Source organism: Halomonas sp. DN3, assembly GCF_024137905.1.
Classification (GTDB): Bacteria; Pseudomonadota; Gammaproteobacteria; order Pseudomonadales; family Halomonadaceae; genus Halomonas; species Halomonas litopenaei.
The window spans coordinates 4,537,181-4,767,866 of the sequence record NZ_CP099965.1 but is presented as its reverse complement, the minus strand read 5'-3'; the positions used below and the strand labels follow the sequence as shown (position 1 = coordinate 4,767,866).

At 63.8% G+C, this 230,686-nt stretch carries 178 protein-coding genes, 1 tRNA gene and 3 pseudogenes (2 of these 182 cut by a window edge); 111 read left to right on the top strand and 71 right to left on the bottom strand.

What is annotated here, in order from left to right:
• The 3 genes and pseudogenes from NKF27_RS20555 to NKF27_RS20545 form a co-directional block, all read left to right on the top strand.
• Nucleotides 1–1,594, top strand: a pseudogene (locus NKF27_RS20555) (heavy metal translocating P-type ATPase); it begins 806 nt to the left of the window's first position.
• A 38-nt stretch (nucleotides 1,595–1,632) separates the two neighbouring features.
• Nucleotides 1,633–3,285, top strand: a complete 1,653-nt coding sequence (locus NKF27_RS20550) for a multicopper oxidase family protein (RefSeq protein ID WP_035470148.1) — start codon at nucleotides 1,633–1,635, stop codon at nucleotides 3,283–3,285.
• Between the two features lie 67 nt (nucleotides 3,286–3,352).
• Entirely contained in the window at nucleotides 3,353–3,988 is a 636-nt protein-coding gene (locus NKF27_RS20545; RefSeq protein WP_253554687.1) for a class I SAM-dependent methyltransferase, read from the top strand.
• Here the strand turns inward: NKF27_RS20545 and NKF27_RS20540 are convergent.
• Together NKF27_RS20540 and NKF27_RS20535 are read right to left on the bottom strand one after the other, a co-directional pair.
• Nucleotides 3,973–4,194 carry a hypothetical protein gene (locus NKF27_RS20540; RefSeq protein ID WP_108131996.1) on the bottom strand — a complete coding sequence of 74 codons (222 nt, stop codon included), beginning with the start codon at nucleotides 4,192–4,194 and terminating at the stop codon, nucleotides 3,973–3,975. The genes NKF27_RS20545 and NKF27_RS20540 overlap by 16 nt on opposite strands.
• 193 nt (nucleotides 4,195–4,387) lie before the next feature.
• Nucleotides 4,388–5,284 (bottom strand): cation transporter, encoded by an 897-nt coding sequence (locus NKF27_RS20535; RefSeq protein WP_035414185.1) that lies wholly within the window; start codon nucleotides 5,282–5,284, stop codon nucleotides 4,388–4,390.
• A gap of 97 nt (nucleotides 5,285–5,381) precedes the next feature.
• On the opposite strand from NKF27_RS20535, the gene cadR reads away from it, so the two are divergent.
• Nucleotides 5,382–5,789: a Cd(II)/Pb(II)-responsive transcriptional regulator gene (gene cadR / locus NKF27_RS20530; RefSeq protein ID WP_035414187.1), complete on the top strand. Its 408-nt coding sequence runs from the start codon at nucleotides 5,382–5,384 to the stop codon at nucleotides 5,787–5,789.
• A 137-nt stretch (nucleotides 5,790–5,926) separates the two neighbouring features.
• Here cadR and NKF27_RS20525 read toward each other — a convergent pair whose 3' ends face one another.
• Nucleotides 5,927–7,309, bottom strand: a complete 1,383-nt coding sequence (locus tag NKF27_RS20525; RefSeq protein ID WP_051895595.1) for a DegQ family serine endoprotease — start codon at nucleotides 7,307–7,309, stop codon at nucleotides 5,927–5,929.
• 206 nt (nucleotides 7,310–7,515) lie between these two features.
• Here NKF27_RS20525 and NKF27_RS20520 point away from each other — a divergent pair, with 206 nt between their 5' ends.
• From NKF27_RS20520 to NKF27_RS20510, 3 genes are all read left to right on the top strand, one after another.
• Nucleotides 7,516–8,430 (top strand): cation diffusion facilitator family transporter, encoded by a 915-nt coding sequence (locus NKF27_RS20520; protein WP_035470160.1) that lies wholly within the window; start codon nucleotides 7,516–7,518, stop codon nucleotides 8,428–8,430.
• Nucleotides 8,431–8,569: 139 nt separating this feature from the next.
• A complete protein-coding gene (locus tag NKF27_RS20515; protein ID WP_231498567.1) occupies nucleotides 8,570–9,208 on the top strand; it encodes a thioredoxin domain-containing protein in 639 nt (212 codons plus the stop codon).
• Entirely contained in the window at nucleotides 9,205–10,428 is a 1,224-nt protein-coding gene (locus NKF27_RS20510; RefSeq protein WP_197037084.1) for a M23 family metallopeptidase, read from the top strand. Before NKF27_RS20515 ends, NKF27_RS20510 begins: the two co-directional genes overlap by 4 nt.
• A gap of 306 nt (nucleotides 10,429–10,734) precedes the next feature.
• Here NKF27_RS20510 and NKF27_RS20505 read toward each other — a convergent pair whose 3' ends face one another.
• Complete coding sequence (locus NKF27_RS20505) at nucleotides 10,735–11,193, bottom strand: helix-turn-helix domain-containing protein (protein ID WP_035470166.1); 459 nt, start codon at nucleotides 11,191–11,193, stop codon at nucleotides 10,735–10,737.
• Nucleotides 11,194–11,282: 89 nt separating this feature from the next.
• Here NKF27_RS20505 and NKF27_RS20500 point away from each other — a divergent pair, with 89 nt between their 5' ends.
• The 7 genes from NKF27_RS20500 to NKF27_RS20470 all read left to right on the top strand — a co-directional run bounded on the left by NKF27_RS20500 (nucleotide 11,283) and on the right by NKF27_RS20470 (nucleotide 18,746).
• Nucleotides 11,283–13,481: a heavy metal translocating P-type ATPase gene (locus NKF27_RS20500; protein ID WP_035470168.1), complete on the top strand. Its 2,199-nt coding sequence runs from the start codon at nucleotides 11,283–11,285 to the stop codon at nucleotides 13,479–13,481.
• Nucleotides 13,478–13,981 carry a signal peptidase II gene (lspA, locus tag NKF27_RS20495; RefSeq protein WP_035470171.1) on the top strand — a complete coding sequence of 168 codons (504 nt, stop codon included), beginning with the start codon at nucleotides 13,478–13,480 and terminating at the stop codon, nucleotides 13,979–13,981. The genes NKF27_RS20500 and lspA overlap by 4 nt, the downstream gene beginning before the upstream one ends.
• 34 nt (nucleotides 13,982–14,015) lie before the next feature.
• Nucleotides 14,016–15,488, top strand: a complete 1,473-nt coding sequence (gene lnt, locus NKF27_RS20490) for an apolipoprotein N-acyltransferase (RefSeq protein WP_253554686.1) — start codon at nucleotides 14,016–14,018, stop codon at nucleotides 15,486–15,488.
• A 29-nt stretch (nucleotides 15,489–15,517) separates the two neighbouring features.
• Complete coding sequence (locus NKF27_RS20485; protein WP_045993870.1) at nucleotides 15,518–16,585, top strand: L,D-transpeptidase family protein; 1,068 nt, start codon at nucleotides 15,518–15,520, stop codon at nucleotides 16,583–16,585.
• Nucleotides 16,586–16,941: 356 nt separating this feature from the next.
• Nucleotides 16,942–17,715 carry a cytochrome c oxidase assembly protein gene (locus NKF27_RS20480; protein ID WP_071211138.1) on the top strand — a complete coding sequence of 258 codons (774 nt, stop codon included), beginning with the start codon at nucleotides 16,942–16,944 and terminating at the stop codon, nucleotides 17,713–17,715.
• Nucleotides 17,693–18,157: a copper chaperone PCu(A)C gene (locus tag NKF27_RS20475; RefSeq protein WP_035470183.1), complete on the top strand. Its 465-nt coding sequence runs from the start codon at nucleotides 17,693–17,695 to the stop codon at nucleotides 18,155–18,157. The genes NKF27_RS20480 and NKF27_RS20475 overlap by 23 nt, the downstream gene beginning before the upstream one ends.
• 100 nt (nucleotides 18,158–18,257) lie before the next feature.
• Entirely contained in the window at nucleotides 18,258–18,746 is a 489-nt protein-coding gene (locus tag NKF27_RS20470; RefSeq protein WP_308812420.1) for an SCO family protein, read from the top strand.
• 173 nt (nucleotides 18,747–18,919) lie between these two features.
• Here NKF27_RS20470 and NKF27_RS20465 read toward each other — a convergent pair whose 3' ends face one another.
• The gene (locus NKF27_RS20465; protein ID WP_231498570.1) at nucleotides 18,920–19,507 is read right to left on the bottom strand and encodes a hypothetical protein; all 588 of its coding nucleotides are present in this window, start codon (nucleotides 19,505–19,507) and stop codon (nucleotides 18,920–18,922) included.
• Between NKF27_RS20465 and NKF27_RS20460 the strand changes: the two are divergent.
• Nucleotides 19,491–19,754 (top strand): annotated as a pseudogene (locus NKF27_RS20460) (MerR family DNA-binding protein); the annotation flags it as partial. The gene NKF27_RS20465 and the pseudogene NKF27_RS20460 overlap by 17 nt on opposite strands.
• A 499-nt stretch (nucleotides 19,755–20,253) precedes the next feature.
• Nucleotides 20,254–22,071, top strand: coding sequence for a hypothetical protein (locus NKF27_RS20455; RefSeq protein ID WP_253554685.1), 1,818 nt, complete (start codon nucleotides 20,254–20,256; stop codon nucleotides 22,069–22,071).
• Between the two features lie 122 nt (nucleotides 22,072–22,193).
• On the opposite strand, the gene NKF27_RS20450 is transcribed toward NKF27_RS20455, so the two are convergent.
• Nucleotides 22,194–22,511 (bottom strand): DNA-binding transcriptional regulator, encoded by a 318-nt coding sequence (locus NKF27_RS20450; RefSeq protein WP_231498571.1) that lies wholly within the window; start codon nucleotides 22,509–22,511, stop codon nucleotides 22,194–22,196.
• Nucleotides 22,512–22,577: 66 nt separating this feature from the next.
• Nucleotides 22,578–23,273 carry an inovirus-type Gp2 protein gene (locus tag NKF27_RS20445; protein WP_035470195.1) on the bottom strand — a complete coding sequence of 232 codons (696 nt, stop codon included), beginning with the start codon at nucleotides 23,271–23,273 and terminating at the stop codon, nucleotides 22,578–22,580.
• Nucleotides 23,274–24,039: 766 nt separating this feature from the next.
• Between NKF27_RS20445 and NKF27_RS20440 the strand changes: the two genes are divergently transcribed.
• The 5 genes from NKF27_RS20440 (at nucleotide 24,040) to NKF27_RS20420 (ending at nucleotide 27,182) form a co-directional block, all read left to right on the top strand.
• Complete coding sequence (locus tag NKF27_RS20440) at nucleotides 24,040–24,372, top strand: hypothetical protein (RefSeq protein WP_035470198.1); 333 nt, start codon at nucleotides 24,040–24,042, stop codon at nucleotides 24,370–24,372.
• A gap of 138 nt (nucleotides 24,373–24,510) precedes the next feature.
• Entirely contained in the window at nucleotides 24,511–25,479 is a 969-nt protein-coding gene (locus NKF27_RS20435) for a DUF932 domain-containing protein (protein ID WP_035470200.1), read from the top strand.
• 96 nt (nucleotides 25,480–25,575) lie between these two features.
• Nucleotides 25,576–25,761: a hypothetical protein gene (locus NKF27_RS20430; RefSeq protein ID WP_035470203.1), complete on the top strand. Its 186-nt coding sequence runs from the start codon at nucleotides 25,576–25,578 to the stop codon at nucleotides 25,759–25,761.
• Between the two features lie 11 nt (nucleotides 25,762–25,772).
• Nucleotides 25,773–26,510 carry an ERF family protein gene (locus NKF27_RS20425; protein ID WP_035470206.1) on the top strand — a complete coding sequence of 246 codons (738 nt, stop codon included), beginning with the start codon at nucleotides 25,773–25,775 and terminating at the stop codon, nucleotides 26,508–26,510.
• A 60-nt stretch (nucleotides 26,511–26,570) separates the two neighbouring features.
• A complete protein-coding gene (locus tag NKF27_RS20420) occupies nucleotides 26,571–27,182 on the top strand; it encodes a lambda exonuclease family protein (protein WP_035470208.1) in 612 nt (203 codons plus the stop codon).
• 213 nt (nucleotides 27,183–27,395) lie between these two features.
• Here the strand turns inward: NKF27_RS20420 and NKF27_RS20415 are convergent, their stop codons facing one another.
• The 3 genes from NKF27_RS20415 to NKF27_RS20405 form a co-directional block, all read right to left on the bottom strand.
• Entirely contained in the window at nucleotides 27,396–27,581 is a 186-nt protein-coding gene (locus NKF27_RS20415) for an AlpA family transcriptional regulator (RefSeq protein ID WP_035414227.1), read from the bottom strand.
• 61 nt (nucleotides 27,582–27,642) lie between these two features.
• On the bottom strand, nucleotides 27,643–28,863 hold the full coding sequence (locus tag NKF27_RS20410) for a site-specific integrase (RefSeq protein ID WP_152480003.1): 1,221 nt from the start codon (nucleotides 28,861–28,863) through the stop codon (nucleotides 27,643–27,645).
• Between the two features lie 375 nt (nucleotides 28,864–29,238).
• Complete coding sequence (locus NKF27_RS20405; RefSeq protein ID WP_253554683.1) at nucleotides 29,239–30,102, bottom strand: YicC/YloC family endoribonuclease; 864 nt, start codon at nucleotides 30,100–30,102, stop codon at nucleotides 29,239–29,241.
• A 212-nt stretch (nucleotides 30,103–30,314) separates the two neighbouring features.
• Between NKF27_RS20405 and rph the strand changes: the two genes are divergently transcribed.
• Complete coding sequence (gene rph, locus NKF27_RS20400; protein WP_045992108.1) at nucleotides 30,315–31,052, top strand: ribonuclease PH; 738 nt, start codon at nucleotides 30,315–30,317, stop codon at nucleotides 31,050–31,052.
• 109 nt (nucleotides 31,053–31,161) lie between these two features.
• Here the strand turns inward: rph and NKF27_RS20395 are convergent, their stop codons facing one another.
• Nucleotides 31,162–31,929, bottom strand: a complete 768-nt coding sequence (locus NKF27_RS20395; RefSeq protein ID WP_045992107.1) for an exodeoxyribonuclease III — start codon at nucleotides 31,927–31,929, stop codon at nucleotides 31,162–31,164.
• Nucleotides 31,930–32,047: 118 nt separating this feature from the next.
• On the opposite strand from NKF27_RS20395, the gene pyrE reads away from it, so the two are divergent.
• From pyrE to rep, 3 genes are all read left to right on the top strand, one after another.
• Nucleotides 32,048–32,737 (top strand): orotate phosphoribosyltransferase, encoded by a 690-nt coding sequence (gene pyrE, locus NKF27_RS20390; protein ID WP_253556524.1) that lies wholly within the window; start codon nucleotides 32,048–32,050, stop codon nucleotides 32,735–32,737.
• 98 nt (nucleotides 32,738–32,835) lie between these two features.
• A complete protein-coding gene (trmL, locus tag NKF27_RS20385; RefSeq protein ID WP_253554681.1) occupies nucleotides 32,836–33,336 on the top strand; it encodes a tRNA (uridine(34)/cytosine(34)/5-carboxymethylaminomethyluridine(34)-2'-O)-methyltransferase TrmL in 501 nt (166 codons plus the stop codon).
• The gene (gene rep, locus NKF27_RS20380; protein ID WP_108132000.1) at nucleotides 33,333–35,399 is read left to right on the top strand and encodes a DNA helicase Rep; all 2,067 of its coding nucleotides are present in this window, start codon (nucleotides 33,333–33,335) and stop codon (nucleotides 35,397–35,399) included. Before trmL ends, rep begins: the two co-directional genes overlap by 4 nt.
• Nucleotides 35,400–35,551: 152 nt before the next feature.
• Here rep and NKF27_RS20375 read toward each other — a convergent pair whose 3' ends face one another.
• Complete coding sequence (locus NKF27_RS20375; protein ID WP_253554678.1) at nucleotides 35,552–36,421, bottom strand: cytochrome c5 family protein; 870 nt, start codon at nucleotides 36,419–36,421, stop codon at nucleotides 35,552–35,554.
• 242 nt (nucleotides 36,422–36,663) lie between these two features.
• Here NKF27_RS20375 and NKF27_RS20370 point away from each other — a divergent pair.
• Together NKF27_RS20370 and NKF27_RS20365 are read left to right on the top strand one after the other, a co-directional pair.
• Nucleotides 36,664–36,740: transfer RNA gene (locus NKF27_RS20370), tRNA-Arg, on the top strand.
• Between the two features lie 134 nt (nucleotides 36,741–36,874).
• Entirely contained in the window at nucleotides 36,875–37,183 is a 309-nt protein-coding gene (locus NKF27_RS20365; RefSeq protein ID WP_253554675.1) for a hypothetical protein, read from the top strand.
• Here the strand turns inward: NKF27_RS20365 and NKF27_RS20360 are convergent.
• The 3 genes from NKF27_RS20360 to NKF27_RS20350 all read right to left on the bottom strand — a co-directional run bounded on the left by NKF27_RS20360 (nucleotide 37,152) and on the right by NKF27_RS20350 (nucleotide 42,258).
• Nucleotides 37,152–38,282, bottom strand: a complete 1,131-nt coding sequence (locus NKF27_RS20360) for a polysaccharide lyase family 7 protein (protein WP_253554672.1) — start codon at nucleotides 38,280–38,282, stop codon at nucleotides 37,152–37,154. The genes NKF27_RS20365 and NKF27_RS20360 overlap by 32 nt on opposite strands.
• 165 nt (nucleotides 38,283–38,447) lie before the next feature.
• Nucleotides 38,448–40,439 (bottom strand): methyl-accepting chemotaxis protein, encoded by a 1,992-nt coding sequence (locus tag NKF27_RS20355; protein WP_253554669.1) that lies wholly within the window; start codon nucleotides 40,437–40,439, stop codon nucleotides 38,448–38,450.
• A 337-nt stretch (nucleotides 40,440–40,776) separates the two neighbouring features.
• Entirely contained in the window at nucleotides 40,777–42,258 is a 1,482-nt protein-coding gene (locus NKF27_RS20350; RefSeq protein WP_222568638.1) for a sodium:solute symporter, read from the bottom strand.
• Nucleotides 42,259–42,528: 270 nt separating this feature from the next.
• Between NKF27_RS20350 and NKF27_RS20345 the strand changes: the two genes are divergently transcribed.
• Nucleotides 42,529–43,425: a LysR family transcriptional regulator gene (locus NKF27_RS20345; RefSeq protein WP_253554666.1), complete on the top strand. Its 897-nt coding sequence runs from the start codon at nucleotides 42,529–42,531 to the stop codon at nucleotides 43,423–43,425.
• A gap of 13 nt (nucleotides 43,426–43,438) precedes the next feature.
• Here NKF27_RS20345 and NKF27_RS20340 read toward each other — a convergent pair whose 3' ends face one another.
• The gene (locus tag NKF27_RS20340; RefSeq protein WP_253554663.1) at nucleotides 43,439–44,647 is read right to left on the bottom strand and encodes a M24 family metallopeptidase; all 1,209 of its coding nucleotides are present in this window, start codon (nucleotides 44,645–44,647) and stop codon (nucleotides 43,439–43,441) included.
• A gap of 398 nt (nucleotides 44,648–45,045) precedes the next feature.
• Between NKF27_RS20340 and NKF27_RS20335 the strand changes: the two genes are divergently transcribed.
• From NKF27_RS20335 to NKF27_RS20315, 5 genes are read left to right on the top strand one after another with little or no spacing between them, the layout of a single operon-like run.
• A complete protein-coding gene (locus NKF27_RS20335; protein WP_253554661.1) occupies nucleotides 45,046–46,023 on the top strand; it encodes a DctP family TRAP transporter solute-binding subunit in 978 nt (325 codons plus the stop codon).
• A gap of 5 nt (nucleotides 46,024–46,028) precedes the next feature.
• Nucleotides 46,029–46,529: a TRAP transporter small permease gene (locus tag NKF27_RS20330; RefSeq protein WP_253556522.1), complete on the top strand. Its 501-nt coding sequence runs from the start codon at nucleotides 46,029–46,031 to the stop codon at nucleotides 46,527–46,529.
• The gene (locus NKF27_RS20325; protein WP_045992098.1) at nucleotides 46,526–47,809 is read left to right on the top strand and encodes a TRAP transporter large permease; all 1,284 of its coding nucleotides are present in this window, start codon (nucleotides 46,526–46,528) and stop codon (nucleotides 47,807–47,809) included. Before NKF27_RS20330 ends, NKF27_RS20325 begins: the two co-directional genes overlap by 4 nt.
• Nucleotides 47,810–47,812: 3 nt before the next feature.
• Complete coding sequence (locus NKF27_RS20320) at nucleotides 47,813–48,556, top strand: CoA ester lyase (RefSeq protein WP_253554658.1); 744 nt, start codon at nucleotides 47,813–47,815, stop codon at nucleotides 48,554–48,556.
• A gap of 39 nt (nucleotides 48,557–48,595) precedes the next feature.
• On the top strand, nucleotides 48,596–50,314 hold the full coding sequence (locus NKF27_RS20315; protein WP_253554655.1) for a thiamine pyrophosphate-binding protein: 1,719 nt from the start codon (nucleotides 48,596–48,598) through the stop codon (nucleotides 50,312–50,314).
• 10 nt (nucleotides 50,315–50,324) lie between these two features.
• Here NKF27_RS20315 and NKF27_RS20310 read toward each other — a convergent pair whose 3' ends face one another.
• Nucleotides 50,325–51,320, bottom strand: a complete 996-nt coding sequence (locus NKF27_RS20310) for a LysR family transcriptional regulator (RefSeq protein ID WP_045992342.1) — start codon at nucleotides 51,318–51,320, stop codon at nucleotides 50,325–50,327.
• Between the two features lie 638 nt (nucleotides 51,321–51,958).
• Between NKF27_RS20310 and dctP the strand changes: the two genes are divergently transcribed.
• Genes dctP through NKF27_RS20290 form a run of 4 tightly spaced genes read left to right on the top strand, consistent with a single transcriptional unit; the run spans nucleotide 51,959 to nucleotide 55,492 of the window.
• Nucleotides 51,959–52,972, top strand: coding sequence for a TRAP transporter substrate-binding protein DctP (gene dctP, locus NKF27_RS20305; RefSeq protein ID WP_253554652.1), 1,014 nt, complete (start codon nucleotides 51,959–51,961; stop codon nucleotides 52,970–52,972).
• A gap of 13 nt (nucleotides 52,973–52,985) precedes the next feature.
• A complete protein-coding gene (locus tag NKF27_RS20300) occupies nucleotides 52,986–53,501 on the top strand; it encodes a TRAP transporter small permease (protein ID WP_253554650.1) in 516 nt (171 codons plus the stop codon).
• Between the two features lie 3 nt (nucleotides 53,502–53,504).
• Nucleotides 53,505–54,809 (top strand): TRAP transporter large permease subunit, encoded by a 1,305-nt coding sequence (locus NKF27_RS20295; RefSeq protein ID WP_253554648.1) that lies wholly within the window; start codon nucleotides 53,505–53,507, stop codon nucleotides 54,807–54,809.
• An 11-nt stretch (nucleotides 54,810–54,820) separates the two neighbouring features.
• Nucleotides 54,821–55,492: an RraA family protein gene (locus NKF27_RS20290; protein ID WP_253554647.1), complete on the top strand. Its 672-nt coding sequence runs from the start codon at nucleotides 54,821–54,823 to the stop codon at nucleotides 55,490–55,492.
• Nucleotides 55,493–55,783: 291 nt separating this feature from the next.
• On the opposite strand, the gene ahpF is transcribed toward NKF27_RS20290, so the two are convergent.
• The 27 genes from ahpF to NKF27_RS21200 all read right to left on the bottom strand — a co-directional run bounded on the left by ahpF (nucleotide 55,784) and on the right by NKF27_RS21200 (nucleotide 88,181).
• On the bottom strand, nucleotides 55,784–57,340 hold the full coding sequence (gene ahpF / locus NKF27_RS20285) for an alkyl hydroperoxide reductase subunit F (RefSeq protein ID WP_253554646.1): 1,557 nt from the start codon (nucleotides 57,338–57,340) through the stop codon (nucleotides 55,784–55,786).
• Between the two features lie 350 nt (nucleotides 57,341–57,690).
• Complete coding sequence (gene ahpC, locus NKF27_RS20280; RefSeq protein WP_045992348.1) at nucleotides 57,691–58,254, bottom strand: alkyl hydroperoxide reductase subunit C; 564 nt, start codon at nucleotides 58,252–58,254, stop codon at nucleotides 57,691–57,693.
• Nucleotides 58,255–58,462: 208 nt separating this feature from the next.
• Nucleotides 58,463–59,164 (bottom strand): RNA polymerase sigma factor FliA, encoded by a 702-nt coding sequence (locus NKF27_RS20275; protein ID WP_108132021.1) that lies wholly within the window; start codon nucleotides 59,162–59,164, stop codon nucleotides 58,463–58,465.
• Between the two features lie 22 nt (nucleotides 59,165–59,186).
• Nucleotides 59,187–59,621, bottom strand: a complete 435-nt coding sequence (locus NKF27_RS20270; protein ID WP_253554645.1) for a flagellar protein FlhE — start codon at nucleotides 59,619–59,621, stop codon at nucleotides 59,187–59,189.
• 2 nt (nucleotides 59,622–59,623) lie between these two features.
• On the bottom strand, nucleotides 59,624–61,705 hold the full coding sequence (gene flhA / locus NKF27_RS20265) for a flagellar biosynthesis protein FlhA (RefSeq protein ID WP_253554644.1): 2,082 nt from the start codon (nucleotides 61,703–61,705) through the stop codon (nucleotides 59,624–59,626).
• 49 nt (nucleotides 61,706–61,754) lie between these two features.
• Nucleotides 61,755–62,933 (bottom strand): flagellar biosynthesis protein FlhB, encoded by a 1,179-nt coding sequence (flhB, locus tag NKF27_RS20260; RefSeq protein WP_253554643.1) that lies wholly within the window; start codon nucleotides 62,931–62,933, stop codon nucleotides 61,755–61,757.
• Nucleotides 62,934–63,094: 161 nt separating this feature from the next.
• The gene (gene cheZ / locus NKF27_RS20255) at nucleotides 63,095–63,757 is read right to left on the bottom strand and encodes a protein phosphatase CheZ (protein ID WP_253554642.1); all 663 of its coding nucleotides are present in this window, start codon (nucleotides 63,755–63,757) and stop codon (nucleotides 63,095–63,097) included.
• A 26-nt stretch (nucleotides 63,758–63,783) separates the two neighbouring features.
• Nucleotides 63,784–64,173, bottom strand: coding sequence for a chemotaxis response regulator CheY (gene cheY, locus NKF27_RS20250; protein WP_253554640.1), 390 nt, complete (start codon nucleotides 64,171–64,173; stop codon nucleotides 63,784–63,786).
• A 41-nt stretch (nucleotides 64,174–64,214) separates the two neighbouring features.
• On the bottom strand, nucleotides 64,215–65,951 hold the full coding sequence (locus NKF27_RS20245) for a methyl-accepting chemotaxis protein (RefSeq protein ID WP_253554637.1): 1,737 nt from the start codon (nucleotides 65,949–65,951) through the stop codon (nucleotides 64,215–64,217).
• Nucleotides 65,952–65,992: 41 nt separating this feature from the next.
• The gene (locus NKF27_RS20240; protein ID WP_253554634.1) at nucleotides 65,993–67,051 is read right to left on the bottom strand and encodes a chemotaxis response regulator protein-glutamate methylesterase; all 1,059 of its coding nucleotides are present in this window, start codon (nucleotides 67,049–67,051) and stop codon (nucleotides 65,993–65,995) included.
• A gap of 69 nt (nucleotides 67,052–67,120) precedes the next feature.
• Nucleotides 67,121–67,993 carry a CheR family methyltransferase gene (locus NKF27_RS20235; RefSeq protein WP_253554632.1) on the bottom strand — a complete coding sequence of 291 codons (873 nt, stop codon included), beginning with the start codon at nucleotides 67,991–67,993 and terminating at the stop codon, nucleotides 67,121–67,123.
• On the bottom strand, nucleotides 67,990–70,137 hold the full coding sequence (locus NKF27_RS20230) for a methyl-accepting chemotaxis protein (protein WP_253554631.1): 2,148 nt from the start codon (nucleotides 70,135–70,137) through the stop codon (nucleotides 67,990–67,992). Before NKF27_RS20230 ends, NKF27_RS20235 begins: the two co-directional genes overlap by 4 nt.
• A gap of 92 nt (nucleotides 70,138–70,229) precedes the next feature.
• Nucleotides 70,230–71,990, bottom strand: coding sequence for a methyl-accepting chemotaxis protein (locus tag NKF27_RS20225; protein WP_253554630.1), 1,761 nt, complete (start codon nucleotides 71,988–71,990; stop codon nucleotides 70,230–70,232).
• A gap of 65 nt (nucleotides 71,991–72,055) precedes the next feature.
• Entirely contained in the window at nucleotides 72,056–72,559 is a 504-nt protein-coding gene (locus NKF27_RS20220; protein WP_045992359.1) for a chemotaxis protein CheW, read from the bottom strand.
• Nucleotides 72,556–74,817 (bottom strand): chemotaxis protein CheA, encoded by a 2,262-nt coding sequence (cheA, locus tag NKF27_RS20215; RefSeq protein ID WP_253554629.1) that lies wholly within the window; start codon nucleotides 74,815–74,817, stop codon nucleotides 72,556–72,558. Before cheA ends, NKF27_RS20220 begins: the two co-directional genes overlap by 4 nt.
• A gap of 23 nt (nucleotides 74,818–74,840) precedes the next feature.
• A complete protein-coding gene (motB, locus tag NKF27_RS20210) occupies nucleotides 74,841–75,812 on the bottom strand; it encodes a flagellar motor protein MotB (RefSeq protein WP_083970640.1) in 972 nt (323 codons plus the stop codon).
• Complete coding sequence (gene motA / locus NKF27_RS20205) at nucleotides 75,809–76,681, bottom strand: flagellar motor stator protein MotA (RefSeq protein ID WP_045994770.1); 873 nt, start codon at nucleotides 76,679–76,681, stop codon at nucleotides 75,809–75,811. The genes motB and motA overlap by 4 nt, the downstream gene beginning before the upstream one ends.
• Before the next feature lie 310 nt (nucleotides 76,682–76,991).
• Nucleotides 76,992–77,579 (bottom strand): flagellar transcriptional regulator FlhC, encoded by a 588-nt coding sequence (flhC, locus tag NKF27_RS20200; RefSeq protein ID WP_045994769.1) that lies wholly within the window; start codon nucleotides 77,577–77,579, stop codon nucleotides 76,992–76,994.
• Nucleotides 77,576–77,902, bottom strand: coding sequence for a flagellar transcriptional regulator FlhD (locus NKF27_RS20195; protein ID WP_045994768.1), 327 nt, complete (start codon nucleotides 77,900–77,902; stop codon nucleotides 77,576–77,578). Before NKF27_RS20195 ends, flhC begins: the two co-directional genes overlap by 4 nt.
• A 291-nt stretch (nucleotides 77,903–78,193) precedes the next feature.
• Entirely contained in the window at nucleotides 78,194–78,484 is a 291-nt protein-coding gene (locus tag NKF27_RS20190; protein WP_108448565.1) for an EscU/YscU/HrcU family type III secretion system export apparatus switch protein, read from the bottom strand.
• Complete coding sequence (locus NKF27_RS20185) at nucleotides 78,481–79,863, bottom strand: flagellar hook-length control protein FliK (protein ID WP_253554628.1); 1,383 nt, start codon at nucleotides 79,861–79,863, stop codon at nucleotides 78,481–78,483. Before NKF27_RS20185 ends, NKF27_RS20190 begins: the two co-directional genes overlap by 4 nt.
• Complete coding sequence (fliT, locus tag NKF27_RS20180) at nucleotides 79,860–80,318, bottom strand: flagellar protein FliT (RefSeq protein WP_253554627.1); 459 nt, start codon at nucleotides 80,316–80,318, stop codon at nucleotides 79,860–79,862. Before fliT ends, NKF27_RS20185 begins: the two co-directional genes overlap by 4 nt.
• 16 nt (nucleotides 80,319–80,334) lie before the next feature.
• Nucleotides 80,335–80,745, bottom strand: coding sequence for a flagellar export chaperone FliS (gene fliS, locus NKF27_RS20175; RefSeq protein WP_045994764.1), 411 nt, complete (start codon nucleotides 80,743–80,745; stop codon nucleotides 80,335–80,337).
• Between the two features lie 36 nt (nucleotides 80,746–80,781).
• Nucleotides 80,782–82,188 carry a flagellar filament capping protein FliD gene (fliD, locus tag NKF27_RS20170; protein WP_253554626.1) on the bottom strand — a complete coding sequence of 469 codons (1,407 nt, stop codon included), beginning with the start codon at nucleotides 82,186–82,188 and terminating at the stop codon, nucleotides 80,782–80,784.
• 118 nt (nucleotides 82,189–82,306) lie between these two features.
• A complete protein-coding gene (locus NKF27_RS20165; protein WP_253554625.1) occupies nucleotides 82,307–84,058 on the bottom strand; it encodes a PilZ domain-containing protein in 1,752 nt (583 codons plus the stop codon).
• A gap of 129 nt (nucleotides 84,059–84,187) precedes the next feature.
• Nucleotides 84,188–85,000 carry a bifunctional diguanylate cyclase/phosphodiesterase gene (locus tag NKF27_RS20160; protein ID WP_240184219.1) on the bottom strand — a complete coding sequence of 271 codons (813 nt, stop codon included), beginning with the start codon at nucleotides 84,998–85,000 and terminating at the stop codon, nucleotides 84,188–84,190.
• Nucleotides 84,990–88,181 carry a diguanylate cyclase gene (locus NKF27_RS21200; protein WP_301271172.1) on the bottom strand — a complete coding sequence of 1,064 codons (3,192 nt, stop codon included), beginning with the start codon at nucleotides 88,179–88,181 and terminating at the stop codon, nucleotides 84,990–84,992. The genes NKF27_RS20160 and NKF27_RS21200 overlap by 11 nt, the downstream gene beginning before the upstream one ends.
• A gap of 624 nt (nucleotides 88,182–88,805) precedes the next feature.
• Between NKF27_RS21200 and NKF27_RS20145 the strand changes: the two genes are divergently transcribed.
• From NKF27_RS20145 to fucP, 3 genes are all read left to right on the top strand, one after another.
• Nucleotides 88,806–90,872 (top strand): flagellin, encoded by a 2,067-nt coding sequence (locus NKF27_RS20145; RefSeq protein ID WP_301271171.1) that lies wholly within the window; start codon nucleotides 88,806–88,808, stop codon nucleotides 90,870–90,872.
• Nucleotides 90,873–91,064: 192 nt separating this feature from the next.
• A complete protein-coding gene (locus NKF27_RS20135; RefSeq protein ID WP_253554624.1) occupies nucleotides 91,065–91,331 on the top strand; it encodes a hypothetical protein in 267 nt (88 codons plus the stop codon).
• 500 nt (nucleotides 91,332–91,831) lie between these two features.
• Nucleotides 91,832–93,178, top strand: coding sequence for an L-fucose:H+ symporter permease (gene fucP / locus NKF27_RS20130; RefSeq protein WP_253554622.1), 1,347 nt, complete (start codon nucleotides 91,832–91,834; stop codon nucleotides 93,176–93,178).
• Between the two features lie 26 nt (nucleotides 93,179–93,204).
• On the opposite strand, the gene NKF27_RS20125 is transcribed toward fucP, so the two are convergent.
• Nucleotides 93,205–93,933, bottom strand: a complete 729-nt coding sequence (locus NKF27_RS20125) for a FadR/GntR family transcriptional regulator (RefSeq protein ID WP_253554620.1) — start codon at nucleotides 93,931–93,933, stop codon at nucleotides 93,205–93,207.
• 98 nt (nucleotides 93,934–94,031) lie between these two features.
• Here NKF27_RS20125 and NKF27_RS20120 point away from each other — a divergent pair, with 98 nt between their 5' ends.
• The 7 genes from NKF27_RS20120 to NKF27_RS20090 all read left to right on the top strand — a co-directional run bounded on the left by NKF27_RS20120 (nucleotide 94,032) and on the right by NKF27_RS20090 (nucleotide 101,120).
• Nucleotides 94,032–95,354: an L-fuconate dehydratase gene (locus tag NKF27_RS20120; protein ID WP_253554619.1), complete on the top strand. Its 1,323-nt coding sequence runs from the start codon at nucleotides 94,032–94,034 to the stop codon at nucleotides 95,352–95,354.
• Nucleotides 95,351–95,785 carry an RbsD/FucU family protein gene (locus NKF27_RS20115; protein WP_253554618.1) on the top strand — a complete coding sequence of 145 codons (435 nt, stop codon included), beginning with the start codon at nucleotides 95,351–95,353 and terminating at the stop codon, nucleotides 95,783–95,785. The genes NKF27_RS20120 and NKF27_RS20115 overlap by 4 nt, the downstream gene beginning before the upstream one ends.
• Nucleotides 95,785–96,576, top strand: a complete 792-nt coding sequence (locus tag NKF27_RS20110; protein WP_253554617.1) for an amidohydrolase — start codon at nucleotides 95,785–95,787, stop codon at nucleotides 96,574–96,576. Before NKF27_RS20115 ends, NKF27_RS20110 begins: the two co-directional genes overlap by 1 nt.
• Nucleotides 96,573–97,571 (top strand): aldo/keto reductase, encoded by a 999-nt coding sequence (locus NKF27_RS20105; RefSeq protein WP_253554616.1) that lies wholly within the window; start codon nucleotides 96,573–96,575, stop codon nucleotides 97,569–97,571. Before NKF27_RS20110 ends, NKF27_RS20105 begins: the two co-directional genes overlap by 4 nt.
• Nucleotides 97,568–98,419, top strand: a complete 852-nt coding sequence (locus NKF27_RS20100) for a fumarylacetoacetate hydrolase family protein (protein WP_253554615.1) — start codon at nucleotides 97,568–97,570, stop codon at nucleotides 98,417–98,419. Before NKF27_RS20105 ends, NKF27_RS20100 begins: the two co-directional genes overlap by 4 nt.
• A gap of 3 nt (nucleotides 98,420–98,422) precedes the next feature.
• Complete coding sequence (locus tag NKF27_RS20095) at nucleotides 98,423–99,169, top strand: SDR family NAD(P)-dependent oxidoreductase (protein ID WP_253554614.1); 747 nt, start codon at nucleotides 98,423–98,425, stop codon at nucleotides 99,167–99,169.
• A gap of 133 nt (nucleotides 99,170–99,302) precedes the next feature.
• Nucleotides 99,303–101,120, top strand: a complete 1,818-nt coding sequence (locus NKF27_RS20090; protein ID WP_253554613.1) for an EAL domain-containing protein — start codon at nucleotides 99,303–99,305, stop codon at nucleotides 101,118–101,120.
• A gap of 124 nt (nucleotides 101,121–101,244) precedes the next feature.
• Here the strand turns inward: NKF27_RS20090 and flgN are convergent, their stop codons facing one another.
• From flgN to flgA, 3 genes are all read right to left on the bottom strand, one after another.
• Complete coding sequence (gene flgN, locus NKF27_RS20085) at nucleotides 101,245–101,694, bottom strand: flagellar protein FlgN (protein WP_253554611.1); 450 nt, start codon at nucleotides 101,692–101,694, stop codon at nucleotides 101,245–101,247.
• Nucleotides 101,691–101,996, bottom strand: coding sequence for a flagellar biosynthesis anti-sigma factor FlgM (gene flgM, locus NKF27_RS20080; protein WP_253554609.1), 306 nt, complete (start codon nucleotides 101,994–101,996; stop codon nucleotides 101,691–101,693). The genes flgN and flgM overlap by 4 nt, the downstream gene beginning before the upstream one ends.
• A 314-nt stretch (nucleotides 101,997–102,310) precedes the next feature.
• Nucleotides 102,311–103,096 (bottom strand): flagellar basal body P-ring formation chaperone FlgA, encoded by a 786-nt coding sequence (gene flgA / locus NKF27_RS20075; protein WP_253554607.1) that lies wholly within the window; start codon nucleotides 103,094–103,096, stop codon nucleotides 102,311–102,313.
• A 230-nt stretch (nucleotides 103,097–103,326) separates the two neighbouring features.
• Between flgA and flgB the strand changes: the two genes are divergently transcribed.
• The 34 genes from flgB (at nucleotide 103,327) to NKF27_RS19905 (ending at nucleotide 141,536) form a co-directional block, all read left to right on the top strand.
• The gene (gene flgB, locus NKF27_RS20070; protein WP_108132049.1) at nucleotides 103,327–103,743 is read left to right on the top strand and encodes a flagellar basal body rod protein FlgB; all 417 of its coding nucleotides are present in this window, start codon (nucleotides 103,327–103,329) and stop codon (nucleotides 103,741–103,743) included.
• Nucleotides 103,744–103,782: 39 nt separating this feature from the next.
• On the top strand, nucleotides 103,783–104,187 hold the full coding sequence (gene flgC, locus NKF27_RS20065) for a flagellar basal body rod protein FlgC (protein WP_045992584.1): 405 nt from the start codon (nucleotides 103,783–103,785) through the stop codon (nucleotides 104,185–104,187).
• A 4-nt stretch (nucleotides 104,188–104,191) separates the two neighbouring features.
• The gene (gene flgD / locus NKF27_RS20060) at nucleotides 104,192–104,887 is read left to right on the top strand and encodes a flagellar hook assembly protein FlgD (protein ID WP_045992585.1); all 696 of its coding nucleotides are present in this window, start codon (nucleotides 104,192–104,194) and stop codon (nucleotides 104,885–104,887) included.
• Between the two features lie 56 nt (nucleotides 104,888–104,943).
• A complete protein-coding gene (gene flgE, locus NKF27_RS20055; RefSeq protein ID WP_253554605.1) occupies nucleotides 104,944–106,194 on the top strand; it encodes a flagellar hook protein FlgE in 1,251 nt (416 codons plus the stop codon).
• Nucleotides 106,195–106,253: 59 nt separating this feature from the next.
• Nucleotides 106,254–107,009: a flagellar basal-body rod protein FlgF gene (flgF, locus tag NKF27_RS20050; RefSeq protein ID WP_253554602.1), complete on the top strand. Its 756-nt coding sequence runs from the start codon at nucleotides 106,254–106,256 to the stop codon at nucleotides 107,007–107,009.
• A gap of 73 nt (nucleotides 107,010–107,082) precedes the next feature.
• A complete protein-coding gene (gene flgG / locus NKF27_RS20045) occupies nucleotides 107,083–107,865 on the top strand; it encodes a flagellar basal-body rod protein FlgG (protein WP_045992588.1) in 783 nt (260 codons plus the stop codon).
• Nucleotides 107,866–107,919: 54 nt separating this feature from the next.
• On the top strand, nucleotides 107,920–108,642 hold the full coding sequence (locus NKF27_RS20040) for a flagellar basal body L-ring protein FlgH (RefSeq protein ID WP_253554599.1): 723 nt from the start codon (nucleotides 107,920–107,922) through the stop codon (nucleotides 108,640–108,642).
• Between the two features lie 10 nt (nucleotides 108,643–108,652).
• The gene (locus NKF27_RS20035; protein ID WP_301271170.1) at nucleotides 108,653–109,792 is read left to right on the top strand and encodes a flagellar basal body P-ring protein FlgI; all 1,140 of its coding nucleotides are present in this window, start codon (nucleotides 108,653–108,655) and stop codon (nucleotides 109,790–109,792) included.
• A 110-nt stretch (nucleotides 109,793–109,902) separates the two neighbouring features.
• Nucleotides 109,903–111,003 (top strand): flagellar assembly peptidoglycan hydrolase FlgJ, encoded by a 1,101-nt coding sequence (gene flgJ, locus NKF27_RS20030; protein WP_253556519.1) that lies wholly within the window; start codon nucleotides 109,903–109,905, stop codon nucleotides 111,001–111,003.
• Nucleotides 111,004–111,128: 125 nt separating this feature from the next.
• Nucleotides 111,129–112,775 (top strand): flagellar hook-associated protein FlgK, encoded by a 1,647-nt coding sequence (gene flgK, locus NKF27_RS20025; RefSeq protein WP_253554596.1) that lies wholly within the window; start codon nucleotides 111,129–111,131, stop codon nucleotides 112,773–112,775.
• Nucleotides 112,776–112,787: 12 nt separating this feature from the next.
• Nucleotides 112,788–114,020 carry a flagellar hook-associated protein FlgL gene (flgL, locus tag NKF27_RS20020; protein WP_253554593.1) on the top strand — a complete coding sequence of 411 codons (1,233 nt, stop codon included), beginning with the start codon at nucleotides 112,788–112,790 and terminating at the stop codon, nucleotides 114,018–114,020.
• Between the two features lie 175 nt (nucleotides 114,021–114,195).
• On the top strand, nucleotides 114,196–114,558 hold the full coding sequence (locus NKF27_RS20015; protein WP_253554592.1) for a helix-turn-helix transcriptional regulator: 363 nt from the start codon (nucleotides 114,196–114,198) through the stop codon (nucleotides 114,556–114,558).
• A gap of 97 nt (nucleotides 114,559–114,655) precedes the next feature.
• Nucleotides 114,656–115,081: an arsenate reductase (glutaredoxin) gene (gene arsC / locus NKF27_RS20010; RefSeq protein ID WP_253554591.1), complete on the top strand. Its 426-nt coding sequence runs from the start codon at nucleotides 114,656–114,658 to the stop codon at nucleotides 115,079–115,081.
• Entirely contained in the window at nucleotides 115,078–115,806 is a 729-nt protein-coding gene (gene arsH, locus NKF27_RS20005; protein ID WP_253554590.1) for an arsenical resistance protein ArsH, read from the top strand. The genes arsC and arsH overlap by 4 nt, the downstream gene beginning before the upstream one ends.
• 13 nt (nucleotides 115,807–115,819) lie before the next feature.
• Nucleotides 115,820–117,127, top strand: a complete 1,308-nt coding sequence (locus NKF27_RS20000) for an arsenic transporter (protein ID WP_253554589.1) — start codon at nucleotides 115,820–115,822, stop codon at nucleotides 117,125–117,127.
• A gap of 1,279 nt (nucleotides 117,128–118,406) precedes the next feature.
• On the top strand, nucleotides 118,407–120,170 hold the full coding sequence (locus tag NKF27_RS19995) for an SLC13 family permease (RefSeq protein WP_253554588.1): 1,764 nt from the start codon (nucleotides 118,407–118,409) through the stop codon (nucleotides 120,168–120,170).
• Between the two features lie 153 nt (nucleotides 120,171–120,323).
• The gene (cysD, locus tag NKF27_RS19990; RefSeq protein WP_253554587.1) at nucleotides 120,324–121,238 is read left to right on the top strand and encodes a sulfate adenylyltransferase subunit CysD; all 915 of its coding nucleotides are present in this window, start codon (nucleotides 120,324–120,326) and stop codon (nucleotides 121,236–121,238) included.
• A gap of 12 nt (nucleotides 121,239–121,250) precedes the next feature.
• A complete protein-coding gene (cysN, locus tag NKF27_RS19985; protein WP_253554586.1) occupies nucleotides 121,251–123,164 on the top strand; it encodes a sulfate adenylyltransferase subunit CysN in 1,914 nt (637 codons plus the stop codon).
• A gap of 48 nt (nucleotides 123,165–123,212) precedes the next feature.
• The gene (locus NKF27_RS19980; RefSeq protein WP_253554585.1) at nucleotides 123,213–123,626 is read left to right on the top strand and encodes a DVU3141 family protein; all 414 of its coding nucleotides are present in this window, start codon (nucleotides 123,213–123,215) and stop codon (nucleotides 123,624–123,626) included.
• Nucleotides 123,623–125,344 carry a polysaccharide biosynthesis/export family protein gene (locus tag NKF27_RS19975; RefSeq protein WP_253554583.1) on the top strand — a complete coding sequence of 574 codons (1,722 nt, stop codon included), beginning with the start codon at nucleotides 123,623–123,625 and terminating at the stop codon, nucleotides 125,342–125,344. The genes NKF27_RS19980 and NKF27_RS19975 overlap by 4 nt, the downstream gene beginning before the upstream one ends.
• 101 nt (nucleotides 125,345–125,445) lie before the next feature.
• Nucleotides 125,446–126,183, top strand: coding sequence for an ABC transporter permease (locus NKF27_RS19970; protein WP_253556517.1), 738 nt, complete (start codon nucleotides 125,446–125,448; stop codon nucleotides 126,181–126,183).
• Entirely contained in the window at nucleotides 126,180–126,863 is a 684-nt protein-coding gene (locus NKF27_RS19965; protein WP_253554581.1) for an ABC transporter ATP-binding protein, read from the top strand. The genes NKF27_RS19970 and NKF27_RS19965 overlap by 4 nt, the downstream gene beginning before the upstream one ends.
• Nucleotides 126,864–126,966: 103 nt before the next feature.
• Nucleotides 126,967–128,049: a chain-length determining protein gene (locus tag NKF27_RS19960; protein WP_253556515.1), complete on the top strand. Its 1,083-nt coding sequence runs from the start codon at nucleotides 126,967–126,969 to the stop codon at nucleotides 128,047–128,049.
• A gap of 41 nt (nucleotides 128,050–128,090) precedes the next feature.
• On the top strand, nucleotides 128,091–129,173 hold the full coding sequence (rfbB, locus tag NKF27_RS19955; protein WP_253554579.1) for a dTDP-glucose 4,6-dehydratase: 1,083 nt from the start codon (nucleotides 128,091–128,093) through the stop codon (nucleotides 129,171–129,173).
• Nucleotides 129,170–130,048 (top strand): dTDP-4-dehydrorhamnose reductase, encoded by an 879-nt coding sequence (rfbD, locus tag NKF27_RS19950; protein WP_253554577.1) that lies wholly within the window; start codon nucleotides 129,170–129,172, stop codon nucleotides 130,046–130,048. The genes rfbB (NKF27_RS19955) and rfbD (NKF27_RS19950) overlap by 4 nt, the downstream gene beginning before the upstream one ends.
• Nucleotides 130,049–130,142: 94 nt before the next feature.
• A complete protein-coding gene (gene rfbA, locus NKF27_RS19945; protein WP_253554575.1) occupies nucleotides 130,143–131,012 on the top strand; it encodes a glucose-1-phosphate thymidylyltransferase RfbA in 870 nt (289 codons plus the stop codon).
• Nucleotides 131,013–131,128: 116 nt separating this feature from the next.
• On the top strand, nucleotides 131,129–131,677 hold the full coding sequence (gene rfbC / locus NKF27_RS19940; RefSeq protein WP_253554573.1) for a dTDP-4-dehydrorhamnose 3,5-epimerase: 549 nt from the start codon (nucleotides 131,129–131,131) through the stop codon (nucleotides 131,675–131,677).
• 17 nt (nucleotides 131,678–131,694) lie between these two features.
• Complete coding sequence (locus NKF27_RS19935; protein ID WP_253554571.1) at nucleotides 131,695–132,579, top strand: NAD(P)-dependent oxidoreductase; 885 nt, start codon at nucleotides 131,695–131,697, stop codon at nucleotides 132,577–132,579.
• Nucleotides 132,576–135,389: a rhamnan synthesis F family protein gene (locus NKF27_RS19930; RefSeq protein WP_253554569.1), complete on the top strand. Its 2,814-nt coding sequence runs from the start codon at nucleotides 132,576–132,578 to the stop codon at nucleotides 135,387–135,389. The genes NKF27_RS19935 and NKF27_RS19930 overlap by 4 nt, the downstream gene beginning before the upstream one ends.
• A 4-nt stretch (nucleotides 135,390–135,393) precedes the next feature.
• Entirely contained in the window at nucleotides 135,394–136,419 is a 1,026-nt protein-coding gene (locus NKF27_RS19925; protein ID WP_253554567.1) for a hypothetical protein, read from the top strand.
• Nucleotides 136,412–137,686, top strand: a complete 1,275-nt coding sequence (locus NKF27_RS19920) for a hypothetical protein (RefSeq protein WP_253554565.1) — start codon at nucleotides 136,412–136,414, stop codon at nucleotides 137,684–137,686. Before NKF27_RS19925 ends, NKF27_RS19920 begins: the two co-directional genes overlap by 8 nt.
• A complete protein-coding gene (locus NKF27_RS19915) occupies nucleotides 137,687–138,967 on the top strand; it encodes a tetratricopeptide repeat protein (RefSeq protein ID WP_253554563.1) in 1,281 nt (426 codons plus the stop codon).
• Between the two features lie 276 nt (nucleotides 138,968–139,243).
• Nucleotides 139,244–140,362, top strand: coding sequence for an ISAs1 family transposase (locus tag NKF27_RS19910; protein WP_253554562.1), 1,119 nt, complete (start codon nucleotides 139,244–139,246; stop codon nucleotides 140,360–140,362).
• A gap of 178 nt (nucleotides 140,363–140,540) precedes the next feature.
• A complete protein-coding gene (locus NKF27_RS19905) occupies nucleotides 140,541–141,536 on the top strand; it encodes a glycosyltransferase family 2 protein (RefSeq protein WP_253554561.1) in 996 nt (331 codons plus the stop codon).
• 70 nt (nucleotides 141,537–141,606) lie between these two features.
• Here the strand turns inward: NKF27_RS19905 and NKF27_RS19900 are convergent.
• Nucleotides 141,607–141,870: pseudogene (locus NKF27_RS19900) on the bottom strand (integrase core domain-containing protein); the annotation flags it as partial.
• A gap of 136 nt (nucleotides 141,871–142,006) precedes the next feature.
• Here NKF27_RS19900 and NKF27_RS19895 point away from each other — a divergent pair.
• From NKF27_RS19895 to NKF27_RS19850, 10 genes are all read left to right on the top strand, one after another.
• On the top strand, nucleotides 142,007–143,113 hold the full coding sequence (locus tag NKF27_RS19895; protein WP_253554560.1) for an ISAs1 family transposase: 1,107 nt from the start codon (nucleotides 142,007–142,009) through the stop codon (nucleotides 143,111–143,113).
• A gap of 325 nt (nucleotides 143,114–143,438) precedes the next feature.
• Complete coding sequence (locus NKF27_RS19890) at nucleotides 143,439–145,859, top strand: glycosyltransferase family 2 protein (protein ID WP_253554559.1); 2,421 nt, start codon at nucleotides 143,439–143,441, stop codon at nucleotides 145,857–145,859.
• An 87-nt stretch (nucleotides 145,860–145,946) separates the two neighbouring features.
• On the top strand, nucleotides 145,947–148,232 hold the full coding sequence (locus NKF27_RS19885) for a glycosyltransferase family 2 protein (protein WP_253554558.1): 2,286 nt from the start codon (nucleotides 145,947–145,949) through the stop codon (nucleotides 148,230–148,232).
• Between the two features lie 52 nt (nucleotides 148,233–148,284).
• Complete coding sequence (locus NKF27_RS19880; protein WP_253554557.1) at nucleotides 148,285–148,608, top strand: hypothetical protein; 324 nt, start codon at nucleotides 148,285–148,287, stop codon at nucleotides 148,606–148,608.
• 20 nt (nucleotides 148,609–148,628) lie between these two features.
• Nucleotides 148,629–149,648: a glycosyltransferase gene (locus tag NKF27_RS19875; RefSeq protein ID WP_253554556.1), complete on the top strand. Its 1,020-nt coding sequence runs from the start codon at nucleotides 148,629–148,631 to the stop codon at nucleotides 149,646–149,648.
• Between the two features lie 618 nt (nucleotides 149,649–150,266).
• Nucleotides 150,267–151,991 carry an Ig-like domain-containing protein gene (locus NKF27_RS19870; protein ID WP_253554554.1) on the top strand — a complete coding sequence of 575 codons (1,725 nt, stop codon included), beginning with the start codon at nucleotides 150,267–150,269 and terminating at the stop codon, nucleotides 151,989–151,991.
• A 27-nt stretch (nucleotides 151,992–152,018) separates the two neighbouring features.
• Nucleotides 152,019–164,894, top strand: a complete 12,876-nt coding sequence (locus NKF27_RS19865; protein WP_253554552.1) for an Ig-like domain-containing protein — start codon at nucleotides 152,019–152,021, stop codon at nucleotides 164,892–164,894.
• An 89-nt stretch (nucleotides 164,895–164,983) separates the two neighbouring features.
• Complete coding sequence (locus NKF27_RS19860) at nucleotides 164,984–166,207, top strand: TolC family protein (RefSeq protein ID WP_253554550.1); 1,224 nt, start codon at nucleotides 164,984–164,986, stop codon at nucleotides 166,205–166,207.
• Nucleotides 166,208–166,210: 3 nt separating this feature from the next.
• Nucleotides 166,211–168,349: a type I secretion system permease/ATPase gene (locus tag NKF27_RS19855; protein WP_253554549.1), complete on the top strand. Its 2,139-nt coding sequence runs from the start codon at nucleotides 166,211–166,213 to the stop codon at nucleotides 168,347–168,349.
• A 1-nt stretch (nucleotide 168,350) separates the two neighbouring features.
• The gene (locus NKF27_RS19850) at nucleotides 168,351–169,535 is read left to right on the top strand and encodes an HlyD family type I secretion periplasmic adaptor subunit (RefSeq protein WP_253554547.1); all 1,185 of its coding nucleotides are present in this window, start codon (nucleotides 168,351–168,353) and stop codon (nucleotides 169,533–169,535) included.
• A gap of 288 nt (nucleotides 169,536–169,823) precedes the next feature.
• Here the strand turns inward: NKF27_RS19850 and NKF27_RS19845 are convergent, their stop codons facing one another.
• A complete protein-coding gene (locus NKF27_RS19845) occupies nucleotides 169,824–171,308 on the bottom strand; it encodes an autotransporter outer membrane beta-barrel domain-containing protein (protein ID WP_253554545.1) in 1,485 nt (494 codons plus the stop codon).
• Nucleotides 171,309–172,126: 818 nt separating this feature from the next.
• On the opposite strand from NKF27_RS19845, the gene NKF27_RS19840 reads away from it, so the two are divergent.
• Nucleotides 172,127–172,897: an outer membrane protein gene (locus NKF27_RS19840; protein ID WP_301271169.1), complete on the top strand. Its 771-nt coding sequence runs from the start codon at nucleotides 172,127–172,129 to the stop codon at nucleotides 172,895–172,897.
• A 599-nt stretch (nucleotides 172,898–173,496) separates the two neighbouring features.
• On the opposite strand, the gene NKF27_RS19835 is transcribed toward NKF27_RS19840, so the two are convergent.
• From NKF27_RS19835 to NKF27_RS19805, 7 genes are all read right to left on the bottom strand, one after another.
• On the bottom strand, nucleotides 173,497–174,807 hold the full coding sequence (locus NKF27_RS19835; protein WP_253554540.1) for an aminotransferase class I/II-fold pyridoxal phosphate-dependent enzyme: 1,311 nt from the start codon (nucleotides 174,805–174,807) through the stop codon (nucleotides 173,497–173,499).
• Nucleotides 174,804–182,726, bottom strand: coding sequence for a type I polyketide synthase (locus NKF27_RS19830; protein WP_253554538.1), 7,923 nt, complete (start codon nucleotides 182,724–182,726; stop codon nucleotides 174,804–174,806). Before NKF27_RS19830 ends, NKF27_RS19835 begins: the two co-directional genes overlap by 4 nt.
• Nucleotides 182,723–184,378: an LTA synthase family protein gene (locus NKF27_RS19825; protein WP_253554536.1), complete on the bottom strand. Its 1,656-nt coding sequence runs from the start codon at nucleotides 184,376–184,378 to the stop codon at nucleotides 182,723–182,725. Before NKF27_RS19825 ends, NKF27_RS19830 begins: the two co-directional genes overlap by 4 nt.
• The gene (locus tag NKF27_RS19820; RefSeq protein ID WP_253554534.1) at nucleotides 184,378–185,148 is read right to left on the bottom strand and encodes an SDR family oxidoreductase; all 771 of its coding nucleotides are present in this window, start codon (nucleotides 185,146–185,148) and stop codon (nucleotides 184,378–184,380) included. Before NKF27_RS19820 ends, NKF27_RS19825 begins: the two co-directional genes overlap by 1 nt.
• Nucleotides 185,127–186,380 (bottom strand): capsule biosynthesis protein, encoded by a 1,254-nt coding sequence (locus tag NKF27_RS19815; RefSeq protein WP_253554533.1) that lies wholly within the window; start codon nucleotides 186,378–186,380, stop codon nucleotides 185,127–185,129. Before NKF27_RS19815 ends, NKF27_RS19820 begins: the two co-directional genes overlap by 22 nt.
• A gap of 1 nt (nucleotide 186,381) precedes the next feature.
• On the bottom strand, nucleotides 186,382–188,289 hold the full coding sequence (locus NKF27_RS19810) for a capsular polysaccharide biosynthesis protein (RefSeq protein WP_253556512.1): 1,908 nt from the start codon (nucleotides 188,287–188,289) through the stop codon (nucleotides 186,382–186,384).
• A 357-nt stretch (nucleotides 188,290–188,646) separates the two neighbouring features.
• Nucleotides 188,647–188,820, bottom strand: a complete 174-nt coding sequence (locus tag NKF27_RS19805; protein ID WP_253554531.1) for a hypothetical protein — start codon at nucleotides 188,818–188,820, stop codon at nucleotides 188,647–188,649.
• A 145-nt stretch (nucleotides 188,821–188,965) separates the two neighbouring features.
• Between NKF27_RS19805 and cysQ the strand changes: the two genes are divergently transcribed.
• From cysQ to NKF27_RS19770, 7 genes are all read left to right on the top strand, one after another.
• Nucleotides 188,966–189,793 carry a 3'(2'),5'-bisphosphate nucleotidase CysQ gene (gene cysQ, locus NKF27_RS19800; RefSeq protein WP_253554529.1) on the top strand — a complete coding sequence of 276 codons (828 nt, stop codon included), beginning with the start codon at nucleotides 188,966–188,968 and terminating at the stop codon, nucleotides 189,791–189,793.
• 440 nt (nucleotides 189,794–190,233) lie between these two features.
• Nucleotides 190,234–190,776: a hypothetical protein gene (locus tag NKF27_RS19795; protein WP_253554527.1), complete on the top strand. Its 543-nt coding sequence runs from the start codon at nucleotides 190,234–190,236 to the stop codon at nucleotides 190,774–190,776.
• The gene (gene bcsQ / locus NKF27_RS19790; RefSeq protein WP_253554525.1) at nucleotides 190,773–191,549 is read left to right on the top strand and encodes a cellulose biosynthesis protein BcsQ; all 777 of its coding nucleotides are present in this window, start codon (nucleotides 190,773–190,775) and stop codon (nucleotides 191,547–191,549) included. Before NKF27_RS19795 ends, bcsQ begins: the two co-directional genes overlap by 4 nt.
• A gap of 7 nt (nucleotides 191,550–191,556) precedes the next feature.
• Nucleotides 191,557–196,188 carry a UDP-forming cellulose synthase catalytic subunit gene (bcsA, locus tag NKF27_RS19785; protein WP_253554523.1) on the top strand — a complete coding sequence of 1,544 codons (4,632 nt, stop codon included), beginning with the start codon at nucleotides 191,557–191,559 and terminating at the stop codon, nucleotides 196,186–196,188.
• Nucleotides 196,185–200,111, top strand: coding sequence for a cellulose biosynthesis protein BcsC (locus tag NKF27_RS19780; protein ID WP_253554521.1), 3,927 nt, complete (start codon nucleotides 196,185–196,187; stop codon nucleotides 200,109–200,111). Before bcsA ends, NKF27_RS19780 begins: the two co-directional genes overlap by 4 nt.
• Nucleotides 200,104–200,601 (top strand): cellulose biosynthesis protein BcsD, encoded by a 498-nt coding sequence (gene bcsD / locus NKF27_RS19775; protein WP_253554520.1) that lies wholly within the window; start codon nucleotides 200,104–200,106, stop codon nucleotides 200,599–200,601. The genes NKF27_RS19780 and bcsD overlap by 8 nt, the downstream gene beginning before the upstream one ends.
• Before the next feature lie 31 nt (nucleotides 200,602–200,632).
• The gene (locus tag NKF27_RS19770) at nucleotides 200,633–201,634 is read left to right on the top strand and encodes a glycosyl hydrolase family 8 (RefSeq protein WP_253554518.1); all 1,002 of its coding nucleotides are present in this window, start codon (nucleotides 200,633–200,635) and stop codon (nucleotides 201,632–201,634) included.
• Between the two features lie 60 nt (nucleotides 201,635–201,694).
• Here NKF27_RS19770 and NKF27_RS19765 read toward each other — a convergent pair whose 3' ends face one another.
• From NKF27_RS19765 to fliF, 14 genes are all read right to left on the bottom strand, one after another.
• Nucleotides 201,695–203,002 (bottom strand): autotransporter outer membrane beta-barrel domain-containing protein, encoded by a 1,308-nt coding sequence (locus NKF27_RS19765; protein ID WP_253554515.1) that lies wholly within the window; start codon nucleotides 203,000–203,002, stop codon nucleotides 201,695–201,697.
• A gap of 402 nt (nucleotides 203,003–203,404) precedes the next feature.
• Nucleotides 203,405–204,199, bottom strand: coding sequence for a flagellar biosynthetic protein FliR (gene fliR / locus NKF27_RS19760; protein WP_253554512.1), 795 nt, complete (start codon nucleotides 204,197–204,199; stop codon nucleotides 203,405–203,407).
• A 55-nt stretch (nucleotides 204,200–204,254) separates the two neighbouring features.
• Nucleotides 204,255–204,524 (bottom strand): flagellar biosynthesis protein FliQ, encoded by a 270-nt coding sequence (gene fliQ / locus NKF27_RS19755; RefSeq protein WP_045992443.1) that lies wholly within the window; start codon nucleotides 204,522–204,524, stop codon nucleotides 204,255–204,257.
• 183 nt (nucleotides 204,525–204,707) lie between these two features.
• Entirely contained in the window at nucleotides 204,708–205,502 is a 795-nt protein-coding gene (fliP, locus tag NKF27_RS19750) for a flagellar type III secretion system pore protein FliP (protein ID WP_253554509.1), read from the bottom strand.
• Nucleotides 205,502–205,915 carry a flagellar biosynthetic protein FliO gene (gene fliO / locus NKF27_RS19745; protein WP_045992441.1) on the bottom strand — a complete coding sequence of 138 codons (414 nt, stop codon included), beginning with the start codon at nucleotides 205,913–205,915 and terminating at the stop codon, nucleotides 205,502–205,504. The genes fliP and fliO overlap by 1 nt, the downstream gene beginning before the upstream one ends.
• Nucleotides 205,912–206,424 (bottom strand): flagellar motor switch protein FliN, encoded by a 513-nt coding sequence (fliN, locus tag NKF27_RS19740; protein ID WP_253554507.1) that lies wholly within the window; start codon nucleotides 206,422–206,424, stop codon nucleotides 205,912–205,914. The genes fliO and fliN overlap by 4 nt, the downstream gene beginning before the upstream one ends.
• Nucleotides 206,417–207,463: a flagellar motor switch protein FliM gene (gene fliM, locus NKF27_RS19735; RefSeq protein ID WP_045992439.1), complete on the bottom strand. Its 1,047-nt coding sequence runs from the start codon at nucleotides 207,461–207,463 to the stop codon at nucleotides 206,417–206,419. Before fliM ends, fliN begins: the two co-directional genes overlap by 8 nt.
• Nucleotides 207,464–207,472: 9 nt before the next feature.
• Nucleotides 207,473–207,961 carry a flagellar basal body-associated protein FliL gene (gene fliL, locus NKF27_RS19730; protein ID WP_253554505.1) on the bottom strand — a complete coding sequence of 163 codons (489 nt, stop codon included), beginning with the start codon at nucleotides 207,959–207,961 and terminating at the stop codon, nucleotides 207,473–207,475.
• A 248-nt stretch (nucleotides 207,962–208,209) separates the two neighbouring features.
• Entirely contained in the window at nucleotides 208,210–209,640 is a 1,431-nt protein-coding gene (locus tag NKF27_RS19725; RefSeq protein ID WP_253554503.1) for a flagellar hook-length control protein FliK, read from the bottom strand.
• Nucleotides 209,641–209,657: 17 nt separating this feature from the next.
• Nucleotides 209,658–210,110 (bottom strand): flagellar export protein FliJ, encoded by a 453-nt coding sequence (gene fliJ / locus NKF27_RS19720; protein ID WP_253554502.1) that lies wholly within the window; start codon nucleotides 210,108–210,110, stop codon nucleotides 209,658–209,660.
• Complete coding sequence (gene fliI / locus NKF27_RS19715) at nucleotides 210,107–211,504, bottom strand: flagellar protein export ATPase FliI (RefSeq protein WP_301271168.1); 1,398 nt, start codon at nucleotides 211,502–211,504, stop codon at nucleotides 210,107–210,109. The genes fliJ and fliI overlap by 4 nt, the downstream gene beginning before the upstream one ends.
• Nucleotides 211,501–212,250 (bottom strand): flagellar assembly protein FliH, encoded by a 750-nt coding sequence (fliH, locus tag NKF27_RS19710; RefSeq protein ID WP_253554501.1) that lies wholly within the window; start codon nucleotides 212,248–212,250, stop codon nucleotides 211,501–211,503. The genes fliI and fliH overlap by 4 nt, the downstream gene beginning before the upstream one ends.
• A 48-nt stretch (nucleotides 212,251–212,298) precedes the next feature.
• Nucleotides 212,299–213,303 carry a flagellar motor switch protein FliG gene (gene fliG / locus NKF27_RS19705; RefSeq protein WP_253554500.1) on the bottom strand — a complete coding sequence of 335 codons (1,005 nt, stop codon included), beginning with the start codon at nucleotides 213,301–213,303 and terminating at the stop codon, nucleotides 212,299–212,301.
• A complete protein-coding gene (fliF, locus tag NKF27_RS19700) occupies nucleotides 213,296–215,020 on the bottom strand; it encodes a flagellar basal-body MS-ring/collar protein FliF (RefSeq protein WP_253554499.1) in 1,725 nt (574 codons plus the stop codon). The genes fliG and fliF overlap by 8 nt, the downstream gene beginning before the upstream one ends.
• A gap of 254 nt (nucleotides 215,021–215,274) precedes the next feature.
• On the opposite strand from fliF, the gene fliE reads away from it, so the two are divergent.
• The 12 genes from fliE to rfbD (NKF27_RS19645) form a co-directional block, all read left to right on the top strand.
• A complete protein-coding gene (gene fliE / locus NKF27_RS19695) occupies nucleotides 215,275–215,610 on the top strand; it encodes a flagellar hook-basal body complex protein FliE (protein ID WP_045992432.1) in 336 nt (111 codons plus the stop codon).
• 125 nt (nucleotides 215,611–215,735) lie between these two features.
• Complete coding sequence (locus tag NKF27_RS19690) at nucleotides 215,736–217,415, top strand: methyl-accepting chemotaxis protein (protein WP_253554497.1); 1,680 nt, start codon at nucleotides 215,736–215,738, stop codon at nucleotides 217,413–217,415.
• Between the two features lie 174 nt (nucleotides 217,416–217,589).
• Nucleotides 217,590–219,458 carry a methyl-accepting chemotaxis protein gene (locus NKF27_RS19685; protein ID WP_253554495.1) on the top strand — a complete coding sequence of 623 codons (1,869 nt, stop codon included), beginning with the start codon at nucleotides 217,590–217,592 and terminating at the stop codon, nucleotides 219,456–219,458.
• Nucleotides 219,459–220,906: 1,448 nt separating this feature from the next.
• Entirely contained in the window at nucleotides 220,907–221,821 is a 915-nt protein-coding gene (gene cysD / locus NKF27_RS19680) for a sulfate adenylyltransferase subunit CysD (protein WP_253554492.1), read from the top strand.
• A 139-nt stretch (nucleotides 221,822–221,960) separates the two neighbouring features.
• Nucleotides 221,961–223,874, top strand: coding sequence for a sulfate adenylyltransferase subunit CysN (gene cysN, locus NKF27_RS19675; protein WP_253554489.1), 1,914 nt, complete (start codon nucleotides 221,961–221,963; stop codon nucleotides 223,872–223,874).
• Between the two features lie 44 nt (nucleotides 223,875–223,918).
• Entirely contained in the window at nucleotides 223,919–224,398 is a 480-nt protein-coding gene (locus NKF27_RS21270; protein WP_367399246.1) for a DVU3141 family protein, read from the top strand.
• Entirely contained in the window at nucleotides 224,398–226,149 is a 1,752-nt protein-coding gene (locus NKF27_RS19670; protein WP_253554486.1) for a polysaccharide biosynthesis/export family protein, read from the top strand. The genes NKF27_RS21270 and NKF27_RS19670 overlap by 1 nt, the downstream gene beginning before the upstream one ends.
• Nucleotides 226,150–226,226: 77 nt before the next feature.
• Nucleotides 226,227–226,967 (top strand): ABC transporter permease, encoded by a 741-nt coding sequence (locus NKF27_RS19665; RefSeq protein WP_253554484.1) that lies wholly within the window; start codon nucleotides 226,227–226,229, stop codon nucleotides 226,965–226,967.
• Complete coding sequence (locus NKF27_RS19660; RefSeq protein WP_253554482.1) at nucleotides 226,964–228,004, top strand: ABC transporter ATP-binding protein; 1,041 nt, start codon at nucleotides 226,964–226,966, stop codon at nucleotides 228,002–228,004. The genes NKF27_RS19665 and NKF27_RS19660 overlap by 4 nt, the downstream gene beginning before the upstream one ends.
• A gap of 113 nt (nucleotides 228,005–228,117) precedes the next feature.
• Entirely contained in the window at nucleotides 228,118–229,200 is a 1,083-nt protein-coding gene (locus NKF27_RS19655) for a chain-length determining protein (protein ID WP_253554480.1), read from the top strand.
• A gap of 373 nt (nucleotides 229,201–229,573) precedes the next feature.
• Entirely contained in the window at nucleotides 229,574–230,641 is a 1,068-nt protein-coding gene (gene rfbB, locus NKF27_RS19650; protein WP_253554479.1) for a dTDP-glucose 4,6-dehydratase, read from the top strand.
• Nucleotides 230,638–230,686 carry the 5' portion of a dTDP-4-dehydrorhamnose reductase gene (gene rfbD / locus NKF27_RS19645; protein ID WP_253554477.1) on the top strand. 833 nt of this gene lie beyond the right edge of the window, so 49 of the gene's 882 nt are visible here — the first part of the coding sequence; the start codon lies at nucleotides 230,638–230,640; the stop codon falls past the right edge of the window. The genes rfbB (NKF27_RS19650) and rfbD (NKF27_RS19645) overlap by 4 nt, the downstream gene beginning before the upstream one ends.

Sequence of the window (230,686 nt, the reverse complement as noted above, 5' to 3'; positions counted from 1 at the left end):
CGCCCGCGAGAAGACCGGCAGTGCGCTGCGCGCGATCCTCGATCTCGCGCCGCCGACCGCACGACGCATCGATGCCGAGGGCAATGACGAGGAGGTCTCGCTCGACGAGCTGTGTACCGGTGACCGTCTACGGGTACGCCCCGGTGACAAGGTGCCGGTCGATGGCGAGGTGCTCGAAGGCCACAGCACGCTGGACGAATCGATGGTGACCGGGGAGTCCCTTCCCGTCGAGAAGCGCGAGGGCGACACGGTCATCGGCGGCACCGTGAGTGGTCAGGGCAGCTTCGTCATGCGCGCCGACAAGGTCGGCGAGGACACGGTGCTTTCGCAGATCGCGGAAATGGTGGCCGAAGCGCAGCGTTCGCAGCCGCCCGTTCAGCGGCTTGCCGATGTGGTCGCCGGCTATTTCGTCCCCGCGGTGGTTATCGTGGCGATCCTGGCATTTATTGCCTGAGGGATCTGGGGGCCACCGCCGGCGATGGCCTACGCGGTGATCGCCGCGGTATCGGTGCTGATCATCGCGTGTCCCTGTGCGCTCGGCTTGGCGACGCCGATGTCGATCCAGGTTGGGGTCGGTCGCGGGGCCCGGGCGGGCGTGTTGATCAAGAATGCCGAGGCACTGGAACGTTTCGAGAAAGTCGACACCCTGGTCGTCGACAAGACCGGCACCCTCACAGAGGGTAAACCCCGGGTCGTATCCCTCAAGCCCGTTTCCGGCAGTGATGAAGCGCAGTTGCTGCAACTTGCCGGCAGCCTCGAGCGAGGCAGCGAACATCCGTTGGCCGAGGCCATTGTCAGTGCTGCGCAAGAGCATCATGTCGAGCTGAGCGATGCCAGCGATTTCGAGGCGGTGACCGGCATGGGGGTCACCGGTCGGGTCGAAGGACGCGAGCTTGCGCTTGGCAATGCCCGGCTGCTCGAAACACGTGGTGTGGAGGCGCGGGAATGGACGCAGCGTGCCGAGACGCTGCAAGCCGAAGGGCAAACCGTGATGTTCCTGGTGGCCGATGATCAGGTCATGGGACTCATCGGTGTCGCGGACCCGATCAAGGAAACCACCGCACAGGCGATCCGGACGCTCAAAGAGGATGGCCTGCGCCTGGTTATGCTCACCGGCGACAACCGTACCACCGCCGAAGCCGTGGCGCGCCAACTTGGTATCGACTAAATTGAAGCGGACGTACTGCCGGAAGATAAAGGGCGTATCGTGCGCGAGCATCGCGAGGCCGGGCGCGTGGTCGCCATGGCCGGCGACGGCGTCAATGACGCCCCCGCCCTGGCCGAGGCTGACCTCGGTATCGCCATGGGCACGGGGACCGATGTCGCCATCCAGAGCGCGGGGGTGACTCTGGTGAGAGGGGATCTCTCCGGCATTGTTCGCTCCCGCCATCTCAGTCGCTGGGTGATGCGCAATATCCGCCAGAACCTGTTTTTCGCCTTCGTCTACAACAGCCTGGGGGTGCCTCTGGCCGCCGGGGCGCTGTTTCCGTTCACCGGCTGGCTGCTCAGTCCCATCTACGCCGCCGCCGCGATGAGCCTGAGCTCGGTCTCGGTCATCGCCAACGCACTGCGGCTACGCGCCGCCAAGCTATGAGCCGGGGCCGCCGACAACCATAGAGGAGGGGGAGCATCATGGCTTATGTCGACCTGCAGCGACGTAGCGTATTGCGCCGCATCGGCGGTGTGGCGGCGTTGTCGACCCTGGTGGGGGCCGGGGTATGGACCGGGAGATATCGCCCCGCTCTGCGGGCGGCGTCCGCGTCAACGGCCATGGAGGGGCCCTTCGACGTCGACCTGCGTGTGCGAGCCCGTCCCGACAAGGTGGCTATCCTGCCCGGTGCGCCGAGCGACGTCTGGCGCTACACGGCCGAGCGAATCGTCGGGCCTGAAGATACCCTGACGCCCGTGGGTGAGAGTTATACGGGGCCATTGATTCGCCTGCGTCGTGGTCAGCGCTTGCGGGTACGCATCGACAACGATCTCCCCGAAGACACCACCGTGCATTGGCATGGTCTGCACGTACCACCGGACGTGGATGGTCAACCGCGCCTGCCGATCGCGCCAGCGACGAGCATGGCGGTCGCCTTCGATGTCGTGGATCGTGCCGGTCTGTACTGGTACCACCCCCATCCTCACGGCCCCGATGGTGGCCGGGTTGGCTTTCAGAGTTACGCCGGCCTTGCCGGTCCACTGATCATCAACGACGACGCCGAGCGTGCCTTGGAGCTCCCCGACGGAGAGCGGGAACTGGTCCTCATCCTGCAGGATCGCACCTTTAGCAATGGCAATGAGCTTCAGTACATCGACGATGGTGGCATGGGGGCGATGATGACCCGCATGCAGGGCTTTCGCGGGGAGCGGGTACTGGTGAACGGCCACCCGGACGCGCGACGCGAGGTGTCCACGCAGCCATATCGATTGCGCCTGCTCAACGGCTCCAACTCGCGCATCTACAAGCTGGCCTGGAGCGATGGCCGGGCGGTGACCGTCATCGGCACCGACGGTGGCCTGCTCGCCAAGCCCGAGCGGCGCCGCTCGGTCACACTGGCGCCGGCCCAACGGATCGATCTGTGGGTCGATTTTGGCGACACCGAGCCGGGAGAGTCCGTACAGCTGGTGAGCGAGGAGTACCAACTCGGCATGATGGGCGAGCGAATGGGCGACATGATGGACCGGGGCATGATGGGCGATCGAATGGGCGGCATGATGGATCGAGGGATGATGGGTGATCGAATGGGCGAGATGATGGATCGAGGCATGATGCGCGACATGATGGGAAGCGAGCGGCTCTCGCTAGTTACCTTCGCCGTCGTCGCACGGGCGAACGATGCGGAAACCCTGCCGGAACGCTTGGCTCAAGACCTGCCGGCCTCCCCGGTTCAGGCCGATACGCCAGTACGCCGCTTCGAGCTGGGCATGCGCATGATGCAGGGGTTCACGATCAACGGCCGGCAGATGGAGGGCGCGACGGTGGCAGATGACGAGATCGTCCGGCTGGCGCAGACGGAGATCTGGGAGTTCGTCAACAACACCATGATGCCGCACCCCATGCACGTTCATGGACTGCAATTCCTGGTTCAGGAGCGGATATCGGCGGGCGGCAAGACGGACCTGCACGATGGGATCATCGACGCGGGATTGCATGACACGGTGCTGGTGTTCCCGGAGGAACGGGTGCGCATCGCTCTGACCTTCAAGGACTTCGAGGGGTTCTACATGTACCACTGCCACACCATGGAGCATGAGGATGCCGGTATGATGCGCTACTTCAAGGTGGTGGCATAACGAACCGGTCTGGTTTCGATCACACCGTATTTCGATCACCTGGCAACCACACGGGATGACGATACAGATGTCCTTCTACGAGAATCGTGTTCTGCCGCATTTCCTCCACCTGGCGTGTGGCAACACGGTGGTCGATCGTCAGCGGGCGGCCGTGGTGCCGCAAGCCCGGGGCCGTGTTCTGGAGGTGGGTATGGGGTCCGGGCTCAATATTCCCCACTACGATCCGGACCGGGTCGAGCTGGTCTGGGGGCTCGAGCCTTCCGAAGGCATGCGACGCAAGGCCCGCCACAACGTCGCCAGCGCACAGTTCGAGGTGCGCTGGCTGGACCTGCCGGGCGAGGAGGTCCCTCTCGACGACAACAGTGTCGATACCGTGGTGCTCACCTACACCCTGTGCACGATTCCGGACTGGCACCGGGCGTTGGAGCAGATGCGTCGCGTGCTCAAGCCGGGTGGCCAACTGCTGTTCTGCGAACACGGCACGGCGCCCGACGAAGCCGTACGCCAGTGGCAGCGCCGTATCAATCCCCTGTGGCGCAGAGTGGCGGGGGGCTGCCATCTCAACCGCGACATACCCGAGCTTATCGGGCACGCAGGCTTCGGTATCCAGCGGATGGAGACGGGCTATCTTTCGAAGGTCCCGAGGTTCGCTGGCTTCAATTTCTGGGGGGTGCTGTTCCCCGCTGATCAAGCTCGCGTGTAATGAGGCGATTCCCCGAACAACTGGCCATCCACTTCGATGGCGGTGCCATCCACGAACACTGGCACATAGCTCAGGGTCTTGACCTGATAGTCCAGGATCGGCGGCGCCAAGTGCCTTGCCCAGTAGCGAGCGATGCTCTGGAGCGCGTCGAGGTGGACCGTCCCCATGCGTACCAGGTATTTGCCGAGGCGGCCTCTCGCCGGCACGGTCTCGATGCCCAGCAGCTTCGCCGTGACCGGATCCTGACGAAAGGCGTCCAGATCGGACGCGCGCCATTGCCCGTGGCGAGGGAGGCCACCAGGCTCCAGAGTGTCTTCGCAACACTGGCGTCGTGCTTGAGGTGACTTTGCTAGGTGAACTGGCTCAGCAGGCCACTGAATAGCTATTAATAGACATTATTTAACCCTTGAGCGCCAGAATGCGCCTGGCACCGTTGAGCACAATGACCCCCGCGATGGTGCCGATAATCAGATCCGGATAATTGGTTCCGGTCCACGCGACCAAGGCGCCGGCGGTGATGACCCCCAGGTTGATCACCACGTCATTGGCCGAGAATATCCAGCTTGCCTTCATGTGCGCCCCGCCCTCTCGATGTTTGGATATCAGCAGCAGACAACTGGTATTGGCAATCAATGCGACGAATGCAATCGCCATCATCATCAGCGATTCAGGCTCGCTACCGAATACAAAGCGCCTGACCACCTCTGCGAGTACGCCAACCGCCAGAATCAGTTGGAGCACACCTGCAAGATGCGCGGCACGCACCTGCATTTTTACGCTATGCCCAACCGCATACAGGGCGAGCCCGTACACGGCCGCATCGGCAAAATTGTCCAGGGATTCTCCAATCAGGCCGGTGGAGTGCGCGATCAGGCCGGCCGTCATTTCCACCACGAACAGGACCGCATTGATACCGAGCAACCAACGCAGGGTGCCGGACTCCTGCGCGGCAGAGGCCGACGTGTCACCGACCGCCTTGATCGACTCAGGATCGGCAGCGGCCGTTTCCTGAAGCGAGGCTCCTAGCCCCAAGGTTGTCAGTTTTGCGGTGATGGGCTCGACCTCGCCGTCATGCACGACCTCTAATCGGCGGTTCGACAAGTCGAAGGACAGCACCCGAATCTCCTCAAAGCCGTTCAGGGCAAGGCGAATCATTCGCTCTTCCGATGGACAGTCCATCTTCGGCACGGCATAAACGCTGACCCATTTCCCCGATGCTTCGGAGGAGCGACGCATATCGGTATCCGCTATGGGCGTCGCATCGCCGCCACAGGGGGCTCCACAGGTTTTGCTCATGATACGACTCCACTTGAATATTATCGGGCTATCATTTAAAACCATATAGTCACTATAAGGTCAACAGAGCGGAGAGAATCCGTTGAGGAGGAGCTTGGTGCGTATTGGTCAGTTGGCAGAGTTGGTAGGGGTCGATACACAGACGATCCGCTTCTATGAACGACAGGGCCTGTTACCGTCGCCTGATCGGCAGGAGAACGGTTACCGTGTCTATACCGAGGAACATGGTGAGCGGCTGGCTTTCATTTGTCGCTGCAGAATCCTGGACCTGTCGCTAGCAGAGATTCACGAGCTACAGAGGTATCAGGACGACCCTCACCAACCTTGTGCCGCCGTGAACGCTTTGCTCGATGATCACATCTCTCACGTGCGCTCGCAGATAACCGCTCTACAGGCGCTTGAGAAACAACTCGTTTCACTGAGAGCGAGTTGCAACGATGGCCGGGAAGTTGAGGCGTGTGGGGTTCTTGCTGGAATTAGCGAGGGAAGCATGCACCAACAGTAGGTTGACGCATCAACCATTAAATCCGGATACCCTCCCCAGCCGTGCATTAGAATGTACGAGAGTCTGAAGAAACGCCCCAGCGATCCTGTTCGCCAGGGCGCCGCTGTGCTGATGTATTGAACGCTACTCAGTCGCGGTTAGTCACCATTGCCCACTCGCAGGGCCACGAAGTAGGTGCGGCCTTCGCGGTTGAGCAGAACAGGCACCGCTTGATCATCTGGCAGGCGGGTCAGCATCTCCTTCAGCTGTTCCGGACTCTCTACCGGCTGCTGGCCCAGTCTGACCAGCACATCGCCGGGGCGAATGCCGACGGCAGCGGCATGTCCGGCGGGGGCCACCTTGACGATGCGCACCCCGTGATCGATGCCAAGCCGACGCTTCTCCATGTCGTTCAACGGCTGAACCGCGATGCCCAGTCGAACCGGGTCGCCATCGGATTGACCGGGGCCGGCATCCGGCCACTCGCCAACTTCCACCGTGATGGTCTCCTGCTGACCATCGCGCAACACGGAGAGATCAACGTCTTCGCCGGGGGCCGTCTCACCGATCAGGCGCGGCAGCGTGGTGGAGTGGTCCACTTCCTGGCCGTTCACCTCAAGGATGACATCACCGGCCTTGAGGCCGCCTTCTGTCCCAGGGCTGCCGGGCTCGACCTGGGCAATCAAGGCACCCTCGGCCTGCTCCATGCCGAAGGACTCCGCCAGGTCCTTGGATACCGGCTGGATGCTGACGCCCAGCCAGCCGCGGCTCACGTACCCCTCTTCACGGAGCTGGTTGGCCACATCCAGTGCCACATCAATGGGAATGGCGAAGGAGAGGCCCATGTAGCCTCCACTACGGGTCAGGATCTGGGAATTAATGCCCACGACCTCACCGTCGAGGTTAAACAGTGGTCCGCCCGAGTTGCCCGGGTTGATCGCCACATCGGTCTGGATGAAGGGAACGTAGACGTCTTGGGGCAGGGTGCGGTTGATGGCACTGATGATCCCGGACGTCACCGAGTGGTCGAAGCCGAAGGGTGAGCCTATGGCGGCGACCCACTGGCCGACCTGGAGGTTGTCGGAGTTGCCCAGTTGCAGGGTGGGTAGGTTATCCGCCTCGACCTTGAGGACCGCCACATCGGTCTTCTCGTCGGCCCCCACCAGCTCGGCCGAGAGTTCGCGACGGTCGTTGAGGCGCACCAGAATCTTGTCGGCCTCCTTGACCACGTGCGCGTTGGTCATGATGTAGCCGTCTTGATCGAAGATGAAGCCCGACCCCAGTGACCGACGCGGCTCTTCATTGCGATTGGGCGCACCGCCAGGTGGCATCGGGAAGCGGTCGTCGAAGAAGTCACGGAGGATCTCCGGCACCTCCTGCCCCCCAAATTGCCGTGAGGACGTCATGGACCTCTCGACCTTGCGGGAGGTGGAGATGTTGACCACGGCCGGCGCGGCCTCGTCGACCAGTTCCGTGAAGTCCGGCAGCTGTGGCTCGGCGAGGGCTGGCGTTGCCACCATCAGCAGTAAAGCTAAGCTCATCAGCCAGGCGTGCGAGTAAGGCTTGGGTATCACAATGGGCTCCTTCCGGGGGCATGGAACATGGTAGCCAACTTGGTACAGTGCCCACTATGCAAAGTTCCGTACTCCTAACCCCGGCTCGGCCTTCAACAGAGTTCGGGCTTGAAGCTTGAGTTGCTATAGGTTTTATACTGCTGGGTCATCAGGTGACACCACAAGGATGACGCATGGGACATCATCACGATCATCCCCATCTTGCCCCCACCTCTGGTGACCGTCGGGTGAGTATCGCCATCTGGGCCAACGGGATATTGACCCTTGCCCAGATCGTTGGGGGCATTCTGGCGGGAAGCCTCTCGCTGATCGCGGATGCGCTGCACAATTTTTCCGACATGGCTGCGCTTGTCATTGCGTTTGCTGCCCGCAAGATCGCGAGACGACCGCCCGACTCACAGATGACGTTTGGCTATGGCCGAATCGAGGTTGTCGCAGCGCTGATCAACTACACCACCCTCATTATCGTTGGCATTTATCTAATTTACGAAGGCTTCATGCGCATGATCAACCCGCCAGAGATTCAGGGCTGGATAGTCGTTATCATTGGCATTGTCGCTCTTCTTGTCGATGCGCTAACGGCCTTGCTCACCTGGTCGATGCAAAAACATAGCGTCAATATCCGCGCCCTCTTCCTGCACAACCTGTCTGATGCCTTTGCGTCCATCGCCGTGATCATCGGGGGCTCACTGATTCTGCTGTATGACATGCGTTGGGTAGACCCCGCGATTACGATCGGTATTGCACTCTATATTCTCTATCTTGCCTTTACGGAGATAGGTACCCCTATCCGGACACTGATGCTGGGCTCGCCACCCGATGTCGATGGTCAATCCGTCATTGATCTCCTGCGCAGCGTCGAAGGGGTTGAGGATGTGCATCATGTTCACCTATGGCAAATGCAGGAGAATACCGCCGCGCTTGACTGCCACGTGGTGACGACGGAAGCCGGCTGGCAGCAGCTCGAGGCGATCAAGGCGGATATCAAAGCTCAGCTGAAAGCGCGCTTTGGCATTGGCCACTCCAGCTTGGAATTCGAGCATATTGATTATGCACATCAGGATGCCAACCTTTATGGGCATGGATAACACGCCACTATTCGCCGACTTAGGCACCCAACAGCGGCTGAGCTCCACTCAGCAGTATCCTGAGCTTTTTTAAACCTAACTCTTTGAAATTGAGAGAAAAATGTACAAAAAGGCGACGTTTATCCTGGCCGGAGCGTTGATGCTGACGGCCATCATCGTGATCGTGTCGAGGCCCTCGTTGTTGGGCATGGGCGCCGAGACGGCGAGCCGAGAGGGTGCACAGGCCGAGAATTCGCTGGTGCGCGCGCACTCGCCGGTCCTAGGATCGGAAGAGGCACCGGTGACGGTCGTGGAGTTCTTCGACCCGGCCTGTGAGGCCTGCCGTGCCTTCTATCCGCTGACCAAACGCATCCTGGAAGCCTACCCCGAGAAGGTGCGGCTGGTGGTGCGCTACACCCCCTTCCACGGAGACGTATCCGAAACCGCCATTCGCGTGCTCGAAGTGGCCAGGCGCCAGGATGCCTTCCAACCGGTGCTGGAGGCGCTGCTGGCTCGGCAGAGCCAGTGGGCGGCTCATGGCAGTGTCGATGAGGAAGCGATCATGGAGATCGCCAGCGAGGCCGGACTGAACAGAGCCACAGCCGAAGAGCAGCTCAATTCACCAGAGGTACAGGCGGTCTTCGACCAGGACAAGGCTGACGTCGAGGCCAACCAGATCAGCAAGACGCCGACCTTCTTCGTCAATGGCGAGCTGTTGGACCCCTTCGGCATGCAGGAGCTGGTCGACGCCGTTAACCGTGAGGTAGCCGAGGTCTCCGGCGAAGGGGATGCATCATGACACGACGCTGGTTGCTAGCGGGACTGATGGTCCTGAGCCCCGTGTTGGCTGAAGCCCGTTGGCAAGAGCGTGCCGGATTATCACCGGCCAAGCCGGTATCGGCCAGGGCACAAGGTCGCGTCGCCCAAGAGCTCACTGTGGCACCAGGGGATACCCTGGACGCACTGCTGCAGCAGCTTGGCGTGGATGCCGAGATGCGCACCCAAGCGGCGACCTCGCTGGCGAACAGGTTCGACCCGAGACGATTGCTGCCCGGAGATCGTATCACTTTCACCTCTATGGCGACGGGACAGCCGGTGTCGGTGGCCATCGAGCGTGACTCGGGTATTCAGTACGTCGTCACCCTGGGTGAGCGTCCGTCGACGCGCATTGTCCAGCCTCGCCTCGACACCCTGACCTTGGGTCGTGAAGTAGATGTCAAGACGTCACTCTATGCCGCCTTGGAGGCTGAGGAGATACCCAGGCGTTTCGCAGCAGAGCTTGACATGCTGCTGGGCGGACTCATGGACACACGCCGTGATATCGCGGGGGGCGAGCGCCTGCAATTACTGTGGGAAGAAGATCGCCGTGAGGATGGCACTCGAGTCGGGCCTCCCCGTCTGACCTATATGAGGTTGGTTGACCAGGGGGAGCGGCTGGAGGTGCTGTGGCCGGCGGACCAGAGAACCACCGTGATGCTATTTAAAAATGGTAGCCTCTTGGACTCCTTGCAGATTCCGGTTCTCGGCGCACGCCTGACATCTCCCTTCGGCAACCGGCGCCATCCCGTATCCGGAGAGGTCCGACGTCATGACGGTATCGATCTTGCCGCGCCTCGCGGCACCCCGGTCATGGCCACCGCACGGGGGCGCATTTCCTTCATCGGTCGCCGGGGAGGTTATGGTCGTGTCGTCGAGATAGAGCACGAGACGGGCACCATCAGTCGCTATACGCACCTCAGCCGGTTCGTCGCCAGGCTGGCGGTCGGGGACTCCATCAAGGCCGGCGAAAAACTGGGTGAGGTAGGGGCCTCCGGACTCGCCACGGGGCCCAACCTGCACTACGAGGTGAGAGTGGATGACCGCCCCGTGGATCCTCTCGAGGAAGGGCAACTCATCCTTCTGAGTGAGTCACCCACACGCCAGGAGTATCGCAGCGCACTTTTCGAGGCTCGGACACGTCTGCAAAAAAACATTGGAACGTCCGCTGCTCCCGATCTGGCCGCATTGGACAATCGATAAGCCACCAGGCGGGCTTGCGATGCAACCCGCCTCGGTGGGCACGATCTGCCTATCGTCATGAGACCCTGCCGCCTCAGCGGCAATCGCTTCACCCGGGAAGGGGTTATGGAAGGTATCTCGACAGTCACGCTGGGTTTTTAGGCAGCCTCACCGCCGGCGTGATGGTGTATGTCATTGGCCATGAGATCACTCCCGAGACCATCGCAGCGGTCACCAGAACAAGGCGACCCTGGGAGTCTCAATGGAGCATGGTGATCATGCTGCTCCTGAATGTCTCAACTAGGGCACGCTGGGACGCGCAGGAGGTTACCCAAAGTCGTGAGCGCCTTTGTGGGCTGTCTCACTGATACACAGCTGGTGATCACTCAGCACCTCGATGATCCGGCAGCTTTCGACTTTCCCCCCATCACACTGGCTCACCATCCGCCTGAGCTCGTCACGCAGTGCCGAGAGCCGCTGCAGACGTGACTCCACTTCCTCCAGGTGATGCTTGGCAACGGCATCGACCTCCTGACAGGACATGTCGGGCTGGTCGGACATCGCCAGTAGTTCACGTACCGCATCCACCGAGAAGCCGAAGTCCCGGGCATGGCGAATGAAGGTCAGCCGTCTGACGGCGCGCTCGTCGTAGCGACGCTGACCCCCTTCAGTCCGTAAGGTGTTTTCCAGCAGCTCGATGCGCTCATAGTAACGCACCGTTTCAGGCTGGCAGCCGGTACGGCGAGCCAACTCCCCGATACCGATGGCATGGCTAATCTCCGGCATCCTGATGCTCCTCTTGCATGACTTGAACCTGTAGTTGCTACAGGGATTATGCTTCCGGACAAGATTAAGACATTCGGAGAGGCAGCGCCATGACCGAACCAACGCAAGGCACCATCCCGTCGACGCTGACACTGCAGGTGGAAGGCATGGACTGCGGCGGCTGCGAGCGCAAGGTAGAGGCCGCTCTGGGCCGCCTGGAGGGCATCGGGGAGGTGTCGGCCAGTTCGGTCACCGGATCGGTGAGGATTCACCCTCAACAGGATACGACGCCTTCTCATGAGGCGATCGAGCGGATCCTTAACGAGCTCGGCTACCAGCTTGCCACCGATGATGAGGGAGATGAGGCGGATGCCGCTCCGGCCTCTTGGTGGCAGACCGCCAAGGGACGCTTGGTGCTCGTCACGGGGGGGCTGCTGGCTCTGGCCTTCGTTCTCCGCCTGGTCTGGCCTAGCCTAGGCAACTGGCCCTTCGTCGCGGCCACCCTGGTGGGGTTGGTGCCCATTGCACAAGGCGCCTGGGGTGCGCTGAAGATGCGCAACCCCTTCACCATCGAGATGCTGATGAGCATCGCCGCCTTGGGGGCCCTGGCCATCAATGCCGCCGCCGAAGCGGCGGTGGTGGTCTTCCTGTTCGCCGTAGGCGAGTTGCTGGAGGGGGTGGCCGCGTCGAGGGCGCGACGCAGCATCTCGGCCCTGGCGGACCTGACGCCGTCCACGGCGAGGCTGATGGAGGATGGGGATACCCGTGAGGTCTCGGCCGCCTCGCTCACGCCTGGGCAGCGAGTCCTGGTGCGACCGGGCGACCGCGTGCCCTGCGATGGACGTATTCTGACCGGCGAATCCGACCTGGATGAGTCACCGATCAACGGGGAGTCGGTGCCCCGCACGCGGGCGCCGGGGGACGACGTCTTTGCCGGCACGGTCAACCTCGATGCCGCCCTGGAGGTGGAGGTAACCCGCGGCGCCGAGGACAACACCATCGCACGGGTCATCCGCCTGGTGGAGGAGGCCCAGGCCGCCAAGGCGCCGGTGGCACGTTTCATCGACCGCTTCGCTCGCTACTACATGCCGGCGGTGGTGGGGCTCGCCCTGCTGATGGCGGTGGTGCCGCCGCTGGTCTCGACCATGGCCTGGTCGGAATCGATCTATCGCGCCCTGGCCCTGCTGTTGATCGCCTGTCCCTGTGCTCTGGTGATCTCAACCCCCGCGGCGATCGCTGCCGGCCTCTCGGCGGGCGCCCGGCGGGGCCTGCTGATCAAGGGCGGCGCGGTGCTCGAACAGCTGGGTAAGCTGCGGACGGTGGCGCTGGACAAGACCGGCACCCTCACCGCCGGCACCCCCAAGGTCACCGACGTGGAGGACTGGGCCACTGGCCAGGGCACGCAAGAGATCCTGAGGCTGGCGGCTGGGATGGAACGTGACTCCAGCCACCCCATCGCCACGGCCATCCTCGCCCACGCTGAGCAGTTGGGCCTTTCCCTTCCACTGGCGAGTGAGAGCCGCGCCCTGTCGGGCCGAGGGGTCTCCGGTCGGGTCGAGGGGCGTGAGTTGAGCCTGATCACCCCCCGCCACCTGGCAGAGCAGGCCGCCCTCGATCACGATCTGACCGCTCGGATCGCCGAGCTGGAACACGCCGGCAAGACTCTCGCCGTGCTGGTCGAAGGCGAGCGCCCGCTGGGCCTGATCGCCGTGCGCGATGAACCTCGCGACGATGCCCGGGAGGGGCTGACGGCGCTGTCGCGCCTGGGCGTGCAGGCGGTGATGCTCAGCGGTGACAATGCGCGTACCGTCGCGGCCATCGGTGACAGCCTGGGCATCGAGGCACATGGCGAGCTGATGCCCGAGGAAAAGGCCCAGCGCGTTCGTGACTGGCAGGCCGCCGGCCGAGGCCCAGTCGGCAAGGTGGGCGACGGTATCAACGATGCGCCGGCGCTGGCCGCGGCAGAGGTGGGCATCGCCATGGGCGGCGGCACGGATGTGGCACTGGAAACCGCGGATGCGGCGCTGCTCAAGAACCGCGTCGGCGGCATCGCCGAGCTGATCGCCCTGTCCCGGGCCACGCTGCGCAACGTCAAGACCAACGTCGCCCTGGCGCTGGGCCTGAAGGCCATCTTCCTGGTGACCACGGCGCTGGGCATCACCGGCATGTGGATCGCGGTGATGGCGGATACCGGCGCCACCGTGCTGGTGACCCTGAACGCCATGCGGCTGCTGGGCTATCGCTTCTCGCCAGGCAATAATGCCACGACTGGCTCGGCAAGCCCGCGCTACCAGGAAGCCACGTCATGAGGACAGAGCGGATACCGACAGTGCCGCGCCGCTGGTACTGGTTGGCATTGGCCGTTATGGTCGGCCTGGCCGACCAGGCCATCAAGGGGCTGGTGCAGGCGCTGATGCCGTATGGCCAGACCATCCCGCTAGCCCCGTTCTTCAATTGGGGCCACTGGTGGAACACGGGAGCGGCCTTCAGCTTCCTCGCCGATGCAGGCGGCTGGCAGCGCTATCTCTTCTTGGGCCTGACAGGGATGGTGACTATTGTCCTGACGATCCTGCTGTGCAGGCCCAGGCCCCGTCTGGAGGCGCTGGGGTACAGCTTGATGCTGGGTGGCGCGCTGGGCAATGGCATCGACCGCCTGGTACGAGGGTATGTCGTAGACTACCTGGACGTCTACTGGCATGAGTGGCACTGGCCCGCCTTCAACCTGGCGGATATCGCCCTGTTCCTGGGTGTCATCGCCTTTGCGATTGCGGCCTTACGTGAGCGTCCCTCCCCCAGAGCGTCTGAGTAACGGCATGGATGCAGAGAACCTGCCAGTCCGGTACATGACGCTTGCCGGCCGGATCTCTCCGGCCCTCGGTTGTTTGCTGGCCCTGACCGCCGGGGGACTGACCACTCTCAGCGCCGCGCCCTTTGCGCTGTGGTGGCTGGGCCCGGTGGCGGTGGCACTGGTCTATTCCGGCATCCATGTCCTGACACCCGCTCAGGCCGGCCTCCGCGGCTGGTGCTATGGGGTGGGCCTGTTCGGCTCCGGTGCCTCCTGGGTCTTCGTCGCGATCCACGACTACGGCTATACGGGGGCGCCCCTGGCGCTCTTCCTCACCGGCCTGTTCGTGGCCAGCCTGGCGCTGTTCTTCGCCGTCCCCTTCTGGCTCTATCGCCGCGTCACGGGCCCACGCCTGGCCTTCCTCAGCTTCGCCGGCATCTGGGTACTCAGCGAGTGGCTGCGCACCTGGCTGTTTACCGGGTTTCCCTGGCTGCTGCTGGGCACGTCCCAGGTAGACTCGCCGCTGGCGGCCTGGGCCCCGGTGGGCGGGGTCTATCTGCTGTCGCTGATCACCGCCCTGACCGGCACCCTGGGCGTGGAACTGCTGAGACGACGCTGGTGGGCCGCGGCGCCCATCGCTGTTCTCTGGCTAGCCCCGATGGCCTTGCCGACCCAGTGGACCTTCCCGGCCGGCGAGCCGCTGCGGGTCGCCCTGCTGCAGGGCAACCTGGATCAGGCGATCAAGTGGACTCCCGAGGGGCAGCGCGAGGCGGCCAGTATCTATACGGCGTTGACCCTTGCACAGTCCAACGACTTCGACCTGGTTGTCTGGCCCGAGGCGGCCCTGCCGATGCTCGAGGAGGAGGCCCGGCCAATACTGGAGCGGGTGCAGTCCAACCTCGCCCCCGACACCGCCTTGCTCACCGGCATCCTGCAGCGCGACGGCGGCGACTACTACAACGGCGTGATCGGCCTGGGTAACGCCGAGGGAAAGTACCGTAAGGCGCGCCTGGTGCCCTTCGGCGAGTACCTGCCGTTGGAGAGCCTGCTCGCCGGCACCATCGCCTTCTTCGACCTGCCCATGCCCACCATGACGCCTGGCACCGACGATCAGGAACCGCTGCGCGCCGCCGGAACCACCATCGGTAACGCCATCTGCTACGAGATCATCTATGCCGACCGGGTGGCCGAGCAGGCGCGCGACGCCGAGCTGCTGCTGACGGTCTCCAACGACACCTGGTTCGGACGCTCCATCGGCCCCCTGCAGCATCTGCAGATGGCCCGCCTGCGCGCCCTGGAGAACGGCCGCTATCTGATCCGCGCCACCAGCAACGGGGTGACCGCCATCGTCGATACTCAGGGCCGTGTCACGGCCCGCGCACCACAGTTCTTGGCGACGAGCCTCCGCGGCGAGGCGCTGCCCATGGTGGGGAACACACCGTTCACACGTACCGGTAGCTGGCCGACCTGGGTGTTGGCCGCCTTACTGGTGCTGCTTGGATGGAAACTCAACACACGTCGGTCTGGATGATAATAGTCCAGTCGAAAAGGGAGAGAATAATGGCTTTATCGGAACGTCACTCTAGTACAGCGAGGAAAGGTCCATGGTGGCAGCTCCGAGCACGCTCAGTGGTGGGGGTGCTGGTCGGTTGGCTGGCACTCATTAGCGTTGCTCAGGCCGAAGAGGAGAACGAGTGGCCCCGCGGCCACTATCCGCTGCCTGAGGAAGGCAATGTGATCGGCGACACCTACCGCATAACGGTGGATGATCGAGGAGATACCCTGCTCGATATCGCCAGGCGACACAACCTGGGGTACAGGGAGATCGTGCGCGCCAATCCGGATGTGAGTCTCTGGATTCCCGGCGAGGGTACCGAGGTGACCATACCCGGGCGCTTCATCCTGCCCGATGCTGAGCGCACCGGGATCGTCATCAACATCGCCGAGCTGCGCCTCTACTACTATCCGGAGGTTGACGATGGTGAAACGCCACGCGTTGAGACCTATCCCATCGGCATCGGTCGTGAAGGCTTCGGTACCCCCCTCGGTGTCACCGAAACCACCATGAATATCGAGAACCCTGCCTGGTACCCACCCGAGTCGGTCCAGCGTGAAGCCAGGGCACGCGGTGAGAAGGCGCCCAGCGTGGTGCCTCCGGGTCCGGATAATCCACTGGGGGATCATGCCATTATCCTGGGTTTCGACGGTTACTTGATTCATGGCACCAACCAGCCGGATGGTATCGGCATGCGTGCCAGCCGTGGCTGTATTCGCATGTTCCCTGAGGACATCGAGTCGATTTTCGACCGCGTGCCACCGAACACCCAGGTCCAAATCGTCAACCAACCCATCAAGATCGGCTGGGAGGAAGAGCAGCCGCTGGTTCAGGCATTCCCGCCGCTGGAAGAAGAAGGGCACAGCATGTCCGCGTTGGAAGACACCGTCACACGCCTCAACCAACGCGGTGTCGAGGGCTTGAGCTTCGATGATGGACAGCTTCGCGGCCTATTGGATGACCCCAGCGGTCGCATGGTGTCCCTGAACCCCAAGCCGGCGCCGGAACCGGATAGAAAGCACGACACTGGCTACAAGGGTATCTACGCAGAAATCGCGCTGCGCAGGCCATGACGAGGACAACATGGCGGGTCTTGTCAGTCTCGTGACGCTGACTTCAGGCGTGGCTGATACAGGATCTATCGCCCTCTGCAGGGCCACTGGCGGTGCGTTGGCAGTTATACCCAACCACTGAACTGGTGCCCTGCCTTGGGGCGCGGCCTTCCTCGCCTACCAGGCACCGAGGTGCGGGCTCTGGCTTTGCCTGCGTTTATAGGCCCACCTTGCCGCATGGTGCGGCGGGCTCCTAAGCTCACCATTGGCGTGCCGATTCTGGGGAGGGAAGGGCTATCGAGCTCGACGTCGCTCTGGGCTACCTGCTGCCGTGGGAGTTCTCACTGACCTGGTCGGCGAGCTGCCTGCTGGCCATCGTGCTCTACCTGCGAGGCCTGCGGCAGCGCAGACGGCGCGGCGAGGCCACCGGCGCGGGCCGAATCCTGGCCTACCTGCTGGGTGTCGCCACCATCTATGGCGTCACCCAGACTCATTACGACTACCTCGCCCAGTACATGTTCTTTACCCATCGGGCCCAGCACCTGGTGCTGCATCACGCCGGCCCCCTCCTGATCGCCCTGGCCGCCCCCTTGCCGGTACTGGCAGACGGCTTGCCGACTCGAATCAGACCCTTCCCCGGGTGGAGCCTGGCCGCGCGCCTGCTGCGTCCTGTTTATCGGACTCTGCAGCATCCACTGATCGCCCCCCTACTGTTCGTCGGGCTGATCTATTTCTGGCTGATTCCCGAGATCCACTTCGACGCCATGCTCAGCGCTGATCTCTATCAGGTGATGAACTGGAGCATGGCGCTGGATGGGTTGCTGTTCTGGTGGCTGATCCTGGATCGCCGCTCGCCGCAACAAGGCGGTCTCGGCTATGGCAAGCGTGTCGCCATCCTGTTGGCGGTGATCCCCCCGCAAATTCTCCTGGGCGCCTATATCACCTTCAGTCGCGACGTGATCTTCGATGTCTACGAGGTTTGCGGTCGCGCCTGGCCGCTGGATCCTCTGACTGACCAACTCCTCGGCGGCCTGCTGACCTGGATTCCCGCCTCGATGATGAGTGCCATTGGGGTTCTGATCATTCTCAGCTTTCTGTTCCGTGACGCCCGCAAGGAGGATGCCGCTGATGTCTCTCACGCCACACGCTAGTCTGCCGCGCCTGGCGAAACGCTGGTGCTGGGCCTTCCTGCTGCTGATCGCGACGCCCGGCACGGTGGCTGCTGCCGAACTGCAGGTCAGCGAGGCGCGTCTTCGGCTTCTGCCCGGGGACCTGCCCGCGGCAGGCTATTTCACCCTCACGAATACCAGTGAGAAGGGCGTCACCCTGACAGGAGCGGATAGCCCCGCTTTCGGCAATGTCACCATGCATCGCACTGTCAATCAGGATGGCATCACCAGTATGCAACCCGTCGCCCAATTAGAACTGGCAGCGGGGGAGCAGATCGAGTTCGCACCGGGGGGCTATCATCTCATGCTCATGAAACGGACTCGCCCCCTCGTTGTTAGTGACGACATCGAGGTGAACCTTCATTTCGCCGGCGAGCAGCGACAGCGTGTCACCTTCCGCGCCGTGGCGCCGACAGCACAGTAGGGGGAGCAGGATGCACCGATGGATCATGGCACTATTCGTGACCCTATGGCTTGCGGGCTGCAGCGAGCCGCCTTGGCAGACCAAGGATATCTCGGGGCTCATGCCTCCCCTGGCGTTCGAGCTTGTCGACGAGAACGGCAAAGACGTCAACGCCGATCAGTTCCTCGGCAAGAGCACACTGCTGTTCTTCGGCTTCACTCACTGCCCCGATGTCTGTCCCACCACCCTCGCGCGCCTCGACGCCGCCACCCAACGCATGGGTGAGGCGGCGCGCGACGACATTCAGGTGCTCTTCGTCTCGGTCGACCCTCGTCGCGATGACGCCGAGACGTTGCGAGAGTACACGGATGCCTTCGGCCCCCAGTTCATCGGCCTCACGGGGGATAAAGCGGCCCTCGATGAACTGACACGCCGCTATCGGGTGACCTACGGGTATGGCGAAGAGGACAGCGAAGGCAACTATGATGTGTCGCACTCCAGCGCTGTTTTCGCCTTCAATGATCAGGGAGAGGCGCGCCTGCTGATCCGCGACAGCGATCCTATGGAGGCCGTGGTTGCCGACCTCGAAAGGCTTGCCAGCGGTGCCTGAGTAGTCACTGTCCATCGCCCCTATCTTCCGTAGAGGATCGGTACGGTTCAGGGGGCTGCCGAGGGGGGCTTGGCTAGGAGTACGGTGCAAGGTTCGTCGTTGCGCCTTGAGGCAGCCGAACACGACGTTCGATCACATTTTACTCCTGGAAATTGGATGGGGAGCTGCAAGGGCTATGTGTGAGAGGGCTCCGGGATCAACTTGCCTGGCACCCATCTCAGGTACACCACCATGCCGAACAGCTCGACCAGCGACTGGAAGACGATGACCACCACGGCGGCTTGCCAGGCATCGGGCAGCGTCAGGGCGATGGGTAGCACCACGAAGGAGTTGCGTGTGCCGAAGCTGAAGGTCAGAGTCCTGGCTGATGGCGCGGAGAGCCGGAAGAGCCTGCCGAGGGTCTTGCCCAGGATGGCGGCAAAGGCCAGGTAGGCGACGAAGATCGGCAGCACTTGCAGCAAGACCCCGCCGAGGCCGGCCACGGTCGTCACCTGGGAGGCCGCGATGACAAAGACCACCAGTGCCAGCAGGGGTACGGGCAGTAGGCCCAGGCCATGAACCCACCGTCTGGCATTGAGGTGACGCTCGGCCAGCCGCTCGGTCACCCAGGCCAGGGCCAAGGGGGTGAGAATCAATCCCGCGAAGGCGCTGAGGAGGTGGGTGCTGATCGCTGCCTGGAACCACTCCGCGCCCAGAAAGAGCCAGAGATAGACCGGTAAAGCCAGCAACTGCACGAGCAACAGCGCCGACGTGGCGCGCATGAAATTCGTGAAAGCGGTGCAGCGGCTGGGATTCAGCCTGGACGAGATCGGGCAGCTACTGGCTCTGGAGGATGGTGCTCATTGCAGCGAGGCGGCGGAACTAGCGTCACAGCGACTTGACGACGTGCGCGCCAGGCTGGCTGATCTGACCCGCATCGAGGCGGCCTTATCCCGGCTGGTCGATGAATGCCATGTGCATCAAAGAAAGGTGTCGTGCCCGTTGATCGCTGCCCTGCATGACTGGTAGGTCATGACGGGGCTCGTCAATGTGGTGCTGCCAGCTTCTGGCATTCCATGCAGCCATCTGTTGAAACTGACAGTCTCGAAGAACTCCGACATGCGGTGCAGCGAAGACCTTGACAGCTGTTGGCGGCCAGCCGGTCGTCCATGATGGAGTTGATACGGCTGTTGGGTGGAAATTTCATGCGTGGCCGCCGTGGTCAGTGGGCTGTGGGTAGAGACGGCGACGTTATCGCGCCATGCCGCTCTGTGCGGCGTTTATGCCGCTACCTGATGATTTCGTATCTCACGGTATAAAAGCGGCCCGGGGCCGCTGTGCGCCATTTGTAAGGCAGGGGGTGGTGATCGAGACGACAAGTCGCCTCTACTGTCTCGGCCATGTAGCCGCCTGGCTTAAGAAGCCTGAGGTATCACAGCTAACGAGGGGGATCGGGAAGAGCGGATGTCAGAGGTCCGTGTGATAGGCTTTGCGAGATATTCGATGGCGAAAAGGCACGAGGTAGGGAATGACGGATCATGGTCAGGATAACCACGAGTCTCATCCAGTGGGACACGAGGTAGCCAATACCAAGCACCGGCGGCAGAGGTTTGGCCTGAGTGAGCATTGGCGTGAGCAAGCTCGGAAGGTGGCTTCTGGTGAGCTTGATGATGCCGCAGAGACTTCGCCTACGCCCGATACAGGACCCTCTTCCTCATTTCCCAATGCATCACACGATGATGAGCCACCGGCCACTTTAAAGTCCCTCTTTAGTGACCCCGATCTCCAAGCTGCGCTCAATGCTCCTTGGCCTTCCTGGCCGGCAGCGCCTGATTTGAGCAGTGAATCTGGTGCTGGGGGCATGGGGTTATTTGGAGCGCGCCAAGCGCCAAAGCAATCTCGTCACGATAGACAAGTAGCCGATGTCATGTCCATGCTTCAAGGACAGTTTTATCTCACTACTAATGAGTCGAGAAGCCCACTGCTGACTGATAAGTTTACGGGCGAGACTTTGCCACATTTGGACCCAAAGATCCTTGAGAGGCTGAAGGGAGAGTATTGGAGAACCTCCATAGGAAGGCAGCAGGATGTCTCCTATGGTGTCATCAGGTCTGCCATCAGCAATTTTGTTTATGGTGCTATCCCCGAGGCTGTTCTACCGGTTTACGGTCGTGCAGGCGTTGACTTGAACAGTGGTCGACGTGCGCTGATCTTGGGGAATCAATGCTTGATTTTTTCACCGGGCTTATCGAGCTATGAGATACGGACTGGGATTCCCCATGTCATGCCTCGAGAAAGCTTGCCGGTGTGTGTTCCTGATAACGTTGGGAATGTGCTTCCTCAATCGATATCTACTTTATTCGATGTCACTTCGCTGCCGAAAGATAGTGACCTGTTGGTGATTGCCTGGATGGTCATGGCCTGGCGCTCAGATAGTGCGCCCGTGTTGCTTGAGTTGTTAGGTGAGCCTACTCCTGAGCTGATCGATTCACAGAAGATGCTGAAGACGGTCATAGACCCGGCGAGTAGTCTGTTTGAGATCGAGGTTCCCAAGTCGATAAAGCAAGTGGATATTCGGGCGCAGTGCCATTACCTGATGAGTTTCCATCGAGTGGATTCGCTGTCCAAAACACAGCAGAAAGGCTTGCTTTCGATCATGCAGGGAAAGGCAATGGAGTGGCGCACGAAAACGAAGCGTTCTGGGGTAGATCTTTCCGTCCGTTGTGCGGTCATGCTGAATAGCAGCGAGAGTGTAGTGACCTATGCACCGCTATCCGACGCTACCTTGAGCATAGAGCTGGATGATGCAGGAGGGGGCAAATCTCAAAATGCTGTGGAGGATCGCAGCATGGCGGAGAGAACCATCATTCATGGCCTTCTCCAAATATTTGGCTATGTTAACCAGTTCTGGAGCCATGTTGAAAATGATCGACAATGCGACCGCTATGGTGGTTTGCGAGACCTATGCCGGATAGGTGTACTGGTGGCTGATGCTTTGGGTCGAGATACTGCCGAATTCTGGCAACAACTTGATGCCAACCAGCAAAGTCGTCGCGATTATGAGCTGGAGGAAAATCCTGTCGCGATGGCCGTGAAGCGTCTCATCGATGCGTCGGAAGATGGACGGATAGAGGCCACGGTCAAGGATTGGCTTGTGCTGCTCGATGGGTATCGCCCTGAGCCTGATCCTTCAGGTTCCTGGCCTGTCACGTCCCGAGGGTTGGCGGCCAAGTTCAAGCAGAGCAGGGCCTTGCTTGCGACGTTCGGGGTTCAGCTTGTCCCTCTCGAGAAACGTGGCCCCTATGGGCGCTGGCGTGCCTCATGCGATGCCTCTCGCCAGAAGTAGCGATGGGCTGCCTAGAGCGTGCAAACTGGTATTGGGTTAGACATTGTGACTTATAAATCTAAAAAAACATGAAAATCGACATCCTGCGGCGCTCATGTTGTACGATAATCCATCGCAATGTCTCAATCTCCATCGCTTTGGTGGGTCTCTACCCACTGTCTGAGCAGGGCATGGCCAACCCCCGAGGGCAGTCGTCGCCCCTGCTCCCACTCCTGCAAGGTTCGCACGCTGACTCCCAGATCGGCCGCCAGCGCTGTCTGGCTCATGCCACGAATCCGGCGTAGGGCCATGACGTCACGTAGCAGTCGACGGGTCGGTTCCTTGCGTTCCATCCTGGCGAGGCGACGATCTCCCCAGGGATCGTGGGATGACGATTCTTCTTGGCTGCCACGGGTGTTGTGAGGGAACGAGAGGGAGGGAAACATCGAAGTCGGAAACATTGCAGGCACCATGTTGAGAGAGGTAGGACGGGTCCGCCTAGGACGGACCCATACCATGTCACTCAATCACCAAAGACGACTGCCATCGAAGACATGCGCCCTCTGGCCGAACGGTTTACTGAAGGCCTTGCACAGATAGCTGGCCATGAATACCGCCTCATTCATGGCTATCCAGTCATCCCGATGCAGGGCGCAGGACCAGGGCTCTTTTGTGACCGGGTCTTTGCAGACATGGATCAGCTGATGGAAGCGTGGATCGTCATGATCGAACCCCATTGCCTTCAACCAGGAACGCATCATGCGGTGGTAGAGGTTGTTGAATGAGTAGACCCCGAACCAATCTGGACCGAACGCCCCCAGGCTGTCGTAGGCGTTCCTGTTGAGCATGATCATCAGGTGGTAGTGCGGCTTGTCGCTGTTGACCTGCTCGCGTGCCCACAGGTAGTGCAGCTGGGTCGGGTACTTGGTTTGCCTCCGCTTGAGCTCGTAGCGGAAGAAGTAGAAGAACCGTGCCAGCACGGCGTTGGTCTCATGCATCGGCAGACGCGGCATCTCATCCGGGAAGTGGAGATCCACGCGAAAGATGAAGGTGGAATGGTTGATCCGTGTCACGGCGTCAAGGGTCTGCAAGGACCGTTCCAGGTAGTTCACGACCAGTGGGCCATCTGTCCAATGCTGGACGTCAAAGCCTCGATAGATGTCTTCGTAGTGAAGGCGCAGCTTGTCGTTAAGCGGATGGCAGAGGGGGTGATGTTGAAACATGAGGAGATACCTCGCTGTGGGAATGGTGAAAGATTCCGCAGCGATGGTCTTGTCGATCGATAGGAGGATAATAGGAAGCGGTATGTACTGACCTTGATGTGATGCTGTCGCTCACTTGAACTTCATCATCAGGCGTTTTCCAGTCGCCTGTGAGGTCAATCCCTAGAAGGTCATGTTGGGTGATGGTTTCATTGGGAGTGGTCTGTATGGGACCACTCCTCGGATGATCCTTCATGATCCTGGATGGGCTTTCACAAGTGAGCCCATCATGACCTAGTGACCTATCCCTGTAGACCCTGTTAGGAGTCTAGTGAATCTCCTTATAATACTTACCCGTCAGTGACGCATGTCGGAACCCCAGGGAAACGCTATCCCTGGACATGCCAATCGCCCCAGTTTTCTGGCGAATGAGGTGTCACTAACTTTCTCGGGAAATTCCGTTATCGATCCGTACAAGACACCGCGACGCGATGACGTCACGGTTTCGCTGCATCCCATCTCACAGCGCTGTAAAATATTACGTCGTCCTGGCTTGTCATCCTGGGAAACATCGGACGGATGTTCTGAAACATGCTCAGGAAGCCGACGGAGGCCGGAAAACCCGGCTTTTTCCCGTAGCTGACGTATACCTCGATGATGTTGCGGGTGTGTCGCCCAGGATCTTGCCCGTTGTCGATTCAATCGAATTTCAAACCTGTACTACCTCCTTGAAGCCCCAGACGGGTGGCTTCGTTCTCATGTCTTTTTCGATGGAAGAGGTAATGTCATGTCCATGTCTTGTCCCAGCTGTGGCGCGTTGCGGGTCGTGTCGCGCCATCGCGGGCGGAAGGTAGGAGGCTCCACGGGGGCGGTGGCCGGTACCGCCAGTGGGGCGGCCGGCGCCTGGAGTGGCGCCGAGGCCGGAGCCCTGGTGGGCGCAGTAGGCGGTCCGGTCGGGATCGCTGTCGGCAGTATCGCCGGAGCCGTCTTTGGTGGATTGGTCGGTGGCACGGCAGGCGGTGTCGCTGGGGCACGGCTGGGTAGTCAGCTGGATGATCAGGTGCTCGACAATCTCGAGTGCCGTGCCTGCGGCCACACCTTTCGTCCCCATATCGATTGACCCCTAAAGATCCGTCTCACGAGTCCATCGCTGCTCAGCGATGATCCCGCGACTCCCTTTATCAACATGCTCACGGTCGGCCTGCTTCCTTGGGGAGCGGGCTGTTATGCAGTGCTCGACTCTCAAGGAGCTTTCCCCATGGCACACCTGATCGAACAAATGGCCTACGTTGGCGATACCCCCTGGCATGGCCTGGGCCAGCAGCTGTCTCGTCATCAGCCGCTGGAAGTCTGGCGACAGCAGGCCGGCATGGACTGGCACATCGAGGAATCCCTGGTGCGCTTCATTGCCGACGGCGCTGGCCACCTGGGCAGCATCCATTCCTTCCCCGAGCAGAAAGTGCTCTACCGCTCCGATACCAAGGATCCACTGTCGGTGGTCTCCCAGCGTTACAAGGTGGTGCAACCGGAGGAGGTGTTGGAGTTCTACCGTGATCTCACGGAATACGCGGGATACGAATTGGAGACGGCCGGGGTGCTCAAGGGTGGCCGCAAGTTCTGGGCCCTGGCGCGCAGCGGCCTGGGCGGGGCATTGAAGGGCCAGGATCAGGTCAACGACTACCTGCTGCTGGCCACTTCCTGCGACGGCTCGTTGGCCACCGTCGCCACCCCGACGTCCGTGCGGGTGGTCTGCAACAACACCCTGACCATCGCGGTGGATGGCACCTCCCAGGGCGTGAAAGTGCCACATAGCACCGAGTTTCGCCCTCAGCTGGTCAAGCAGCAGCTGGGGATCTCCGTGTCCCAGTGGGACGACTTCATGTACCGCTTGAAGACCCTGGCTGAGCGCAAGGTCAGCCAGGAGGAAGCGAGAACCTACTTCCAGTCGGTGGTCTGCAACGCCGAGGCGCCGATGGACGATCCGTCCAAGCTGCCCAACGTTCGCGCCCTCAATCGCGTCCAGAAGCTCTATCAGGGTGAGGGGCGCGGCTCTCAGCTGTGCACGGCGCAAGGCACCGCCTGGGGCTTACTCAATGCGGTCACCGAGTACGTGGATCACGAGAAGCGCGCCCGCAGCAACGACTACCGCATGGACTCCGCCTGGTTCGGCCAGGGCGCCGGCCTCAAGGACAAGGCGCTGGAGTCTGCCCTTGCGCTGGTGGGCTGATCATCACTCAGCAAAACATCCACCCAGCCTTTCCCTCATCGCGGCAGAGCGCCCGGCCCCTTCAAAGGCCGGGCGCTACTGTTTCAGGAGATACCAATGCAATCGCCCATGACGTTCGAGATATGCCGGGCCCTGACCCAGCTGACCCGTCAGCTGCTGGAGGCCGGCGAACAGGCAACCGAAACCCACGTTCTGGCCAAGGGGCAGGTCTATCGCGTGGCCGTGTCCCTGGAGCCGGTCCCGATCGAGCAGCTCCCTGACGTCATCCAACGCTATCGATAACGGAGGCCATCATGGCAACCCCTATTCATCCCAAGACCGCCAACCAGGCACCGGTCGCACAGGCCACCCAGGACAGCACCGCGATCATCCAGGTGATCGAGCGGGCCGCACTCAATCCCGAGGTCGACATCGACAAGATGGAGCGTCTGCTCCAGATGCAGGAGCGTGTGCTCGACCGCCAGGCGCTGATGGCCTACAGCGCCGCGATGGCGGCCATGCAGACCGAACTGCCGAGCATCGCCGAGCGTGGCAAGACCAACAACGGTCACTACGCCACCTTGGAGGACATCGTCGATACCGTGCGCCCGATCATGAAAAAGTACGGCTTCGCGGTGAGCTTCCGCATTCAGACCCAGGAACGCGGCATCCAGGTCACCGGCGTGCTGATGCACCAGGACGGCCATCGGGAAGAGACCAGCATGCTGTTGCCGGCCGATACCAGCGGCAGCAAGAACGCCGTTCAGGCCTTCGGCTCCTCTACCAGCTACGGCAAGCGCTACGTGCTCTGCGCACTGCTCAACATCACCACCCGCGGCCAGGACGACAACGGTCAGGCCGCCGCCCCGGTCAAACTCGTCACCCCTTTCCAGGCCGGGCAGATCCGGCAGCTGATCGCCGCCTGTCCTCCTGCGACCCAGGAGTGGTTCGTCGGCAAGTACGGCGACGCTGAGCAGGTGCCGCGCGGCGACTTCGACAGATTGCGTGCCTCCCTGCAGAAGCGGGCGCAGCCCAACCATCAACATCACTGATCGGGCGGCGAAGGGACCTCCCCTCGCGGCCTATGCCGTGTCATCGAGAAGGAGAACGTCATGCAGATACTGGCGCTGGACCAGGGCACGCCCGAGTGGCATGCCGCCCGTCTGGGTATCGTCACCATGTCCGAGCTGAAGACTCTGCTGGTCAAGGGCAAGGGACCGGGCGGCTTCGGTGCCGGGGCCCTCAGCTACATGCATCAACTGATCGGAGAGCGCATCACCGGCGAGCCGTCCGATGCCTTTCAGGGCAATGCCCACACCCAGCGCGGCCATGAGCTGGAGCCCGTGGCCCGGGAGCTCTATCACGAGGCCACCGGTCTGCCCCGCCTGGCGCAGGTCGGCATCATCCTCAACCACGGTGTGGGCTATTCGCCGGACTGCCTGGTGGATACCAATGGCTTGGTGGAGATCAAGACCAAGCTGCCCAAGTACCAGATCGAGCTGCTGCTGGCCGACGAGCTACCTCAAGAGCACGTCGCTCAGTGCCAGGGCGGCCTGTGGGTCAGCGAGCGGGAATGGATCGACTTCGTTAGCTACTGGCCGGGGATGCCGCTGTTCGTGAAGCGGGCCTACCGGGACGAGGTGATGATTCGCACCATCGCCGAGCGGGTCGAGGCCTTCTACGAGGAGCTTGATCGTCGCATGGCCATGGTCATGGCGGCCTGATGCCTGATGAAAACCTGGTGGATTTACACGCCTAGTGGTTGGCAGTGAGGAGGTGGTGTCCTTCGCTGAGAGGGGATGCCTTTGAAAAAATAACATGATAATGCCGACACAGCTTCCTGCTTAGGAAGCTGTGTCGGCTGGTGGAGCGGTATTTTTTTAGTCGGCGGGAATGTTGCGGCTAGGTGGAATGACGAGCGTGTTTTTTTACCCTATTTATGCAAGGTCTCTTTCGGCTATTTTTTCTAGGATCCAGTCCTGAATTTCTTCCTCTACCCAGGCGACATTTCTTTCTCCCAAGGATACTGGTTTTGGGAATCTTTCTTCGGAAATGTATTTGTAAATGGTGGAGCGTGCAAGACCTGTAAGGCTGGTGACATCTTTAAGCTTGATTAGTCTCATGGCGCTTTCTCCAGAATTGGCTCATGAGATGTTGTTGGTGTGTAGAAATTTACGTTGTGAGTTAGGGCAGATTTATTGCAGGGCCAAGAAGGTTTGCGACCTTGATAATCGCTTCTTTTCGCTCGTCGAAGTAGTCGTAACGGTCGTAGATGCCTTCGACGCCCTTGAGCTTGTGATTCAAGCAACGCTCCGCGACATGCCCCGGTACACCAACCGCAGCGAGTAAGCTGCGGCAGGTGCGGCGCAGATCATGCACAGTAAACTCGGTGATATCGCCCATCCGGTTCTCTGGTTGCGGCTTCTTGCCAGGCTCCTTGCCAAATAGCTTGGCAATGGCACGATTCAGCGTGTCTTTGCCCATGTGGGCCCGCTTACTGCTGCGGCGATTAGGAAAGACATAGTCCGAGCCGCAGGCACGGATCTTGAGCTCTTCCAGCCAGCCGATGGTTTGCGGTGGGAGGGGAATGACGATCCCGGCGCCTGTCTTGCTGCGCTCACCGCTCAGGTTCCACCGGCCGTTCTTCAGGTCGAATTCTGACCACTGGGCTTCGGTAAGTTCGGTCTTACGTACTCCCAGGACGAGCAGTAGCGCGCAGGCGAGGTAGTTGTCGCGGCTGAAGCTGTCGCTATTGTCTCTGAATGCTTGGAAAACGTTGCGAATCTCATCGAGGCTCAAAACCCTATCGCGGCTTTTCTCAATACCGCCTGCGTCGTTGACGTTGAAGGCTGATGCTGGGTTGTAAGTTAAAATTCCCAGTTTTATGGCGTGGTTGAACATCTGTTTAAGATACATCAGTGTGTCATTAGCTATTGTCGGCCTACCACTATTTGTTACTCGTCTAATTATTTCACGGATATCAATTGGAGTGACAGCATCCAGCGATCTACCCCCGATGAGGGGCGCCACTTCTTTTTTGTATATCCGCTTTGGAATAGCTGGGTGCTTGAGTCTTCTCTCTAGCTCCGGGTACCAGTCAGCAAACAGGTCCTCCACTGTCCTGATCAAGGCTTGGCTATCGCGTTTGCGTTCCTCGATGGGGTCAAGGCCTTTGCGGATAGACTTCTGGTTTTCAACCGCTTTCGTCCGAGCCTCGGCGAGAGAGAGGTGGGCATGTTTGCCCAGTGTCATCTCACGCCGCTTGCCAAACAGCGTGTATCGCAACATCCAGTAAGGAGTTCCTTTCCTCGGTATCATCAGGTACAGGCCGTTGCCGTCGCTGTAGCGCCCTGCTTTACCCTCCTTGACAAGCGACTGGCTCTTCTTGGCGGTAAGGCTTCCCATTATTTCCTCTCGTCCCCCGTGGAAAATAAAACAAACGACCGTTTGATAGCTGCTCGGGCTAGGCTTGGGCTAGATAGGCGGCTCAATGTCATATGAGCTCGTCACTGGCGCCCAGTGGGCCTTTTTGCAACGGCATTTAGAGTGCCAGCGGGCACCTCCCCCACTTTCTCCCGGTCATGCACTCGGATCGACATGGTTGGGGAGTATCTTCAAGGGTATGTGTCTGAGGGAGGAGAGGCAATGCTTTTTCTCCCCGGTTTACTCCCCGATATGATCTGGATTTCCGGGGATGCTGGTGGGTCTTGGTGGATTTCTTATGTCTTTGTTTCTTTGAAAAACAGTAGTTTAATGGTTTTTGATGGCCTTTGGTGGATGCTACTCGATGTTCTGAATCTGCTCGCGCATCTGCTCGATCAGGACCTTCAATTCCACCGCGCAGCGGGTGGTGTCGGCGACCACGGACTTGGACGACAGGGTGTTGGCCTCGCGGTTCAGCTCCTGCATCAGGAAGTCCAGGCGACGGCCGATGGGGCCTTTCTGCTTAAGCTGGCGGCCGACTTCGGTGACGTGGGTATCGAGGCGGTCGAGCTCTTCGGCGACGTCGGCCTTCTGGGCCATCAGCACCACCTCGGCCTCGAGCCGGTGGGGGTCGAGCTCGACGTTGAGGTTGGCGAGTTTCTCCTCGAGCTGGGTGCGCTGACGTTCGAGGATCTGCGGCATCCTTTCGCGTACCTCGGCCACCAGCTCATGGATGGCCGCCAGGCGCTCCTCGATCAGCGCCTTGAGCTGCTCGCCTTCCCGCGCACGGCCTTCCACCAGGTCATTCAGGGCCTGCTTGAACATCTGGTTGGCGGCTTGCTTGACCGCGTCCAGATCGAGTCCACCGCCTTCGAGCACCCCAAGATGGCCGAGCATGGCCAGGGCGTCGGGCATGTGCACCTCGGGCAGGGTGGCGCGTACCTCGGCCAGGGCCGATGACAGGGCGGCGAGGCGCTCATGGTTGACGCTCAGGCTGTCGCTCTTGTCGCTGGCATCAAAGCGCAGGGTGCACTCGATCTTGCCCCGGGCCAGGCGCTTGCGCAGGGCGTCGCGGAAGCCGGGTTCCAGGTCACGCAGGGCCTCGGGCAGTCGGAAGTGCGGCTCCAGGTAGCGCTGGTTCACGCTGCGCAGCTCGAGCTGCAGGCTGCCCCACTCGGCCTCGAGGTCCTGGCGCGAAAAGGCGGTCATGCTGTGAACCATGGTCGGTCTCCTGGCGAATTCCTGGCGTCGGGCACGGTGGTGTCGCAGGGCCGTCGAGGGTGCGCTCGACACCGGTGAGCGCAGTGTACCCGATTCATCGGCCAAGGCGTGTAGAATGGGCGGCCTTCGTTTTCCATTCCATGATCGACGTCGTCCCCTTCGCTGCGCCAGGCGATGCCGCGGCAAGAGGCGTGTCGACCAAGAGAGGTGCCATGTCCACGGACATCCGTCGTCCCAGCGGACGCGCTTTTGACCAGACCCGCGAGATTCGTCTCACTCGTGACTACACCCGCCACGCCGAAGGCTCGGTGCTGGTCGAGTTCGGTGACACCAAGGTGCTGTGCAACGCCAGCGTCGAGGCCGGTGTGCCGCGCTGGTTGCGGGGCAAGAAGCAGGGCTGGGTCACCGCCGAGTACGGCATGCTGCCGAGGGCGACCCACTCGCGCAGCGGGCGCGAGGCGTCACGCGGCAAGCAGGGCGGTCGCACCCTGGAGATCCAGCGCCTGATCGGGCGTTCGCTGCGCGCGGCGGTGAACCTGAAGAAGCTTGGCGAGTTCACCATCACCGTGGACTGCGACGTGATCCAGGCCGATGGTGGCACGCGTACCGCTTCGATTACCGGGGGCTGTGTGGCGCTGATCGACGCCATCCGCTACCTGCAGCGCGAGAAGCTGATCAAGACCGACCCCTTTTCGCAGCTGGTAAGCTCAGTATCGGTGGGGCTCTATCGCGGTCAGCCGGTGGTGGATCTCGACTACCCGGAAGACTCCAGCGCCGATACCGACATGAACGTGGTGCTGAGCGAATCCGGCGAGCTGATCGAGGTCCAGGGCACCGCGGAGTCCGGCACCTTCACCCGTGGTCAGCTCAACGCCATGCTGGATCTGGCCGAAAAGGCCGGGAACGAGCTGTTCGAGCACCAGCGTGAGGCGCTCGGCAATCGCGCCTGAGCGGTCGCCGTGACGAGATGAGTCGCATGAACGAAGGCGCCGGCCCCCTGAGGGGCCGGCGCTTTCGTGTCCGGCCCCGGACCCGGGCCAGACGGCGACGAAGGGAGGCTTACAGTTGCAGGTCGTACTCGACGATCAGCGGCGCGAACTCCGAGAAGGTGGCGTCGTAGTCGATCCAGGCGTCGGTGATATGGCGACGGAAGTTCGGCCCGACGATCTGGTAGTCCAGGCGCCAGCCCTCCTGACGGGAGCGCGGCTGATCCTGGTCCAGCGCCGGCCACCAGGTGTACTCGTCACCGTCGCGGTTGATCTCGCGGAAGGTGTCGATGAAGCCGGTGGGGCCGAACACCTGGTCCATCCAGGCGCGCTCTTCGGCCTTGAAGCCGGGCGTCGTCTGGTTGTCGGCCCAGTTGGCCAGATCGATGGTCTTGTGGGCGATGTGCCAGGTGCCGCAGATGATGTACTCGCGGCGCTTGCGAGCCATCTTCGACAGGTACTCCTGGTACTGGGCCATGAACGCCTGCTTGGCGTCAGGATCGCTGCCGTCGGGCATCAGGAAGCTGGCGATCGAGAAGCGATCGTAGTCGGCCTGCAGAAAGCGTCCTTCATGGTCGCACTGGGGGAAGCCCAGGCCGTACATGATGGCCTTGGGGATCTTGCGGCAGTAGAGGCCGACCCCTGAGAAACCGTCCTGTTCGGCGTCGAGGAAGTAACCCTCGTAGCCCTCAGGATAAAGAATGCTGTCGTCCAGCTCGAAGCTTTTGGCCTTGATGTTCTGGACGCAGACAACGTCGGCGTCCTGGTTGGCGAGCCAGTCGAGAAAGCCTCGACCGACGGCCTCGCGGATGCCGTTTACATTGATGGTGGCGATTTTCATACGTGGTCCCTTTTGCGTCGCGCGTGTATGATACCCGACGTTTCGACGTTTGGGTAAATGGCCGGTCGAGAAAAACGTGATAAGGCCAGGCAATTGGACAGGAGGCCTCGTGGCTGACATGGCACCTCAACCGCCAGGCGCGGCGCGCCTTCATCCCTACCAGCGGGAGTTCATCGAGTTCGCCATCGGCGAGGGCGTGCTCAGTTTCGGTGAGTTCACCCTGAAGTCGGGGCGGGTGAGCCCGTACTTCTTCAACGCCGGCCTGTTCAAGACCGGCCGCGCCCTGGCGCGCCTCGGGCGCTTCTACGCCAAGGCCATCGAGCAAAGCGGGATCGAGGCCGACGTACTGTTCGGGCCGGCCTACAAGGGCATTTCGCTGGCGGCGACCACCGCCGTGGCGCTGGCTGACCATCATGACCGTGATCTGCCCTTTGCGTTCAATCGCAAGGAGGCCAAGGACCACGGCGAAGGCGGCAACATCGTCGGAGCCGCGCTCGACGGTCGCATCATGATCATCGATGATGTGATCACCGCTGGTACGGCGATCCGTGAGGTGATGGGATTGATCGACGGCGCCGGCGCCCAGGCCGCCGGGGTGGTGGTGGCGCTGGACCGGCAGGAGCGCGCCAGCGACGACACCGACAAGAGCGCCATCCAGCAGGTGCAGGCCGAGTTCGGCATCCCGGTGGTCAGCATCGTCGGCCTCGACCAGGTGCTGGCCTACCTCGAACAGAGCGGGGGCGATACCCTCAAACCCCACGCCGACGCCATCCGCGCCTACCGCGAACGCTACGGCGTCAGCGCCTGAGTCGCTATGGCTTCCTTGCGCCGAGGTCTTCCTCCCTGGAGGGCCTCGGTGATCTCCCTGCCTCACATCGTCCTCCGCCGCGATCCTGGTGATGTCCAATGCTCGACGTGGTGCTCTATCAACCCGAGATTCCGCCGAACACCGGCAATCTGATACGCCTGTGCGCCAATACCGGATTTCGCCTGCACCTTATTGAGCCGTTAGGCTTTACCCTAGACGATAAGCGCCTCAGGCGCGCGGGGCTGGACTACCATGAGTGGGCGCGGGTCCGGGTCCACGCCGACTGGCAGACGTTCCTCGACGAGGTTTCGCCCTCTCGGGTCTTCGCCGTCTCGACCCGCGGGCGGCGTGGTTACCACGAGCCCGACTATCGTTCCGGCGACGCCCTGGTGTTCGGCCCCGAGACCCGTGGCCTGCCCCAGGCGATGCTCGATGCACTGCCGCCGGAGCAGCGCCTGCGCATCCCGATGCTGCCGGACAGCCGCAGCCTGAACCTGTCCAACGCCTGTGCGGTGCTGGTGTTCGAGGCCTGGCGACAACTCGATTTCGACGGCGCGGCGCGACTCGATGTCCAGCCCGGCGCCCAGGACGACGCATGAACGCACCTGTGAAGACGATCCGTGAACGCATCCGCGGCCTCAACCCGCGTCAGCGCGAGGCCGTGCACTTCATCGACGGTCCCTGCCTGGTGCTGGCCGGTGCCGGCTCCGGCAAGACCAGCGTGATCACCACCAAGATCGCCTACCTGATCCAGGAATGCGGCATGAGCGCCCGGCGCATCGCCGCGGTGACCTTTACCAACAAGGCCGCCCGCGAGATGAAGGAGCGGGTCAGCTCGATGCTGCAGGGGCGTGAAGGCCACGGCCTGACGGTGTCGACCTTCCACACGCTCGGCCTCAACATCATTCGCGGCGAGCTCAAGGCGCTGGGCTACAAGCCGGGTTTTTCACTGTTCGATCCGGAAGACGCCAAGGCGCTGCTGCGCGACCTGATGAACAAGGACGCCCAGGTCGATGCCGACCAGATCAATCAGGTCCAGGGAGTGATCTCCAACTGGAAGAACGACCTGATCCTGCCCGGCCAGGCGCTGTCCCACGCCGCCACCGAAGACGAGCAGTACGCCGCCCGGGTCTACGAGGCCTACGTTCGCCACCTCAAGGCCTACAACGCGGTGGACTTCGATGACCTGATCCTGCTGCCGGTGGTGTTGCTGCGCGATGACCCCGAGGCGCTGGCCCGCTGGCGGCGCAAGATCCACTACATGCTGGTGGACGAGTATCAGGACACCAACGTCAGCCAGTACATGCTGGTACGCATGCTGATGGCCGAGCGCCAGACCTTCACCGTGGTCGGCGACGATGACCAGTCGATCTACGCCTGGCGCGGTGCCCGGCCGGAGAACCTGGTGACCCTGGGCGAGGACTTTCCGCGGCTCAAGGTGATCAAGCTGGAGCAGAACTACCGCTCCACCGGCACCATCCTGCGCGCCGCCAACACCCTGATCGCCAACAACCCCCACGTCTACGACAAGACCCTGTGGTCGGACATGGGCCAGGGCGATCCGATCCGGGTGGTGGTCACGCGCCACGAGGAGGCCGAGACCGAGCGGGTCGCCAGCGAGATCCTGACCCGCCGGATCAAGGAGCGCGCCGAGTGGCGCGACTTCGCGGTGCTCTACCGCGGCAACTTCCAGGCGCGCCTGCTGGAATTGAAGCTGCAGCACTACCAGATTCCCTACAAGCTGTCCGGCGGCACCTCGTTCTTCTCCCGGGGCGAGATCAAGGACGCCATGGCCTACCTGCGGCTGTTGATCAACCCGGCCGACGACAACGCCTTCCTGCGTATCGTCAACGTGCCGCGTCGCGAGATCGGCCCGACCACCCTGGAGAAGCTCGCCAACTACGCCACCGAGCGCGGCGTCTCGTTGTTCGCCGCCTGTCACGAGCTGGGGCTGGCCGAGCAGCTGCCGGCCCGCGCGGTGGAGCGCCTGACGCGGTTCACCCACTTTATCGATGGCGTGCGCCGACGCATGGATCAGGGTGATGCCATCGCCGCGATCCGCGAGATGATGCGCGAGATGGACTACGAGGCCTGGCTCTACCAGAACGCCAGCGCCCCCACCATCGCCGAGCGGCGCATGGCCAACGTGTGGATCCTGATCGACCAGCTCGAGAAGTCGATGCAGGCCGATCCGGAAGAGAACACCGCCAGCACCGATACCGAAACCGACGACGTGGAATCAGCGATCTCGCGCCTGGTATTGCGCGACATCCTCGAGCAACAGGCGGAAGAAGATGACTCGGATCGTGTGCAATTGCTGACCATGCACGCCTCCAAGGGCCTCGAGTTCCCCCACGTCTACCTGATGGGTCTCGAGGAAGAGCTGTTGCCTCACCGCAACTCCATCGAGGCCGGCACCGTGGAGGAGGAGCGCCGCCTGGCCTACGTTGGCATCACCCGTGCCCGGCGTACCCTGACCATGACGCTGGCGCGCCAGCGCAAGGCCTACGGAGAGTTGATGGACTGCGCCCCCAGCCGCTTCCTCGACGAGTTGCCGCCGGATGATCTGGAGTGGGAAGGACGCGCCGATCGGGAAGACCCCGAGCGCAAGCAGGAGCGGGGCAAGAGCGCCATCGCCGGGCTGCGCTCGCTGCTGGACTGAATCCATCCACAGCCGCTGGATCGCCATGGGCTGTGGATAAACCCGAAGGCATGAAGGCCTGTCACGACTCGAGAGCAGGACCAGGCCTCGCCAGCAGACCAACGCAAGCGGGGCGCCCATGGACGCCCCGCTGCTACATCGCGTGAGTCGATTTACTGGGTCATGTAAATGACGGCCGCCTTGATCTCGTCATCGGACAGGCTCGGATTGCCACCCTTGGGCGGCATCGCGTTGAAGCCGTTGATGGCGTGGTCATAGAGGGTGTCCATGCCCTTGGCCAGGCGCGGCTCCCAGGCGGCGGCGTCACCGCGAACCGGGGCGCCGGCGACGCCGGCTTCATGGCACGCCATGCAGATGCCGCCGTAGACCGCTTCACCATCGATGGCCGCCACCGCCGGGTCGACCTCGGCAGAGCCCGCATCGGCCGCAGCGGCGTCGTCGCCGCCAGCTTCGTCGCCAGTCGCATCGGTGGCAGCGGCGTCCTCACCTGCTGCTTCGTCGCTGGCAGCGGCGCTGTCGTCCGATGCTGTCTCTTCGGCGGGGGCCGCCTCGCTGGCGCCTGCGTCGCTTGACGGCACTTCCATCACCGGCTCGACCAGGTAAGCCACCGCCGCATGGACTTCTTCATCGGACAGGTTCGGGTTGCCGCCACGGGCCGGCATCGCATTGAAGCCGTTAAGAGCGTGATCCAGCAGGGTGTCGAAGCCCTTGGTGGTGCGTTCGGCCCAGGCCGCTTCGTCGCCGCGCTTGGGTGCGCCGGCGACGCCGGTATCGTGGCAGGCCATGCAGATGCCGCCGTAGACGGCTTCCCCATCGACGCCACCGCCCGACGCTGCGGCGTCACCGCCGCCTGACGCGGCGGCCATGGCGCTGCCACATTCCTGGCCTTCGAGGCACACAGAACCTACCGGGGCCAGGCGCTCGGCCATGGCGTCACGCTCGGCATCGTCCTGTGCCATCGCCTGGCCGGAGCCCAGGCCCAGGGTGATCAGACACCCCATGATCAGCTTGCTGGATTTCACTCTCACCACCTCTGTAACGGTCGCTTGATGGAAGTTATTGTTGGTGGCGCCGAGCACGGCCATCGTCCCTATCGCCGGGCGTCACGCTGTGCCGGCAGTATAGCGAGATCGCTCGAGACGGGAAAATGTCGCCCGTCGCCGGGAAGGTGGCGCTGCGGGGCTTGGGCATGGCCTTGGGTGGACACCGGCGGGTGCGCAAGGTAGGATATGGCTCGCCGCGTGATAGGTTCAGGCGGCACCGCGCGCCCTTAGCTCAGCTGGATAGAGCGTTGCCCTCCGGAGGCAAAGGTCAAAGGTTCGAATCCTTTAGGGCGCGCCATAGAATTCAAGGGCTTACGACACTGTCGTAGGCCCTTTTTCATGTCTGGAGGGTAGGTCGGCAGGGGGGCATCGAGCGCTCGAATCGGGCCATTCACTGCCGTTGAATTTGCCCATTGCTGCACGAGCACATGCTTGAAAGTGCACGGTTTTCTGCCGAAGTTCGCCCTTGAGACGAAAGCGCCTTTGCTGATCTGGATCAAGTCGGCCTTTGTTGCCGAGCGCCGTTGGCCAGGAGCGAGCGGCAGCTCGGCTCCTGGCGTGGACATGGGTCTGGACTTCACGCTTCTCTGGCGTGGACGTTTCTCTTCTCTGGCGTGGACGTTTCTCTTCTCTGGCGTGGACGTTTCTCTTCTCTGGCGTGGACGTTTCTCTTCTCTGGCGTGGACGTTACCGGGCGCTCGCTGGGGGCTTACTCGACCGGACCGCTATCCAGCTCGCTGAACACGACCTGGGCGTAGTCGCCGTGTTGCTGGTCGGTTTCCCACACCCCGGTACCCAGGCAGGCGCCAGATTCCGGCTTGGTGTTGCACTGGTTATAGGACCCCGCCTTGAAGTACATCCAGTCACCGGCGTAGCCGTGCGGATGATCGGCCTCGTCGACCTCGCCGTCGGGACCGACATTGTCGGCCAGGTTCTGCTCGAAGGTGCGGGTGGGGTGGCCGTCTGACGCGAAGGTCAGGTGCATGACGTCGTCCTTGACCTCGACCCGATAGCGGAAGCTCTCGCCCAGGGCGATGCCCGCCTCGCCCGGATCCTCGCTGCCGCTCCAGTCGTTGCCCCACACCGCGTGGCTGATATCGATGCGCTCGGGGTCATCCTTCTCGAGGTTGCGTTCATAGTTCCAGAACACCGAGCCGGTCTCGTGGTCGGGAAACTTCTTGTAGTAGATCTTCAGCGGTTCGTTGCCGTGGCCGAAGCCATTGTCCTGGGCCAGCACCGCTTCGTCCTTGCCGGCGTGGATCTGGCCGATGACCACCGAGTAGGCCGCCGCCCGGTCGGGCTTGTCGGTGCGCTCGGCGACGTGATCGACCCGCAGCGTGGCATCGAGGTAGCCGCCGATCTGGGCGTAGCGGTCAGCCTCGGGGTGGGAGGCGAGGGCAAAATTCTGCTCAGGAGCCTTGGGGCCCAGGGCGTCGTCGGCGCCGGCCAGCATCTGGCGCAGTTCCGTGCGTGCATTGCTGGAATTGGGGGTGGTGAAGGCGCTGTTGGGGGTCACGAAGACCAGATTATTGTTGTCGTTCAGATAGTAGTAGTCCGGATGTTGATAGGACTGAAGCTCGCCGACCGATATCTCGTCGACCTCGTCGTCGCCGTCAGCGTCCATGGGCAGGGTCAACTTCCAGGTCGTGAGGTCGAAGACCTGCGCCGGTGGCGTATCCTCGGCGGCGGCCACGGAGGATACACCGAAGGAGGAGACGGCCAGGGCCGACAGCGCGACGATCAAGGGCTTGCGAAGGGGGTGGCGAAGGGACTGGTAATGGGGCTGGCAAAGGGAATGGCGTTGGGTGAGTTGGCGGCAGTGAGTTTCGTGTTCGAGCACAGCGTTGTTCCTTGTTGTCCTTGGGTGGCATCAGCAAGGCTAGAATTGCGTTTCAGTATTGTCAAAGACGATTCATTAAAATAAAACAACGTTTTGATGTTTATGGGCTGTGTGTTAACCAAAAAAGCCGCCCGGAAGGGCGGCAAGGCGGGAAACCTGTCGGGCCTATGCGTGACAGTCGACAAGGGTGTGATGGGGTGAGCCGATAAGCGGCCCGTCTTCCGACGTGGCGTGAAGGGCCGTTGGCACATCGACCTTGAAGCGGCCCACCAGCGTGGCCATGTCTCGAGCCCGCTCGTCGAGGGACTCGCTGGCGGTGGCAACGCGTTCGACCAGGCCGGTGTTGCGTTGGGTGACGTCCTCCAGTTGCGCCAGTGCCTGAGTGATCTGTTCGATACCCAGTGACTGCTCGGTCGCCGCGGTGGAAATCTCCGACACCAGGGTCGCCGTCTGCTGGGCATGCTCGGAGATGGTGACCAGCGCCTCGCTGGTGGAGGCCACCAGGCGCTCGCCCTTGTCGACCCGCTGCGTACTGGTGGTGATCAACCGGCGGATCAGGGTGGCTTCCTCTGCGCAGCGGCTGGCAAGCTTCTGCACCTCAGAGGCCACCACCGAAAAACCTCGACCCTGGTCGCCGGCGCGCGCCGCCTCCACCGAAGCGTTCAGGGCTAGAATATTGGTCTGGAAGGCGATGTCGTCGATGGCCTCGACGATCCTGGTGACTTCCTGATTGGCGTCGCGAATCTGTTCCATGGCCGTACGGGTCTGGGCGGCGTTCTGGCTCAGGTCGTTGGCGCGGCAGGCGACTTCACGGGTCATTCCCTGCGCCTGGCGAGCGGAGTCCGAGGTCTGCTTCACGGTGGCGGTGATCTGCTCCATGCTGGAAGCGGTCTGGATCAGTGAGGCCGCCTGCTGCTCCGTCCTGCTCGCCAGGTCCTGATTGCCCCGGGTGATTTCTCCACTGACCGCCTCGACGGCGCTGGCGCTCTTCTTCAGGTTGACCACCAGGCTGGCAATATTGCTCAGCGAGTCGTTGAAGGCACGATAAAGCTGAGACAGCTCGTCCTTGCCGGGGACCGCCAGTCGCTTGGTCAGGTCATCTTTCTGCTCGCGGATGTCCATCAGCGCAATCTTTAGAGGACGCACCACGCTGCGGGCGGTCACAATCGAAAACACGAAGGTAATACCCATGACCACAAGCATGGCCAGAGCGTGCTTGAGCAGGTAGCTGAAGGACGCATTCTGCAAGTCGTTGATACGCGCCAGAAGGTGCTGCTCTGCCGACCGGGAGATCTGCTGAATGCCATCGATATACTCGGTCTGGGCCTCGAACCACTCCTGGTGATCGATACCGAAGCCGCCGCTTGAGGCCTTGTCGAGGACCACGCTGCGCATGGCATTCAAACGCTCGCCAAGTGCGCTGTCGGTCAGCGTCTTGAGCTCCTCCTGAACCCTCGGTGATGAAAGCTCGAAGAAGTTCTTCTTGTGCACATCGGACTTCACGATCAACGAAAGCAGCTTCCTGAACATTGCAGGCGATATCGCGTCGGCGCTGAAAGAGGCCGCCAGTACCGCCCGTTCTATGCCGGCCAGCTCCTTGATGTTCAAAAGGTCATAGTAGGCCGTCAGCTGACGGGCGACTTCTCCCTGATCGACGCCAAAGGTCAGCTTGGCGACGATATCGATCAGCGCCTCGTTGATGTTGGTATAAGCGTCCGTCGATGCTTCGGAAGATATGTCGAGACCATCGACCTTGCGCCGTAGGTCATCCTTTCCCTCAAGCAGACGCTTCGCGAGATCGACCTGTGCTTCGATTCGAGGGTCATGACGGGAAAAGTCGATGTCAGCGATGTAGCGGGCGAACGCTTCAACCTCGACATTGGTCGCCTCGCGTTGCACCGGTAGCTCTGCGTGATAGTTGCGGCCCTGGCTGCTGAGAAAGGCGGCCGTCATCCCCCGTTCGCGCTGAAGTTCGTGCACCAGGTTGGCCGAATGACGCCCGAGGACCGCCACCTCTTGAAGGCTGTCCATCTCGGTGACGACCGCCTGGCGTTCCAGCACCGTGGAGAGCGTCATCCACAGGATGGAAAGCAGCGGCAAGAAAAGCACCAGGAAGAACTTTCTTCCCATGGTCAGGCGATCAAGGAGTGATGTCATTGGCAGAGGGCTCATGCTGGGAGGGGCCAACCGGCAGTCATGGGATGAGCGAAGTCATTTCCTGACTTGCTCATCGCTCGGACTGCCTCCGATTAGCAGCGATGCCAGGGTTATCGACCCATGAAAGCGTCAAGTTGAGAGCAATATGCTAAAGCGCTTCGCACCAATGATCTGGATCATGAGAGCAGCCGGTTCTCGGCCATGATGCTCAGGTTCGACCGCGACTATTCGCTGGGTGACGGAGGTTTCACGAAAACGGCCGCCTCGGAAGGCGGCCTGTCTTTTTGCCTAAACCTCAGAACCCTGGTCCTGAGGCGAGTCGGGGGAATGTTTTCGGTCAAGCAGGGTGGTCAGGGAGGGATGCGTTCGGATGGCGGGCATGGGCGCGATGGCTGCGACCGACGAGTGTCACGCCGATATACAGAGCCGATGACACCACGCAGCCGGTCAGCGGACCGATCAACCAGCCCACATCGGCGAACAGCATCATGTAGCCGCTGGTGAAGAAGCCGCCGAGCATGGCCGCCAGCGCCCCCCAGGCCGAGCCCTGCCAGAAGGTCGAGATGAACACCGGGCCGATCAGGCTGGCGAGCAGGGTGCCGGTGCCAAGGATGCCGAGCCAGGACAGCATGAAGGGCGGTGCGTAGAGCATCATCAGCAGCGCCAGCACCCCGAGCACCAGCACCGCGGCCCGGTTCAGGCCCAGGACACGCCGTGCCGAAGGCTGGCGTTCGGCAAAGATCGCCAGGCGCAGGTCGTGGGAGACGCTGGAGGCCACGGTGTGCAAAAGGGAGTTGGCGGTGGACTTCATGGCGAAGATGATGAACAAGGTGATGACGCCCTGGATCGCCGGATGCATGAACTGCTCGAGATAGACCGGCATGGCGCTGTCGGGGTCCGCCAGTCCCGGCAGCTTGACCCTGACGTAGAGCCCGACCAGCGGAATCAGACTGAGCAGGCCGCCGAGCACCGCGACGTAGATACCGACCTTGTGCAGCTTGACCTCGGGCTTGAAGGCCAGGAAGCGGATCGCCATGAACGGCAGCACCGCCGCGAACAGAAAGGCGTAGGGCAGGACCAGGAAGACGTTGCCTCGGGAGGCGCCGTAGTGGGCCCCGTTGGTCGGGTTCAACAGCTCCGGGTCGATGGCGTTCAAGCCGCTTTCCCACTCGTTCACGTCAATGGTGGTCAGCATCTGGATGACGATGATGACCGCCGCCAGGGCCATGCCCCAGACCATGATGGTGTCGGTCCAGGCCACCGCGGCCAGCCCCCCGAGCATGGTGTAGAGGATGATCACCCCGACCATCAGCATGGCGCTCTGGTCGAGCTCGATGCCCAGCCAGCTGGCCCCCAGAAGCCCCACCGCCTTGATCTGACTGGTCAGGAAGACCAGCAGCAGCACCACGGTGATGATCGCCGATACCGCCTGCAGCACTCGCCCCATGGCGCCGCCGCCGTGGGACTGGCCGATGTACTCGGGGATGGTGTTGCTGCCCATCTCGATCGCCTTGCGCTGCATGAAGCGGGCGAAGTAGAGCACCGCGATGACCATCGCCGGTGCAAAGAAGAAGTTGCCCAGCACCTCGATGGCACCAAACTGGTAGGTGACCCCGGGCGAGCCCATGAAGCCCCAGCCGCTGAATCCGGTGGCAACGATGGTACCGGCACCGACGAAGGCCCCCAGCGAGCGCCCGGCGACCAGGAAGCCGGCGGCGTCATCCTTGTGCATGCGCCGGGAAGACAGGTAGCCCAGATAGAGCATCAGGCCGAAGGTCATCAGCAGAAGCGCCCAATTGAACAGGGTAAAGGAGTCCATGTGCGTCACCTCGGTTGGCGGGCCTTGAGTTCTCGACGCAGGTAGGCTGCACCGGTGTGAATCAGCATGTAGAGCGTTAGAATGGCAAAGGTGGTCAATACCCAGGAGTTCATGAGGAAGCCTCTATTGTTTGTTGTTGGACGTCGACAATCGGCAGTCGTCGAGAGGTAGCGTCGATCTCCATCGACAGATTCAAGGTATTTTCTTGCCGCTGATGCGACCAATAAGAACGACAAATCGATGCATGATCTATGCCAATGAGGCCCCAGGTTGAAGACGATACCGAGTGAGTTATTGCGTACCTTCGTGACCATCAATGAGCTGGGAGGCTTTACCGCGGCAGGAGAGCGCCTGGGGCGTTCCCAGCCCGCCATCAGCCTGCAGATGAAGAAGCTCGAGGAGATGCTGGGTACTCGCCTGTTTCTGCGCGGAAGTCAGCTGGAAATGACCCAGGATGGTGACTATCTCTACCAGGAAGCCAGGGCCATGCTGGCGATCAATGATCGGCTGGTGGAGAAGCTTTGCGGAGGGGGCGTCAGTGGCAAGGTAAGGCTAGGTATTCCCAACGATTTCGAGCTGGCATTTGTGCCGCGAGTGCTGAGGAATCTGGCGCGGGTCTACCCCAATATCGAGGTCGAGGTCGACTGTGAGATCAGCAGGGTCATACTCCAGCGTTTTCACAGGCACCACTACGACATCGCCCTGGTGATGGAGCCGGAAAGGGTCGACGATGATCGCGATGCTCGGGATATCCGGGTAGATGACCTGGTCTGGGTGGTCGGCGACACGGCATTGCTCGAGGGTGAAGCGCCGCTGCCTCTGGTCACCTATCCCCTGGGGTGCCTGTACCGCTCGGCGGCGGAAGCGGCGTTGAGGGCCAGGGCGATGTCCTATCGGGTGAGCTACGCCAGTACCAGCCTGCTCGGTATCTTCACCGCGGTGGAGGAGGGCCTGGGCGTGACCGCCCTGGCGCGCAGCGTCAGCCCCGACCACTTGCACTGCGTGGATGGCGCGGACCGGCTGCCCGAGCTTGGACGGGTGACCTTCGGCCTGCACTACCAGACCGGCGAGCTGTCCGTGGCGGCGCACCACGTGCTGGACTACCTCAGGGCCGGGCTCGCCGACATGGGGGGCGAGCGGCCCCCCATGTCACGTCCCGGCCGGTGATCGCCGGATCGGTTCAACCCACGATGTTGTGCGCCGGCCCGTAGGGGAAGCCGGTGATATTGTCGGCGCCGTCTTCCTTGACCACCAGGATGTCGTGCTCGCGGTAGCCACCGGCGCCGGGCTGGCCTTCGGGAATCATCAGCATGGGCTCCATCGACACCACCATGTTGGGCTCCAGTACGGTATCGATGTCCTCGCGCAGTTCGAGACCCGCCTCGCGGCCGTAGTAGTGGCTCAGGGTGCCGAAGGAGTGCCCGTAGCCAAAGGTGCGGTACTTGAGGACGTCGTGCCTGGCGAAGATCTCGTTGAGCTCGTGGGCGATGTCGCTGCAGCGGGCGCCGGGGCGAATCAGCTGCTGTCCGCGCTCATGGACCTCGCAGTTGATCTCCCACAGCCGCAGATGGGCATCGCTTGTGTGCTCGCAGAACAGGGTGCGCTCCAGCGCCGTGTAGTAGCCCGAGATCATCGGGAAGGTGTTGAGGCTCAGGATGTCGCCGGGGCGCACGCGACGGCTGGTGACCGGATTATGGGCGCCGTCGGTGTTGATGCCGGACTGGAACCATACCCAGGTGTCCATCAGCTCGCTCTGCGGGTAGGTCTTGGCGATCTCGCGCACCATGGCGCTCTGGCCGGCCAGCGCCACCTCGTACTCGGGCACCCCGGCGGCGATGGCGTCGCGTACCGCGACACCGCCCACGTCGGCGATACGCGCACCCTGACGGATCAGCGCGATCTCTTCGGCGGACTTGATCATGCGCATCTGCATGGTGGGTACGCCGATGTCGACCAGCTCCACCTCGCCAAGGGCGCTTTCCAGCTTGTCGCGGTTGGCCAGGGTCAGATGGTCGAACTCCACCCCGATGCGTCGTTTGCCTTCGCATAGCCGCATGATGGCCTTGAAGAAGTTGTCCTTCTGCCAGTCGGTGTAGACGATGTTGTCGCCCAGACGGTTGCGCCGATACGGTTGGCCGCCGTCGATGTTGGCGGTGACGGTAGTAAAGCCTTCCTGGGTCACCACCAGTCCGTAGTCGCGGCCGAAGCGACAATAGACGAAGTCGCTGAAGTAATTGATGTTGTGATAGGAGGTCAGGACCACGGCATCGACCTGCTGCTCGGCCATGTGCTGGCGCAGACGGGCCAGGCGGCCCTGCATCTCGGCGTCGCTGAAGGTGGGGGTGACCTTTTCACCGTTGGGGATCTCGATCAGAGAGGGCAGTTGCATAGGGGCTCCTTGTAATTCTTGGCCGACAGGGCGGTGGTTCTCATCCTGCGCTGGCGCCAGCCTCGACGCTGACCACCACGCTGGATCGACTATCGTCGTGGAGCCGTCAACGGCGCCAATCACAACCGCAAATGCCCCCATTTGCGCCAGAAAAATGGTTCTTGAACAGTGCGTTAAAGAAGTGTCTCGAAGCGCTTGTGGTTGCCACCCCAGGCCTGTCGAAGGGCCACCCTGACCACTGTCCAATGGCTTTGCATAAATCAGGCTTATGCAAAGCATAAAATTTTGAAAATTGTCTAATACGCCTACCTGGCCGAGTCTCAAGTGACGCCTGTCTTGCCGTCAACAAAGCGGTGGCGGGCCCAGATCACAATCACAACGACTCAACGGGTACCCCCATGACCTCCAGGATGCTCCCCCTGCTGGCGCTTGGCGCCTTCGCCGGTCTTTCCACCTCGGCCCAGGCCCTCGACATCAAGCTCGGCCACGTGCTGGCCCCGACCCATAGCTGGCATATCGCCGCTGAAGGCTTCGCCGACGAAGTGCGCGAGGCCACCGAGGGTCGCGTCAACTTCCAGGTCTTCCCCAGCGGCCAGCTCGGCAACGAAAAGACCATGGTCGAAGGCATGCAGATCGGCAGCGTGCCCGCCGGGGTGATCGGCTGCGGCTCCTTCCAGCCGCTGGACGCCCGCTTCGGTATCGTCGAGCTGCCCTACTCCTGGGCGGACCGCGAGGACGCCTACGCCGCCTACGACGGCGAGCTGGGCGAGGCGCTGGAAGCCATCGCCTCCGACTACAACATGAAGATCCTGTCATGGTGGGAGAACGGCTTCCGCCACGTCACCAACAACCAGGGCCCGGTCGAGACCCCCGAGGACCTGGCCGGCCTGAAGATCCGGGTAACGCCGGACAAGATGCGCCTGGATACCTTCACCGCGCTTGGCGCAAGCCCGGCCCCGCTGTCCTTCGGCGAGCTCTACTCGGCGCTGCAGCAGGGGGTGTTCGACGCCCAGGAAAACCCGCTGTCGATCATCCATTCCTCGTCCTTCTTCGAGGTCCAGGACTACGTCTCGCTGACCGGACACGTATGGGCACCGGCCTGCCTGACCGTCGCCAACAACGTCTGGCAGCGCCTGTCCGAGGACGATCAGGCGGCGGTCCAGCAGCTGGCCGACGACTGGCGTGACGAACAGCGCCGGATGACCCAGGAGGACGACTCGCGTCTGGTAGCCGAGCTCGAGGCCGAGGGCATGAGCGTCAACGAGGTCGATACCGCGCCGTTCAATGCCGCCGTCCAGGGCGTCTGGACCGACTACGAAGACGTCTTCGGCAGCGACCTGATGGCGCTGGTGAAGCGCTATCGCGAAGGGCAGTGAGCGCGATGACCGTGCACGGCCTGCTGCATCCCGTGGCGCGTCTGGTCTCGCGCCTGTGCCTGGCGCTGGCCGGCATCGGCGCCGCCATGCTGGCGGCGCTGGTCGCCTACTCGGTGTTCATGCGCTGGGTGGTGGGGGCACCGCCCCACTGGGCCGAAGAGCTGCCCCAGCTGGTGCTGGTGTGGACCGCGCTGCTGGCCGGGGTGGCCTGCACCTACAAGCGCAGCCACCTGAGCGCCGGACTGATGCCGCTGCTGGTGAGTTCCCCTGCCATTCGCCGGCTGATCACCCGGGCCACCGACCTGCTGCTGCTGGTGATGCTGCTGTTGCTGGCCAAGGCCGGCTGGGACCTGGCCTGGTTGACCATGAGCCAGACCACCACGGCGCTGCAACTGCCTGCGGGGCTGGTGTATCTGTCGGTGCCGGTGTGCTGCGCCGGCATGGCGCTGGCGCAGTGTGACCATCTGCTGGCGCGCCAGCCGCTGCCACAGGAGGGCGACGCATGACCCTTGGTGCCTTGACCCTGGTGGGCGTCTTCGCCCTGGCGATCCTGATCGACATTCCCATCGCCTTCGGCCTGATCCTGGCGGTGCTGTCCTATCTGCTGATGTTCGGCGCGGCGCCGATGATGGTCTCCGCTCAGCAGTTCGTGGCGGGCATGGAGAGCTTCACCCTGCTGGCCATTCCGCTGTTCGTGATGGCCGCCCAGTTGATGAATCACGCCGGGCTGACCCAGCGTCTGGTGCGCCTGTGCATGGCGCTGGTGGGCGACATCCGCGGCGGCCTGGCGGTGGTCGCGGTGCTGGCCTGCATGATGTTCGGGGCGCTGTCAGGCTCCGGTGTGGCCGACGTCATCGCCATCGGCAGCATGCTGCTGCCGGCGATGCAGCGCAGCGGCTATCACCGCGGCTTCAGCAGCGCCCTGGTGGGCACCGCCAGCTCCATCGGCACGGTGATCCCGCCGAGCATCGTGATGATCGTCTACGGCACCACCTCCAACACCTCGGTGGGCAAGCTGTTCATGGGCGGCGTGATCCCCGGCTTGCTGCTGACCCTGGCGCTGGTGGGGGTGGCCATCTATGTGTCACGCCGCAACGGCTGGTCCGGCGGTACCCGGCCCGAGCCCGGCGAGCGCAAACGTGCCTTTATCGCCGCCCTGCCGGCGCTGCTGGTGCCGGTGCTGATCATCGGTGGCATCCGCTTCGGCGTCTTCACCCCCACCGAAGCCGCCGCCTCGGCCATCGTCTATGCGCTGATCGTCGGCACCCTGGTCTATCGCAGTCTGAGCCTTCGGGACATCGTCGACAGCGTCATCGCCACCGCGGAGACCTCCGGCGCCATCCTGGTCATCATCGGTGCCGCCGGCATGTTCGCCTGGGGCCTGACCTACGAACAGGTGCCCCAGGCCATCGCCACACTGATCGGCGAGATCACCGACAGCCGCTATGGCGTACTGCTGCTGCTGACCGTGGTGTTGCTGGTGCTCGGCTCCTTCATGGAAAGCATCGCCATCATCATCATCGTCACCCCCATCGTCATGCCGCTGCTGGTGCAGTACGGCATCGACCCGGTGCACTTCGGGGTGCTGCTGACGGTGAACCTGGCGATCGGCGCCAACACCCCGCCGCTGGGGGTCGACCTGATGGCCGCCTGCCGCATCGCCGGAATCAGTGTGATGGAGTCGTTGCGCTACCTGGGACTGATGCTCGGGGCGATGGTCGCGGTACTGCTGCTGATCACCTTCGTGCCCGACATCGTGCTGTTCCTGCCGAATCTGATGGAGTGACCCATGGCGTCCTTGATTCCGACTCCTTCGTCCCTGGCCCAGTGTCGCAGCTGGTTGTTCGTGCCGGGGCATGACCCGGCACGCCTGGACCACGCGCTGGACAGTGGCGCCGAGGCCATCATCGTCGACCTGGAGGAGTTCACCCCGGACGCCGATCGCCGCCAGGCCTGCGACGACTTTGTCGCCTTCGCCGAGCGCTGCCGGCAGCACCAGCGGCTTCCCATGGCGCGCATCAACCCGCTGACCCAGGGCGGCAAGGGCGAGCTGGCGGCGCTGATGCGGGCACGACCAGCGGCCATCTTCCTGCCCCAGGTCGAGTCCTCCATGGACATCGTGCTGCTGGCCCTGGCACTGGCCCGCGAAGAGCGTCGCGTCGGCCTCGAACAGGGCTGTACCGCGCTGATACCGACGCTGGAGAGCGCCGCCGGTGTGGGCGCCGCAGCGGAGATCCTCAAGGCAAGCCCAAGGGTGAGCGCGGCGCTTCTCGGCAGTGGCGATCTGTCGCGTGACCTGGGCGTCGCCGCCGACGCCGAGCCAGGCGAGCGGGCCAGCGTCCTGGCGCCCTGGCGCCAGCGCTTCGTCGACGCCTGCGCCAAGGCCGAGTGCCTGGCCATCGACGGCCCCTGGCCTTACCGAGAGGGCTTCGAGCAAGACCTCGAGTGGGCCATGGCGCGGGGCTTTCGTGCCCGCTGCGTGGTGCTGCCCGAACAGATCGCCCCGCTGCACCGCGCCCTGACAGACGCCTGAACCGCCTTCACCACCAACAACGATATCGAGAACCCTGACATGAGCCTGCCAGCCTCCACGCTTTCGCCAACCACGTCCCTTGCGCGCCGTAATGGCGGCCAGATCCTGATGGACCAGCTGCGCGCCCACGGCGCCCGCCGGGTCTTCCTGGTGCCGGGGGAAAGCTATCTGCCCTGCATCGACGCCCTCAACGAGCATCGGGGCGCCATCGAGCCCATCGTCTGCCGTCAGGAAAGCGGCGCCGCCTACATGGCCGAGGCTTACGGCAAGCTGACCAACGAGCCGGGCATCTGCTTCGTGACCCGTGGCCCGGGGGCTACCAACGCCTCCATCGGGGTACATACCGCCTTTCAGGACTCGACCCCGATGATCCTGTTCATCGGCCAGGTAGGGAACGACTTCGTCGAGCGCGAGGCCTTTCAGGAGATCGACTACCGCCGCATGTTCGGCCCCATGGCCAAGTGGGTCGCCCAGATCGACGCCACCGACCGTATCCCCGAGTACATCGCCCGGGCCTATCGCGTCGCCACCAGCGGGCGTCCCGGTCCGGTGGTGCTGGCGTTGCCGGAAGACACCCTGTGGGGCGAGGCCGAGGTGGCCGACGCCCAGCCCATGGCCAAGCTGCATTCCCACCCCGGCGCGGCTCAGCTCGAGGCGCTCAAGGCGCGTCTGGCCGAGGCCGAGCGGCCCTTCCTGCTGATCGGTGGCAGCGGTTGGACGGCACAGGCTCAGGCCCAGATGGCGGCCTTCGCCGAACGTTTCGAGCTGCCGGTGGGGGTGGCCTGGCGGCGGCTCGAGTGCTTCGACCAGCGCGACCCGCGCTTTGTCGGCCACGTCGGCTTCGCCATGGACGACGCCCTGCGCGAGCGGCTTGAGCACAGCGACCTGCTGATCGCCGTCGGCACCCGCATGGGCGAGGCCACCAGCGAAGGCTACTCGTGGATCCAGTCGCCGACCCCGCGTCAGACGCTGGTGCACGTCTACCCGGATCCCGAAGAGCTGGGCCGGGTCTACCATGCCGAGCTTGCCATCAACGCCGACGTGGTGGGCTTCGCCGCCGCCCTGGACGGGCTGGCGCCGGACACCTCACCGCGCTGGGCCGATCAGACGCGCGCCGCGCGCGCCGACTACCTGGCGACGCTTGAGCCCCAGCCGGCCCCGGGGCCGCTGAGTCTCGACAAGGTCGCCGCCAGCGTCGATCGTCGCCTGGATGGCCAGGGCTGCATCAGCGTGGGGGCCGGCAACTATGCGCTGTACGCCCACCGCTACGTGCGCTTTGCCGGGCTCGGCAGCTCGCTGGCGCCGACGGTGGGCTCCATGGGCTACGGCCTGCCGGCGGCGATCTCGTTCAAGCTCGAGCACCCCGACCGCCCGGCGGTTTGCTTCGCTGGTGACGGCTGTTTCCAGATGAACCTGCAGGAGTTGGGGGTGGCGCTGCAGTACGATGTCGGCCTAGTGATCCTTCTGTTCAACAACGGCATGTGGGGTACCATCCGTGCCCACCAGGAAAACGACTTCCCCGGCCGCGAGATCGCCCTGACCTTCACCAACCCGGCCTTCACCACCCTGGTCGAGTCCTACGGTGGCCTGGGCGAGATCGTCGAGCGTGACGAGGACTTCGACGCCGCCTTCGAGCGCGCCCTGGCCTTCGCCGAGCGTGAACGCCGCCCGGCGCTGATCGAATTGCGCTACGAGGCCGACGGCATCGCCCCGGGCAAGCGCCTGAGCGCCATCCGCGAGGCTGCCCTGGCGCGTTGAACAGGCTGCCCTATGGCGTATCGTCAAAGGCGAGGGGCGCCTGGGCGGCGTCGGCCACGTCGATACCGGTGGTCAGGCGGTGCTCCATGGGCACCTTGGCCATGCTGGTGAGGAAGAACTCGATAAAGGTCGTCTCCGCCACGCTGGCGCGGCCTTCGCGGTGCCACATCAGGTGCAGGTCGATGTCGGCCACGCCGTCGTAGGGTGGCAGCGGCCACAGCTCGCCGTCCGCCACCTGCCGAGCCACCAGGTGCTCCGGCAGGCAGCCGATGCCCCAGCCTGCCATGACCATGCGCTGGATTTCCTGCAGACGACTGGACTGCCCTACCACCGGGCCCTTGAGGCCGTGCTGGGCGCGGAACACCGCCAGCGGCGACAGCACCCCGTCGAGCTGCTCGCTGCCAAAGGACACGTAGGCCTCCTGCTTGAGTTCTTCCATGGGCAGGCTGTCGCGGCCGAACAGGCGGTGGCTGCGCCCGCAGTACAGCCGATAGCGCTGGCGCGCCAGCACCTGACTGTCGAGGTTGTCCGGGCAGCTCTGTGCCAGGCAGATACCCAGCGCGCTCTGGCGCTGTGACAGGGCGTGCTGCACCTCCTGGCTCGACATGTCCTCGATTTCGAAGGTGATCTGCGGATAGCGACGATGGAAGGCCGCCAGCACGCTGTCGAGAAAGCGACACTGGATACCGGTGATAAAGGCCAGCGAGACGTGGCCGGCCACCTCCGGGTCCGACTCCCCCACAGAGGCCGCCAGGCGTGCCACATTGGCGTAGATATCCACCGCCTCGCGGTACACCAGCTGACCCGCCTGGGTCACCCGAAAGCGATGGCTGTCGCGCTCGATCAGCTTCTGGCCCAGCCGTTCTTCCAGCCGTTTCAGCGACAGACTCACCGCCGGCTGAGACAGGTACAGGCGCACCGCCGCCTTGCTCACGCTCTCTTCCTGCACGATGACGATAAAGGTCCGCAGCAGGTTCCAGTCCAGGGTGTCGTGAATCGGCCGCATCACCGGCTCCTTTCATTTCTGTCAGCAAGAGGCGCCCGTGCGGACGATGTGTCCTCGCCGAAGGCGCCCTGATGTTGGCCTGTGTATGGTTGGCCAAGCTGTTGTCAGAGAATACACCCTCGGCCGTTGCCGGGCATGGGTTACCTCCAGCCAGCTTCGGCCTGGTCGAGGGTAACCGGCCAGGCGAGTCGATCCCTTCTTGCTGGAAAGAGCTGTTCTTCTGCTGGAAGGTGGCCGATATGGTGTCGAAATTGTCGCCTGTGGCAATAACGACGATGGAGCTGGGTGGGCGTCTATACGAAAGAGGGTGTTTAATATAGGTCGTTGTATTATATGGTTTATCAGGCGTTATTGGGATTTTATCTCATCATGTTTTGCGTAAAATACTTCGAGATAAAAGCCCTTTAATACGAGATTTTTCACAAGATAGTGCTCTTTATTTTTCTGTTTTTTATATTTTAATTTTGTTGTATAAATTCTGTAAATTCTACATATTAAAAATCGAAAAACTCGATCGGTGCCTTTCCATTGACCCCGGTGTGTCGGCCTGACTAGATTGAAGTGGTATCGAAGATCCTTCTGCCGGACGCATCCCGCCTCGGCCACGGATGATAACAACCATAAACGCGAGGAAGACCATGAATCGCTCCCTGTCCCGACTCTCCCGCTCCATCCTGACCGTGTCCGCGCTGTCGCTGTCTGCCCTGTCGCTGTCGGCGCTGTCACCCGATGCCCAGGCCACCGATCTGCGCATGCTGTCGAGCTACGACCTGACCTCGGCCTACACCCGCGAAGTCGCCCAGCGCTACATCGACAAGGTCCAGGACGCCAGCGACGGCGAGGTCTCCATCAGCCTCAATGGCCCCGACGTGGTGCCGCCGTTCGAACAGCTGCAGCCGGTCTCGGTGGGGGTGTTCGATCTGCTCTACACCCACGGCGCCTACCACACCAACACCACCGGTGTCGGTGCGGCCATGGACGGGGTCTTCGTCGATCCTGCCAAGACCCGCGAGTCCGGCCTGTGGGACTTCATCGACAGCCACTACAACGAGCTCGGCCTGAAGCTTCTGGCGATTCCGCCGCTCGGCTCCAGCGGTTTCCAGTACGTGCTCAAGGAGCCCATCGAAGGCTCGCCGGGCCTCGAGGGACGTCGTCTGCGCGGCAGCCCCACCTACACCAACGTGACCCAGGGCCTGGGTGGCACGCCGGTGCTGATGTCCAGCGGCGACGTCTACTCCTCGCTGGATCGTAACGTCATCGACGGCGCCGCCTGGGGCCTCAACGGCGTCGAGGATCTTGGCTGGCACGAGGTGGCGGGCTACTTCTCCAAGCCCACCTTCGGCCAGACCTACACCTACCTGCTGATGAACCTCGACACCTTCAATGGCCTCAGCGAGCAGGAGCAGTCGGTGCTGCTGGCCCAGGGTGAGGCGCTGGAAAGCGAGATCGCCGGGGTGCTCGACGAACTGGCGGTCGAGGAATGGGCGCGCCTGCGGGAGCTCGGCATGCACGAAACCGAGTTCGCCCCGGAAGACGCCGAGCGTCTCGACGAACTGGTGACCGAAGGCATCTGGCAGCTCGGCCTCGACAAGTCGCCGGAGGCGGTGGCCAAGATGCGCGAGATCGCCGAAAGCAACGACATGACCCCCTGATCGGATCGCTCCCATGCTGGCTACCCTTGCCCGTTGGCACGATGGCCTCACGCGATTCGGCTTCTACCTCGGCGGTGCCACCCTGTGTGGCATCGTCGTGTGTTTCTGGATCGAAGTGGTGGCCCGCTACTTCTTCAACGCCCCGACCCTATGGTCGAGCTCCATCGTCGCCTACTGTCTGTGCCTGTCGGCCAGCCTGGCCATGCCGGAACTCGCCCGGACCCGTGGGCACATCGCCATCAGCGTGCTGCAGGACAGCCTGCCCGCCGCCCGGCGGCAGGGCTTCGAGCGCTTCACCTCGCTGCTGACCGCGGCGGTGTGCGCGCTGGCGGCCTGGATGCTGATCAGCGAGAGCCTTCGCCAGTTTGCCAGCGGCACCACCACCGCCATGGGGCTCGATATCCCCAAGGTGTGGGTGTCGAGCTTTATCGGCTACGGCTTTTCCAATACCGCGCTGCACTTTCTGCGGCGCGCGCTGCTGCCCGCCACCGTCGAGTGGCCCAGCGACAGTCCACGGCAGGAGGCGTAGACGATGGAGTGGTATGTCACCCTGGGCCTGGCCATCGCCCTGCTGATGGGGCTGTTCGCCCTCGGCGTGCCGGTGTTCGTGGCCTTTCTAGCGATCAACGTGGCCGGCACCTTCTGGCTGATGGGCAGCGCCGGCTTCGGCCTGTTCGCCAACAGCGTCTATGACACCGTCACCTCGGAGACGCTGACCACCATCGCGCTGTTCGTGTTGATGGGCGAGCTGCTGTTCCGCTCGGGCTCCATCGACGTCATCTTCGACTCCCTCGATACCCTGATGGGGCGCATCAAGGGCCGTCTGTACTTCTTCGTGGTGGCCCTGTCGACGCTGTTCGGCGCGCTGTCCGGCTCGGCCCTGGCGGTGACCGCCATGCTCAGCCGTTCGGCGCTGCCGACCATGCAGCAGCGTGGCTACGACGACCGCCTGTCGATCGGCCTGATCCTCGGCGGTGCCGGCCTTGCACCGATCATCCCGCCGAGCCTACTGGTGATCATCATCGGCTCCATGGTCGACGTCTCCATCGCTCGCCTTTTGATCGCCGGCATCATCCCGGGCATCCTGCTGGCCGGGTTGTTCGTGACCTACGTGGTGGTGCGCATGATGCTGGACCCGTCGCGGGCACCGGCGGTGGACGACTCGGGCGGTGGCAACTGGCGCCAGCGCGGTCGGGCGCTGGCCAACATGGCGCCGTTCTCGATCATCATCTTCTCGGTGCTGGGGTTGATGATGCTGGGGGTGGCGACGCCGTCGGAATCCGCCGCCACCGGCGTGCTCGGCGCCATTCTGGTGGCCTTCTACTACCGCAAGTTCAGCCTCAAGATGGCCGGCCAGGCGCTGCTGTCGTCGCTGTCGATCAGCGCCATGATAATCACCATCCTGGCCTGCTCCAAGCTGTTCAGTCAGCTTCTGTCCTTTACCGGGGCCACCTCCGGGCTGGTGGCCGCCGCCACCGCCATGGACCTGGACACCGGCCTGATGCTGCTGCTGTTGATGCTGATCCCGCTGATCGCCTGCATGTTCATCGACCAGATCGCCTTCATGATGGTGGTCATCCCGATCTACGCCCCGCTGGTCAAGGCCTACGGCTTCGATCCGGTGTGGTTCTGGACGCTGTTTCTGATCAACCTGGCGGTGGGCAGCCTGACCCCGCCGTTCGGCTACAACCTGTTCGCGGTCAAGGGCGGGGCACCCTCGGTGACCATGCCGACCATCTACGCCGCCGCCTGGCCGATCGTGCTGTGCTTCCTGTTCGGCATGCTGATGCTGTACTGGGTGCCGGGCCTGATCACCTGGCTGCCGAGCCTGATATAAGGAAAAACGCTGTGTACACCATCGCCGACCTGCCCGCCCCGCTGGACCCCGCCCGCCGTCAGCGGCTGCTCGAGTGCGAGACCGCCACCATCGGCCACTTCCGCGAAGAGGGCTTTATCGACCCCGAGATTCGCTGCCAGCTCGACGCGGTGCGGGTGGCCGGGGTCGCCGTGACCCTGTCGCTGCCGCCAGGAGACGGCACCCTGCTCAACCACGCCATGCGCCTGTTGCGTCCCGGCGATGTGCTGGTGATCGATCGCCAGGGCGATCGTCGTCACGCCTGCTGGGGCGGGGTGCTGACCGAAGTCGGCTCGCACCTGGGACTGGCCGGGGTGATCATCGACGGCACCGCCACTGACCTTGCGACCCTGCGCGCCAAGCGCTTCCCGGTGTGGAGCCGCGGCGTCTCGTCGCTGACCACCAAGCTCGCCGACCAGGGCGGCGCCATGAACCTGCCGGTCAGCGTCGGTGGGGTGGTGGTATCCGCCGGCGACGTGGTGCTGGCCGACGAGAACGGCGTGGTGGTACTGCCGCCATCGGAGGTCGACGCGGTGATCGACCACACCCTGGAACTGCAACGCCAGGAAGAACGCATCCTTGAGCGACTGGCCCAGGGTGAGTGTCTACCGGACATAAGCGGCGCAAGTGCTATTGTCGAGAGCCGGCTGACGCCGTCGAACTGACATTGGTCTCTCCTGCACGACCAACAGGCCAAAAAAAACCGCCCCGAAGGGCGGTGGCATGTGTCCTGTGTCGGGGATGCGCTGAAGTGATGTCGACCGTCGTCAAGCAGGGTGCCGTGACACACCATCGTGATGCTACGGCGTACTGGTGAACGGCGATCAATAGACCAAAAAAAACCGCCCCGAAGGGCGGCAGGCTAGTCACGACCTTCCTGGTCGTGGACACCGCGGCCAGGGAAGCCAGACGGTGTCTTCAGGGAACATAGCTTTGTCGTGGTCGAGGGCTCGACCTTACTGACGAATCAGGTAGTCGAAGGCGCCGAGGGCGGCGGTGGCACCTGCCCCCACGGCGATGACGATCTGCTTGTAGGGCACGGTGGTGACGTCGCCGGCGGCGAAGATGCCGGGGACCGAGGTCATGCCGTGGGCATCGGTGATGATCTCGCCGCGTTCGGACAGCTCGATCGGCGAGTCCTTGAGCCATTCGGTGTTGGGCACCAGGCCGATCTGCACGAACACACCTTCCAGCTCGACCTGCTTGAGCTCGCCGCTGGCGCGCTCTTCATAGCTCAGGCCGGTGACGCGGTTGCCGTCGCCGTTGATCTCGGTGGTGCGGGCGCCGGAGATGATCTCGACGTTGGGCAGACTGCGCAGCTTCTTCTGCAGCACGGCGTCGGCACGCAGCTCGTCCATGAACTCGAACAGGGTCACGTGGGCGACGATGCCGGCCAGGTCGATGGCCGCCTCGACGCCGGAATTGCCGCCGCCGATGACCGCGACGCGCTTGCCCTTGAACAGCGGGCCGTCGCAGTGCGGGCAGTAGGCCACGCCGCGGTTGCGGTACTCGGCCTCGCCGGGCACGTTCATCTCGCGCCAGCGGGCGCCGGTGGCCAGGATCAGCGTCTTGGCGCGCAGGCTGGCGCCGGAGGCGAAGCGCACCTCGTGCTCACCGCCCGGCTCGCTCGACGGCACCAGAGCTTCTGCACGCTGCAGGTTCATGATGTCGACGTCGTACTGCTTGACGTGCTCTTCAAGCGCGGTGGCAAGCTTGGGCCCTTCGGTCTCCTGCACCGAGATGAAGTTCTCGATGGCCATGGTGTCGAGCACCTGGCCGCCGAAGCGCTCGGCGGCGACGCCGGTGCGGATACCCTTGCGCGCGGCATAGATGGAGGCAGCTGCGCCGGCGGGACCGCCACCGATGGTCAGCACTTCGAAGGACTCCTTGGCGCTGATCTTCTCGGCTTCACGCTTTTCGGCGCCGGTGTCGACCTTGGCCAGGATCTGCTCGAGGGTCATGCGGCCCTGGTCGAAGGGCTCGCCGTTGAGGTAGACACTCGGCACCGACATGATCTCGCGGGCCTCGACCTCGTCCTGGAACAGGGCGCCGTCGATGGCGTCGTGGGAGATCCGCGGATTGAGGATGGCCATCAGGTTCAGCGCCTGGACCACGTCCGGGCAGTTCTGGCAGGACAGCGAGAAGTAGGTCTCGAAGTGCATGTCCGCGTCCAGCGCCTGGATCTGTTCGATTACCTCGTCGCTGGCCTTGGGCGGATGCCCACCCACTTGCAGAAGCGCCAGCACCAGCGAGGTGAACTCGTGGCCCATGGGGATGCCGGCGAACACCACCCCGGTGGGGGCGCCATCACGGTAAAGGGCGAACGACGGCGCGCGTGCGTCCTTGCCTTCGGTGGACAGGCTGATGTGGTCGCTGAGCGCGGCGATGTCGCTGAGCAGGCCGTGGAGTTCCCTGGACTTGTCGCCGTCATCGAGGGTGGCGACAAGCTCGAAGGGGCGGGTGACACGTTCGAGATAGGCTTTCAGCTGTTGCTTGAGAGAGTCGTCCAACATGACAGCGGCAATCCTGATAAAAATCGGAAAATGGTGGTTTGCGGCAGGGGGCGTAGTGCCGGTATCGGCGAACTGGCCGATCATTGGGCCGCAGAATCCCCACCTGGCCCCTCAATCACTGAAGAGGACCCGATCTCGCATAAGCGACTGGTAGGACGACCGAGACCAACGACCCGGTGGGGAAAAGGGTGTCACCTCGGGGGTGACGGGCGCCTCTGATGAGGCGCCGTGACTGCGACAAGGGACACTAAGGCTGAGTCAGCCAGCCTTGGCGCAGTCACATCTTGCTCAAGACACTTTCGGTCAAGTGTCAGATCTGGCGGACAAGTGCCAGATCTTGCGGGCAAGGCTTAGATCTTGCCGACGAGGTCCAGGGACGGCGCCAGGGTCTCTTCGCCTTCCTTCCACTTGGCCGGGCACACCTCGTTGGGGTGGGCGGCGACGTACTGGGCGGCCTTGACCTTGCGCAGCAGCTCTTCGGCGTTGCGGCCGATGTTGCCGGCGTTGATCTCGACGATCTGGATCTTGCCCTCGGGGTCGATGACGAAGGTGCCACGCTCGGCCAGGCCGTCTTCCTCGATCAGCACCTCGAAGTTGCGCGAGATGGTCAGGGTCGGGTCGGCGATCATCGGGAACTGCAGCTTGCCGATGGTCTCGGAGCTGTCGTGCCAGGCCTTGTGGGTGAAGTGGGTGTCGGTGGAGACGCTGTAGATCTCGACGCCCAGCTTCTTGAACTCTTCGTAGTTGTCCGCCAGGTCACCAAGCTCGGTCGGGCAGACGAAGGTGAAGTCGGCCGGGTAGAAGAAGACGATGCTCCACTGGCCTTTCATGTCGTCGCTAGAGACGTCGACGAACTCGCCGTTGTGGTAAGCGGTGGCCTTGAACGGCTTGACTTCGGTGTTGATCAGGGACATTCCCGTCTCCTTTGAGCGATGGGTGTATTGTCTGAAGACAGGGCTCACCTTACGCAGAAACGAGCAATTGGATAAATTGAATGGTCCGATAATCCTGATAAGAGATGGCTATGGGGTGGCTGTTCCCTCTAGTCGGCCGATCTTTCTAACCTGCCGTTTTGCCAGTGGTTTTCTTCGTTCGCTTTCTTCGCTGAGTTGTCGGAGCGGCTCAGTGCTCGCTTAATCGCGCGCGCAGTCGGCTCACCGCCTGGCTATGGATCTGGCACACCCGGGACTCGCTGACTCCCAGCACGGCGCCGATCTCCTTGAGGTTGAGCTCCTCCTGGTAGTAGAGCGCCATCAGCAGTTTTTCCCGCTCGGGCAGCTCGGCGATGGCGGCGACCAGCGCCTCGCGGCGTTCGCCGTCGAGCAGTTCGGCCAGCGGCGCCATGCCGATCTGATCGCTGAAGCGATGCTCGTTGCCTTCGGCGAGCAATTCCTCGAAGGGCATCAGCTGGCCGTTGTTGACGTCGCTCAACAGGCGTCGGTAGCTGACCAGGTCCATGTCCAGCGCCTCGGCGATCTCGTGTTCCTCCGGGGGGCGGCCGAGGCGCTGCTGCAGCTCGCGGGTGGCCTCGTCCAGTGCCCGGGCCTGGCGGCGTACGCTGCGCGGCAGCCAGTCGCGGCTGCGCAGTTCGTCGAGCATGGCGCCGCGCACCCGCTGGCTGGCGAAGGTCGTGAACTGGGCGCCCTGGCTTGCATCGAAGCGCCCCAGCGCCTCCAGCAGGCCGACGATGCCGGCCTGGATCAGGTCATCCAGGTCGACCCCGGCGGGCAGCTTGACCTGCAGCGCCAGGGCCTGGCGACGCACCATGGGGAGGTAGGCTTCGAGCTGGGACTGATGCTCCATTCTGCCTTGTGCGGTGTACATGGCACTTTCCTCTGGGACAGCCTCAACGGTGGTTGACGATCACGCTCATGCCCTCGACAACGAGCGGCGACTCACCATCCAGGAGACGGAAACGAAAGACGAAGGGGCCGGCGGCGTCGAGGCCGGCGAAGTGTTCGGTGCTGCCGTGGGCGGCCTTCAGGCGCAGGCAGCGCTGTCCATGGCACAGGCGACCCTGCAGGCGGGCGCCAGGCGCTGCGTGGTAGCGCCACACCACCCGCTCGATCACACCCTCGACGCTGGCGGAGGGCGGCGTCAGCGGTCGCGACGCCTGGTCGAGCTGGCTCGAGGCGACGGTCATGCGCGGGGCGCTGGCGGTCCAGGCACCGGGGAAGGCCTGGGCGCCGCTGGCGATCAGCCACAGCGCCAGCAGGGCGAGCGCCGCCAGGCGTCTCGGCGTAATCCGGGTTCTCCGGGCAAGGATCAAGGCTGGGAGCATGGTCAGATCCCCCCGACCTGATGGGTGACGCGCAGCATGCGGTCGTCGGGAATCTCGGCCTGGGACATCACCACCAGGTGGCGCAGTCGACGGCGCAGGAAGCGTGCCAGCACCGGGCGCAGGCTCGGGGTGACCACCAGCACCGGCGGCTCGCCGGTGGCCTCGTGGCGGCCCAGCGCCGCCTCGGTCTGGTCCATCAGGGTCTGGGCCAGGCCCGGTTCCAGGGCGCCGTTGCCGTTCATGGCCTGGTGCAGCACCTGTTCGAGCTGGGGCTCAAGGCCGATGACGTTGAGCGATTCCTGGCCGGCGAACCACTGCTGGGTGATAGCGCGGCCAAGCGCGATGCGCACCAGGGCGGTCAGCTCGGTGGGGTCCTGCTGATGGGGCGCGTGCTCGGCCAGGGTGTCGAGGATGCTGCGCAGATCGCGGATCGACACGTCCTCGTCCAGCAACTGCTGCAGTACCCGGGTGAAGGCGGTCAGCGACAGCGCCTTGGGCACCACCTCCTCGACCAGCGACTTCTGCTCCGCGCTGAGCTTGTCGAGCAGCTTCTGCACCTCCTGGCGCCCCAGCATCTCGGAGGCGTGGCGGTGCAACAGGTGGTTCAGGTGGGTGGCGACCACGGTGCTGGCGTCGACCACGGTGTAGCCGTAGACCTGGGCGCGTTCGCGCTGGCTGGCGTCGATCCACACCGCCGGCAGGCCGAAGGCCGGGTCCTGGGTCGGGGTGCCGTCCAGCTCGCCTGACACCTGGCCGGGGTCGATGGCCAGCCAGCGCCCGGGCCAGGCCTCGGCGCGGCCGATCTCGGCGCCCTTCAGGGTGACCCGGTAGGTGGAGGCCTCCAGCTCCAGGTTGTCGCGGATATGCACCACCGGTGGCAGGAAGCCTACCTCCTGGGCGAACTTCTTGCGCACGCTCTTGATCCGGCCAAGCAGCTCGCCCTGCTGGCGTGCGTCGACCAGCGGAATCAGCCGGTGGCCGACCTCCAGGCCCAGGGTATCGACCAGCTGGACGTCGTCCCAGCTCGCCTCCGGGGCTTCCGGGGGTGGCGCCGGGGCGGCGCTTTCCTGCTCTTCGACCAGGCGCTTCTCGGACTGGCGGGTCAGCCACCAGGCCAGGGTCCCCAGCAGCACTGTAAACAGCAGGAACACCAGGTTGGGCATCCCCGGCACCAGGCCCAGCAGGCCCATCACCCCGGCCGCCAGGATCAGCACCTTGGGATTGACGAACAGCTGGCTGATCATCTGCTGGCCGACGTCCTGATCGGTGTTGACCCGGGACACCGTGACGCCGGCGGCGGTAGAGATCACCAGCGCCGGGATCTGGGCCACCAGTCCGTCGCCGATGGTCAGCAGGATGTAGGTGCGGGCGGCGTCGGAGAAGGCCATGTCGTACTGCATCAGGCCGATCATCAGTCCGCCCAGCACGTTGACCACCATGATGATCAAGCCGGCCATGGCGTCGCCACGCACGAACTTGCTAGCGCCGTCCATGGAACCGTAGAAGTCGGCCTCCTGGGCCACTTCGGCGCGCCGTCGCTTGGCGTCTTCCTCGCCGATAAGACCGGCGTTGAGGTCGGCGTCGATGGCCATCTGCTTGCCCGGCATGGCGTCGAGCATGAAGCGTGCGCCCACTTCGGCGATGCGCCCGGCGCCCTTGGTGATGACCATGAAGTTGATGATCACCAGGATCAGGAACACCACCAGACCCACCGCGAAGTTGCCGCCGACCAGAAACTGGCCGAAGGCCTCGATGACCTTGCCGGCGGCGTCGCCGCCTTCGTGGCCATTCATCAGCACCACCCGGGTGGAGGCCACGTTGAGCGATAGCCGCAGAAGGGTGGTGAACAGCAGCACCGCTGGGAAGGCGGCGAAGTCCAGCGGCTTTTCAGTGAACATGCTGACCAGCAGCACCATCACCGCCAGGGCGATGTTGAAGGTAAACAGCACATCCAGGGCGAAGGGCGGCAGCGGCAGGATCATCATCGCCAGGATCATGATGATCAACAGCGGGCCGGCCAGCACCTTCATCGGGATCTCGGCCATCCAGTCGCGGCGGGTCAGGTACTGGGACAACGGCTTCATCCGTGGTCTCCCGCCGGGCTGGCGATGGCGCTGTGGTCAGGCGCTGGGGTCATGGTTGTCTCTCGTCTGCTGTCACATTGCGCTCTGGCGTGGAGGCGGCCACGGCCAGCTCGGCCGGCACCTGGATGGATTCTGGGGCGGGCGGCGGCGCCTCGCCTTCGCTGGCGGCGCGCTTGAGGCCGAAGGCCCAGGCCAGCACCTCGGCCACCGCGGTGTAGAGCTCCATGGGAATCTCGCGATCCAGGTCCACGTGGCGGTACAGGGTGCGCGCCAGGGGCGGCGCCTCGAGTAGTGGCACGCCGGCCTCGCCGGCCAGCTCGCGGATGCGCGCGGCCACCGCGTCGGCGCCCTTGGCGACGACCCGTGGTGCGCCCATGCTGCCTTCGCGGTAGCTCAGCGCCACCGCGTAGTGGGTGGGGTTGGTGACCACCACGTCGGCGTCGGGCACCTGGCTCATCATGCGGCCCCGGGCCATGGCCTGCTGCTGCTGGCGGATGCGGCCCTTGACCTGGGGGTCGCCCTCGGACTCCTTGTGCTCCTGCTTGATCTCTTCCTTGCTCATGCGCAGCTTCTTGGCGTGGCTCCATAGCTGGTAGGGCACGTCGATCAGGATCACCACCACCAGGGTCAGCACCATCAGCGCGCTGGCCTCGGCGGCCAGCTTCATCGATGCCGCCAGCGCCGCGGCGATGGGCAATTCCATCAGGCTCAGCGCCTCGCCCCGGTGCAGGTAGACGAAGCCCAGGCCGACGCCGCCCACCAGCACCGACTTGGCGATGGCCTTGCCCAGCTCCGCCAGGGCGTGGGTGGAGAACATGCGCTTGAGGCCCTTGACCGGGTTGAGTTTCGAGGCCTGGGGCTTGAGCGCCTTGGCCGACACCAGCCAGCCGCCGAGCAGTGCCGGCGCCACCAGCGCGATCAGGGTCAGCAGCAGAAACAGCGGAATCAGGCTGAGCAGGGTGCGACTGCCCAGGTCCAGCGCCTGGGACAGCATCGGCATGGTTTCCATGGCCTCGCGGCGCTCGAACAGGAAGGCCTGCTCCATCACGCTGCCCAGCTGGCCGTAGAGCATGTCACCCATGGACCACAGCCCGACCACGCCGCCGAGCAGCAGCATGAAGGTGGCGAGTTCCCGCGAACGCGCTACCTGGCCCTCCTCGCGCGCCTTCTCAAGGCGTCGCGGGGTGGCCTCTTCGGTCTTTTCCTGATCGCTGGAGCTGTCGGCCATGGGGGATCAACGGGCACAAGTTCTGGTATGGCCCATTGTCCCTTGGGCAGGCCAGTTCAAAGGCCCGAAAAGGTGACGAGAAAGAGGGCTTACCCCCTGATGGGGGAAGCCCTGTGTGATCCCGGGAAGGGAAGGAAGGCGCGCGGCCCTCTGCGAGGCGGCTAGAAACCCAGTTCGTCGAGCAGGTCGTCGACCTGGTCCTGGCTCGCCACCACGTCGCTGCTCTCAGGCTTGACCTGGGGGCCGTTGAGCAACGAATCCTCGTTGCGCCGGCGCAGGCTGTCACGGGCCTCGCTCTCGGGCACGCTGTCGATCAGAACCTGCACCAGCTGGTCCTCGATCTCGCGGATGACGTCCATCATGCGCTTGATCACCTGGCCGGTCAGGTCCTGGAAGTCCTGGGCCATCAGGATCTCCAAAAGCTCCTTCTGGGTGGCCTGGGTGTTCTCCGGCACCATCGTCAGGTAGGCACGGGTGTCGCTGACCAGGTCGCGGGCCTCGTCGAGCTCCTTGGGGGCGTCAAACCACTGCTGCCAGCGATCGTCCAGCGCCTTGGCGTGTTCGCTCAGACTATCCTGCAGCGGCTGGGCGCGGTCGATGGCGTTGAGCGAGCGTTCTGCCGCCTGTTCGGTCATGGTGGCGACGTAGCTGAGGCGGTCACGGGCGTCGGGGATGGCCTCTGCGGCCTTTTCGATCTCCTTGTCCAGGCCCAGCTCGCGCATGCTTTCACGCAGCATGCGGGTCAGTTGGCCGATGCGCTGGACCAGGTCGTCGCCCTGGGCGTTGGGCCCGGTTGCGGCGCTGGCGATCTGCTGTTGTGTCATCGTTGTCTCCTCGTGGCGCCAGGGCGTCACATACCGAGCTTTTCGAAGATCTTGTTGAGTTTTTCTTCGAGGGTGGCGGCGGTGAACGGCTTGACCACGTAGCCGTTGGCGCCGGCTTGCGCCGCGGCGATGATGTTTTCCTTCTTGGCCTCGGCGGTCACCATCAGGACCGGCAGTGACTTCAGGGTATCGTCGCCACGGATGGCCTTGAGCATCTCCAGGCCGTCCAGGTTGGGCATGTTCCAGTCGGAGACCACGAAGTCGAAACCGCCTTCACGCAGTTTTGCCAGGCCGTCCTGGCCGTCCTCGGCCTCTTCCACATTGGTGAAGCCCAGCTCCTTGAGCAGGCTGCGCACGATGCGGCGCATGGTGGGAAAGTCGTCCACCACCAGGATGCGCATGTTCTTGTCGGCCATTGATACGGGTCCTCGTCGTCGTTATCGCTTGGGGTGGAGGCCTAGAAGGCCTCCCATTCGGTTTCGTCTTGTCGCTGGCTTACGCGGGCCTCGGGCTCGCGGCGACCATCGCCGTAGGGGGAGCCGTGGGGAGAGCCGGGGCGGGTGTCTGGGTCAGTGTCGTGGCTGGCGCTCGGCGTCAGCGGCTGCCCCGGCGCGCTTGCCGCAGCGCTTGACGGCATGTCAGGGCCGTCTGTCTCGACCCCTGCTGGCAGGCGGAACACCTCCACCGCGGCGGCCAGCTGGCGCGCCTGCAGCGCCAGGTCTTCGGCGGCGCGTGACACCTGCTGCACCAGCGAGGCGTTCTGCTGGGTGGTCTGGTCCATCTGTACGACCGCCTGGCCGATCTGTCCGATGCCGTCGCTCTGCTCGCGGGAGGCCACGGCGATCTCGTCGACGATGTCGAGCACCCGGCGCACCGAGCCGACCACCTCGGTCATGGTCTCGCCGGCCTGGCGGGCGAGCCGGGTACCGCCGTCGACACGGCTGGTGGAGGTCTCGATCAACGACTTGATGCGACCGGCGGCCTCGGCGCTGCGACTGGCCAGGCTGCGGACCTCGCCGGCGACCACCGCGAAGCCGCGGCCCTGTTCGCCGGCCCGTGCCGCCTCCACCGAGGCGTTGAGCGCCAGGATGTTGGTCTGAAAGGCGATGGCGTCGATCATCCCGGTGATCTCGCTGATCTGGCGCGAGTCCTGGCTGATGGTTTCCATGGTCTCCACCACCTGGCTGACCACCTGGCCACCCTGCTCGGCGGTGGTTGAAGCCTGGCTTGCCAGGTGGCGTGCCTGGCCGGCGTTGTCGGCGTTCTGGGACACCGTGGTGGTGAGCTGCTCCATGCTGGCGGCGGTCTGTTCGATGGAGGCCGCCTGCTGTTCGGTGCGGGTCGCCAGGTCGACATTGCCCGAGGCGATCTCGTGGCTGCCGCCGGCCATGCGCGTGCCGCCCCGGCGGACTTCGCTGACGGTCTGGCCAAGCTTGTGCTGCATCTCCTGCATGGCGCGAAACAGCTGGCTAATCTCGTTGTCGCCCCGCACCTGGATCGGTCGCGACAGGTCGGCGTGGGCGATGGCGTCCAGGCTCTCCACCGCCCGTGCCAGCGGCTTGATCACCAGGCTTTTCAGCAGCAGGTAGGCGCCGGCGATGGCCAGCAGGATCATCGCCAGGGCCGCCAGCTCAAGCCCGCGATCCAGGCGTGACTGGCGCTCGAAGTCGCTGAGGATGGCGTCGCCACGGTCGTCGGCGTAGCTGCCGAATTCATCGAGCGCCTGGCTGAGCTCGGCAAGTTCCGGGGCAAGCGCCAGGCTACCGGCCTCGAAGCTCTCGCTGTCGCCATCGCGCAGTGCCTCGATCAGTTCGACGGCGCCGTCCATGACCACCGGGTAGCGTTGTTCGATGCGTCCGCCGACGGCCTCACCCTGGGAGGTGCGCGGCACCGCTGCGAAGCGGTCGAAGTAGGACTCGGCACTGACGATCAGCTCCTGGGCCCTGCCCAGCCGATCCTGGTGCTGGCTGGTGGCGGCGACCTCGATCTCCAGCAGTGCCTCATTGAGCAGGGCGTCACCGCGATTGACCGCGTTGAGCTGCTCGACGTTGATGCGGTTGAGCAGCGACAGGGTCTCGGCGGCCTTGTGACTGCTCAGCATGCCGATCCCCAGGCCGATGACCGAGGCGACCAGCAGGCAGGCCAGCATCACGACCATCAGGGTGTGCAGGCGAATATTGCGTAGTAGTGACACGGTGAACTCCTTGAGCGAATACGCCCTTCCCTGGGCGACCATCAGACGCGCTGGGCACGCCCTGCGGCGGCGACCAGCGCGAGAATCCTCGGCGCCACCTCGGGCAAGGCGACGGTTTCGTCCGCCCCCCCCAGGGCGATGGCTTCTCGCGGCATGCCGAATACCACGCAGCTGGCCTCGTCCTGGGCCAGGGTGGAAGCGCCGGCCTGGCGCATCTTTACAAGGCCGGCGGCGCCGTCCTTGCCCATGCCGGTGAGCAGTACGCCCACCGCGTTGGCGCCGGCCAGGCGTGCCACCGAGTCGAACATCACGTCCACCGAGGGGCGGTGGCGATTGACCGGCGGTCCGTCGTGCAGTCGGGCGATGTAGTTGGCGCCACTGCGGGCCAGCTCCAGGTGCATGTCACCCGGGGCGATGTAGGCGTGGCCGGGCAGCAGGCGCTCGCCGTCGCTGGCCTCCTTGACCGAGATCTGGCACAGCCGGTCCAGGCGCTCGGCGAACGAGCGGGTAAAGCCGCCGGGCATATGCTGGGTGATGATGATGGCGGGGCTCGCCGCCGGCAGCGGCTCGAGCACCTGGCGGATGGCCTCGGTACCGCCGGTGGAGGCGCCGATGGCGACCAGCTTCTCGCTGCCGATGATGGGTGCCGACAGGCGCCTGGGCGGCTCCTGGGTCGGGCGTGTCTGGCGGGGGCGCGAGCGTGCCGCGGCGCGGATCTTCGCAGCGATGTCATTGGCGTAGTCGAGCATGCCGTCGCGGATGCCCAGGGTCGGCTTGGCGACAAAGTCCACCGCACCCAGCTCCAGCGCGCGCAGGGTGATGTCGGAGCCAGCCTGGGTCAGCGACGACACCATCAGTACCGGCATCGGGCGCAGTCGCATCAAGCGCTCGAGAAAGTCGAGGCCATCCATGCGTGGCATTTCCACGTCCAGGGTCAGCACGTCCGGGTTGTGGCGCTTGATCAGATCCCGCGCCACCAGCGGATCGGGCGCCACCGCCACGACCTCCATGTCCGCCTGGGACTGGATGATTTCCTTCAACAGGTTGCGAATCAGGGCCGAGTCATCGACGCACAACACCTTGATCTTGGGGGCGCTCAAGCAGCTCTCCTAGGGGGATGGGCCAGTATCTGTGTTATCGGCTGCCGGGGAGGGATCTTTAGGCGTCGTTCAGCGCCCGGCCAGTCGATAGACGGTCTGGCCACGCAGCCGGAAGGCGTCGCTGATCTGGGAGAAGTTCTCCGAATGGCCGGCGAACAGCAGACCGTCGGGCTTGAGCAGCGGTGCGAAGCGTTCGAGGATCCGCGTCTGGGTCGGCTTGTCGAAGTAGATCATCACGTTACGGCAGAAGATCGCGTCAAACTTGCCTTCCAGGCCCCAGCTCGGGGCGAGCAGGTTGAGCGACTGGAACGCAACGCGTTGGCTGACCTCGGGATGAATCCGCGCCATGCCCTCGTGGCGGCCCTTGCCGCGCAGGAAGTGGCGCCGCTTGAGGCCCTCGTCCAGCCGCGAGAGCTGCTCGATGCTGTAGACCCCGGCGCGGGCCCGGGCCAGGGCGTCGGTGTCGATATCGGTGGCGATGACCTCGAACTTGCTGGTATTGCCGCTGAAGACATCGCTCAACGTCATGGCGATGGAGTAGGGCTCCTCGCCGGTGGAGGCGGCGGCACACCACACTCGGTAACCGCCGGTACGGCCACTGGCGTGCTCGGCCAGCAGCGGAAAATGGTGGGCCTCTCGGAAGAAGGCCGTCAGATTGGTGGTCAAGGCATTGGTGAACGCCTCCCATTCCCTGGCATCCGGACGTCGTTCGAGTCTTTCCAGATAGTCGCTGAAGCGGGTCAGACCATGATGGCGCAGGCGCTTGGCCAGACGGCTGTAGACCATCTCGCGCTTGTGCTCGGCCAGCACGATGCCGGCCCGCTCATGGATCAGCTGACGAATGCGGCTGAAGTCGCGCTCGGTCAGCAGCAGGTCACGCTCGAGCGAGGGGATCCCCTCGCTCGTGCTCCAGCTGCCTGGTGGTGCCAGGGGCTCGTTCAAAAGGCTTCCCACTCCTCATGGTGTGTCTGGGCGGCAGGCGCCGGCTCGCGTCGCGGCGCACTGTCGTCGGTCCGTGGTTCCTGACGCTCGCGCTTCTCGCTCACCGTTTCCTGGGCCGAGCCCTTCAGGCGGAAGGCGCGAATGGCGAAGGCCAGTGCCTCGCTGTGGGCACGCAGCTGGTAGGCGGCGGCGGCGGAGGTCTGGACCCGGGCGGCGTTCTGCTGGGTCACCTGGTCCATCTCGGTCACCGCCTGGTTGATCTGGACGATGCCGTTGCTCTGCTCGTTGGAGGCCGCGGTGATCTCCGCCATGATGTCATTGACCCGGGTGGTGGCTTCCATGACTTCGGTCATGGAGGCTTCGGCCTGGCGCACCAGTTCGGCGCCGCCGTCGACCCGCTGGTTGGCGTCGTCGATCAGCCCACGGATCTCGCTGGCGGCGTCGGCGCTGCGGCCGGCCAGCTTGCGTACCTCGCCGGCCACCACCGCAAAGCCACGACCCTGCTCGCCGGCCCGGGCGGCTTCCACCGAGGCATTCAGCGCCAGGATATTGGTCTGGAAGGCGATGGCATCGATGGTGGAGATGATCTCCGCCATCTTGCGCGAGCCCTCGGTGATCTCGCCCATGTTGCCCACCAGGCGCTGCATCAGCTCGCTGGTGGCCTGGGTGCGCTCGGCGTTGTCCGAGGCAAGACCGCTGGCCTGACGCGCGTTGTCGCTGTTGTGGGCGACGGTGGTGGTCATCTCTTCCATGCTGGCGGCGGTTTGCTGCAGCGATGACGCCTGTTGCTCGGTACGCGCCGACAGGTCCTCGTTGCCCCTGGCGATATCGGCTACCGCCGGGGTGACCTGGCCGATGGCCTTGTTGACGTCGCCGATGATGCTGCCGAGGCTCTTGCGCATCACGTCGAGGCCGGCGATCACGCGGCCCATCTCGTCGCGCCGGGCGCTGGGCACTTCGGCGCCCAGGTTGCCCGAGGCGATCTGCAGGCTGAAACGCTCCACTTCGCGCAGCGGCTTGAGCATGGCACGCAGGGTCAGGCCACCGATCAACACCAGCAGCAGAAGGCCCGCACCGAGCACCCCGGCCAGTACCATCAGCATGGTCTGCTGCATCCGGCTGGCTTTTGCCGCCAGGGCGTTGGCGGCGGCCTGCTTGTCCTGGATCAGGGTGGTGACCCGGTCGGACAGCGCCTTGCCCTCGGCCTCTACCACGCCGATGTGGTTGGGCAGGGCGACGAACACCTCGTAGCTGTCCTCACCCGTGAGGATCTCGATCGACTTGCCCAGCGAGTTCTCCAGGTACTCATTGAGCTGGCGCTCGAAGATGTCGGCCAGGGCGGTCTGGTTGACCTCGCGCTCGCGATAGCGCTCCCACAGTCCGCCGAGGCTCTGCTGGATCACCGAAAGCTCGGCGGCGTGCTCCTCACGCTTGTCCATCAGCGCCATGCGCTCCTTGCCCACCAGCGACGAATACCCCTGGGTGATCAGTTGATCCATGCGCTGCAGGCTGGCGACGTCCTGCAGGCCGTCCTGGTGGATGGACGCCAAATAGCCCACCGACTGACGCTCGGCGTAGAGCCCGATCGCACCGCTGGCCGCCAGCAGCACCGCCGCCACCCCGATCAGCCCGATCAGACGCGCCTTCATGCTCTTGAGGTTCAGCCGTCCCAGGGCGCCGAAAAGCCCGCGCCGGCGTAGCTGGCCCTGGCGCAGGGCGTAGCGGGGGCGGCGCTTGCCGGCGCGGTAGTCGGCGTAGGCGCGCTCGGCCAGGGCGATCTCGTCGCTCGATGCCTTGACCCGCACCGAGGCGTAGCCGACCACCTCGCCGCCCTCTTCCAGCGGCGAGACGCTGGCCCTGACCCAGTAGTAGTCGCCGTTCTTGCGGCGGTTCTTGACCAGTCCCTGCCAGGTCCTGCCGGCCTGAAGGCACTTCCACAGGTCGGCGAAGGCGGCTGGCGGCATCTCGGGGTGGCGCACCACATTGTGGTGTTCGCCGATCAGTTCGTCGCGGGCAAAGCCGCTGACCTCGATGAAGGCCGGGTTGGCGTAGGTGATCCGGCCCTGGAGGTCGGTGCGGGAGATCAGGAAATGATCGTCATCGAGCACGAATTCCCGCTGGGTGGTCGGTTGATTGTTTCGCATCTTGCCCCCTGCATGGTCGTTTTCTTGTGTGGTTGTCGCGGGTGCTGCCCGAGGTCATTAGGGGTGTCCCCGGGCAGCCCTGAGTGAGGTCGTCAGAACGACTCCCACTCGTCGTCGCTGCTGCTGTCGTGCTGGCTGGTGCTGGTACTGGTGTTGCTGTTGGTCTGGCCGGCTCGGGGTCTTTGCCCGGCGTGGCGGCTGGCCTCGGCGTCGCGCTGGCTCGATCGCAGTGCCGGCATCCAGCGGGCCAGTTCGTCCTGGCTGTTGTCGGCATCGGCCCCGCTGTCGGCCAGCTGGAAGCGGCTCATGGTGGCGGCCAGACGGCTGGCCTCGGCTTCGAGCTGGTTGGAGGCCGAGGCGGCCTGCTGCACCATCTGGGCGTTCTGCTGGGTCACCTGCTCCATCTGGTTGATGGCGTCGTTGACCTGGCCAATGCCGTGGCTCTGCTCGCTGGTGGCCGAGGCGATCTCGTCCATGATGTCGCTGACGCGAGTGACCGAGGTGACCAGTTCCTGCATCACCTGGCCGGCCTCATCCACCAGTTCGGTGCCCGAGCCGACCTGATTCAGCGAGGCGTCGATCAGCTCGCGAATCTCCCGTGCCGCCTCCGACGAGCGGCTGGCCAGCTTGCGCACCTCCTCGGCGACCACCGCAAAGCCGCGGCCGTGCTCGCCGGCCCGCGCCGCCTCCACCGAGGCGTTCAGCGCCAGGATGTTGGTCTGGAAGGCGATGGCGTCGATGGTGCCGACGATGTCGGCGACGCGATGAGAGCCCGAGCGAATGTCGTGCATGGTGGTGACCACACTTTGCATCACCTCGCCGCCGCGGCCGGCGGCGCTGCTCGCTTCATTGGCCAGTTGGCTGGCCTGGCGGGCGTTGTCGGCGTTCTGGCTGACGGTGGAGGACAGCTCCTCCATGCTCGAGGCGGTCTCCTCCAGCGAGGCGGCCTGCTGTTCGGTGCGGGCGGACAGGTCGTTGTTGCCGCCGGCGATATGCTGGGCACCCTGGTAGATCAGGTTGCCGCTGTCGCGTACCGCGCCCACGGTGCCGGCCAGCCCCGCCTGCATCTTGGCCAGCGAGGCGTAGAGACGGCCGATCTCGTTGTTGCCGCGCTCGGGAATCTGCTGGTCCAGGCGGCCGGACTCCACCGCTTCGAAGTAGCCGACCAGCCGCCCCAGCGGACGAATCACGTTGACCGTGACACCCCAGAGCACCGCACCGATGGTCAGGGCGGCGACGATCAGCACGGCGACGATGGCCCACTGCAGCAGCCCCATGTTCTCGAGGAAGGTGTCGTAGAGCGCGGCGCCGTTGCTCTCGGCGGCGACGAAGAAGTCCACGGCTGCCTGGTAGAAGGCGTCGCTGAGCGCGATCAGGCCTTCACGATTCTGGGTGAAGGCGTCGGTGTCGCCCTCTGCCAGCGCCGCCCGCTGCGGGACCAGCCCCTGGTCGACCAGGGCGCGGAAGGCCGCTTCCACCCCGGCGATGCGCTCGGCCTGTTCGGGGCGGCTCGGCAGCGCCATGAACTCGGCGAAGGTGGCCTCCAGGGTGGCCAGGTCGTCGTCGAGGGCATCCGCCGCCTCGATCAGCGGTTCCCGCTCGTCCGGCCACACCGCGTCGAGCAGTCCGGCCTGGATGTCGCGTAGCTCGAGCTGCAGGAACAGTTGCTGGGAGTTGGCCCGGTTGAGGGCGGATTGCTGGTCGACGTTGACCTCGTTCAGGCGCTGGATCGAGTCTTCGCTGAGCGAGGTGATATAGAGGCCGAGGGCGCTGAGCAGCGCCACCAGCAGGGCGAAGGTGCCCAGTACCAGCGTCCAGCTCAGCCTTACCGTCATGTCATTGAGTCGCTTCACGTGCCTTTCCTGTACGGGCGTCGTTTCAAGGGTCCAGGGACCGGATAGATCGGGAGCAGAGGGCGTCAGGCACCGTCACCGGCGTGTTCGACCAGGGCCATTTCGTCGCTGGTCAACAGCTTGTCGATGTCCACCAGCACCAGCATGCGGTCCTCGAGGCTGCCCAGGCCGCTCAGGTAGTCCGACGACAGGGTCACGCCGAACTCCGGGGCCGGCTTGATCTGTTCCGGGGCCAGAGTCATCACGTCGGATACCGCATCGACCACGATGCCCACCACGCGGGTGCCCACGTTGACCACGATCACCACGGTCTGGCCGCCGTACTCGACCCGCTCCAGGCGGAACTTGATGCGCAGATCGACGATGGGAACGATGACCCCGCGCAGGTTGGTCACGCCCTTGATGAAGGCCGGGGCGTTGGCGATGCGGGTGACGTTCTCGTAGCCGCGGATCTCCTGGACCTTGAGGATGTCGATGGCGTATTCCTCGTCGCCCAGGGAGAACACGAGGAATTCACGATGGCTCAGGTCGGTGGCCGCCTGTGCTGCCAGATCGGTGTGCTGGTTCATGCTGAAAGGTCCTCCGTCAGGGGCTGGGATTCAGGCAAAAGGTGGGCGCCGCGAGTATCGTGGTGGCGTCGCTGTTTCTTCTCGCGGTCGAGGCGGTGCAGGTCGGCGATGTCCAGGATCAGCGCCACGCTGCCGTCACCCAGGATGGTGGCGGCGGACACGCCCGGCACCCGCCGGTAGTTGGTTTCCAGGTTCTTGACCACCACCTGCTGCTGGCCGATCAGGTCGTCCACCAGCAGGGCGTAGCGGCGCCCTTCGCCCTGGACGATGACGGCGATGGTCTCGGTGATCTCGGTGCGGGCGTTGGCCACGTCCAGCGCCGAATGGACCGCCACCACCGGCAGGTACTCGTCGCGCACCTGCAGTACCTGGTCGTCGCCGGCCATGGCGTAGAGGTTGTCGCGGGAGGGCTGCAGCGACTCCAGCACCGCCGACAGCGGCAGGATGAAGGTCTCCTCGCCGACCCGAATCGACATGCCGTCGAGGATCGCCAGGGTCAGCGGCAGCACGATGCGAGTGGTGGTGCCCTGGCCCTGGCGCGACAGGATCTCGACGTGACCGCCCATGGCCTGGATGTTGCGCTTGACCACGTCCATGCCGACCCCGCGGCCGGACACGTCGCTGACCTGGGCGGCGGTGGAGAAGCCGGGGGCGAAGATCAGCTGCCACACCTCGTCATCGCTCATCGCGTCGGAGACGTTCAGGCCGCTTTCGCGGGCCTTGGCCAGGATGCGCTCGCGGTCCAGGCCGGCGCCGTCGTCGATCACCTCGATCAGGATGTTGCCGCCCTGGTGCTGGGCCGACAGGGTCAGCCGCCCGGTCGCCGGCTTGCCGGCGGCAAGACGCGCCTCGGGCGACTCGATGCCGTGGTCCAGGCTGTTGCGTACCAGGTGGGTCAGGGGGTCGATGATGCGCTCGGTCAGGCTCTTGTCGAGCTCGGTGGACTCGCCCTCGGTGGTCAGCTCCACGTCCTTGTCGAGCTTGGAGGCCAGGTCGCGGACCAGCCTCGGATAGCGGCTGAAGACGTAGTCCATCGGCACCATGCGTACCGACATCACCGCCTCCTGCAGATCCCGCGCATTGCGCTGCAACAGGCTCATTCCGTTGAGCAGGCGCGGATCGGCGGCGGCGTCGAGCTCGCTGACGGTCTGGTCGAGCATCGACTGGGTGATGATCAGCTCACCGACCAGGTTGATGATCTGGTCGACCTTGTCCACCGAGACGCGGATGGAGCTGGCCTCCTTGACCGGCTTGGCGCTGGCCTTGCGCTGCTGGCGCGGCAGGGACGAGCCGGCATCCGCGGTCGTGGCAGCAGCGGCGGCGGTCGTGACAGCAGCAGTGGCAGCAGCGGTGCTGCCCGCATCCGAGCCGGGCGCCGCAGCGACTGGCTCGGCCGCAGGCGCTGGGGCGGCGGGGGCTTTTTCTGCGGTATCGCCGGCGCTGTCATCCGCGCTTTCCGGGGCGCTTTCCGGGGCGCTGTCAGTGCCGGTAACAGGGGCTGTGCCAGCGACACTCTGGCAGGGACCTATCTCGACCTGGTCGGCCTCGGCGATAAAACACATCACCGCCTCGATATCCTCGGCGCTGACGCTGGTGGACAGCACCACCTCATGGCGCTGGGCGTCGCCGCGTCGCTCCAGCACCTCGCCGAGCTGGGCCAGCTCTTCCACCAGCAGCTCGCGGTCCTTGTCGGCGACGCCGATCAGCGCCACCACCAGGGCCGTGCCGTCGTCCTGTGCCGGCGCTTCACTGGTGGCGGCTTGATCCGCGGGCGAGTAGGCGGGCGCAGCCGTCGCCGCCGGGGCGGGGGCCGGATCAGCCGCTGCCGCCGCAGGTGCCGCAGGCTCGGCGCCGCCGTCCAGCGCCTGGCCGATCTCTTCCAGCGCCAGGGTCTTCAGGGTCTGACAGATGCGCTCGTAGGCCTCCTGGTCCGGCGCCTGTTCGTTGCGGTAGGCGTCGAGCTGGTCGTTGAGCATGTCCTTGGTTTCCAGAAAGGTGTCGACGATGTCGGGGCGAAGGCGCAGCTCGCCGCGCCGGGTATGGTCGAGCAGGTTCTCGAACAGGTGGGTGGTGCGCTGCAGGATCTCGAAGCCGAACGTACCGGCGCCGCCCTTGATCGAGTGGGCGGCGCGGAAGATGGCGTTGAGCTGCTCGGTGTCCGGCGCTGCTGGGTCCAGCTCCAGCAGATGGCGTTCCATGTCCGCCAGCAGTTCTTCGGCTTCCTCGAAGAAGGTGTCGTAGAAGTCGGTGATATCCATGCCTGTGTCACCCTTGTTCTGGTTCAGTGCGGCTCGTCTGGCGGCGACGCTGGGGAATTGGCCAGGGCGGTGTGAAAGCGTGCCTCGATGTCCTCGAGGGGACCGGCGAGCTGGGCCTCACCGCCGCCCCTGGCGGGCCTGGGGGCTCGCGGATCCAGGGTGCCGGGGTGGCGAATCAGCTCGGCGACGCTGGGAAACAGCACCACCAGTTCGATACGTCGATTGATCGGGTCATCGGCGTCGGTGCCAGGCATCACCACCTGGTCGGCGAGGCCTGCCACCCGCAGCAGCTTGTCGCCCTCGAGGCCGCCATCGAGCAGCTCCCGGCGCGAGGCGTTGGCGCGGTCAGAGGAAAGCTCCCAGTTGCTGTAGCCGCCCCGGCCGTTCAGGTAGGCCAGGCTGTCGGTATGGCCACTGATGCTCAGGTCGTTGGGCAGGTCGTTGAGCAGCGGCGCCATGGTGCGCAGCAGATTGCGCAGGTAGGGCGCCACGCGGTCGCTGCCGAGGGCAAACATCGGCCGCTGCTCGTCGTCCAGCAACTGGATGCGCAGCCCCTCCTGGGTCATGTCGAAGCGCAGCTGGTCACGTAGTCCGCGAAGGCTGGGGTCCTGCTGGATGGCCAGCTCGATGCGCTGCTGCAGGTCACGGAAGGCGCGTCGTTGCTGCTCGCTGGGGCGGGTCTGGCGCTTGAGGTCGATGCGCATGCGCTCGCCCTGCTGGCTGGTCACGTCGGGCCCACCGCCGGGGATGACCTGGGGGCTCATGGCCACGCTGTCGCCATTGGTCATGGCGGCCAGCAGCGGCATGCTGAAGTAGTCGGCCACGCCCTCGCGGGTCTCGCGGCTGGCGGAAGACAGGATCCACATCACCAGAAAAAGCGCCATCAGCGCCGTCATGAAGTCAGCCAGGGCGATCTTCCAGCTACCGCCATGGTGGCGATGCACCACCTTCTTGCGGCGGATGATGATCGGCCGGCGCTGGTTGGGGCTGCTCATGCGGCCCCCGCGCTGGCCTTGGCGTCACGCACATGGTCCTCGAGCTCCTTGAAGCTCGGGCGTTCGCTGGTGTGCAGCGCCTTGCGGCCGAACTCCACCGCCAGCTGCGGCGGATAGCCGTGCAGGCTGGCCAGCAGGGTGACCCTCAGGCACTGCAGCATCTTGATCGACTCGCCGGTCTGGCGTTCGATGCGGTAGGCCAGCGGGCTGATGAAGCCATAGCCGAGCAGGATGCCGAGGAAGGTGCCGACCAGGGCGTGGGCGATCATCACCCCCATCTCGGCGGGATCGGCGGCGGTGACGCTCAGCGCCTTCACCACCCCCATCACCGCGGCGACGATGCCGAAGGCGGGCATGGAATCGCCGACCTTGGCGATGGCGTCGGCAGGAATATGCGCCTCCTGCTCGAACATCTCGATCTCGTGGAGCATCAGCTCGTCGATTTCCATCGGGTCCATGCTGCCGGCCACCATCAAGCGCAGGTAGTCGGTCAGGAAGTTCATGATCATCGGGTCGGCGACGACCTTGGGGTACTCGCTGAACAGCGCACTCTCAGCAGGGTTGTCGATATCGCGCTCGATGCCCAGCATGCCGTCGCGGCGCACCTTGGCCAGCAGCCGGTAAAGCAGCGCCATCAACTCCATGTACATGGCCTTGTCGTAGCGCTTGGAGCGCCTCAGACGAGGGAAGATGCGGAAGGTCGCCTTGAGCGCCTTGCCGTGGTTGGAGGCGATGAAGGCGCCGACGCCGGCGCCACCGATCATCAGCAGTTCGGTCGGCTGGAACAGCGGGCCGAGGCTGCCGCCGGAGAGCACAAAGCCCCCGAATACCGACAGCAGCACGACCGCGAATCCAATAGGTATCAGCACGACGACTATCCTTTGCAGAGACGTGGAAGACGTTCTGCTTCAGTTATCGGCGTGCCGGCGACAGACTTGAGCCGTGAAATCACCGTTCAACGAAAAAATATGCAGGATCGGTGGGCCCAAGGAAGAAGGGGAGAGAGTGAAGACAGAGTGAAGGCAGAGAGAGAGCGGAGACAGGGAGTGAGGGGCGTAGGTCGAAGGGTGCAGTGAGAACGGAGCAGTGAGAACGGAGCAGGGCGGATAACCGCGGACTGGACTGCCGCAGGGCGCTCCGACAAGGAGTCACCCTGCAGCCTGCGATGCTAAAGAGGGTTCAAGCCAGATGCTTGACCGGCCCTGCAATCGCTGGCGTCTCTGCCGCCTTGGCGGCCTCGTCCTTCTGCGCCTGGCGACGGCGGGTCTTGCCGGCGCGGGACGGTGGCTGGCAGATGCCGCAGACGTAGTCGTGGCTCGGCGAGTGAGCGTGGGCCACGAAGTTGCCATGACAACGGGTGCAGGGCGTCAACTGCAGCAGGTCGCTTTCAAAAAAGCGGATCAGCGTCCAGGCCCGGGTCAGCCCCAGCACCGGCTCGGCGGCGTCGATGTCGATCTGCTCGGTGTACAGCCGGTAGGCCTTGACGAAGGCCTCCATGCGCTCGCAACCCTGGTCCTGCAGGCGCTGATAGAAGGCGTAGAACAGCGACGAGTGGATGTTCGGCAGCCAGGTGATGAACCAGTCGGTGGAAAACGGCAGCATGCCCTTGGGGGGTGACATGCCGCGGACCTCCTTGAACAGCCGGATCAGGCGGGCCCGACTGAGGTCGGTCTCGGTTTCCAGTACCTGCAGACGCGCACCGAGTTCGATCAGGTCGATGGCGAGCTGCACCTGATGCATCTCCTGGACCAGGCTCTTGGTGCTCATGTCAGCGCGCCTCCGGTAGAGGCCGCGCTGCAAGCCATCAACAGCGAGGAGTGGAGGTGGGCCAGGCCCTGTTCCCGCGGGTTGTCCACCACCTGACGCAACTGCTCGGTGGAGCCGAGCCCCAGTTGGCAGAGCAGCTGGTTGGTGCGTGACAGTCGGGTCAACTGGCGTGCATTGAAGCTTTCCAGCAGCTCGGCCTGTTCTTCGCTGATGTTCAGACGTAGACGGGCGGTGGTGCGGTCTTCGGCCAACAGACGTTGGGCCAGTAGAAGATAGGCAAGATTCAACTCCTGAATCTCGTCGATCAGTGACTGATTGCTCATGGGTTCCCTGCCTTGATCGTTTTTTTTTGCTGATCATCGCCAGCTTTAGGTATTGCCGATATACCTGTTGAGGTGCGGACGGACACTATCGGAACTTTTTGACGTTTAAGTGTCAGGTCCAAGTCCACCATGTGAGGTATTGTCGATTGCTATCAGTGTGGCGCAAGGCAGGAGGGAGGAAAAAGCTTCAACGGTGTCCGTATGATGTGTATCAAGAAAAGTGAATATTCAAAGAAAACCGACATTTACGACGCCATAAAAACCCAAGTTTACTTAAGTATGTACATTTTGTTACGCGCTGTTTCGCGAGTCGCTCGCATTTAGCTCGCCCACCCACACCAGCAATTCGGCGATCACCTGGTAGAGACGAGGGGGGATCTGCTCGTCCAGATCGAGCTGCATCAACAGGCCCACCAGCGCCGGTTCGTCGTGGACGTGGATGCCCTGGCGGCGAGCTTCGTCGATGATGCGCTCGGCGATATCGCCGTAGCCCTTGGCGATCACCCTCGGTGCCTGATCATTTTCACCATAGCTCAGCGCCACCGCATGGCGGCGCGAGGGGGTGGGTTGGTCATCGCTCACTTCGCAAGCTCCTCGGCGAATCCACGGTCGCCCTCGGTGATGGTCAGCTCCACCCGGGCGAAGCCATGACCCTCGAGGCGCTGTATCAGCGTTTCGCGCCCCTGCTCGAGTCGATCCCTCAGCGCCTCGGCGGACGTCGCCAGGCGCAGGCTCAGGTGCTCTTCACCGAGCATCGCGGACACCCTGAGCGAGCCATGTTCGGCCAGCTCGAGTTCCAGCTCGGTGCGCCAGGCGTGTTCCTCGTCCTTGTTGTCGTCGCGGCCCTTGCCGCCGCCCTGATGATCCGGCTCCCGTTGCGGGGGATGGATGGCGAGCGCCATGAACAGGCCGCTCCAGACATCGCCTTCCCAGCGCAGCACCGGGGTGGCCAGCATCTCGAGCTGGTGGCGTACCAAGGGGGCGAGGCTCTCGTGGACGCCGTTTGGGGATGCGCCCTCGCGCCGGGCGGCGGCATCGTCCGATGTGCTCGAGACGCCCTGGGCGCCCTGGGCATCGACGGCGATCGTCGTCGCCAGGCTGGGCAGATAGCCGGCCGGCTGGGAGCTGCGCCAGGGCGCCAGCGGGAAAGCGGGCGCCATGTTCTGTCGAGAGCTCGGTTGAGTACTCGGTTGAGAGCCCGATTGAGAGCTCGGTTGCGTGTTCGGTTGTCCCGCCATTGCGCCCGCTTGAGTAGAGAGCCGACCAAAGCCTGAAGCGGGGGAGTGCCCAGAGGTCTGAGCATTCGTCTCGCTGGCCATTGGCCGAAATACCAGGGCGCGCCACATCTGGGGCTCCCGGGCCAGCTGGGCGCGGTCCAGGTTGCCGTGAAACCAGCGATTGAGGTGAGACTCGTAGAACAGGCCGCTGTCGCGCACGCGCTCGCCCAGGCGCTCGGCGAGCATCGTGACGGCGGGGCCCGACGGGCCAGTGGCCAGCCCGGCCGTTGAACTGGTCGCCGTGGTTGTCGTGGTTGTCGTGGTTGCCGGGGCGCCGTGTGTGGCGCCTGGCGTCGACGGCGCCCCGCTCGGGGCCGCCTGTTGGGCGGGGCTCGCCGGTAGCAGGGGGCCCGTCGATGTTAGCGCCGAGGGCGGCGCCGGAAAACGCGCCAGCAGCTCGGCGATGCGAGCGCCGGGTGCGCTCAATCGAGTGATGGTCGAGGCGGGACGATCGCTGTCGGTGGGGACCTCGGCGTTCGGCGTTGCCGGGCGCTGGCCGGCGGTGGCGGTGGCTTGCTGGGGCCGCCGCGCGTCCAGGCGCGAATCGCTATGGACCGCGCCTGGCCCCCGCCCCGGGTCCACCGGCTGGACCGGGGCGTTGGGGTCCTTGGTCGGGGGCACGTCGACACGCTTGCCCAGCACCTGGTGGAGCAGGGTATCGATCAGCGGTGTGATGCCGCTCACGGCGTCTCGCGTCGAAAGCGGGTGCCGGCGTTGACCACCCGGCCACCGGCGTAGGCGCGGTGCAGGTCCTGCTGGTTGCGCGACACCTTGAGCAGTTCGCCGAGTTCGTCACGGCGGTGGACCAGCTTTTCTCGCAGCGCCAGATCATTGACCAGAATGGCCTCCAGCAGGCTGCCCAGGCGCTGGCGCTCGTCGGCGTCGAGGCTTGCCATCGGTGCCGCGCCATCGGGTGCTGGGTTGTCGAGTGCCGCGCTGTCGAGCGCCGCAACCTGGCTGACATAGTCGCTCTCAATAGCAATCAGCTCGTCCCAGGCGTGGTCGGCGGCCAGCGACAGCATCTGTTCGGTCAGCGCCAGCAGCGCCTCATAGCGAGACAGCAGGGGGGCTTGAACATCTGGGCCTTGGGTATCTGGGCCTTGAGTATCTGGGCCATGGTACTCGGCAAGCGGTGGCATCTAGGACCTCAAGCGCTCAGGAGTGGGTGGTGGTGCCGATCTCGCGCCAGGCCGAGGCGATATCCTCGATCAGGCGTTCGGCTTCGTCGAGGCCACTGGCGTCGTTGCGCAGGTTGGCGTCGAGCAGGCGGCGCGCAATGTAGTCATAGAGGCTGTCGAGCTGCAGTGCCACCTCGCCGCCCTGTTCGCCGTCCAGCACCGCCCGCAGGCCGCTGTTGACGATATCCAGCGCCTTGGAGATAGCGGCGCCCTTGGCCGGAATATTGCCGTCTTCCAGGTGCAGGCGGGCGGCGCGGATCGACGCCTGGGCGCCGTCGAACAGCATCACGATCAACTGGTGGGGGCTGGCCGACATCACGCCGCTCTCCACCCCCATGCGGGCGTAGGCGCCGGCGCCGCGGCCATAGGTGGCCTGTGCTTGTGTCATTGGTTGTCTCCTCGGCTGGGTCTGGCGGGCTCAGGGCTACTGGTTCAGCTGGGCGTTCAGCGCATCGAACTGCTGGGTCAGGTAGCTGCTGGTCTGGTTCATGCTGGCGATCATGCTGTCGAGCTGTCCGAATTGGCTGCGGTAGCGCTCCACGGTGGCGTCGATGCTCTGCTCGGTACGCTCGTACTGGCGGTCGAGACTTTCCATGCGGGTCTCGAGACCGCTGGTGGCGTTGTCGAGCAGGCCGCCGTCATCGAGGATGGCGCCCAGGGTGTCGTCGAGGCTGTCGGACAGGCCGACACCGTCATCGCCACCGGTAAAGAAGTCGGCCAGGTCGCCGCGCTCGCTGGAGATGACCTCGTCCAGGCGCTCGTCATCGAGCTCCAGGGTGCCGTCGAGCTGCAGGGTGATGCCGATATCGCTGAGGGTGCGGAAGTCGCCCTGGGCCACGCCGCCGGACAGGGTGCCGCGCAGCCGCGATTCGATGCTGCGCAGGGTGGCATCGCCGAGCAGCTCGCCCGAGGCACCGCTCTCGGCGTCGAAGCTGGTCAGCGTGCCCATGGTGTCCTTGAGCTCGTTGTAGCTGTCGACGAAGCCGCTGACCGCCTCACGCAGGGCCAGGTTGTTGTACTCCACCTTGACCGTGGTCTCGCCGACGTCGGTCAGGGTCAGGTCGACGCCCTCGATGGCCCCCTCGACGCTGTTGGAGGCACTGGTGATGGTGATGCCGTTGACCGTAAGCTCCGCGTCTTCACCGGCCACCGACTGGTGCATGCCGGGGGCGCTGTCGTCCGCGCCGAGGCTATCCTTGTCGAAGGCCAGCTTGGTCTGCAGCTCGGTGTCGGCAGCGTCATCCGGCGCGAAGCTCACGGCGCTGATCGACGCCTCGGAGCCGGTCTTGTCGCTCGACAGCACCAGACGGTAGGGATTGTCGGCGTCGCCGGTATTGATGATCGAAGCGCTGACGCCGGCCTCGGCGTCATTGATGGCGTCGCGCAGTCCCTCCAGGGTGCTGTCTTCCTGGCTCAGGCTGATCTCGACGGGCTCGCTGTCACCCACCGTCAGGCTCAGTGTGCCGGCGCCCAGCTCGCTGTCCCTGGCGTCGAAGCCGTCGCTGGCCAGGCTCTGGGCGCGAGCCAGCCGGGTCACCTCGACGTCGTAGCGGCCGGGGGTCGCCAGTTCGCTGGCGCTGGCGCTGATACCCTCGCCCTCGACGCTGCTGGACAGGCTCTGGTAAAGCGCCGGGTCGCCGAGCTTGTCGACCGCCTCCTGGAAGCTGGTCAGCGCGCCTTCCAGGGTGCCGTAGGCGGAGATCTTGGCCTCATAGCTCGCCTGCTGGGCCACGATGGGCTCCAGCTGCTTTTGCTCCGCCGCCTCGAGCTGATCGAGCAGCCCGTTGAGGTCGAGACCGGAACCGATGCCGAGCGATGAGATCGAGGCCATGTCGTCCTTCCTGTGTGATGGGGGCAGTGTGACAGAACGCCGGCAGGCCAGTGGCTCGAACAGGCGTCCTTGTGCTTGGTATATCGGGTTATCGGCGGTTGCTCATCGGACTTGAGGGTCAGGCGCCGATGATCACCTCGGCCTGGATCTCGCCCAGCGCGACCAGCGTCTCGCCTTCCACCACGGGGCCCATCAGCGGCTCCCGCGGGACCTGGCTGGGCGGCTTGCCGGCCATGCGCTGCACCCGCGAGGGCCGGCCCTGGTCGTCCAGCGCCAGCACCCAGCCGAGCGAGGCATCGTCAAAGCGCACCAGCGAGCCGATCGGGTACAGGCCGAAGCGCCGGATAAAGCGCTTGACCCAACTTGCGTCGAACTTGTCGGGATGGTCGAGCAGGTAGCGGTAGATCGCCGCGAGACGCCAGGGCGGACGGTCGGGGCGCTGGGCACGCATGGCATCGATGGCGTCGACCACTGCGCTGGCCCGGGCCAGCTCACGCAGCTCGTCGTCGCGGATGCCGGCAGGATAGCCGCTGCCGTCGAGGCGCTCGTTGATCTGGCAGGCGGTGGCCTCGAACACCGATTCGTTGATCCAGGCGCAGTGGCTGAGGCGCTCGCGCAGCCAGCCCACGTGCTGGACCAGGCGATTGCGCTCGGCGTCGCCGAAGGTCGGCGTCAGGCGCAGGGGCTCGGGCAGCAGCACCTTGCCCAGGTCATGGATCATGGCGCTGGCGACGATGGACTTGCGCAGCTCGCCTGGCAGGCTGTCTTCCAGCAGATCGATCAACAGGATCGCCACCGACAGGCCGTGGCGTACCGGCCAGGACTCCCGGGTCAGGAACCTCAGCGCGAACAGCACGCCATCGCGGTCCTCGTCGTACAGGGCCAGCAGATGGTCGGCCTGGCGCGACAGGCGCGGGCCATGGATGCAGCCGCCCTGGACCAGTTCCATCGCCTGGGCGTGCAGGTAGCCGGCTACCCGCGACAGCCGCTGGGTCATGACGGTGGGGTAGGTTTCCGCCTCGCGACGGCCAAGGCGCGGGCCGCGGCGCCCTGCCGGTCGCTGGAACAACGGCGAAGGCGGACGCCTGGAATCCACCCCTTCGGCAATGCGCGCGGCCTCGCGTTCGACCTCGCGTACCAGCTTCCACAGGGTGCGATCCTGGTGGGCCCCGACGCCGACGAAGCGAAAGCCGGCCTCGACCAGGCGCCGCTCGGGGTCGAAGCGATGATGTTGCACGACGGCCTGGAGCGCCAGACGGGTGCCATCGGGAAAGCCCAGCTCAAGGGGCACCGGCAGCTCTCTGTTGGTCAGCACCGGAGCCGCGGTGCGCGGGAGGTCGAGGCGGCAGCCGTCCACCGACAGATCGATCAGGTCGCCATGCAATTCCTGACCATCGTCGATCTTGAGCACCGCCTCGGCGGACATGCCCAGGCGCAGGCGCGCGCGAAAGCTCCGACGGCGCTGCAGCCGCTCCAGCTGGTCCGGATAGGGGCAGCGCCATAGCCGGCGCAGCGGCACGCCCTGGCCGGGGGAGCGGCTGGCTTCCCGCGACAGTTCCGCCTCACTCGGCGCCGTGGTCACCTCACCGTCGGCGGCCGTGAGTGCCGGGGTGCGGGTGATCATGCCCTCGCAGTAGCCGACCAGACGAAAGGACTTGCCCTGCTTAAGCTGGCGGTGAAGGCCCTCCACCGCGGTGATGTCCAGGGTGATGGACTCCCCCGGGGCAACCTCCATCAGCAGCACCGGTGTCGGCGTTCCACTGCCTTCCTCCCACGCCAGCCCTGCCCCCTGGGGGCCGCTCAAGCAGTCCAGCAGCCTGGCGATTTCCTGGGGGGCGCGTACTTCTTCGAATTCTTGTTGGTCCGGCACCAGCGGGACTCCTCGACGACATCTGGCATACGTTGCCTCGGAGTATCGGCAGAATGTGCCGGATCTTTAGGCTGGCAACCTTGCTCTGGCTAATCAGTCGGCGGGGATGCTGACACAGGTCAAGCGTTGTCAGGCCTGGGAGTGACGCTTGCGCCGGGAGCGGTCGATGGCGTCGCGCTGGCTGGCCAGGCGATGCTCGCCGAGAAAGCGGGTCAAGCGCTCGAAGGGCATGGGGTGGGCCAGATGGAAGCCCTGGAAGGCGTCGCAGTGATGCCGCAGCAGGAACTCGTGCTGGGCCTCGTGCTCGATGCCTTCGGCCACCACCATCAACTCCAGGTGGTGGGCCATGGCGATGATCCCCTGAAGGATGGCGCCATCCTCCTGGTTATCCGGCAGCCCCTGGACGAAGGTGCGATCGATCTTCACCGTGCTGACCGGCAGGTGCTTGAGGTAGCCCAGGCTCGAGAAGCCGGTGCCGAAGTCGTCGATGGCCACCTCGACGCCCATGTCGCGCAGCGACTGCAGCGTCTCGATGGCGTTCGGGGTGTCGTGCATCAGGATGCCCTCGGTCAGCTCGAGGGTGAGCTGGTGGGCCTCGATGCCGGTCTGGTTCAGGGTGTCGCGCACGGTCTCGAGGAAGTTGGCCCGGCGGAACTGCAGCGGCGACAGGTTGACCGCCACCGCCAGGCCCTCGAGGCCGGCCTCGTTGAGAAGCTGCAGGTCGCTGCAGGCGCGGGTCAGCACCCAGTGGTTGATGGCGATGACCTGGCCGGTTTCCTCGGCCAGGGCGATAAAGTCCTGGGGCGGTACCTGGCCGCGCACCGGGTGCTCCCAGCGCAACAGCGCCTCGACCCCGATGATCGCCCGGTGGTTGTCGAACACCGGCTGGTAGTGCAGGCGTAGCTGCTCACCGTCGATGGCGGCCTGCAGATCATGGCGCATCGCCACCCGCTCGTTTACCCCCCCAGGTGATGTCCTGGCTGAAGTGCTGCAGCGCATTGCGTCCCTGGTGCTTGGCCTGGTACATGGCCATGTCGGACTGCTGCAGCAACTGCATCGGTTCGATGGTGACCTCGCTGGACACCGCCACCCCGATGCTGGCGGTGACGTGCAGCTCATGCTCGCCGACCCGGTAGGCCTGGGCCACCTTCGGCAGCAGACGTTCGGCCAGGGTCACCGCCTGCTCGGGCTCGTCGAGGTCCGGCAGCAGCACCACGAACTCGTCGCCGCCGAAGCGGGCCACGGTATCCCCGGGCCTGAGCGCCTCGGTGAGCCGCTGGGCGACCTGGATCAACACCTTGTCGCCGACGTCGTGGCCGAGGCTGTCATTGATCGGCTTGAACTCGTCCAGGTCGATGAACAGCACGCCAAGGTGATGGGACTGGCGCTTGGCCAGGGCGAAGTCGTGGCGCAGGCGATCCTCGAACAGGGCGCGATTGGCCAGGCCCGTCAGGGCGTCGTGGCTGGCATGGTAGGCCAGGCTTTCCTCGTAGGCCTTGTGCTCGGAAATGTCGTGCTGGACGCCGACGAAGTGAGAGACCTCGCCTTCGCTGTCCATCACCGGCGAGATATAGAGGTCGTTCCAGAAGGCCTCGCCGTTCTTGCGGTAGTTGAGCAGGGTGGCGCGGACTTCGCTGTGGCTTTTAAGCTGGCGACGAATGCGTCCGACCACCTGGGGGTCGCTTTCCTCGCCCTGCAGGAAGCGACAGTTGCGCCCCAGCACCTCGTCCTCGGGATAGCCGGTCATGCGCATGAAGGCCGGGTTGGCGTAGATGATCGGCAGCTCCGGCGAGCGCGCATCGGCGATCACGATGCCATTGATGCTGGCCTCCACGCTGCGTTGCAGGATGCGCAGCTGGGTCTCCTGGGCGTGGCGCTCGGTCACGTCCTTGGCGATGCCGAAGGTGCCGCTGATGTCGCCGTCGATGATGATCGGCAGGTTGGTGATGTCCATCACCCGCCTGCCCAGCGGGGTGATGATGGGCAGGGTGTAGCGGGTCACCTCGCCCTTGAGCGTCTTGCGCACCGCGTCGCGCACCCAGGAGCGATCCGTTTCCTTGACGAAGAGTTCGTAGTGGCGCCCCAGGATGTCGCCCAGTGGTATCCCGGTAAGGGTCGAGCAGGTGGTGTTGGCAGCGACGAAGATGCCTTCGTGGTCGAGGGAATAGATGGCGTCGGGGTTGTAGGTGAACAGTGAACGGTAGCGCTGTTCGCTCTGGAACAGCGCCTGGCGGTCCTGGTCGCGTTCCACCGCCAGGGCAACCAGCTCCAGGCAGCGCTCGATACGCCGGCTGGGCTCGGCCTGCCGGGTCGGCTCGTGACGAAAGAACAGGCTGACCACCCCCAGCAGACGTTCATCACTGGCGATGACCGGGTAGGCCCAGCAGGCCTTCAGCTCGCCGTCGCGCAGGCGCGGGTGCACGCCGGCGCAGGCCGGGTCCTCGGGGATGTCGTCGCTGGCCCGTGGGGCCTTCGCCTCGGCGGCGCTGGCCCAGGTGCCGAAGGTGCCGCCCACCGGGGTCCTGGCGAGCAGCGGCGCCATCTCAGACGGCAGGCTGCGACCCGCCGCCAGGCTCAGGGTCTCGCCGCCGGGGTCCAGCGTCAGGACCGTGGCGATGGCGTCGGGCAGGTGACCCTCGAACAGCCTGCAGCAGGCCTCCAGGGTCTCGGTCAGTGGCGCCTCCCTGGCGATCATCGACTGGATGCCCTGGTAGCTCTCGAGCTGGTCCTGGGCGGCCACCAGGCTCTGGGTCTGCCACAGCAGGGTGCGCATCAGCGACAGGCTGATGGCCAGGCTGTAGGACATGATCAACCCGATCAGGGTGATCAGCGCCGGCAGGCTGCCGGCCAGCCACCATGCGCTGTCCGGGCCTGGCAGTGCGCGCAGGGACAGGGTGCGGCCGTCCAGTTCCAGAGTGTTCTCGGCCAGCCGGGGAAGGGTCGGGTCCTTGACCTCCCAGGTGTCGTCGCCGAAACCGCACCACCAGACGCCCTGGCTGTCGGTGATGGCCAGCAGAGTGCGGTCGGCAACGCTGTGGTTGCTGGGGGCCAGGGTGCCGGGCAGATCGATGCAGGCGACCAGGCGCAGGTCGTCATCGGCCAGGGCCCTGACCATGCGTGCCGACGTCGCCAGCGGGTTGTCGGGCAACTCGAGCTGTAGTTCGCCGCGGGCCGGCCTGGGCAGTGCCTCGCTCAAGCGGCAGACGCTGTCCTGAGCACGCCGTGAGCGCAGCCATAGCCGCTGGTCGCCGCGATACAGCGCCAGGCTCTCCAGGCTCTGTACGTCTCGCAGATAGAAGGTGATGACGTCGGCCAGGGTATTGGCGTCGGTCGTCTGCTCGCCGGCACGGTTGGCCAGGCGGTCGAGCCAGCGCTGGTGTAGCGCCATCTGGCCGCGTGCGCGCTCTGCGATGTTGGTCAGGGTATTGGCGGCGTCCTGCTGGACGTGGCTCTGGCGCACATGGTTGAGCGACAGCCAGGCCAGGCTGCTGAGCAGTACCCCGGCACAGGCCACCGCGATGCTGGCGCGTTGCAGGCGTAGCGGGCGGTTGGGTGGGCGTGAGGCCGCCACCAGCGAGGCCGGGCCGGCGATCAGGTAGAGCAGACACACCGCCATGGGCGAGGTGCTGCGGGTCACCTCCCAGACTTTGGGTGCCTGGCCAGGAATCACCAACCAGACGGTAAAGATCGCGCCGATCAGCAGCAGCAGCCCCCCCGACAACCGCCACCAGAAGGGGCCCTGGCGGTGCTGCACCCCGATCATCAGGGCTACGCAGCCCGGCAGCATCGTCAGCCCTGCCCAGCTGGTCATGCGCGGGCCGCCGGTCAACAGCGACTGCACGTCGGCAGGGCCGCTGGCGACCAGGTCATGGACGATGGCGTACAGCGCCAGCAGCAGCATCATCAGACCGCAGACGCTGCGGCCACGCGGTCTGCGCAGCACCTGCAGCAACAGGCCGCCGCCGCCAGCGAGGCTTGCCAGCGCCACATCGGGCACCAGCAGCGGCTGTTCCACCGGCTGGATCAACCAGGCGGCGAGGCCCGCAGCGCCGACCATCAGCAGTCCGCTGGAGGCCATCAGCAGCCAGGCATCTTCCGCCACATCGCGCAGTCTAAACGGCATCCTACCCACGATCCCCTTGACGCCCCTTCCGCCGGGCGCTCTTTTCCTTATGTGGCCAACGTCGTGGCAACGCCTCGCCACCTTCCCAGCATGGCAGCCGCCAGCGTTGACAGAAGCCTTTGCGGCCTCCTTGCCGCCATGGGCAAAGGCGCCTTTGGACTATCGGCCCGGTATCCATGGCCGCGTTTGCTCGAAACGGCACCAAAACAGTCTTCAACATACCTCAATCACCCACGAGTGCTAGCCCCTGATGTCAGCATCCACCACCAGAGTCAGCGTCCAGCAAGGGCGCGAGGGGGACAACCGTAGAGCGCATGCTTCAGCGAATAGGCACAAAGAGGGCACGGGAAAGCATGCAGAACAGTCACAGACCCGATAAAGCGCGGGTGAAGAGCCGGTGAGGAACTAGTAACGGGCGGGTGCAGACCCGGTAAAGAGCAGCCGCAGGCGGCCCAGCAGGCGGTCAAGCAAGCCCCCAGGCAAGAGCCTTCCAAAGAAATTTGCAGGCCAGGGCTAAAGCTTTTCGGCGAGCCACCGATAAAGAGGGTAACGGCCAACGGCGCCGTTGCGGCAGGCCAAGACGGTCCGCCAATGGAGCCCAACTCTTTAAGGAAGGATGACACCATGTCCGTGATCAATACCAATATCACTTCCATGATTGGTCAGCAGAACCTCAACGCGTCCAAGAGCGCCCTGACCACCTCCATGGAGCGCCTGTCCTCCGGCCTGCGCATCAACAGCGCCAAGGACGACGCCGCCGGCCAGGCCATCGCCAACCGCATGAGCGCTCAGATCACCGGTCTGTCCACCGCCCAGCGCAACGCCAACGACGGTATTTCCGTCGCACAGACCGCTGAAGGTGCTTTGAATCAGATTAACGACAACCTGCAGCGCGTCCGTGAGCTGGCGGTTCAGGCTGAAAACGGTACCAACTCCGAGAAGGATTTGACCTCTATCCAAGACGAAATTAACCAGCGTCTGGAGGAGATCGATCGCATCTCCGGTCAGACCGACTTCAACGGGACTAAGGTGTTGACAGAAGACAATAAGCTGTCGATTCAAGTTGGCGCCAACGACGGCGAAGCTATTACTGTTAACTTGGAAGAGATCAACGCAAAAACGCTGGGGCTGGAAGGTTTTAACGTCAACGGTAAGGGCGAAGTGGCTAACGAAGCCGCTACCCTGGACGACCTGACCTTGGCAGGTGCCAAACAGACTTCAGGCACTAACGAGTACGTGCTCTCCACCGATAATACGGCGGCAACCGCGGTAGACGTGCTGTCCGCTACCACTGAGGCAGGTAGCAACATCACTGTTGGCGACGCGACCTTTACCGTTAACGCTGACGGCAACTTCGAGCAGACCCAGACCTTCAGTGACGGCTCTGCCGTATCCGAAATTACCGCGGCGATGACGCCTTCCGCTGCCGGCGAAACCGTGGCAGCCGAAGTGACCATCGGCGGCGAATCCACCAACGTCTCCATCGCCTCGGACGGCAGCATCACGAACGCCGACAGCGGCAATACCCTCTACCTGGACAGCACCGGCAACCTCACAGAGAACAACGCCGGCGGTCCGCCCGCTGCCACCATCGACAATCTCTCTCAGTCTCTGACCGAGACGGCCAGCTCCAGTATTGAGTTCGGTGACGGTACGAAATATGCAACCGGTAGTGTGAACGGGTCTAACGCCATCACCACCGGCAGCGGCGCGGTCGGCGCTGCCTCTGATTTCGCTGCGGCAGTTACAGGTGCAGCAGGGACAGGCGCAACCACCGGCGCTCAGCTGGATATCATCGTGGATGGCAACTCTACTACCGTATACGCTGATAGTAGTGGCGGTCTTTTTACTGATCCAGGCTTCGGGGCTGGTAACGAATTTACGCTCGACGGCTCTGTGACGCAGGCTACTGCTAGCGACTTAGGCAATAAGATTGCTAGCGGCGATGCAACGGCGACTCTGATGGCCTTGGGTGACGGCACCGGCGCTGCAGGCAACGTAGGTGATACCTACACCGTCAACCGTGACGTCGCGCTGAGCGGCAAAGAAGTCAGCTCTGCTGATATTAGCGATGAGCTGAAAGATGCAAGTGATGCTACCTATACGCTGACCCAGAACATCGAAGGTAGCGATGGCACTAACGATACCCAGACGATTGACTTTGTGGTATCAGGTGGTGCGATTACTGGCGTGACGGCTAACACCTACACCGATAATGGCGGCACCGATCCCGGCTTGAATGATGGCGACGCCGTATACGTTGCGGCCGACGATAGTGGCTTGACAACAGCTACCACCACCGACGTCAGCTACTTCGCCCAAGAAAACGGCAATATCACCAACGATGCCGGCCAGCGTATCTACCAGAATGCGGAAGGCGCCTTTACCACTGATGACGTGACCGTCGGTGACCGTACTGAAGACCCGCTGGCGACGCTTGACAGCGCCCTGAACCAGGTAGACAGCCTGCGTTCCGAGCTGGGTGCGGTGCAGAACCGCTTCGAGTCTGCGATTACCAACCTGAGCACCAACGAGACTAACCTCTCTGCGGCCCGTTCGCGTATTGAAGACGCCGACTACGCGGTGGAAGTGGCGAATATGACTCGCGCGCAGATCCTGCAGCAGGCCGGTACCTCCGTGCTGGCTCAGGCCAACCAGGTGCCGCAGTCCGTGCTGTCCCTGCTGGGCTAAAGCTAGGTGGGTTGTCAGCCCTCGGCTGACGTGTTCCTCAGCGGGTCGCGCCTTTGCGGCCCAACCCCGACAGGCGCCTCTGGCGCCTGTCGGCATTTATACGGCGGCCAGCATTTTTTACAGAAGGCTTAGTCGCCGCAGTCGCGGCAACCTCACATCCGCCAATAGCGTTCATGGCCACAGGAGTCACCAATGAATAGCGCCAACCCGTTAAGTGTTTCGCAGGATGTCCTGGTCGAAGATGTCCTGATTGAAGGTGCCGTGGAGGCGGTCTCCGATAAGGCCTTGGCCGATGCACTAGCCCGGTATCAGGAGGTGGTGGCCTGGGCGAGTGATCTGATCGAACGCTTTGAGGCGACGGGTATGCAGGACGCCATGGGCGAGGACTACCGCCATCTGCTCGATATACATCGCCAGGCTATGGTGGGGCAGGCGGAGCTGGCATTGCGACTTGCCTAGAGGGATAGGTCCAAAGCATACCTGCGCTCCTTAAGCCTTTTTTCGCCCCAGTGTGACGCCTCCGCATCCCTGCTTCTCTTCCATCTCTCAACCCTTTGTCTACTCTCTGTCTTCCTTCTGCACGCTCACTTCCTCTTTTCGCCTCTCTTCTCTCGCTCTCTCTTCTCAGGCCCTCTCTTCTTCCTCCATAGCGATAGCCTGCCGGGCTGACCTATTCATCGTATCTATCTCTCGCGAAGGTCAGTAGGCGATGCCTAGGCCATTCGCCTGACGCACCTGATGCTGCTTCTGTCTTGAGCTTTTTCTGCTTCACATCGTAGCGACAAAAATTCAATTAAAACAGTGTATTGCAATAGTTCTCGCCAAGCCGACTAAGACGTTTGTCTTATTCGTCATTCCTTGTATTCACGTGGCTCCTCGACTAGCTTCTCCCTCACTAGTTAAATTCATCTGATCAATTGTCTCGATAACCACATACAAATACATACAAGGAGTCACTTGTGGATGCATCCTCTACCGCGGCGGCTGAGCAACAGTCGGCGCCGGAAAAGTCCTCTTTTCTGCACAGGGGCATGACCTTGCCCTTTGTGCTTATCGTCACCTGCTTTGCCGCCTGGGGGCTCGCCGGCAATCTGACCGATCCCCTGGTGTCGGTGTTCGGCTCGGTGTTCTCGATGAGCGCGCTGCAGGCGTCGCTGGTGCAGTTCGCCTACTACGGCGCCTATTTTGCCCTGGCGATCCCGGCGGCCTGGATCAATTCGCGCCTGGGCTACAAGGGCGGCGTGCTGATCGGCCTCTTGCTGGCGGCCACCGGGGGGCTTCTGTTCATGCCGGCCTCCCAGATGATGACCTACTCGATGTTCCTGGTGGCGCTGTTCACCCTGGCGGCGGGGCTGTCGATCCTCGAAACCTCCGCCAATCCCTACGTGATGGCGATGGGCCCGCGTGAGAACGCCACACGGCGGCTGAATTTCGCCCAGTCCTTCAACCCGGTGGGGTCGAACCTGGGGGTGCTGCTGGCCGCGGTGTTTATCCTGCCCCACGTCAATCCGGCCACCGCCGAGCAGCGCGCCTCGCTGACCCAGGAGGCGCTGGCCGAGATGCAGTCGGCGGAATTGCAGGCGGTGATGGGCCCCTACATCACCCTGGCGCTGGTCTATGTGGTGATCGCGATCGCTATCGCCATGGTGCGGGTGCCGCGCCACGAGGCGCTGATGGCGGACCGCAAGAGCGAGACGGTGGCGCTGTCGGGAAGTCGCCTCGGCCGGCTGGTGCGCAACCGTCGCTATGCCTTCGGGGTGGTGGCGCAGTTCTTCAACGTGGCCGCCCAGACCTGTACCTGGACCTTCACCATCCACTACGTGACCGAGGCGCTGGGCGTCGGCAGTGAAGAGGCCGGCTACTGGCTGCAGGCCTCCTTGCTGGTCTTCCTGGTGTCGCGCTTCGTCATGGTCGGGGTCATGGGGCGGGTGGACCCGCGCAAGCTGATGACCGGGATGTGCGTGCTCGGCGTCGCGCTGTCGCTGGTGGCGGTGTTCAGCGGCAACCTGATCGGGGCGGTGGCCCTGGTGCTGCTGAGCGCCTGTATCTCGCTGCTGTTCCCCACCATCTACGGCATCTCGCTGGAAGGGCTGGGGCAGGACACCAAGTACGGCGCCGCCGGCCTGGTGATGGCGATCGTCGGTGGCGCCCTGGTGCCGCTGGCCCAGGGCTGGCTGATCGATATCACCTCGGCCCAGACCAGCTACCTGGTGGTGGCGGTGTGCTTCGCGGTGATCGTGGCCTTCGGTATCTATGTGCAGCGTCATCCGCGGCCCGAGACCAGCAACGAGGGTGATCTGGCCTGAGCTGGCGTCTCTTGAACTGGTACGCCTTAACGCGAATCGGGGGTGTCTCGCAGCACCACGGCGACCTGGGCGAGGTGAGTCTGCATGGCGGCATGGGCGCCCCTGGGGTCGCCGGCGACGACGGCATTGAGGATGGCCAGGTGCTCCTGGTGGGTGATGGCGATACGACCGCCGAGGTGGATCGATTGCCACAGCCGCATCCGCAGGGTCGGCCGCGACAGCGCCTCGAGCAGGGCGACCAGCACGGGGTTGCGGGAAATCCTCGCCAGGCTGAGGTGGAACTCCAGGTCGGCGGCCATGGCGCCTTCGTGGTCCAGCGCCTGGATGGCGGGCTCGGCCTCGGCCAGTACGGCCTTCAGGCGCTCGATGTCCTCATCGGTTCGGCGCAGCGCCGCCACCGCCGCGGCCTCCACTTCCAGTGCCTGGCGCACGTTGTGCAGGTCGCGGGACGAGGTCCCGGCCTGGATGCCCGCCCAGAACTCCAGGGGCTTCAGCAAAAGCCCCGGGTCCAGCGAGGTAACGGTGGTGCCGGAGCCCTGGCGGGTCTCGAGGATGCCCATGGCGACCAGCGCCCTGACCCCTTCACGCAGCGAGCTGCGCGAGACAGCGAAGCGGGTGGCGAGGATCGACTCGACGGGCAGGCGATCGCCGGGAGCGATTTCACCGGAGACGATCATCTCCTGGATGCCTTGCACCACCACCTCGTACTGGGAAGGGCGGCGCTGGTCGCTTGCGGATGGGGGAGGCGGCGTCATGGCAGGGGCTCCGGCTCGGAAGGGGTGATCGAATCCCGCCATTCTATCGAAAACTTCGGCAGCACTTTAATACATCTGACGAATCTGGAGGACGATACGTGTCCGTCATCACCTCAATCGAACTGGTGGATCTGCGTTTTCCCACCTCGGACAGCAGCGACGGCTCCGACGCGGTCAACAAGGACGCCGACTACTCGGCGGCCTATCTCAGGCTGGTCACCGACGACAGCGCGCTCTATGGGTGCGGCTTCACCTTTACCATCGGTCGCGGCAACGAGATCTGCCTGCAGGCCATGGAGGCCCTCGCCCAGCCGCTGGTCGGCCGGGACGCGGCCGAGGTCTGCCGGTCCCCGGGGGCGATCTATCGTGAACTCGCGGCGGATTCACAGCTTCGCTGGCTGGGCCCGGACAAGGGGGTGGTGCACCTGGCGCGGGCGGCGGTGATGAACGCCGTCTGGGACCTGGCGGCCCGGCATGCGGGGCTGCCGCTGTGGCGTCTGGTCTGCGAGATGGAGCCGGAGGTGCTCGTCGAGCAGTTGGATCTCAGCTACCTGGGTGACGTGCTGAGCGCCGAGGAGGCGGTGGCGATGCTCAAGGAACAGCGGCCTTTCCAGCAGGAGCGCATCGCCGAGCTGAGCGAGCATGGCTTCCCCTGCTACACCACCTCGGCGGGGTGGCTCGGCTATTCGGACGAGAAGCTGGCCCGCCTGTGCCGGGAAGCGATGGACGAGGGCTACCGCCATATCAAGCTCAAGGTCGGCGCCAATCCCGAGGACGACGAACGTCGCCTGGGGATCGCTCGCTCGGTGATTGGCCCCGACGTGGCGCTGATGATCGACGCCAACCAGATCTGGGAGGTGCCCGAGGCCATCGAGCGGGTCGAGGCGCTTTCCCATCACGACCTCTTGTGGATCGAGGAGCCCACCAGCCCGGATGACGTGCTGGGGCATCGCAGCATCGGCGATGGCGTTCGCCCGCTCGGCATCGGCGTCGCCACCGGCGAGCACGGCATGAACCGGGTGCTGTTCAAGCAGTTGCTGCAGGCCAACGCGGTCGACTACGTGCAGATCGACTCCTGCCGTCTTGCCAGCGTCAACGAGATCATCCCGGTGCTGCTGATGGCCAGGAAGTTCGGCAAGCCCGTCTGCCCCCACGCCGGCGGGGTGGGGCTGTGCGAGCTGGTCAATCACCTGGTGATGATCGACCACGTCGCGGTGTCGGGGCCCGTGGACGGGCGGGTGGCCGAATTCGTCGATCACCTGCACGAACACTTCGTCGACCCCTGCGTCGTGCGAGATGGCGCCTATACATTGCCGCGTGAGCCGGGGTATTCCGCCGAGATCAAGGCCGAGACGCTGGCGGCCTGGGCCTGGCCGAACGGCACCGAGTGGGCCCGTCGGCGCCAGGCGGTGCCGGCATGATCCGCGGCCCGCTGCTCAATCCGCCCTTGCTCGAGGGCCTGGCCGCTGCGGGTCATGGCGCCAGGGTGCTGGTGGCCGACGCGCTCTATCCGCATTCGACCGGTGCGCCGCCAGCGGCGAGCCGGGTCTACCTCAACCTGTGCGAGGGCATGGTGCCGGCGCTGTCGGTGATGGAGACGCTGGCCCAGGCGGTGTTCGTGGAAGAGGTCACCTATATGGCCAACGCCGAGGGCGGCGCCTCCGAATCCGTGCTCGAGTGCCGCCAGCGGCTGGCCGGCCACCGCCATGGGGGTGGCCAGCAGATCGCCTGGTCGAGTCTGGATCGCTGGGCCTTCTATGACGCCTGCCGCGGCCCCGAGGTGTGCCTGGTGGTGGCCACCGGCGAGTGCCGCCCCTACTCCAACTTTCTGCTGACGATAGGCGTTCCGTGATGATCGATACCCACCTTCACGTCTGGGATACCGGTGCGGTACGGATTCCCTGGCTCGCCGATGCGGGCCTGCCCGCCAGGGCGCCGATTCCCGATGGCCAGGACCGCCGCTACGTGCTGGTCGAGGCCGACGCCCCGGACCCCGCCGAGGAAGCCGCCTGGCTGATCTCGCTGGCCGAACAGGACCGGCGGGTTCACGGCGTGGTGGCGAGCGTCGCGCTGGAGCTTCCCCAGGCCGAGCGGGCGCTGGCGAGTCTGGCCGAGGTGCCCCAGGTGGTCGGCGTCAGACGCCTGCTGCAGGACCGCGAGCTGTTTGGCTCGACCGCCCTGGTCGAGGGCCTGAAGCGTCTGGCCGACTGGGGCCTGCCCTTCGATGCCTGCGTCAGGGACCGGGAGCTGCCGCGCCTGCTGGCGTTGCTCGAGCGGGTGCCGGAGCTGACGGTGGTACTCGACCATATGGGCAAGCCGAACCCGCGTGATGGCGTCGCGCGAGAGGCCTGGCAGCGTAATCTGGCGCGCCTGGCCGAGCTCGACAGGGTCCACTGCAAGTTGTCCGGTCTGCCGGCGGAGTGCCGCGACGCCGACGAACTCGAGCGCCACGCCGCGGACATCGTCGACGTGGCGCTTGAGACCTTTGGTGCCGAGCGCTGCCTGCTCGGCAGCGACAGCCCGATCAGTCAGGACCCGAAGGACTGGTGCAAGCGGGTGTTGGCGCGGGTGCCCGCAGAAAAGCGCCAGGCCGTTGCCGAGGGCAACGCCTTGAACATCTATCACAGGAGGGATGCCGGATGACGACATCGCCGATCGCCAGCCGTCTGCCGCCCAAGCTGCGCCGTGCCTTCGAAGGCCTCGGCGTCGGTGCGGCGCAGTTCGGCAACATGGGCAAGGTCACCCCCGAACAGGACTGCCTGGCCGCCGTGGACACCGCCTGGGAGCTGGGGCTGCGGTTTTACGACACGGCCCCGCACTACGGGCTCGGGCTGTCCGAACAGCGCCTGGGCAAGGCGCTCAAGGGGCGTTCGCCGGACGACTACGTCATCTCCACCAAGGTGGGGCGCCTGCTGGAGCCCAATCCTGCCCCGCAGGGCAGCGACGAGGCCAACGGCTTCCACGTGGCCGATGACCTGACCCGGCGACGTGACTACACCGCCGAGGGCGTCAGGCAGAGCCTGGAGGCGTCGCTTGCGCGCCTCGACATGGCGTCGGTGGACATCCTCTGGATCCATGACCCGGAAGAGCCCTCGGATCGCTTCGAGGAAGCCCTGGCGGGGGCCGTCCCCGAGCTCGAACGCCTGCGCGAGCAGGGCAGGATCGCGGCCTGGGGCGTGGGCTCCAAGGACGCCGGCATGCTCAAGCGCTTCGTCGATCAGGCAAGGCCAGACCTGATCATGCTGGCCGGTCGCTACACCCTGCTGGAGCAGGAACAGACAGGACTGATGGCCGCCTGCCTGGAACGCCAGGTCGGTGTGGTCGCCGTCGGCGCCTTCAATTCGGGCCTGCTGGCGCGTGACGAGCCTCCTGCCGACGCCTGGTACGAGTACGGCCAGGCACCGCAGGCGGTACTCGAGCGTGCCCGCGAACTCGCCGCGGTGGCGCGAGCCCACGGCGTCAGCCTGCCGGCGGCGGCGCTGGCCTTTCCGTGGCGCCACCCCGCCGTGGTCAACGTCATGGCCGGAATGCGCTCGCCTGAGCAGGTGAAGCGAAATCATGCACTGGCCTCGTGCGATATCCCCGAGGCCTTCTGGAACGAACTGCAGGCGCGAGGCCTGCTGAAGGAGAACACATGAAGCTGTTGCGCCGTGGAACGATGGGTAACGAGATGCCGCTGGTCGAGGTCGAAGGCGTGCTCTACGACGCCTCGCCGGTGGGCGACTTCGGGCCAGGCTTCTGGAAGGACAACGGCGTGGCGCACCTTCGCCGGCTGCTGGACGCCGGACGGCTGACCGCCGTCGAGCTTGCCGACGAGGTGCGCCACGGCTCGCCGGTGGCGGCGGTGGGTTCGGTGATCTGCATCGGTCAGAACTACGCCGCCCACGCCGCCGAGTCCGGCGCCGAGCCGCCGAAGCAACCCATCGTCTTCTTCAAGACGCCCAACACCGTCGCCGGCCCCGACGATACCGTCACCATCGCGCGCGGTTCGGAAAAGACCGATTGGGAGGTCGAGCTCGCCATCGTGATCGGCAGCACCGCCAGCTACTGCGACTCGCTGGAGGAAGCGGCCCGTCACATCGGTGGCTATGTGCTCGCCAACGACCTGTCGGAGCGCAAGTTCCAGCTCGAGGTCTCCGGTGGCCAGTGGAGCAAGGGCAAGTGCAGCCCGGGCTATATGCCGCTGGGCCCCTGGATCGTGACCGCCGACGCCTTCGATCCCGCCAATGTGGGCCTGCGCTCCTGGGTCAACGGCGAGCCGCGCCAGGACTCCCGCACCTCGGACATGATCTTCGGCTGCGCCGAGATCGTGCGTGATCTATCGCAATACATGCAGCTCGAGCCCGGCGACGTCATCTCTACCGGAACCCCCGAAGGGGTGGCGGTCTCGGGGCGCTTCGACTACCTCAAGCCGGGCGATGTGGTCGAGGTGGAGATCGAAGGCCTGGGCCGCCAGCGTCAGACATTTCGTGCCTGGGAGGACTAATCCATGACAGCTCGATTCGAAGGACGGGTGGCCATCGTCACCGGTGGGGCCTCGGGCATCGGCGCGGCGATCGCCGACTGCCTGGCCGCTGAAGGCGCCCGCGTCGCCGTGCTGGATCGCGAAGATCCCGCCAATGAACACCATTGGGAAGCGTGCGATGTCGCCAGCAGTGAGCAGGTAGAGCGCGCGGTGGCAGCCGTCGCCAGTGCGCTGGGACGTATCGATATCGTGGTCAACAACGCAGGCATCGGTGCCCAGGGCGACGTCGCGGGCAACCCGGATGAGGAGTGGGAGCGTGCCTGGGAAGTCAACGTCGCCGGCATGGCGCGGGTGTCTCGCGCGGCGCTGCCTCATCTGCGCGAGTCGGACGCCGCCGCCATCGTCAATATGGCGTCCATCGCCGCCACCGCAGGGATTCAGCAAAGGGCCCTGTACTCGGCGACCAAGGGCGCCGTGCTGGCCTTGACCAGAGCCATGGCGGCCGATCACCTGCAGCAGGGCATTCGGGTCAACTGTGTCTCGCCCGGCACCGCGGATACCCCCTGGATCGGCCGCTTGCTTGCGCAGGCGCCTGACCCCGAGGCCGAGCGTGCCGCGCTGGAGGCCCGCCAGCCCCACGGACGGCTGGTCGCCGCCGCCGAGGTGGCCCAGGCGGTGGCCTATCTGGCCGATCCCGCCAATCGCTCGACGGTGGGGGTCTGCCTGCCGGTGGACGGTGGCATGGACGCCCTGCGCCTGCGTCCGCGCTAGCCCTGTTCATGTAAAAACCGTTCATGTCGGTCCTCAAGAGTACGCCGGTCTAGCCGATAGTGGTTATATTAGGTAATGCGCACCGCTTACCTCTATCTGGGCAGGGCTCATGGCTAAGGATCGATCAGCGGGCTTGGGCCCGACGACGCTGTTGCAGGCGGCCTCCGCCGGCAAGGTCGCCCATCACCCCTCGGTGGTGGCGGGGCTGGTGCTGGACCGCGCCCCGGTGGGGCTGGCGCTGATCGATGCCAACGACCGCCTGGTATGGGCCAACACCGCGCTGACGGAGCTGGCCTGTCCCACCGGCGGCGAGCTGCAGGGCCGCAATCTCAACGAGCTGTTTCGCCCCTTCGTCAATCTGCTGGGGGAGCGGGGCAGCTACCATACCCTGTCACCCGGCGAGGACTGGCAGCAGGCCTGGCTTGCGGTGGATGACAGCGCCAGCGCCCGGCTGGGGCTGATGTCCTGCGTGGCCTTCGACCGAGGCGCCGATGCGGCTCTGGACAGCGGCACCGATCCGCTGATGTGGCTGGTCACCTTCGTCGATCTCGACGCCGACGCCGACGCGGTACTGGATCGCCGCCATGCCGATATCGGCAACGTGGCCAGTACCTGGATCTTCGAGGACCGCCTGTCCCACGCCTTCGATCGCGCCGACCGTCTGGGCCAGCGCCTGGGCGTGATGCTGATCGAACTGCATGGCCTGTCGCGCATCCTGGTGGACCATGGCGGCGAGATGGCGTCGCGGGTGTCGCGCCGGGCCGGACGTCGACTGGTCAACGTGCTGCGCCGGGAAGACAGCGTGGTGCAAGTCGATCGCGAACGCTGGGGGGTGCTGCTCGAGCATCCCGTCACGCCGGAGACCCTGCAACTGGTGGCCGACCGCTGCCTCGAGGCGCTGGAACCGCCCTTTACCCTGTCCGGCTATCGGCCCGCCCTGATCGAGCCGCGTATCGGCATCGTCCTGTGTCCGGAAGACGGCGAGGAAGCCGGTGAGCTGCTGGCCCACGCCGAAAAGGCGCTGGAAGAGGCCGTGCCTGGTGGTTTCGCCTTTTACGACGGCAGCCTGCAGCGTCTGATGGAGCGCCAGCAGCGCTTCCGTCACGAGCTGCAGGAAGCGCTGATGTTCCCCGATCAGCAGTTCTACCTGGTGTATCAGCCCCAGTTCGATCTGATCACTCGGCGCTGCTGCGGGCTCGAGGCGCTGGTGCGCTGGCGACATCCTCAGCGTGGCGAGGTCGCGCCGGGGGAATTTGTCGCACTCGCCGCCGAAATGCAGCTGGTCGACCGGCTAGATCGCTGGGTGCTCAAGGAAGTCGTGGCCCAGCGCCGGCGCTGGCGCGAGGCCGGCTCCGAGCTGGGTGACTGGGATATCTCGGTGAACATTCATCACCGCCTGTTGGATCAGGCCGGCTTCGATGGCCGCGCCCTGGATCTCTACCTGCGCCAGCTATGCGAGTCTGGCGCGAAGGGGGAGGCGGGTGCCCAGGAAGAGGCGGGTGGCCACTATCGCCACGAGTGCCTCGACTGGTTGTGCCTGGAGGTGGATGGCGCGGGGTTGTTCGAGGTGGGCCACCGCCAGTCCCACCTGTTAAGGCGTATCGTCGCCCTGGGCGTGCGGCTCGGCGTCGATGGGCTGGGCCGCTCCCCGGTGGATCTGTTCGGCATGGCCTCGCTGCCGGTGACCCTGGGCAAGCTGGGGCCGGAGACCCTCAAGACCCTGGCCGATCCCACCACCAGCATGCGCCAGAGCGTGGCGGCGCTGATGCGCTGCCTCGAGGCGCTGGAGTTCGTCGCGGTGGCGGTGGGAGTCGAGACCGCCGAACAGCTCGATACCATCAAGGCGCTGGGGCTTGTCCGGATTCAGGGGCGTCTTGTCGGCGCGCCGCTGGAAAGCGAGGCCCTGGTGGGCTGGGCGGCCTCAGGCGCGCAGCCGGCGATAGCGATCTGAGCCAGGCATTGATGCCGCCAAGGTGGCAGGGTCGGGCAGGTGTTTCCGAGAGGAGACGTCAGGCCCGATGTTAAGAGTCCAAGCTGAGAGCCCAAGCGGCAAGCCAAGACCTTGAACCAGGAAATCAGGCCGAGACGTTGAGCCGAGAGGGTTGCAGCCGGGTGTGGCCGTCGGGCTGGTAGACGCTGGCGTTGGCGATGCGGTGGATCTGGTCGAGCATGCGCTGGTTGTGTTCCATGCGCAGGGCCAGCAGTTCGCCACAGCGCAGGTTGGCGCGGGAGACTTCCCTGGCGAGTGCCATGGTGGCCTGCCAGGCGGCTTCGCAGCCGGCGTCGCGGGCGGCTTGCAGGGTGCCCTCGCGGTCATCGGGGTAGCCCAGTCGGCACTGGACCTGATGGCGGCGAGCTTCCGTTTCGGCAAGCCTTTGCTGGATCTCGGACTTCTGGCCGGCGAGCGCCACCAGCGCCTCGCTGTCGACCTGGCCCTGGACCAGGCACTCCTGTTCCTCGCCCAGCAGGGCCAGCAGCTCGGCGAGTCGCTCACGCTGCTGGTCGAGCAGTCGGGCAAGACTCACGACCGCGAGCCCTCTGAGCCATCGCCGAGCATGTCGCGGACGCTGTCGATCAGGCCGTCGGCGATGCGTTCGGGATGGATTTCCAGGCGACCCTCGCGGATGGCGTCACGAATCTGTTCGACCCGGGCGCTGTCGATGTCCTGGCTGGTATCCGCCGCCGGGCGGCTCAGGTGGGCCTGGGCACCGGCTTCGACACCGGCGCCAGCGGCTTTTTGCGTCTCGCTTTGCTGGAGCTTGTCGCTCTGCTGCGGCCCCTCGCTTTGGGCGGGGCGGGTCAGAGGATGTTGCGAATCGATCTTCACGGGCAAGGCCTCACGAGAATGGCGATGGGACCAGGCGCTGGCTGTCGCCGTTGATCCGAATGTCTGTGTCTATGTACATCATCGGCCGCAAGAACAAGAACTTTAGGTCTGGCGCACCAGCCAAATTTTTAACACCGTATTGCCGAGCGCAGCCGCTTCGTGGACATGTCCTGGGCGTTTTACGAAAAGTCGCCGAGCGAAGGTTAGACAAGGCAAAAATCGGAGAGACAGCGCAGTTTACTAGCAGTAAATGAGCATGTTGATCCGGATTTTTAACGCCGTATTACCGAGCGCAGGCACTTTTCATCAACGTCCTAGTAGGTTACCGCCAGCCGGCCGCGTTCCACCACCCGGGCGTCGAGGATCTGGCGCCGATCCACCCTTACCCGCACGATATCGCCGAGGCCGCCGGCCTCCAGCGCCTCGCCTTGGCGGCTGATGCGAAAGCCCCGGCCGCTAGCTTCCACCGCGACCTGCTCGCCGCGTCTCACCAGCTTGGGTGATGTCAGCTGATGGGCCGACAGCGCCTGACCCTGGCGAATCCCGCGTCGGGCGATCTGACCGATGGCCGCCTGTGGGTCGGTCAGCGCCTGGGACGGCAGGCGGCTTACATCGAAGCGCTCGCTGGTCAGCATGTCCGCGCTCAGGCGCTCGCCGGGGGCGATGTCCCGCGCCGCCACCAGGCGCTCGCCCAGCCGGGTGATCTCGGCCTGCAGATAGCGGCTGCGATGACGCTCACCCTCGCAGCGAAGTCCCACCGAGACGCGTCCGGCCAGCCGACTCCCCGCCCGGGGCAGGAAGGGCTCGGGCTGGTGGCAGTCGGCCAGGCTTGCCGCCGGCGGGAATACCTGAATCTCCAGATCGCCCGGTCGGGCGCCGTCGGCCAGGGCCTGCTCGAACAGAAAGCTCTCCACCCGTGTCAGCGCTTCCCCGGTGCCCGCATCGACGCCGCCGTCATCGACCGCCTGGCCGCTGGCCTGGGCGGCGGCGTGGCCGGTACTGGCGGCAAAGCCCGTGCTGACACACAGCACCAGCGCCGCCCGGGCGATGACCCAGGACAGGGAAGCAGTGGCTTGTACAAGAGATGAGGATCGAGACATCGGGATACCGGTGGTCGGTGCGATCTTTAGCGCCCGGGGCCGTTTGAAGGACGCTTTCCTGGCCATTCAAGGGCCATGGCACACCAGTGTAGAGAAGCGGGCATCGACGCATGGTCTGAAATGGGCGTGGTAATGGGGGCTGTTCACGGCTTTGTGCAGACAGGGGTCTGGGTATTCTTCATCGTCGAACCCCTTGTCTCTTTGTTCCCTTGCTTACGGAGCGCACCGGGATGATCGATCAGCTCGAGGCCTCGCTCGCTTTTCACCAGCAGGCCCTGTCGCTCAGACAGGAACGCCAGAAGGTCCTGGCCAGCAATATCGCCAATGCCGATACCCCCGGCTACAAGGCACGCGACATGGACTTTTCCCAGGCCCTGGAAGCCGCGACCAAGGGGGCGAATCAGCCCGGTCTGGCCCTGGCGCGGACGTCCAGTCACCACCTGTCGGGGCATGGCCAGGCCATGTCGCTTGGCGGCAGCGAGCTCAAGTACCGCGTACCGGAGCAGGCCAGCCTCGACGGCAACACCGTGGACATGGACCGCGAGCGGGCCGCCTTCACCGACAACTCGGTGCGTTACCAGGCCGCGCTGACGATCCTCAACAGTCGCATCCAGGGCCTCAAGCAGGCCATGCAGCCCGAGCAGTAAGCCCGGTCCATCTCAGTTTCCAAGCAGGGAGAGCGCCCCATGTCGATGTTTTCGATCTTCGATATCTCCGCCTCGGCGATGTCCGCCCAGGCCCAGCGCATGAACGTCACCGCCAGCAATATGGCCAACGCCGACAGCGTGGCCGGCCCCGACGGCGAGGCTTACCGCGCCCGCCAGGCAGTGTTCGAGTCCCGCGCCGCCAGCGACGGCATCGGCGGCGTCGGTGTGCGCGAGGTTGTCGAGGACCCCTCGCCGCTGCGCCAGGAGTATCGCCCCGAGCATCCTCTGGCCGATGACGCCGGCTACGTGGCGATGCCCAACGTCGACCCGGTGGGCGAGATGGTCAACATGATCTCCGCCTCCCGCTCCTATCAAGCCAACGTCGAGGTCATGAACACCAGCAAGCAGCTGATGCTCAAGACCCTGACCCTGGGCGAGGGCTGATCCCATGGCCAACACCATCGATGCAAGCGTTTACCAATCGGTCAACGCCGCCACCGCTCAGGCCAGCTCCAAGCAGGCGTCCGACGAGCTCGGCGACAACTTCATGACCATGCTGGTGACCCAGCTGCAGAACCAGGATCCGCTCAATCCCATGGACAACAGCGAGATGACCTCGCAGTTGGCCCAGATCAACACGGTTTCCGGCATCGAGTCGCTCAACGAGACCATGTCGTCGATCACCGGCCAGATCAACGCCGGCCAGGCGCTGCAGGCCACCGGGCTGATCGGCAAGGGCGTGCTGGTGCCGGGGGATCGCATCGTCATGGCCCACAACGATGAAGGCGCGCCGGTCTCCACGCCCTTTGGCGTCGAGCTGGAAAGCCCCGCCGCCGAGGTCAAGGTGACCATCACCAACGAGTCCGGCGAGGTCATCAACAGCTACAACCTGGGCCCGGCCTCCGCCGGGACCGAGTCGTTCCAGTGGGACGGCATGACAGGTGAAGGCGTGGCGGCCCCCGAAGGTGCCTATCACGTCAGCATCGAGGCCACCGGTGTCGAGGGCGAGGAGCTTGCGGTGACCGCGCTCAACTACGCCCAGGTTGGCGGGGTGTCCCCGGCGGATGACAGCGGCCAGGTGCAACTCGACCTGGGTGCCGTCTACGGCCAGGTGGCGCTGAGCGATATCCGCCAGATTCTGTAGCGAACGCAGGATGACCGTCGCGTCATCGACGCAGGGAAACGTATAAGGAGAGTGACATGGGTTTTTCACAAGCGCTGAGTGGTCTGAACGCCGCCGCCGACAGCCTGGACGTGCTGGGCAACAATATCGCCAACTCCCAGACCGTGGGCTACAAGAGCGGTAGTGCGCAGTTCGCCGACGTCTTCGCCAACTCCCAGATCGGCCTGGGTACCAAGGTCTCCACCGTGCTGCAGGACTTCAGCGGCGGCAATCTGGAGTCCACCAACCGGCCGCTGGATCTGGGCATCAGCGGCGACGGCTTCTTCCGCATGGAACAGAACGGCCAGGTGGTCTACAGCCGCAACGGCCAGCTGACCATGACCCCGGACGGCTACCTGCAGAACGCCCAGGGCGCGCGCATCATGGGCTACGGCGTCAACGCCGCCGGCGAGGTCCAGGTGGGCGGCCAGCCCGAGGTGCTGCAGATCGAGGCCGACGAGATGCCGGCCAGCGCCACCACCCAGGTGTCCAGCACCTTCAACCTGGACTCGCGCATGGCGGCCGGCGAAGACCGCAACAGCGTGACCCTGGCGGGCTCCGATGGCAGCACCAAGGTGGACGTGGACTACCACTATTCCAACAACTTCACCGCCTACGATTCGCTGGGCAACCCGCGCAACGTCACCGTCTACTACGAGAAGACCGGCGACAACCAGTGGACCGCCACCACCGCGATGGACGGCATGGTGCTGATGGACGATGCCGACCCGGCAGCGCCTGTGGCCATGGACATGACGTTCAACGAGAACGGCCAGCTGACGGTGCCGGCCAACGGCCAGTTCGATCTGACCTTTACCGCCAATCCCTATCTGGGCGGCGCCAATGACATGGCGCTGACCTTCGATATCTCCGGCTCCACCCAGTTCGGCAACAGTTCCAGCACCACCTCGCTCAACCAGAACGGCTACACCTCCGGCGCCCTGGTCGGCATCAGCATTGAAAGCGACGGCACCGTGGTGCGCAGCTACTCCAACGAGCAGACCCGCCCGGCCGGCCAGATCGCCCTGGCCAGCTTCCGCAACCCCGAGGGTCTGTCGGCGGCCGGTGACAACACCTGGACCGCCACCGACGCCTCCGGTCAGGAGCTGGTCGGCGCCCCGGGCACCGGCCTGCTGGGCGGCATCCAGTCCGGCGCCATCGAGACCTCCAACGTCGACATGGCCAAGGAGCTGGTGAGCATGATCGTCACCCAGCGCGCCTACCAGGCCAATTCGCAGACCATCAAGACCCAGGACGAAGTGCTGCAGACCGCCATCAACCTGCGCTGATGACCACGCCGGCCGCTGCTCCGGGCAGCGGTCCTTCACACCTTTCAGGGGAGTCGTAGATGGATCGCATGCTCTACACCGCCATGAGCGGCGCACGCCAGACCATGGAGCAGCAGTCAGTGGTCAGCCACAACCTGGCCAACGCCTCGACCACGGGCTTTCGGGCCCAGCTTCACGCCATGCGCGCGGTGCCGGTCGAGGGCGAGGCGCGTCTCGACACCCGGGTGTCCACCGCCGCCTCGACCCCGGGGGCGGACTTTTCCCCCGGGGCCATCACCCGTACCGGCCGCACTCTGGACGTGGCCATCGACGGTGACGGCTTCTTCGCGGTGGAAAGCGACGACGGCAGCGAGGCCTACACCCGTCGCGGCGACCTGCAGGTGGACGGCAACGGCCTGTTGACCTCGGTGGGGCGCCCGGTGATCGGCGAGGGCGGACCGATCCAGGTGCCGCTGGAGGCCGAGCTGTTCCTCGGCGCCGACGGCACCATCAGCGCCATCGGCATGGGCCAGGACCCCGACGCCCTGGCCGAGATCGGCCGGCTCAAGCTGGTCGAGCCCCAGCCCGGCGAGCTGACCCGTGGCGGCGACGGTCTGTTTCGCTTCATCGGTGAGAATGGCGAGCCTGCCGCCCTGGCGGCCTCCGACCAGGTACGGGTGGTCAGCGGGGCGCTGGAGGGCAGCAACGTCAATCCGGTGGAGTCCATGGTGGCGATGATCGATGTGGCGCGGCGCTACGAGCTGCAGACCAAGATGATCAGCACCGCCGACGAGAACGCCCAGAAGGCCAACAGCCTGCTGTCGTTGAACGGCTGACCCCTTCAACCGACGGCCAGGGCCGAATTATTGAGCGGTCAGGGGAGCCTCCTGACCGAGGGAGAGAAGAACCATGATCAAGTCGCTGTGGACGGCCAAGACCGGACTCGAATCCCAGCAGGTCCAGTTGGACGTGATTTCCAACAACCTGGCCAACGTCTCGACCAACGGCTTCAAGCAGTCCCGGGCGGTGTTCGAGGACCTTCTGTACCAGAACATGCGCCAGCCCGGCGCCCAGAACAACGTCCAGGACCGCCTGCCCTCGGGCATGCAGATCGGCTCCGGCGTGCGTCCGGTGGCCACCGAGCGCCTGCACACCCAGGGCGGGCTCGAGGCCACCGAGAACTCGCGTGATCTGGCGATCAACGGCAAGGGTTTCTTCCAGGTGCTGATGCCCGACGGCACCACCGCTTTCACTCGTGACGGCAGCTTCCAGCTCGACGAGAACGGCCAGATGGTCACCGCCAACGGCTATCCGCTGGAGCCGGCCATCATCATCCCCGACAACGCCCTGTCGGTGGACATCGGCGAGGACGGCGTGGTCTCGGTGACCCAGCCCGGCACCAGCGAGTCCGACGAGGTGGGCCAGATCACCATCTCCACCTTCGTCAACGCCACCGGCCTTCAGTCCATCGGCGGCAACCTGTACCTCGAGACCAGCTCGTCTGGGCCGCGCAACGAACTGATGCCGGGCATGAACGGCGCCGGCCGCCTGCTGCAGGGCTATGTGGAGACCTCCAACGTCAACGTGGTGGAGGAGATGGTCAGCATGATCCAGACCCAGCGCGCCTACGAGATCAACTCCAAGGCGGTGCAGACCAGTGATGAGATGCTGGCACGCCTGGCACAACTCTAGCCACGACCCCGACAATAATTTTGCCAACGCCCCTCGGTGGCACTGGAGACGGCCATGCACCCTGACACGACCTCATCATCTGGCGCGCCACACGGTGGGGCTCATGCTGTTCTGCGCCTGGCGACGCTGGCGCTGGCCCTGGTGCTGCTGACGCTCGCCGGCTGCGCCCAGATTCCCCACGCCTCGGTGGTGGGCGAGCAGGAGCAGATCGAGATTCCCGATCGGCCGCTGCCGGTGGCCAATGGGTCGATCTTCCAGAAGGCCCGGGGCTATCAGCCGCTGTTCGAGGATCGTCGTCCGCGCAGCGTCGGCGACATCTTGACCATCGTGCTGGACGAAGAGGTCAGCGCCAGCAAGAACTCCCGCTCCAACGCCGACCGCGACGGCAGCTCCAGCCTGACCTTCTCCCAGGTGCCGGATGGCCTGGAGGAGCTGCTGGACTATGGCTTCGAGATCGATGGCGACTCGGACTTCGAGGGCGGCGGTGGCTCCCAGGCCAACAACTCCTTCACCGGCACCATCACCGTCTCGGTCATCGAGGTGATGAACAACGGCAACCTCAGGGTGCGTGGCGAGAAGCAGATCGCGATCAACCAGGGCACCGAGTTCATCCGCTTCGGCGGGGTGGTCAATCCGCGTTTCATCACCACCCAGAACACCGTGCCGTCCACGGCGGTGGCCGATGCGCGCATCGAGTACGTGGGCAACGGCTACATCAACGAAGCGCAGCACATGGGCTGGATGCAGCGGTTCTTCCTGAACGTTTCCCCCTTCTAGGCCGAGCATCATGAAAAACCCTGTCTCCCGCCGCCCCACCCTGACCCTCGGCAGCCTGATGCTGGTGCTGCTGATCGCGCTCTCGGTCTTCTCCCACCTGGCCCACGCCGAGAAGGTCCGCGACCTGGCAAGCTTCGCCGGGGTGCGCGACAACCAGCTGGTGGGCTACGGCCTGGTGGTGGGCCTGGACGGCTCCGGTGACCAGACCATGCAGGCGCCGTTCACCGGCCAGAGCCTCAACAACATGCTGTCCCAGCTCGGCATCACCGTGCCGCCGGGGACCAACATGCAGTTGCGCAACGTGGCGGCGGTGATGGTCACCGCGGACCTTCCGCCCTTCGCCCAGCCCGGCCAGCGCCTCGACGTGGTGGTGTCTTCCATCGGTAATGCTCGCAGCCTGCGCGGCGGCACCCTGTTGATGACGCCATTGAAGGGTGCCGACGGCGACGTCTACGCCCTGGCCCAGGGCAACCTGTTGATCAATGGTGCCGGCGCCGAGTCCGCCGGCTCCAGCGTGCAGATCAGCCACCAGGCCGCCGGGCGTATCGCCGGTGGCGCCATGGTCGAGCAGACGGTACCGCTGGCGCTGGGCAGCCGTGACGGCGTGCTGGAGCTGCAGCTCAACCAGGCCGACTTCGGTACCGCCGAGCGCGTGGTCCGGGCGATCAACGACACCTTCGACTACCCGGTGGCCTCGGCCAGAAACGGCGGCGTCATCGCCCTGAACGGGCCGACCAACGCCAACTCCCGGGTCAACTTCATGGCCCGTGTCGAGAACGTCGACGTCACCCCGATGCCGGCCCGGGCCAAGGTGGTGCTGAATTCGCGCACCGGCTCCATCGTGCTCAACGGCAGTGTGACGCTCAAGCGCGCCGCCGTGGCCCACGGCAACCTGTCCATCGTCATCGATACCGCCTTCGGCGTCAGCCAGCCGGCGCCCTTCAGCCGTGGCGGCGAGACCACGGTGGTGCCGGACTCCGATATCACCATCGACGAGGGCCAGGGCACCCTGCAGGTGGTCGAAGGCGCCAACCTGCTCGACGTGGTGGACGCCCTCAACGCCCTCGGCGCGACCCCCAACGACCTGATGTCGATCCTCGAGGCGCTCAAGGCCGCGGGATCGCTCAGAGCCGAGCTGGAGATCATCTGATGGCTATCTCGGATCTTTCATCTGGGTCCACAACAGGACTCTCGGGTTCTGCCCTGTCCGGCGCCAGCCGGGCCACCGGCAGCGTCGGACAGGCCGGCTTCGCCTTGGACATGCAGGGGCTGGCGCGACTCAAGACCAGCGCCCGCCAGCAGGACCCGGCGGCGGCGGCGGAGGCGGCGCGCCAGTTCGAGGCGATGTTCATCAACATGATGATGAAGAGCATGCGCGACGCCGTGCCCTCTTCCGGCCTGACCGACTCGAAGCAGACCCAGTTCTACCAGACGCTGCTCGACCAGCAGTGGTCCCAGACCATGGCCAGCCGCGGCATCGGCCTGGCCGACCAGCTCATGGCCCAGTTGCGTGGCCCCGAGGCCAGCCAGGCCAAGGATGTCGAGGCGCTGATTGCGGGGATTCCCCGTGGCACGCCGCGTCCGCTGTCCAACGCCCTGAGAGCGGACGCCCCGACAGACAGCGAGGTCGAGGCGCCGACCAACTTCCTCGACGAGCTGGGCGCCGTCAGCCAGGGCATGACCACCGCCCAGGCCGAGGAGCGCATCAGCGGACGCGAGGCCCGCGACACCCCGGCCCACGTCCAGGCCTTCCTCGACAAGCTGGCCGCCCCGGCCCAGGCCGCCAGCCGCGCCTCCGGCGTGCCGGCGGAATTGATCCTGGCCCAGGCGGCACTGGAGACCGGCTGGGGCCGCCACGAGATCGCCACCGCCGACGGCAACAACAGCCACAACCTGTTCGGTATCAAGGCCGGCAGTAGCTGGGACGGCCCCACCACCCGTATTACCACCCACGAGGTGGAAGACGGCCAGCGCCAGCGTATTCGCGATGACTTCCGGGTCTACGGCTCCTTCGAGGAGGCCTTCACCGACTACGCCAGGCTGATCAGCAACAACGCCCGCTACGCCGAGGTCACCACCGCGCCGGACGCCGAGGCCGCGGCCCACGCGCTGCAGCGGGGCGGCTACGCCACCGACCCGGCCTACGCCGCCAAGCTGATCGCGGTCATGCACACCTTCGGCCCGATCGATGACGGCGCAGGCGCCACCCGCGTGGCGGCCGGCGAGGCTCGACCCGCTAGTGTCAGCGCATCGCCAGCAGGCGCCACCGAGAAGGTCGAAGCAAGTTATACAGCGGATCAGAGAGGTAGTGACTGGTTAGCCAGGGCGCAGATCGATAGCAACCCTACCCGAGTGTTTTAGCAACAGACGCGCTGCTCGGGACATCGACCAATCGCTCGGAAAATTAATGGTTTTTGCGGTATCGAGGCACTCAAGCCAGCGGCCATTCGGCCGATAAACAGGCTATCGGCGAAAGGAATTCCACCATGAGCATGTTCTCCATCGGCTTGAGCGGCCTGAATGCCGCCCAGAACGCCCTGACCACCACCAGCAACAACATCAGCAACGTCTATACCCCGGGTTACAACCGCGAGATCACGGTGCTGGGCGAGGGCAGCGGCGGGACCCAGGGCGTCCAGGTCAACGACATCGAGCGTCAGTTCAACCAGTACGTGGCCGACCAGCTCAATGGCGCGGTGAGCTCAAGCTCGGCGCTGAACGCCTACCAGACCCAGGTCAACCAGATCGACAGCCTGCTGGCCGATCAGGACGCGGGGCTGGCGCCGCTGATGCAGAACTTCTTCTCGTCGCTGGAAGACCTGGCCTCGGCTCCCTCGGACCCTGCCGCCCGCCAGGGCGTGCTGGGCGCGGCGGACACCCTGAGCGCCCAGTTCCGCGCCTTCGACAGCTACCTGCAGGACATGCAGGACGGCATCAACAGCCAGATCCGCGACGAGATCACCCAGATCAACAACCAGAGCGAAGAGCTGGCCTCGCTCAACCGCGAGATTTCCCTGGCCAAGGCCAAGACCGGCGAGGCCCCCAACGCGCTGCTCAACCAGCGTGACCAGCTGGTCACCGAGATGAGCGAGCGCATCGGGGTGGAGCTGACGGTGCAGGACGGTTCCTCCTATCGGGTCAGCCTGCCTGGCGGTCAGCCGCTGGTGGCGGGCACCGACTCTTATCAGTTGAAGGCGGTGTCCTCGCCCAATGACCCCCAGCGGCTGGTGGTGGGCTACCAGGATCCCGGCGGCGGCCTGCAATTGCTCGACGAGGACAGCCTGCAGGGCGGCTCGCTCGGCGGGCTGATCCAGTTCCGCTCCGAGACCCTCGATCGCACCCAGAACCAGATCGGCCAGTTGGCGGTGTCCATGGCGGTGGCCTTCAATGCACAGCACGCCGAGGGCATCGACCTGGACGGTAACCCCGGCGGCGCCATGTTCGACATCGGCGAGCCGCGGGTCTTCGCCAATGACGCCAACGACGGCGGCGCCACGGTCACCGCGAGCTTCGACACCGACAACATCAGTGAACTCGAGGCGGCCGACTACGAGGTCAAGGTCAAGATCGACGAGTCGACCGGCGCCCAGACCTTCGAGGTCACCCGCAAGGACACCGGCGAGGCGGTGGACGCCAGCTTCGACGCCACCGAGAGCGAACTGAGCTTCGGCGGCGTGACGCTCGCCATCGATGACACCAGCGCCCTGGCCGACGGTGATCGCTTCGAGGTGCAGCCGGTACGCCGCGCCGCGGGCGGCTTCGATAACGCCATCAGCGATCCCGACAAGATCGCCGCCGCCGGTGAGTCCGGTGCCAGCGGCGACAACGAGAACGCCCTGGCCCTGCAGGGGCTGCAGGACAAGATGAGCGTGGGTGGCAGCGCCACCCTGAGCCAGGCCTACGCCTCGCTGGTCAGCGACGTGGGTAACCGTACCAACGTGGTCCAGGTCAACCTGGCGGCCCAGCAGGGGCTGACCGAGCAGTTGAGCGCGGTGAAGCTGTCCGAGTCCGGGGTCAACCTGGACGAAGAGGCGGCCAACCTGATCCGCTACCAGCAGTACTACCAGGCCAACGCCAAGGTCATCGACACCGCCACCTCGGTGGTCGACACCATCCTCGGACTGCGCGGCTAAGGAGAGCAGAGCATGCGTATCAGCACCGTCACCATGTACGACCAGAGCGTCAGCTCGCTCAACCGCCAGCAGTCCGAGTTCCTTCACCTGAGCCAGCAGCTCGCCAGCGGCAAGCGGGTGGTCAATCCCTCCGATGACCCCCAGGCGGCGTCCCGGGCGGTGGCGGTCAGCCAGGCCCAGGCGGTGACCCAGCAGTACACCGACGCCCGGGTCAGCGCGCGCAACGCCCTGTCCCAGGAAGAAAGCGTGCTCAACAGCGCAAGCGACGCCCTGGCCAGCGCCAAGGCGCTGGTGATCCAGGCCTCCAACGACACCCTGAGCGATGCCGACCGTCAGTCCATCGCCAGTGAACTGCGCGGCGTCTACGAGACGCTGATCGGTCAGGCCAACGCCACCGACGGCAACGGTCGCTACCTGTTCGGTGGCTACGCCGATGGCGCCGAGCCGTTCACCGACAGCGGCAACGGCATCCAGTACGTGGGCGCCGACAAGGTCCGCGAGCAGCAGGTGGACGCCTCGCGACTGATGTCGGTGGGGGACACCGGCGCCGACATCTTCACCAGCGTGCCCAGCGGCGCGGGCTACGTGGCCGAGCAGGGGGACAACAGCGGCAGTGTGACCTTTGCCGGCCCCGATGTGGTCGACAACAGCGACGCCGGCTACGGCAAGCGCTACCAGGTGGAGTTCGGTGGTACCGACGACGCTCCCACCTACAGCGTCATGGTCGAGGACGACAGTGGCAATTGGGTCAGCGCCGGCGACGGCTACAAGGATCAGCCCTACGACCCCGAAGGCACCAGCGTCGAGGTCGGGGGCCTGCGCCTTGAGCTCGAAGGCGCGCCTGCGACCGGCGACAGCGTCACCTTCGGCCCCGCCGACACCATGAACACCAACGTCTTCACCACCTTCGAGGAGGTGCTGGCGGTGCTGGAAGCCCCCGCCGATACTCCCGAAAAGCAGGCCGCGCTGCACAACACCCTGAATGGCGCCATGCGCGAGCTGGACGCCAGCCTCGACAACGTGTTGACCAAGCGGGCCTCGGTCGGCGCGCGGCTCAACGAGCTGGACGTCATCGACTCGGTAAGCGGTAACCGCGAGCTCAACTACGCCCAGACCATGTCCGACCTGGTCGATCTGGACTACAACCAGGCGATCTCCGAGTACAGCATGCGTCAGGTAGGCATGCAGGCCGCCCAGCAGGCCTTTATCGGCATTCGCGACCTGTCGCTGTTCAACTATATGTAGAGTCGATGTTCCACGACTCGATCGTCGTCGTGTGACAGCCCCCTCGACCAAAAAGCGGCGCGTCCTTACCTGGATGTCGCCGCTTTGTCGTTCTTGGCCAGGGTGACGGCAAGCGAGATGCCCTGGATCAAGAAGTACTTGACCCGCACATCAATATGTCCATAATTCCGGACATATGGACAAAGACGATCTGCAACCGACCCTCGACACCTTCGCTGCGCTGTCTCAGCCCACCCGGCTGGCTGCCTTTCGCCTGCTGGTGCGCCACGAGCCCGAAGGCCTGCCGGCCGGCGAGCTGGCCCGCCGCCTGGAGGTGCCCCACAACACCCTGTCGGCCCACCTTGGCGTGCTCAGCCGGGCGGGGCTGGTCAGCCAGCGCCGGGAAAGCCGCTCCATCGTCTATCGGGCGGACCTGGCGCACATGGTCGCCACCCTCGACTTTCTGGTGCGCGACTGCTGCGCCAGCCGGCCCGAGGTGTGCAACCCCCTGGCCGACCTGCTGGGCCCCGGCACCTGTGACGACACCAGGAGCTGCTGAGCCACGACAGCCTCGATAGCCAAGAGCGCCACGACAGCCTCGATAGCCAAGAGCGCCACGACAGCCACGACAGCCAAGAGCGCCTCCCGGAGACCCCATGACGCTGATCTACCACAACCCGGCCTGCGGTACCTCGCGCAACGTGCTGGCCATGCTCAAGGCCTCCGGCGAATCGCCCGAGGTCATCGAATACCTGAAGACACCGCCCAGCCGTGAGCGGCTGGTCGAGCTGATCGAGGCCATGGGCATCACGCCGAGGGCACTGCTGCGCCAGAAGGGCACGCCCTACGACGAGCTGGGCCTCGGCGATGACCGCCTCGACGACGAGGCCTTGATCGACGCCATGATGGCCCACCCGATTCTGATCAACCGACCCATCGTGGTGACCGCCAGGGGCGCGGCGCTGTGCCGTCCCTCCGAACGGGTACTGGCGCTGGTCGAGGCGCCGCTGTCGGCCATCGAGGGCGACAGCTTCACCAAGGAAGACGGCGAAACCGTCACGCTGGAGGCAAACCGCACATGACCCCCGATACCCTGCTCAAGGACCTGCCCAACATCGACCCGGAGCTGTGGCGGCCCATCGCCGTGGACGAGCTGGCCCCGCCCAGCGCGCCACGCCATGCGCCTCGCATCCTGGTGCTGTACGGCTCGCTGCGAGAGCGCTCCTACTCGCGGCTGCTGGCCGAGGAGGCCGGGCGCTTGCTCGCGGCCTTCGGCGCCGAGGTGCGTACCTTCTCGCCTCAGGGGCTGCCGCTGCCCGATGGCGCCGAGGCCGACCACCCCAAGGTCGCCGAGCTGCGCGATCTGGCGAGCTGGGCCGAGGGCATGCTGTGGGTCAGCCCCGAGCGCCACGGTGCGATGACGGCGGTGATGAAGGCCCAGATCGACTGGATTCCGCTGTCACTCGGCGGGGTTCGCCCGACCCAGGGCAAGACCCTGGCGCTGATGCAGGTGTGTGGTGGCAGCCAGAGCTTCAACACGGTGAACCAGATGCGCCAGCTGGGACGCTGGATGCGCATGCTGACCATCCCCAATCAATCGTCGGTGCCCAAGGCCTTCAACGAGTTCAACGAGGCGGGCCGGATGTGCTTGTCGCCGCTGTATCTGCGCGTGGTCGACGTGTGCGAGGAGCTGATGAAGTTCACCTGGCTCAACCGTGGCCGTGACGGCTACCTGACGCAGCGTTACTCCGAGCGGGTCGAAAGCGCCGAGCAGGTGTCTTCGCGGGTCAATCAGGACAGTCTCTGACAGGGAGTTTTCCATGCTGGCATTCGCCATCTTCGTCGTGACCCTGGTGCTGGTGATCTGGCAGCCAAAGGGCCTCGGTATCGGTACCAGCGCCCTCGGGGGCGCTGCGTTGGCCCTGGCCGTCGGGGTGGTGCAATTGCCCGATGTGCTGGTGGTGTGGGACATCGTGTGGGACGCGACCTTCACCTTCGTCGCCCTGATCCTGATCTCCTTGATCCTCGACGAGGCCGGATTCTTCTCCTGGGCGGCGCTGCATGTGGCGCGCTGGGGCGGTGGCAACGGACGCCGCCTGTTTCCGTTGATCGTGCTGCTGGGGGCGGTGATCGCGGCCTTCTTCGCCAATGACGGGGCCGCGCTGCTGCTGACCCCCATCGTCATGGCGATCCTGCTGCGCCTGAAGTTCTCGCCCCAGTCGTCGCTGGCCTTCATCATCGCCACCGGCTTCGTCGCTGACTCCACCAGCCTGCCGCTGATCATCTCCAACCTGGTCAATATCGTCAGCGCCAACTTCTTCGATATCTCGTTCAACCACTACGCCATGGTGATGGTGCCGGTTGATCTGGTCTCGCTGGCGGCGACTCTGCTGGTGCTGACCTGGATGTTTCGCAGCGATATACCCGAGCAGTACGACGTCGAACGCCTCGAGGCGCCGAGCCACGCCATCCGTGACCCGCTGGTGTTCCGCGCCGCCTTCCCGGTGCTGGCGACGCTGCTGGTGGCGTTCTTCGTCACCGCGCCGCTGGGCGTGCCGGTGGCGCTGGTGACCGGCAGCGCGGCGCTGGTGCTGGTCGCCCTGGCCGGTCGCTGGCACCAGGCCGGGGGCAGCACGGTGATCTCGCTGTCGCGGGTGTTCAAGGGCGCGCCCTGGCAGATCGTGCTGTTCTCGGTAGGCATGTACCTGGTGGTCTACGGGCTCGGCAACGCCTGGCTGACCGAAGACGCCTGCGCCCTGCTGACCTGGCTCGGCCAGCAGGGCACCCTGGTGGCGACGCTGGGTACCGGTGTGGCCTCGGCGCTGCTGGCCTCGATCATGAACAACATGCCCTCTACCCTGGTGGGGGCACTCGCCATCGATCAGGCCCAGGTCGGTGACCTGACCCGGGAGCTGATGATCTATGCCAACGTCATCGGCAATGACCTTGGGCCCAAGTTCACCCCCATCGGTAGCCTGGCCACCCTGCTGTGGTTGCACGTGCTGGCGGAAAAGGGCACCCACATCAGTTGGGGCCAGTACATGAAGGTCGGGCTCAAGCTGACCCCGCCGGTACTGCTGGCCGCACTGCTGGCGCTATGGCTGTGGCTGCCGCTGATCTCGTCCTGAGGTCGCTGCTGGGCTGGCCCGCGTAACAGGCCAGCCCAGCTCCAGCGCAACGAACATCAGCGCAACGAACATCAGCACCGCCCGTTTGCAGCCAGTCGCTGCCCCGGCGGTGCTGTTGTCAGGCGGCTGGCCGAAGGTGATGCCTGAAAGCTGTTGTCTGAGAGCTGCTGTCTGAAAGCCATTGTCAGGTGGCGTTGCAGGAAGGCGTTATCGAAAGGCCGTTGTCCAGATGCTGTCCGCCGCAGTACCGGCCTGGTAAGGCGTAATCAGATGCGTACTAAATTAGTCATCATTAAAGTACGACAAAACTAGTTTTTATTTGGCCCTTCCGGCGCGTTCAACGGCGCCTTTTTCCTCAGATGGCTTCATCCTTGGCACCTTGCCTCCTTAATCCCTCGTGGATTACTTCCTTGGTCTACTCTTGGCTACCTCTTGAGTCTAGCTATTTTTCTTTTCCCTTGTACTTTAGTTATGGCTGCTATAGGCGATTTTGTGCCAAAACCAGCATTATATTACAAAGCGCTTTTCTCATTGGTCTGGCGGAAAGGGTACTCCCTGCCTTGTTGCCTGAATAATCTCAATGCGCTGTTTTTGAAAGATTTTTATATCCGCGGGCGCGTGATGTCAGTGACGCCTTTACCAAACGAGCCGGGAGAGCGTTTCCTTCTTTTTTTGCGGCGATAGATGTTTCTTTTATCCATTTAATAAATCAATCAAGAGGCGGGGTTGCGCGTCTACTTTCTCTTGTTGTCGCTGGAGTCTCCACTTACCGAACTATTGCTCGAGGTCATGTTTTTAAGATGTTAAGGCACAATTTTTTAAAGTTCATGGTGTTGTGACAATAAAGTTCGGGAAGTTAAAAGGCATATTAGTGACTGCCGAGAATGGCGGTCGTGGCACATGCTTGATTCTTGGCTCCTGTGAATTGTTACAAGATTATGATTTTGTTGTAAATTTTTTAAGATTTAGACGTCAAGGGTTGGAGCGACGGTGGTGACAGAACGCCGTGAAAAAACTTTTGTAAAGGTCTGGGTAAATTAGCGTCGAAAAATGTCAAAATTTATAAAGGCGTGTCTGGAATCCATATTTGCTACACATTACACTGACGCCCGAAATTGAAACATCTTTTTTTATCGATTATCTAGCGTTGAATGAGCTGTCAGGGTGATGGCTCGAGTGGCGAGGGAATTGCCCGGAATCAATCCCAGGGCGGTAGCGTGCCGAAAATATGCTCAATCAGGTGTGAAGGCGCACCAAAGTCGTCTGTCTAGGGAATGCCGTGGTCTGGGATGCGTGGTTAAGTAGTTTTACGGTGGTGGGCGTGCTGCTGGCCCTGGCGCTGACGAGGATCGCCCCGGATGCGATCCTGCTGGCCGCCATGAGTCTGCTGCTGGTCACCGGCGTACTGTCGCCCGACGAGGCGTTGGCGGGCTTCGCCAACCCCGGCGTCATGACCATCGCGGCCCTGTACGTGGTGGCTGCCGGTCTCAAGGAAACCGGCGCGGTGACCTGGATCGCCGGAGTGTTGCTGGGGCAGCCCTCGACCCTGCATCGGGCACAGTGGCGCATGATGGCCCCCGCCTCGGTGCTCAGCGCCTTCATGAACAACACCACCGTGGTGGCCATGTTCATTCCGGCGATTCAGGAGTGGGCACGCAAACTCGGTCTTTCTCCCTCCAAGCTGCTGCTCCCGCTCAGCTATATCGCCATCCTCGGCGGCACCTGCACCCTCATCGGTACCAGCACCAACCTGGTGGTGGACGGGCTTCTACAAAGCGAGCTGGGCCTCTCACTCGGCATGTTCGACCTGGCGGTCGTCGGCATTCCCGTGCTGGTACTCGGTGGCCTTTACCTGATGCTGGCCGCCAACAAGGTGCTGCCCAAGCGCCAGGGTGTGATCGAGCAGCTCGATGCGGTGCGTGAATACAGCGTCGAGTTTCTGGTCGCGGCCGATGGCCCCCTGGCAGGCAAGACCATTGCCGGTGCGGGGCTGCGCCACCTGCAGCACGGTTACCTGGCCGACATTCAGCGCGAGGGCCGGCTGATGACCGGCGTGCCGCCCGAGACGGTGCTGTGCGGCGGTGATGTGCTGGTGTTCATCGGTGCCCCTGAGTGCGCCCGGGAGCTACGTCGCGTGCGCGGGCTGGAGCCCGCCAACGGCAATATCCGCAAGCTCGGGGTCGCCCACCAGCAGCGTTGCCTGGTCGAGGCCGTCATCGGCCCTGACTTCGCCGGCATCGGCCAGACCGTACGCGCCTCGCGCATGCGTACCCGGTTTCAGGCGGTCATCCTGTCGATCTCGCGCCAGGGCGAGCGGCTTCCCGGCAAGCTTGGCGATATCCGGCTGCAGGTGGGGGACACCCTGCTGATGGAAACCGGACAGGAATTCGTTGCCCAGTACCGCTATCGCAAGGACTTTCTGCTGGTCAGCGCGCTCAATGACTCGGCACCACCGGAGTTTCGCAAGGCCCCGCTGGCGATAGCCGTACTGCTGGGGGTGGTGGTGCTGGCGGGCATAGCCGCACTGTCGATTCTGGAGGCGGCGCTGTTGGGCGCCGGTGGCATGCTGCTGACACGCTGCATCTCGGTGGGCAAGGCCCGCCGTTATCTGGACCTGTCGGTGCTGATCGTGATCGCTTCGTCGTTTGCCCTCGGCGGTGCCATGACCCAGTCCGGCGCCGCCCAGGCCGTCGCCGCTCTGCTCGTCAACGACCATATGACGCCCTGGCTGGCGCTGGCCGCCGTCTACCTGCTGACCAACCTGTTTACCGAAGTGATCACCAACAACGCCGCCGCGGTACTGATGTTCCCCATCGCGGTGTCGATTGCCGAGACCCTGGGCGTTAGCCCGATGCCTTTCGCGGTGGCCATCATGTTTGCCGCCTCGGCAAGCTTCATCACCCCCCTGGGTTACCAGACCAACCTGATGGTGCTGGGGCCGGGGGGCTACCGGCTGACCGATTACCTGCGCCTCGGGCTGCCGCTCAGCCTGCTGGTCGGGGCGATGTCGGTGGGACTGATCCCGCTGTTCTGGCCGTTCTAGGGCGCTCGGAAAAGCGTCCTGGAACGGCCCCGCGACCGAACAGGTGGTCCGACACGCGATCCGCCTTCCAGCCAACACGACGTTTTCATCACCAGGGTGTGCGAAGCAAGGTGGCTTCGTCATGCCAACGTTTCAACTTCCCGGAACAACCTTATGGACATTAGCCCCGAAAGGCAGACCCACCTCAAGCAACTCGAAGCGGAGTCGATCCACATCATTCGCGAGGTCGCGGCGGAATTCCGCAACCCGGTGATGATGTACTCCATCGGCAAGGACTCGTCGGTGATGCTGCACCTGGCGCGCAAGGCGTTTTACCCCGGCACGCCGCCTTTCCCGCTGATGCACGTCAACACCACCTGGAAGTTCAAGGAGATGATCGAGTTCCGCGATCGCATGGCGGACAAGGCCGGGATGGAGCTTATCGAGCATATCAACCTGGAAGGCGTCGAGCAGAACATCAACCCGTTCGACCATGGCAGCTCCAAGTACACCGACATCATGAAGACCGCAGCGCTGAAGCAGGCGCTGGACAAGCACGGCTTCGATGCCGCCTTCGGTGGCGCCCGGCGCGACGAAGAGGCCAGCCGGGCCAAGGAACGGGTCTTCTCCTTCCGCGACAAGCACCATCGCTGGGACCCCAAGAGCCAGCGGCCTGAGCTGTGGAACATCTACAACGCCAAGATCAGCAAGGGCGAGTCGATTCGCGTGTTCCCGCTGTCCAACTGGACCGAGCTGGATATCTGGCAGTACATCTACCTGGAAAACATCGACATCGTGCCGCTGTATTACGCCGCGCCTCGCCCGGTGGTGGAGCGCGACGGCATGCAGATCATGGTCGATGATGACCGTCTCCCCCTCGAGCCTGGCGAAGTTCCCGAAGAGAAGTGGGTGCGCTTCCGTACCCTGGGCTGCTATCCGCTGACCGGCGCCGTGGAATCCCGGGCCGCCACCCTGCCGGAGATCATCCAGGAAATGCTGCTGACTCGCACCAGTGAGCGAAGCGGCCGAGCCATCGATCACGACCAGGCGGGATCGATGGAAAAGAAAAAGCGCGAAGGCTACTTCTAAGGGAGCGGGACAATGGCACATCAATCCGAACTGATCGCCGACGACATCGAGCAGTACCTCAAGGAACACGAGAACAAGGACCTGCTGCGCTTCATCACCTGCGGCAGCGTGGACGACGGCAAGTCGACCCTGATCGGTCGCCTGCTGCACGACTCCAAGATGATCTACGAAGATCAGCTCGCCGCCATCACCCAGGCGTCCAGGACCAGCGGCACCACCGGTGACGAGGTCGACCTGGCGCTGCTGGTCGACGGCCTGCAGTCCGAGCGTGAGCAGGGCATCACCATCGACGTGGCCTACCGCTTCTTCTCGACCGACAAGCGCAAGTTCATCATCGCCGACACCCCGGGGCACGAGCAGTACACCCGCAACATGGCCACCGGTGCCTCCACCGCAAGCCTTGCGGTGATCCTGATCGACGCCCGCTACGGCGTGCAGACCCAGACCCGTCGCCACAGCTTCATCTGCGACCTGCTGGGTATCCAGCATCTGGTCGTGGCCATCAACAAGATGGATCTGGTCGAATACTCCGAGGCGCGTTACGAAGAGATCGTCGCCGAGTATCAGACCATCGCCAGCAAGCTCAATGCCCGGGATATTCAGTTCGTGCCGATGTCGGCGCTGAAAGGCGACAACGTCGTCAACCCGAGCGAGTCCATGGCCTGGTACCAGGGGCCCGCGATGCTGGAGCTTCTGGAAAACGTGGAGATCAGCCACGACCAGAACCTGCGCGACCTGCGCCTGCCGGTGCAGTACGTCAATCGTCCGAATCTGGACTTCCGTGGCTACTGCGGCACCCTGGCCGCCGGCGTGCTGATGCCAGGCAAGGCGGTGCGGGCACTGCCCTCGGGCAAGACCACTACGGTCGAACGTATCGTCACCTTCGACGGCGACCTGGAAGCCGCTTACCCCGGCCAGGCGATCACCGTCACCCTGAGCGACGAGATCGACGTCTCGCGCGGGGACTGGATCGTCGCCGAAGAAGACACGGTGCCGCTGGCCTCTACCTTCGAGGCGGATATCGTGTGGATGCACGAGACCCCACTGGAACCCGGCAGGCTTTACGACCTGAAGCTCGCGACCCGGGATCTGGCCGGCAAGGTGACCGCCATCGACTACCAGGTCGACGTCAATTCCCTGGAGCAGCGTCATGCCGAGAAGCTCGACCTGAACGCCATTGCCCGCTGCCAGGTGGAGCTGACCGCACCGGTACCGGTGGATGACTATCGCACCAATCCCGGCACCGGCAGCCTGATCATCATCGACCGATTGACCAACATCACCGTTGGCGCCGGCATGATCCATCAGCCGCTGGACAGCGAGCTGCCCTACGAATTCCGCGAGCATGACAGCAAGGCCAATGTGGTGTGGAACCGCACCAGCGTGACCCAGCAGATGCGCGAGCAGATCAATGGGCACGGCGGCAAGTGCGTGTGGTTCACCGGGCTTTCCGGCTCCGGCAAGTCGACCCTGGCGAATGCGCTTGAGGTCGAGCTCAACCGCCGGGGTTATCACACCATGCTGCTCGATGGTGATAATGTGCGCCATGGTCTGTGCAAGGATCTCGGGATGGGGGAAGAAGATCGCGCCGAGAACATTCGCCGGGTAGGCGAGGTGGCGAGACTGTTTGCCGAGGCGGGAATCATCGTCATCACCGCCTTTATCTCGCCTTTCCGGGCCGATCGTGACGCCGCGCGGGCGCTGTTCGAGCAAGGTGATTTCCTGGAAGTGCACGTCGATACGCCGCTGGATGTGTGTGAAAAGCGTGATCCGAAGGGGCTTTATCAAAAGGCGCGCGAGGGTAAGATCAGCGACTTCACTGGTATCAACAGCCCCTACGAGGTGCCGACCTCGGCGGAACTTGCGGTGAACACCGATACCATGAGCCAGCAGGACATTTTGACCCAACTTCTCAAACAACTGTAAGCAGGGTGGTGGCGCAGGCCTGGCCAGCGCCACCCATCGGGACGACACATGTCAAACGAAACAACACGCCACACGCCACGCCTTGCGTGGCTGGGTGCCATGGGGGCGCTGTTGCTGCTCAGCGGCTGCGTCATGCAGCCCGCAGCATCGACCAACTCGAGTGGCTCGGTCATCGTCGGTCAGCCCCAGGGCACCGCACTGGATGCCAGCCTCAACGGCTTTCTTGCCAATGCGCCCGCCGGGGCGATCGTCAATCTTGCCTCCAGCCCCTGGGGTGGGGCCGTCGAGGTGATGGCCGATGCTCCTTACCGGGCAGCCAGCGGTCGACTCTGCCGCTACCTGACGGTGCAGCGCCAGGCCAATGCCTCTCGGCAGGAAGTGGTCGCCTGTGAAACACCCAGTGGCTGGGTCTCCCATCGCCGGGTCACGGCGCTTTACAACGGCACGGAGGCAAGACGATGAGCCTTCACCCGATGCGTTCCCGAGTCACCGGCCTCAAGGCACTGCTGCTGGCGCTGCCCATCGCTGCAGTATCGCTTTCCGCCCAGGCCCAGAGCATCAGCCAGCCGGGCGAGGTGCTGCCGCAATCACAGCAGGCCGAGCAGGTGCCTGAGCAGATCGACTCAAGCCCCCGCGCCGACTGGTCCAACGACAACTACGGCCCGGTGGCGCGCGCGCCCAAGGCCGACATGGAAGCGCTGCCGCCGTTTGGCGCCAACCTGTTCGAAGGCGGTTTTCGCGGCACCATGGCCGACGGCCTGAACGCCGACTACCGGATCAAGCCCGGTGACCAGGTCACCCTGCGTGCCTGGGGCGCGGTCGAATTCGACCGGGTCATGCCGGTCGACGCCCAGGGCAACATCTTCATTCCCTCCATCGGGCCGCTGGCGGTGCAAGGGCTGAGCAACGGCCAGCTCGACGGCCGCGTGCGCCAGGCGATCCAGAGCGTCTACCCCGAGAACGTCCAGGTCTACACCAACCTGCAAGGGGTGCAGCCGGTGGGCGTGTTCGTCACCGGTTACGTGGAAAATCCCGGGCGCTTCGCCGGGACGCCCTCGGACTCGGTGCTGTATTTTCTCGACCAGGCCGGCGGCATCGACAACGCCCTGGGCAGCTACCGCAACATCCGCGTGATGCGCCAGGGGCGCACCATCGCCAATATCGATCTCTACGATTTCCTGTTGCGCGGGGATCTGCCGCGTCCACAGCTTCGCGACGGTGACACCATCGTGGTCGAGGAGCGTGGCCCCGCCATCGCGGTGACCGGTGACGTCGAGCGTGAGTATCGCTACGAACTGCTGGGCACCAGCCTGGGCGGCCGCGACATCGTCGACCTGGCACGCCTCAAGAGCGGTGTCTCCCACGTGCTGCTGCGCGGTGACCGGCCGTCCGGTCCCTTCGCCACCTACGTGTCACTGGACGAGTTCGCCAGCTACAACGTCCACAGCGGTGACGAGGTGCTGTTCAGCGCCGATGGCCGCGCAGAGACCATCGTCGTCTCGCTGGAAGGCAGCTTCTTCGGTCCCTCGCGCTACGCCCTGCCGCGTAACGCCCGCCTTGGTGAGTTCCTCGACGCCATCGCGGTTCCGGCGGACATGACCGCCGAAGAAAGCGTCTCGATCAAGCGCGAGAGTGTTGCTGTCCAGCAGCAGGAAGCGCTCAAGGAAAGCCTGCGTCGGCTCGAGACCACCTACCTCGGTGCTTCCTCTGCCACCAACGAGGAAGCCCAGATCCGGGTGCGCGAGGCCGAGCTGATCCAGAAGTTCGTCGAGCGTGCGCGGACGCTGGAGCCCAGCGGTCGCCTGGTGGTGGCCCACGATGAAGGCATCAGCGACATTCGCCTGCAGGACGGTGACGTCATCACCCTGCCGGAGGTCACCGATTCGGTGCTGATCAGCGGCGAAGTGGTGGTGCCCCAGGCGGTGGTGTATCGCCCCGGCCAGGACGTGTGGGACTACATCAACGGCGCCGGTGGCCTGACCCAGCGTGGCGACGACGACCATATCCTGGTGGTGCGCCAGAACGGTGCGGTGCGTAACGCCGAGGACGTGACCCTGCGACCGGGTGACGAGATCCTGGTGATGCCGGAAGTGCCGACCAAGAATCTGCAACTGGCCACCAGCCTGACCCAGATCCTCTACCAGATCGCCGTCGCCACCAAGGTGGCAGTGGACCTCTAATGTCGCAGTCTGACTCATCCCAAGCTGGCCGCCCGCGAGGCGGCCGCTCTGCGTTCAAGCCGCGCTCGTCCTGGGCGGTGACCCGAAGCGTGTGGTACGCCATGTTCATGCGCGAGGCCATCTCGCGCACCATGGCCGACCGCATGGGCTGGTTCTGGATGCTCGCCGAGCCCATGGCCTTCACGCTGATCATGGTGGCCATCCGCAGCTTTATCCGCGGTGACCGCCTGATCGTGGGGGCGCCCTTTATCCCCTGGATGATCGTCGGCCTGATGGGCTTCTTCCTGGTGCGTGAGGGCATGATGCGTGCCCTGGGGGCCATCGACGCCAGTCAGGCGTTGTTCGCCTATCGCCAGGTCCAGCCCATCGACCCGGTGCTGGTGCGTAACTTCCTCGAAGGCATGCTGCGGACCCTGGTCTTCCTGATGTTTATCGTCGGCGCCCTGATGCTGGACGTCGATATGACACCGGATGATGCGATTCATGCCATGGCCGGGTGGTTGTCGCTTTGGTGCCTGGGGCTGGGATTAGGGCTGATCGTCTCGGTGCTCGGCACCCTGGTGAAGGAAGTCGCCATCATCGTGCGCATGATCACCCTGCCGCTGCTGATCTTGTCCGGCGTCATCATGCCGCTGAATCATCTTCCTCACTGGATGCTCGAGTACCTGATGCTCAACCCCATCGTCCACGGGCTCGAGTTTATCCGCCACGGCTTCTTCGATGGCTACAAGGTGGTCCATGGGACCAGCATGCTGTACTTCTGGCTGTTTACCCTGTCTGCCATCTCGCTGGGTCTGATCCTTCAGATTCGCTTTCGTGACAAGTTGAAAGCCAAATGATCGAAGTTCGCAACCTCTACAAGCGTTACCAGAAGCACAGCGGCAGCGCCTGGGTGCTCAAGGACATCAACTTCGTCATTCCCCGTGGCACCAGTGTCGGACTGCTGGGGCGCAATGGGGCCGGCAAGTCGACCCTGCTCAAGTTGATTGCGGGAATGGATACGCCGAACCGTGGCGAGATCATTCGCCAGGCCAGCGTGTCCTGGCCCATCGGCCTGAGCGGTGGTTTCCAGGGCTCCATGACCGGGCGCCAGAACGTCAAGTTCGTGGCCCGTGTGCATGGCGGAGGTCGTGACGTCAACGAGATCATCGAACGGGTCGAAGCCTTCGCCGAGATCGGCAAGGCCTTCGATGAACCGATCCGCACTTATTCGTCGGGCATGCGCTCTCGTCTCAACTTCGGGCTTTCGCTGGCCTTCGACTTTGACGTCTATCTATCCGATGAGGCCACCTCGGTGGGCGATCGCGCCTTCAAGGCCAAGGCCACCAAGGCGTTCAAGGACAAGGTGGGCGAGGCCAGCCTGGTCATGGTGTCCCACAGCGAGGGGATCCTGAAGGACCTGTGTGAGTCAGGGGTCTACCTCAAGGATGGCGAGGCCATCTGGTATGACGATATCAACGACGCCATTGGCCACTACCACGAAGAGACCGACAAGGCGGCTGCTGATCGCAAGGCCTAAGGCTCGCGATGTTCGTCTTCAGGTTTGTTCCTACCGTTATAAACCATCAAGGATGACACGGGCCTCTCAAGGCGCCGTCATCGATGTACTGGATGATGTCTTCATGACCGGCTTTATCAAGCGCAATCCTCACTGGGCCCTGGCCCTGATCTCGATCGTTGTGGTGTCCTTCTACTGGCTGGTGTGGGCCGAGGATCGCTACGTCTCGCGGGCTACGGTGGTGCTGGAAAGTCCGCAGATCGCCCAGCCGGAGCTGTCCTTTTCATCGCTTCTGACCGGCAGCAAGAACGACAGCGACCTGCTGCTGCTGCGGGAGTATCTGCTGTCCGTTGACATGCTCAAGCAGGTGCAGGATGAGCTGGACTTCCGCACCCACTACAGCGAGAACGGCGACGTCTTCGCCTCGTTGTGGAACGCCGAGGCGCCGATCGAGGCGCTGCACGAGTACTACCTCAAGCGCGTCTCGGTGGAGATGGACGAATACGCCGGCGTGCTGGAGGTCCGTGCGGAGGCCTACACGCCGGAGTTTGCCAACGAGCTGGTGGCGCTTTTGCTGAAGGCCGGTGAGCAGCACATGAACGAGATGGGCCAGCGCCTGGCGACTGAGCAGGTCGAGTTTCTGGAGTCCCAGCTCGAACGGCTCGACGACCGCCTGGAAGAGGCGCGCTCTGGCCTGCTGGCCTACCAGAACGAGCACGGCCTGGTATCACCCACCGCCACCGTGGAAAGTCTGAATCAGGTCGTCGCCACCCTGGAAGGCGAGTTGGCCCGGCTTCGCGCCCAGAAAAATGCCCTGCGCAGCTTCTCCAGCGCGAGCTCGGCCGAGGTCGTGCGGGTAGAAAGCGAGATCGCCGCCCTGCGCGAGCAGATCGACAGCGAGCGCTCACGACTTGCCCAGGCCACGGGGGACTCGCTCAACCGTACCGCCTCGGAGTACAAGACCCTGGAGCTCAAGGCCGAATTCGCCCAGCAGACCTATTCCAACGCCCTGGCCGCGCTGGAAAGCACGCGCATCGAGGCGGCGCGCAAGCTGAAGCAGGTCAGCGTGCTGCAGAGCCCGCTGTTCCCGGAATACCCGACCAGCCCCAAGCGGCTCTACAACGCCACGGTGTTTGCCATCGTCGCGATCTTCCTGGCATTCATCGCCAGCATGCTGATGCTCATTATTCGGGATCATCGAGACTAGTAGTTAAATATTTAAATCTAAAATTTTTTTTAAGGAAAGAAGTGGTGAAAACTGTTTTCGTTACTGGTGGTGCCGGCTTTATTGGTTCAGCCGTAGTTCGTGAACTGATAAGACGGGGTGGTGTGGAAGTAGTAAATATTGATAAGTTAACTTATGCAGGAAATATTGAATCCCTAAAAGAAGTGGATTCTTCTGAAAACTATCACTTTTCCATGTCTGATATATGTGATGGTGTTGAAATTAAGGAGCTGTTCAAAAAGTACGAGCCAGACGCAGTAATGCATTTGGCCGCAGAAAGCCACGTAGATCGGTCGATTGACGGGCCATCAGCTTTTATAGAAACCAATATTGTCGGAACCTCAAAATTATTGGAAGCATCACGTGAGTACTGGGTGAGAATTAAAAAAAGCGACCCTGGGAAAGCTGAAAACTTTCGCTTTCATCATGTTTCAACTGATGAGGTCTACGGTGATTTAAACGATCCGGAAGAGCTCTTCACAGAGTCTACCCCCTACGCGCCAAGCTCACCCTATTCAGCAAGTAAAGCGAGTTCTGACCACCTTGTCAGAGCATGGGGGCGTACCTACGGGTTGCCTGTAATAATTACTAACTGTTCCAATAATTATGGACCATATCATTTCCCAGAAAAACTTATTCCTTTGATGATTATTAATGCGCTCGCTGGGAAAGACCTGCCAGTTTATGGGGATGGTAAACAGGTGCGTGACTGGCTCTATGTAGAAGACCACGCAAGAGCTTTGATTAAAGTTTTGAACGATGGGAAGGTGGGGGATACATATAATATTGGTGGTCATAACGAAAAAAGCAATATCGAAGTTGTACGTGAAATCTGTACTCTACTTGAAGAGTTGGCTCCCGAGCGAAAGCCGACGGAGATTGAGCGTTATGAAAAGCTGATTACCTATGTAGATGACCGCCCAGGGCATGACCTTCGCTATGCCATTGATGCCAGTAAAATAGAGCGTGAGTTGGGCTGGGTGCCGCAGGAGACCTTCGAGACGGGCCTACGTAAGACGGTATTGTGGTATCTAGAAAATCGTGATTGGTGGCAGCGAGTCCAAGACGGCAGCTATAAGGGCGAACGTTTAGGAATCGGCGTATGAAGATTCTGGTAACAGGGGGCAATGGGCAGGTAGGTTTCGAGCTCCGACGTCAGCTTTGCCTGCTGGGAAAAGTGTTGGCACCTTCTCGACAAGAGCTGGACTTATCCGACGTTGATGAAGTCGATCAGTGGCTGAAAGCTCACCAACCGGAGCTTATCGTCAATGCCGCAGCCTATACTGCGGTAGATAAAGCCGAGGACGATCGGACACTGGCGCGGCGTTTGAATGCTGAACTGCCCGCTCAGTTGGCCGAGTATAGTGCAGAACAAGGCAAGTGGCTGGTGCACTATTCTAGCGACTATGTTTATCCCGGTAGCGGGAAAGCGCCATGGCAGGAAGATGATTCCACTTGTCCACTCAGCGTCTACGGTCAGACAAAGCTGGAAGGGGACGAGGTGGTACAGCAAAGCAACTGCCAGCATCTGATTTTCCGCACAAGTTGGGTCTACGGTGCCCGTGGCCACAACTTCATGAAGACCATGCTTCGCCTAGGCCGCGACCGCGATTCGCTTAGGGTGGTTAGTGACCAAGTGGGCGCGCCCACACCAGCGCGTCTGATCGCGCAGGTTACTGCTTTAGCTTTGACTGCTCCCAAGAAGCCCTCTTGCGGGATATACCATCTGGCCCCTCGCGGTGAGACAAGTTGGCTTGGCTTCGCCCAAGAGATCTTCCGCCAGGCGTCGGCCATGGGAGAGGAGTTGACCATCAGGCCAGAAAGGGTGGCAGAAATATCAACGATAGAATATCCCACGCCGGCCGTGCGTCCGCTTAATTCGCGACTCTGCTGTAGAAAGCTTGAGGAAGCACTAAGTATTACCTTACCTAGTTGGCAAAATCAGTTGACGCTAACGCTTTCAGAGTACCTCGATAGATAGGTGCTCGATTGGTTGTGCGAAGCATAACTACAGCAAAGACACAAAGACTACACTTCCCGGCGCAGCCGGACTTACCTCTCACGGGAGAAACCCCATGGCTCGTAAAGGCATAATTCTTGCCGGCGGTTCTGGCACCCGACTGCATCCCATCACTCGTGGTGTCTCCAAGCAACTGCTACCGATCTATGACAAGCCAATGATCTACTATCCCATCTCGGTGCTAATGCTGGCCGGCATCCGCGAAATCCTTATCATCTCAACGCCAGAGGACTTGTCTCAATACCAGAAGCTGCTGGGCAGCGGGGAGGACTTTGGTGTGCACTTCGAATATGCCGTACAACCGAGTCCCGATGGTCTGGCACAAGCCTTCATTATTGGTGAAGACTTTATTGGCAATGATCCAGTTTGTTTGGTTCTGGGAGATAATATATTTCACGGGCAGCATTTCAGTGAGCAACTCAAACGCGCGGCAGAGCAAAAGAGTGGGGCTACCGTGTTTGGCTACTTGGTGAAAGATCCAGAGCGCTTTGGAGTAGTGGAATTTGACAGTGATGGCACAGCTATCTCTATAGAAGAAAAGCCCATTGAGCCAAAATCACCCTATGCCGTTACCGGACTCTACTTCTACGACAACGATGTAGTGGATATAGCAAAAAAAGTCGAGCCGAGCGAGCGCGGCGAGCTGGAGATCACCAGCATAAACAATTTCTATCTAGAGCGCGGGGACCTGCGAGTGGAGCGCTTGGGCCGTGGTTTTGCATGGTTGGATACCGGCACTCACGATAGCCTATTGGAGGCCGCTCAGTACGTACAGACTATTGAGCACCGACAGGGCCTTAAGGTGGCTTGCCTTGAAGAGATTGCCTGGCGGAATGGCTGGATAACCTCTGAACACTTAGTGGCCTGTGGCACAGCTCTGAAGAAGACTGGCTACGGCGAGTATCTGCTGCAAGTCGTCAAGTGAGCCCATTTGTACTTCTAATGATTCACGTTTGAATAAAAACCTGTGAGTCCACTTCGCTGTTGTGAGTCGACACCACTCTCATCACCCTACTCCCCACCCACGTTGACAACATTGAAATGATCTACGAGAAACTCGAGATCCCTGACGTCGTCCTGCTAACCCCCAAGGTTTTCGGCGACGAGCGGGGCTTCTTCATGGAAACTTTTCGCCAGTCCGAATTCGAGCGGCATTGTGGCAACTACACATTTGTTCAGGACAACCACAGTTTGTCGACTCATGGCATCCTGCGAGGCCTCCACTATCAGCATGATAAGCCCCAAGGAAAGCTGGTGCGCGTTACACGCGGCGAGGTGTTCGATGTGGCGGTCGACCTGCGCCAGAGTAGCCCCACTTTTGGCCAGTGGGTGGGGGTTACGCTAAGCGCTGAAAACAGGCAGTTGCTGTGGTTGCCGCCAGGTTTTGCTCATGCTTTTTACGTGACCAGCCAAGAGGCAGAGTTTCAGTACAAATGTACTGATTACTACAACCCCGGAGACGAGCACTGCATCCGCTGGGACGATCCGACGCTGGCAATTGAGTGGCCTATGATGGAGAAAAATGAGCCTCTCGTTTCGGAAAAGGACCAAGCCGGTAAAACATTCAAGGAATCTCTGAAGTTTTCTTGAAGGAAGCAGGGGGTCGTGTGAAAAAGATATTACTATTAGGTGCTACTGGCTTTATCGGGTCCAATGTCGCGCGTGAACTCGATCGGCTTGGACGCCCATGGGTGGGAGTTTCTCGGCATTTAAGGAATGGAAGAAATCCAGTTTTTACTCTTGAACATGAAAACGAAATAATCCAGGTTTTAAATGAATCTCCCGTAGTGATAAATGCACTCGGTGGACTAAAGCCAAGACATTTCGCGCAGGACTTGGACGGGTCCATGGAGGAGTTTTGGTCTTCGCTACAATGTGTACTTCGCCTTTTTCGTAAGGCTCCTCCGGCTGCCCTTCTGCAGATATCATCAGCAGGTACCGTTTATGGAGAGTCACCGGGAAGACCTAACATAGAGAGTGATCCGCCAGCTCCCCGCTCTTGGTATGGCAGGATGAAGGTTGTTGAGGAAGCCATGTTTCAGCAGTTTTCTCAAGAGGCGGGGATTGTTTACACTTGTGCGCGAGTGACAAATCCGTTCGGAAATGAGGATCATCCGACACACGGGCTTGTTGACGTGCTGGTGGACCATGTGGCGCGTGAAGAACCATTTTGGGCCCATTTTAAACCGGCAGCTTGTCGTGACTATATTTACGCTCCTGAAATGGCCCGTGTCTTACTGGCGCTAGCTGACAGTCGCTTACCAGGAATCTTTAACGTCGGCAGTGGTGAAGCTGTTGAGTTAGGTGAGTTGGTAAAGATGGCGCAGCGCATAGTGCCGGAAGCCAAGATCTGTATTGGCGAACCTAGGAAAGATGACGTGATCGTGAGTAGAGTTTCGATTAATAAGGTTCGTCATGAACTTGGAATTAACGTCGGCGGAGTTAAGGCATATGATTATCTTCGCGAAAAATTATCCCAGGTGACTGCGTGAAGAAATTACTAAGAAAGTTATCCAAGCCGCCGCGTTCTAAATCACGTTATGAAATCCTAAAACAAAGCGGTGCGGATTGGAAAGCCTATTCTGAAAAGTTGCCTGACGATGCTGGTGATCCAATTGAATATTTTATCAGTAATTATCGAGATTATCCTATAGTTATACCGGGGAGATTCGACTCAGCCTTCTACTTGGAGGAAAACCCTGACGTTCGTCAAAATGGTAGCAACCCACTACTTCACTTTTTGCTTTACGGACGTCATGAAGGTCGTCCCGGTTGGGCAACGACTCAACGAGATTCCGAAGTTGTTGGGGTTGTACGACGTGAGGAGGGACAGCCACAGCCGGTGCAACTCGCTGAGACCTCAATTGCGCGTGAGTTGCTTGACTTGATGGTTGAGCGTGGCGTACTCGATAATGGGGCAGATCGCAGGCTGGCACGACTCCAGGTTAATAACCTATTGGAGGCTTCGAAGCAAGGTAAAGCTCACATCGAGGAGCTGTTCGATCAAGTGCTATACGAGGCGATGTACCCAGACATCGCGCGATCACCGATCAATGCATTGCACCACTTCATTCGGCATGGTTATAGGGAAGGGCGCATAGGCTGGCTGGATATGAATGCTATCCTCAGCGATGGCGGTGTCGAAAAAGACAGTCTTAAATCAACGATCTTAGTGGTCAGTCACGATGCATCCGCAACGGGTGCGCCCGCAGTGGCGCTGGAAGTGGTGCGGCGATTGGCGAGCAAGTACAACGTTATTACAGCTTCACTGCGCGGTGGAGCGCTTCGATCGAAGTTCGTTGAGGCTGGAATCTTGCATCTCGATGCGCCTGGGGCTAACGGTGTCGGCGCGCTGACCTATTGTCTTGAGCGTCTGTGTGAGCATCAAGATATCTCTGCGGTGCTCCTGAACTCGGTAGAGTCCATCGACATGGCGGACGCCGCTGCGTCTCTAGGGTTGCCCACTGTTAGCCTTCTGCACGAGTTCGCTGAATACACACGCCCTGTCGGTAAGGTTGCTCGGATGCTGCTCACTTCCGACTTGGTTGTCTATCCGGCCGAAAGCCTTGCGCGTTCTGGTCTTCGTGAATTGGAGGCCATGGGAGGTGTGAAGCACAGGCCGCGGCATCTGCGCATTCAGCCCCAAGGCTATCTTGGCTTCAAGGCCCACGATGAAGATGAGAACTGGTCACTCAGATCGCACCTCTCTTTGGCCGATAGTGATCTTATCATTGTTGGCGCAGGACATGTCCAACCTCGCAAGGGCGTCGACTGGTTCCTGCAGACATGCCATCATTTGAATCAACTAATGCGTAAGAAAGGCGATGAACGTGCTGAAAGCTTGCAATTCGTCTGGCTGGGAGATGGCTATGATGATAGCGATACCTCAGTCAGCGTCTGGCTAGACGCATATGTACGGCGTGTTGGCATTCAGGAACGTGTCCATTTTCCTGGTGCCGTGCACGACGTCGCGGCAGCGTTAGCAGGTGCTGATCTCTATCTGCTGACCTCTCGACTTGACCCCTTCCCAAACGTTGCGGTGGATGCCCTCAGTGCTGATTGCGGTATAGGAGTGTTTCGCGACGCTAGTGGGATTGCCGATTTCGTTGAAGAACATGGTGCGCGTGCCGTGCTCGGCGAGTACGGTGATCCGTATGACCTGGCTGGTAGAATCCTTGAAAACTTCGATTATCTCGTCAAACGTGATGGACGAAATGCTCGAATATGCCAACAAGAGCTGGATTTCAATCGTTACGTCGAGCGACTGAGCTGCGATCTTGAGGAGGCGATCTCTCGTAAAGCTGCTATCCGCCATGCGGCCAAAAGTCAGATCTTTCGCGAACGATTCGATCCCGATTTCTACGGGCTTTCTTTCTTCGGGCGCGAGGATCCTGCCGAGCACTTTCTCAGCTTGCTCCACAAAGGTATTGCCCAAGCAAGGCCTTTCCCCGGTTCCGACATACAGGCAGTTCTTGACGGGACTCAGGAAAAAGACTTGGCCTTTGCGGATCTGGTCGACGCCGCTATGACAACACGTGTTGAGTCTATGCCTGTACAGAGGGTAGCAGGTACTGGTGCGGTCGAACCGTACCGAGGACGAATAGCCCTGCAATTCCACGTCTACTTTGCTGAACTGATCCCGGAGTTTTGTACGTATTTTCGGGTGTTGGAAGCACACGATGTGGACCTATTTGTCAGTCATGTTCCGGAACTGACTGACGAACAGGTAGAACTACTCAAAGGCTGCGTTTCTGGTTCGCTCTATCTACGTAAAGTAAAAAATTGTGGTCGAGATGTTCATCCTTTCCATCGCGAGTTTTGTGATGAGATAGTCGGGAACTATGACGTGGTTGGCCACTTCCATACAAAAAAGTCGAGTGACAACGTCGATGGTGTCGGTGACCGTTGGCGGCGCTACCTGCTATCTAATCTGATTGGTTCGCCTATGGCGGCTCGGGAGATATTAGCACTCTTCAACGACAAACGTACTGGCTTCGTCTTCGCAGAAGATAGCCATCTTCCGGATGAAGGAAAGAACGGAAAGTACATTGAGCAGCTTCTCGAACCGCTCAGCTTGACACGGTGGAAAAATTACCGGCATTTCCCTCTGGGCACCATGTTCTGGGCCCGAGTAGCTGCAATCGAGGCAATGACAAAATGGGCACCTCACACTTTCGATATCTCCGAACCCATACCCTACGACGGCTCAGCCTTACATGCTTATGAGCGAGTTCTTCCGCAGTTGGCCATGGCGGCGGGGTACGATGTCGAGAGGGTCTACACATCCGGAACCAAATGGTAACCCAATGAAACGTAAATTGATAATTCATGTGGGGATGGGCAAGACAGGTAGTTCATCTATCCAGAAAACTTTGCGCGTGGCTCGCCCCGCGCTAGAAGAGTACGGCATCAAGTACCTCGGATTGATGCTCGAGCATCTAAGCTTGCCTAGAACGCAATACGAATGGCACGCTGTTGATGGTTGGGGGCCGTACATGCGGATGGACAAAGCGCAGGCGAATCGGGAACTCGCCCACGCCCTGCAATACGCCGATGATCATTTGTCTACGCAGCTACACACCCTGATCTGGTCAAACGAATCCCTCTTCGATCGGTTTAAAGACGTGCAGCCGGCACTTGAAGCTATTCAAGGTCGGTATGACATCCATGTGATTGGATATATTCGTCGGCCGGACAGTTGGATAGTTTCCGCCTATTTGCAATGGGGCATCAAGCACAAGGCTTACCGTGGGCCGCTCAAGCCCTTCCGTGAATGGGTTCAGAGTAAGCCCTACGTCGTTACTCCAATGACCCAAGAGTGGACAGCTTTTACTGACCATGCGCGTTTTTTCAATTTCGAAAATATAAGTGACGTTAGCACCCAGTTTGTGCATGTCGTCCTTGGTTTGAGCGATGACAAAATCCCATCGCTTCGAGAGAATGACACTCCCCCGCCGCCAGCCATGGCCCTATTTTCCTACCACAACTCTTTGTCCGATAGGCATGTGCTCCCCGATGAAATTGAGCCGCTCCTCCAGCAAGCTGGCCTCTATGAGAAGATGCAGAAGGTCCAACCTTATAATAAGCTGTTACCGGAAGAGAGTGAGGTATCAGCTTACGTAAAGCGAAGCCAGGATGAAATACAGAAAATAAATGCGCTCTTTGAAGCTAGCGGCCAAGTAGTATTTGACTTAGAGGAAAGTCGGTTTAAAAACTACATGGTAAGCCCGCTGGATACCAACCGTGCAATGCTGCAATTGATTGTCCACCTTTGGCGTGAAGTGGAGGCACTCAAGGCTGAGTTGAATGAAATGAGGGAGCGAAATGATTGAAGAGGCCATTATCCACGTTGGAATGCATAAGACCGGGTCGAGCTCGATTCAATCTACTTTTCATAACCTCGAAATATCAGATGATGCCCCGGTGGGATACCTGAAGCTGAATTCGCCAAATCATTCTGGCTTTCTTATGACTCTCTTGTCTGAGAAGCCAGAGGAGTATCACGCCAACAAATTGAATGGACGTAGCAAGGAAGAGTCTCGGGCTATTCAGCAGCGCTTTGAGTCCGAGTTTGAAGAGCGCCTTTCTTTATTTTGTGCCCGAAAGTTGGTGATCTCAGGTGAAGACTTGAGCGCCCCAAATGTAAGTGAGTCGATGCTGCAACGACTAAAGGCTCGCCTGTTACGTTATTGTCGATCGGTTCGCGTTATAGGATATGTGCGTTCGCCTGTTGGTTACATGCAATCTGCATTTCAGCAACGCTTAAAAGGTGGTGTGACATTTCAACTCAACGTACACCAGCTGTGGCCTCATTATCGAAAAAGATTTGAATCTCTTGATCGCGTTTTTGGTAAGAAGAATGTAGATCTGGTGCCTTTTTTTCCGAGTTCACTGTATAAAGGTGATGCGGTACTCGACTTTTCACGGAGAATTGGGGTCGCCATAGGCCGTGATGAGGTTCGTCGCGAGAACGAATCCATTTCTCTTGAGGCCTGTTCCGTACTGTTCGCCATGAGAAAGTTCTTGGGGGTTACACCCTATTCAGGTTATTCGGCAGATAATGACCGGATAGTCCGAGCAGTATCCCGCATAGGAAAGGAGAAGTTGGCTTTTTCTCCAGAGTTGGTGGCTCCAGTTATGGAAGCGCAGCGGGCTGACCTTGAGTGGATGAATGGTCGACTGGGGCAATCGATTGAGGATATTCCGCGTGATGTGAAAACTAGCATTGGCTCTGAAGCAGCGTTGCTTGACGTGGCGTTGGCACAAGGTCCAGAGCTTTGGAAATTAATAGAAGAAACGTCCGATCGAAACATGGCATTATCCACATCCGAGTCGATCGATCGTCTGAGACAACTGACTGCCTTAGCCCCACTTAGTCATCAGGCCCCGTATGTCACGACACCGATTTTCGGCGATGGAGCCCATGGTGCGGGCGAACCCGACCATCTTTTGGAGCAAGCGGCGCTGTTGTTTGCTCATACTGAACCAGAGATTGCTCGCGCATTTCGTCAGGTGATCGTGCCCGCTAGGAGGCAGGTTAGTCGAGAAGTTGAGATAAATACTCCACCGATGCCTGGAAATTCCAAGGAGAACCATTGAATGTCGCGTCTTGTTGTTCATATTGGTATGCCTATGACGGGATCATCCTCCATTCAGGAAACCTTGTTTGCCAAGGGCATGCATGAAGGGTGGCGCTACGCGGATCTTGGTGTGCCCAATCATAGTGGTGTATTGTTGTCGATTTTCAGCACCAACCCATTGACTTGGCAAGGGCAACAAACAGTTGGAAGTGGCCTGGATGAGGCCAAAGAGGTCAACCAGCGTTTTGAGAAGAGACTCGAAGAGGTAAAAGGGTCAGCTGGCCAGCAAATCTTGTCTGGTGAAGGAGTGTTTCACCTTGATGAAGCTGGTCTGGAGCGCTTGCGGGCGTACTTCCAAGAAGCTTTCGATACCATTGAAGTGATTGGTTACGTCCGTCCTCCGGCGTCTTTTATGGCTTCAGCCTTCGTCCAGCTGGTCAAGAACCGCGGTCAAGCACGGTTGAGCTTTCAGAAACTTTGGCCTCGCTACCGTGCCAAGCTGGAGAAATTTGACCGGGTCTTTGGTCGTGAACACGTTACGCTCCGCCCTTTTTGTCCTCACCAGCTTACTGATGGCGATATCGTCCAAGACTTTTGCCAGTTTCTCGGTGCTCCCATCGATCCAGCAGAAGTTCGTAGTGTAAACGATTCCCTTAGTCTGGAGGCTGCTGCTGCGCTTTTCGTCTATCGCCGTGAAGGACCATGCTACCAAGCCTATCCCGGAAATATTGCTGACAATAATCGGCTAGTCAACCTTCTCGCCGGTTTCGGCGAGCGAGAGTTCCGTTTTTCCGACGCCTTGGTCAGGCCTGTCATGGAACGTGAAGCTGCTGACCTGGAATGGATCGAGACTCGCCTCGGTGTACCGTTGCGGGATGCCGGCTCGACAGATGCAGGAGCCATTTGCTGTGAGCAGGACCTGCTAGATGTGGCTGAAAAATCGCGGGAGGGCTTGTCGGACTTTGTTCGCGAGCAAACGCAACAGGTCGATCCGACCCCGCAGCGGATCGCCAACTGGGTGGAAAAGCTGCGAGTTACCGTCAGTGGCCGTGCCTCCAATGGCGTAACGCCATCTCCATATGAGGGGAGGCAATTTTTTACACCGGAGCAGGTTCGACGCCTTACCGGCGAAAAGATGGGGCCGGCTACTGCTCTCAGAGAGTTGGCCGTGGCGTATGAGCGAAAAAATTTGCCAGATGAAGCGTTGACATTTGCCCAGGCTGCTCTAAAGCTTCGGCCAGATTCGGCTGACTTGAGGCAATTGAATGAACGTCTCCGCTCTGCTGTGAATAGGAGCTGACCGTTCAGTAAATGAAAGAGTCAGACTCGGCCCTCTTAAGGCTATCGCCGATTACGTCTTAGGTGAATAAGATGTAACTCTGGCCGATGGATCGACCTACATTTTCCGCGATGACAGTTTTAACGTAGTGAATCAGGGAAAATGCATTTTTTTAAATGTCACCAGGTGGTTGCCTCAGGGAAAACGCATGAAAAACCGCTCTACAACGGACTTCGTAGCGCTTTACCAGTAGGAGCTAATGTGGTCATCTAACGGCTTTTGCTCATGGATGACCCGATGCTGACACCGTCCCTTATGCACCATTTATCGATCGTTCCCGACTTCCGCCAGGCGTGGAAAGTGCAGCATCAGCTGTCGGATATCCTATTTCTGACGGTCTGTGCGGTGATCTGTGGTGCCGAAGGTTGGGACGAAATCGAGGATTTTGGCCACGCAAAGCTCGATTTTCTCCGTCAGTACGGCGATTTTGAGGCTGGCGTGCCCAGCCATGACACGTTGGCCAGGGTGATGGCTCTGGTAAATGCCGAGCAGCTGCAAAGCGCATTCGCCGAGTGGATGAAGGCCTGCCACGATGTAACGGAGGGCGCTGTGGTGGCCATTGATGGCAATACGCTGCGTGGGTCGTACTGCCGAGGGAAGGGCAAAGGGGCGATACACATGGTCAGTGCCTTCAGTGCGGCGAATGGCGTGGTGCTGGGCCAGGTCAAGACGGCTGAAAAGTCCAACGAGATCACGGCGATTCCCGAGCTGCTCAAGCTTCTCAATCTGCAAGGCTGTCTGGTGACGATCGATGCGATGGGCTGCCAGAAGAAGATCGCTACGCAGGTCTTGAAGAAGGGCGCGGATTACCTACTCTCGGTGAAGGAAAATCAGCCAGCCTTGGCAGGTGCCTTTGAGGCTGCGTTCCCCATGACCAAGGTGGTCAACTTCGAAGGGGATGCCTATGTCAAGGACGAGAAGAACCGAGGCCGGCAAGAGACCAGATACCATATTGTCAGCGAGGTTACTGAAGAATTTCAGGAGCTTAGTTATGAATGGCCAGGCCTGAAAACGGTGGGCGTGGTGATGAGTTTCCGCCAGGAAGGCGATGAGGCGCCAGAAGCTCCGATGATCCGCTACTACATCAGCTCTGCCGAGCTGAGCGCCAAGAAGCTCGCCGAAGCGGCCCGCCAGCATTGGTTTGTCGAGAATAAACTCCACTGGTCGCTGGATGTGGCGCTCCGCGAGGATGCCTGCAAAATCCATCGAGGCCAGGCAGCAGAAAACCTCGCCAGGGTCCGACATATCGCGCTGAATTACCTGAAAGGGGAGACGCGTTTCAAGGGCGGAATCCGACGGAAGCAGAAGAAAGCGGCGCTGGATGAGACCTATCTGGCCGACATTCTCGCGGTGTAGGATTTTTCATGCGTTTTCCCTGAGGCTTGCCGTTGCGCACAGGCTGCGAGCACATTACGACCTGATGTCGTTGGCTTGCGCACATTGAGTGCCCGTTTGTGTGGGGCGGATTAGTGACTCCGAACCGACGCATAGGGGGGCAACGGCCCCCACTAATGCTAAATAAGAGGTTGTTCTTTTGAAGACTCGGCTGGTTGCCATCGCGAAAGATGAAGGCGCCTATTTGGCGGACTGGGTATTCCACCATCGTAATTTTGGCTTCGACGAAGTGCATGTCTGCCTCAACCGGACAACTGATGGATCGGTGGAGGTTCTTGAGCGCTTAAAGGAGCGCGATCCGGCAGTCAGCTTTGAGCATGTCGACTGGATAGATTACTGTCCGGCTGGTCTCAGAAAGCACATGCAGACAATCGCCTATGCCAAAGCGTTGGGAGAAGCCCGGCGGGACGGTATCGATTGGCTGATGTTTCTGGATGTTGACGAATTCTGGGTGCCTGCTGACTTTGTAACACCTATACATGCTTACCTTGACATACTATTTTCCGACCAGCCGGCGGGTGCCGTCTGTCATCTGTGGCATAACGAGCATGGCAGAGAGTCGGCATTTGCTCCTATCGCGGTTGGCCCGTACTTCTCGGTCGCCCCGAATGTCAAAAGCTTATTCCCGGTGACTAGCGTTCATTCGGTAGGTGTGCATGTGCCGCGCATGAACAAAGACTTTCCTATCTACGACGCAGATGGTGTGCCAATGACGTTCTATGAGAATACTCATCGTGCAGCCCGCAATACGTTGGGCGTGAAGTCCGCGTTCGTTCTTCACCGAATGTATCGTTCTGAGACGGAGTATCTCGCAACCACTTTACGCGGCAACCCTGAGCGAGACGACTATGGGCTGAAGAGGAATCGAAAAGGCTATCTCGCTGCCCAAAGCAACCGGGGGGGGCGGTTATGGCCATCTGAGGCGCATGATGCGTATCTGCAGGCGCGGGATCGTTTCATACAGGAGGCGGGTCTGTGGCCTCTACTGGAGCAGGAGCAGAACAGAGTGCGGCAGAGGGCAGCCATTGCCGAACGCCGCCTGAGAGAGATGCTTGATCAGACAGAAGATCAGGCTGCCCGCGAACTCGCCAGCCGCATCGTAAGCGGACTTTCCATGTTTGACCAGAATGATTGACTGCATGACGAGACCGGTGCCTCCTCGACGTTCGAGCTAGTGGCCCAGACCACTGGCGTCTCGGGTCCGGGTGAACAACTACCCGTTTGCTAAATATCTCAGGGCGCTTGGACTGCCACACTTTCATCGCTGCAATCAGTAATTGATGATGCAGCACCTTCTGAGGGCTGTGGTAATTGTACAGCCAACCGTAGCGTTTGACTGCCTTCTCCAGGTCCTCCCCTGAGGTATACCGCTGGGTCGCCAGCACGTCGCTGATGCGGCCGTTGAACCGCTCCGCTATACCGATCGTCTGTGGCCTTCGCGGCTTGATCAGGCGATGTTCGATACCATGAGTCAGGGAAAACGCATGAAAAACCGCTCTACGACCAGGGAAAACGCACGAAAAACCGCTCTACGACGGGCTTCGTAGCGCTTTACCAGTAGGAGCTAATGTGGTCATCTAGCGGCTTTTGCTCATGGATGACCCGATGCTGACACCATCCCTTATGCACCATTTATCGATCGTTCCCGACTTCCGCCAGGCGTGGAAAGTGCAGCATCAGCTGTCGGATATCCTGTTTTTGACGGTCTGTGCGGTGATCTGTGGTGCCGAGGGTTGGGACGAAATCGAGGATTTTGGCCACGCGAAGCTCGATTTTCTCCGTCAATACGCCGATTTTGAGGCTGGCGTGCCCAGCCATGACACCTTGGCCAGGGTCATGGCTCTGGTAAATGCCGAGCAGCTGCAAAGCGCATTCGCCGAGTGGATGAAGGCCTGCCACGATGTAACGGAGGGCGCGGTGGTGGCCATCGATGGCAAGACCCTGCGCGGCTCGTACTGCCGAGGGAAGGGCAAAGGGGCAATCCACATGGTCAGCGCCTTCAGTGCGGCGAATGGTGTGGTGCTGGGCCAGGTCAAGACGGCGGAGAAATCCAACGAGATCACGGCGATTCCCGAGCTGCTCAAGCTTCTCAACCTGCAAGGCTGTCTGGTGACGATCGATGCCATGGGGTGCCAGAAGAAGATCGCCACTCAGATCCTGCAGAAGGGCGCCGATTACCTGCTGTCCGTGAAGGACAACCAGCCGGCCTTGGCTGACGCCTTCGAGGCCGCATTCCCCATGGCCAAGGTCGCCAGCTTCGAGGGTGACGCCTATGTCACGGATGAGAAGAACCGAGGCCGGCAAGAGACCAGATACCATATTGTCAGCGAGGTTACTGAAGAATTTCAGAAGCTTAGCTATGAATGGCCGGGCCTGAAATCGGTAGGCGTGGTGATGAGTTTCCGCCAGGAAGGCGATGAGGTGCCCGAAGCCCCGATGATCCGCTACTACATCAGCTCTGCCGATCTGAGCGCCGAAGCGGCTCGTCAGCACTGGCATATTGAGGCGAAGCTCCACTGGTCCTTGGACGTGGCACTGCGTGAGGATGCCTGCAAAATCCATCGCGGACGGGCGGCAGAAAACCTCGCCAGGGTCCGACATATCGCTTTGAATTACCTGAAAGGGGAGAAGCGTTTCAAGGGCGGAATTCGGCGGAAACAGAAGAAAGCGGCGCTGGATGAGACCTATCTGGCCGACATTCTCGCGGTGTAGGATTTTTCATGCGTTTTCCCTGGTGGTTGCCTGGTCCCCTCGCGCTAGGTGGGTCTAGGTTAGTTCTACCGCCGAACCTTGGTCGTGCTGTCATAATTCGAACTGGGCTTCGCTCGCCGCCGTACCGCTATGCAAGTAGATATGGGGCAAGGGTAGGCGCCTTGCACGGCCAAGAGGTATCAATCGGCAAAGATTATGCTTTACTTGTTGAGTCTATAATCCTGACTAATTGATGGATTTATTGTCTTTTCTACCCGCTCCGATAAGTGGACATCACATCTCTCTTTCGCGGCTGAAGGTCATGGGTAAGGAGAACACCTTGAAGTTGGCTGTCGCCGCAATCGTAAAAAACGAACTGGACGCTCTGCCCGAGTGGCTTGCTTACCATTGCCAGGTCGGCGCCGGGCACTTTCTGCTGGCCGATAACGACAGCAGCGACGGCACCCGTGAGTGGCTGGCGGCGAGAGCCGAGCGGGGCGATCTGACGCTGATCGACGTGCCGACCCGAAACGGTGAGCCGCCCCAGCTCGGCGCCTACGCCCGGCTGCTGGCGGCCTGCCCGGCGGACGTGGACGTCATCGCCTTTATCGACGCCGACGAGTTCCTGCTGCCTTTGGGTGAAGGAGATGAAGGGCGTGAAAGGGATGAAGGGGATGAAGGGGATGAAGGGACCGACGAGGCCAGCACGGATGACTCGCTGCTGCCCTGGCTTCACCGGCGCTTTGCCGACCCCGAGGTGGGTGCGGTGGTGATGAACTGGGCCTGCTTCGGCTCCGGCGGTGCGCGCTTTCAGGACGAGGGGCTGGTGATCGAGCGCTTTACCCGTCGCGCCAAGCAAAGCTTCGGGCCCAACCACCACTACAAGAGCATCGTGCGTCGCGAGGCCGCCGGGGCCTTCATCAACCCGCACCACGTCGAGCTGCGCCGGGGCCACCACGTCGACGCCCTGGGCCGCCCGCTCGAGGTGCGCCGTGATCACCAGGGCAAGCCACGCCTGGGCCTCAGCCAGCCGGTGGTGTGGCAGGGCGCCCGGGTCAATCACTACATCGTCAAGTCGGTGGAGGAGTTCCTGGCCGGCAAGTCGGCCCGCGGCAGCGCGGCCTCGCGGGGCTACGTCAAGCGACGGGACTACTTCGAGCGCCACGACAAGAACGACGAGCCGTGCCGTCTCGCCGCGGCACGGGGCGATGCGGTCAAGGCGCAGATGGAACGCGAGGCCCTGGCCACCTCGCTCGAGCCCGCTGACGACACCGCTGATCAGAGCAGCGCCCAGCGCCTGCCAGCGGGCACGCCCAGGGACTCATATTCCAGGATTCGCTCGGTGATAGGTCCCTCCTCGACCTCCTTGGTACGCCGGGCGTCCCAGCGTGTTCGTGAGGCCTTCGCGGCCAGAGACGACACCCCGATCCTGCACTGGGTGCTCGACTACCCCTCCGTCGAACGGGGTGACAGGCTGGAAGCGGCGGGGCGTCTGATCCAGGGCTGGCTGCTGTTGAAGCCGGAGCACGAGGCGGCCCGGGACGACGCGCGGATCGTCGCCCGCTGGATGCCTGACGTCGAGTTTGCCCACCCGCTGGAGGTCCGACGCGGCGACGTCATCAAGCAGATGTTCGAGCAGCCCGGCGACGACCATCCCCAGCGCTACTGCGGCTTTCGCTTCACGGTGCCCCACCGGCTGACCCACTTCTACCTCGAGCTGGATCTGGGCGGACGCCGCTGGCCGCTTCAGGAGGTGCGCTGCGCCGAGCCCGAGAGCGTGCCGTCGGTGCTGAAGGTGCTCAAGGGCAAGGATGAGTGGCTGTTTCTGGACAACGACAGCAACGCAAGCGTCGATCAGCACCGTGGGCGGCTGCGCTTTACCTCGCGGGGGCTGGCGGGCTGGCAGCGCTACCTGGCCGACGCCGAGCGACTCGCGCAAGCGCGTGGCCTGCCCTGGAAGCTGCTGGTCGCACCGGCCAAGGAGGCGGTGATGGGCCCCCGCTATCATCCGTTCAGGGCCGAGGGGCAGAGTCCGGTAGAGCAACTGTTGGCCCTGCCCGAGGCGGCCTCACTGGTGCATCCCGCCATGGCGTTGCAGGGGCTCGGGGATGAGGCCTACCTCAAGACCGACAGCCACTGGACCCACCAGGGCGCCAGGAGCGCCACGCTGGAGTTGTGCGTAGCGCTGGGGCTCGAGCGGTCTGAGCTGGAGGCGCTGTTTGCCAAGGACGTCTACAAGGCTCGCAGCGTCGGGGGGGACCTCGGCAACAAGCTGGACCCGCCCCAGCGCTGCGAGGCCAAGGTGCTGGCGTCGTTCAACAATGCCCGGTGGCGGGTGCACGACACCGGGCTGCCCAACTTCGGGCGCTGGATGGTGTTCGAGTACCCGCGGGCGCTCGAGCAGGCCACCTGCCTGGTGTTCGGCTCGTCGTCGACCTACTCGATGTTCTCCTATCTGTGCCGTGTGTTCTCGCGGCTGATCTTCGTCCACAGCGCCGCCAATATCGACCCGGTGCTCATCGAGGCGGTCGCGCCGGACTATCTGGTCTGCCAGTCCAATGGGCGCTTTCTGGTGCAGGTGCCCTCGGCAAACCAGTCGCTCGCCAGGACCATCCACGACAAGCTGTCGTGTCTGACCGAGGAGCAGGCTGCCCAGGTCAGCCAGAAGCGCATCGTGGCAAGCGATGAAAAGCTTGCCGAGTGGGGCCTCACCGCCTGGGAGCGCCCCATGGCCGAAAGCCGCCGTCTAAACCAGCAGCCTTGCTGACCCCGACGCCGTGACGCGGCGTCATGACGCGACTCGCCCGGGATGGTGAGTCGGGTGTATTTCTCTTTTTGATCAAGTGCAGGCTCTATGTCCGCTGAACTGTGTCTCACCCCTGTCGGGCCGACAAAATACAAGCGCCTGGCGACGCCATGGAAATGGCACATTCGAAGCCCCCGCTATCTGGTGCCGGAAGCCCAGCTCGAGCCGGGGGACGGGGAGTACTGGCACGCGCTCGGCAGCGACGCCCTGTTCCGCTGGGAAGGGCGACTGCCGCTGGCCGGCTGGAACATGATCGAGGTCGACTGTGAGCGCTCGGTGACGGGGGTGGCCACACGGCTGGTGTTCGAGACCCGTCAAGGCTCCATGAGCGTCGAGATGCCGCTGCGCGCGGGCAAGATCACCAAGCGCCTGGTGCGGGTGCCGCGCGGGCTGAAGAGCGTGAAGCTCTGCCCGATGAACGCCCGTGGTCGTTTCCACCTCAAGCACTTCCGGACGGTCTGGCTGACGCCGCGCTTCGCCGAGGACCGGCTGCTGCAGCGCCTGGTCAGCAGCCACCCGCGCCATCGTGGCCTGACCAAGGACCGGGTGAAGCACGAGGTGATGCTCAAGGCCCGCCAGCGCACGGTGGCGTGGCACGAAGTGGCGCTGGAAGAGTACGACGAGACCTTCATCAGCCTGTGTTCCAAGCGCAACTATCGCCAGTGGATCAATCAGCTCGAGATCCACCAGCGGCCGGGGCCTGCGACCATGGCCACCCAGCAGCAGGCGTGGGCCAGCACGCCGACGCTGAGCCTGGTGGTGCCGGTGGTCGCCTCGGGGGTGCGCACCCTGGAGCGTGGGCTCGAGGCGCTGCTCAAGCAGGCCTACCCGCATTGGCAGGTCACCTTCGTGACCGCCGGAGACTACGGCAGCGGCCAGCTCGCCGCGCTCAAGCACCTGGTGGACGCTGAGCCGCGGGCGCATTGGCTGGGCGCCGACCGGGGCGACATCGACGCCCTGGTGTCGCTGGGGCTTGCGCAGGCCACGGGAGAGTGGGTCGGGATCCTGTCGCCGGGTGACCTGTTGACCGAAGACGCGCTGTTTCGCTTTGCTCAGGCGATCAACGAGCGCCCGGGGCTTGAGCTGATCTACGCCGACGAGGACCGTCTGGACGGCGAGGGTATCCGCCATTCGCCGCACTTCAAGCCGGACTGGAACCCTGACCTGCTGTGCTCCACGGCCTACCTCGGAAGCCCCGTGCTGTTCAAGCGCGAGGTGCTGATGGCGCTGCCGGTGTGGCACGACCAGCCCAGACACCTGTGTCCGGAGTCGCTGATCCACGAGTGGGCGCTGCGCTACCTGACCTACCGGGAAGACGAGGCCGGCCGCGGCGTGGCACGCTTGCCGTCGATCCTGCTGCATCGTTGTGGCGCACGACCGCCGAACGACAATATGGCGATGCTCAGCGCCATTCAGCGCTACCTAAAGGTGCGCCAAACCAACGCCGTGGCGTCCCTCGGCGAGATGGACGGCAGCGTCAGGGTGCGCTGGCCGATCCCTGAGCCGGCGCCGCTGGTCAGCCTGCTGGTGCCCACCCGCAACGGTGTCGATATCCTGAGGCCCTGCGTGGATGCGATCCTGTCCGAGACGCACTACCGCCACTTCGAGCTGCTGATCCTCGACAACCAGAGCAGCTGCCCGGAGACCCTCGACTACATGCAGGAGGTGGCGGCGCGGGATTCGCGGGTCAGGGTGCTGCGCTGGAACTATCCCTTCAACTATTCCGCCATCAACAACTTCGGCGCGCGCAAGGCCAAAGGCGAGATCCTGGGGCTGGTCAACAACGACATCGAGCCCTGCGACCCCCACTGGCTGGGTGAAATGGTGGCCCAGGTGTCGCGGCCGGACATCGGCTGCGTGGGCGCCAAGCTCTACTATCCCAACGGCACCGTCCAGCACGGGGGCGTCATCCTCGGGCTTGGCAGTATCGCCGGCCATGCCCACCGTTTCTTCCAGCGTGACGAAGAGGGCTTCCAGGGGCGTCTCAAGCTCACCCAGAACCTGTCGGCGGTGACCGCGGCCTGCCTGCTGGTCAGGAAGTCGGTGTTCGAGGAGGTCGGCGGGCTGAACGAGCCGGACCTGGCGGTGGCCTACAACGACGTGGACTTCTGTCTCAAGGTGCGCGAGGCGGGCTATCGCAACCTGTGGACGCCCTACGCCGAGCTGTATCACCATGAGTCGATCTCGCGGGGTGCCGACGACACTCCGAAGAAGCGCGCCCGCTGGCTGGCCGAATGCGCCCACATGCGCCGCACCTGGGGCAGGCAGCTCGACAACGATCCGGCCTACAATCCCAACCTGACCCTGGTGCACGAGGACTTTACCCTGCGCTGACGGGCGGCCCGAGCCTTCGACTTTCTCCTCTTTCTTCCGGTGACCGCAGCCCATGCTTGCCGCCCTTGATCATTCCCACCTCGAGCACTTCGTCATCGGTCTTGCCGTCCAGCTATGCCTGTGGCCGCTGTTTGGCCGTTGGTCCGCGGCGGCCATCAGCGTGGCGGTCTTTGTTGGCCGCGAAATCGCCCAGCACGAGATGAAGGGCGGCGGTGGCAACGCGGTGGTCTGGTACTACGGACTGGTCCACCACTGGAGCCTGGACTCGCTGCTCGACGTGGCCGCCCCGGTGGTCGGCTGCTTCGGCCTCGCCCTGCTGGTGACGCTGGGGCAGAGGGGCCTGAGTCGCTACCGCGAGCGTGGGGCCAGAGGATGACGCCGCCAGCGAAATGGGTCGTGCTGAGCGATGGCGCGCGGCCGACCGAGGACATCTACTTCTTGCGTTCCGCCGGTCCGTGGCTGGTCGAGCGGGGCGTCGAGGTGCGCCGGCTGGACACCAGCCGCTGGCAGCATCCGCGCTGGTGCTGGCCGTGGCTGGGGCGCTTGCTGGCGGGCGCCAATGTGCTGGTCTGCCGCACCCTGTCGACGGCCTGGATCGAGGCGCTCGAGGCGCATCGCCCGAACCTGGCGAGCTGCCATTATCTGATCGACGACGACCTGGGCGCCGCGGCGGCGGACCCGGGCCTGCCGGATGGCTATCGCCAGCGCATGGCGGGCCACGCCGCACGACAGCCGCGCCTGTTGGCGCTGGCCGACGAGGTGGTGGCCTGCTGCGACACCCTGGCCGCGGGCCTGGGCGAGCGCCACCCCCGGGTGGCGCTGCTGGAGCCGCCCCTGCTGGCGCCGCTGCCGACGCTCGACCACTTCACCTCGAGTGGCTGGCGACTGGGGTTTCACGGAACCCGTGCCCACCTCCCCGACCTTCAGCGGGTCATCCCCGCCCTGGTCGAGGCCCATGCTCGCCACACCTCGCTTCACATGGAGGTGATGCTCGGGCGTCACACCCCGGACGCCCTGGCGCGCCTCGAGCGCCTGGCCTCGCCGAAGCCGCTGGCCTGGCGGCGCTTTCTGGCCTACCAGCGCCGCTGCCGTCTGCATATCGGTATTGCGCCGCTGTGGCCGAGCGCCTTCAATGGCGCCAAGTCACACATCAAGTTTCTGGATATCGCGGCCATGGGCGGCGTCGGCATCTACAGCCGCCGTGCGCCCTACGCCGATATCGTCAACCACGGCGAGGACGGGCTGCTGGTGGAGGACCACCCCGAGGCCTGGCGGGACGCCATCGATACCCTGCTGGCCGACCCCGTAAAAACGCGAGAGATGGCCTGGCACGCGGCCAGGAAGGCCCGCATCAGCGGGGACCCGGCCAGGGCGCAGGCATTCTGGTGGGAGAGGACAAGGCATATGGGCCGGTGAGCGTAGCCATCATCTGACAGGTCGAGCTTCATTATCAGCTAGAGCATCTGGTCACAGTGCGGTTATTGACAATAACGGCGGAAGGGATAAGTCCCTTCCGCCGTTTTTTTTGCGTTGACGTCGGGTGGGAAGTGCATGAAGTTCTCTTTCGATAATCGGTTTCATTTGTGTTTGAAGTTGCTCGATCACCTTTCAATACCGCAAGGGGAAACAGTGAGTACCTTAAGGCGCATTTTTTATTGATCCAGCAAACAATAAAAACGGTTATGTCTTGTGACACTTGCTAGCTACTTGTTTACATAAATTAATCAAAATATAAATATTCGCATGCCCTATATTTTCAACCACTTATAAAGTACTCAGGCTTTAGTAGTAGAGGCGGCTATTGAATAATTAATGAAAGCATATGGCTGTTTTATAAGGATTTTTATCATCTGAACGTTAAGTAAACGATTGTTTTCGAAATTAAAATCGATTTTCCATGCTTGAATAGCGCGCCGTCTGTGTTTTACATCCCTATTTAGTCATAACTACGTATCAGGTTCGCCCGCCGTGTCGTGATGACATCGGGTGTGGTGTCCGGGAACAGGTAATAACGACAAGGGGTGTCGCATGGGAATGACTGTCAAGGTTAGCCGTCTGGAAGAGGAACTTTCCGAGGCTGTCGCGTGGGAGGTCGAGGGAGAACTCGTTCTCGAGACATCAAGCAAGGTATTGCTGGACATCAGTCCAGAGGATATTGCCTCCCTTGTCAGAGACGGTGACGACCTGATAGTCGAGATGGCCAACGGCCAGACCCTGAAGATCGTCGGGTTCTATACCGACGCTGGCGCAGGACAGAGCGAGCTTTACCTGGTTGATGATGAAGGTGGCGTCGTCTGGGCTGACCTGGCGCCGGCCGCCGACAACGGCGTCGTTGCCGCGCAGTACGTTCCCCAGCCCGACATGGCAGGCTTCGAGATGGTGGCTGCGGCTGAAGAGGGTGGCAGCGGCTGGACCGGCGCTGCGATTCTTGGCGGCGCCGCCGCTGCGGGCCTGGCTGCTGCGGCCGCCGGTGGCGGCGGTGGTGGTGGCGGCAGCGACGATGACGGCGACGCCCCGGCCAGTGATGACGGCAGCGATAGCGACGACGACAGCGACAGCGGCGACGACAGCGGCGACGACAGCGATCAGGATAACGACGACAGCACCGATGAGACCGCTCCGTCGGCCCCGCAGATCGGCGCCATACGCGATGATCAGGGCGATGTCACCGGGCCACTTGCCAGCGGCGACAGCACCGACGATACCACCCCGACGCTGTCCGGCAGCGCAGAGGCGGGCAGCACCATCACCATTCGTGACGGCGACGCGGTGCTGGGGACCGTCATCGCGGACGACAGCGGCAACTGGAGCTTTACCCCCAGCGAGCCGCTGGCCGAGGGCAGCCATAGCCTGACGGTCACCGCCACCGATGCCGCCGGCAACACCTCGGAGGCGAGCGATGCCGTTGAGCTGACGGTCGATACCGCTGCGCCCGACGTGCCGACCCTGAACCCGAGTGATGGCACCGTCATCAGCGGCAGTGCCGAACCCGGAAGCACGATCGAAGTCGACCTTGACGGTGATGGTACGGCGGATCTGACGGTCACCGCGGATGAGACAACCGGCGAGTGGTCGGTGGAGCCTTCTTCGCCGCTGGCTGACGCTTCTGACGTCACGGTGACGGCGACCGACGCGGCGGGCAACACAAGCCCGGAAGCGTCGTTGACGGTGGACGCCGCTGCCCCGGCGACCCCGATCATTGCACAGGTCGTGGATGACGAAGGCGACGACACTGGGCCGCTTTCCAGTGGTGACAGCACAGACGACGCCACCCCGACGCTTTCCGGTGTCGCCGAGGCGGGTAGCACGGTGACCATCAAGGATGGCGACACGGTGCTCGATTCCATCACCGTCGATGACAGCGGAAGCTGGAGCTTTACCCCCTCGGAGCCTCTCGCCGACGGCAGCCATAGCCTTACCGTCACCTCGACCGACGCTGCCGGCAACACCTCGGAGTCGAGCGGCGCCTTCGAGTTGAACGTGGATACCAGCGCGCCAACCGCGCCGCTCATCAATCCGACCGATGGCACCGTGATCAGCGGGAAAGCCGAGCCGGGTTGCATGGTCGAGGTCGACATTGGCGGCGATGGCACCACGATGATGCAAGTCGAGGTGGACCCGACGACCGGTGACTGGTCGGTGGCGCCGTCTACTCCGTTGGCCGACGACACCATGGTGGTAGCGTTGGCGATCGACGAGGCGGGTAACGTCAGTCCGGAAGTCACGGTAGAGGTGGATACCGCCCTGGTGGACACCTAGGCGCCGGCCGCACCGACCATCTCCGCGGTGGTGGACGATGAAGGCGACATCACCGGGCAGTTGGCCGGCGGCGACAGCACCGACGACGCCACCCCGACGCTTTCCGGTAGCGCAGAGGCGGGCAGCACGGTCACCATCAAGGATGGCGACGATATTCTGGATACGGTGACCGCAGACGAGAGCGGTCACTGGAGTTTCACGCCTGAACAACCGCTGGCCGAAGGCAGCCATAGCCTGACGGTCACCGCGACCGATGCCTCCAACAACACGTCCGAATCGAGCGCCGTCTTCGAACTGAGCGTGGATACCGCCGCGCCGGTGGTGCCGACCATCGGTGAGGTGCAGGACGATGCGGGCGACGTTGCCACGCCTCTGACCAGCGGAGACAGCACCGACGACACCACCCCGACGCTGTCCGGTAGCGCAGAGGCGGGCAGCACGGTCACTGTCCTGGACGGCGACACCGTGCTGGGCAGTGTCGAAGCCGACGGCAGTGGCAACTGGAGCTTCACCCCCGAGCAACCGCTGGCCGAAGGCAGTCATGGCCTGACGGTCACCGCCACCGACCCCGCCGGCAATACTTCGGCGCCGAGTGATGCCTTTGAACTGAGCGTAGATACCGAAGCGCCGGAAGTGCCGGCCATCGGTGCGGTAGAGGACGATGCCGGTGACGTCACCGGGCCGCTTGCCAGCGGTGACAGCACCGACGACGCCACCCCGACGCTGTCCGGTACCGCCGAGGCGGACAGCACCGTGACCATCCTCGATGGCGACACCGTACTGGGTACCGCCGAAGCCGACGGCAGCGGCGACTGGACGTTCACCCCGACGGACCCGCTGGCCGAAGGCAGCCATAGCCTGACGGTCACCGCCACCGATGCCGCCGGTAATACTTCCGATCCGAGCGACGCCTTTGAGCTGAGCGTCGACACCACCAGCCCTGGGGGTGACGCCGGCACAGACGCCCCGACCCTGGCGATTGCCGAGGCCGCAGACGACACCGTCAACGCCGATGAGCTGTCCGATGGCGTCGAGGCCAGCGTCGGCCTGACGGACGGTACCCAGGCCGGCGACACCATTACGCTGAGCGTCACCGATAGCGATGACGTGACCTCCGAGGTTTCCTATACGGTCACCGCGGACGACGTCGCCAATGGTAGCGCCACGGTGGTGATTCCGAGCGGTGCTCTGGCAGATGGCAGCTACAGCGTCGAGGCGGTGATTTCTGATGCCGCCGGCAATGGCTCTGCGGCGTCCCCCAGCGTCGACTTCGGGGTGGACGCCGCCCCGCCTGAGCTGCCGAGCATCATGACCGCCTCGGACAACGAGGGCGATGTGACCGATCCGCTTGCCAGCGGTGACAGCACCGACGACACCACTCCGACGCTGTCCGGCACCGCCGAGGCGGGTAGCACGGTCACCATCCTGGATGGTGACACCGTGCTGGGCAGTGTCGAAGCCGACGATAGCGGCAACTGGAGCTTTACACCGACGGACCCGCTGGGCGAAGGCAGTCACAGCCTGACGGTCACCGCGACCGATCCCGCCGGCAACACCTCGGAGCCGAGCGACGCCTTCGAGTTGAACGTAGATATCAGCGCGCCAGACGCGCCTGTCATCAACCCTACCGACGGCTCCGTGATCAGCGGGACCGCCGAGCCCGGGAGCACGATTGAGCTCGACGTCGATGGTGATGGCACCTCTGACCTGACGACCACTGCTGACGAGACGACCGGTGACTGGTCGGTGGCGCCGGATGCTCCGCTGGCAGACGATACCGTGGTCACGGTGACCGCGACGGATCCGGCGGGCAATACCAGCCCGCAGGCAACCACCACGGTCGACACCTCCATTGACGACACCCAGCCGCCGGTCGCACCGACCATTGCAGAGGTCGCGGACGATGAAGGCGACGTCACCGGGTCGCTTGCCAGCGGCGACAGCACCGATGACGCCACCCCGACGCTATCCGGTACCGCCGAGGCGCACAGCACGGTGACCATCTTCGATGGTGACAGCGAACTGGGTACTGCCGTTGCGGATGACAGCGGCCATTGGAGCTACACCCTGGCCTCGGAGCTCGGCGAGGGTAGCCACAGCCTCACCGCTACCGCCACCGATGACGCTGGCAATACCTCGGAGCCGAGCGACGCCTTTGAACTGGTCGTCGACACCACCAGCCCCGGTGGCGACGCCGGCACCGACGCCCCGACCCTGGCAATCGCAGAGGCCGAGGACGACGACAGCATCGACGCCGATGAGCTGGCCGATGGTGTTCAGGCAAGCGTCGGCCTGACCACCGATACCCAGGCCGGTGACACCATCACGCTGAGCGTCACCAACGCCGATAACGTGACCTCCGACGTTGCCTACACGGTCACGGCGGACGATGTCACCAATGGCAGCGCCACGGTGGTGATTCCGAGCGATGCCCTGGCAGACGGCAACTACAGCGTCGCGGCGGTGATTTCTGATGCCGCCGGCAACAGTTCAGCACCGTCCAACAGCATCGACTTCAATGTGGATGCGACCAGCCCCGGCGGCGACGCCGGCACGGACGCCCCGAGCCTGGCGATTGCCGAGGCTGAGGACGACGACAGCATCAACGCCGATGAGCTGTCCGATGGCGTTCAGGCCAGCGTCGGTCTGACCGCCGGCACCCAGGCCGGGGACACCATCACGCTGAGTGTCACCGATGCCGATGACGTGACCTCCGAGGTTCCCTATACGGTCACGGCGGACGATGTCACAGACGGTAGCGCCACGGTGGTGATCCCGAGCGATGCGCTGGCAGACGGCGACTACAGCGTCGCGGCGGTGATTTCTGATGCCGCCGGCAACAGTTCAGCACCGTCCAGCAGTGTCGGCTTCACTGTGGATGCGACCAGCCCCGGCGGCGATACCGGCACGGACGCCCCGACTCTGGCAATCGACGAGGCTGAGGACGACAGCATCAACGCCAGTGAACTGGCCGATGGCGTTGAGGCCAGCGTCGGCCTGACCACCGGTACCCAGGTCGGGGACACCATTACCCTGAGCGTCACCGATGCCGATGACGTGACCTCCGAGGTTTCCTATACGGTCACGGCGGACGACGTCTCCAATGGCAGCGCCACGGTGATGATTCCGAGCGATGCCCTGGCAGACGGCGACTACAGCGTCGCGGCGGTGATTACCGACGCCGCCGGCAACAGTTCTGCCCCGTCCAACAGCATCAACTTCAACGTGGATGCGACCAGTCCTGGTGGTGACGCCGGTACGGTCGCCCCGACCCTGGCGATTGCCGAGGCCTTGGACGACACCATCAACGCCGCTGAGCTTTCCGATGGCGTTGAGGCCATCGTCGGACTGACAGAAGGCACCCAGGCCGGGGACACCATTACGCTGAGTGTCACCACCGCCGACGACGTGACCTCCGAGGTTTCCTACACCGTGACGGCAGACGACGTCGGCGCAGGTAGCGCCATGGTGGTGATTCCGAGCGATGCGCTGGCAGACGGCGACTACAGCGTCGCGGCGGTGATTTCTGATGCCGCGGGCAACAATTCTGCACCGTCCAACGGCGTCGACTTCACTGTGGATGCGACCAGCCCCGGGGGCAATGACGGTTCCGACGCCCCGACCCTGACCATCGACGAGGCTAACGAGGCGGACGACGACAGCATCAACGCCGACGAGCTGTCCGATGGCGTTCAGGCAAGCGTCGGCCTGACGGACGGCACCCAGGCCGGTGACACCATCACCCTGAGCGTCACCGATGCCGATAACGTGACCTCCGAGGTTTCCTATACGGTCACGGCGGACGATGTCACCAATGGCAGCGCCACGGTGGTGATTCCGAGCGATGCCCTGGCAGACGGCGACTACAGCGTCGAGGCGGTGATTGCTGATGCTGCCGGCAATAGCTCAGCGGCCTCTTCCCCCGCTGTCGAATTCCGCGTGGACACTGCCGCGCCTGCGGTACCGAGCATCATGACGGCCTCGGACGACGTGGGCGATGTGACCGATCCGCTTGCCAGCGGTGACAGCACCGACGACACCACCCCGACGCTATCCGGTACCGCAGTGGCGGGCAGCACGGTGACCATCCTCGATGGTGACAGCGTGCTGGGCACCGCGGTTGCGGATGACAGCGGTCATTGGAGCTATACCCCGGCCACAGAACTCGGCGAGGGCAGCCACAGCTTTACCGCTACCGCCACCGATGCTGCCGGTAATACCTCGGAGGCGAGCGACGCCTTTGAACTGAGCGTCGACACCACCAGCCCCGGTGGTAGTGACGGTACTGATGCCCCCACCCTGGAGATCGCCGAGGCCGCGGACGGCACCATCAGCGCCGATGAGCTGGCCGATGGCGTTCAGGCGATCGTCGATCTGACGGACGGCACCCAGGCCGGGGATACCATTACGCTGAATGTCACCACCGCCGATAACGAGACCTCCGAGGTTACCTACACGGTCACAGCGGACGACGTTACCGATGGCAGCGCCAAGCTGATGATTCCGAGCGATGCGCTGGAAGATGGCAACTATAGCGTCGAGGCGGTGATTGCTGATGCCGCCGGCAACGGCTCTGCGGCGTCTTCCCCCGCTGTTGAATTCCGCGTGGACACGGCCGCGCCTGAGGTGCCGAGCATCACGACGGCATCTGACAACGTGGGCGATGTGACCGGCCCGCTTGCCAGCGGCGACAGCACTGACGACGCCACCCCGACGCTGACCGGCACCGCCGAGGCGGACAGCACCGTGACCATCTACGACGGTGACACCGTACTGGGTACCGCCGAAGCCGACGGCAGCGGCGACTGGACGTTCACCCCGACGGACCCGCTGGCCGAAGGTGACTACAGCTTTACCGCTACCGCCACCGATGCCGCCGGTAATACTTCCGATCCGAGCGACGCCTTTGAGCTGGGCGTCGACACCACCAGCCCTGGTGGTGACGCCGGCACGGACGCCCCGACTCTGGCGATTGCCGAGGCCGCGGACGACACCGTCAACGCCGATGAGCTGTCCGATGGCGTTGAGGCCAGCGTCGGCCTGACGGACGGTACCCAGGCCGGTGACACCATCACGCTGAGCGTCACCGATAGCGATGACGTGACCTCCGAGGTTTCCTATACGGTCACCGCGGACGACGTCACCAATGGCAGCGCCACGGTGGTGATTCCGAGCAGTGCTCTGGAAGATGGTAACTACAGCGTTGCGGCGGTGATTACCGACGCTGCCGGCAACAGCTCTGCGGCGTCCCCCAGTGTCGACTTCGGCGTGGACGCCGCCGCCCCTGAGGTGCCGAGCATTGGCCAGGTTCAGGACGATGCGGGTGCCCTCACCGGCGCACTGACCAGCGGTGACAGCACCGACGACACCACCCCGACGCTGTCCGGCACCGCCGAGGCGGGCAGCACGGTCACCATCCTGGATGGTGACACCGTGCTGGGTAGTGTCGAAGCCGACGATAGCGGCAACTGGAGCTTTACACCGACGGACCCGCTGGGCGAAGGCAGTCACAGCCTGACGGTCACCGCGACCGATCCCGCCGGCAACACCTCGGAGCCGAGCGACGCCTTCGAGTTGAACGTGGATATCAGCGCGCCAGACGCGCCTGTCATCAACCCTACCGACGGCTCCGTGATCAGCGGGACCGCCGAGCCCGGGAGCACGATTGAGCTCGACGTCGATGGTGATGGCACCTCTGACCTGACGACCACCGCGGACGAGACGACCGGTGACTGGTCGGTGGCGCCGGATGCTCCGCTGGCAGACGATACCGTGGTCACGGTGACCGCGACGGATCCGGCGGGCAATACCAGCCCGCAGGCAACCACCACGGTCGACACCTCCATTGACGACACCCAGCCGCCGGTCGCACCGACCATTGCAGAGGTCGCGGACGATGAAGGCGACGTCACCGGGTCGCTTGCCAGCGGCGACAGCACCGATGACGCCACCCCGACGCTATCCGGTACCGCCGAGGCGCACAGCACGGTGACCATCTTCGATGGTGACAGCGAACTGGGTACTGCCGTTGCGGATGACAGCGGCCATTGGAGCTACACCCCGGCCTCGGAGCTCGGCGAGGGTAGCCACAGCCTCACCGCTACCGCCACCGATGACGCTGGCAATACCTCGGAGCCGAGCGACGCCTTTGAACTGGTCGTCGACACCACCAGCCCCGGTGGCGACGCCGGCACCGACGCCCCGACCCTGGCAATCGCAGAGGCCGAGGACGACGACAGCATCGACGCCGATGAGCTGGCCGATGGTGTTCAGGCAAGCGTCGGCCTGACCACCGATACCCAGGCCGGTGACACCATCACGCTGAGCGTCACCAACGCCGATAACGTGACCTCCGACGTTGCCTACACGGTCACGGCGGACGATGTCACCAATGGCAGCGCCACGGTGGTGATTCCGAGCGATGCCCTGGCAGACGGCGACTACAGCGTCGAGGCGGTCATTTCTGATGCCGCCGGCAATAGCTCAGCGGCCTCTTCCCCCGCTGTCGAATTCCGCGTGGACACTGCTGCGCCTGAGGTGCCGAGCATCACGACGGCATCTGACAACGTGGGCGATGTGACCGATCCGCTTGCCAGCGGTGACAGCACCGACGACACCACCCCGACGCTGACCGGCACCGCCGAGGCGGACAGCACGGTGACCATCCTCGATGGTGACAGCGAACTGGGTACTGCCGTTGCGGATGACAGCGGCCATTGGAGCTACACCCCGGCCTCGGAGCTCGGCGAGGGTAGCCACAGCCTCACCGCTACCGCCACCGATGACGCTGGCAATACCTCGGAGCCGAGCGACGCCTTTGAACTGGTCGTCGACACCACCAGCCCCGGTGGCGACGCCGGCACCGACGCCCCGACCCTGGCGATTGCCGAGGCCGCGGACGGCACCGTCAACGCCGATGAGCTTTCCGATGGCGTTGAGGCCAGCGTCGGCCTGACGGACGGTACCCAGGCCGGTGACACCATCACGCTTAGCGTCACCGATGCCGATGACGTGACCTCCGAGGTTTCCTATACGGTCACCGCGGACGATGTCACCAATGGCAGCGCCACGGTGGTGATTCCGAGCGATGCCCTGGCAGACGGCGACTATAGCGTCGCGGCGGTGATTAGCGACGCCGCGGGCAATAGCTCAGCGGCGTCTCCCAGCGTCGACTTCACTGTGGATGCGACCAGCCCCGGCGGTGGCGACGGCACGGACGCCCCGACCCTGGCGATTGCCGAGGCCGCGGATGGCATCAACGCCGCAGAGCTGTCTGATGGTGTTCAGGCAAGCGTCGGTCTGACCGCCGGCACCCAGGCCGGGGACACCATTACGCTGAGTGTCACCGATGCCGATGACGTGACCTCCGAGGTTCCCTACACGGTCACGGCGGACGATGTCACCAATGGCAGCGCCACGGTGGTGATTCCGAGCGATGCCCTGGCAGACGGCAACTACAGCGTTACGGCGGTGATTGCTGATGCCGCGGGCAATAGCTCAGCGGCCTCTTCCCCCGCTGTCGAATTCCGCGTGGACACTGCCGCGCCTGCGGTACCGAGCATCACGACGGCCTCGGACGATGTGGGCGATGTGACCGATCCGCTTGCCAGCGGCGACAGCACCGACGACGCCACCCCGACGCTGTCCGGTACCGCAGTGGCGGGCAGCACGGTGACCATCCTCGATGGTGACACTGTGCTGGGTACCGCCGTTGCGGATGACAGCGGTCATTGGAGCTATACCCCGGCCACAGACCTCGGCGAAGGTAGCCACAGCTTTACCGCTACCGCCACCGATGCTGCCGGTAATACTTCCGAGGCGAGCGACGCCTTTGAACTGAGCGTCGACACCACCAGCCCCGGCGGCGACGCCGGCACCGACGCCCCGACCCTGGCAATCGCAGAGGCCGCAGACGGCACCATCGGCGCCGATGAGCTGGCCGATGGCGTTCAGGCCAGCGTCGGTCTGACCGCCGGTACCCAGGCCGGTGACACCATTACGCTGAGCGTCACCGATGCCGATGATGTGACCTCCGAGGTTACCTACACGGTCACGGCGGACGATGTCACAGACGGTAGCGCCACGGTGGAGATCCCGAGCGATGCCCTGGCAGACGGCGACTATAGCGTCGCGGCGGTGATTAGCGACGCCGCGGGCAATAGCTCTGCACCGTCCAACAGCGTCGACTTCGACGTGGATGCGACCAGCCCTGGTGGTGACGACGGTACAGACGCCCCGACCCTGGCGATTGCCGAGGCCGCGGATGGCATCAATGCCAGTGAACTGGCCGATGGCGTTCAGGCCAGCGTCGGCCTGACCACCGGCACCCAGGCCGGTGACACCATCACGCTGAGTGTCACCGATGTCGATGACGTGACCTCCGAGGTTCCCTATACGGTCACGGCGGACGATGTCACCAATGGCAGCGCCACGGTGGTGATTCCGAGCGATGCCCTGGCAGACGGCAACTACAGCGTGACGGCGGTGATTAGCGACGCCGCGGGCAATAGCTCAGCGGCCTCTTCCCCCGCTGTCGAATTCCGCGTGGACACGGCCGCGCCTGCGGTACCGAGCATCACGACGGCATCTGACAACGTGGGCGATGTGACCGATCCGCTTGCCAGCGGCGACAGCACCGACGACGCCACCCCGACGCTGTCCGGTACCGCAGTGGCGGGCAGCACGGTGACCATCCTCGATGGTGACACTGTGCTGGGCACCGTCGTTGCGGATGACAGCGGCGATTGGAGCTATACCCCGGCCTCAGACCTCGGCGAGGGTAGCCACAGCTTCACCGCTACCGCTACCGATGCTGCCGGTAATACTTCCGATCCGAGCACGGCCTTCGACCTGAGCGTCGACACCAGCGCCCCGGTGGAGCCGGCCATCACCACGGCCTCGGACAACGTGGGTAATGTATCCGGGCCGCTTTCCAGCGGTGACAGCACCGATGATGCTACCCCGACGCTGACCGGCACCGCCGAGGCGGACAGCACGGTGACCATCCTCGATGGTGACACCGTGCTGGGTACCGCCGAAGCCGACGGCAGCGGCAACTGGACGTTCACCCCGACCGATCCGCTGGCCGAAGGTGATTACAGCCTGACGGTGACTGCCACCGATGCCGCTGGCAATACCTCGGAGCCGAGCGACGCCTTCGAGCTGAACGTCGACACCACCAGCCCCGGTGGTTCTGGTGGAACAGACGCCCCGAGCCTGGCGATCGCCGAGGCTGCGGATGGCATCAATGCCGACGAGCTGGCCGATGGCGTGCAGGTTGCTGTCAGTCTGACCATCGGTACCCAGACCGGTGACACCGTTACGCTTAGTGTCACCGATGCCGATGATGTGACCTCCGAGGTTGTCTACACGGTCACCGCGGATGACGTTGCGACGGGCAGTGCGACGGTGGTGATTCCGAGCGATGCCCTGGAAGACGGCAGCTACAGCGTCGATGCGGTGATTGCCGACGCCGCCGGCAATAGCTCCGAGCCGTCTGCTGCTCTCGACTTCAACGTGGATACGACCGCGCCTGGCGGTCCGAACAACGCGATTGCCTTCGATGATGAGCTGATCGGCGATGCGGAAGCGACGGATATTTCCCTTAGCGGGCAGATCGATGCCGACAGCACCCTGTCCAGCATCGTGATCAGTGACGGAGATAGTGATACCGCCGATATCACCGTCGACCCCAGCGCTATTACCGTGGCTGGCGATGGCACGGTGAGCGTCACGGGTCTCGACCTCAGCGCGCTTGCCGATGGCGAATTGACGGTCACCATGACGCTTGAGGATGCCGCCGGGAATAGCGGGACCGTGACAGATACCACGACCCTGGACACCACTGGTGCCTTGATCGCCGACAGCAGCGAGGCGCTGAACGAAGCGGTGGATGCCACGGTTTCGGGCAACCTGGCCGGTAATGACTGGGGAGACCTGGCGCAGATTGAGGTCACCCCACCGGAAGGGCTTACCGCCGGTGGCAGCGATGTCACCTGGGCGGGCAGTTACGATGCCCAGCAACAGAGCTACACCATGACGGCGACGGCGGCAGGCAGTGACGTCGCGACGCTGGTCATCAACGGGGCAACGGGTGCTTACACCTTTACCCAGTTGGCGGCGCTGGATCACCCGGCCCTTGGTGCGGACATTCAGGAGCTCGGCTTCCAGATCTCGACCGTGGACGCCGCCGGCAACAGCGCCGTGGGCAGCCTGGAGATCCAGCTCACCGACGCCGTGCCCGACGCCGCGGCGCCTGTGCTTATCGATACCAGCGGGATGACTCAGCCGGTGGAGGGCACGCTGGTCGATGACTTTGGTGCCGATGGTGGTGTGGTCAGTTCCATCGTGATTGATGGGGTGACCTTCAGCTACAACCAGGACAGCGGTAGCGTGGAGCAGCAGGGACAGTCCGACCTGATCGCCGGCTACCAATACGACGATACGTCCAGCCAGTTGACGGTCACCACCGTGAAAGGTGAGACCTTTGACGTCAATCTTGCCGACGGGACCTACCGCTTTACGCAAGGCAGCCTTGCCAATGATGCCTTTGTGTCTGACCAGGCTCCTTCGGTCGGGCTGGGTGATTCTGCCAGCTTGCTGGGTATCGTGGGTGTAGACGCTCTTGGCCTGGTGAATTTTAGCGAAAGCCAGGCATTTAGCGTCAATGATCCGGACAATGATATTGCAAGCGTTACGGTGACATTGGCGTCAATTCTTTCAGTATCCCTGGGTAGTCCTGGGTTTGAATACTCAGAAACGATGGCGCAAGCGTTTGGGCTGACGGTCGATAATTCGAATCGCTTGGGTGTTTTGGATAACAACGCATCCATCGTGATAACCGCACCTGATGGAGGGCTGAGTTCTCAGCAATGGAACGAGTTTTTAGGTTCGGTTTACTACAGCGGTGGCTTGACATCTATTGGTCTAGGTTCGTCCCTCTCGATTTCCGCCGTAGATGCTGAGGGCAATGACGTTGGCCCTGTGTCGCGGAACGACATACTCGACCTCGACCTCCTCAATGGCGGTGACGCACCTGGCTACCTTGTAGAAGATGAATCGGCCGATCCCGATGCGGGCAATACCCTCACCGGCACCGCCAATAGCGATCGCCTCTATGGCTATGGTGGTGACGATATCCTGAACGCCGGCGCCGGCAATGACATCCTGCGGGGTGGGGCCGGCGATGACAGCTTGTCCGGCGAGGATGGTAACGACCTGCTGATCGGCGGCACCGGTGCCGATACCCTGACGGGTGGGACCGGCCGCGATGTATTCCGCTTTGAAGCCGGAAACGCAGGGGCCGCCGGTAGCCCTGTTGTCGACACCATCACCGACTTCTCCCTCGGCGATGGCGATATTCTGGACCTTCAGGGCCTTTTGCAGAACGAGGTCAGGATCGGTACCGATCCCGGCAACCTGACCAGCTTCCTGCACTTCGTGCGCACCGCGGATGGCGATACCCGCCTCGAGATCAGCTCCAGCGGCGGCTATCTGGGTGGCTACGACGCTGGCGAAACGGACCAGGTCATCCTGCTCGAAGGTGTCGATCTGGTCGGCCAGGGGGCAGATGCGGCGTCCGACTGGCAGATCATTCAGCAACTTCTCGAGGGTGGCCATCTCTCCGTGGACACCACCGTCCAGGCGGGAGAGACGGCGGTCGGCGGCTTCAAGTCGTCCACCGAGATCGACGCGACCCTGACCGACGGGGATGGCGACAGCACGTCCACCAGTGTGGCGGTCGATGAGACCGGAACACTGGACGAACCGACGGTCCCCAGCGACCCGGATCCGGACAATACCGCGCCGATCGTGCAGGCCGACAGCGGCCTGCTGGGGCTGCTGGATGTCTCGGCGCTGGGCATCATCGATCTCAACAGCCAGGCGTTGGTGGCTGCCGATGCCGAGAACAATCTTGCGTCGGTCACGATCGACTTCCGTCCCTTGCTCGATATCAATCTGACCGACGCGGTCGAACTGACGGCATCCCAGGCCATGGCTCAGGAGCTCGGTCTGAGCATCTCAACGGAGAGTTCCAGCGGCGTCCTCGGGCTCGTTGCGCCGCGGGCCTCGCTGACCATCACCGCACTGGATGGCGGTCCTATCGACAATCTGGCGGTCAATGAGTTGCTTGGCAGCGTGAAGTTTACCGATGGCGACGGCGGTCTGCTCGGTCTTGGCACTGACCTGCAGCTCAGTGTGTTGAACGCGCTTCGCATCAGCGCCACCGACACCGAAGGACTCGAGGACAGCGAACTGGTCGGCAATCTGGTGCAAGCCGAAGCGTTGGACCAGCTCTTCGGTGGCAGCACCTACATCGAAGAAGGCGATGGAGGCAATAACGACCTGGATGGTGGTCTCGGCAACGAACGCTTTTACGGCTACGCCGGCAACGACACCATCGACGCCGGGGGCGGCAATGATCTGCTGAGAGGCGGATCAGGCGACGACGTCCTCAACGGTGGCGATGGCAACGATCTGCTGATCGATGGTCAGGGCAGCGATACCTTCAATGGTGGCGCCGGCAGCGATGAGATTCGTCTTTCCGGGACGGGCTTCGATACCATCGACGGCGGTACCGGCGAGGATGTGCTGCTGCTCGATGGCGGCATCGATCTCGACCTGACCGATGCTGACGTCGGCACGGTCGGCAATATCGAGCGTATCGACCTGGGAGACGACGACGGCGCATCCCGCCTGACCCTCGACGAGGACGAGGCCATCGCCCTGACCGATGATGACAACATTCTGAAGGTGGAGGGTGATGACGGCGATACGCTCAGTGCTAGCGGCGCCGTGGCCACGGGCAACGAGCAGACCAGCGGCGACACCACCTATGTCGAGTACAGCCTGGGCAGCACCACGCTGCTGGTGGAAGACACCGTCAACGTGGAGGTCAATTGAGGGTGGGGGTAGCGCCTGGCGCAGTGCAACCAATGTCAGGTCGACCACGCTGGCCAAGGCGCCGTTCGTGGCTCGCTGGCGGGGCGCTGATGGTCTGCGCCCTTCAGGCCCAGGCGCTTAGCCTGTCGGAAGCGGTGGTCCAGGGGCTGGCCGTCAATCCCGAGATACGGGCGGCGGAATCCGACGTCCGTGTGGCCGCCACCGAGGTGGATATCGCGCGCGATAGCTACTGGCCCTCGGTGGAGGTGTCGGCGGGTCCCGAGAACTCGCTGATGGGAGAGCTCGGCTACGACGTCACGGCGACCCAGGTGCTGTATGACTGGGGCCGCATCGCGTCACAGGTGGCGTCGGCATCGGCCGAATATCGGCATCGGTTGGCCTCGCTCAAGGTGACCAGCGACGAAGTGGCACTGGATATCATCGAGCTTTACCTCGACGTGGTGGCGGCTCAGCGCCGTGTCGTCGAGGTGGAGGGCTACCTGGACCGGCTCGAGGCGCTGGCGGCGATGACCGACCAGCGTGATCTTGGTGGCTACAGCGATCGCAGCGAAAGCGAGCGCAGCCGTCTGGATATCGCCCGTGCCCGTGAGCAACTGGCGATGGAGCGGGGTGGCCTGCGTGAGGCCCAGCAGGAACTGCGGGTGTTGCTGCAACGGGACATCCTGGCCACCCAGATGCCCGACCCCGAGGACTATCTGGCAAGCCTGGCCGCGCCGGCGCAGGTGGACCTTGCGATCGAAGACGCCCCGGTGCTCGAACAGAGCGAGGCCGACGTGTCTGTGGCGAAGGCTGAGCTGGAGGAGTCCGAGGCGGCCTTGATGCCGCAGCTCAACCTCGAGGGCTCGCTGCTCAGGCGTGAGGTCGGCGGGGTGATGGAAGAGGACCAGGTGATCGCCCTGCGTGTTCGCATGGAGCCCATTCAGGGGCTGTCCAACTGGCGCAGGACCGACGCTGCCGCCCAGCGTGTGGAGTCCTCGCAATTCTCGCGGCGGGCCGCACGGCGTGACCTTCAGCGCACCATCGCCGGCTTGAAGGAGCAGTACCAGGTGACCCAGTGGCGTCTGGAAGGGCTCGAGGAACAGATCGATCGGGCCGGCGAGGTCCTGACGACCTACGAAGACCAGTTCAGCGTCGGTCTCAGGGATATCGCCGATCTGCTCAGTATCGAGAGCGAGCGGTTCGAGGCGGCCAGACAGCGTATCGACGTGGAGATCCAGCAACTGCGCCTGCAGTACCGGGCCGCTTCGCAGTTGGGAACGCTGGCCGCCGTCGTGCCGAGGCTCGAGGAACAGGATATCGCGCAGGGAGGCTGAGCGATGGAGTCGTCACAAGGCGTGACTGGAGACGCATTACGAGAGGGGCTGGTCGTGCTGTGCGAGCAGTGGGACCGGCATTGCACCACCGCCGAACTCGGCGATGGCCTGCCGCTGGAGCAGGGACGGCTACCCGTGTCCGAGGTGCCACGCGCGCTGAGGCGGGTACAGATGAAGGCACGCTGTCTCGATGTGCCGCTGGACAAGCTGGCCGATGACCTGCTGCCGGTGCTGATCGAGCTGGACGACGAGCGCTGGGTGACGGTGGTGGCCCGTGAAGAGGGCGCGATCAAGGTACTGCTGAGTGAAAGCGGTGGTGGCACCGAAACCTGGAGCCCCCGAGAGCTTTGCGCCAGGCACACCGGCGTGACGATCGTCGCCAGGCCGGACCTTCAGCCGGATGATCGGGCCGGAGGCTTCGCCGAGGAACCGCAGGAGCACTGGCTGAAAGGCCCACTGAGTCGCTGCTGGGGAACCTGGGTGGAGGTCGGCGTGGCGGCCTTGATGGCCAACTTGCTGGCCATCGGCACGGCGCTGTTTGCCATGCAGGTGTATGACCGGGTGGTGCCCAATGAGGCGTTCTCCACCCTGTGGATTCTGGCCAGCGGTGTCGGTCTGGCGATCCTGCTCGAATTTGGCCTGCGGGTACTGCGGGCGAGCCTGCTCGACAATACCGGCAAGCAGCTCGATCAACAGCTGTCGTCGCGGCTCTTTTCGCAGGTAATGAACCTGCGCCTGGCGGCCAAGCCCGGGTCGGTGGGGGCCTTTTCCAGCCAGATTCGAGAGTTCGAGAGCGTTCGCGAGTTCCTGACGTCTTCCACCATCGGTGCGATCAGCGACCTGCCCTTCGTCGTGCTGTTTCTCGGTGTCATCTACTTTATCGGTGGCGACATGGTGTGGGTGCCGGTGGCAGGCATCGTGATGATGGTGCTGCCCGGCCTGCTGGCCCAGCGCAAGCTGGCGCGGCTGTCGCGCCAGAACCTGCGTGAAGGGGCGGTGCGCCAGGGGGTACTGCTAGAGACCATCGACCATCTGGAATCGGTCAAGGCCAGTCGTGCCGAGGGCCGCCACCTGCGGCTGTGGGACAGCCTGTCAGAAGAGCTCGCCGATGCCTCCACCCGCCATCGGCGGCTGTCATCCAAGCTGACCTACGGCGCTTCCATGGTCCAGCAGCTGGTGTATGTCGGTGTGGTCATCGCCGGTGTCTACGTCATCTCCGCCGGCGAGCTGACCGTCGGTGGCCTGATCGCCTGTACCATCCTGACCTCACGGGTGGTGGCGCCGATGGCCCAGGTGGCCGGTATTCTGGCGCGCTGGCAGCACGTCAAGGTCGCCATGGAGGGCCTGGATGGCCTGATGGACGCCCCGACAGAACGCCCGGCTGGACGCCAGTTTGTGCGCAAGGAACGGGTCCAGGGGCGTTACGAACTGCGCGAGGTCGGGCTCGCCTATCAACAGGATGCGCCGCCGGCCCTGGCGCTCGACTCGCTGTCGCTCGCCGCCGGCGAGCGCATCGCCCTGCTGGGAGGCAATGGCGCGGGCAAGTCGACCCTGCTGCGGCTGCTGGCGGGGTTGATCGATCCGGCGAGCGGGACGGTCCAGCTCGACGAGGTGAACCTGAGCCAGATCGAGCCGGGGGATCGTCGCCGGGCCATCGGCTATGTGCCCCAGGACATCGCGCTGTTCCACGGCACCCTGCGCGACAACCTGATGCTGGACGGCGGCGCCTATCACGACGAGGAGCTGATGGAGGCGCTCGACCATGTCGGCCTCGGTCGCTTCGTCCGCCGGCACGCCCTGGGGCTGGATATGCCGCTTCAGGGCAATGCCAGCCTGTCCGGTGGTCAGCGCCAGGCGGTCGGCCTGGCCCGGCTGATCCTGCAGGATCCGCGTATCGTGCTGATGGATGAGCCTACGGCTGCCTACGACCAGTCCAACGAACAGCAGGTGATCGCCTTCCTTTCACGCTGGCTGGAGGGGCGGACGGTGGTGATTTCGACCCACAAGAAGTCGCTGTTGTCGTTGGTGCGCCGGGCGGTGGTGCTCAAGGATGGCCGGCGGGTCATGGATGGCCCCGTCGACAAGGTGGTCTCGGGCAATCAGGTCAGGACCACCGCCGCCCGCGCCGCAGGAGGGCAATGACATGGCCAGCGCAACATCACGCCAGCGACGGGTGCTGGAACAGCTGCAGGGAGGAAGCTCGCTGCCCCAGGGAACCCACGCCATCCTGTGGGCCTGCGTCGCCACCATCGCGATCTTTATCGCCTGGGCGTCCTGGGCCACCATCGACGAGGTCACGCGCGGTGACGGCAAGGTGGTGCCCTTGTCACGCATGCAGACGATACAGAGCCTGGAGGGCGGCATCCTCGAGCGCCTGCTGGTGCAGCGGGGCGAGCGGGTCGCCGCAGGGCAGCCTCTGCTGCGGCTGGACGATACGCGCTTTCGCAGCGCCTACCTGGAAACGATGAGTCAGGTCGAGGTCCTCAGGGCGTCCATCGCGCGCCTGGAAGCGGAGGTGCTGGAGCAGGAGAGCATCCGTTTTCCCGACGATATCGATGAGCAGGGCGAGCTGGCGCGCTCCGAACGCGCGCTGTTCGAGGCCCGGCGCAATCGCCTGCTGCAGGCGGAGGCCTCCATCGAGGACGAGATGGCCATCGCCAGGCGCCAGTTGAGGCTGCTGGAACCGCTGGTCGAACGACGCTCCGTCAGCGAGATGGAGGTCCTGAAGCTGCAGCAGACGGTGGCCTCGCTGGCCGGCAAGCTGGCCGAGATGCGCAATACCTATGTCCAGGACGCCTATGCCGAGCTTTCCACTAAACAGGCGGAGCTGTCGACGCTGGAGCAGACCCTGCTGCAGCGTCGCGACCAGCTCGAGCGCACCGAGATCGTGTCGCCGGTACACGGGCGGGTGAACGACATCATGGTCACCACCACCGGTGGGGTCATCCAGCCTGGCGAGCCGATCCTGGAGATCACGCCGCTGGAAGACCAGCTATTGATCGAGGCGCGGATTCGTCCGGAGGACGTGGCCTTCGTGGCGCCGGGCATGCCGGCCAGCGTCAAGATCACGGCCTACGACTACACCATCTACGGCGACCTGGAAGGCACGGTGGAGCAGATCAGCGAGGACACGATCGAAGAGGAAACGCCGCGCGGCAAGGTGTCCTACTACGAGGTGCTGGTGCGCACCGATGAAGCCCACCTGGAGCGCCACGGCGAGCGTCTCGCCATTCGGCCCGGCATGGTGGCCGAGGTCGACATCCAGACCGGTGAGCGATCGCTGCTGAGCTATCTGCTCAAGCCGATCATCAAGGCAAGGCTGTACTGAAGGCGGGGAGCGCCTGAAGACAACAACGGGAAGACAACAACGGGAAGACAACAACGGGAAGACAACAACGGGAAGACAACAACGGGAAGACAACAACGGGAAGACAACAACGGGAAGACAACAACGGGAAGACAACAACGGGAAGACAACAACGGGAAGCGTCGATGACGCTTCCCGTTGCTTGTCGGGTCGCCGGCTCCCGTCCTGCGGCCAGGGCTGAGTCTCCGGTCTGGCGCTAAGACCGGGCCTGAGGGTCGGCCCCAGGCCGGGTCCGGCGTCGCTACCGTCTTAGAAGTTGTAGGACAGGGTAGCGTTGATGGAGTCGTACTCGGTGCTGCTGGAGCCCAGGGTGGTGCGGCCGGCGACGCCGAAGTCCATGTTGGTACCGAGACGGTGTGCGGCGCCGAGTTCGAGCACCGTGCGGTCACCTTCCTCGTCGTCCAGGTAGTCGGCATCGCTGTTCACGTCGCTGGAGACGTCGTAGTGGTAGAGCAGGCTGCCGTACACCTCACCGGTAAAGAAGTCGGCGCCAAACTTCACGCCGCCGAACACTTCACCCAGCTCGACGCCGTAGTCATTGGTGTCGCCGATGTACTTGCCGTCGAGGTCGTCTTCCATGTAGGCGCCGCCGACGGTCAGGCCGGTGCGCACGGAGTGGTACTCGGGCAGGAAGTAGGTGCCGGAGCCACGCGCGGCCCAGCGATCGCCGTCCAGGTCGATCGGCTCAGCCAGGTAGTCGCCGCGGATCGAACCGTCCAGCTCCTGGTACATGACGATGGCGTCGAGGACGATGGTGCCGTCGAGGAAGGACACGGCGCCGTACGGAGAGATCATCTCGCCGCCGAGGTCGGTGCGGCCGCTGCCGTTGTGGTCCAGGTCCATCTCGCTGTTGCCAGCGGCGATACCGACCAGCACATTGCGATGCTTGAAGTCGATACCGAGCAGCGCGACCTTGCCGTCACCGGAGTAGCTCGAGTTGGCGACGTCACCGTCGAAGTCGCTGATCTCGGTGGAGGCCCAGAGGTTGGTGCCTTCGGGGCGGCTGTAGTGGCCTTCGGCGCTGGGGAACATGGCCGAGTCGATCTGACGGATGATCGGATTGAAGTTCTGGGCCAGCGCCTGCTTCTGGGCACCGCGCAGTGCCTGGTCGACGTTCAGCGCGCCGAGTTCGGCGGCCAGGGCCAGCGCTTCGTCACGGGTCAGGGAGTCGAGCTGGCCTGAGAACAGCACATTGCCATCGCCATCGAGCAGGGTGATGGGGGTGTCGCCGTTGAAGTCAGCCAGGGTGGTGCCTTCCGGCAGTTGCAGGGTGATCGGCTGGCCGTTGAGGGTGGCATTCAGGGTGCTGGCGGTGTTGACGGCTTCCAGCGGGCCTTCCCACTCCAGGGTCACCGGGCGGCCTTCGACCAGCGCCGACACGGTAAAGGTGGAGGTCTGGTCACCGTTGTTGTAGGCCGAACCCAGGCTCGAGGCGCTGGTGGAGACCGCCACCGGGTTGCCGTTGACCAGCACCGTGCCGCTATCGCCGGACAATGCCTGGTTCAGGGTAGAGGTGCCCTCGGGGGCGCTGAACACCAGCTTGGAGCCGTCGTTCAGGGTGACGGTGCCACTGTTGCTGTTCAGTGCAGAGGGGCCGTCGTCGAGGATGCTCTCGATCTGGGGCAGCGTCTGGCCTGTCTGGATCAGCTGGTCAAGGCTGAGGCCATTGGCGGCGGCAATGCTGCTGGCCAGAAGCCCGGTTGCGCCTGCGACCGCAATTATTCCCTTCTTCATGATGATACCTTTGCTCAGAGGATGGTTCTTGTCGGCGCCCGCGCCGACGCTGGTGAGTTCCAGCGGCGGTTCCCGAGCCGCTGGCTACCTCGGCCGATCTTCCCGAGCCATCGACATGCAAGGCTCCGTTGCCCGCGAGACGGGCAAGACGTGTCGCGATTGCCGGCCTTTGAGGTAGTCATTTTGCATGAATGATTGTTGTGTTTTTTCGCTTTATTAGCAATATCTAGGATTAATTTATTCATGTCTGTTTGATGACGAAATCGCCCGGCTGGCGCGGGCTTTCCCAGGACAGGGAAGAGTGCGTGACTCAGTGCATGCACAGGGACGCTACGGAGCGCTCAGCGGCGCCGTGGCTGGGGCTTTTTTGGCGTGTGGGCGTCAACTCGGAGCAGGGTGAGGGGAATAGCCAAGGGCATAGCTGAGGAAATAGCCAAGGACGTTTGTCTAGTGTCTTCAAGTGGCTTTCGGGGGTGCAACATGGCTTTACGGCAGGCCCGCAAAAACCTTGAATCAACGCTCAAGGCGTGCCGGGATTCGTAAATATCTGGACGGCGTGGTGCCGGGAAAGGAGTGCGACTTCATGGTTCTGAGATAACCAGCAGTAGAAGCGCATTCCCGATGATAGTGAGCCCTTACTTTTATAAAAAATTAAAAAAATGTCTAAAGTTCTAGCGGCTTTGGCCGAGTTGCGAAACGCTGTGCTCAGATTTAACAAAATCAATAGAACCTAATTTACATATTTCTTATGTGACACTAGAATCGCTCTGCCTGACGCAAGGCAGGCAGCAATTCACGCATAGGGAAACAAACTAAAAATGAAAAGCGTACTCAAGCTTTCTGCACTTTTTGTGGCTACCGCAGGAGCCACGACCTCTGCCATGGCGGCACCAGAGTTTTATCTGGGCGCCCAGGCGGGTTATCTCGATTCTTCTGTCGAGATCTCCGACAGCACAACCTCTCGAGACGTAGGCGCCTCCTATACAGACGTCTCCAGCTATGGCTTCAACTACGATTCCTACGGCCTTGACGGTGTGGCCGGTGGCATCTTTGCCGGGGTCAAGTTCGGCCTGACAGAACGCTTCTACGGCGCCGTGGAACTGAACCTGGGCACCAGCGGTGCCGACGCCGAGTTTTCTGACTACAGCGAATACTCCTACAGTGATGATTTCGGCTATAGCGCCTCCGGTTCCAGGGAATCCTCTCAGGAGCTGGAAGCCGGCAAGTCCTATGGCATCGGCCTGCTGGCCGGCATGGAGCTGACCAGCGCCACCCGTGTCTACGCCAAGCTCGGTTATCAGCAGACCGAATACGAGTACAAGCAGAGCTGGAGCAATCGCTCGTCCTATCAGGACGGCTTTGGCGGCTCCGGCACTGATGTTGAGGGTGACTCCTACTCCAAGGATGAGGACTTCGGCGGTGTGCGCTATGGCCTCGGGATGGAAACGGATCTGACCGACGCTGTCGCCATGCGCCTCGAGTGGACGCGCACTGACTATTCCAGTGAAGACGTCGAAGCCGGTGAAGATACTTTTGAAGTGTCCCCGGAAGAGAGTCTGCTGCAGGTGGGCGTGTCTTACCGCTTCTAACGGCGACAAAAGATGTAACGGCGTCGGGTAGTCGTCATTTCGGCTGCTGACGACGCCTTGTGCAGCCGAGCCTCTTGCAGGGTCGGCTGCATGATTGCCAGTGGTATGTGACTGGCATCACATAGTGCCATTTCGCTTCGTCGGGTTCGGAAGTTGACCGAACACAACTCGGGGCAAAATACGGATGCTTCAGGTGTCTTTGTACGGCACCCTGTGTTTAGGGCTTGTCTGAAAAGTGCCTGCGCTCGGTAATACGGCGTTAAAAATCGGATCAACATGCTCATTTACACCCCGTAAACTGCGCTGTCTCACCGATTTTTGCCTTGTCTAACCTTCGCTCGTCGACTTTTCGGACAGCGCCTAGCCTATAGTGGCTTTTGGATGTCTATAGTTCTTGTCTTGAATGCGGTGTCTGTCGTAGTGGCCTAGTGGCGTAGTGGCTTTCGGATAGCCTCGACACGATGCAGGACATCGCCTTTGCTGGCTTGATCGTTTGGGCGGCGCTCCTCTGGGGCGCCGCCATTTTTTTATCTTGCTGCCTTGTGACAGGAGCATCACGCCGCGGTGGCGGCGGCCAGGCAGGATGCGGTGCGCTGACCTCAGCGGCCGAGGGCCTGGTGGGCGTGCTTGAGCCGCTCGATGGTGTGGTCGATCTGGTCGGTGGTGTGCTCGCTGGACAGAAAGAAACGCAGGCGGGCGCTGCGTTCGGGCACGGCCGGGTAGACGATGGGCTGGACGTTGATGCCGTCGTCGAACAGGCGCTGGGACATCAATGCCGCCGCCGGTGAGTTGCCGGTGATGATCGGCACCACCGCGGCGCCGATGCTCTTGCCGGTGTCGAGGCCGGCGGCATGGGCCTGGTCACGGAAGTAGCGCGAGATGTGGTGCAGCCGCTCGAGGCGTTCGGGCTCCTGCTGCATCAGCGTCAGCGCGGCCAGCGCCGGGGCGGCGGCCTGGGGAGGCATGCCGACGCTATACAGAAAGCCCGGGGCCAGGTAGCGCAGGGTATCGACCAGCGCCTGACAGCCGGCGATATAGCCGCCGCAGCTCGCCAGCGACTTGCTCAGCGTGCCCATCCAGATGTCGACCTCGTCGGTGGCGACGCCGGCGTACTCGCCAAGCCCTCGTCCGTGCTTGCCGAGAACGCCAAAGGAGTGGGCCTCGTCGACCATCAGCCAGGCCTGATGGCGCTCTTTGACCTCGACGAAGGCGCGCAGGTCGGGCACGTCCCCGTCCATGCTGTAGAGCCCTTCGATGACCACGGCAACACGCTCGAAGTCCTGGCGGTGTCGCGCCAGCAGATCGGCCAGCGCCTCGGGGTCATTGTGGGCGAAGCTCATGCGCTTGGCGCCGGAAAGCTGCGCGCCCACCACCGCGCTGTTGTGGATCCACTCGTCATGGACGATAAGGTCCTTCGGCCCCAGCAGCTGACCCAGGGTCGAGACGTTGGTGGCGTGGCCGCTGACGAAGGCTACCGCATCGTCGCATCCGTAGGCCTGGGCCAGGGAGCGCTCGAGCTCACGGTGGATCGGACGTTCACCGGAGACGATGCGACTGGCCGAGACCGTGGTGCCGTAGCGCTCCAGCGCCTGCCTGGCCGCCTCATTGACCCGGGGGTCGCCGGCCAGCCCCAGATAGTTGTAGCTGGCGAAGTTGATGACCTCGCGGCCCTCGATGACGCTGGTCGCGCCGGCGACGCCGTCATGGGGACGGAAGAACGGGTCCTTCAGCCCCAGCCGCTCGGCCCCTTCTCGCATCATGGTGATCTGCTGGTACTGGGGCAGGGTGTCGAAGCGGGTCAGGCGGCTGTTGCCGCTGCCCGGCTCGGGCGCCGCGCGCTGGCCCCGTGGGCGGTCCTTGCTGCGGGCCAGCAGGCGCTGCTTCAGCGCGTCGCGATCGTTGCGTCTCATTCGGCGTTCTCCCGTGCCGGGTCCAGGGCGGCTTCACCGCCGTGGGCGCTGGCCAGCGAGAGCAGTGCGTCGTCGCCGGTGTCGCCGTCTTCCTGGGTCAGCTTGCGCACCAGCACGTGGGCCAGCTTGTCGAGGCTGTTGGCCTCGCTCATCACCATCACCGAAAGCTGAACGTCCAGGCGCGCCTCGATGGCGGTCATCAGCTCGACCCCCATCAGCGAGTCGAAGCCCAGCTCGTAGACCGACTGCTGACTGTCGATGCGCTCGGCGTCGATCAGCAGAATGGTGGCGAGCTCCTCTTTCAGCAGTGAGACCAGCTCCGCCTGCATGTCGTCCGGCGACAGGCCGGCCAGGCGCTGGCGCAGGTCGCCGTTGCCCTCGTTGCGGTGGTTGTCCTCGCCGGCGGCCCCGGCCAGCTCGACGAAGCGTGGCGCCTCGGCGGTGGGCAGGAAGCGCGCCAGGGCGTGCCAGTCGAGTTCCAGCGCGCCGATACCGGAGCGGTCCTGCTCGAGCAGCCTGCCGAGCAGCTCGAGGGCCTGGGAAGAGCGCAGGGCAGATCCGCCGAGGCGTTCCTGCAGGGCGTCCCGGGTACGGGTATGGCGGGCAAGGAAACCGACGTCCTCGATCGCCCCCCAGCAGACGCAGGTGGCCGGGAGCCCGTTGCGCCGCCGCCGCTCCGCCAGCGCCTCGAGCCAGGTGTTGGCGGCGACATAGTTGGCCTGGCCGGGGTTGCCGAACAGGGTGGTGGCCGACGAGTAGAGCACGAACAGGTCGAGGTCGAGCCCCTGGGTCAGGGCGTCGAGGTGGCGGGCGCCCTGGATCTTGGGGGCCAGCACGCGTTCGATACGCTCGCGGTCGAGATGGCGGATCAGGCCGTCGTCGATCACGGTGGCAGCGTGCACCACGCCCTTGAGCGGCGGACGAGTGACGCCGCAGTCGGCGATGACCCTGGCCAGGGCCTGGTCGTCGGTGATGTCGCAGGCCAGCGCCGACACCTCGGCGCCCAGCGCGCGGATACGCGCGATGCCCTGTTCGGCTTCGTCGGTGGTGGCGCCACGGCGACCGAGCAGCACCAGATGTCCGGCGCCACGTTCGGCGAGCCATTCGGCGGTGCGCAGGCCAAAGCCCGAGAGTCCACCGGTGACCAGGTAGCTGGCGTCGGCATCCAGCCGCAGGGGCGAACGTTCGCGGCTGGTGGACGCAGGCGCCTCCGCCACGGTGTCGGCGTCGTCGCTGCGGGTCACCACCAGCTTGCCGATCTGGCGTGCCTGCTGCATGTAGCGGAAGGCATCGATGACGCGATGGTGATCGAAGGCGGTGTAGGGCAGCGGATGCAGGGTGCCGGCGTTGAACAGCGCCATCATCTCGCCGAACAGGCTCTCGGTCAGCGCCGGGCGCAGCTTCATCAACTGGTCGGAGTCGATGCCGAAGTAGCTAAGGTTGTTGCGGAACGGACGCAGCCCGATCGGGGTGTTTTCGTAGAAGTCGCGCTTGCCGAGCTCGAGGAAGCGACCGAAGGGCGCCAGTACCCGAAGGTTCTGGTTGATCGCTTCGCCGGCCAGCGAGTTGAGCACCACGTCGACGCCCTGGCCGTCGGTGTCGCGCAGGATCTCTTCGGCGAAGGTCAGGGCGCGGGAATTGTAGAGGCGATCGACGCCGTACAGGCGCAGGAAGTCGGCCTTTTCTTCGCTGCCGACGGTGGCGTAGATGTCGGCACCCAGCCAGCGGGCGACCTGGATCGCCGCCAGGCCGACGCCACCGGCGGCGCCGTGGATCAGCACCCGTTCGCCGGGCGCCAGTCGGGCCAGCTGCTTGAGCGCATAAAAGACGGTGAAGAAGGTCGTCGGTATGGTCGCGGCGGCGGCAAAGCTGATGCCGTTCGGCAGCGGCGTGACCGCGCCACGGGTAGCCACCACGCGGTCGCTGAAGCTGCTGGGGCCGAAGCCGACCACGGCGTCGCCGGGGGCGAGGTCGCTGACCCCTTCGCCGACGTGTTCGATGACCCCGGCGAACTCGAGTCCGAGGCTCGCGCCGGCGAAGCCGTTCTCGATGGCTTCATCGGACAACAGGCCGAGGGTGTACATCACGTCGCGGAAGTTGAGCCCGGTGGCCTGGACACGGACGCTGACATCCTGTTCGCCGAGTTGGCGCAGGGGGCGCGGTTGCCAGTGCAGGTGACGTAGCTGGCCGGGCAGGGTCACCCCCAGGCTGCTGGCCTGAAGCGGGGCCCGGGTGGGCTCGACGGCGGTTGCTGCGCTGTCGGTGGTTTCGTGGGCGCCCGGGGCCGCGTCCGCGGCGCCACGCTCGGCGTCGCGGGTCTGGACCCGCAGGCGTGTGGCGAAGCGCTGGCCCTCGGCACCGAGTATCAGCTCGGTTTCCTCGCCGGGTGAGCAAAGCTCCAGGGTCAGGGCCTGCAGGACGGGACCGTCCAGCAGATGAGCGCTCGATGATGCCTGGGGCTGGCCGCTGGTCGTGTTCAGGTCGAGATCGACCAGGGTGACCCGGGCCTGGGACAGTTCGTTGGCCAGCGAGCGCGCGAAGCCCCAGGTCGCGGCGTCGGCCGGGGTGGCAGCGTCAGGACCGGTATCGGCAGCGGCCGCACCGACGCCTGCCGGTTGGTCGGCAAACAGGGACGCCACGCCTCGGGTCAGCACCCACAGGCGACAGCGCTGGGAGGTATTTTCCAGGCGCCTCACCCAATGGGCCAGGCGATCGCAGCGCTCGATCTCGTCGGCGGCGTCATTGAGCCCGCGCAGGTCGATCAGGTTGACCGGGGGGGGCGTCGGGTCGCTGTCCTGTCGCGCAGTGGAGCTCGACGATTGACCGGATGTCAGGCGAGTGGCCTCGGCAAGGGTGGCGTCGAGGGTGGCATCGAGGGCGGCGTTGGCCCCCTCGATATTCCCCGGCGGCAGCGCCAGCCGTGATACCTGACCTCCCGCCGCGCTCAGGGCATCGGCGAGGCGTTTGGCGGCCTCGGCGGTGGCCTCGTCGTGGACCAGCAGTTGCGCAGGCAGCATGGCCTGGTCGTGGTGCGCTTCCTCGGTGCCTGGCGCCGGTCGCTCGGTGCCTGGTGCCGGTCGCTCGGCCAGGCGCAGCGAGTAGAGCACCACGCTCTCGTCGCCTTCATCGAGGGGTGTGGCGCTGACGTCGCCCTGGGCCAGTTCGGCCAGCATCGCTTCGAGGTCGGCCTTCTCGCACAGCCGGGGGTTGTCGCCTTGCGCCAGCGCGGGGGTAGCGGCCAGGGCGTCCCACCAGGGGGCGCCGGGAGCGTGCAGCACCAGCAGGGTGGCGCCCGGGTCCAGGCGTTCGCCAAGGTCATGAAGCTGGCGTCTGGAGGCCTCGTGATCGACGGTGTCGACCATGATCAGCCCGAGCTGGGCGCGTCGGCGCTCGGCGGCTGGGGCCTCGCCAGCGCTTTCCAGCGTGATCAGCGGGCAGCGTTCCTTCAGGCGCGTGGCGCGCTGGCGAGCGTCGTCGTCGCCGACGATCAGGTGAAGATCGAGGTGGTCGGGGTCGACCAGGGGGCTCAGGGCTTCGCTCAGGCGCGGGGCGCCGACGCCGGCTTCGATGACGCCGAGACGTCGGCATTCTCCCTGGATCGACTCCGCAGCAGCCGACAGCGCCGCGGCAAGACAGCGGCCCAGCGCCTGCCAGCCGGACTGGCCCAGGGTATGCGGGGCGAGGGCGGACAGCGAGGCCGGCGTCAGCCCGATGGCGGCGGCGTCGCGCTGGCCGGTCAGCAGTTCGCTCAGGTGCAGACCATGGCGCCCCAGACGCTGGATCAGCAGGGCATCGTCGGGGTAGTCGTCGATCAGCAGCTGCCAGATCGGCGCCGGGTCCAGGCGTTCGTCTTCGTCGATGCGGGTCCAGCCCTTGTCATCGGCGACCAGGCCGCCGCTGGCCTCGAGCTGGGCGACCAGCTGTCGCCACTGGGCTGCGCTGCCCGGATACTCCAGCAGATAGCGCTCGAACTCGGCGCGCTCGAGCCGCTGGTGGTGGCCCAGTCGGCTCAGTGCCTGATCGGCGAAGGCTTCGCTCAGGCGGTTGAGCAGCGCTGCCAGCTCGCTAGCGTAGCGACGATCGGCAGACGGCGAGGCGGCGTCCGCTGTGGCGCCGGTGTCTTGCCGGGGCTCCTGCGGGACCCTGTGCAGGTGCCTATGCAAGTGCTTATGCAGGTGCTTCTGCAGGGCATCGGGCAGGGCCTTGGCGAGTGCGTCGAGGGTGACGTCATCGACCTGACGGGGATGCGGTGCCGGGGTCAGTACATTGCCGACCAGGCTGATGGCGCCGTGGCCAGCATTTTTAAGCCGTACCAGGCGGAATCGCGTGGCGTCCAGATGGGCCAGGCAGCGGCCTTCGGCGTCGAACAGGCTGAAGTCGGCGGTGAACGAGTGAGGCGCCCGTCCGCGCAGCCTGGCCTTGGCCAGGGCGGGGCGGCCGGCGTCGGCACGGAACTGCAGGCGATCGATACGGATGGGCACGAAGGCGTAGCCGGCCGCGGCGGCCTCGCTGTCGGCCAGCAGCGGCAGAAACAGCTGAAAGGCGCTATCGAGAATGCCCGGCGACAGGTGCAGCGGTTCGCCCTCGGCCCCTGTGGGCACGATCTCGCCGAGCATGGTGTCGCCCTCGCGCCAGGCCCGGGGAATCGCCTGGAAGGCGGGTCCGTAGTCCAGACCCAGACGGCTGGCCATGGCCAGGTGGGTTTCCAGGGTGACGTCCGGTGCCCGCGACGGCAGCGTCGGCGGGGTCTGTTCGAGCAGCGAGCCGGCGCTCTCGGCCATCAACCGGGCGCTGGCGTTGCGTTGCCAGTCGCCGGCCTCCTGGGTGTCGCGGGAGTCGATGGTGATATGCCCCTGGGCGTCGCTCAGGGTCAGACGTGTCTGACGTCCGTGGGGCGCATCGAGCATCAGCGGTGCGTGGATTTCCAGCGATTCGATGTCGACCAGCGTCGGGGCACGGTGATGGATGGCGGCGGCCAGCGCCATTTCGACGTAGCCGGCACCGGGAAAGACCGCGGCCTGGCCGACCACGTGGTCGGCCAGCCAGGGCAGACGCTCGACATCCAGCTGGCTGTGCCAGGTGGTGCGCTGCTGGGCCAGGCGGTAGCCGAGCAGCGGATGCTCGATGTGGCGGTCGATCAAGCCGCCGCCGTGGCCGCTGGGGGTGATCCAGAAGCGTTCGTGCTGCCAGGGATAGAGCGGCAGCTCGGCAAAGTCACCTGCCAGCGGAAAGATCCGGCTGTCGTCGATGGTGATGCCGCTGAGCCACAGCCGCCCGAGGCCACGATTCAGGGCGTCGATGCCGTCGGCGTCGCGCTCCAGGGTGGTGATCACCAGACCGTCGCCCTGGCGCGCCTTCAGCGCATCGTTCAGATAGCGGCGCAGTACCGGGTGGGCGCCGATCTCGACGAAGACGTTGGCGCCGGTGTCGAGCAGCGCCTCCATCGCCGGGGTAAAGCTGACCGGCTCGCGAATATTGCGCCACCAGTAGTGGGCGTCCAGCTCGCGGGTGTCGAGCTGGGCGCCGGCGACGGTGGAATAGAAGGGGCAGCGGGCCTCGCGCGGGCGAATATCGGCCAGGGAGGCGACCACGTCATCCTTGATGACGTCCATGGCGGGGCTGTGGAAGGCGTAGTCCAGGGGCAGGCGGAAGCAGGCGATCTGGGCGTCGCCCAGGGCTTTCTCGAGCGCTGCCATGGGGCCTTCGGGGCCGGCCAGGGTCACGCCCTGACGACTGTTGTCGCCGGCCAGGCTGATCTCGTTGAAGCGCGGATCCTCGAGCCACTCGGCGGTGCTGTCGGCATCGAGCACCACGGCGGTCATGACTCCCTGGCCACGGGTCATGCCCTGGAAGTGGCTACGCTGGGTGATCACGCTGACCGCCTCGTCGAGGGTCAAGGCGCCGGAGGCCCAGGCGGCGGCCACTTCGCCGACACTGTGGCCGATCACGGCGGCTGGCCGGATGCCCCAATGCTCGAACACCTGGGTGATCGCCACCTGGATTGCGAACAGGGTCGGCTGGGCGATCTCGGTACGCTCGAGGCGGTCACCGTCGACGCCCTCGAGTTCGGCGCGCAGCGAGAAGCCGCCGAGGGGCATGAACAGGGCGTCGATGCGGTCGATGGCGTCGGCGAACAGCGGCGACTCGTTCAGCAGGTCGCGTCCCATGCCGAACCACTGACAGCCATTGCCGGAATAGACAAGGACAGGGCCACTGGCGTCGGCCTGAGCGGTGCCGGTCACGACGCCACGGGCATTGGTCACGTCGCCGCGGGCGCTTGCGTCCGCTTGCGCGAAGGCCTCGAGCATCGCGGCGGCGCTGTCGCGGTCCTCGGCGAAGACGACGCCACTATGCTTCAGGCGGTCCCGACGCTGGTCGAGGGCGTAGGCCACATCGTAGAGCGAGGTGTCGGCCTGGCGCAGGCGTTCGGCCAGGCGTGCGGCGAGTTCGACCAGGGCCTCAGGGCTGTTGGCCGAGAAACGCAGCGGCAGCGCGCGGTCCGGCGTGGCGACGCCGTCGTCGGCGGGGTTGTCGTCGACAGGGCTGTCGTCGACAGGGCTGTCCTGGGCCGGGCTCTCGTCGGAAGGGCTCTCGACGGACGGGCTGGCGTTGCCCGGTTTGCCTTGCCTCGCGTTGCCTGCCGGCTCGGGGGCGCTCTGCAGGATGACGTGGGCGTTGGCGCCGCCGAAGCCGAAGGAGTTCACCCCGATCGTCAGCGGCCCCTGGTCGGCGAGTTTCAGCGGCTCGGCGACGATCTCCAGATTCCAGTCATCGAGCTTGATGCGGGGGTTGGGGTTGCGGATACCGATGGTCGCCGGGACTTCACGGTGGATCAGGCTGTAGAGCCCCTTGAACAGGCCGGCGACCCCGGACGCGGTCTCCAGGTGGCCGACGTTGCTCTTGACCGAGCCGATCGGCAGCGGTCGGCTGCGGCCCTGGCCGAGGGCCTGGCCGATGGCGTGGGTCTCGATGGGATCGCCCACCGCGGTGCCGGTACCGTGGGCCTCGAGGTAGTCGATGTCGTCCGCGGAAATGCCGGCGTCGGCGTAGGCCTGACGCATCAGCGCGATCTGGGCGTCGGCGTTGGGTACCGTCAGGCCGGTCTTGTGGCCGTCGGTATTGACCGCTGATCCCGCCACCACGGCCAGGATACGGTCGCCATCGGCGACGGCGGTGTCATAGTCCTTGAGCAGGAACAGGCCCGCGCCTTCGGAGCGCACATAGCCGTCGCCGGCCTCGTCGAAGACCCGGCAACGGCCATTGGCGGAGAGCATGCTGGCCTTGGAAAACACGATGAAGCCGAAGGGGTGCAGGTGCAGGCTGATGCCACCGGCCAGGGCGGCGTCGCATTCGCCGTGGCGGATCGCCTGGCAGGCTTGATGGAAGGCCACCAGCGATGACGAGCAGGCGGTGTCCAGCGCCATGCTGGGCCCCTTCAGGTCGAACACGTAGGACAGACGATTGGCGGCGATGCTGGAGGTGTTGCCGGTGGCCGATGGGGCGTCCATGGCCTGCAGGTCGTCGGCGTGGCGGTAGGTGTAGTCGAGACTCGAGATGCCGATATAGACGCCGCAGCGGCTGCCGCGCAGCTTTGACGGCGCGACCCCGGCGTGCTCCATGGCTTCCCAGGCCAGCTCCAGCAGCATCCGCTGCTGGGGCTCCATGTGTGCCGCCTCACGTGGAGAAATGCCGAAGAAGGCGGCGTCGAAGCCGCTGATGTCCCCGAGGCTGCCCGCGGCAAAGGTGACGCTGGTGCCGGGGTGCTGGCGATTGGGATGACGGTAGACGTCGTGGTCCCAGCGCTCCGGCGCGACCTCGGTGACCAGGTCCTGGCCTTTTCTCAGGCTGTCCCAGAAGGTCTCATCGTGCCTGCTCGGAAAGCGATGGGAGGCTCCAATGATAGCGACGCGCCTTGTCATTCCTGCTCCTGTAATTCGTCTTGCTGCTTCGATCTCTGTGCCTTCCGGGCGCAGGCGTTGTTCTGTCGCGTGCTTGCCTTGGCCATGGCGGTCAGGGTGTCCCACAGAGTTGCTGCCAGGTGGTCGATGGGGATGTCGTTGTCATGTAAAGGCTCGGCCGGCCCCGCTGATGACGTAGCGGTGGTCCAGATCAGGTAGTCGCTGCGACCGTCGGGCTCGCCGAGCGCGCGATAGGATCTGGCCATGATCGGCACATGGTCGCCATAAAAGCACAGTATGCCTTGTCGATCTTGTCGAATCAGGCTATCGGCCAGGGCGTTCGCCATGCTGTCGGCGTTGGCCAGATGGCGCAGATAGACCGCCAGTTCATCGCGGCCGCGCTCGCCGAGCGGCTTGGCCAGGGGGGCCGGCAGCTTGTCTCGCCAAGCGGCGCCCGCGCGCTCCAGATGCAGCGGGCCGTGATTTTCCATGGTGATGACGAACACCATCAGCGGCTGATCGGGGCTCGCTTGCAGCAGCTCGTCGACCTTGCGTGCCAGCGCCGCGTCGGCGATGTACTGGCCGTCCCGGTCGCCCTGTCGGCCTTCGGCTGGCTGCCCCCCGTCGAAGGCGTCGAGGGTGATGAACTCGTCGAAGCCCATGCGCGGCATGACCTTGTGGCGCAGATAGAAGGACGCCGGGTAGGGGTGCACGGCGACGGTACGATAGCCACTGCGCTTGAGGCTGCGCACCAGGTTGGGCACCGGCTGGCGTGCCAGCTGACGGTAGGGGTTGAACTGATGCATGCCGAGGGCGGCGCCGCTCAGCCCGGTCAGAAAGGCGGCTTCGCTGCGTACCGTGTTGGCGCCCCAGGCGGGCACCTCGAGGCGACCCTGCACGGCGCTCTCGGCACAGAGTCGGTCCCAGCCGTCGAGCACGCTGCCGTGAAGCGCTGGCTGCCATGGGCGGGGGTCGAAGAACGACTCGCTCTGCACCACCACCAGATGGGGCAGGGCGTCGGCCCCGGGCAGGCTGTCGGGGCGGCGGAAGCACTCTGGCGTGCTCGACGGATCGATCTGGCGGCGCGGGTAGCGGGCGTAGGCCCAGAAGAAGCCGAACAGTCCGTGGCGCTTCAGATCCTGGGCTGGGTTAAGGGTTATCTGCGGTAGACGGGGCAAGGCGTGGCCGAGCAGGCCGGCGCCGCCAAGGCCGAGGATGGCGACCGTGGCGACAAGGCCACCACCCCCAAGCGAGCCCGACAGGGCAGGCTCGAACCACAGGAAGGCCGCGAAGGCCAGGGCCCCGGAGACGCTGGCGGCGATGGCGAGGCCGATGCCGAAGAACGGCACATAGAGGCGAGGATGGCGGATGGCGTCGAGGAAGTAGTCGAAGTCCTGCACCAGGAACGGTTCTTTCAGGCTCACCCATTTGGTGCGCGCCGACTCTACCACCACCAGCTGCAGGCACAGCAGCAGCCCGGCGCTCAGCCAGCCACGCTGAAGTATTAGCAGCGACACGGCAAACAGCACAAGCCAGGTGCCGATGTGCACCATCAGCGTTGCCCTGGGACGCAGCCACAGCGAGTCCGGGCGTGGGCGCACCAGGGCTTCCATGGCGATGCTCAGTGCAAGGCCCAGCAACAAGGGAAACAGCAACAAGGAAACCGGCAACATCAGCGCTCCACTCCGTAGCCGGTCCACTTCACCAGGCGTCCAGACAGGCCTGCCGGCAGCAATGCCAGGCACTGGGTGGCGAGTGCCAGAGGCCAGGGGAAGCTGACGCGGGCACGGTTGGCCTCGACCGCCGCCTGGATACGTCTGGCGGCGCGCTCGGGGCCGATCAGGAAGGGCTTGGGGCCGGGCATGGCGCGGGCCATGGCCGATTGCACATAGCCTGGCATGACGACGGTGACGCCGACCCCGTCGGCGGCGACCAGACCGCGCAGCGCCTCGCCATAGGCCTTGATGCCGGCCTTGCTGGCGCTGTAGCTCGGGGTCACCGGCAGCCCGTACCAGGCGGCCAGAGAGCTGATGAAGACCAGTTGGCCGCTGCCGCGGGCCTGCATGGCCGGGATCAGGCGGCGGGCCATGTCGATGGGGATGCGCAGGTTCAGGTCGAGCAGTGCGCGGGCCGTGTCGCCGTCTTCGCCATCGCGGCGGCTGGTGACGCCGTGGTTCATGCCGGCACACAGCAGAACCCGATCGGGGGTGCGCGGCAGGCCGTCGAGCCAGGCGTTGCGGGCGACGTCGTCTTCGAGGGGGACCTGGCTCAGGCTGACCGCCGCGCCCAGGGCCCTGCAGTCCTCGGCCAGGGGCTTCAGTGCCTCCAGGCGTCGGCCGTGCAGCACCAGTTCGGTACCGGCGGCAGCGTAACGCCGAGCCAGTTCTCCACCGATGGCGCCGCTCGCCCCGGTAATCAGTATCAGGCGGCCTTGGGCAGGCATTGCAGCAGTTCCTCCAGTGGGCTGAGATCGGCGGCGAGTCGCGGCGAGCATTGGGCGACGGCGAGATCGATGCCTCGGCGGCAGTAGAAGCCGCCGTTGAGCTGCACCGTATGCAGCAAGGTCTGACGAAAGGCGTGGAACAGGCGCGGGTCCGGGGCTTCGGGGTGCTGCCAGAAGGCGTCGAGCCCTGCCCCAGCCACCAGCCCGGGCAGGGCGTAGATGGCCTGGCCGAGCGATAGCGTCGGGCAGCCGTGCTCCATGGCCACCAGGCCTGCTGTGCTGTTGACCGTGACCATGCCCCGCGACCCGGGCAGCAGGCGGTTCAGGTCGCCGCTTTCGAGGTAGATGACGCGGCCGTCGATGGCCAGTTCGTCGGCCTTGCGGCGAATATGCCTGGCGTAGTTCACCAGCCCCATGTCCAGCGGATGATTCTTGATCACCAGTCGGGCGTCGCCGGGGGCGCGGCGGGCAAACGAGGTCATCACCCTGTCGATGACCTCGAGCATGTCCCGGTAGGGCGAATGGTGCTGGATCTGGGCGTCGCCATTCAATTGCAGCGGCAGCACGAAGTAAGGCCTGGAGGATGCAACCAGGGATTCGATGCGCCGGGCGTCGCGGGGCTTGTAGTAGCGCAGCAGCGAGAAGCGCTTGAGGTAGGCGGCGTACTCGAGCGGCGCGGTGACCGGTGCGTGATTGCGGTAGTGGGGCGCAAGCGCCGGGTTGGCAAGGCCAGCCAGGTGGAACAGCACGTCGTGGGTGGCGCGGATACGAAACGGGCTGTTGAAGGGCGTGGCGGCCGGGGCGTCGCCGAGTCGTGCGTAGGCTTCAAGGAACCAGTCAGGGTTGCCGGGCAGGGTCGATCGAGCATTGACGCCCTCCGGCTCCATGGTGATCCAGTGTGGGCGAAAATAGCCTTCCTCGAGTACCTGGGTGCGCACGCCGAAGGCCGGCGCCAGCGTGATCGCCGGGCGGTGGACCGGACGCTGGTCACCGAACAGCACCTGATCGGTGATGTTGTCGCGCCGATAGAGGACCTGCAGAAATTCGGGGAGATCCGGCAGCGAGCCGCGATATAGCCGGGCACCCTGGCGGCGCCGGTAGAGCAGGTCGCCACCATTGAAGTTGAGCAGATGGACATGGTGTCCGTCATCGGCCAGCCGGTCGGCCAGGCGGGCAGAGAATGGCGAACAAGGCCCCTGCAGCAATAGAAAGGACTTTTTGCGGGAGAGCATGTCAGTGCCTGCCTTCAACGGTGTTGCGGTAGTGGCGATAGGCCCGTTGCCACAGGCGCAGTCGGGGACGGGCCTGGCGGCGCTGGTCCAGCAGAGTGATGGCGGTCTCGACGTTGATCAAATGGCGGCTGGCCGGGTCGACGTAGCGCGGGTAGATGATCAGGGCGGCCGCGACCAGCTCTTCCAGGGTGGCTCGGCGGCTGCGGCGCCGGGGCGTCGGTGCCTGATCCCGGGTCAGCCCCCAGCCGGCGTAGAAGGGAACGCCGTAGGTGGTCACCGGCTTGCCACGCAGCAGCGCCTCGAATCCGGTCAGCGAGGTCATGGTGTGGATCTCGTCGGCCTGCTCGATCAGCGCCGTGATATCGGCGTGGGGCAGGCAGTGGTCGTAGTGCGTGTCGTCGACGTCCTGTCCCAGCCTGACGCCGCTGGTCACGTCGGGGTGGGGCTTGTAGATGACAAGGGCGTCGGGGTTGGCCTCACGCACTCGGGCCAGCAGGGCGGCGTTGGTGGCGATCTGGGTGGCGCCGGTACGAATGGACGCGTCGCTCTCGACCTGGCCGGGTACCAGCAGGCAGCGCTGCTCGGGGCAGGCCTTGAGAGCCGCCAGGCGTGGCGTGAGGGTGGTCTCGTTGTGCTGGGTGGCGCTGTCGTTGTACTTGCTCAGCTTGAGCGCGACCAGGCGCTGGATGACGTGGCGAGCACGTGCCAGCAGCTGTGGCGAGAAGTCGCCTCGCTCGATCAGGGTCTCGAGGTCACTGGGCCGGCCGGGGTCGTAGTAGATGCCGGCGCCGTCGATGACCAGTGACATCGGGCGCGTCAGATCGATGCCCAGTCCCACCGAGCGCAGAAAGCCGTCTTCCATGCGCCAGCAAGCGCCATCATCGTCGCGGCCGGGTTGATCGCCCCACACCAGTCGCCGTGTCACAGCGGCGGTGGTCGATGGCGGGGGCGTGTCGGGGGACGTGCCGGTGCTGCGCAGCTTGGCCCTGGGACCAAGGAAGTCGGCGATAAAGCCGCGCTTCCAGCGTGAGAATCCCTGTACCTGCCAGTCGCCGGCAGCGGCCTCGATCTGGCGACGTTGGTCATCCAGCAGGTCGAGGGTGGCTTCCAGGTCGCTGGCTTGCCGGGTATAGGGGTTGGCGTAGCGGCAATAGCGCAGGTAGGCCGCGGCGAACACCCAGGTGAGGCTGGGGCGGTGCGTACGACGAGGGCAGGCCTGACGGTCGTCGGTGAGCCCCCAGCCGGCGTAGAACGGCAGGCCGTGGCAGGTGACCGGCAGTCCGGCGATCAGGGCTTCGAAGCCGAGCTGGCTGGTGACCACGTGGACGGCCTCCACCGCATCGAACAGTGCCCAGGGGTTGATGTCTTCGGTCAGTAGATGACAGCGCTGGCGCTTGCCGGCCTGCATCAGGTGGCCGGCCTTGCTGCCAGCCACCACGTCCGGGTGGGCCTTGATCAGGATGTCGGCGTGCGGATGGTGTTCGCAGGCGTAGTCGAGCATGGCCTCGAAGCTCTTGGCGTTGGCCATGCCGTAGGCGATCGAGGCGTCGCCGCGGGTCTGGTCGACCACCAGTACACGCGGGGTGTCGCTGGCGGGCAGCGGGAGGTCCGGTGCGTGGTTGTACTTGGACAGGCGCAGCTCACGCAGGCGGGTCATGGCGCGTTCGGCGCGCTGCTGTTCGCCGGGCAGGAAGCTGTCCTGCCCGATCATGACCTCGAGATCCGATGGGCGCGAGGCATCGTAGTAGATGCCGAGGTGGTCCACCACTAGGGAGTGAGAGGCATAGCCCTGCACACCGAGTCCCCAGGAACGCAGGAACCCGTCCTCCACGGCAACGTAAGGCATGCCGAGGCGCTCGGCGTAACGCCGAGCCTTGTTTGCAGATGGCTTGTAGCCCCAGCCGACCACTGCCTGGGCGCCTTGGCGATGCCGTTGACCCCAGGAGAGGAGTTCATCGAATTCGTGCAGACAGGGCGCCAATGCTGGCTGTCTGGCCAGGGCGCCCGTGGTCAGGATGGCACTGCGGCGGGGTTGCCTTTCATCTGCGTGTAGATTGACTCCCTGTCCCAAGTTTCACCTACGGCGCAAAAGTCGATTAAGTCTGTAGTGCGTCATGTTAACAGAACTCATGTTCGGGAAACTCTTATCTCGTCAAAAACAGGCACAGTTTATAGGCCTTAATCGGCATCAATTCGGGTGCAAGGTGCAAGTGGATGATTAGTAAATAAGTACTAATAGTGATTAGGGTGTCTTACCAGGGGTTTTTTACAGTTTATGCAGCGTCGATTGATCGGCCAGCCACTTCGTTGTCTGGCCGCGCATGGCGAGGCGTTGGCGATGGCCGTCGGCAGCGGCGGTGGTAGCGACGAGGCGGTGGTAGCGACAAGGCGGTGGGAGCGACCAGGCGGTGGCAATACCGGCGAATGACGCCCAAGTCATGCTGATCCGTCTCCTCCCCTGCGCTGAACCGTCGAGTCGCGGTAAGATTGGCGGCATCGATTTCCGGGAAGGCCTGGCCTTCCCGGTACATTTGTATCGGCCCGCTGTGTCGACTCCGGTCGGGCCTTTTATCAAGGAGTCTTGCGTGCCCGTTTCTCTGAGCAGTGAACACAAGGACGCCCTGGTCGCCGGCGTGGAAGAGGCCGGCCGACTGGTGCTCGAAATCTATCAGCGCGACTTCGACGTCGAGCACAAGGACGACAATAGCCCGTTGACCGAGGCCGATCTGGCCGCCCACCACGCCCTGGTGGCGCTGTTGGGCCGGCTGACGCCGGAGGTGCCGGTGCTGTCCGAGGAGTCTGGCGAGATCGCCACCGAGACACGCCTCGGCTGGTCGCGCTATTGGCTGGTGGACCCTCTGGATGGCACCAAGGAGTTCGTCAATCGCAACGGTGAATTCACCCTCAACGTGGCGCTGATCGAACACGGCGTGCCGGTGCTGGGGGTGGTCCATGCGCCGGTGCTGGGGGTGACCTGGTTCGGTGATCAGGACAATGGCGCCTGGCGATCCGAGGGCGAGTCCCGCCAGCCGATCCGCGTGCGTGAACTGCCGGACCCCGCCCAGGCCCCCTGGGTGGTGGTGGGCAGCCGCCGCCACGGTGCCGAGACCTTCGAGGCTTTCTGTTCACGCTTGCCGTCTACCGAGTGCACCTCGATGGGCAGTTCGCTGAAGCTGTGCCTGGTAGCGGAGGGCAAGGCCGACCTCTATCCGCGCCTGGCACCCACCTGCGAGTGGGACACCGCCGCCGCCCAGGCGGTGGTCACCGCCGCCGGCGGGCTGGTGCTGGACGCACAGACGCTGGAGCCGCTGCGTTGCAATCGTGGCGAGTCGCTGCTCAATCCGTTCTTTGTCGTGTGTGGCCAGCGCGACGAGCGCTGGGAGCAGGCATTGGTCGCCGCCCTGGCGCAGTAGTGCTTGAGCTCTAGAAATTTGTGCCGATTCGGGCTGTGGCTCGGATCGGCCCTTTTTTTGCCTCACCGAGTGTTTCCTTCCTGTTGTTTCAGGTATCCCGAGGTCTGTGGCCCTTGGCGGACCCCTATCCCTGGCTGTCCTGGCCCCAAAGATTTCTCACGCTTTTTTCTGAGTCTGTGCTTGCTTGCTGAACGGCTGTTGGTCCGCCTGCAGGCAGGCTCTGGCGTGGCTGTGCCTGGGAAGTGGCGAGTAATCAGGCAATTGTCGCAGGCTGCGTTGAGAGATTGCTTGCTGCGGCATCGGCACAAAAATGGTAGTAATGTGCTCCTTTGGTCAACATATGCTTCTTTGGTCGAAGCATCTTTCCCGCATTCTCTCCTGCCGGCGCCGTGACGGATCAGGCAGAGGAGCTGTTTGCCTTGGCCCGTTGGAGACGGAAGATGAGTGCATCGGACGATATCCAGGATTTCCTGCGCAAGACCGGTTCCGATACTGCTGGCTACCAGGCGTTTGGTCGCACCGATGAGGGGGCGGGCCAGCCGCGCTGGGGGCTGCTTGGCCAGCTCTCGGGCCACGACGTCGAGCCTGACGATAGGCCGTCACGCGTCGAGACAGGTGCTCGCGCAGAGCCCCCGCCAACGCCAGCCGACGCGGCCCCTGCGCGCAAGGGGAAGGCCTGGGCGACGCTGGAACAACTCCCCGCCGCCCCGGCTCCCGAGCCTGCCTCTGGTCCTGCCGCCCGGCCTGCCCCCTCGGCCGCCGCTGAGCACAGCGAGCCCCCCGCTGATCGGCGAGTCGAGCACCAGGTGCCTGCCACCAACGCCTTGAGCGTGGGCGAGGCCTCGTCTCCGGGGGAGGCTCGTGTTGCGCCTGCCGGACGCTTTGGCCATCTATTTCGCAGTGCCTCGGACAAGGCGTCGTCCGAGGCCGCTACCGGCAAGGAAACGCCGCTGAAACCTCTGCTCAAACGAATCTCTCAATGAATCTGGTTTCCCTGTCGTCGCCCAAGGGCGGCGTCGGCAAGACAACGCTGACCGCCAATCTGGCTCACGCCCTCAAGCGCCTCGGGCACCGGGTGGTGGTCATCGATTTCGACGTACAGAACGCTCTGCGACTGCACTTCGGGCTGGGATTCGGCGAGGGGCGAGGTTTTGTCGCCCAGGCCGTGGAGATCCACGACTGGCGACGCCTGCTGGTGCCCAGCGCCAGCGGTATCGAGCTGTTGCCCTATGGCGAAGTCAGCGATGCCCAGCGCCTGGCGTTCGAGTCCTGGCTCAGCGCGCACCCCGAGGCGGTGGCCCAGCGTCTGGGGCCTCTGCTGAACGAGCCACGCTGCGTGGTGCTGGCGGATCTACCGCCAGGGCCGTCGCCGAGCCTCGCCGCCATGGGCGCTGCCGATGCCATCCAGGTGGCGGTGCTGCTGGCCGACAGCGCCTCGCTGTCGGTGTTGCCGCGTATCGAAGGCGGCGACTTCATGGGCCCTGGTGTCAGGCCCTACTACATCATCAATCAGGTGGACCGACGCCGAAGGCTTTCCAGCGACGTGGCCGACTTCCTGCAGGATCGCCTGGGCAGTCCGTTGCTCGGCAACGTGCATCGTGACGAGGCGATTCCCGAGGCGCTGGCCTGCGAGCAGTCGATCTTCGACTACGCGCCAGCCTCGGCGGCGGCCCACGATATCGACACCCTGGCCCGCAGCGTCAGTCGTCTGCTCCCCTCACTCCAGTCCCATGGGGTGGTCGCCCCGGCGCTATAGGATGCCCATGAACGTCTCTTCCTCTGCGTCACTGGGCGCGCGTCTGCTGGCGCTGATCCTGGGGGCGCCCCTGGCGGCCCTGCTTGTCACCACGCCGTTGACCCTGGAGCGCCAGCTGGTGTTCGCCGGTGTCGGCATGCTGGCGTTGCTGGTGCTGGCTCGCCTGCGTGGTGGCTGGGTACGCCAGGCGATGATGCTGCTGTCGGTGCTGGTCTCTACCCGCTACCTGTATTGGCGTCTGAGCGAGACGCTGGTGTTCGATACCCAGGTCGAGGCGGTGTTCGGTTACGGTCTGCTGGCCGCCGAGTGCTACGCCTGGGTGATTCTGGTGCTGGGGTACTTCCAGATCGCCTGGCCGCTGGAGCGCGCGATCCGGCCGATGCCACCGGATGCGACGCGCTGGCCGACGGTGGACATCTATATCCCCACCTATAACGAGAGCCTCGAGGTGGTGCGGGACACGGTGCTGGCCGCCCAGAACATCGATTACCCGGCGGATCGCACGCGCATCTATGTGCTGGACGATGGCAAGCGCCCCGAGTTCGGCGCCTTCGCTGCGGCGGTGGGTGTCGGCTACATCACCCGGGAAGACAACAGCCACGCCAAGGCGGGCAACCTCAATCACGCCATGGGGCTGACCGACGGCGAGCTGATCTGCGTATTCGACTGCGACCATGTGGCGACCCGGGCCTTTCTGCAGGCCACGGTGGGGGAGTTTGTCACCGACGAGCGGTTGGCGCTGTTGCAGACGCCTCACCACTTCTATTCTCCGGATCCGTTCGAGCGCAATCTCGTCGCCGGGGCGGATATCCCCAACGAAGGGGAGCTGTTCTACGGGCCGGTGCAGAAGGGCAACGATTACTGGAATGCGGCCTTCTTCTGCGGTTCCTGTGCACTGATGCGGCGTAGCGCACTGGAAGAGATCGGCGGCTTCGCGGTGGAAACCGTGACCGAGGATGCCCATACCGCCCTCAAGCTGCAGCGGCGTGGCTGGAACACGGCCTTCCTGGGGGTGCGCCTGGCCGCTGGCCTGGCCACCGAGCGACTGTCTCTGCACATCGGCCAGCGGGCCCGCTGGGCCAGGGGCATGACCCAGATCTTCCGGCTGGACAATCCATTGTGGGGGCGTGGCCTGCGCCTGCCGCAGCGGCTTTGCTACCTCAACGCCATGCTGCACTTCCAGTTCGCCATGCCCCGCCTGGTGTTCCTGACCGCGCCCCTGGCCTACCTGTTGTTTGATCTGCACGTGATTGCCTCGTCGCCGCAGATGATCGCCGTCTACGCGTTGCCGCATCTGTTTCATGCGATCTACACCAACTCGCGGCTGGTGGGGCGCTTCCGCTACTCCTTCTGGGGCGAGATCTACGAAAGCGTGCTGGCCTTTCACTTGCTCAAGCCGACCCTGGTGACCCTGCTCAGCCCGCGGCGGGGCAAGTTCAATGTCACCGAGAAGGGCGGACTGCTGGAGGAGGGCTACTTCGATGGTGAGGCGGTGCGCCCCCATCTGTTCGTGCTTGGTCTGTTGGTGGCGGCGGTGGTGTGGGGACTGGTGCGGGTCTTCTGGAGTGATCTGTTCGATGTCCAGACCAGCGTCATGCTGTTCAATGTGATGTGGGCCTCCGTCAGCATTCTGGTGCTGCTGGCGGCCATCGCGGTGGCGCGGGAAACACGCCAGCTGCGGCGCTCGGTGCGGGTCGAGGCGCGCCTTCCGGTGGTGTTGCACCTGGCCAGTGGCCATGCGGTGCAGAGCTGGACCACCAACCTGTCCATGGGGGGCGCCCTGGTGGAGGGCAAGCGCTCGGCCCTGGGCAGCGAGGTGGAGTGCCTGGAGATCACCTTCAATCGACGGGGGCTGATGTTCCCCGTGTGTTCGGTCAACGCCTCCGGTACCGATGACTCACTGCGCTTTCGTTTCGATGAGTTGCCGCTTCGCCAGCGCAGAGAGCTGGTGCGGGTGGTCATGGGGCGTGCCGACGCCTGGATTCCCGAGGCGCCGCATCCCCAGGACCGGCCATTGGCGTCGCTGTGGCATGTGGTGCGCTCGGTGGTGGGGCTGTTCTTTCACCAGTGGCAGCAGAAGGGGCTGCACTTCCGCAGCCCGATGCGCGGGCTGACCCGCGGGCGCTTCAGTCGAGGCTGGCTGGCGCCGGTGATGCTGGTGGCCACCATCGTGCTCGGGGTCTTGATGGTCTCGCACCGGGTCTGGGCCCAGGTCCCGGCACCGACGATCGGCGTGACGGACGAGGCCGGCGGTTTAGGTGTCGTGCCGGGTGACACCTCGGTACCGGGCGAGACGCTGCCCCCGCTGCGCTTCGGCGAGGATGGTCGGCTGGATCTGGACAGCGTCAGCCAGCCGTTGCAACCGACCCAGCGTGAGTTGTCGATCCCGCTGCTGGCCACGGATGAGACCTTGCGACTGACCCCGAGCGCCCGGCTTTCGGGCACTGCGTTCTCGCTGCGCGACGATGAGGTGGCGGTGGCTGCCTCGCTGTCGCTGTCGCTGTCTCACCGTGGCCTGCCGGCCGACAGCCAGCTCGGGGTGCTGCTCAACGGCGAGACGCTTCAGACCATCGACCTTGACCAGTTCAACGCCGGTGGCATGACCCAGCGCCTGGATATCCCTTCGGCCCTGATCCTGCCCTTCAATCGGCTGGAGTTTCGCCTGCTGGGGCAGGCGACCCAGCAGTGCCACGGCGATGACCAGGCCGTCGGCAGGGTGGAGATCGCTTCCGAATCCAGGCTGGCCTTGACCCTGCAGCGGCTGCCGACCCCCGACGAGCTGGCCCGCCTGCCGAGGCCCTTCATCGATGCCGCGACGGCGGATGTCAATCGGGTGGCGATGGTGATGGCCCGCGATGCGTCGGAGGCCCAGTTGCGCGGGGCGGCCATCATTGCCTCGCACTTCGGACGCTACGCCGAGGCCGGGCAGCTACAGGTCGAGGCGCTTTACGATCGCCTGCCGCTGGACAACGCCGTGGTGATCGGGCGCTCGGGGCAACGTCTGGCGGGCTTGACCCTGCCGCAGGTCGAGGGGCCGACCCTGTTGATGCGTCCCAATCCGCGCAACCCGCTGTTCAAGCTGCTGCTGATGGTGGGAAACAGTGACGTCGAGGTGGCCCGGGCCGCCCGCGGTCTGGCGCTGTCGGGACTCGGGGAGAGTCTCGATAGCGCAGCGCCGGCGACGCTGAACGGCGAACGGCTGCGCCTTGATGGCGAACGACTGAGTCCGCCAGCCCCTCGCGAGCCCTATGACGCGCCGCGCTGGGTCGATGTCGAAACCCCGGCCAGCCTGGCCTCGTTGGGCGAACCCGAGGGCTTCGTGGCACGCGGGCTGTCCGCCCGGGAGCACGCCCTGAGCCTGAGGGTGCCGCCGGATCTGTTCCTGTGGCCCGGTCAGAACTATCGGCTGAGGGTCGACTATCGTTTTCCTGACGAGCCCTGGCTCGATCCCATCGCCTCGAGCCTCGATGTCAGCCTCAACGGCGAATATCTCGCGGCCTTGCCGGTGGAGTCGGGCAAGGCGCTGGAGCGTCTGTGGCAACGTCTGGTCGGCGCCGGCCGGGAGCAGAGTGCCGAGGTCCTGCTGCCCAGGGACCTGCTCTACGGCAACAATCGCCTGCAGTTCTACTTTCACCTGGTGGTGGCAGACGGGGTCGACTGCGCGCCGGGGCTGGGTGAGGACGCCATCAGTCGAATCCTGCCCACCACCACGCTGGATCTGCGTCGGGCAGAGCACTTCAGCGTCATGCCGTCGCTGTCGTCCTTCGTCAGCGCGGGGTTTCCGTTCTCGCGTCAGGCGGATCTTGGCGCCAGCGTGGCGCTGGTGCCCGAGGCCGCTGACGAGAGCGAGCTGTCGGCGCTGTTGACCAGCGTGGGCCGTATCGCCGGCGCTACCGGTTATCCCGCCCTTGGCATCGAGGTGCGTCGAGGGCTTTCCCTCACCGGCGATCTGGTCGACAAGGACCTGCTGGTGGTCGCCGACCTCGCCAGTCTGGCGCAGACGTCGCTGTTCGACGCCGGCGTGTACCGGGCCGACGAGGGGCGTCTGGCGGTGGCCGAGGTGCCCTGGATGGAGCGCTGGCGCTATTGGCTCCTGGGTGACTGGCGGCCGCTGTGGCGAGAGGTCGCCCAGGCGCTGCAGGACAGCGAGGTGTCCCAGGGGCTGGTCAGCCTGCCGTCACCCTTGAACCGTTCGCGCTTCGTGGTCGCGGCGGTCGCCGATGACGCCGAGGCGCTGCCGTCGCTGGTGGCGCGACTGGGCGACGACGAGGTAAGCCGCTCGGTGTATGGCGATCTGGCGCTGATCCCCGCAGAGGGCAGTGCCGAGAGCTTTCGCGCAGGGCCGCGTCAGGGCGTCGGTGAGATGCCCTGGCACATGAGGTTGCGCTGGATGCTGGGCCAGAACCTGGTGGCCATGGCGCTGCTGCTGCTGGTGGTGGTGACACTGCTGGGGCTGGTCTGCCACCGGGGACTGGCTCGCCGTGCTGCACGGCGCCTGCAGGGGGGCCAGGCCGACGCTCCTGAAGCCCAGGCCGATGCTCCTGAAGACCAGGCCGACGCTCCTGGAGGCCGCGTCGACCACCCGGTGGCCGACGGCAAGGGACAGAGTGACAACACCAGGGGAGCGCCACGCCGATGAAACACTTGCGTTTGTTCAAGGCTCGCAGCGCCGGTGCGGCAGGACTGCTGTCGTACTCCCTGCTGTCATTGACGCTGTCTTCCCTTCCGGTGCTGGCGCAGGACCAGAGTCCGGCCCAGGCCCAGGGGACCGATCAGGCCCTGGCGCCGCTGTTCGAGCAGGCTCGCTTCTGGCGGGATCGGCAGCGCGCCGATCTGGCCGAGCAGTCCCTCGAGCGGGTGCTCGATGCCGACCCGGGCAACCGGCGTGCCCTCTACCTGCTGGCGGAATATGCGCTGACCGATGGCGATATGGAGAAGGCCAGTCGCTGGCAGGCGCGGTTGGCCGAGGTGGCCCCGGAGGATGACCGGGTCGAGGCGCTGGCGCAGGAACAGAAGCTGCGGCGTGCCGACGGCCAGCGGCTTGCCGAGGCCCGCTCCCAGGCGGCGGCGGGCAACTACGCCGAAGCCATGGCCAGCTATCGGGCGGTGCTCGAGGGCGACGCGGTTCCGCCGAGGCTGGCGCCGGAGGTCTACCTGACCCTGGCCGGCACCGACAATGGCTGGAGCGAGGCTCGCGACCGCCTGGCGGCGATGGCGCGTGAACATCCCGACGAGCCGGCGCTGGCCACCGCGCTGGGCCAGGTGCTGAGCTATCGTGAAGCCACGCGTCGCCAGGGTATCGAGCGTCTGGCCGAGCGCGCTGCGACCGGCGATGCGACCGGCGATGCGGCCGCCGATCGCGCCTGGCGTCAGGCGCTGGAGTGGCTCGAGGCGACCCCCGCAGACGAGCACCTGTATGCCGCCTATCAGCAGGCGCACCCAGAGGATAGCCAGATCGCCGAGCTGTTCGCCGACAAGATGACCCTGCCGCCGGAGCGCGAGGCGGCCCAGGCCAGGGCTCAGGGGTACGACAGCCTGGAGCAGCAGCGGCTGGACCAGGCCGAGGCGCAGTTCCAGCAGGTGCTCGAGCAGACCCCGGACGACGCCGATGCCCAGGGCGGGCTGGGGCTGACCCTGCTGCGCCAGCAACGTTTCGCCGAGGCGCGAGACGCGCTGGAGCAGGCGATCCGGCTGGCACCCGAGCGACGCGACCAATGGCAGGCCGCCTACGAAAGCGCGGCCTTCTATGCTCGACTGGGGGAGGCGCGGGCCCAGGCCAGGGCGGGGCGACTGGATCGTGCGCTCGAACTGGTGACGCCGCTGACCCGTGGTGGCGGCGACGGGGCGCGGGCGGCGACCTTGCTGCAGGCCGATCTGCTCAAGCGCCAGGGACGTCTCGATCAGGCCGAACAACGTTACCTCAGTCTGGGCAATGACACTTCGGCAAAGCTCGGTCTGGTCGACGTCTATCGACGCCAGCAGCGCTGGTCCGAGGCCGAGGCGCTGGCCGCCAGTCTGCCAGCCAGCGCTCGTGCCCAGCTTGGCGACCTGGGCGCCGCCCGGGCCCAGGCGCTGCGGCAGCAGGCCGCCGGTCAGAGCGCCAGCGAGGCGGAAGCGACCCTTCGCGAAGCGCTGGCGCTGGCGCCCGCGGACCCCTGGGTGCGCCTGGATCTGGCTCGGCTGCTGGACCGCCAGGGGCGCGTCGACGAGGCTGGCCACCTGGTTCGCCCGCTCAACCTGAGCGAGGCCAGCGCGCCCCAGCTTCAGGCCGCGGCGCTGTATGCCAGTGAAAAGGGCGACTGGGACCAGACCCGACGCTATCTGGCGGCGATCCCGCTGGCACTGCGCGACGAGGACATCCAGCGACTGGCCGATCAGGCCGAGGCTCAGTCGGCGTTGGCGGCCGCCGAAGCGGCCTGGGACCGGGGGGATCGCGCCTCGGCGCTGGAGCGTCTCGATGAGGTACTGACCAGCACCAGCGATCCGGGAGTCCGCGCCCAGGTGGCCCAGCGCTATCAGCAGATGGGACTGACCAGCCGGGCCCTCGAGCTGGTCGAGGCCGATACCGCCGGCGAGCTGGACGCGCCGGTGGAAGCCTACACCGGCTACGTGGCGGTGCTGGCGAGCGCCGGCCGCGACCGCCAGGCCAAGGCGCTGGTGCAGCGACTCGAGGCGCGCGACGACTTTGGCCTGGCGGCTCGTGCGGCGCTGGACGAAGCGATGATCGGCGCCCGGGTCGCCCAGGCGGACCGGCTGCGCCAGCAGGGCCAGCTGGCCAGCGCCTATGATGTGCTGGCCAGCGCCCTGCGCGAGCGCCCCGAGGATCAGGCGCTGCTGCTGGCGATGGCGCGGCTGTATCAGGACGGGGGGCGCCAGCGTCAGGCGGGGCAGCTCTACGACTACACGCTGAGCCGTTTTCCCGAGAGCGATGACGCCCGCCTGGGGGCCGCGGATGCGGCCCTGGCCCAGGGCGATAGCGTGCGAGCGTCGCGGCTTTTGGTGGCGCCGCCGGCCAACGCTCAGGATCGACCTCGCTGGCTGCTGTCGCGGGCGGGGCTGGCCCGGGCCCAGGGCCAGGACCGCCAGGCCCTGGCGCTGTTGCGTGAGGCGCGCAGCGAGCTGCGCGCCGATCCGCAGCAGTCGCTGGCGCTGGCCACGACCACCGGCGACAACCCCTTCGAGAACGCCAGCGGTGGCGCTGGTGGAGGACGGCCGGCCTGGCTGCCTGGCGGCTCGTTGTCCGCGGGCGCTGGCTCAGTGACGGGATCAGGAGCTGGAGCAGGGGCTGGTGCCTCGGCCGATGAGGCAGCTCCTCAGGCTTCGCCGCTGATCGATGAGGTCGAGCGGATGATGGCCGAGGTGCGCCGCGCGGTATCGCCCAAGGCACAGGGCGGGCTCGCTCTGGTGGTGCGCAGTGGTGAGGAAGGCCTGAGTCAGTTCGATAGGGTGGAAACGCCCACCACCTTCACCTCCGGCGATTTTTCCTCGGTCTTTGGTCGCTCCCGCGCTGAGCTGACGGTGACCCCGGCCTACGGGTCCGCCGGTACGCCCTCCGGCGACGCCGAGCGTCGCTTCGGCCGCATGGCGATCGTCGAGGCCATCGGTGAGCTGGCAAGCGATGACGATGTCAGCGCCGGGGTCACCGGCGACTACCTGTCCCGGCTGGGGCAGGTGGGGGGCGACGGCCTGGACGTATCGGCGGATTCCCAGAGCGACGCCGGGGTGGGGCTGTCGCTGGGCTTTCGCAGCGATCTGCTGGACGTGGACGTCGGCACCACTCCGCTGGGCTTCGACCAGTCCCAACTGGTCGGGGGCCTGCGCCTGCACCCGAAGGTAGGCGATTCCGGGGAGTTCACCCTGACCGCGGAACGCCGCGCGGTGAAGGATAGCCTGTTGTCCTACGCTGGCACCCGTGATCCGGTCAGCGGCGAGCACTGGGGCGGCGTGGTCAAGACCGGGGGGGCGCTGGGTTACAGCTTCGACAATGGCGACAGCGGTGCCTACGTCAGCCTGGGCGGCTATCGCTACACCGGTGACAACGTGGCCGACAACGACTCGCTGGAGGCGGGTATGGGGGCTTACCTGCGGCCGATCAACGAGCGTGACCGCGAGCTCAAGGCCGGGGTGCACGTCAACTACCTCGACTTCGATCGCAACCTGAGTCGCTACTCGTTCGGGCACGGGGGCTACTTCAGCCCGCAGGACCATATCAGTGTGGCCTTCCCGGTCAGCTTCAGCGAGCAGCGTGGGCGTTGGTCCTATTCCGCCAGGGTGTCGCCGGGCTTCCAGAGCTACTCCGAGGCGGCGGAGGACTTCTTCCCCACCGACGGCGAATCCCAGGCGCTGCTCGATGACCTGGCCGATGCCGACGCTGCGGTGGAGTCGCGCTACAGCGCCTCCAGCGAAAGCGGCTTTGGCCTGACCCTGGGAGGCGACGCCTCCTACCAACTGACCAATGACATGAAGGTGGGTGGCCGCCTTGGCTACGACACCTTCGGCGACTATGACGAGACCTCGGCATGGCTGTACCTGGACTACACCCTTGGGGGAGCAGATGAGTGACCTTGACGCGGCCCGGCGCCGCTCGCTCGCGTACTTCGACAGCACCCACTGTGCGTCACAGTGGAACGATGTGCTGCGCTTCCTGCTGGAAGAGTTGTATGCCTCCGGCGGCGAGCAGGACGCAGGCGCTTTTCTGCGCCATATCGGGGCCAGAATGGCCAGTGAACTGACGCTGCCCGACCAGCAGACCCTGGAGGGGCTCGAGCGAACCCTCAACGAGCTTTGGCGTGCGCGCGATTGGGGCTGGGTGTCATTGACCGCCGGGGAAACTCGGCTGACCATCGAACATGGTGCCTATCCCGTTGCCGGTCACAGCGAGGCCGAGCGAGCCCGCGGCGCCCGTGCCGCCAGTGCGCTGCTGGCCGGGGCCTATGGTGTATGGCTGGAACGCCAGGGGGGCGATAGCTCGGTGCCCCTTCGGGTGGTGACGGCAGAGGCGGGAAAACCTCTGGAGTTCGTCTATGCAAGGGAAGAAGTCGCCGGCCACTGATGCCGGCCCGTGTTGGCGCCGATTGACGGCGATGTTGCTGGTCGCCGTGGCCTCCTTGACCTTTGCCCTTGCGGCACCGGCCGACGAGAGCTGGGAGCGTTACAAGAGCCGCTTCATGAGCGCCGACGGTCGCATTCTCGACAGCGGCAACGGCGACGTTAGCCACTCGGAAGGGCAGGGTTTCGGCATGCTGCTGGCGGAGGCCCAGGGCGATCGCGAGGCCTTCGATCGGCTATGGCAGTGGACCCGGCTGCATCTGGCGCGGACCGATGTGGCGCTGTTTTCCTGGCGCTACGACCCCACCAACGTGCCACCGGTGGCGGACCCCAACAATGCCAGTGATGGCGACATCCTGATCGCCTGGGCGCTGCAGCGCGCCGCCAGTCGTTGGCAGGAACCCCGCTACGCCCAGGCGGCCGCGATGATCCGCGAGGCCATCGCCGAGTATCTGGTGGTGCAGCGCGGCGGCTACCGGGTGCTGCTGCCGGGGGTGCAGGGGTTTCGTGGCGAGGATCATGTCGACCTCAACCTGTCCTACTGGGTGATGCCGGCGTTGCTCGACTTTGCTCAGGCGGAGCCGGATGCGGGCTGGGAAACGCTGGTGGAAGACGGCCTGAGGTTGCTGGAGCAAGGCCGCTTCGGCCGCTATCGATTGCCCACCGACTGGCTGCGGCTTGACGCCGACGGCAGCCTGGCTCCGGCGCCGGGCTGGCCACCCCGCTTCGGCTTTGATGCGGTGCGCATCCCCCTCTACCTGGCCTGGGCAGACCAGCTCGATCGTCCCGGTGTCTCGCCGATCCTGGCCTTGTGGAACGATCCCGCTCGCCAGCCACCGCCGGCCTGGATCGACGTCCACAGCGAGGCCCGGGCGGAGTACGCCGCCTCCCGCGGGGTGCTGGCGATTCGCGCGCTGGCCGGTCGCGACCGCCGGGCGATGCCTGCGGGCCTGGCCCCCGGCGACGACTACTATTCGGCCTCGCTGCTGCTGCTGGCGAGACTGGCCCAGCGCGAGTCGGCCCCTGGACCGGACTAGTCTTCGTTGTGGGACCAATGCTCGAGCACAAGCCTGTTCCCTCAGGCGGTCCTGGAAGGCCTAGAAGTCGTAGGACAGCGAGGCGCTGATCACGTCGTATTCGGTACCACTGCTGCCCAGTGTCGTCTGTCCCGCGAGGGTAAAGTCCACGTCGGGGCCGAGTCGCTGGGTAGCGCCGAGTTCCAGCACGGTACGATCGTCATCGCCCCCGTCGAGGAAGTCGGCGTCGTCATCCACGTCGCTGGACACGTCGTAGTGGTAGAGCAGGCCACCGAACAGCCGGCCGGTGAAGACGTCGGCGCCGAGCCGAACCCCGGCAAAGACTTCGCCGGTCTCTTCGCCGTAGTCGGTTTCTCCCACCAGATAGTCGCCATCCACATCGTCATCCAGGTAGGTCCCGCCAAGGGTCAGGCTTGTGTCGATCCGGTGATGGCCCGTCAGCTGATAGCTCGGCAGGTGATAGGTGGCGGCGCCGCGAGCGCCCCAGCGATCGCCGTCGAGGTCGATGCCTTCGACCAGATAGTCGCGCCGTGCGGTGCCGTCCAGGTCCTGATACAGAAAGGTAGCGTCCAGCACCAGGCGGTCATTAAGCAGGGCTATGGCGACGTAGGGCGCGATCATCTCGCCGCCCAGGTCGGTGTTCCCGCCACTTCTTCCATCCAGGTACATCTCGCTCTTGCCGGCGGCCACGCCGACCAGCAGGTTGCGGTAGCGGTAGTCGATGCCCAGCAGGGCGACCTTGCCGTCGCCGGAGTAGTCCGAACTTCGGGTGTCGCCGTCGAGATCGCCGATCTCGGCGGTGCTCCAGACACTAGCGCCCGGTTGACGCTGATAGGGGCTGTCGCCGAGAGGGGCCATGGCGGCGTCGATGCGCTGGGTGATCGGCCGAAAGTTCTGGGTCAGGGCCTGCTTCTGGGCGCCGTACAGCGCCTGGTCGAGTTCCAGCAGGCCAAGTTCATCGGCCAGGGCGAGGGTGCGATCGCGGCCAAGCGAATCGAGTCGCCCGGCGAGCAGCACCTTTCCTTCGCCGTCGGTGAGCACCACGGGGGTCTGTCCATCGATCTCTGCCAGGGTGATGCCCGCAGGCAGCCTCAGGGCGACGGGGCTGCCATTGACGCGCGCAAACACACGGCTTCCTCCGGTCACCGCCTCCTGACCGAGCAACTCCAGGGTCAAGGGACGATCTTCCAGGGTGCCGACGAAGGTGGTGGCGCTCTGGTCGAGTGGCACGAGGTCGACCTCGAGGGCGAGGGCACTCGACGAGGCGCTGCCAAGGGCCAGCGCGATCGGAAGGGATCGCCAGGCACATAGCGTTGAGGCGATGTGGCGGGGAGTCCAGGAGGACGAGGAGAACCGTGTCTTGTGCATGGGATCTTCCTTGATGGGCGAAGCCGGCTTCCTGCCAGGCTGTCTGGTGTGGCACCTGACGCTGGCGAGGCGATCATGAAGATCAGTGGTCGATGACGTCGACTTCAGGGGTTGGTATGAGCGACGGTCATTGTTAAGCATCAAGGTTTGTGGGGTGCGAAATCCTGTGCAGATAATGCCGATTTGATGAAGGTTTGGCGGTTTATCGGCAAAGATGGTGTCAATTTCGTCGCAAATGTTGGAGATCACACACCTGAGGAAAGCCAGACGTGAGGCGCTGACAGGGGACTCCGGGTGCGCCAGGGCACACGAGAGTGCGCAGTCGCTCGCGAGGACTCGCTCCCCGGCGACGGGCGGACAGGGTCTGGCGGGGTGCCTGGAGTGGTCCGGCTGGGAGGAGCCTCAGCTCGCCAGGGGCGCCAGGGTGTCGAGCAGCGACTGCAGGAAATCCAGACCCTGGTGGAAGTGGCGCTGCAGAAAGCGACCGAGGTCGGTCATCAGAACCATCAGCAGTGCCAGGCCGACGCTGAGAGAGGTGGGGAAGCCGATATTGAATACGGTCAGCTGGGGTGCTGCGCGATTGAGGATGCCGAGTGCCAGGTTGATGGTCAGCAGCGGGGCGACCAGTGGCAGCGCCAGCAGCAGGCCGGTGGCAAAGATGGTACCGCCGTAGCGGGCCAGCAGGATGAAGGCTTCGGGGTTGAAGCGCTGGATGCCGATGGGCAGGGTCTCGAAGCTGGTGATCAACAGTTCCAGCACGATCAGGTGGCCATTCACCGCCAGGAACATCAGTAGCGTGATCATGTACAGGAAGCGTGAGATCACGACCATGTTGGTGCCGCTGGAAGGATCGAAGAAGGTGGCGAAGGCCAGGCCCATCTGCAGCCCGATAAATTCACCGGTGGCCTGTACCACCACCAGGATGACCCGCACGCACAGGCCCATGGCCACGCCGATGATCAGCTGTTCGACCACCAGGCCGAGGCCAGCCCAGGAGGCCACCGGGACATCGGGCAGCGGTGGCAGCATCGGCGAGATGACCACGCTGGTGGCACCGGCCAGCCCGATCTTGGCCTGGGTAGGCACCGCGCTGTGGCCCCATAGGGGGGCGCTCAGCATCAGCGCGGTGATGCGCATGAACGGCCACAGGAACAGGCTGAGCCAGGCATGCAGCTGGGTGAAGGTGATCTCGACCATCAGGACGCGGGCGCCTCGGGGATAGGGCCGGTGGCTTCAGCGCAGGTGGCCCGGCTCAGGACACCAGCGCCGGGATACTGGTAAACAGTTCCCGGGTGAAGGTGATGATCAGCTGCAGCAGCCAGGGGCCGGCCAGCACCAGCACGGCAAACACGGCCAGGATCTTGGGAATGAACGACAGCGTCATCTCGTTGATCTGGGTAGCGGCCTGGAACAGGCTGACCAGCAGGCCGGTGAACAGCGCGGTAAGCAGCAGCGGCGCCCCCAGCAGCAGGGTCACGCGCATGCCCTGGTAGGCCAGGCTCATGACGGTTTCGGGATGCATGACGAGTCTCCTTGCTGGCGTCGCCTTGTCTGGGCCCGTAGGCCCTGCCATCGGGGCCTTGGCCGGGGGCTTATGATCGGGGCCTTGGCCGGGGGCTGTGATCGGGGCCTTGGCCGGGGGCTGTGATCGGGGCCTTGGCCGGGGGCTGTGATCGGGGCCTTGGCCGGGGGCTGTGATCGGGGCCTATAAATAGAAGCTTTCCGCCATCGAGCCGATGATCAGCTGCCAGCCGTCCACCAGCACGAACAGCATCAGCTTGAACGGCATCGAAATGGTCACCGGCGGGACCATCATCATGCCCAGTGACATCAGCACGCTGGCGACCACCAGGTCGATGATCAGAAAGGGGATGAAGATGGTGAAGCCGATCTGGAAGGCGGTCTTCAGCTCGCTGGTGACGAAGGCCGGTACCAGCACCTGCAACGGCACGTCCTCGGGACCGGCCAGGGGGCCGACCTCGGACAGGCGGGCAAACATGGCGAGGTCCGGTTCTCGGGTCTGGCCCAGCATGAACTCGCGAAAGGGCTGCTGGGCGAGCTCGATGAACTGGCCAAAATCGATGGCGTCGGTGGACAGCGGCAGCCAGGCGTCCTGGTAAACGTCGCTGAGCACCGGCGACATGATGAAGGCGGTCAGAAACAGCGCCAGGCCCAGCAGCACCTGGTTGGGCGGCGTCGAGGCGGTGCCCATGGCGGTACGCAGCAGGCTCAGCACGATGATGATGCGGGTAAAGCTGGTCATCATCAGCAGCGCCGTGGGCAGAAAGGCCATGGCGCTGAGCAGCAGCAGGGTCTGCAGCGAAAGCGACCATTTCTGCCCGCCGTCGGCCATGGGTTCACTGATCAGGCCCGGGATCTGCTGGGCCTGGGCCGGACCGGCAGCCAGCAGACAGACAACCAGGGCCAGTCCGAGGCTGGCCACAAGTGGTGTCCAGGGTCGGGAGGAGAGGCAGCGCTGAAGAAGTATCAACTGTCGCATCACCGCTCTCGCCGACCAAGGTTGGCCTTGAGAGCCTGGCCCAGGCGCTCGCCAAAGCTGTCACCCTGCGGCGCGTCCGGCTGGGCGGGCGTCGCCTCGTCGGTCGGAGCGGGCAGGCTGTCCAGCCGATTGACCTGACCGCCGCCGACGCCGAGCACCAGCCAGCGATCCTGGACCTGGACCACCACCACTCGCTCGCGCTGACCGACGGCGGTAGAGCCGACCACCTTGAGTCGGGACTGCTGGCCGTGAAAGCCGCCGCCCCGCCGCTTCAGCCAGGCGGAAAGCCCCAGCAGGATGGCGATGATCAGTGCCAGGGCGGCGGCGGTCTTGCCCAGCATGGCCAGTCCCAGCAGGCTGTCGCCCCCCTGGGCCAGTCCGTCGACGGCGGCGCTGGAGGTGGTCTCGTTCATCGGTTGAGCTTCTGCACCCGCTCGGAGGGGGTGATGATCTCGGTGATACGGATGCCGTAGCGGTCCTCGACCACCACGACTTCGCCCTGGGCGATCAGGTAGCCGTTGATCAGGATGTCCATCGGCTCACCCGCCAGCCCCTCCAGTTCCACCACCGAGCCCTGGGCCAGTTCCAGCAACTGCTTGATGGTCAGGCGGGTGCGACCAAGCTCCACGGTCAGCTTGACCGGGATATCCATGATCATGTCGAGCTCGCGGGCAGCGCTGGAGGAGGTGCTTTCACCGAGCGGGCGGAACACGCTGTCTCCTGCGGCGCGCGCTGCGGCAGGGGTATCGCCTGGGGCCTGCTCGCCTTGATTTTCCTCGGCGGCCTGCTGTTCGGCCATGGCATCGGCCCAGGGGTCGTCCTCGCCAGCGCCATCGCTGGTGGCATCGTCCTTTTGTTCGGACATGGCGGCGGCCCAGTCGTCGTCGCCGACAGGGGAGTCGGGTTTATTGGGGTCAGTCATGGTGCGATTCCTTGGAAGGAGGCCGAGAGCCTTTGACGAAGGCGTTGCTGGGCTGGTGACCGGCGGCGTGGTCGAACATCCGCAGGACTCGGAGGGCGCGCTGGTCGCGCTGGCTGCCGTATTCGCACTCCATCACCGGCACCTCGTCGACCTGGGCGGTGACGGTATCGGGCAGTTCGAGCGGCAGGATGTCGCCGACCTTCAGCGCCATCACCTCGGCGATGCGCGAGTCGATGGTGGCGAAGTTGGCCACCAGCTCTACCTCTGGATGACGCAGCTCGCCGGCCATGCGCCGGTGGAAGGCGCCGTCCTTGTCGCGACTGTTCTCGCTCAACGGGTTGGTCAGCAGGTCCTTGAGCGGTTCGATCATGCTGTAGGGCATGCAGATCTGGAAGCTGGACGAGAGGTTGCCGACCTCCAGATGGAAGCTGGTGCTGACCACGATCTCGTTGGGCGAGTTGGTGATGTTGGCGAACTTGGACTGCATCTCCGAGCGCAGGTAGCTGATGTCCAGCGGGTAGACGGACTTCCAGGCCTCGCTGTAGCCGTCGATGGCCATGTTCAGCACGCGCTGGATGATGCGCTGTTCGGTATTGGTGAACTCGCGCCCTTCGGACTTGGTGACGAAGCGGCCGTCACCGCCGAACAGGTTGTCCACCACCATGAACACCAGGCTCGGGGGAAACACGATCAGGGCCGAGCCCTTGAGCGGTTTCATGGCGATGATGTTGATGTTGGTGGGCACCGGCACGTTGCGCGAGAACTCGCTGTAGCTGAGGTAGCGCACGGCGTCGACGCTGATGTCGGCGCTGCGCCGCAGCAGGTTGAACATGCCGGTGCGGAAGTGGCGGGCGAAGCGCTCGTTGATGATGTCCAGGGCCTGCAGACGCTCGCGGATGATGCGCTGCTGATTGGCCGGATCGAAGGGGCGCAAGCGCCCTCGAGCTGCGTTGTCTTCGCCCTCGGCATCGTCGTCGCCGCTGACGCCCTTGAGCAGTGCGTCGATTTCTTCCTGGGACAGGAGATCGTCTTGAGACATGGGGGCGACCTATTGGACGATGAACTCGGTGAACAGCACATCATCGATATGGATGCGCGGACGCTCGGGGCCGAGCACGTCTTCCAGGGTGGCGACGATATCCTCGGCCAGGGCCTTCTTGCCGGATGCGCTGACCAGTGTCTCGGCCTCGCGGTCCGACAGCAGCAACAACAGCTGGTTACGCACCTGGGGACGGTGCTGTTCCAGCGTCTCGAGGCTAGCGTCATCGTTGAGCTTGAGGGTCAGGCCGGCGTACAACAGGCGCGGTCCGGCGTTGTCTTCGGCCAGGTTGACGGTGAAGGGCTCCAGCTTCAGGTAGATGGGCGCCGTATCGTCGACCGCGCCGGTGCTGGCCTGGGCCATATGCTCGCCGAAGGTGTCTGCTGATTCTGCGTGCGCCTTTTCCTGGTACAGCAGGTAGAACCCGGCCGCGGCACCGAAGGATGCGAGGATGACCAGGATCACCAGACACCAGATGAGCCGTCGAGATTTCGCCATGTCCTGAAGTCCTGAGCCGGTGGCCCCTCGAGGGGCGGTAATGTTCAAGCGTGCGGGCGTGCCACTTCTTTATTATGCCGTCAGGCATCGGTGATCGATGGCCAGAACAGGCACCGAGTTCGTGCCTATCTTGGGTATTTGTGAGGGGGAGCCCCGCCGCTCACGCTGTGCAGCGGCAGGGGGCGCCTGGAGGGGCGTGGGTCAGGCGCAGGCCAGGCACAGGTCAGGTGCGTGTCCAGACCTGTGCGTCAGGCGTAGATGTCCACGCGCCCATCGTCTGGCCCGAGGCGCTGGTCGGGGGCAGAGCTTGCCGTGGTGGCCGGCTCCATCGACTCACCCTTGCCCTGGCCGGAGGCTGCAAGCGATGGTTGACCGCGAGAGTCCGAGGGTTGCTGGCCGCCAAACTGCGCGCCCTGGTCGCTCACCGAGGCGTCACCGAGCTGGATGCCCTGTTCGGCCAGGGCTTCGCGAAGCTGGGGAATGGCCTGCTCAAGGGCCTGGCGCACCTGGGCGTGGGCCGAGAAGAACTGGGCCTGGGCACCGTGCTCGCCCAGCTTGAGGGTCACCCCCAGCGAGCCGAGTTCGGCGGGGTGCAGGCGTAACTCGACCTGCTGTTCGCCCGCACCGCCCTGGCTGGTCAGTCTTGCCAGGGTCTGGCCGAGCTGCTGCGGCCAGGCGGCCTGGTTGAATGACAGTGAGGCATTGGTACCCGGGGGCATGGCGGCGACCAGGGAGGAGCCAAAGGGCGACGCGCCCCGTGCCTGTGAGGCGGTGGGCGAGAGCACGGCATCCAGCGAGGCGTCGGCCTCGCCCCGGGCAGCGCCAGAAAGGATCTCGCCGGGACGCAGTTCCGCAGCGCCTGACCCCGTGCCCTGGGCCATCCAGCCGGCGGTGCCTGGAACCAGGGCGCCGGGCACGAGGCCCGCGGGGGCAGCGGGTGCCTGACCTTGTAAATAGCCTTGTAAATGGCCTTGTAAATTGCCCGGCGCATTGCTGCCGGTTGCCATGGCCGCCTGCTGCGCCGCCGAGGGGGCGCGATCCACCGGATGCTCGGCCCTGGGGAGTCGATGCAGCGCCGGGGGCGCGTCTTGTGCCAGGCGAGCCTGGGCGGGCGCGTCTTCCGTGACGCCGGTGGCGGGGCCCTGAAACGCAATCGCTTGATTATCAAGATGAACCTGAGCCTGCGCCTGCGCCGACGGCCCTGATAGCGGGGACGTCGAGAGCGGCGGCTTGGCCTGGGCTGCGACGTCCAGCGGCAATGCCTGCTGACTTGCGGCGCCGCCTTGTGTCAGCAGTGCATGCGCCCCGCCGGGCAGCTGCCCGGCAAGCGCTGCGCCTGTAGTGTCCCGCGGTGCGCCGTTCAAGCCTGGTGCGCCGAGTCCTGCTGACGCCAGCTGGCCTGCGTCAGCAGCGGGCTGCCCGTGGGGGCCCGGGGCCGATGAGGCGACGGCCAGCAGTGCCAGTGTCCAGTCCTGGGGCTCGCCATGGTCCTGTTCTCCGAGCGCGGTGTCGCTGGCCTGGCCATTGGCGGGGCGCCCAGTATTGTCGAGGGGGGCCGCCTGGCCGCCGAGTGCGGCCAGGCGCTGGGCGAAGTCGCCAGCGATTGGTGCGGCGGCGCCCTTGCTGCCACTGGCCTGGGAAGAAACGGGGCCTGCCAGGCCCAACAGGGTGAGGTCCATGGTGAGCTCCTTTGAGGTCAGTAGCCGCTGGGCATGGCGCTGCCGCGCTGCAGGCGGCTGTTGATCAGGTCGTCGCTGGAGCGCTGTTCCTGGCGGGCCTGCAGGCGCAGGCCTTCCTGGGCGCGGCGTTCGGCCAGGGTGTCGTAGGCGCTGAGACGCTGCTGTTCGTGCTGCCATTCGCGCTGGCTGTCGCTGACCTTCTGGCGCTGTTGCTGGAGCGCCCGTCGTGCGGTGGCCAGGGCGTCGTCCAGTGACAGCAGGAAGCGCTGGGTATTGTGCAGGGTGGCCGGATCGATGCCTCGGCGCATGTCTTGATGCAGACGCTCGGCGTATTCCTGTCGGTAGTGTTCCAGCGACGACAGCTGATCGGCGACCTGACGCTCGTCTCGGCGGGCGCTGGCAAGGTGCTGCATCGCCTGGTCTCGGGCGTCTCGGGCCAGTTCGGTCAAGGTGTCCAGAGGGGTGCTCATGGGGTTCCTCCCAGGGTGGACGAGAGCGCCTGACGCGAGGCCTCGAGGGTGGCGCATTCGTCGATTCGCTGTTGCAGAAAGGCTTCCAGATCCGGATAGCGGCGCACGGCTTCGTCCAGGCGAGGGTCGTGACCGGGCTGGTAGGCGCCCACGCTGATCAGGTCACGGTTGCGCTGGTAGCGCGAGAACATGGCCTTGAAGCCCTGGGCCTGGCGGCGCTGGCCGTCGTCGACGATGGCGTTCATGGCCCGGCTGATCGAGGCTTCGATGTCGATGGCGGGGTAGTGGCCGGATTCCGCCAGGCTGCGCGACAGCACCACGTGGCCATCGAGGATGGCGCGGGCGGAGTCGGCGATGGGGTCCTGCTGGTCGTCGCCTTCGGTCAGCACGGTATAGAAGGCGGTAATCGATCCCCCACCGGGCTCGGCGTTGCCGGCGCGCTCCACCAGCCCCGGCAGTTTGGCGAACACTGAGGGCGGATAGCCCTTGGTCGCCGGAGGTTCGCCGATGGCCAGGGCGATCTCGCGCTGAGCCATGGCGTAGCGGGTCAGCGAGTCCATGATCAGCAGCACGTTCTTGCCGTCGTCGCGAAAGCCTTCCGCCAGGCGGGTGGCGTAGGCGGCGCCCTTGAGTCGTTGCAGTGGCGAGGTGTCGGCGGGGGCCGCCACTACCACGGCACGGCGCCGGCCCTCGGGTCCGAGGATGTTGTCGATGAAGTCCTGGACCTCGCGGCCACGTTCGCCGATCAGTCCGACCACGATGACGTCGGCTCGGGTGTAGCGCGCCATCATGCCGAGCAGCACCGACTTGCCGACGCCGGAGCCGGCGAACAGGCCCATGCGCTGGCCGCGGCCGACGCTGAGCAGGGCGTTGATGGCGCGGATGCCGACGTCGATCTGTTCCTCGATGGGAGCACGAGACAGGGGGTTGAGCGGCGGTGTGGCCAATGGCGCCCGGGGGGCGTCATCCAGCTCACCGAGACCATCCAGCGGTGCCCCGGTGCCGTCAACGACCCTGCCCAGCAGGCTCTCGCCCAGCGGAAAGCGCCGCGAGGCGTTGACGCTGCCGTCGCCCAGGGGCAGCACCCGGGCACCGGGCATCAGACCACTGATCTCGCCAAGCGGCATCAGAAACAGGCGATCGCCGGCGAAGCCGACGACCTCGGCCTCGGCGTAGTCGTGCGCTGAGCCGGCAGCGGTATGATCTGCCGTGCCGGGGAGCTCGATGCGACAGCTGTCACCCAGCGCCACCTGCAGGCCGACGGCTTCGATGACCATGCCGGTGGCGCGCACAACACGGCCCGTGGCCCTGGTCATGGGCAGGGGCTCGACGCGATGGGCGACGGCCTTGAGTGCTTGCTGCCAGCGCTGCTGGTGGGCCTGGGGGCCGTTCATGGCGCATCGTCCTCGTGGGCGAGGCCATGATCCTCTGGTTCGGGGGTGTGGCGCGGGGCCCTTCTGCGCACCTGGCGATTCACCGCCTGCCAGCGACGCTCCCAGGTGGCGTCGATATCGCCCTGTTCGCCGCTGACCCGGCAGCCGCCACGGTGCAGACGCTCGTCGGCGCGCAGGGTCCAGCCGGCGGCCTCGAGCTGCTCGCCCAGGTGGCGCTCCACCAGGCGCAGGTCGAGCGGGTGCAGCCACAGGCGCTGGCGACCCACCAGCGGCGGGTCGGTGTGCAAAAGCCGTTGGACCAGCTCCACCACCTGGCGTGGCCGGGCCTTGAGGGCGTCATCCGCGAGCTGCCGGCCGGTGGCCAGGGCCAGGTCGGTCAGATCCTCGGCCACCGCATCGTCCAGCTCGGACAGCGCCGTGCGGAACTCGTCGACGAGTCGGCCAAGCGGTGCCAGGGCCTCTTCACAGCGTCTGTTCAGGGCGTCGGCGATCTCCCGCTCGGCGCGGGCGCGGCCCTCGGCCAGGCCCTGCTCGAGGCCCTGGGCCAGTCCTTTCTGGTAGCCCTCGTCGTAGCCCTTCTGGTGGCCCTGGGCATGGCCCTCGCGGTGGCCCGTCTCGCGGGCCCGGCGGCGCTCGTCGTCGAGTTCCTGGCGAGTGGGCGGGCGCGGGGCCGATGCGGCCTCGGTGGTGCCGTCGTCGCCTTCCTCGGGCAGCTCGCCCATGTTCCAGCGGCGCCATTGGCTCATGCCGAGACCCTCCTCGCCGGCGTGCCAGATTCACTGAATCGAGGTGTCCTAGACATAGGCTTCGTCGCCTCCTCCGAGCACGATTTCGCCGTTGTCGGCCAGGCGACGCACCACCTGCAGGATGGCCTTCTGCTCGGCCTCCACCTGGGAGATGCGAATGGGCCCCCTGGCGTCCATGTCTTCCTGCAGCAGGTCGGCGGCGCGCTGGGACATGTTGACCATGAACTTGGCCTTGAGCGTTTCCGGGGCGCCCTTGAGCGCGATGACCAGGCTGTTGGTCTCGATCTCCTTGAGCAACAGCTGGATGCTGCGGTCGTCCAGGTCGCCGATGTTCTCGAACAGGAACATCTCGTCGATGATCTTTTGGGCCAGGTCCTCGCTGTGGGCGCGCACGGTGTCGATGGCGGCCTCTTCCTGGGTGGAGTTCATCAGGTTGAGGATCTCCGCCGCGGTACGTACACCGCCCATCTTGCTGCGTTTGAGGTTCTGGCCGTCGAGCATGCTGGTGAGCACTTCGGTGAGTTCCTGCAGTGCCGCCGGCTGGACGCCGCTGAAGGTGGCGATGCGCAGCACCACGTCGTTGCGCTGCTTGTCGTCGAACAGCTCGAGTACGTCGGCGGCCTGGTGGCGCTCGAGGTGCACAAGCACGGTGGCGATGATCTGCGGATGCTCGTCACGGATCAGCTCCGCCACCATGGACGGCTCCATCAGGTTGAGGGCGTCGATGCCGCTGCTGGTGCCGGCGGTTTCGAGGACGTCCTCGATCAGGCTGGAGGCCCGTTCGGTGCCGAGCGCCTTGGTCAGCACCGAGCGGATGTGCTCGCTGGAGTTCATGTTGAGGCCGATGAATTCCTCGGTCTCGGTGTGGAAGTCTTGCAGCACGCGCCGCATCTCTTCGTGGGAGATCTGCCCGAGCTGGGTCATCTCCCTCGATAGCTGCTGGATTTCCTTGGCGTTGAGAAACTTGAACACTTCCGCCGCGCTGTCCTCGTCCAGGGCCAGCAGCAGTACGGCGCTGCGGCGGATGCCGCTCGAGGCTTCGATGTTAGTCATTGGCGTTCATCCAGCTGCGTACGATCATGGCGACCATGCGGGGATCTTCCTGGGCCAGCTCGCGCAGGTCGTTGAGGTTCTGTTCGTAGGCGCTGGCCTTGCGCCGGCGGCGGTTGTCGCGGCCGTAGGTGGCGTCCTCACCGTCGGTCGTCTCGCTGTCAGCCTCGGACGCCTCTTCGTCGTCGCTCTCGTCGTCGCCGACCCGCGCCGAGAAGGCGCTGGGCATGGGGGCCGGGGCCACCGGAGCCTCGGTATAACGACGGATCAGCGGACGCAGCACGAGCAGATAGAGCAGAGCGACGGCCAGGATGATCAGCAGATAGCGACCGAGTTCCTTGGCCAGTTGATGGACCATCGGGTCCTGCCACCAGGTGGGGGCTGCGACCTCGGGTGCCTGGGCGAAAGCACTGTTGACCACCGACAGGGCGTCGCCGCGGCTTTCCGAGAAGCCCATGGCCTGACGCACCAGTGCCTCGATCTCGGCGAGTTGTTCCGCTGACAGGGGGGTGAGGGTGGCTTCGCCTTGCTCATCGACGCCGTCCTGGTAGTTCACCACCACCGCGGCGGACAGGCGTTCGATGCCTCCCTTCTGGTACTGCACATGCGATACCTGTCGATCCAGCTCGTAGTTGGTGACGTCATCGCGCCTCAGGCGTTGCGGTGACGCCTCTTCCTGTTCGGTGGTATCGGCGGCGGCCTCGTCGTTCTCCTGCTGCGCGGCATCACCGTTGTCGATGGGTGACGCGGCGGTACCTGGCGCGGTGTTGCTCAGGGCGCCGGGAATGCCGCTGGCCAGGTCACCCTGGCCATTGATGTCCAGGCTGGTCTGGCGGCTGCGGACCGCCGCCTGTGCGGGCGGCTGGTTCGGGGTGTAGCGCTCCTGGGTTTCTTCACGCTGGGAGAAGTCGATCTGGGCGGTGACCTGGGCACGCACGTTGGCATGGCCGACCAGCGGCGCCAGGATGTCCTCGATGCGACGCTGGTAGGAACGCTCGATTTCGGCGACGTAATCGAGTTGCGAGCCGTCCAGCCCCAGCCCACCAGCGTCGGCAGATGACAGCAGGCGCCCGTTCTGGTCGATCACGGTGACGTCTTCACCGGCCAGGTCGGGCACGCTGGAAGAGACCAGGTGGACCATGGCGGCCACCTGACCCTCGCCGACACGTCGGCCAGGCTCGAGTGTCAGCACCACCGAGGCCTTGGCCGGCTGACGCTCGCGTACGAACACCGAGTCCTTGGCCAGGGCCAGATGGACACGGGCGTTGGCCACCGGACCCAACGAGGCGATGGATCTGGCCAGCTCGCCTTCCAGGCCGCGCTGGTAGTTGATCTGCTCGGCGAACTGACTGATACCGAAGGCCTGATCCTGCATCAGTTCGAGGCCGACGTTGCCGCCGTGGGGCAGGCCCTGTTCGGCAAGCTGCAGGCGTAGGGTGTGCAACTGGTCGTCCGGCACCATCAAGGCGTGGCCGCCGGCGGAAAAGCGATAAGGCACCCCGCGGCTATCGAGTTCGGTGATGATGGCGCCGCCGTCGGCTTCGCTGAGATTGCTGAACAGGACTCGGTACTGTGGGCGCGAGGCCCACATCACCAGGGCGATGATCAGAGCAATCGCGGCGGCGCCCCCGATCATCAAGGGAATCAGGGGTTTGCCGCGTAAGCGGGACGTCAGCCCGGACAGGGGGCCGGAGCTTGAGGCGGAGGCCGCTGAGCTCATGGACGACTCCCGTCGGGGGACGGCAAATGGGGGCTGTTCATTGGCATGACCGGTGGTCCGTGGGTCGGGTGGCCGCGGGCGGTGCCCGGTTCTGTGTTGATGCCCATTATCCCGGGGCTGTGGCCAGCCAATGATCGAAATAGCCCATGTTTTGACGGCCATTTGCTTCGATGACGGTGCGCTCGCTCTTGTTAGGCTTGCTGTCGTGGAGGCGCTGCGCCTCCGTCACCGGCCAACGAGACACAGGACCCGTCATGTCGACTCCCGCGATGCAATCGGCCCTTGCCCAGATGACCACCATGGCCCGCGAGGCCAGCCAGGTGTCGTCTCCGACACTGGGGGGCAACACCGAGGCGGCCCAGGCCGACGCCGGCTTCGCCGACGCCTTGAAGTCGTCGATCCAGCGCATCAACGAGCTCAAGGCCACCGCCGATTCGCAGGCCAAGGCCTTCCAGGCCGGGGTGCCGGGGGTCGAGCTCAACGACGTCATGGTCGACATGCAGAAGGCCAGCGTGGCCTTTCAGATGGGCCAGCAGGTGCGCAATCGCCTGGTATCGGCCTACAGGGATGTGATGAACATGCAGGTGTAGGTGCCTCGCTCGTGACCCCTTCGGCGATCCCCCCATCGTCTGTCGACATCTTTATGTAACGTTTTGCTGATATTCCTTCGGCACCCGCTCGCCCGAGAAGCGGGGCAACCAGGGATATTCGCTCCATGACGTCTTTTCGATCGCTCTCCATACGTGCCAGCGGGCTGCTGGCATTGTCACTCTTCCTGATATTGATGGTCGGGCTGGGTGGACTGGGCCTTTATGCCAACCAGCAGGGACGAGAGGCTTTCGATGTAATGCGCGACGAGCACGTCGGTCAGTTCCGTCTGCTCAATCTTGCCCAGACCAGGGTCTTTCGTTCACGCGTCGAGATGGATCGGGCGGCCAGGCTGACGCGGGTGCCGTCCTTCGATCGACCGGGTCCGGTGATCGCTTCTGCCGAGACGCTGCTGAGCGAGGCCAGGGAGGCCTTCGAGGCCTTCATGGCGATCGATGTCGGCGAGGCTCAGGCAGACAACAAGGCGACGCTCGAGCGCCACTTCCGCTCGCTGGTATCCACCGGCCTGGAACTGCAGTTGATGTTGCTCAAGGAGGGAGATCTTGGCGCCTATGATTCGGGCCAGGCTCGACTGACCAGCATGAGCCAGGCCTTTGTCGATAGCGTGGAGGCCTTTTCCACCCTGGCGCTGGAGCAGGAAGAGGGACTGGCTGCCGGCTTCAGGCACCTGGCAGACAGCATGAACCTGGCCCTGGCGGCGGCGCTCACGCTGGCTCTGGTGCTGGCCATGGCAATGGCTCTGACGGTTCGACGCTACCTGCTGGTCCCGTTGAAGCAGCTGCTGGAACACTTCGAGGCGATGGCCCAGGGCCGACTCGAGCGTCGCCTGCCCGATATGGGCAGCAGCGAAGTGGGCCAGCTGTATCGGGGCGTGGAGTCACTGCGACGGGCGTTGGTGAAGAACATTCGCGGGATTCGCGAGACCAGCGATGACCTGCGTCACAATGCCGAACGCATGCTCGATGATGATCGCGAACTGGCCACCCGCACCCAGCGCCAGGCGTCGGCCCTGGAGCAGACGGTCGCCAGCCTCGAGCAATTGACGGCGACGGTGGCCCAGACGGTGCAGCATCTGGGGGACGCCAACCGCCTGGCGGGCGATGTGGGCAAGCGTGCCAGCAAGGGCAGCGAGGGCGTCGCAGCGGTGGCGGCGGCCATGGACGAGATCCAGCGCCATGCCGACCAGGTGCAGGCGATGGTCAAGCTGATCGACGATATTGCCTTTCAGACCAACCTGCTGGCCCTCAATGCCTCGGTGGAGGCTGCCCGTGCCGGCGAGCACGGCAGAGGCTTCGCGGTGGTGGCGGCGGAGGTGCGCGGCCTGGCGGCGCGCAGCGCCGAAGCAGCCGGCGAGATTCGCAGCCTGACCGGTGCTTCCAGCAAGAGCGTGGCCGATGGCGCGAGGCAGTCCCGCGCAGCCGATCTGTCGATCCAGGGGATAGCGGCGGCAGTCGGGCAGTTGGGGGGCCGAATCGCAGAACTGGAACAGGCCGCGGGAGAGCAGCATCAGGGCCTCGATCAGATTCATCGGGCGATGGCCGAGATCGATGCTGTTACCCAGCGCAACGCCCAGATGGTCGAGCGCTCACGGGAGGAAGCCGAACGTCTGACTGGCACCGCCCTGGCGCTGGGGCAATCCAGCGCGCACATGCAGCTGTCCGACGAAGACGACGACACCTGCATCGGCGAGATGACGCTAAAAACGCGGCGCTCGTGGTGGCGGGGGGTGCAGGCCTGGCGCGAGCGTCGGCAGGCCAGACGATTCGCGCAGGGTGTCAGTGCCTGACGGGGCGCGGCCCATTTCCCTATCGTCGATGAGTCGCTAGGGAGCCATTCGGGAGCCATTCGGAAGGCGAAAGGGGGTAATCGTCAAACTTGGGCTAAAGAGGCATTCTCGATGGCCGATAGTCGCTTGTGTCGACCTTGCAGCCGCAAGGCGTAACCCTTGACAGAGAGCGACATGATTCATTCCTTGAGATTTCGGCTCCTGCTGACCACCGTGGCCGTCATAGTGTTGGCCCTGGCCATCAATGGAGCGGTCAACCTCAGCATTCTGCATCACCATCAAGAGCGCCAGGATGCGCAGCAGCTGGCCTCGGTCGCCGAAGGCAATCGGGTGGCCATCGACGAGTGGGTGTCGAGCCACGCACGCCAGATCGAAGCACTGGCGCCGGCAGTGTCCGATGCCGATCCCCTGGCGGCGCTGCTGCAGTTGCAGGCCGGTGGCGGCTTTCTCACCACCTATCTGGCCGAGGCCGCGAGCGGAGATGTGATCTTCTCCGACGGCTGGGACGCCCCCGCAGAGTATGATCCGCGTCAGCGCCCCTGGTATCAGCAGGCCGTCGAGGCTGAAGCGACCGTGGTGACCCCTCCCTACAAGGATGCCAACACGGGGGGGCTGGTGGTGACCTTCGCCACGCCCTTCTTTAATGAGGGCAGGCTCGAGGCGGTGGCGGGTGGCGATATCACCATCGAGGGTGTGATCGATGTGGTGGCCGACATCGCGCCGACGCCGAGCAGTTTTGCCTTCCTCGTCGATGGGGAGGGAGCCCTGGTGGCACATCCTGATGCCACGCTGAGCCTGGCGCCGGCGACCGAGCTGTCTGCGCGCCTGACGACAGATTTCCTGACGCAGCTGGGTGACCAGGCACGCCCTGTCTCCGTAGACATCGGCGGACGGCAGCGCGAGCTTCTCGCCACGCCCATCAGCGGTACCGACTGGCGACTGGTGATTGCCCTGGACAGCCGGGAGGCCGGTGCCAGCCTTCAGCAGGTGACACAGGCAGCGCTCTGGACCCTGGTGATCGTCGGCCTGGTGGCACTGTTGCTGCTGAGCGTGCTGCTGACCCTCGCGCTCAAGCGACTGTCGATTGCGCGGGATGCCATGGCCGACGTCGCCAGCGGCAACGGAGACCTGACCCGCCGCCTGCCGGAGGACGGCAAGGATGAGGTGGCCCAGATCGCGAGTGCGTTCAATCGCTTCGTGTCGCGCATGGAGGCGGTGATGATCACCATCCGGGACAGCAGCGAGTCGGTGCGGGTTGCCGCCGGCGAGATCGCACTGGGAGGGCAGGATCTGTCGCGACGCAGCGAAACGACCGCATCGAGCCTGCAGCAGACCTCGGCATCGATCGAGGAGATCAACAGCACCGTGGCGCACACGGCGGCGGCCTCGCGCGATGCCAGGCGGCAGTCGGGGGAGGCCACCGACGTCGCCGAGCGAGGCGGTGAGGTGGTGGACCAGGTGGTGGACACCATGGAGTCGATCACCGAGTCCTCTGTGCAGATCGGCGCCATCGTCAAGGTGATGGATGGTATCGCCTTCCAGACCAACCTGCTGGCGCTCAATGCTTCGGTGGAGGCGGCCCGGGCCGGGGAGCATGGCCGTGGCTTCGCCGTGGTGGCCAGTGAGGTGCGCCAACTGGCCACCCGGTCCGCCGAGGCTTCCCGTGAAATTCGTGGCTTGATCGAGACCTCCGGCGAGCGCGTGGCCAGCGGTACCGAGCTGGTGCGCCGGGCGGGCGAGACCATGGGCGAGATCGTTCAACAGGTCGGGCGCGTCACCTTGAGCCTGGACGAGATCAGCGTGGCGGCGGAAGAGCAGAGCGAAGGTATCGCACAGGTCAATATCGCGGTGGCGGAGCTGGACCGCATGTCACAGCAGAACGCGAGTCTGGTCGAAGAGTCCTCTGCTGCCACCGAACACCTGCTGGAACAGGCCGATCGACTGGGGCGGATGGTGGCAGGATTTACCCTGAGCGAGGCTGCCAGCTCTGCTTCAGCGCAGGCCAATCACCCCGAGCGGGTTGCCGCGCCAACCCCCGCCTGATGCCCTGTCAGTGAGTCGGGGGCCGGGTCTTTCCGGCCCCCGCTTCAAGCCTCCACTTCAACCCTCCACTTCAACCCTCCACTTCAACCTTCCAGCTCCAGCCCAGGTTCTGCCCCCTGGCGGCGCAGAGCCTGAGCTGTTCCCCGCCCTGCTTGTCACCCCAGGCCAGCACGCCTCTCCATCTTGGGGCTTCTCGACGTGGGATGCCGGGGCGCGCGGTGTGCCGTGGTGCTCCCTCTCCCATGACCGGCCCTCCGCTATCTATCTCTCTAGCTCTACCTCTAGCTTTCTCTGTCCCTCTGTCCCTCTGTCCCTCTGTCCCTCTGTCCCTCTGTCCCTCTGTCCCTCTGTCCCTCTGTCCCTCTGTCCCTTTGGCCCTCTATCCCTCCTGGCCCTCTATCCCTCCTTGCCCCTCCCGACTCTTTTACTCCTCAGCGCCCTGCAGGGCCCGGCCCCTTTGATGCCCCCCTCGGCCTCGGCACAACGTCGCTAGGCATGGTGGGCCTGGGGGCCAGGAGGACATTCTGGAGAAGGATAAAGGTGCAGTAAGCGCGCGCCTGGAATGGCCCAGGACCCAAGATTCGGCACAGTTTGTCGTGCTGTTCTGTTGCGATTCCTTGATGGCCGCCGCGACCAGGGCAACCGTACTGGGCCCGGGCGACGGAGCTATGCGCTAGAAGCCTCCGGTTATCGGAGGCAGGCACTTCCGGCCATGAAGAAATGCTCTTAGTCAAGATGGTGGGTTTTTATTGAAAAACAATAACGGAGAAGTTTTTTTTGATAAATACCAGTTCAGTAAGTTGTCTACTTCTAACCTAATCCTTCCAATACTTTCTTTAGTAACTGTACCTAAGTATTAGGCGAGAAGCTTGTTCGTGTGCTGTGCTAGCACTTATGCAAATAAAATACTTTTGGCTACTGATGATCATTTGATAAGCAATTGATTTTTAACTGATTTATCTTTTTTCCTTAGCGTTGATTTATTTTGGGATTTTAGATGTTTTTTTGTATTGCAGCATAGTTAAAGGGAGGCGGATTACTCTCTATGCAGTAACCGTTTATTGCCCGCCAATAACCTCGCTCGTGTCTGGATGGAGAAGTACAAAAACATTAGTATCGATGATTGTGATCAAGTGTTAATGAACCGTTATCAATGTTACTCGTCTGTTTGCTACCACGGACGAGGGCAAAATTTATTGAAGCAGGGCAGGGGAAGGCGTCCGTGACATCCCGGGGCGGTAGCGTGCTTTATCGCCACCAAATCCAGCGACTCTCTTCTGCACCAACTCGCGGATCACATGCCGCGCCCACTCTCTGATGCCTGAAGCCCCGGTGCTTCCGCAGGCGATTCGGGCCCAGAGCTGCGGCTTACGTCACGCGGGTCGAGTCGGCCGAGCTCCACGCATTCCGCCGGCGAGTGTTTCCCTTTCCGAGGACTTCGATCCGTCATGGAACTACTACCCGATCGCCAGACACACCTCCGACAGCTGGAGGCCGAATCGATCCATATCATCAGAGAAGTCGCCGCCGAGTTTCGTTCTCCGGTCATGATGTACTCGATCGGCAAAGATTCATCGGTGATGCTGCATCTGGCGCGCAAGGCTTTTTTCCCCGGCACACCCCCTTTCCCCTTGATGCACGTGAACACTACCTGGAAGTTCCGCGAGATGATCGCCTTCCGCGATCTCATGGCGAAGCAGTCCGGCATGGAGCTGATCGAGCATATCAACCAGGAGGGGGTCGCGGCCGACATCAATCCCTTTGATCACGGTAGCGCCAAGTATACCGACGTGATGAAGACCGCTGCTCTCAAGCAGGCACTTGACCACTATGGGTTCGACGCAGCCTTTGGTGGCGCTCGGCGAGATGAGGAGGCGAGCCGTGCCAAGGAGCGCATCTTCTCCTTCCGTGACAGACATCATCGGTGGGAACCCAAGAGTCAGCGTCCCGAGTTGTGGAGCCTGTACAACGCCAAGGTGAACAAGGGAGAGTCGATCCGCGTCTTTCCGCTCTCCAACTGGACGGAACTGGATATCTGGCAATACATCTATCTCGAGGATATTCCTATTGTGCCGTTGTACTACGCAGCACCGCGGCCCGTAGTGGAACGGGATGGCATGACGATCATGGTCGACGACGACCGACTGCCGCTGCGGCAGGGTGAAACCCCTCAGGAGCGCTGGGTCAGGTTCCGTACCCTCGGCTGTTATCCCTTGACCGGAGCGGTTGAATCTCGAGCCGCGACCCTCCCCGAAATCATTCAGGAAATGCTGCTGACGCGGACCAGCGAACGCAGCGGTCGGGCCATCGACCATGATCAGGCTGGGTCGATGGAAAAGAAGAAGCGCGAGGGATATTTCTAGATTAGCCGGAATAGTCTCCTCCAGCCGCCTTCCTCCACGCTCCGCTCTTCCAATCTCCAGATTGCACTCCGGTCCAGCCCTAGTCTCCTTGGCATTCTTGTCCGGGAGCTGAGGCTCGCTCCTCTACCAGGAATTCGTCATGTCCCATCAATCCGAGCTGATCGCCAGCGACATCGAACGCTACCTAAAGGAACACGAGAACAAGGACCTGCTGCGCTTCATTACCTGCGGCAGCGTCGATGACGGCAAGTCCACTCTGATTGGGCGCCTGCTGCATGATTCCAAGATGATCTACGAGGATCAGCTGGCCGCCATCACCCAGGCATCTCGCACCAGCGGCACCACCGGTGATGAGGTGGATCTCGCGCTACTGGTGGATGGATTGCAATCAGAGCGCGAGCAGGGAATCACCATTGATGTGGCGTATCGGTTTTTCTCCACCGAGAGACGCAAGTTCATCATCGCCGACACGCCGGGGCATGAGCAGTACACCCGCAACATGGCGACCGGCGCTTCGACGGCCAGTCTTGCGATCATCCTGATCGATGCTCGCCACGGTGTGCAGACCCAGACACGTCGCCATAGCTTCATCTGCGACCTGCTGGGCATAGAGCACCTTGTGGTAGCGGTCAACAAGATGGATCTCGTGGCGTATGACGAAGATCGTTATCTGCAGATCGTCGACGAGTATCGGCATGTCATGGATCGACTCGAGGCCCGGGATATACATTTTGTCCCGTTGTCTGCGCTGAAAGGCGACAACGTGGTCGAGCCCAGCAGCGAGATGCCCTGGTATGACGGCCCCAGCCTGCTCACGCTACTGGAAGAGGTCGAGATCAGGCACGACCAGAATCTGCGAGATGTGCGCTTGCCGGTTCAGTTCGTCAACCGCCCCAATCTGGATTTCCGGGGGTACGCAGGCACCCTCAGTTCCGGCGTCTTGACTCCCGGGCAGGCGGTCAAGGTGTTGCCGAGCGGTACGACCAGCCAGGTGAAGCGCATCGTTACCATGGATGGTGATCTCGATGCTGCCTTTCCCGGTCAAGCGGTGACCATCACCTTGTGCGACGAGATCGATGCCTCGCGCGGGGACTGGATCGTCGGGGTCGATGATCAGGTACCGCTTCGATCGGAGTTCGAGGCCGATATTGTGTGGATGCACGAGTCACCGCTGGAACCCGGGAAGCTGTATGACATCAAGTTGGCCACTCGAGACCTTGCAGGAAAAGTCGTCGCCATCGACTACCTGGTGGACGTCAACACCCTGGAGCAACGGCATGGGGAGCAGCTGGATCTCAACGCTATCGCGCGTTGCCGTATCGAGCTCACCACCGCGATACCGGTCGACGATTATCGTACCCATCCCGGTACAGGCTGCTTCATTCTGGTCGATCGGTTGACCAACCTCACCGTCGGTGCCGGGATGATCCACAGTCCTTCGGATGCGGAGCTGCCCTACGAATTCCGCAAGCACGACAGCAAGGCCAGCGTGGTATGGAACCGCACCACGGTAACCCAGACCATGCGTGAGCGGATCAATGGCCACCGTGGCTGCTGCGTCTGGTTTACGGGGTTATCGGGTTCAGGCAAGTCGACCCTCGCCAATGCTCTGGAGGTGGAGCTCAATCGGCGCGGGTATCACACCATGCTGCTGGATGGCGACAATGTCCGGCACGGGCTGTGCAAGGATCTTGGTATGGGGGAGCAGGACAGGGCGGAAAATATCCGGAGAGTCGGTGAGGTTGCGCGGCTGTTTGCAGAGGCAGGAGTAATCGTTATTACCGCATTTATTTCGCCGTTTCGAGCAGATAGAGAGGCGGCAAGGGCGCTGTTTTCTAGCGATGATTTTATCGAGGTGTTTGTCGATACACCCTTGGACGTCTGTGAAGAGAGAGATCCAAAGGGCCTGTATCAGAAGGCAAGGGAAGGTAAGATTCTTGATTTTACTGGCATCAATAGTCCTTATGAGTCGCCTGTAAACCCAGAGGTTGCTGTCGATACGGAGATGATGAGCGAGCAAGATATTATTGCGAAATTGCTGAAACATCTGTAACCGTTATTCGTCGTTTTCAATATGACGAAGTTGGGAATTTCGCTATGATTATGTTTCGCTTTTGCACGTTTTCAGCGTCGATTGGCGTCGACCGCCGGGCGCCTGAAAGGGCCTCGGGGGTTCCGAGGGCAAACACCTTTCGCCGGGGGGCTGTGGTCATGCTCCTCCTTGCCACGGTGCAGATCACTGGCTGTGTTCAGAGTCCGCTTACCCAGCCGGACAGCGCCCAGGGGATCATGAGCGAGCCTTCCGGGGTCCCTGCCTCCAGTGACTTGACGCGCTTTCTTGCCCAAAACCCCGCTGGCAGCGCCACCACACTATCGAGTAGTCCCTGGGGAGCGAATGTAGACGTGGTGGCTGACGCTCCCTACTTCTCCGCCAGCAGGCGCATATGTCGACACTTGACCGTGACTCGCCGTAGCAACGGGGATCGACTTGCGGCAGTCGCCTGCAAGTCGGGAGAAGGAGCCTGGTTTACCAATCGCCTGGTAACGGCGCTTTACAACGGAGCGGAGACCTGGTGATGACGATCATGGATGAACGGCTCGGCAGGGCGGTGCGGCGTCTGGCAAGAAGGCTGTCGTTGCCGATGTTGTTGCCGATGTTGTTGCTGATGGCAAGCTGGTCGATGGCGAACTCGGTCGCTGCGCAGAGTCTTTCCCTGCCGGACGATATCTTGCCTCAGGCCCGGGAGCAGACGGATGAGGGGGCGATCAATGACTCGCCTCGCGCCAACTGGAGCAACGATCGCTATGGTCCGCCCTCGATACCGTCACCGATCGATGTGGAACTGCTCCCTCCCTTTGGCGCCAACCTCTTTTCCGGTGGGTTTCGAGGCACCATGGCGGATGGGCTCAATCGTGACTATCGCATCAAACCCGGCGATCAGGTCACCCTGAGAGCATGGGGGGCGGTGGAGTTCGATCGAGTGGTGCCCGTGGATGCCCAAGGCAACATCTTTCTCCCGTCGATCGGCCCCCTTGCCGTGCAGGGAATGAGCCATGGCCAGTTGGACGCTCGGGTTCGAGAAGCGATCCAGAGCATCTATCCAGAGAACGTGCAGGTGTACACGAACCTGCAAGGCGTTCAGCCTGTCGGCATCTATGTCACCGGCTATGTCCACAGCCCTGGTCGTTACGCGGGCACTCCTTCGGATTCGGTTCTGTACTTTCTCGATCAGGCCGGGGGTATCGACAACGCTCTTGGCAGCTATCGCAGCATCAGCCTGATGCGTCAGGGGCAACGCCTGGCCAGCTTCGATCTCTACGACTTTTTGCTGGATGGCAGTATCGCTCGGCCTCAGTTGCGTGACGGCGATACCATCGTGGTGGGAGAACGAGGCCCCTCCATTGCGGTGACCGGCGATGTAGAACGCCCTTATCGATATGAACTGCTGTCAGGCCAGTTGAGTGGCAGCGATCTGGTGAGCCTGGCCCGTCTGAAGAGTGGCGTGTCTCACGTCTTGTTGCGCGGAGAGCGGGCAACAGGCCCGGTTGCCACCTACCTGACGCTGGACGAATTCCGCTCGCGCCAGGTCCAGCCTGGCGATGAGGTGATCTTCAACGCAGATCATCAGCAAGGCACCATCGTGGTTGCCCTGGAGGGGAGCTTTCTGGGCCCGTCGAGGTTTGCCCTGCCCCGCGATGCTCGGCTTGGAGAGTTACTGGACGCCGTCGCCATCCTGTCCGATATGTCGGCCAGCCACAATGTGTCGATTCGCCGGGAAAGCGTAGCGCGGCAACAGAAAGAGGCGCTCGAGGATAGTCTCCGCCGTCTGGAGACGACCTATCTGGGAACATCGTCATCCACCGATGAGGAGGCCAGAATCAGGATCCGCGAGGCCGAGTTGATTCAGATGTTTGTGGCACGAGCGCGACAGCTCGAACCCAGCGGTCGCCTGGTAGTCGCCAGTGATCAAGGGATAGCCGACATTCGGTTGCAGGACGGGGACGTCATCACGTTGCCGGAAGCCATGGATTCGGTGCTCATCAGCGGAGAGGTAGTCGTGCCTCAGGCGGTGGTTTACCAGCCGGGTACTGGCCTCGACCACTATCTTGAAGCCGCAGGGGGGCTTACCCAGCGTGGCGATGAGGACAACATCCTGGTGGTTCGCCAGAACGGCGCGGTGCGCAGCGCCGAGGATGTCGACCTGCGTGCCGGAGACGAGATCCTGGTGATGCCGGCGGTGCCCACCAAGAATCTTCAGTTGGCAACCAGCCTGACCCAGATCCTTTATCAGATTGCCGTGGCCACCAAGGTGGCAGTCGATCTCTAGAGGGGGCCAGCATGTCGACGACAGACAACTCCGTGCAACGCCATCCCTGGACGGTGACGCGTAGCGTCTGGTACGCCATGTTCCTGCGTGAAGCTATTGCACGCACCATGTCGGACCGCCTGGGGTGGTTCTGGATGGTGGCGGAACCTGTGTTCTTCACTCTCATCATGGTGGCCATTCGCAGCTTCATCCGTGGAGACGCCCTTATCGTCGGGGCTCCTTTTATCCCATGGATGGTGGTCGGACTGATGGGCTTTTTCCTGGTCCGTGAAGGGATGATGAGAGGACTGGGGGCCGTCAGGGCCAATCAGGCTCTGTTTGCCTATCGTCAGGTCAGGCCCGTGGACCCGGTATTGGTGCGCAACGCCCTGGAGGGGCTTCTGCGATCACTGGTATTCCTCCTGTTCATCTTTGGCGGCATGTTGCTCAAGGTCGAGGCGCTGGCTCCCGACGACGCCTTGATGGCTCTGGCATGGTGGTTCGCGCTCTGGCTGCTGGGCTTGGCGCTTGGGCTGATCGTTTCCGTGCTCGCCACCCTCATCGCCGAAGTGGCGATCGTGCTACGGATGATGATCATGCCCCTGTTGATCCTTTCTGGCGTCATCTTCCCGATCCACCACATGCCCCACTGGATGCGCGAATACCTGTTGCTCAATCCTGTCGTGCATGGTCTGGAGCGACTACGTGGCGGATTTTTCGAAGGGTATTGGCAAGTCCCTGGCACCAGCGCCGCCTATTACTGGATGGTGACGCTGGCACTGCTGTCACTGGGATTGATGCTGCACCTTCGCTTTCGACATCGGTTGATGGCGCAATGATCCAGATAGAACACCTGTACAAGCGCTATCACCATCACAAGGTCCTGGACTGGGTACTGAAGGATATCAACCTGACCATCCCCCGCGGCGTAAGCGTTGGAGTGCTGGGGAGAAATGGTGCGGGAAAATCGACACTGCTGCGATTGATTGCCGGCATGGATACGCCAGAAAGGGGGACGATCCGGCGCGATGCACGGGTCTCCTGGCCGATGGGGTTGGCCGGAGGATTTCAGGGGGCCTTGAGTGGCCGTCAGAACGTCAAGTTTGTAGCCCGTGTTCATGGTGGTGGTCGTGACGTCGGAGCCATTATCGACAAGGTGCAGGAATTTGCAGAGCTCGGGCCGGCCTTCGACGACCCGATTCGTACTTACTCTTCCGGGATGCGTGCGCGACTCAATTTTGGTCTGTCGCTGGCGTTTGATTTTGATGTCTATCTGTCTGACGAGGCGACCTCGGTGGGCGACCGGGTATTCAAGGCCAAGGCGACCCGTGCGTTCAAGGACAGAGTCAACCGCGCAAGCCTGGTCATGGTCTCCCACAGCGAAGGTATTCTGCGCGAACTATGCCAGGCAGGCATCTACCTGAAGCACGGTGAGGCGTACTGGTTTGACGATATCAAGGACGCTATTCGTGCCTACCATCAGGACAGTGACAGCAAGTCTTCTTCCAGGGATGGACGCGGGCCGTCGAGCGTGCGACCAGACGCCAGGCCGGCCCCGGCAGAGCCGACGGCGGGGATCGACACCATGTCGTTGGAGAAACTCAAGGCATTGCTCGACAAGCGAAACAAACAACTGGCGCGTATTCAGCGACGGCTCGATGCATTGGAGCTCGGACGGGAAGATGCCGACGAGCTGGTAGACCCGAGGGTTCGCCAGGACCTCGCCGCTCGCCTTTACCTGGCGAAGGAGCGCTTGCATGAGGTTCGCCGCGCGATACAGACGAAAAAGCGAGCCACACCCCCAATCAGCGATGACGATTCGGGGGAGGGTTCGGTAGGGGATTCAGAGAAGAAGTCGGGGAAGAAAGCACGGTAGACGCCAGCAAATGGCAAGGTGCTGCCCCCTGAGGGCAAGACCCCGCCGGTGGTGCTCGCATCAAGAGGCGTCCGGATGCCCCGAGACGTCGCTCCAGCAAGGAAGCCAAGACGATGTTGCAATGGATTTTTCGGCAGCCCCATTGGGCATTGGCCTGCCTGTCGATAATGGGCATGTCCTTCTACTGGCTGGTCTGGGCCGAGGATCGGTACGTATCCGAAGCCGTCGTTGTGCTGGAGAGCCCCCAGATCGCCGCCCCTACCTTTGACTTCTCCAGCTTGCTGTCCGGCGCCAGCGTCGACAGTGATATGTTGCTTCTACGGGAGTATCTGCTTTCTGTGGATATGCTCAAGAAGGCTGATGAACGGCTCGACCTGAGGTCTCATTACAGTGAGAACGGTGATTTTCCTGCTCGACTGTGGGACGCCGAGGCTCCCATCGAAGACCTTCACGAATATTACCTGAAGCGCGTACAGGTGACGCTGGATGACTACGCCGGGGTCCTGAAGCTGGAGGTCCAGGGCTTCTCTCCCGAGTTTGCTCAGCAATTGACGTCGCTTTTACTGGCGGAAGGTGAAGCTCACATGAATGCGATGGGGCAGCGCCTGGCTCAGGATCAGGTGCGGTTCCTCGAGCTTCAGGTAGAGCGCCTGTCCGATCGGTTGGATCAGACACGCACGGATCTCCTGGACTATCAGAATGAGCATGGTCTGGTGTCTCCGACCTCGACCGTAGACAGCCTCAACCAGGTGGTGGCGAGTCTGGAAGGTGAGTTGGCGAGACTGGAAGCTCGGCGTAGTGCCTTGGCCAGCTTTTCCAGTCAGCGTTCATCGGACATGGTGAGAGTCGAGAGCGAAATCGCAGCGTTGCGCCGTCAGATTGATCAGGAGCGTGAGCGATTGGCAAAGGCCACAGGGGACTCCCTGAACCGACTGTCTTCCGAGTATCAGCGGCTTGAGTTGCGGGCTCGCTTCGCCCAGGAGACCTATGCCAGCGCTCTCGGGGCGTTGGAGGGTACGCGCATCGAGGCGGCTCGCAAGCTTAAACAGATCAGCATCTTGCAGAGCCCTCTACTGCCTGAGTATACCACGCGTCCAGAGCGTCTCTACAACTTGACCATCTTTGTGATCGTTACTCTGTTCCTTGCCTTCATTGCCAGCATGTTGTGGCTGATCATCAAGGACCACCGAGACTAGGGCTTGTCTGAAAAGTGCCTGCGCTCGGTAATACGGCGTTAAAAATCGGATCAAAATGCTCATTTACACCCCGTAAACTGCGCTTTCTCACCGATTTTTGCCTTGTCTAACCTTCGCTCGTCGACTTTTCGGACAGCGCCTAGAGCTTGTCTGAAAAGTGCTTGCGCTCGTCGACTTTTCGGACAACGCCTGACGATCTACCTGACAAGAAGAGCGACAGCGGTCGACGAGACTTCAGCAGCAATGAAGTTCTTCACGCTGGAGTGCCTCAGGGCTCTAGCTTCCTATCATCCTTTCTTCCCGTCCGTTTGCCATTTCTGGCGACCCTCCTGGCGGGGGCGGGCAGCCATTCCAGTCCTCTCGGGGTTCTTTCATGATCAAGACGTTTCTCGTGACCGGTGGCGCCGGTTTTATCGGTTCGGCCGTGGTGAGGGAGTTGATTGCCCACACCCCTCATCGTGTCATCAATGTGGATAAGCTGACCTATGCCGGCAACCTGGCATCCGTAGCGTCTGTAGCCTCCGACCCTCGCTATGTCTTCGAGAGAGCGGACATCTGTGACGGCACGGCAATGACCAGAATCCTGGATAAATACCGTCCCGATGTGGTGATGCATCTGGCCGCAGAAAGCCACGTTGATCGCTCCATCGACGGGCCTCGCGACTTTATTCAGACCAATGTGGTGGGCACTCTGGTATTGCTGGAGGCGGTACGCGAGTACTGGGAAGGAATAAGGCAACAGGATAGCGACAAGGCCGATGATTTTCGGTTTCACCACATCTCCACCGACGAAGTCTACGGAGACCTCGAGAACGACGGCAGCCTGTTCACCGAACAGACCCCCTATGCGCCGAGCTCACCCTACTCTGCCAGCAAGGCGGGATCGGATCACCTGGTACGGGCGTGGACGCGCACCTATGGCTTGCCTTGCCTGGTGACCAACTGTTCAAACAACTATGGCCCGTTTCACTTTCCTGAAAAACTGATCCCCCTGATGATCCTCAATGCACTGCATGGAGAGGCACTACCCGTCTACGGTGACGGTGGGCAGGTACGAGACTGGCTCTATGTGGAGGACCACGCACGCGCCCTTGTACTTGTTGCCAGTGAGGGAGAGGTTGGAGATACCTACAACATCGGCGGCCATAATGAGAAAACCAACCTCGAAGTGGTGCACACGCTTTGCGACCTGTTGACGGAAATGGCCCCTGGCAAGCGTGAATATCGTGATTTGATCACCTATGTCACTGACAGGCCTGGCCACGACCGCCGCTATGCCATCGATGCATCCTACATTCAGCACACCTTGGACTGGACGCCACGAGAGACCTTCGAGTCTGGCCTTCGCAAGACGGTGTCCTGGTATCTGGCCAACGAGCCATGGTGGAAGGCGGTGCAGGACGGTAGCTACCGGGCCGAGCGCCTGGGAGTATTGTCATGAGCGGTCTCTTGCTGGGCGCCACGGGCCAGGTGGGACATGAGCTTC

Excerpts from the sequence above, each read along its gene's own strand:
- NKF27_RS20550 (WP_035470148.1), top strand. The coding sequence starts at position 1,633 with ATGGCTTATGTCGACCTGCAGCGACGTAGCGTATTGCGCCGCATCGGC.
- NKF27_RS20545 (WP_253554687.1), top strand. The coding sequence starts at position 3,353 with ATGTCCTTCTACGAGAATCGTGTTCTGCCGCATTTCCTCCACCTGGCG.
- NKF27_RS20535 (WP_035414185.1), bottom strand. The coding sequence starts at position 5,284 with ATGAGCAAAACCTGTGGAGCCCCCTGTGGCGGCGATGCGACGCCCATA.
- NKF27_RS20525 (WP_051895595.1), bottom strand. The coding sequence starts at position 7,309 with ATGAGCTTAGCTTTACTGCTGATGGTGGCAACGCCAGCCCTCGCCGAG.
- NKF27_RS20520 (WP_035470160.1), top strand. The coding sequence starts at position 7,516 with ATGGGACATCATCACGATCATCCCCATCTTGCCCCCACCTCTGGTGAC.
- NKF27_RS20515 (WP_231498567.1), top strand. The coding sequence starts at position 8,570 with ATGCTGACGGCCATCATCGTGATCGTGTCGAGGCCCTCGTTGTTGGGC.
- NKF27_RS20510 (WP_197037084.1), top strand. The coding sequence starts at position 9,205 with ATGACACGACGCTGGTTGCTAGCGGGACTGATGGTCCTGAGCCCCGTG.
- NKF27_RS20505 (WP_035470166.1), bottom strand. The coding sequence starts at position 11,193 with ATGCCGGAGATTAGCCATGCCATCGGTATCGGGGAGTTGGCTCGCCGT.
- NKF27_RS20500 (WP_035470168.1), top strand. The coding sequence starts at position 11,283 with ATGACCGAACCAACGCAAGGCACCATCCCGTCGACGCTGACACTGCAG.
- lspA (WP_035470171.1), top strand. The coding sequence starts at position 13,478 with ATGAGGACAGAGCGGATACCGACAGTGCCGCGCCGCTGGTACTGGTTG.
- lnt (WP_253554686.1), top strand. The coding sequence starts at position 14,016 with ATGACGCTTGCCGGCCGGATCTCTCCGGCCCTCGGTTGTTTGCTGGCC.
- NKF27_RS20485 (WP_045993870.1), top strand. The coding sequence starts at position 15,518 with ATGGCTTTATCGGAACGTCACTCTAGTACAGCGAGGAAAGGTCCATGG.
- NKF27_RS20475 (WP_035470183.1), top strand. The coding sequence starts at position 17,693 with ATGTCTCTCACGCCACACGCTAGTCTGCCGCGCCTGGCGAAACGCTGG.
- NKF27_RS20470 (WP_308812420.1), top strand. The coding sequence starts at position 18,258 with ATGCCTCCCCTGGCGTTCGAGCTTGTCGACGAGAACGGCAAAGACGTC.
- NKF27_RS20465 (WP_231498570.1), bottom strand. The coding sequence starts at position 19,507 with ATGCGCGCCACGTCGGCGCTGTTGCTCGTGCAGTTGCTGGCTTTACCG.
- NKF27_RS20455 (WP_253554685.1), top strand. The coding sequence starts at position 20,254 with ATGACGGATCATGGTCAGGATAACCACGAGTCTCATCCAGTGGGACAC.
- NKF27_RS20450 (WP_231498571.1), bottom strand. The coding sequence starts at position 22,511 with ATGTTTCCGACTTCGATGTTTCCCTCCCTCTCGTTCCCTCACAACACC.
- NKF27_RS20445 (WP_035470195.1), bottom strand. The coding sequence starts at position 23,273 with ATGTTTCAACATCACCCCCTCTGCCATCCGCTTAACGACAAGCTGCGC.
- NKF27_RS20440 (WP_035470198.1), top strand. The coding sequence starts at position 24,040 with ATGTCCATGTCTTGTCCCAGCTGTGGCGCGTTGCGGGTCGTGTCGCGC.
- NKF27_RS20435 (WP_035470200.1), top strand. The coding sequence starts at position 24,511 with ATGGCACACCTGATCGAACAAATGGCCTACGTTGGCGATACCCCCTGG.
- NKF27_RS20430 (WP_035470203.1), top strand. The coding sequence starts at position 25,576 with ATGCAATCGCCCATGACGTTCGAGATATGCCGGGCCCTGACCCAGCTG.
- NKF27_RS20425 (WP_035470206.1), top strand. The coding sequence starts at position 25,773 with ATGGCAACCCCTATTCATCCCAAGACCGCCAACCAGGCACCGGTCGCA.
- NKF27_RS20420 (WP_035470208.1), top strand. The coding sequence starts at position 26,571 with ATGCAGATACTGGCGCTGGACCAGGGCACGCCCGAGTGGCATGCCGCC.
- NKF27_RS20415 (WP_035414227.1), bottom strand. The coding sequence starts at position 27,581 with ATGAGACTAATCAAGCTTAAAGATGTCACCAGCCTTACAGGTCTTGCA.
- NKF27_RS20410 (WP_152480003.1), bottom strand. The coding sequence starts at position 28,863 with ATGGGAAGCCTTACCGCCAAGAAGAGCCAGTCGCTTGTCAAGGAGGGT.
- NKF27_RS20405 (WP_253554683.1), bottom strand. The coding sequence starts at position 30,102 with ATGGTTCACAGCATGACCGCCTTTTCGCGCCAGGACCTCGAGGCCGAG.
- rph (WP_045992108.1), top strand. The coding sequence starts at position 30,315 with ATGTCCACGGACATCCGTCGTCCCAGCGGACGCGCTTTTGACCAGACC.
- NKF27_RS20395 (WP_045992107.1), bottom strand. The coding sequence starts at position 31,929 with ATGAAAATCGCCACCATCAATGTAAACGGCATCCGCGAGGCCGTCGGT.
- pyrE (WP_253556524.1), top strand. The coding sequence starts at position 32,048 with ATGGCACCTCAACCGCCAGGCGCGGCGCGCCTTCATCCCTACCAGCGG.
- trmL (WP_253554681.1), top strand. The coding sequence starts at position 32,836 with ATGCTCGACGTGGTGCTCTATCAACCCGAGATTCCGCCGAACACCGGC.
- rep (WP_108132000.1), top strand. The coding sequence starts at position 33,333 with ATGAACGCACCTGTGAAGACGATCCGTGAACGCATCCGCGGCCTCAAC.
- NKF27_RS20355 (WP_253554669.1), bottom strand. The coding sequence starts at position 40,439 with ATGACATCACTCCTTGATCGCCTGACCATGGGAAGAAAGTTCTTCCTG.
- NKF27_RS20350 (WP_222568638.1), bottom strand. The coding sequence starts at position 42,258 with ATGGACTCCTTTACCCTGTTCAATTGGGCGCTTCTGCTGATGACCTTC.
- NKF27_RS20340 (WP_253554663.1), bottom strand. The coding sequence starts at position 44,647 with ATGCAACTGCCCTCTCTGATCGAGATCCCCAACGGTGAAAAGGTCACC.
- NKF27_RS20335 (WP_253554661.1), top strand. The coding sequence starts at position 45,046 with ATGACCTCCAGGATGCTCCCCCTGCTGGCGCTTGGCGCCTTCGCCGGT.
- NKF27_RS20330 (WP_253556522.1), top strand. The coding sequence starts at position 46,029 with ATGACCGTGCACGGCCTGCTGCATCCCGTGGCGCGTCTGGTCTCGCGC.
- NKF27_RS20325 (WP_045992098.1), top strand. The coding sequence starts at position 46,526 with ATGACCCTTGGTGCCTTGACCCTGGTGGGCGTCTTCGCCCTGGCGATC.
- NKF27_RS20320 (WP_253554658.1), top strand. The coding sequence starts at position 47,813 with ATGGCGTCCTTGATTCCGACTCCTTCGTCCCTGGCCCAGTGTCGCAGC.
- NKF27_RS20315 (WP_253554655.1), top strand. The coding sequence starts at position 48,596 with ATGAGCCTGCCAGCCTCCACGCTTTCGCCAACCACGTCCCTTGCGCGC.
- NKF27_RS20310 (WP_045992342.1), bottom strand. The coding sequence starts at position 51,320 with ATGCGGCCGATTCACGACACCCTGGACTGGAACCTGCTGCGGACCTTT.
- dctP (WP_253554652.1), top strand. The coding sequence starts at position 51,959 with ATGAATCGCTCCCTGTCCCGACTCTCCCGCTCCATCCTGACCGTGTCC.
- NKF27_RS20300 (WP_253554650.1), top strand. The coding sequence starts at position 52,986 with ATGCTGGCTACCCTTGCCCGTTGGCACGATGGCCTCACGCGATTCGGC.
- NKF27_RS20295 (WP_253554648.1), top strand. The coding sequence starts at position 53,505 with ATGGAGTGGTATGTCACCCTGGGCCTGGCCATCGCCCTGCTGATGGGG.
- ahpF (WP_253554646.1), bottom strand. The coding sequence starts at position 57,340 with ATGTTGGACGACTCTCTCAAGCAACAGCTGAAAGCCTATCTCGAACGT.
- ahpC (WP_045992348.1), bottom strand. The coding sequence starts at position 58,254 with ATGTCCCTGATCAACACCGAAGTCAAGCCGTTCAAGGCCACCGCTTAC.
- NKF27_RS20275 (WP_108132021.1), bottom strand. The coding sequence starts at position 59,164 with ATGTACACCGCACAAGGCAGAATGGAGCATCAGTCCCAGCTCGAAGCC.
- NKF27_RS20270 (WP_253554645.1), bottom strand. The coding sequence starts at position 59,621 with ATGCTCCCAGCCTTGATCCTTGCCCGGAGAACCCGGATTACGCCGAGA.
- flhA (WP_253554644.1), bottom strand. The coding sequence starts at position 61,705 with ATGAAGCCGTTGTCCCAGTACCTGACCCGCCGCGACTGGATGGCCGAG.
- flhB (WP_253554643.1), bottom strand. The coding sequence starts at position 62,933 with ATGGCCGACAGCTCCAGCGATCAGGAAAAGACCGAAGAGGCCACCCCG.
- cheZ (WP_253554642.1), bottom strand. The coding sequence starts at position 63,757 with ATGACACAACAGCAGATCGCCAGCGCCGCAACCGGGCCCAACGCCCAG.
- cheY (WP_253554640.1), bottom strand. The coding sequence starts at position 64,173 with ATGGCCGACAAGAACATGCGCATCCTGGTGGTGGACGACTTTCCCACC.
- NKF27_RS20230 (WP_253554631.1), bottom strand. The coding sequence starts at position 70,137 with ATGCGAAACAATCAACCGACCACCCAGCGGGAATTCGTGCTCGATGAC.
- NKF27_RS20220 (WP_045992359.1), bottom strand. The coding sequence starts at position 72,559 with ATGAACCAGCACACCGATCTGGCAGCACAGGCGGCCACCGACCTGAGC.
- cheA (WP_253554629.1), bottom strand. The coding sequence starts at position 74,817 with ATGGATATCACCGACTTCTACGACACCTTCTTCGAGGAAGCCGAAGAA.
- motB (WP_083970640.1), bottom strand. The coding sequence starts at position 75,812 with ATGAGCAGCCCCAACCAGCGCCGGCCGATCATCATCCGCCGCAAGAAG.
- flhC (WP_045994769.1), bottom strand. The coding sequence starts at position 77,579 with ATGAGCACCAAGAGCCTGGTCCAGGAGATGCATCAGGTGCAGCTCGCC.
- NKF27_RS20195 (WP_045994768.1), bottom strand. The coding sequence starts at position 77,902 with ATGAGCAATCAGTCACTGATCGACGAGATTCAGGAGTTGAATCTTGCC.
- fliT (WP_253554627.1), bottom strand. The coding sequence starts at position 80,318 with ATGCCACCGCTTGCCGAGTACCATGGCCCAGATACTCAAGGCCCAGAT.
- fliS (WP_045994764.1), bottom strand. The coding sequence starts at position 80,745 with ATGACACAAGCACAGGCCACCTATGGCCGCGGCGCCGGCGCCTACGCC.
- fliD (WP_253554626.1), bottom strand. The coding sequence starts at position 82,188 with ATGGCCTCGATCTCATCGCTCGGCATCGGTTCCGGTCTCGACCTCAAC.
- NKF27_RS20160 (WP_240184219.1), bottom strand. The coding sequence starts at position 85,000 with ATGCGCCATGATCTGCAGGCCGCCATCGACGGTGAGCAGCTACGCCTG.
- NKF27_RS21200 (WP_301271172.1), bottom strand. The coding sequence starts at position 88,181 with ATGCCGTTTAGACTGCGCGATGTGGCGGAAGATGCCTGGCTGCTGATG.
- NKF27_RS20145 (WP_301271171.1), top strand. The coding sequence starts at position 88,806 with ATGTCCGTGATCAATACCAATATCACTTCCATGATTGGTCAGCAGAAC.
- NKF27_RS20135 (WP_253554624.1), top strand. The coding sequence starts at position 91,065 with ATGAATAGCGCCAACCCGTTAAGTGTTTCGCAGGATGTCCTGGTCGAA.
- NKF27_RS20125 (WP_253554620.1), bottom strand. The coding sequence starts at position 93,933 with ATGACGCCGCCTCCCCCATCCGCAAGCGACCAGCGCCGCCCTTCCCAG.
- NKF27_RS20115 (WP_253554618.1), top strand. The coding sequence starts at position 95,351 with ATGATCCGCGGCCCGCTGCTCAATCCGCCCTTGCTCGAGGGCCTGGCC.
- NKF27_RS20110 (WP_253554617.1), top strand. The coding sequence starts at position 95,785 with ATGATCGATACCCACCTTCACGTCTGGGATACCGGTGCGGTACGGATT.
- NKF27_RS20105 (WP_253554616.1), top strand. The coding sequence starts at position 96,573 with ATGACGACATCGCCGATCGCCAGCCGTCTGCCGCCCAAGCTGCGCCGT.
- NKF27_RS20100 (WP_253554615.1), top strand. The coding sequence starts at position 97,568 with ATGAAGCTGTTGCGCCGTGGAACGATGGGTAACGAGATGCCGCTGGTC.
- NKF27_RS20095 (WP_253554614.1), top strand. The coding sequence starts at position 98,423 with ATGACAGCTCGATTCGAAGGACGGGTGGCCATCGTCACCGGTGGGGCC.
- flgA (WP_253554607.1), bottom strand. The coding sequence starts at position 103,096 with ATGTCTCGATCCTCATCTCTTGTACAAGCCACTGCTTCCCTGTCCTGG.
- flgB (WP_108132049.1), top strand. The coding sequence starts at position 103,327 with ATGATCGATCAGCTCGAGGCCTCGCTCGCTTTTCACCAGCAGGCCCTG.
- flgC (WP_045992584.1), top strand. The coding sequence starts at position 103,783 with ATGTCGATGTTTTCGATCTTCGATATCTCCGCCTCGGCGATGTCCGCC.
- flgD (WP_045992585.1), top strand. The coding sequence starts at position 104,192 with ATGGCCAACACCATCGATGCAAGCGTTTACCAATCGGTCAACGCCGCC.
- flgE (WP_253554605.1), top strand. The coding sequence starts at position 104,944 with ATGGGTTTTTCACAAGCGCTGAGTGGTCTGAACGCCGCCGCCGACAGC.
- flgF (WP_253554602.1), top strand. The coding sequence starts at position 106,254 with ATGGATCGCATGCTCTACACCGCCATGAGCGGCGCACGCCAGACCATG.
- flgG (WP_045992588.1), top strand. The coding sequence starts at position 107,083 with ATGATCAAGTCGCTGTGGACGGCCAAGACCGGACTCGAATCCCAGCAG.
- NKF27_RS20040 (WP_253554599.1), top strand. The coding sequence starts at position 107,920 with ATGCACCCTGACACGACCTCATCATCTGGCGCGCCACACGGTGGGGCT.
- NKF27_RS20035 (WP_301271170.1), top strand. The coding sequence starts at position 108,653 with ATGAAAAACCCTGTCTCCCGCCGCCCCACCCTGACCCTCGGCAGCCTG.
- flgJ (WP_253556519.1), top strand. The coding sequence starts at position 109,903 with ATGCAGGGGCTGGCGCGACTCAAGACCAGCGCCCGCCAGCAGGACCCG.
- flgK (WP_253554596.1), top strand. The coding sequence starts at position 111,129 with ATGAGCATGTTCTCCATCGGCTTGAGCGGCCTGAATGCCGCCCAGAAC.
- flgL (WP_253554593.1), top strand. The coding sequence starts at position 112,788 with ATGCGTATCAGCACCGTCACCATGTACGACCAGAGCGTCAGCTCGCTC.
- NKF27_RS20015 (WP_253554592.1), top strand. The coding sequence starts at position 114,196 with ATGGACAAAGACGATCTGCAACCGACCCTCGACACCTTCGCTGCGCTG.
- arsC (WP_253554591.1), top strand. The coding sequence starts at position 114,656 with ATGACGCTGATCTACCACAACCCGGCCTGCGGTACCTCGCGCAACGTG.
- arsH (WP_253554590.1), top strand. The coding sequence starts at position 115,078 with ATGACCCCCGATACCCTGCTCAAGGACCTGCCCAACATCGACCCGGAG.
- NKF27_RS20000 (WP_253554589.1), top strand. The coding sequence starts at position 115,820 with ATGCTGGCATTCGCCATCTTCGTCGTGACCCTGGTGCTGGTGATCTGG.
- cysD (WP_253554587.1), top strand. The coding sequence starts at position 120,324 with ATGGACATTAGCCCCGAAAGGCAGACCCACCTCAAGCAACTCGAAGCG.
- cysN (WP_253554586.1), top strand. The coding sequence starts at position 121,251 with ATGGCACATCAATCCGAACTGATCGCCGACGACATCGAGCAGTACCTC.
- NKF27_RS19980 (WP_253554585.1), top strand. The coding sequence starts at position 123,213 with ATGTCAAACGAAACAACACGCCACACGCCACGCCTTGCGTGGCTGGGT.
- NKF27_RS19975 (WP_253554583.1), top strand. The coding sequence starts at position 123,623 with ATGAGCCTTCACCCGATGCGTTCCCGAGTCACCGGCCTCAAGGCACTG.
- NKF27_RS19970 (WP_253556517.1), top strand. The coding sequence starts at position 125,446 with ATGTTCATGCGCGAGGCCATCTCGCGCACCATGGCCGACCGCATGGGC.
- NKF27_RS19965 (WP_253554581.1), top strand. The coding sequence starts at position 126,180 with ATGATCGAAGTTCGCAACCTCTACAAGCGTTACCAGAAGCACAGCGGC.
- NKF27_RS19960 (WP_253556515.1), top strand. The coding sequence starts at position 126,967 with ATGACCGGCTTTATCAAGCGCAATCCTCACTGGGCCCTGGCCCTGATC.
- rfbD (WP_253554577.1), top strand. The coding sequence starts at position 129,170 with ATGAAGATTCTGGTAACAGGGGGCAATGGGCAGGTAGGTTTCGAGCTC.
- rfbA (WP_253554575.1), top strand. The coding sequence starts at position 130,143 with ATGGCTCGTAAAGGCATAATTCTTGCCGGCGGTTCTGGCACCCGACTG.
- rfbC (WP_253554573.1), top strand. The coding sequence starts at position 131,129 with ATGATCTACGAGAAACTCGAGATCCCTGACGTCGTCCTGCTAACCCCC.
- NKF27_RS19925 (WP_253554567.1), top strand. The coding sequence starts at position 135,394 with ATGAAACGTAAATTGATAATTCATGTGGGGATGGGCAAGACAGGTAGT.
- NKF27_RS19920 (WP_253554565.1), top strand. The coding sequence starts at position 136,412 with ATGATTGAAGAGGCCATTATCCACGTTGGAATGCATAAGACCGGGTCG.
- NKF27_RS19915 (WP_253554563.1), top strand. The coding sequence starts at position 137,687 with ATGTCGCGTCTTGTTGTTCATATTGGTATGCCTATGACGGGATCATCC.
- NKF27_RS19910 (WP_253554562.1), top strand. The coding sequence starts at position 139,244 with ATGCTGACACCGTCCCTTATGCACCATTTATCGATCGTTCCCGACTTC.
- NKF27_RS19895 (WP_253554560.1), top strand. The coding sequence starts at position 142,007 with ATGCTGACACCATCCCTTATGCACCATTTATCGATCGTTCCCGACTTC.
- NKF27_RS19885 (WP_253554558.1), top strand. The coding sequence starts at position 145,947 with ATGTCCGCTGAACTGTGTCTCACCCCTGTCGGGCCGACAAAATACAAG.
- NKF27_RS19880 (WP_253554557.1), top strand. The coding sequence starts at position 148,285 with ATGCTTGCCGCCCTTGATCATTCCCACCTCGAGCACTTCGTCATCGGT.
- NKF27_RS19870 (WP_253554554.1), top strand. The coding sequence starts at position 150,267 with ATGACTGTCAAGGTTAGCCGTCTGGAAGAGGAACTTTCCGAGGCTGTC.
- NKF27_RS19860 (WP_253554550.1), top strand. The coding sequence starts at position 164,984 with ATGGTCTGCGCCCTTCAGGCCCAGGCGCTTAGCCTGTCGGAAGCGGTG.
- NKF27_RS19855 (WP_253554549.1), top strand. The coding sequence starts at position 166,211 with ATGGAGTCGTCACAAGGCGTGACTGGAGACGCATTACGAGAGGGGCTG.
- NKF27_RS19850 (WP_253554547.1), top strand. The coding sequence starts at position 168,351 with ATGGCCAGCGCAACATCACGCCAGCGACGGGTGCTGGAACAGCTGCAG.
- NKF27_RS19845 (WP_253554545.1), bottom strand. The coding sequence starts at position 171,308 with ATGAAGAAGGGAATAATTGCGGTCGCAGGCGCAACCGGGCTTCTGGCC.
- NKF27_RS19840 (WP_301271169.1), top strand. The coding sequence starts at position 172,127 with ATGAAAAGCGTACTCAAGCTTTCTGCACTTTTTGTGGCTACCGCAGGA.
- NKF27_RS19835 (WP_253554540.1), bottom strand. The coding sequence starts at position 174,807 with ATGAGACGCAACGATCGCGACGCGCTGAAGCAGCGCCTGCTGGCCCGC.
- NKF27_RS19830 (WP_253554538.1), bottom strand. The coding sequence starts at position 182,726 with ATGACAAGGCGCGTCGCTATCATTGGAGCCTCCCATCGCTTTCCGAGC.
- NKF27_RS19825 (WP_253554536.1), bottom strand. The coding sequence starts at position 184,378 with ATGTTGCCGGTTTCCTTGTTGCTGTTTCCCTTGTTGCTGGGCCTTGCA.
- NKF27_RS19820 (WP_253554534.1), bottom strand. The coding sequence starts at position 185,148 with ATGCCTGCCCAAGGCCGCCTGATACTGATTACCGGGGCGAGCGGCGCC.
- NKF27_RS19815 (WP_253554533.1), bottom strand. The coding sequence starts at position 186,380 with ATGCTCTCCCGCAAAAAGTCCTTTCTATTGCTGCAGGGGCCTTGTTCG.
- NKF27_RS19805 (WP_253554531.1), bottom strand. The coding sequence starts at position 188,820 with ATGACTTGGGCGTCATTCGCCGGTATTGCCACCGCCTGGTCGCTCCCA.
- NKF27_RS19795 (WP_253554527.1), top strand. The coding sequence starts at position 190,234 with ATGAGTGCATCGGACGATATCCAGGATTTCCTGCGCAAGACCGGTTCC.
- bcsQ (WP_253554525.1), top strand. The coding sequence starts at position 190,773 with ATGAATCTGGTTTCCCTGTCGTCGCCCAAGGGCGGCGTCGGCAAGACA.
- bcsA (WP_253554523.1), top strand. The coding sequence starts at position 191,557 with ATGAACGTCTCTTCCTCTGCGTCACTGGGCGCGCGTCTGCTGGCGCTG.
- NKF27_RS19780 (WP_253554521.1), top strand. The coding sequence starts at position 196,185 with ATGAAACACTTGCGTTTGTTCAAGGCTCGCAGCGCCGGTGCGGCAGGA.
- bcsD (WP_253554520.1), top strand. The coding sequence starts at position 200,104 with ATGAGTGACCTTGACGCGGCCCGGCGCCGCTCGCTCGCGTACTTCGAC.
- NKF27_RS19770 (WP_253554518.1), top strand. The coding sequence starts at position 200,633 with ATGTTGCTGGTCGCCGTGGCCTCCTTGACCTTTGCCCTTGCGGCACCG.
- NKF27_RS19765 (WP_253554515.1), bottom strand. The coding sequence starts at position 203,002 with ATGCACAAGACACGGTTCTCCTCGTCCTCCTGGACTCCCCGCCACATC.
- fliR (WP_253554512.1), bottom strand. The coding sequence starts at position 204,199 with ATGGTCGAGATCACCTTCACCCAGCTGCATGCCTGGCTCAGCCTGTTC.
- fliQ (WP_045992443.1), bottom strand. The coding sequence starts at position 204,524 with ATGCATCCCGAAACCGTCATGAGCCTGGCCTACCAGGGCATGCGCGTG.
- fliP (WP_253554509.1), bottom strand. The coding sequence starts at position 205,502 with ATGCGACAGTTGATACTTCTTCAGCGCTGCCTCTCCTCCCGACCCTGG.
- fliO (WP_045992441.1), bottom strand. The coding sequence starts at position 205,915 with ATGAACGAGACCACCTCCAGCGCCGCCGTCGACGGACTGGCCCAGGGG.
- fliN (WP_253554507.1), bottom strand. The coding sequence starts at position 206,424 with ATGACTGACCCCAATAAACCCGACTCCCCTGTCGGCGACGACGACTGG.
- fliM (WP_045992439.1), bottom strand. The coding sequence starts at position 207,463 with ATGTCTCAAGACGATCTCCTGTCCCAGGAAGAAATCGACGCACTGCTC.
- fliL (WP_253554505.1), bottom strand. The coding sequence starts at position 207,961 with ATGGCGAAATCTCGACGGCTCATCTGGTGTCTGGTGATCCTGGTCATC.
- NKF27_RS19725 (WP_253554503.1), bottom strand. The coding sequence starts at position 209,640 with ATGGACCTCACCCTGTTGGGCCTGGCAGGCCCCGTTTCTTCCCAGGCC.
- fliJ (WP_253554502.1), bottom strand. The coding sequence starts at position 210,110 with ATGAGCACCCCTCTGGACACCTTGACCGAACTGGCCCGAGACGCCCGA.
- fliI (WP_301271168.1), bottom strand. The coding sequence starts at position 211,504 with ATGAACGGCCCCCAGGCCCACCAGCAGCGCTGGCAGCAAGCACTCAAG.
- fliH (WP_253554501.1), bottom strand. The coding sequence starts at position 212,250 with ATGAGCCAATGGCGCCGCTGGAACATGGGCGAGCTGCCCGAGGAAGGC.
- fliG (WP_253554500.1), bottom strand. The coding sequence starts at position 213,303 with ATGACTAACATCGAAGCCTCGAGCGGCATCCGCCGCAGCGCCGTACTG.
- fliF (WP_253554499.1), bottom strand. The coding sequence starts at position 215,020 with ATGAGCTCAGCGGCCTCCGCCTCAAGCTCCGGCCCCCTGTCCGGGCTG.
- fliE (WP_045992432.1), top strand. The coding sequence starts at position 215,275 with ATGTCGACTCCCGCGATGCAATCGGCCCTTGCCCAGATGACCACCATG.
- NKF27_RS19690 (WP_253554497.1), top strand. The coding sequence starts at position 215,736 with ATGACGTCTTTTCGATCGCTCTCCATACGTGCCAGCGGGCTGCTGGCA.
- NKF27_RS19685 (WP_253554495.1), top strand. The coding sequence starts at position 217,590 with ATGATTCATTCCTTGAGATTTCGGCTCCTGCTGACCACCGTGGCCGTC.
- cysD (WP_253554492.1), top strand. The coding sequence starts at position 220,907 with ATGGAACTACTACCCGATCGCCAGACACACCTCCGACAGCTGGAGGCC.
- cysN (WP_253554489.1), top strand. The coding sequence starts at position 221,961 with ATGTCCCATCAATCCGAGCTGATCGCCAGCGACATCGAACGCTACCTA.
- NKF27_RS21270 (WP_367399246.1), top strand. The coding sequence starts at position 223,919 with ATGATTATGTTTCGCTTTTGCACGTTTTCAGCGTCGATTGGCGTCGAC.
- NKF27_RS19670 (WP_253554486.1), top strand. The coding sequence starts at position 224,398 with ATGACGATCATGGATGAACGGCTCGGCAGGGCGGTGCGGCGTCTGGCA.
- NKF27_RS19665 (WP_253554484.1), top strand. The coding sequence starts at position 226,227 with ATGTTCCTGCGTGAAGCTATTGCACGCACCATGTCGGACCGCCTGGGG.
- NKF27_RS19660 (WP_253554482.1), top strand. The coding sequence starts at position 226,964 with ATGATCCAGATAGAACACCTGTACAAGCGCTATCACCATCACAAGGTC.
- NKF27_RS19655 (WP_253554480.1), top strand. The coding sequence starts at position 228,118 with ATGTTGCAATGGATTTTTCGGCAGCCCCATTGGGCATTGGCCTGCCTG.
- rfbB (WP_253554479.1), top strand. The coding sequence starts at position 229,574 with ATGATCAAGACGTTTCTCGTGACCGGTGGCGCCGGTTTTATCGGTTCG.